We start from the raw sequence: 208116 nt of genomic DNA on the forward strand, positions 1-208116 counted from the left end.
CTGACGAGTTGAGTCGATGTATACATCAAAAGTGTCTTTGGCAATGTCGATACCGACGGTTGCATGTTCAGTCATTTCAAGTCTCCCGGCCTTGTAAGATACGGGCTGGCTGATGCCGCCCTGGCAGCTGTTCGGGTTAACAGGAAAACTGACGCCACGCCATAAGCTCTCCCGCGGGCTTGTTGTCCCAGAGGGGAAACGGGCTGTGGCGTCAGGTACAACTCGGTTAAAGTCTACCCGCCTTTGGGCGGGTAATTAAAGTGTCTTTAAACATACAAGGGGACCGATCGAGTTCGTTGCCTCTTCTGAGTAATGACCTATCTTTCTTCTTACGCCCGACTTTCCGAAGCCGCACGGGGCAAGCACGCGCTCCGTTCAGCTCCCTCTCCCTGTGGGAGAGGGTTGGGGTGAGGGGTCATTATTTCAGATCGTTGGCCTTAAGAAATCCTTCCCCACCCAACTGGCGCATCTGGCGCATAATCCACTGTTGGCGTTGAACCACGTACCCCGAAGGGGCACCGGCCTTGAAACGATGCGGATTAGGCAGCACTGCCGCCAGCAGGGCAGCTTCAGACGCCGTCAAGCGGCTTGCCGGCTTGTGGAAAAAGTGCTGAGCCGCCGCTTCCACGCCGAAGATGCCGTCACCAAACTCGACGATATTCAGGTACACCGTCAAAATTCGCCGCTTGGTCCAAACCAGCTCAATACCCGCCGTTAGCCCAACTTCCAACCCTTTGCGCACCCAGCTACGCCCGTCCCACAAAAACAGGTTCTTTGCCGTTTGCTGAGAAAGGGTAGAAGCACCGCGGATGCGCGTTGGCCGCTTTTCGTTGTGGCTGATGGCCTTTTCAATGGCCGCAACATCAAACCCCCAGTGGTCGGGGAATTTCTGATCTTCTGCCGCCATCACTGCCAGCGCCATCGAGGGGGCAATATCGTCCATCGCTACCCAGTCGGAATGCGCCACATAGCCGAAATCCCCGCTCAGCCAGGCACCGAGCTGCCGCTCCACCATCACCGCAGAAAACGGCACCGGCAGAAAAGCGAACAGAATGATCCCCGCCAGCCACAGGCCAATAACCGCAAGAACGCCTCGCTTAAACCAAAACCACAGGCGAACAATCCACGATTTACGAGAAAACCTTATCATTCCACCAGATCCAGCACTCGTGACACCAGCTTATCAATTCCCTGCGCCGCCTCGCCGATCGACTGGGCCAACATGTAGGCCGGGGTCGTGACAACCTTGTTTTCAATATCAACCACGATGTCATCTACCGGGCAGATCACCGGCTCACCGCCCATGGCATCAATCACTTCCCCCAGATCGGGATCGTTACCAATGGTCAATCGTAACGGTTGATCGAGAACTTTCGGCAACAGCGTTGGAGCAATGCACATAAAACCCATTGGTTTGTTTCTCTTATGCATTTCCAGAATAAGCTTAGACAGATCGGGATCTACTGAACATTCCGCCCCTTGCGTGGCAAAGCTGCTCAAATTCTTCGCCGCACCAAATCCACCGGGCACAATCAGGGCATCCAACTGCTCGGCATCGGCCAGCGAAAGCGCCTGAATTTTGCCACGAGCGATGCGTGCCGACTCCAGCAAAACGTTGCGGCTCTCTGGCATTTCTTCGCCGGATAAATGATTAATAACATGCAGTTGTGCCTTGTCGGGTGCAAAGCAGACCGCCTGCGCACCGGCACGATCCAGAGCCAGCAAGGTAAGCACCGCCTCATGGATTTCTACCCCGTCATAAACACCACAACCACTCAGCACTACAGCGACCTGTTTCATCGACATTCTCCCAGCCAGGACCGCCGGCAAAGGCAGGCCCAGAGGCGACAAATACTAACTACATCACATATTTTAATGATTCTTCTAACAAGAGCGCTTACATTTGCTATGTTGTTCGCTGTATGATGTATACGAATTTTGTACCACCTGCTCTACCAGAACGCTAAAAACCAATACGCAGGTTAATGATTTCCCTGGTGTTGGCGCAATATTCGCGCACCCCGGCCTCGGCTGGGGTCATTTTTTTTCAGCGTTCTCTACCCAAGCTCGCAGCACCGCCACATCATTGCGCCATTCCTGCTTAAGCTCATCGACCCACTCCTGCACGTTGTCTTGCCAGGCTGGTAACGTTGGCGTCTGGATCTGCTGGGCCAGCTGTTGCAGATGTTTTAGCCCGACAGAGCCAGCGGCACCCTTGATTTTGTGCCCTTCTTCGGTGATCCCTTTCTCATCCTTCGCGGTCATGTTGGAATCCAGCACCGCCAGATACCCCGGCATCACCTGTTCAAACATCGCCAGGCTCTGATGGATCAGCTGCGGCCCCACCAGATCCATGTACTGCTCCAGCATTGCGGTATCCAATAACGATTCATTAATCTGCATCGACTTTTGCTCCGTTTTCTTTGTGGTATGTTGGGGTTGATGATCCCAGTAATGTTTGATCATCTTGGTCAAGGCCGGTACCGACAACGGCTTGCTCAGCACATCGTCCATGCCCGCTTCAAGATACTCTTTCTTGTCTTTCAGGACATTAGCTGTCAACGCAATCAACGGTGGCAGCGAGCGGCCCGCATAACGCTCGCGCAGCTCACGGGCGATATCCAGCCCGCTCATGTCCGGCAGTTGGATATCCAACAGGGCCAGATCGAACTCGTCCGGGTCGAACATGGCTAACGCATCGCGACCGTTCATGGCCACCGCAACGCTGTTGCCCAGCTTTTCCAACACCGAACGGGCCACGATCACGTTCAGTTCGATATCTTCCACCAGCAGGATATGCAACGCAGGTAGCGGCATTTCTTCCACCGCCTGGACCTCATTGACCACTTCCTCTACCGCAGGCGCCTTGATGGTCAAGGTGAAGCAAGAACCGTGCCCTTGCGCGCTGTTTACCGTGATATCCCCGCCCATACTCTGCGCCAGCCGTTTGGAGACCGCCAGACCGATCCCGGTGCCGGTCGCCGGACGCCCGCCGTTCTGGTCTTTGACCTGATAATACATGGCGAAAATCTTGTCTTGCTCATCCTGCGGGATCCCCATGCCTGAGTCTTCAACTTCAAACACGATCTGTTCCTGCTCTTCGCGCTTGACGCGCACCACGATCTGGCCTTGCTGGGTGAATTTCACCGCGTTCCCGATCAGGTTCCACAGGATCTGCCGCAGGCGCGTGCCGTCCGTAATGATTTTCTCCGGTAGCGGTAACTCGGGTTCCATCACGAACTGCAGCCCTTTCGGCTGCACCAGCAGGCCGGAGAGGTTCTCCAGATCCGCCAGGAAGCCGGTAAAGTCGACCGGCTGATTGTCCAACTGGACCTTACGCCGCTCGAGTTTATCCATCTCAATGATGTCGTTGAAAATATTACCCAGGGTGATGGCGCTGACGTGGATGGTTTTCAAATACTTCAATTGCTCATCGTTCAGCTCGGTATCGAGCAGAATTCGGCTCAGGCCGACGATGCCATTAAGCGGCGTACGAAGCTCGTGGCTGATCGTTGAGATAAAGGTGGTCTTCTCCCTGCTGGCATTCTCCAGCGCGTCCTGGTAGCGCTTACGCTCGGTTATATCGCGGCCAAAGCCCATCAGCCCATGACGTTTGCCCACGCGGTCGTAAAACGGCACCTTGCGCAGTTCAAAACAGGCCTTGCGACCGTCTGGGTACACCAGCCATTGTTCATAGGTCAGGGAGACGTTGTGGCGGAAAACTTTCTCATCGGTTTCGATGACTTTTTCGGCGATCTCTTTGCTGTAGACATCAAAGGGGGTCAGGCCGATCAGCTGTTTTTCGCTCTTGCCGGTCAGCAGCTCCATCGCCCGGTTGCAGCCGGAAAACTCTTTTTCTTCGTTGCGGTAGTAAACCAGATCGGGGGAGGCATCGAGGAAAGAGCGTAGCAATGCCGATTGTTGGCCCAATTCTACCTGTGCCTGTTCGCGCTGCTCCATCTCTTCGGTCAGCTTATCCATCACCTGTTGGCGATCTTGCTCCGCCTTGATACGGTCGGCAATTTCCTGATTGAGCTGGCTGATGTTCTCTTGCATCTGCTGGTTCAGCGCGAGATCGCGATTGCGCATCTCCTCAAGCTTATCCACCAGCCGAGCCAGGCGCTGACGCGACTCTTCCAGTTGCTCCACCACCACCGAAAGGAAGTAAACCGCCCACGGCGTGATCAGCAGGCCGAAGAAAATGGAGCGCACCACGTCGATGCTTTCCACTTCACCACGCAGCAGCATGGTGACCGCCATTTGCACCACCATCGCCAGTATCACCAGCGCTGAAGCCAGCAACAGTGAAAAGCGCACCAGCCCCAGTTTTACCATCAAATCAACATAGTACTGGGCTAACACCCGGATTTGCTTCATGAGCCATTCCCAACAGACATAATCTCTCAAATCATACCGTAAAATGCGGTTAAGATAAGAAACCTTACTGTGAACTGTGGGAATGGTTGCAATTCGCAACCTGAGAACGGGGTTTTAAGGCAGGTATTGCTGGTCTGCGGCCAAAGCCGAACCCTGGCCACCATGCCGCTGAAGATAGCCGCCGACGGCCTGCATTCCGTTCCAACGGTTTTCGCACCATAATGGTGCCAACAGGGTGGGCCGACGGGCGCTGGCCGAGATGCGGTGGTAGATAATCTCCTTCGGCGTATGGCGGATCATTTCCCCGGCGCTGAATGCGTAATCCTCCAGCGACAGCTCAGGCAAACGCCCCGCCTGCCAGGCTCGTGCCATGGTGCTACCGGTGACGATATGCAGCGGGTGCAGCTTGATGCCGTCTACCCCACTCTCAGCCACCGCTTGCAGCGTGGCCAAATGGTGTTGATGAGTCTCTCCGGGCAGGCCAACGATCAGGTGGCTGCATACCTTCAGGCCGCGTTCCCGCGCCAGGCGGCTGGTCTGCTGGTAACAGGAGAAATTGTGGCCACGGTTGATGCGCTTTAGCGTTTTATCGTGCGCCGTTTGCAGCCCCAGCTCCAGCCACACCTCGAAGCCCTGCTCACGGTAGCCTGCCAGCAGATCGAGCGCCGCCTCTGGCACGCAGTCTGGCCGGGTGCCGACACAGATACCCACCATCTCAGCCTGCGTCAGCGCCTGGCGGTACATGTTGGCCAACAGTTCGACTTCGGCATAGGTGCTGGTATAAGCCTGGAAATAGGCCAGATAGCGCTTGGCCCGGTTAACTTTCTGCGCCTGAATGGCCAGTTGCTCCGCAATGCTTTGCTGCTGCATCTGCTCATCGGCAAAAGAGGCCACGTTGCAGAAAGTACAGCCGCCGCGCCCCAGCGTGCCGTCGCGGTTTGGGCAGCTAAACCCACCGTGCAGCGTGAGTTTGTGGATCTTCTCCCCATAACGGCGCTGAAGATCGCTACCAAACATATTGACTAATTGCGGCAACTGCATAATCTTGGTGTCTCTCTGTGTTTGAAGGCCGTTATGCTAATAAGAAACGGCTTTTCCCGCGATGACAGGGATCAACGCTTTTCCCCAAAGGCCGCCGTAGGCATAACTATTCATTATTAGTGCAAATAAAATCATTTTTATCTCGATGAAAGTTTCTAATCCTCAGCGCACTGTTAACAGCTTTATGACAAAGCGATGAAAAATAGTTATAAACAACAATAAATATAAATTTACCAGAATAAAATTCTGGCATTGCCGCCAGCACTAGCACGGTGCAGAGATTCAGGCATTGCACTATAGTGAGACAGCTCACATTTTTGCGGCACTTCCCCTGCCTTTCCATCGCGCCAAAAAGGTCTGAAAAAACTTATTTTTCATCATCATAAACCTCATGCAAGCCATCAAAAACCTTGTTAAGCCTATATTTGACCTGCGTATTCTTTCTCGCTAAGTTGGAGGTCCGCTGGAAGCTTTCTGGACGGGCAAACGTCTCGTCATAATTATGCAGTAATTTAAGACTCCCTCTTAAAACAAGTCATTTACCACTTGTGAGAACCGTCACGAGAGGCCATTGATGGAGGGCGGAAAAGCAGATTGGCGATATTAACCTTGCTGATTGGACTTCTGCCTGAAATTGAGCAGGCCCTTCGCAGTGGGTTGTAAGAGTCACACAGAGCCTGGGGAGGTTCACTGATATGCTGTACGATAAATCCCATGAGAGGGACAACTGTGGTTTCGGCCTGATCGCCCACATAGAAGGCGAACCTAGTCACAAAGTGGTGAGGACCGCTATTCACGCACTGGCCCGTATGCAACACCGTGGTGCAATTCTTGCTGACGGCAAGACTGGCGACGGTTGCGGCCTGTTATTGCAAAAGCCCGATCGCTTTTTCCGCATGGTGGCGGAAGAGCGCGGCTGGCGTTTAGCCAAGAACTACGCCGTTGGCATGATGTTCCTCAGCCAGAACGAAGAGGAAGCCCGTGCCAGCCGCCGCATTGTTGAAGAAGAGCTGCAGAACGAAACGCTGTCGATCGTCGGCTGGCGCGAAGTTCCTACCAACCCGGACGTTCTGGGTGAAATCGCCCTCTCTTCCCTGCCGCGTATTGAACAGATTTTCGTGAACGCCCCTGCGGGCTGGCGTCCACGCGATATGGAACGCCGCCTGTTTGTGGCCCGTCGCCGTATCGAGAAGCGCGTCCAGGACGACAGCTTCTATGTGTGCAGTTTCTCCAACCTGGTGACGATCTACAAAGGTCTGTGCATGCCAGCCGATCTGCCACGCTTCTATCTGGATCTGGCCGATCTGCGGCTGGAATCGGCCATCTGCCTGTTCCACCAGCGCTTCTCAACCAATACCGTGCCGCGCTGGCCTTTGGCACAGCCGTTCCGCTATCTGGCGCACAACGGTGAGATCAACACCATCACCGGTAACCGCCAGTGGGCACGTGCCCGTACCTACAAGTTCCAGACCCCACTGATCCCGGATTTGCAAGCCGCCGCGCCTTTCGTTAACGAAACCGGCTCCGACTCCAGCTCGCTGGATAACATGCTGGAGCTGTTACTGGCAGGCGGTATGGATCTGATCCGTGCCATGCGTTTGCTGGTGCCACCGGCCTGGCAGAACAACCCGGATATGGACACCGATCTGCGCGCCTTCTTTGACTTCAACTCGATGCACATGGAGCCGTGGGACGGCCCGGCGGGCATCGTGATGTCTGACGGCCGCTACGCCGCCTGTAACCTGGACCGTAACGGTCTGCGTCCTGCGCGCTACGTCATCACCAAAGACAAGCTGATCACCTGTGCCTCGGAAGTGGGCATCTGGGATTACCAGCCGGATGAAGTCATCGAAAAAGGCCGTGTCGGGCCAGGCGAGCTGATGGTGATCGACACCCGCAGCGGCAAGATCCTGCACTCCGCCGAAACCGACAACGATCTGAAAAGCCGCCACCCGTATAAAGAGTGGATGGAGAAGAACGTCAAACGTCTGGTGCCGTTCGAAGACCTGCCGGAAGATCAGGTGGGCAGCCGCGAGCTGGATGACGCCACGCTGGAAACCTACCAAAAGCAGTTCGGCTACAGCAGCGAAGAGCTGGACCAGGTGATCCGGGTACTGGGCGAGATCGGCCAGGAAGCTACCGGTTCGATGGGTGATGACACCCCGTTCGCCGTGCTTTCCAGCCGTCCGCGCATCATTTATGACTATTTCCGCCAGCAGTTCGCTCAGGTCACCAACCCGCCGATCGATCCGCTGCGTGAAGCCCACGTGATGTCTCTGGCTACCAGCATCGGCCGCGAGATGAACGTATTCTGCGAAGCCGAAGGCCAGGCCCACCGCCTGAGCTTCAAATCGCCAATCCTGCTGTATTCAGACTTCAAGCAGCTCACTACGCTGGAAGGCGAATATTATCGTGCCGACACCCTCGATCTGACCTTCGATCCAGCGGAGCAGGATCTGGAGCAGACCATCCATGCCCTGTGCGATGAAGCGGAACGTAAAGTCCGTGACGGCGCAGTGTTGCTGGTACTGTCCGACCGTGCCATCAGCAACCAGCGTCTGCCGGTACCCGCGCCAATGGCGGTGGGGGCGATCCAGACCCGTCTGGTGGACAAGAACCTGCGCTGCGATGCCAACATCATCGTTGAAACCGCCAGCGCCCGCGACCCGCACCACTTCGCCGTGTTGCTGGGCTTCGGTGCCACCGCTGTCTACCCGTATCTGGCCTACGAAACGCTGGCCAAGCTGGTCGATAGCCAGGCGATCGACAAGAAATACCGCGACGTGATGCTCAACTACCGCAACGGCATCAATAAAGGGCTGTACAAGATCATGTCCAAAATGGGCATCTCGACTATCGCCTCTTACCGCTGTTCCAAACTGTTTGAAGCCGTCGGCCTGCACCGTGACCTGTCCGATCTCTGTTTCCAGGGTGTGGTCAGCCGCATCGGCGGTGCCAGCTTCAGCGACTTCCAGCAAGATCTGCAAAACCTGTCCAAACGCGCCTGGCTGAAACGCAAGCCGCTGGATCAAGGTGGCCTGCTGAAGTTCGTCCACAATGGCGAATACCATGCGTATAACCCAGACGTGGTGAACTCGCTGCAAAAAGCGGTGCACAGCGGTGAATACAGCGATTACCAGGCTTATGCCAAGCTGGTGAACGAGCGCCCGATTGCCACACTGCGCGATCTGCTGGCGATCACCCCGAAAGGCGCGCCGATCCCGGTCGATCAGGTTGAACCGGCCGAATCGCTGTTCAAACGTTTCGATACCGCCGCCATGTCCATCGGGGCACTCAGCCCGGAAGCCCATGAGTCGCTGGCGATTGCCATGAACAGCCTGGGCGGTTTCTCCAACTCCGGTGAAGGCGGTGAAGATCCGGCGCGCTACGGCACCAACAAGGTTTCCCGTATCAAGCAGGTGGCCTCTGGCCGCTTCGGTGTGACACCAGCCTATCTGGTGAACGCCGACGTGATCCAGATAAAGGTCGCCCAAGGTGCCAAGCCGGGTGAAGGTGGTCAGTTGCCTGGTGATAAGGTCACGCCGTATATCGCCAAACTGCGTTATTCGGTGCCGGGTGTTACCCTGATCTCGCCTCCGCCGCATCACGATATCTATTCGATTGAAGATTTGGCACAGCTGATTTTCGATCTGAAACAGGTGAACCCGAAGGCGATGATTTCGGTGAAGCTGGTTTCCGAGCCGGGCGTGGGCACCATTGCCACCGGCGTAGCGAAAGCCTATGCCGATCTGATCACCATTGCCGGTTACGACGGTGGTACCGGCGCAAGCCCGCTGTCATCGGTTAAGTACGCTGGCTGTCCGTGGGAGCTTGGCCTGGTGGAAACCCAGCAGGCGCTGGTAGCCAACGGCCTGCGCCACAAAATCCGCCTGCAGGTGGATGGTGGCCTGAAAACCGGCGTCGACATTGTTAAGGCTGCCATTCTGGGTGCAGAGAGCTTTGGCTTCGGCACCGGCCCGATGGTCGCACTGGGCTGTAAATACCTGCGTATCTGCCACTTGAACAACTGCGCGACCGGCGTGGCAACTCAAGATGAAAAACTGCGCCGCGATCACTATCACGGCCTGCCAGAACGCGTGACCAACTACTTCCAGTTCATCGCTCGGGAAACCCGCGAGATCATGGCTACGCTGGGCGTCAGCCAACTGGTCGATCTGATTGGTCGCACCGAGTTCCTGACCGAGCTCGACGGCATCTCCGCCAAGCAGAACAAGCTGGATCTGTCGCCGTTGCTGAAAACCGCTACGCCACACGTGGGCAAAGCCCTGCACTGCACCGAAAGCAGCAACCCGCCGTTCGATCAGGGCTTGCTGAACAAGGAGCTGATGGCACAGGCGCAACCGCATATCGAGGCCAAGCACAGCAAGACCTTCTATTTCGATATCCGTAACACCGATCGTTCCGTCGGCGCGACCTTGTCAGGGGCTATTGCCACGCTGCATGGCGACCAAGGGATGGCTGCCGATCCGATCAAGGCACATTTCTCCGGTACCGCAGGCCAGAGCTTCGGCGTGTGGAATGCCGGCGGCGTTGAGCTGACCCTGACCGGCGATGCCAACGACTACGTCGGTAAAGGCATGGCCGGTGGCCGTATCGCCGTGCGTCCGCCGGTGGGCTCTGCCTTCCGCAGCCACGAGGCCAGCATCATCGGCAACACCTGCCTGTACGGCGCAACCGGCGGCAAGCTGTTCGCCGCAGGCCGTGCCGGTGAGCGTTTCGCCGTACGTAACTCCGGGGCAATTACCGTAGTTGAAGGCATTGGTGATAACGGCTGTGAATACATGACCGGTGGCATCGTCTGCGTATTGGGCAAGACCGGCATCAACTTTGGTGCAGGCATGACCGGCGGCTTCGCCTATGTACTGGACGAAGACGGCGAGTTCCGCAAACGCGTCAACCCGGAACTGGTGGAAGTGCTGGACGTCGATCAACTGGCGATCCATGAAGAGCACCTGCGCGGTTTGATCACCGAACACGTGCAGTTGACCGGTTCATCACGGGCAGAAGAGATCTTGGCTAACTGGCCGGTATGGGCGCCGAAGTTTGCGCTGGTCAAACCGAAGTCCAGTGATGTCAAAGCATTGTTGGGTCACCGTAGTCGTTCCGCAGCCGAGCTGCGGGTTCAGGCGCAGTAAGGGGTCATTGAATGAGTCAGAACGTTTATCAATTTATCGACCTGCAGCGCGTTGATCCGCCAAAGAAACCGCTGAAGATCCGCAAAATTGAGTTTGTAGAGATCTATGAACCCTTTTCGGAAACCCAGGCGAAATCACAGGCCGACCGTTGCCTGTCCTGCGGCAACCCCTATTGCGAATGGAAATGCCCGGTTCACAACTATATTCCGAACTGGCTGAAGCTGGCGAATGAAGGCCGCATCATGGAGGCGGCGGATCTGGCACACCAGACCAACAGCCTGCCGGAAGTGTGTGGTCGCGTTTGCCCGCAAGATCGCCTGTGCGAAGGTTCCTGTACCCTGAACGATGAGTTTGGCGCGGTGACCATCGGCAATATCGAGCGTTACATCAGCGATAAAGCCATCGAGATGGGCTGGAAGCCGGATATGTCCCACGTGCACCCAACCGGTAAGCGGGTGGCCGTTATTGGCGCTGGCCCGGCGGGCCTGGCCTGTGCCGACGTGTTGACCCGTAACGGCGTCAAAGCGGTGGTTTACGATCGTCATCCGGAAATCGGCGGCCTGCTGACCTTCGGCATTCCGGCCTTTAAGCTGGAAAAAGAGGTGATGGTAAAACGCCGCGGCATCTTCAGCGAGATGGGTATCGAGTTCCAGCTCAATACTGAAGTCGGTAAAGATATCACCATGGATGCGCTGCTGAGCGAATACGATGCGGTGTTCCTCGGCGTAGGTACCTACCAATCGATGCGTGGTGGATTGGAAAACGAAGAGGCACCGGGCGTGTACGATGCGCTGCCGTTCCTGATCGCCAACACCAAGCAGCTGATGGGTTACCAGCCAGAACAGCACGAGCCGTATGTCAGCATGGAAGGCAAGCGTGTGGTGGTACTAGGGGGTGGTGACACCGCCATGGACTGCGTACGCACCTCTATTCGTCAGGGCGCGACTCAGGTCATCTGTGCCTATCGCCGGGATGAAGCGAACATGCCGGGTTCCAAACGCGAAGTGAAGAATGCGCGCGAGGAAGGGGTCGAGTTCCAGTTCAACCTGCAGCCGTTGAGCATTGAGCTTAACAGCGCGGGACGCGTCGCTGGCGTCAAGATGGTGCGTACTCAGTTGGGTGCCCCGGATGCCAATGGCCGCCAGGTTGCCGAACAGGTGCCAGGTTCTGAGCACGTGATCGACGCCGATGCGGTGGTGATGGCCTTTGGCTTCCGCCCGCACCAGATGGACTGGTTGGCTGCGCACGACGTGCAGTTGGACAAGCAGGGCCGCATCGTGGCACCGGAATCGGTCGATAATGCTTTCCAGACCAGCAACCCGAAGATCTTCGCCGGTGGTGATGCGGTTCGCGGTTCCGATCTGGTGGTTACCGCGATTGCCGAGGGGCGCAAAGCTGCCGAAGGCATCATGTGTTATCTGGAAGTGTGATTTACACCTCTACGTTCTCCCAAAGGGTCGGCATGCCGGCCCTTTGCTTTTACCTTCCGGATACCCAACTTGCCGATCTACAGGCAATAAAAAAGGCACAACCTGAGTTGCACCTTTTTCCCTGCCTGCCGTAGCTTACTTCACGACACGCAACGCCGGACGGCCACCACCGCGTGGCAGCTGAGGCGGTTCATCATCAGGGCCGTTATCGTCTTCCAAGCTATCCTGAGGATCGCTATCAACCACTGACATCAGGCTACCCGTTGGGCTAGACACCTCTTCCAGCCCTTCGAAAGCCCCTTCATCTTCATACTTGGCTTCCGGTTCAAACAGGGTACCAGCCCCGTTCTCCCGCGCATAAATCGCCAGCACGGCCGCCATTGGCACCAGCACCTGACGAGGTACGCCACCAAAGCGCGCGTTGAAGGTCACTTCGTCGTCACCCAGTTGCAGGTTGCCTACGGCACGCGGAGCAATGTTCAGCACAATCTGACCATCGCGTGCAAATTCCATCGGAACCTGCACGTCTGGGCGCATTACGTCCACGACCAGATGCGGAGTCAGTTGGTTATCCAACAGCCAGTCATAGAATGCCCGCAAAAGATAAGGACGGCGCGGGGTCATCTGAGACATATCCATGATGCTTAGCCCCGAGTCTGCAGGCGCATTTCGCGCTCGGCTTCGGTCAGAGAGGCCAGGAATGCATCACGCTCGAAGACGCGGGTCATGTAGCCTTTCAGCTCTTTGGAGCCGGCACCGCTCAGTTCGATACCCAGTTGCGGCAAACGCCACAGCAGCGGGGCCAGGTAGCAGTCTACCAGGCTGAACTCTTCGCTCATGAAATACGGGGTCTGGCCGAAGATTGGCGCAATCGCCAGCAGCTCTTCGCGCAGTTGACGGCGTGCTGATTCAGCTTCCTGGCCGTTGCTCTGCTCGATTTTGTACATCAGCGTGTACCAGTTTCTCTCGATACGCAGCATCATCAGACGGCTTTCACCACGTGCCACCGGATACACCGGCATCAACGGCGGGTGAGGGAAACGCTCATCAAGGTATTCCATGATGATACGGGATTCATACAGCGTCAGCTCGCGATCGACCAACGTCGGTACCGTTTGGTATGGGTTGAGGTCGATCAGATCCTGCGGCAGATTATCGGGTTCTACCTGCTCGATCTCGACGCTGACGCCTTTTTCCGCCAGTACGATACGTACTTGATGGCTAAAGATGTCGGTCGGGCCAGAGAACAGCGTCATTACCGAACGTTTGTTGGCAGCGACAGCCATGAAAACCTCCAAGTTATCTAGAAAATGCGGCGAATAGCCAAAATACCCATCACTCCACGAGCCATTGCGTTGTTGCCGCCTGGCTGCGACGTGAAATTGATTGGGTATCTCAGGCTGCTATCCTGAATAATCGTGACCGCAAGCCAGCAGCTCACAGATAAACCTTAGGTCTGGAAAACGGCCCCGGAGGTAGACTGACAGCACTGCACGGCGAACAGGCGCAAAAGTGGATGATAGTTTACCAGATTTTGACTGTTTTGTGGTGGCTATGCGTTGATTTATCACCTAGCTCACTGATTTTAATGAATTTTAATCTGATTGCAGGCATAAAAAAACCCGCCAAAGAGGCGGGTTTTTCGCGTAAATCGTCCTGCCGAAGCAGAAAAAATTAACGCTTGGAGAACTGCGGACGGCGACGTGCTTTACGCAGACCGACTTTCTTACGCTCAACTTTACGCGCGTCACGAGTGACGAAGCCAGCTTTACGCAATTCACCACGCAGAGTCTCGTCGTACTCCATCAGTGCACGGGTGATACCGTGACGGATAGCGCCAGCTTGACCAGAGATGCCACCACCTTTAACGGTGATGTACAAATCGAATTTGCCAACCATGTCGATCAGTTCCAGCGGTTGACGAACTACCATGCGGGCAGTTTCGCGACCGAAGTACTGTTCCAGGCTGCGCTGGTTAATAACGATGTTACCACTGCCCGGCTTGATAAAAACGCGAGCGGCGGAGCTTTTGCGGCGACCAGTGCCGTAGTATTGATTTTCAGCCATTGCCTATAATCCCGATTAGATGTCAAGAACTTGCGGTTGCTGTGCCGCGTGAGTGTGCTCGGTGCCCGCGTAAACTTTCAGTTTACGGAACATTGCACGACCCAACGGACCCTTTGGCAGCATGCCTTTAACCGCGATTTCAATCACGCGCTCAGGACGGCGGGCAATCATCTCTTCAAAGGTCGCTTGCTTGATACCACCGATGTGGCCGGTGTGGTGGTAATACACCTTGTCTGTACGCTTGTTGCCGGTTACAGCAACTTTTTCTGCGTTCAGAACGATGATGTAGTCACCGGTATCAACGTGCGGGGTGTATTCCGCTTTATGCTTGCCGCGCAGACGACGAGCCAGTTCAGTAGCGAGACGGCCTAAAGTTTTACCGTCTGCATCAACAACATACCAGTCACGTTTTACGGTTTCTGGTTTAGCTGTAAAAGTTTTCATTAGAAAGCTTACCCAATAATTTAGTTACACGTAGGTGTTCACCCAACGCTCGAAAACAGTTGAGGCTCACACGACCATACAAGTCCAGCAAACCTACCCCTTCGAATAGCCATTGCCGGCACTATACAAAGTTTTGGGAAAAAAACTTTGTTGTAACGTGGGGTCGCAAGATTATAGAGAAGTCGCTCACAAAGGTCGACCTGTTTTTACCGGGAAAACGGATTTAACGCAGGGGACCGATTTGGCGACGATAACCGGGGATGAAACTGGGCCTGAAAGCCAGGCCCGGCGCCGTTTACGGCAGATGAGGCAGCTTCAGATACTCCTCGCTCTGCATCTCTTGCAGGCGGGACAGGCAACGCTGAAACTCGAACTTCAGCTGTTCACCCTGGTAGATCTCGAACATCGAAGCTTCGGCGGCGATCACCAGTTTGACGTGGCGCTCGTAGAATTCGTCCACCAGCGCCAGGAAGCGGCGGGCGGTGTTTTCCTTCAGCGGCCCCATAATGCGCACATTATACAGCATTACGCTGTGATAGAGGCGTGACAATGCGATGTAATCCAGTTGGCTACGCGGCTCTTCACACAGGGTATGAAAATCGATCGCCAATACCCCTTCCACAGCACGCAAGGTAGGCATTGGCCGGTGATTGATTTGCAGCACCGGAGCTTCTTCCCCGGCGTGGCCCGCCAGCTTGAGGAAAATGTGATCCATCGTGTCCTGCGTTTGCTGATTGAGCGGAGTCAGATACAGATGGGCCTGCGTCAGGGTACGTAACCGGTAATCGATGCCCGCATCCACGTTCATCACGTCGCAATACTCGTTGATCAAATCGATCGCCGGTAGGAAGCGTGCGCGTTGCAGCCCGTTACGATACAGGTTGTCTGGAATAATGTTAGAGGTAGCCACCAGCGTAATGCCGCGAGCGAACAGCGCCTGCAACAGCGTTGCCAGCAGCATGGCGTCGGTGATGTCGGAGACAAAGAACTCGTCAAAACACAGCACGTCCGTTTGCGCCTTGAAGCCGTCCGCGACGATCTCCAGCGGGTTTTCCTGCCCTTGCAACTCCGTCAGCTCTTCGTGCACCCGCAGCATAAAGCGGTGAAAGTGCAGCCGCAGTTTGCGATCGCCGGGCAGGCTGTGGAAAAACAGGTCCATCAGCCAGGTTTTACCCCGGCCAACGCCACCCCACATATACAGCCCCTGTACCGGCCGCTGCGCGGTGGTTTCCTCACTCTTGCCTAACCAACGGCTAAGCAGGTTACGGCGCTTGCCAGCATTAGCGGCGGCAGGAGCCGGGAGCTGCTGCAACGCCTGATAGATCTGATCCAACTGCGTGACGGCCTGGCGCTGAACCGCATCGGCCTGATATTCCCCCGCATCCAGCGCCTGCTGGTAGCGTGATAACGGTGACTGTGCCTGCATGTATTCGCAATCCCTAACAACGCTGAGAATTTATTTATCCGATTTTCGCGGCGGATGGCAGCCGCTTCGCACCCTGATCGCCACATTTATCGGCGTTGTACCCCAAGAAAACCCCTGCAAACTGCAGGTATTGGCTTATCAGGATTCCACTCGGACAAGGTTAACGGTTATAGTGGATATTATTAAGTGAAAAAATCCCTGCGGAACAACGAAGTCAAAATAGGAGTCATCATGACCTGGGAGTATGCGCTGATTGGTTTGGTGGTCGGTATCGTGATCGGTGCGGTAGCGATGCGTTTTGGTAACAGTAAATTACGTCAGCAACAGGTGCTGCAAAACGAACTGGATAAAAGCAAAACCGAGCTTGAAGAGTACCGTCAGGAGCTGGTTGGCCATTTTGCCCGCAGTGCCGAACTGCTGGATAACATGGCGCGCGACTATCGCCAGCTGTATCAACATATGGCGAAAAGCTCCAATAACCTGCTGCCGGATCTGCCGATGCAGGACAACCCGTTCCGCTATCGTCTGACCGAAGCGGAAGCGGATAACGATCAGGCGCCAGTGGAAATGCCACGTGACTATTCAGAAGGGGCCTCCGGCCTGCTGCGCGGCGCACCACGCGGTAATTGATTCCCCGTTATACTGACCCGTGGGGTAACCCCACGGGTTGTTCACTTTGTTCGTCCCTAATTCCCCGCCCTGACTATGCTTACTCTTGACGATTAAGTGAACTTTTCGCGTAAATTCATTGTCCTACACTACACAAATGGTATTGCTATGGCAGTATCGTCAAAAATTTCACCGGCAGATTTTGAGAGAGCTATAACCAATGAAGAAAAGATCTTTAATTCTTAGTGCATTAGCAATGAGCATTAGCCTGACATTTGCCTCCGTCCCTGCAGCTAACGCAGCCATGCCTGCCGCCGTTGCTGGTGAGTCGCTGCCAAGCCTGGCGCCGATGCTGGAAAAAGTGCTGCCCGCCGTCGTTAGCGTGCGTGTAGAAGGCACTCAGGTACAGCGCCAGCCACAGCTGCCAGAACAGTTTAAATTCTTCTTTGGCCCTAACATGCCTACACCGAAAGAAAGCACTCGCCCGTTTGAAGGGCTGGGTTCCGGTGTGATTATCGACGCGGCGAAGGGTTACATCCTCACCAACAACCACGTCATCAACAACGCCGACAAGATCAGCGTGCAGCTCAATGATGGCCGCGAATATGACGCCAAGCTGATTGGCCGCGACGAACAGTCTGACATTGCTCTGCTGCAGGTCAGCGATGTCAAAAACCTGACGGCGGTAAAAATCGCTGACTCCGACAAGCTGCGCGTCGGCGACTTCGCCGTAGCCGTCGGTAACCCGTTCGGCCTTGGTCAGACGGCGACCTCCGGCATCATCTCCGCACTGGGCAGAAGCGGCCTGAGCCTGGAAGGGCTGGAAAACTTCATCCAGACCGATGCCTCCATCAACCGTGGTAACTCCGGCGGCGCGCTGGTGAACCTGAATGGTGAGCTGATCGGTATCAACACCGCGATCCTGGCACCGGGCGGCGGCAACATCGGTATCGGCTTCGCCATTCCAAGTAACATGGCACAGAACCTGAGCAAGCAGCTGATTGAGTTTGGCGAAGTGAAGCGCGGCCTGCTGGGCATCAAAGGCAGTGAAATGACCGCCGATATGGCGAAAGCATTCAATACGGATGCCCAACGCGGGGCCTTTATCAGTGAAGTAATGCCAAAATCCGCCGCAGCCAAAGCCGGGATCAAAGCCGGTGACATTCTGGTCTCCCTGGATGGCAAGCCGATCAGCAGCTTTGCCGAGCTGCGTGCCAAAGTGGGCACCACCGCACCGGGCACTACCGTTAAAATAGGCCTGCTGCGTGAAGGCAAACCCATGGAGGTTGCCGTCACCCTGGATAACAGCGAAAGCGTATCAACCAATGCCGAAACGCTGTCGCCTGCGCTGCAAGGTGCCTCTCTCACCAACGGTGCGCTGCCAAACGGTGATAAAGGCGTGAAGATCGACAAGGTGGATAAAGGCACTCCGGCGGCGCAGTTTGGCCTGCAGAAAGGGGATGTGATCATCGGCGTCAACCGTCAGCGCGTTGAAAACATCAACGCACTGCGTAAACTGCTTGAGGCCAAACCGGCGGTGATGGCGTTGAACATCGTACGTGGCGACGAAAACATTTATCTGTTGCTGCGTTAATTTGTTGCGAAACCGGGCGCGCCAGCATACTGCGCCCGGTTAAGTCGTGCTATCCTCCGTTCATCTTCCCCAACACTAACTAAAACTCTATGTTTGCTAAGCTCTTGCGTTCTATTGTTATTGGTTTGGTCGTTGCCGGTATACTGCTGGCCGCCCTGCCCGTATTGCGTTCCGCCAATAACATATTCGCCAGCAAATCTGAGAATACCAGCGATCAAACGCCGGCCAGCTATAACACCGGCGTGCGCCGGGCTGCCCCTGCCGTCGTCAACATCTACAACCGTAATATCAGCGGCGCGACCAACGTGCTCTCCCTGGGTTCCGGTGTGATCATGAACGATCGCGGCTACATCATTACCAACCGCCACGTAATCAAAGACGCCCAGCAGATCACCGCCGTACTGCAAGATGGCCGCCGCTATGAGGCGTTATTGGTCGGCTCCGATAGCCTGACCGACCTGGCCGTACTTAAAATCGATCCGGGCAACTTGCCAGTGATCCCAATCAATACCGCACGCCCCGCTCGCATCGGTGATGTGGCGCTGGCGATCGGTAACCCGTACAACCTTGGGCAAACCGTTACCCAGGGCATTATCAGCGCCACCGGGCGTATCAGCCTGAGCACCACCGGGCGACAAACCTTCCTGCAAACCGATGCTTCAATCAACCGGGGTAACTCCGGCGGTGCGCTGGTTAACTCCCTGGGTGAGCTGATGGGCATCAACACGCTGACCTATGACAAGATCACCGATGGCGAAACACCAGAGGGGCTAGGCTTTGCCATCCCGGTAGAGCTGGCGACCAAGATCATGGATAAGCTGATCCGTGATGGCCGGGTGATCCGCGGCTACTTTGGTATTCAGGGCAAAGAGATTATCCCGGTGCGCACCTCGGCGACCGGCATCGATCGCCTGCAGGGGATCATTGTGACAGAAATTACCCCTAACGGCCCAGCCGCCAATGCCGGGTTCCGTATTAATGACATCATCATTAACGTCGATAACAAACCGGCGGTGTCGGTATTGGAGACGATGGACCAGGTGGCGGAGATCCGCCCTGGGACGGAGATCCCGGTGGTGGTGTTGCGCGATGGGCAACGTATTACGCTGCATATGGCGGTGGGTGAGTTCCCGGAAGATAATAACTGACAGCAAAAAGCCCGGCAAGCCGGGCTTTATTCGCACAAAAAAGATAAAACTGTCGATTACTCGCCTTTCACACGTTCGATATTGGCACCCAGCGCACGCAGTTTGTCTTCAATGCGCTCGTAGCCACGGTCGATGTGATAAATACGATCCACCACCGTTACGCCTTCGGCAATACAACCCGCCAATACCAGGCTGGCAGAGGCCCGCAAATCGGTCGCCATCACCTGTGCACCAGAAAGCTGCTCTACGCCGTGGCAAATCACGGTGTTGCTCTCGATTTCAGCGTGTGCGCCCATACGGATCAGCTCAGGCACGTGCATAAAGCGGTTTTCGAAGATCGTCTCGGTGATCACACCGGTCCCTTCCGCTACCAGGTTCAACAGGCTGAACTGCGCCTGCATATCGGTTGGGAAACCAGGGTGTGGGGCCGTGCGCAGGGTTACCGCTTTCGGGCGTTTGCCATGCATGTCCAGGCTGATCCAGTCTTCACCCACTTCGATATCGGCCCCGGCTTCACGCAGTTTGGCCAACACCGCATCCAGAGTATCTGGACGGGTATTGCGGCACAGCACCTTACCACCGGAAACGGCAGCGGCAACCAGGAAGGTACCGGTTTCGATACGGTCTGGCAGCACACGGTAAACCCCGCCACCCAGGCGCTCAACGCCTTCGATGGTGATCCTGTCCGTGCCTGCGCCGCTGATTTTGGCACCCAGCGTGTTGAGGAAGTTGGCGGTATCGACGATTTCCGGCTCACGTGCCGCGTTCTCGATGATAGTCGTGCCAGTCGCCAGGGTTGCAGCACTCATGATGGTGACGGTCGCACCTACGCTGACCTTATCCATCACGATATGTGCACCCTTCAGGCGCCCTTCCACAGAGGCCTTGACGTAGCCCTCTTCCAGTTTGATTTCAGCACCCAGCTGCTCCAGGCCAGTAATGTGCAGATCAACCGGACGTGCGCCGATGGCACAACCACCTGGCAGCGATACCTGGCCACGGCCAAAGCGCGCTACCAGTGGCCCCAATGCCCAAATGGAGGCACGCATGGTTTTCACCAGATCGTAGGGAGCACAAAACTCGTTCACGCCGCTGGCATCAACATAGACCGAGCCATTGCGCTCGATCTTGGTACCCAACTGGCTGAGCAGTTTGATGGTGGTGTCAATGTCCTTCAGCTTCGGGACGTTTTGCAGTTCGACAGGCTCTTCCGCCAGCAAGGCGGCAAACAGGATCGGCAGGGCGGCGTTTTTCGCCCCGGAAATGGTCACTTCACCGCTAAGACGGGTCCGGCCATGCACACGAAATTTATCCATTTAACTACTCTCTGTTATCTGTTCTGAGCTGCCTGCCCGCGGGGCAAACAGCCTTAAAATCCGTTGAGTTTGCGATCCCGCTGCCACTCTTCTGGGGTATATGCCTTGATCGACAAAGCATGAATGCGGTTGTCCGCGATGTATTCCATCAGCGGCGCATAAACGGCTTGCTGTTTCTTGACGCGGCTCATGGTGGCGAACAGTTCACCCACGGCGATCACCTGAAAATGGCTGCCATCGCCGGTCACATGCGCTTCTTCCAGTGCCAACGCCTTCATCAGCACGTCTTTAATTTCGCTATTTTCCATAGTATCCAATTCTGCATCGAAGGATCATAGTCACCCGGGGCGACTTCTTGGCGTCTATCTTAGTGGAATCCGCCGCTTTCTTAAACCAAAGAAAAAGCCCCTGAGCAACAGGGGCCTTTAACTGATTTTTCCCGGTCGAACAGCCATAAATGTGGCTAACTAGCGGTTTCGACAGGCATTATTGCTGACAAATTGTAGAGCGTGATCAGCGTTTGCAGCCGATCGGTGATGCCGGAAATTTTTATCTCAATTCCCTGTTGGCTCCGTTGCTCACGTAAATGCAGCAGCAGGGCCAGACCGGAAGAGTCCACGCGCTGCAGTTGAGCCACATCAATCACGGTTTTATCTGCCAACAGCGTCTCACGTTGCTGCCACAGCGGCAATAACGTCTCACGATCCAGCTCGCCGCTCAGTACCAGCGTTTGCTGTTGTGATACCCAGCTCAGCGCTGCGGCCATCAGTTTTTCTGATCCAGGGTGATCGGCTGTTTGGCGGCCGCTTGCAGCTGCTGGGTCAAACCGTCTACGCCTTTGAGGCGCAGAGTCGATGCCCACTCATTCTGCTTGGTGGTGATCATGCTGACGCCTTCGGCAATCATGTCATATGCCTGCCAGTAACCGGTTTTGCTGTTCTTGCGCCATTGGAAATCCAGACGCACCGGCGGGCGGCCACCTTTATCGATGATGGTCACGCGGATCGCGATGATATCGGCATTGCCTAGGGGCTGTTCCGGTTCGATCTGATAGGTCTGGCCCTGGTACATGGCTAACGCCTGACCATACGCCTGCTCCAGATAGGCCTGGAAGGCGTTGAAATAAGCTTCACGCTGGGCTGGCGTAGCGTCTTTGTAGTAACGGCCCAGTACCAACGCACCGGCATATTTCACCTGCACGAACGGCATCAGCTCTTCATGCACGATGGTGCGCAGGTAGTTGGGATCCTGCTTGATTTTTGGCTGCTCGCTTTTCAGGCGGGTGAAGGTTTTCTGCGCAGCGTCTTGCATCAGGCTGTATGGGTTAGTCTGATCGACCGCATTAGCTAGCGGAGCAACTACCAGCAGGGCAACCATTAAAAAACGTTTAAACATGCAGGTTTCCTCGATTAATGAGTTGTAGCGGAATGCGCAGCGGCATCCGGTGCCGGAGCAGCAGCGGTGCCATCCGGTGAATTCGGGCTATCCTGGCCACCGCTCTTGTACAGGAACTGGCCGATCAAGTCTTCCAGCACCATGGCTGATTTGGTGTCCTGAATGGTCCCTCCATCCTTAAGGATAGTCGTGCCCATCTCGGGATCTTCAAAACCGACGTTCAGCGCCAAATACTGTTCACCCAGCAGGCCAGAGGTGCGGATCGCCAGCGAGCTGGTGTCCGGGATCTGGTTGTATTGTTGCTGGATATCCAGCGCCACTCGTGGCGTGTAGGTCTTCGGGTCGAGCGAGATAGCCGCAACCCGGCCAATCATCACCCCACCAATCTTCACGGGTGAACGCGCTTTCAAACCACCGATATTATCGAAGGTGGCGTAGATACGGTAAGTCGGTTCATTACCGATCGATTTAATATTGGCCACCTGGAGGCAGAGGAAGATGATGGCGCACAGCGCAATCAGCATAAACGCCCCAACCCAGATTTCACTCTTCTTCGTTTGCATCAAATCAATTCCCAAACATCAGTGCAGTCAGCACGAAATCCAATCCCAACACCGCCAGTGACGAATGTACCACGGTCCTTGTCGTTGCCTGACTAATCCCTTCAGAGGTCGGTACGGCATCGTAACCATTGAAGATCGCAATCCAGCTAACGGTTATGGCAAACACCACGCTCTTGATCAGGCAGTTAAGTAAATCCTGACGCCATTCAACGGCCCCTTGCATCGCTGACCAGAAGAAACCGCTGTCGATACCTTTCCAGTCCACGCCGACAATCGCACCGCCCCAGATGCCGATGGCCACAAAAATAATCGTCAGCAACGGCATGCTGATAAGACCTGCCCAGAAACGTGGGGCAACAATACGCCGCAGCGGATCGATCGCCATCATTTCCAGGCTGGACAACTGCTCGGTGGCCTTCATCAGACCGATTTCGGCCGTCAGAGCCGACCCGGCACGGCCAGCGAACAGCAGAGCGGTCACTACCGGCCCCAGCTCACGCAGCAATGACAACGCCACCATCATACCCAGGCTCGCCTCGGCACTGTAGGTGGTGAGGACAATGTAACCTTGCAGCCCCAACACCATGCCGATAAACAAGCCGGAAACCATGATGATCAGCAGAGACTGAACGCCCACGCTGTGGAGCTGTTTGAGCAGCAGCGGCCATTGTTTACGCGGCTCCGGGCGCCCGATCAGCGCGTGGAACAGCATCAGCCCGGCGCGTCCAAAGGCTGCACTGGTGTTGATGCCACGGCGTCCTAACGACGCTAACGCCTTTAAAAACATGAGGTTATTTACTCCCTTCCCCTAAAAGCTCTGTCTGATAATCACCGGCCGGGTAACGGAAAGGTACCGGCCCATCGGCAATACCATCCAGAAACTGACGCACTCGCGCATCAGGATTGTTCTGTAATTGCGCTGCCGAGCCTTCGGCAATCACATGGTGATCCGCCACAATATAGGCGTAATCCGCGATACTCAAGACTTCTGGCACATCATGGGATACCACGATGCAGGTGATCCCGAGCGCGTTATTCAGCTCATCGATCAGCTTGACCAGCACGCCCATGGTGATCGGATCCTGGCCAACGAAGGGTTCGTCGAACATGATCAATGTCGGATCCAGCGCGATGGCACGCGCCAGGGCAGCTCGCCGGGCCATCCCGCCGGAAAGCTCGTTCGGCATCAGATCTGCCGCGCCGCGTAGCCCTACGGCTTCCAGCTTCATCAGCACCGTGCTGCGCAGGATTGGCTCTGGCAGGCGGCTGTGCTCACGCAACGGGTAGGCCACGTTCTCAAATACCGTCAAATCGGTGAACAGCGCTCCCGACTGAAACAGCATGCTCATCTTCTTGCGTGACTCATACAACTGATGGCGCGACAGCGCCGGGATGTTGTCCCCATCAAACCAGATCTCGCCGCAGTCCGGGGTCAACTGGCCACCAATCAGGCGTAACAACGTGGTTTTACCAATGCCGGACGGCCCCATGATGGCCGTCACTTTGCCACGGGGAACCGTCAGGTTGATGTCTTCGAATATCAGCCGATCGCCGCGAGAGAAGCTCATGCCGCGCACTTCGACCAGATTATCTGCCTTCTGGTGCATGTTTATTGATCCTGTACAGGCTATTTTTTGCCAAATCATCCGTGATGGTAAAGCAATAGGGGCTATACGTCCTATTTTTACCGAAACTTACCCTCAATGCGCTACCAATGATGCCATAGGTTTTACTTTTAGGCTCCAGACGGTCAAAATTAGGAAATAACGCAAAAAAACAAAATTGTTCGATTTTTATACCCTTGGATTTCAAGTTGCAGCTTGAAAGACGACGGGTGTAGCCGGGAAAATTCGTTGTTATGTGCAACGAGGGGTGTGCAAGCTGGCCGATGATGGTCTTTAACCAACGAAACGGGATTATCATACCCTATGGATTTCAAGCCGCAGCTTGAAAGACGACGGGTATACCCAATATAGGACCCTGAATGTTTCTCGCAATAGTACTGTTGATCGTTGGTTTATTTTTACTGGTGTATGGGGCAGATAGATTAGTTTATGGTGCGGCGGTGATTAGCCGCTCGCTGGGGGTTCCCCCGTTGATTATCGGCATGACGATAGTCGGTATAGGCACTTCGTTGCCAGAATTGATCGTGTCGGTCACCGCCGCCCTCAATGGGCAGACCAACCTGGCGGTGGGTAACGTGATTGGCTCCAACATCACCAATATTTTACTGATCCTGGGGATGGCGGCCCTGATCCATCCGCTGTCGGTTCGCTCCGAAGTGTTACGGCGTGAACTGCCACTGATGCTGGGGGTTATCCTGTTGTGCGGCTACGTGCTGATGGATAACACCCTGAGCCGGTTCGATGGCGTACTGCTGCTGTTGGCCGCCACCGGTTTTATTCTGCTGATGCTGAAAATCGCCAGGCTGGCGCAACGTGAAGGCAACGACAGCCTGACGGTGGAGCAACTCGCCGAACTGCCACAGGACAGCAGCAACACCGTAGCCATTCTCTGGCTGGTGCTGGCCTTCATTATTCTGCCGCTGTCATCAAGGATGATCATCGATAATGCTTCGGTGATTGCTCACTACTTTGGCCTGAGTGAACTGGTGGTTGGCCTGACGATTATCGCCATCGGCACCAGCCTGCCCGAATTGGCCACCTCGATCGCCGGAGCACTAAAAGGCGAAGATGATATGGCGGTAGGGAATATTATCGGCTCGACGATTTTTAACACGGTGATCGTGCTGGGCGTCCCTGCCCTGCTATCACCGGGCAGTATCGATCCCGCAGCCTTCCAGCGCGATTACTGGGTGATGCTGGCGGCCGGTATCCTGCTTGCCGCGCTGTGTATTGGCCGCAAACATCGTATCGGTCATCTGGCGGGAGCTCTGTTATTATGTGGCTTTATTGCGTATCTTGCAGTGCTGTTCTTTAACCCTTTCAGTACGTTCGGCTAACCGTTGAGAATGAGTATGTCATCTAACCAGTTGCAACCGGGCTTTGACTTTCAGCAGGCCGGCAAAGAAGTGCTTCAGATTGAGCGTGATGGCCTGGCCCAGCTCGATCAGTACATCAATGCAGATTTTACCCGGGCATGTGAAGCGATAGCCGGATGCTGCGGTAAAGTCGTGGTCATGGGTATGGGTAAGTCCGGCCATATCGGCTGCAAAATTGCCGCTACGCTGGCCAGTACCGGAACCCCAGCGTTCTTCGTGCATCCGGCGGAGGCCAGCCACGGCGATCTGGGCATGGTGTCGGCGCAGGACATCGTGCTGGCGATTTCCAACTCCGGTGAGTCGAACGAAATTCTGGCGCTGATCCCAGTGTTGAAACGCCAGCAGATCCCACTGATTTGCATGACCAACAACCCGGAAAGCTCGATGGGCAAGGCGGCAGAAGTGCATCTGTGCATCAAGGTACCGCAGGAAGCTTGCCCACTGGGTCTGGCCCCTACCACCAGCACCACCGCCACCTTGGTCATGGGCGATGCGTTAGCCGTAGCGCTGCTGAAGGCCCGCGGCTTTACCCCGGAAGATTTCGCCCTGTCTCACCCTGGTGGTGCACTGGGCCGCCGCCTGCTGCTGCGCGTGAGTGATATCATGCACAGCGGCGACGAAATTCCGCACGTCAGCCCCGAAGCCTCGCTGCGCGACGCGCTACTGGAGATCACCCGTAAAAACCTGGGCATGACGGTAATCTGCGACGATCTGATGAAAATCGCCGGTATTTTTACCGACGGTGACTTACGCCGGGTGTTCGATATGGGCATCGATCTGAATAATGCCAACATCACCGACGTCATGACGCTGGGCGGTATCCGGGTGCGCCCGAACCTGCTGGCGGTCGATGCGCTCAATCTGATGCAGCAACGCCATATCACCGCCGTGCTGGTTGCCGATGGCGACCAATTGCTGGGTGTGGTACATATGCATGACATGCTGCGCGCTGGCGTCGTTTAATGAAAGGAACCAACTGCATGAGTCTGGTTGAAACCTGTTACGGGCCGGTAGCTGAAGAAGTCATGGCCCGCGCCGGGAAAATCCGTCTGTTGATTTGTGATGTCGACGGCGTGCTGTCAGACGGCCTGATCTACATGGGCAATAACGGTGAAGAGCTGAAAGCCTTCAACGTCCGTGACGGCTACGGCATCCGCTGCCTGAAAACCTCGGGTATCGAGGTGGCCATCATCACCGGGCGTTCGGCCAAACTGCTGGAAGACCGGGCAAAAACGTTGGATATCACCCATCTGTATCAAGGGCAGTCCGATAAGCTTTTGGCCTTCCGTGAACTGTTGGATAAACTGTCCCTGATGCCAGATGAAATTGCCTACATCGGCGACGATCTGATCGACTGGCCGGTCATGGCCGAAGTCGGTCTGGCCGTCGCGGTGGCCGATGCGCATCCATTATTGTTACCTCGCGCCCATTATGTCACCCGTATCAACGGTGGCCGTGGTGCGGTACGCGAGTTGTGCGACCTGATCCTGCTGGCACAAAACAAGCTGGAGGACGCCAAAGGGCTGTCAATATGAGTAAAACCAAACTTTGGATCACCATTTTGCTGACCGTGATCGCGCTGGCGCTGATTGGCTGGAACATGGCCGATTTCAGCGATGACGACAATTCGGTACCGGTCAACAACCAAGACCCGACCTATCAGAGCCAGCATACCGTAACAGTGGTATACAATCCGGCCGGGCAGCTAAGCTACAAGCTGGTGGCAGAAGAGGTTAAATATTACACCGCCGATGAGTTAAGCTGGTTCACCCAGCCGGTGATGACGCTGTTTGATGAGCATGCCGTGGCCACCTGGTCAATACGCGCCGATCGCGCCAAGCTGACCAAAAACCGCATGCTGTATCTGTACGGCCACGTGGAGGTGAACAGTTTGACAACCACCTCACAGCTGGAAAAAATTAAAACCGATAATGCCCAGATTAATCTGGTCACCCAGGACGTTTCTTCTGATGATGAAGTGACCCTGTTCGGCACGAATTTCACCTCTAACGGCATGAAAATGCGTGGCAATCTGCGGAACAAAACCGCTGAGCTGATTGATAAGGTCAAGACCAACTATGAAATTCAGAACCAAAAGCCAACTCCGTAATCTGTTGATCGTCAGCCTCGTTTTGACCGCCAGCTCCCCCGCATTGGCGTTGAAATCCGACTCTGACCAACCGGTAAGTATCGACTCGCTGAAACAGTCGCTGGATATGCAGAGCAACGTCAGCACCTTTACCGACAACGTGGTGATCAAGCAGGGCACCATCGAGATCAAGGCCGACAAGGTCGTGGTCACGCGCCCGGGTGGCGATCAGAACAAAACCTATATTGAAGCGTTCGGCAATCCGGTAACCTTCTACCAGATGCAGGACAACGGCAAGCCGGTGAAAGGCCATGCGCAGAAAGTGCGTTACGACGTCGCGACGCAGCTGATCACCCTCACCGGCAACGCCTATTTGGAACAGCTCGATAGCAACGTGAAAGGTGACCGTATTACCTATCTGGTGCCACAGCAGCAGATGCAGGCGTTCAGCGATAAAGGCAAACGCGTGACCACGGTTCTGGTGCCATCACAGTTGCAAGACAAAAACGGTCAAAAGAAGAGTAACTAATTACTTATGGCAACACTCATCGCAGAAAACCTGGCGAAAGCCTACAAAGGCCGCAAAGTCGTTGAAGACGTGAGCCTGAAAGTGAAATCTGGCGAGATCGTCGGCCTGCTGGGGCCAAACGGTGCCGGTAAGACCACCACTTTCTACATGGTGGTCGGCATCGTTCAGCGCGACGCCGGGCGCATCGTGATCGATGACGAAGATATCAGTATCCTGCCGCTGCACGCACGCGCACGCCGCGGTATCGGTTACCTGCCGCAGGAAGCCTCTATCTTCCGCCGCCTGAGTGTTTACGACAACCTGATGGCGGTGCTGGAGATCCGCAACGATCTCACCAGTGAGCAGCGCAACGATCGGGCTATCGAGCTGCTGGAAGAGTTTCATATCTCCCACCTGCGTGACAACCTGGGCCAATCGCTTTCCGGTGGTGAACGCCGCCGCGTGGAGATTGCCCGTGCGTTGGCCGCCAACCCGAAATTTATCCTGCTGGATGAACCTTTCGCCGGGGTTGACCCGATTTCCGTTATCGATATCAAGAAAATCATCGAACACCTGCGTGACAGCGGCCTTGGAGTGCTGATCACCGATCATAACGTGCGCGAGACGCTGGACGTGTGCGAACGTGCCTATATCGTCAGCCAGGGTAAGCTGATTGCCCACGGCACGCCGGACGCCATCCTGGCCGATGAGCAGGTCAAACGCGTTTATCTGGGCGAAGAGTTCCGCCTGTAGGTTCCAGCGGCAGGCCAACAGGCCGCCGTTAACGGAAGTAGCAGAAGATTATGAAGCAAGGTTTGCAACTCAGGCTCAGCCAGCAACTGGCCATGACCCCCCAACTTCAGCAGGCAATCCGCCTGTTGCAGCTGTCCACGCTTGAGCTCCAGCAGGAGATCCAACTGGCACTAGAGAGCAACCCGCTGCTTGAACAGACAGAAGACCAGCACGAAGAGATCGACACCAAAGAAAGCGTCGAGACCGAAGGGCTAGACACCCGTGAAGCGTTGGAACAGAAGGACATGCCCGAAGAGCTGCCTCTTGATGCCACCTGGGATGAGATCTATACCGCCGGTACCCCTTCTGGCACCGGTACCGACTATGGCGATGACGAACTTCCGGTCTATCAGGGCGAAACCACGCAAACGCTGCAGGACTATCTGATGTGGCAAGTGGATCTGACGCCGTTCTCTGACACCGATGCCGCCATCGCCACCTCGATCGTCGACGCCGTCGATGACACCGGCTATCTCACCGTACCGCTGGAAGACATTCTGGAGAGTATGGGTGACGATAATGTGACGATGGACGAGGTCGAAGCGGTATTGAAGCGCGTACAGCGTTTTGATCCGGTCGGCGTCGCTGCTCGCGATCTGCGTGACTGCCTGTTGATCCAACTTTCCCAATACGCCAAAGACACGCCCTATCTGGCGGAAGCCCGCCTGATCGTCAGCGAGCATCTGGATTTGCTGGCTAACCACGACTTTCGCAGCCTGATGCGAACAACTCGCTTAAAAGAAGATACACTGAAAGAAGCGATGGTGTTGATCCACTCACTCGATCCGCGCCCTGGGCAGTCGATCAATACCGGTGAATCCGAGTATGTGATCCCGGACGTGTTGGTACGCAAGGTGCAAGATAAGTGGGTGGTGGAGCTTAATGCAGACAGCATCCCACGGCTGAAAATCAATCAGCAATATGCGGCACTGGGCAACACGGTGCGCAACGATGCCGACGGCCAGTATATCCGCAGCAATTTGCAAGAAGCGAAGTGGCTGATCAAGAGCCTGGAAAGCCGGAACGACACGCTGCTCAAGGTGACCCGCTGTATTGTCGAACAGCAGGAGGCGTTCTTTGAACAGGGTGCAGAATTTATGAAGCCCATGGTGCTGGCGGATATCGCCCAGGCCGTGGAAATGCATGAATCGACAATCTCACGCGTGACGACGCAGAAGTTCCTGCACAGCCCGCGTGGTATTTTCGAATTGAAGTATTTCTTCTCAAGCCATGTGAATACCGACAGCGGTGGCGAAGCCTCCTCTACGGCGATCCGGGCATTAGTGAAGAAATTGATCGCGGCGGAAAACCCTGCCAAACCGCTTAGCGACAGCAAGCTGACCACGATGCTTTCCGATCAGGGGATCATGGTGGCGCGGCGCACCGTTGCCAAGTACCGAGAGTCTTTGTCCATCCCGCCGTCCAACCAGCGTAAACAGTTGGTTTGACCTCTATAGAGAAGGAAGACATTATGCAGCTCAACATTACCGGACACCACGTCGAAATCACCGAACCAATGCGTGAGTTCGTCAACACCAAGTTTGCCAAACTCGAGCAGTATTTTGACCGCATTAACCAGGTATATGTCGTACTCAGTGTGGAAAAAGTGCAGCAGATTGCGGAAGCAACGGTGCATGTGAATGGGGGCGAGTTGCACGCCACCTCGGAAAAAGAAGATATGTATGCCGCAATTGACTGCCTGATCGACAAACTGGCGCGTCAATTGAACAAACATAAAGACAAACTAAAGCAACACTGACATTCTGAGCCGTTATGCAATGCGTAATGGCCCATATCGTAGTCGCATTGGCTACACGGCAACCCTCGGCGCAGCACCTGTATGGGTATGCGCCGATAAGCCATCAGGGTTAAACAGGCGAAAAACCGTTTCATGAAGGTTATCAGCGCAAGCCTACTTTCCAATGGTAAAGCAGGCTTGCAATAAAGCGACAGGACGCGGTTTTAAGTGAAGATGAGATGAACAACGAAATAATGCAATTAAGCTCGGTGTTAAACATCGAGTGCACCAGAAGCTCGGTACACTGCACCAGCAAGAAACGGGCTTTGGAAATTATCAGCGAGCTGGCGGCCAAGCAGCTTAACCTACCTTCGCAGGTGGTGTTTGACGCAGTACTCACCCGGGAACGTATGGGCAGTACCGGTATCGGCAACGGTATCGCGATCCCACACGGCAAACTGGAAGAGGACACTTTGCGGGCCGTTGGCGTGTTTATCCGCCTTGAGCAACCTATCGCCTTTGATGCCATTGATAATCAACCGGTCGATCTGCTGTTCGCCTTGCTGGTACCGGCCGATCAATGTAAAACTCACTTGCATACGCTGTCGCTGGTCGCCAAACGGCTGGCCGACAAAACCGTGTGCCGCCGCCTGCGCGCAGCGCTGAGCGACGAAGAGCTGTATCAGATCATCACCGAGTAACCAGCGGCTGGCGTGACTTTCCGCCATGAAAACGCTACTGTTTTACTTACGATATATCCGGGCCGTGGCCCGGATACTAGATCCTAACGGTGGCGATGAGCGCCATTGAGATGCCAGGGGAGTTACCACATGGTGCTGATGATTGTCAGCGGCCGTTCCGGTTCGGGGAAATCCGTCGCCTTGCGGGCGTTGGAAGACATGGGTTTTTACTGCGTTGATAACCTGCCCGTGGTGTTGTTGCCACAGCTGGCCCAGACGCTGGCCGAACGTAATAGCTCCGCTGCGGTAAGCATCGACGTCCGTAACATGCCGGAATCGCCGGAAGTGTTTGAATATGCAATGACCCAACTGCCGGAGAGCTTCACGCCGCAGCTGCTGTTCCTTGATGCCGATCGCAACACTCTGATCCGCCGCTACAGCGACACCCGTCGCCTGCATCCTCTGTCTGCCAAGAACCTGTCGCTGGAAAGTGCGATCGATGAAGAAAGCGATCTGCTGGAACCGCTGCGTTCCCGTGCCGATCTGATCATCGATACCTCGGAAATGTCGGTGCACGAACTGGCAGAAATGCTGCGTACCCGTCTGCTGGGCAAGCGCGAACGCGAACTGACAATGGTGTTCGAATCCTTCGGTTTCAAGCACGGCATTCCTATTGATGCCGATTACGTGTTCGACGTCCGTTTCCTGCCCAACCCGCACTGGGACCCTAAACTGCGCCCGATGACCGGCCTGGATAAGCCCGTGGCCTCGTTCCTCGATCGCCACACCGAAGTGCACAACTTCATCTACCAGACTCGTAGCTATCTGGAACAGTGGCTGCCGATGCTGGAGACCAACAACCGCAGCTATCTGACCGTCGCCATAGGCTGTACCGGCGGTAAGCACCGTTCGGTGTACGTGGCTGAACAGTTGGCAGATTATTTCCGTTCACGCGGCAAGAACGTGCAATCACGTCACCGCACACTGGAAAAGCGTAAACAACAATGACGGTCAAGCAGACGGTTGAGATCAAGAACAAGCTGGGCATGCATGCACGCCCGGCGATGAAACTGTTTGAACTGGTGCAGAGTTTTGACGCCGAAGTGCTGCTGCGTAATGACAGCGGCACCGAAGCGGAAGCCAGCAGCGTAATTGCGCTGCTGATGCTGGATTCCGCCCAGGGCCGCCAGATCGAAATTGAAGCTACCGGGCCGCAGGAAGAACAAGCGCTGGCAGCAGTGATTGAGCTGTTCAACTCAGGCTTCGACGAAGACTGATCCCCCGACAAATAACCTCACTATTGTAGGGCGCTGCAAGCTGCGCCCGTCTAGCTGTCAATATCTCATCATCACCGATTTCAACTCGGTATAATGTTCGATAAACGCACTGCCGAACTCTCTGCCCATCCCCGACGATTTCACCCCACCGAACGGCAACGCCGGATCGAGGAAGGTGTGCATGTTGATCCACAAGGTGCCCACTTCAATCCGCGGGATCATGCGCATCGCCTTGCTGAGATCGTTAGTCCACAGGCTGGCGGCCAGGCCATAAGGCGAATCATTGATCATGGCGATCATCTGCTCTTCGTCCTCATAGGCCAGGAAAGTGCCCACCGGGCCAAAGGTCTCCTCGCGCATTAAGGCATCATGTGGCCCGTTAGCGCGGATCGCCGTCGGCGCAACAAAGAAGCCTGGGCCTGCCAACGCCTGGCCGCCGCAGACGATCTGGCTGCCATCAGCCCTTGCCTTGTCAAACAGCGCCAGTACCTTGCCGTAATGTGCCTCGTTGGCCAATGGCCCCACTTCCGTGCTCTCATCCAGCGGTGAGCCTACCTTCATGGCCGCCAAACGCTGCGTCAGCTTTGCCAATACCTCGTCGATATGGCTGGCAGGCAGGTAAAAACGTTCCGCTGCGGCACAGATCTGGCCCTGATTCAGGTAACCCGCCTCGATAATGCCGTCGACCATCTTGTCGACCGAGACGTCCGCCAGAAACGCGGCGGCATTCTTACCCCCCAGCTCCAGCGTGGTACGCACAATCCCTTGCTCCATCGCCGCTTTCCCCACCGCGATCCCGGTAGGCACCGAGCCGGTGAAGGTCACTTTGGCACAGCGTGGATGGGCGATAAGCATAGGGCCAAGACGAGCGCCCGAACCGTTGATCACGTTGAGTGCACCAGCCGGGATGCCCGCTTGCGTTGCCAGCTCGGCCACCCGCAGCATGGTTAGCGGCGTGTATTCACTCGGCTTGAGCACCACCGTACAGCCGCAGGTGAGCGCCGCAGCCAGCTTCCAGATGGCGATCATGATCGAGAAGTTCCACGGAATGATGCCGACCACCACGCCCAACGGCTCACGCCGGGTAAATGCGCTGTATTGCTCACCCTGGAAGGAAGGCAATGAAACGTTCAGCGTTTCCCCGCTGATTTTGCTCGACCAGCCAGCAAAATAACGCAGGAACTGCGAGGCCATATCGATTTCCAGCCCGCGAGACAGCTGAATGGTTTTGCCGGAACACAGGCTTTCCAGCTGCGCCAGTTCCTCTCGATGGGTTTGCAACAGATCGGCCAGGCGCGTCAGGCAGTTGCCACGCTCCAAGGGCGAAACCTGTGCCCAGCTACCGTGGAAAGCGTCAAAGGCCGCCTGCATTGCCGCATCGACTTCAGCCTGGCTGCCTTCATTCACCTGCGCGATAGCCAGCCCGGTTGCCGGGTTAACCACCGCAAACCTTTCTACGCCTGCCCCGGCTACGGATTGCCCATGAATGTAATGGCCCTGCTGGCGGTCCAGAAATGCCGTGACCTGTGGCAACAGTGTAATATCCGTCATCGTATCGCCCTCCTTACGGGTTAGCCTTCGACAATCGCCAGATAATGCTTCACAAAACGATCGGAGGTGATTTCCCAGCGTACTGGGGTGCCCTTCTCAACAAACCAGGAATCCCCGGCCTGATACTGTACCGACTCGCCGGTGTTCTCATTGGTCAGCGTTGCCGTGCCTTCCCATACCGTGGCATGTTCCGCAAACGGGTATTCCATCACGAAGGTGCCACGGGTGCAGCTGAAGACACCGCAATTCAGGTTGTCCGTTGGGGCGCCAAAAATCATCGCCACGCCGACGTTAGGTTCACCGGCGACCACCGTGGCCCCCAGGTTGCTGACGCTGCCAATCTGTTGCAGTTCTGGGAGCGCTTGCTTAAGCAGTAATGGTTTCATGGTTTTTTCCTTTTAGATCAGTAATAAGGGGGTCAGAACTAACGACGCCCCTTCCAGTAGCCGGAAGTCTGGTGCCAAACCTTGCCCGCGGTGGTCATCACACGGCGCAGCTTGTCTTTGCCAAAAATATCCACGTGCGGGATCGAACTCATCAGGTCATAACGATCGGATCCCTCACTCATTCCTTCCGCCAACACCTTGCAAACGATATGGCTCGGCGTCACCCCAAAGCCGGAATAGCCTTGCACGTAAAACACGTTATCGTGCTGCGGCAGGGTGCCGATCTGCGGGAACAGATTGGCGCTGCAACACAGCGGCCCGCCCCAGGCCAGGTCGATCTTCACATCCTTCAGATACGGGAAAACCTTCAGCATCAGGTTGCGGTTCCAGGCCTTCAGGTCTGAAGGAATATATTCGACCAGCCGGGTAGCGCTGCCGAACAGCAGGCGGTTCTCGTTGGTGACGCGGTAATAGTCGATCACCGGCCGGATATCGCTGTAAGCCCCACGGATTGGGCTGATCTGGTGGATCAGCTCGTCAGACAGCGGTTCTGTCGCTAACTGGAAGGCGTAGGTATTGATGGTCTTTTTGTAGATAAAGGGATCCATGCCGTTGAGGAAGCCGTTGCATGCCCACAGCATCTTGTTGGCGCGTACCGATCCCATGGCGGTACGCACGGTAATGCGCGGGCCGTATTCCACATTCAGCACGTTGCTGTTTTCGAAGATTTTCACCCCGTAACCACTTAGTGCCTGCGCCTCCCCCAACAGCAGGTTGAGCGAATGAACGTGGCCCCCTCCCATATGTTTCAACGCACAGGTATAAGCATCAGACCCTACCACCTGCTTCACTTCGGAGCCGGTATAGAGCTCGATCTCTTCATCCGGTGAGACCGCTTTGAACTCTTTGAGCCAGGAGCGCAGGGTCTTTTCCTGCCTGGCGTTGCTGCCGAGGTAGCCATAACCAAAGCAGAAATCGGCGTCGATGGCGTACTTTTTAATCCGCTCGCGGATAATCCCGGCACCAAGGTTGCTGATCTTGAAGATGGTTTCTAACCCTGCCGGACCAACGTGACGTTTGATCTTCTCCAGATCGTGGCCGATCCCGGCCATTACCTGGCCACCGTTGCGGCCCGTCCCGCCATAGCCCAGGTGGCGGCCCTCCAGAATAGCGATATTGGTGATGCCTTTTTCCGCCAGTTCCAACGCCGTATTAATGCCGGAAAAGCCACCGCCGATGATCACCACGTCAACATCCAGATCCTCTTCCAGCGTGGGGAAGCGCAGATCGTATTTCTTGGTCGCCGCGTAGTAGGTTAACGATTCGATTTGATTATTCATTGCTGCACTCCCTTTACCCATTGCCTTAGCCTGGATTATCAGCAGAGCGTGGGCAGGCGGCTATGTCCCTTTAGGGATATTCGCAACACTTTTTTAACATTATGCCGTACGGCGCAGGGGGGTACTCAAGAACAGGCTGAACAACTCGGCCTGAGAACCAATATTCAGCTTGCCGTAAATATTCTTACGATGATTTTTTACCGTGCCCAGGCTGATAAACAGCCGTTCGGCGATCTGCTGCGATCCGTTGCCGCTCAGGATAAGATCGACGATCTCACGCTCACGCGGGCTTAACGCATAGCGCGCCTGGGCTGCGCTATCTACCAGTGGGGCGGAGGGAGTGGGCACATTAGCGGCAACCACCACTTCCCCATGCAGCCGCGCCACGCTTTTTACCAGCGTCAACGCGCCACGCAGGTCAGCCAGTTGGGGATAACGCACGCCGACCGTTTGCCGGGCCGAGCCGAAAAAGATGCCTAGTCCGCGTTCCGGCGTCAGTTGCAGCAATACGCCTGCCTCGTCGTGCCAGCCGGTTTTACGGTAAAAGTTACGGTAGTAATCCGTTTGGTAAAAACCACAGGGAGCCAGTTGCCGCAGCGTAAACACATCGCCATGGCCGCCGCCGTTCAGCGCCTGGTAAAAGGGATCTTCAAGGTAAGCACCCTGCTGGTAAATCTGGTTTACCGCATCGCTGTTTTCTTTCTCGGTTTTCATCAGACAGCGCGGTGCCTGACCATATTCGAAGGCATAGACGATGGCATTATCAAAGGCGAAGAAGCCCTCCAGATAAACCAGGAGGCTGGCATAGAATTGGCGGCTCGCTACTGCGTCGATCACCGCCGATAATCTTTCGACCTGAATATTCATTTCGCCCCCGAAATCATTAACAAATTAACAATCAACTTTTCGCAACGCATCAGCGACCGACATTGGGCCAATAAGCTATAAAAAGCATTCAATTGGCCAGAATGCAAGGGTATTACTGTTTACATGTTAATCAAATCACAAGTTAGGCCCCTGCAACGATTAACCACACAATTCGAGTTGATTAATATCTTAACAATTTCGCGTTAAGCGACGGAAAAGCGTTGGTTCGCCTAGCCAGGCTGAATTATGCTGTGGTTTCGATGCCCAAATGCGCCAAGGAGAGAGCATGACCACTAGTCTGATGATCGCCAACCGGCAGGCCTGGTTTGGCAAGGGCAGCATCCAACAACTGATCCCACTGCTCCAGGCCGAGTCGCACACTACGCTGCTGTTCACCTGCCGATCGTTTCTTAACGGTCCCCTCTATGCTGAACTGGCCCCGGCGCTGACGCCGTTGCTGGTGGGCAGAGAAATTGTCGCCCATGAGGCCTCCCCGCAAGAAATCGACCAATGGGTGGCTCGCTGGCGAGGCCAAGTGCAAAGAGTGGTCGCCATCGGTGGAGGTAGCGTGCTGGATGCCGCCAAGGCGTTCGCTGCCCTGATCGAACACCCGCTGCCAACCCTGCGTTACATGGAAAAAGTGGGTGACAGCAAAATCAGTGGCGCAACGCTGCCGTTGATCGCCATCCCTACCACCGCAGGCACCGGCAGCGAGGTAACGCAAAACGCAGTGATCACCGATACTCAGGTCACCAAGGTGAAAGCCTCATTGCGGCATAATAACTTTGTGCCGCAGGTGGCGATCCTCGATCCTGACCTGCTGAAGGGAGCGCCAGACCATGTCCTGGCCTATTGCGCTATCGATGCCTTCACCCATCTGTTTGAAGCCTACCTTTCCAAGACCGCCAGCAGCCTGTCGCGCGAGATGTCGTTGAGCGGTATCCATCACTTCCTTTGCGCCTGGCCGGTGCTGAAACAGAGCGATGAGGCCCGCGAAGCGATTATGCAGGCTTCCTATCTGGGTGGCCTGACGTTGAGTATGGCTGGCTTAGGTGTGATCCACGGCATCGCGGGTGAGATAGGGGCATTGCGTGATTACCACCACGGCCAGGTGTGCGGCCGCCTGCTGCTGCCGTTTCTTGAATTGCTGGGGGAAAGCGAGCAGCCGCAGCAACGTGCATTAATGACCGAACTGGCCCTGCGGCTATTCCCTGAAGAGCAGGACAGCCCGGCGCGCTTTTTGATCGACTTTATCACTCGCCACGCCATCGCCCCGTTCTGGCAGGACGAGCTATCCCTTAGCAAGGCGGAACTGGCCATCGTACTGGAGAAGTCCAACAGCAAGAATTCCTGGCTCAGCTACACTACCGAGCAACGGAGAGTAATGATCGATGGGGCGTTCTTGATTGAATGATAATATAATCAGAACTATAGGATCGCAGGAGCACAACAATGAGTTTGGTTGACTGGATTTTAGGCGGCATCGCCCTGGGGCTGATCGTCGGCGCGCTGATGAAGATATTCGGCAAGAAGAAAGACGATTAATGCGGTGCTCCCCCTCTGCCTTCAGAGGGGGAAGCCGTTAAATGCGGCTCAGGCAGTCCAACGCTACCGCTTTGAAGCTGTCGAAATTGTCACTGCCCAGCAGGCGGGTCATCGAACGTTCGCGCACAAAGGTGACGAACAGATCGTAGATCGCCATCGCTTCCTCATAATCGTTTTTGCTGATTGCCAGCAAGAAAATGACGTGTGCCACCTCACCTTCTCCCCACGGAATGCCCTGTGGTGCCAGCAGAGTGACCACAACGGTCTTTTTCGCCAACAGCCCCAGAGAGTGCGGCAGAGCAATCCCCTCCCCCAGCAGGGTAGAAACGATGTCCTCCCGCTCAACGACCGAAGGGTAGAAATCACTGCCCACATAGCCTTCCTGCTCCAACTGAGCGCAAACTTTGCTAAACAGCTGCTCCTGCGTTAACGGCTCGTTGACGATCATAAAGTGGCTGGCATCAAAGAATTTTTCCAACATATACGGCTTGGTACGATCGACCAGCACCAGCTTGCCCAACTGCTCTAGCTGATACTCCGTTGGGAACGGCGACATCACCACAATCGGCTTGTTCTTCTCGCTGATGCGCGCATTGGAAATGATAAAATCTTCGTCGATACTGGCGAGAATTTCGTAATCACGCAGCGAAACGATGCGCGTCACCACCAGTTGCGGATACTTGCGCGCAATCTGGGCCTGGATCATCCGCACCGTAGAGTTACCGGTATCGCACACCAGCATCACCTGCGGATGGCGCTCATAACCAATGTTGTAGTGCCGCTCCAGGCCGACGCCAATATGCAGCACCAGGTAGCCGATTTCGTTCTCGCTCAGGGTATAAGGCGTGTGTTTACCCCAGCTCGATACCGCCGCCAGCGTCACATCATAGGCCATCGGATAATGCTGCTTGATATTGGCCAACAGCGGGTTCGGGATATTGATCTGGTATTTCACCCGAGTGATCATGGTTTTGATATGGGTGAGCAGATCGGCCCGCAGCTGCTTGTCGTTCTGCAGGTTGTAGTTATAGTGCGAGTTGATGTAGGACAGGATGTAATCCACCAGCGCCTCTTCGTCATCGGCGTTGATTTTGGTCGGCTGTACTTCCTGCACTCTTCTGGCAGCGATGTTGACCCGCAAATAGGCCTCTTCCGCCGCCGCAATCTCTTTACCCGTGGCCTTGCTCAATTCACCCGCCAGCCAGGTTGACGCTTTGCGCACTGCATCATCACCGTCTTCCACGTCAAAAGCCTGTAGCGGATAGCCGTCCATGATGCGCCGCAGCGCCACGGCACAGTAGAAGATCAGGTATTGCTCGCCCTCATCGGTCAGACGAATGGCATATTGCGACAGCAATGGGTGCAGCAGTCCGGCAAAGGTCAGTACCTGCGGCTGATGGAGGATGTCATTGTTCAGCAATGGGTTTTCCGCATCCGCCAGATGCAGTTGAAACAACAGATCGGTCAGGCAGGAGCGGATCGCCATTTCCGCACCAAACAGCTTCATACCGTAGCGCGGCTTGGTCTCGATGGTTAACTGGTAATGCGCCAGACGCTCCCTCACCTCAGCCATGTCGTTTTGCAGCGTACCCCGGCTGACAAACCATTCATCGGCCAGATCTTCCAGCTTCATCGAGAAGGCTGAGGTCAAAAAGCGAATCAACAGATAATGCACCCGCTCCTGCGCGCTGCGCGGCGTGGCGTGCTGTTTACGTTCCCGATGCTGGAGTGCGCTAAACCGGGCCTCATCATCAACCTGCAGGCGATATCCTGCCCCGCGGCTGTGGACAAACTGCGCACCATAACTTTCCAGAATATCGTTCAGCGCGGTGATATCGGCGCGTACCGTGCGGGTAGACACGGCAAAACGCTTTGCCAGCTCGTCCTGCGGCAACGTTTCGGACTGCAAGGCATCGAACAGCGATGCCAAACGTGGGTAGGGAAATCTCACCATTCTCTTTCCGTTATGAACGTGCCCGCCTAAGGGGTCAGGCGGGCAACTGGTTACTTCGCAGCTGGCAAGAACACTATTTGTGAAGGGCTGCCCACCGGGGTGTAGCCTTCAACAAAACTGAGCTTACCGCTGAGCTGGTCTACGCTAAAGCGGGTTACGTTATCGCTACGCTGATTCATGGCATACAGATAACGGCCACTCGGATCCAGGGTGATGGTGCGCGGATAATCACCTCGCGTCCAGGTCTCTGCCACCGGTTTCAGCTCGCCCTCACCGCTTACGCTGAACTGCGCAATGCTGTTGTGCAAGCGATTGGCGACATACAGATTTTTACCATCCGCAGCCAAGGCAATGCCAGCGGCAAAGCTGGTCCCCTTATAATCGGCAGGCAGCGTTGAAACTGCATGTAACTGTTTCAGTGTCCCCTTTTGGCTATCAAAGCGGTAGCTGGTTAGTGTAGATGCTTCCTCATTGATTAGTAGGACAATTTTACCATTTGGATGAAATATGAAGTGGCGCGGGCCGGCTCCGGCGGAAGAGGCGGCGATCCACGGCGGATCGTTCGGCGTCAGCTTGCCGCTGGCGGCATCGAAACGCCACTGGTAGATACGATCCAGCCCCAGATCGGTAGAGAACACAAACTTGCCGCTCGGATCGCTGGCGATCATATGCGCATGCGGGCCATTGTGATCGCTGATGGCAAAGCTGCCTTCCACCGCGGCGGCGGGTTTGGCCGCGCCCGCAGGGCCAATATCTTGTTGCACAGAACTGGCTGGACCCAACTTGCCTTCGTTGTCGACCGGGAACGCCGCAACGCTGCCGCTGACATAGTTAGCCACCAGCAAATGACGGCCATCCGGCGTCAGAGAAAGGTAAACCGGCCCCGCACCTTGTGAATCCACCTGATTAAGCGGCGTCAGGCTGCCGTCCTGTGGGTTGATGCGATAGGCGACAATGCCCCCGTGCTGGGTGCCATTAAAATCTGCCACCTCGCTGGCAACGTATAGCGTCTGTCCTTTGGCATCGGTGACCAACTGGGCCGGATTAGGCAGGCTGCTGACCAGCGTCTTGGCACTCAGCGCCCCGGTTTTCGCATCCACCTGCATGCGATAAACTCCCTCACCGTTCGGGTTATAGGTACCAATATAGGCAAAATGAGACGACGTGGGTTTCATTGCATCCTCAGCATGTAACGCCGGGCTGGCGATAGCCAACAACGCCAGGGACAGCGCGCTCCACAGCGGAGCGATTCGTAATTTCGAAGCCTGCCAGTTTCGCATAGTTATCCTTTTGACCGATAGATAGGGACAAAAAGATGCCCCTCACCCTAACCCTAACCCTAACCCTCTCCCGAAGGGAGAGGGGACTGAACGTGCCACAACTTAACTCCAGTATCCAACCGCCGCATCAAATCGAACATGCCACTGCTTTACACCACACCTAGCCACAACTCCGTGCCAGCTCCCTCTCTCTGTGGGAGAGGGACCGAACGTGCCATAACTTAGCTCCAGTATCCAACCGCCGCATCAAATCGAACATGCCACTGCTTTACACCACTCCTAACCACAACTCCGTACCAGCCTCCTCTCTCTGTGGGAGAGGGAGCGAACGTGCCACAACTTAACTCCAGTATCCAACCGCCGCATCAAATCGAACATGCCACTGCTTTACACCACTCCTAACCCCAACTCCGTACCAGCTCCCTCTCCCTGTGGGAGAGGGTTGGGGTGAGGGGCCGCGGGTTTACCCCACCAGCCGCTTGGTGATCTCCAGCAGAGTTTTGACATCTTGCGGGCGAGTATCGCCACTGGTGGAATCAATGATGGAGCTGTAGATATGCGGGATCACCTGCTTCACACCGGCTTTCAACGCAATCTCCAGGATCGGCTCGAAGTTTTCCAGATCGATGCCCCCGGTCGGTTCCAGCATAAAGTCATGCTCGGCACAGGCTTTTGCCACGTATTCATATTCGTCCTGATGCTTCAGGCCGCCCATCGGGAAATACTTAATCGAACTGCCGCCCATATCTTTCAACAACGCAATGGCAGTCTCTACTGGCACGATGCCATCCGCTGCATGAGCGCTCAGCGGCCCGGTGGAAATCTTCACCCAGCCCACACGGCCGGTCGGAGAAACCAGGCCATTCACCACGGTTTGGTTTTGCTTCAGCAATGCACGGCTGGCACCGACGCCGGTAAACACCTGGTTCACATGCTGCGGTTGGACTTGCTCGGAGATCAGGCTGACCATATTCGACTGCTTGGGATCGCCAGCCCCCAGGCCTACGGAAAGCGCGTTCTCGATCAGGCGTGCATAACGCGACATATCCGCCACGGCACTCTCAACGTCTGGATAGTTTTTGGATAGAACGCCCACCAGCACGTGCCCCTGCGCCGCATTATAGATGTCCTGCGCGTTGGCTTTTGAGCCAGCCAGCACGTTGAGGCAAACGCGGTCTTTATAGTAATTAGGCTTCAGCTTCATGCTTGGTTCTCCGTAAACAGATTTTTAATACAGGTAAAGACGGTCATCAGCTGCTGCTCGTTCACGCTGCGGACATCCACCTCAATCTTGCCTTCGTTGGCCTTGTAGCCACGGAAATAGATGGCGATATCACCGGTTTTCAGCCGCTGGACGATTTCCACAGTCGACATCCCCAACACCGCTTCATCAAAGGTGATTTCAACGCGGGCAATATCGCGCCCTGCGCTGTCCCAGACGGTTTTGGCGCTGATGCCATTCAGGGTATTCAGTTGGCTGATAAACGGCGTCATGCGCTCTACCATTTGCGCACCGGTGGTTTTCTCCGACGTCAGGTAGCTTTCGATAGCCTGCGTCAGGCCGAGGATGCCCTCTTTGCCCACTTTCATCGCCCGGCCAATACCGCCTGACTGCTGCTTCACCCACTCTACGTATTGCTTCTTGCCGATCACCAGCCCGCTGGTTGGCCCTTCAATAGCCTTGGCACCGCTGTAGATCACCAGATCGGCACCCATCTGGTAGTAACACATCAGATCTTCTTCGGCAGCGGCATCGACGATCAGCGGCAGGTTATGCTTACGCGCCACCACGGCCGCCTGTTCGACGGAAAGAATGCTTTTCTGCACGCAGTGGTGAGACTTGACGTACAGGATGGCAGCGGTCTGCGGGGTGATGCAGGCTTCAATCTGTTCAGGGGAACATTCGTTGGCATAACCTGCTTCCACCACCTTGCCGCCGCCGAGGGCGACCATGGTATCCACCGGCGCACCAAAGTTGACGTTATGGCCACGCGGCAACACGATCTCGCGCGGCTCGTTCACCGTAGCGGAATGCAGGTTGACCAACAGGTTGGCGTTATCTTTGACGATCACCGCCGCCACCGACTGGGCAATACCGGCAGAAGCGCAGGAAACAATCACCGCGTCCTCCACATTCAGCAGGCCAGCAATATAGGCGCCCGTCTTGTTGACCAGATCCTTGATTTCAAAGTAATGATTCAGGCCGTAATCCACAGCGTCAATCACCTCCTGGCGTGGCGTAGAAACGCCGAGAATGGTCATGCGGCCGGAAGTATTGATCACCTGCTTTAAGTTATATTTTTCATAAACTGAAGACATGAGCGGCTTTTCCTTGATCGGTTAATAGGACTTCCCCGGCCACCACAGCAGCCAGCGGCACCAACAGTTGTTCGCCATTCACGGACTCCCCTTCGGAGTCGGCAAACACCTGCGGCCCCTGGCGGAGATCAAAAATGGTCAGGTCGGCATCAAAGCCGGGTTTCAGCTGCCCCTTGGTGGTCAGGCGCAACGCCGCAGCGGCATTTTCCGTCACGCAGCCAATGACCTGCGCCAGAGAAAGCCCAACGGTAAAGAATTTGGACATTACCGTCGCCAGGCTGTGCACGGGGCCAGCCAGACGGTTACGGCAGTAGATATCGGAACTGATAGTGTGCGGGAAGATCCCCAGCGCGATGGCCTGGCGGGCAACCTCAAAGCTGAAGCTGGCCGAGCCGTGGCCTACATCAAGTAACACGCCACGTTTTAACGCGCGTTGGATCGACTCGCGCAGCGTACCTGCCGGGGTCAGAATGCGGTTCGGTTTACCGTTGTAGCAGTGAGTGATGATGTCGCCCTGGGTCAGCAGATCGGCGATCTCGTCCAAATCCGGCGGGTTGTTGCCAATATGCACCATCAGCGGCAGTTGCTGGTTTTCCTGCTGGATCTCTTTGGCCAACACCAACGGTTTGGTGCCGTTCTGGCCCACGACGCTGCTGCTCATACGCGCCTTGATACCAATGACAAATCCCGGCTTGCCGTCGATGGCCTGCTTGACCTGCTGCTTATTGATATCCCCCATATCAGCCAGTTCATTCTGCCTTAGCAGACCGATACGCGAGATATTGAGGAAGGCAAAGACGTTGGTTTTGGCGCTGCGCGTCAGGGCATAGAATTCATCGATATCGTCAGTGCCGGTGCTGCCAGCATCCACCACCGAGGTGACGCCGCTGCTCACACCCACCAGGTCCGGGTCATCATGATAAATCGGTGAAGAGGGATAACAGTGTACGTGAGAGTCGATCCAGCCAGCGCTCAGGCGGTAGTTTCCCGCCAGATCCAGTTGTTTGTGGGCGCAGGCATCGGCCGCCAACTGCCCGACGACGGCAATCTTTCCCGCCTCAATAGCCACATCGGCCAGGGTGTCGTCCACCAGCCTGGCGCGCCGGATGATTAGGTCATACATGCTTCGCTACTCCTTGCCAAACCCTGGGCAGTTGACCCAGGGCTTGGGACTTGATTAAGAAATGGCTACCGGGAAGAATGCCCCCAAGATCATGGCCCCCAGGATCGCGCCGCCGGTGATCGGCTTGCCCCAAATATAGAACAGCAGCGCACCCAGCAGGGAACCCAGGCCGATCGGGATCGAAGCGGCCATGGCAGACAGGATGATCAACGGCCCAAGGAAACGCCCGGAAGAGTTACCGGCCCCCATCATCACGTCCGCCCCGTAGGTGGAGTTGCTCTGATTGATGGTAAATTTACGCGCCAGGATAATCAGGTAACCAATCGCCAGGCCAATGACCAGGCCAGTCACCAGCGAGGCGGCAAAGTTGGCTACCGGGAAAACAATCCCCGCCCCCAGCAACAGCGCAGGAACACCAAGGCCAACCCCGGTCTGGATCGCCCCGCCAATATCCAGGATCCCTACCAGAGAGCCTTCGATAATACGGGCAAACAGGAAGCTGGCACCGAACGCCGCCACCGCACCGTAAACCCCGGTGTCCATCCCGGCACGCAGCATGGAAACGAAAGCCACTTCGTTAAACGCGCCTATGCCATACAGGTAATACATGTGTGTCCCGGCGAACACGCCGGACGAGAGCAGGCCAACAAAAATCGGGAACGACCAGTCGGCATACCAGAAGCCTTTGTCTGCTTGTGCTTCCATCATTCAGCTCCTTATTTTCCGCTCAGGGTGTTATGAATGGCATCCAGCCAGCCAGGCACGCCCAGGCTGAAGGATTCGAGAACTTTCATATCAAAGCCGCGGAAGAAGCCGCTCAGCACGAACAGCAGCACAATCGCCACCATCATGATTTTGGTGACTTTGTTCCAGCCGCTTTCCTCAACGCCCTTGCCAATCAGGATACCCAGCACCAGACCCGGTACGGCGTTACCCATAATCAGCTGTGCCAGACCACCGAAGATGGTGCCCCAGAAGCCAGAACGTTTGCCCGCTTCAATCGCCGCCAGCCAGAAGATCACCGGCATGACGGTGTTCACCAGCAGGTTGGCCGCTGGAACCAAGACTTTGATGGCCGTAACCTGCAAGGCCGCAGGCACTGCCGAAGCGGTGGTGTTAAGGAAGGCCACGACCAAAATGCCGATGATCCCGCACGCGATGGCCATCTTTTTTGGATCGTGCATGGTTTCCGCAACGTTGCGGTTTTTGATCATCAGGGCTGCTGCGCCCCAGTTAGGAATGATGCGATGGTCAACGTCCTGCGTGAAGGCCCCCGCCGCCACAGAAGACGCCCAGGCGTTGAAGAAGAAGCCCAGACCAAATGAGAAATGAGAAGCCGGATCGCCTTCGCAGGAGTTCAGCTCACCCAAGGTACGGAACGCTCCCATACCCTGCGTCGTCGGTGCGTGGAACATACGTGCGGCACCGGCCCCTACACCGACGCCAACCAGCCCGCCGATAATAATCGACTTAAATAAGATGATTAAAAACATCAGAATATCCTTCTTATGTCATGCCCAGTGGATCCCAAGACGCAGCCCTAGCGGCTATAGCTTGAAACACGACGGATATAACGTTTTTATTTCTGGGTGAAGACCACCTTTTCGGTATTGATGATCGTCACGTTCACGGTTATTTCTAATGAAACGGCATAGCTTTTTCTTTCACGCGCCAGGAAGAAGAAAAGAAATTTTTCTTTGGTGGTTCTCTCTTCCGCCTTTAATATTTTGACATCCTGCGGTTCGATACGCAGCAGAACATTATTGGTGGATTTTAAAATCACGCCCTGTACATTCGCTAATGCACCGGCAAAGGCTTTAGCTTTACTATCGCCTTTGCCCTCCACGTTAACCGAGGTGGTATAAGTCTCTTTCATTACGGATTGCCGTATTTTTTGACATACGCTTCCACTAGCCGCTGGCCTAATTCTTCTTTATCCATAAAGCCAAAGCCTAATACATTGCAGCCTTCGTTAATTGCCGTCACGCCTTCTTCAATAGAACGCATACCATATCTGGATTTATAACCATATTTGGTTTGTGCGGTGATCGCCCCAGCGCCGCCGCTGCCGCAGAAAGAAATGCCCAGTTGCGCATTCTCTGCTTTCATCACGTCACCCAACTTCATATCCGCCGCCATGCCAGGGATCACAATCACCTTGGCACCTGCATTTTCAACGCCTTGGCCTACTTTCTGGCCTTTACCCAGCCGATCGCCGATCACTACGGTAATTTGTCCCATGGGGTTTTTCTCCTGAATAATGTTAAATAATTAAACGTTATTGGTCGTTATCTTTAGCCACTTCAAAATGAACCGAAAGCAGATACGCCTCTTCAATCGGTAGCGTGGCAAACTTATTTACTACTCGCTCTGCCAGTTGCATTGAGCCGGCAGAAATTTCATCAAACAGTGATTTATCAACTTCCGGCAAAGGTTCACCCGTTATTGAGCGTAACACCATCGCGCGGATATGGGATTCCAACATTTGTTGTTGCACCGCATTGGTGTAAATATTCTCTTCACCCAACATGGCGGTAATATCGGCCAGCAGTTGAGTGGTAATCGCTGCGGCCTCACTGATGTCAGTCTGTTCCCTGTTACTTACCGAAGCAGTTCCGTCATTCACTTTGCAGTCACCTCTGGATCCAGCTATTTATCCGTTAACGGTAAAGCGCTTTACCTTTACCCGCTTTCTTTGATGTCTTTACCCTAACCCTTGGGGCATTGCTTGTGTAGCGCGTTTTTTTCCAGTTCGAACTGGAAATTAAGTGACGCCAGGGGATCCATTTCGCAAAATCGAGGGTTTTTACGCTAAGTAAATGAGATTGCAAAAAGAGTTTGCAACGCAGAGTTGCCAGTTAGCATCGCGGCGCAAAAAACTTCGTGATCGAGATCTCTTTCTTTTCCGGCCCTAACAGCCTACTATCAGTAGGACAAACCGACATTTTTCACACCCCCGCTCCCAAAGGTGCGGGGGTGTTGCTTTTGTGTTGTTTTCCGAATTTATGGCGCAGAAAGGGCGCCCTTTGATTGGACTGGAGAGTGGAATGACCAAACCAACCATTACCATTAATGAGCTGGATGCGGAACGCCTGGATGCGCTACTGGCACAGCCAGCCTTTGCCAATACTGACGTCGCCGCCGCGCTGAACGCTGAACTGGATCGCGCTGACATTGTGCCGGCATCGCAGATCCCTGCACACGTCGTCACCATGAACAGCCGCGTACGTTTTCGCGATCTGCATACTTCAGAAGAACATGTGCGCACGCTGGTTTACCCTGCCTCTCTCAAAGACAGCGCTGAACAGCTGTCGGTGATGGCACCTCTGGGTGCAGCACTGCTGGGAATGCACGTGGGTAAACAGATCAATTGGCAATTGCCAAACGGCGAAGAAGCCCGCATTGAAGTGCTGGAATTGCTGTATCAACCTGAGGCTGCGGGCGAGTATCACCGCTAAGTCAGGTTTCCGGGCGGCCATTCAGCCGCCCTGTTTGCCTCTTTACAGGCAAATCGCGATCAGCACCACCACCAGCAGCAACACGTAAATTCTGGCGTGTAGCCTGTCATCTACGCAGGGCAACACCCGTTTGGCAAACACGATCCCCGCGATACCCGCCACCAGCAGTAACCCCAAAATCAACAGATTCACATAGCCGACATAATGCGGTCCGCTCACCTTCCCCATGCCGAGATAGCTATACAAAACCGTCGCCACCACCGCGACCGGGATCGATAGCGGATTGGCCGCACTGACGCAGTGCTTCATGTCATAACCCTGACGGCGTAACAGTGGAACAGTCATCACGCTGCCCCCAACCCCCAGCATAGCGGCAATCACGCCAATTAATGGCCCACCGACCCACACCGTCGTCTTGGATAACGCCGTCTTGGCGGGTTTGTTCAGGAACCCTTTGCGCAGCAGACAATCGGCAATGGTCGCCATCATATAGAGAATAAACAGCCCGCGAATGGCGGAGTCTGCAAGCTGCATCGCGGCAAAGGCACCGATGACCGCCCCCGCGCCGATATAAAAGATCAGCGGAGTGATGGTTTCACGCAGGATATTGCCACTGCGCCACTGGGTAACGCTGGCATAGCTGGCGTTTAAAATCATGACCGCCGCCGAGGTGGCCACGGCAACATGCATCGCCTGATCGGCATGATTACCGGAGGCGGAAACCACATGATAGACGAAGGGCACCACCACAAAACCACCGCCAAAGCCAAACAGAATGGTGGTCATGCCGGTCAAAAAGCCGGTAAACAGCACCAGTAAAATATCAGCCATCACCCTGCAACTCCTCAATGTCGTTGGTCAGCTAGCAGGATAGGCGGCCTCCCTATGGCTTGCACACTATCATCGGTCAACTATCATAGCGTTTCGGCCAAAATGATAAGGCAGGCTATGCGCAATATCGCCATTGATTCCCTCGACCACACGCCAAGATCGGTAATTGCCATTGGCACCGACTATCCACCGGACTATCTGCTGCCCTTGCATAGCCACCGGCGCGCGCAGCTACTGTATGGTGCCACCGGCGTGATGCAGGTATTTACCCGGCAGGGAAATTGGGTGGTGCCACCGCAGCGCGCCGTCTGGATCCCGCCGCAGGTCGCACATGAAGTCAGGATGATGGGAGTGAGCACTCGCAGCCTGTATATCGAGCCGGACGCGCTGATCGCGCCCATCGCCGAGGTGTGCCAAGTGGTGAGCGTAACCCCGCTGATGCGTCAGTTGCTGATGGCTGCCGTGGATATGCCGCTGGTGTATCAGCAGGAAGGACGGGATGGGGCTTTGGTGGCGCTGCTGCTGCATGAGATTGCCCAGATGCAGGCATTACCGCTGCATATTCCCCTGCCGGAAGATCCCCGGCTCAGCACTCTGTGCGAGGCCTTTTTACGCCAGCCAGACGCCCACGCGCCACCAGGGCTTTGGGCAGCCAGCCTGTATATGAGCCTACGCACCTTTAGCCGTTTTTTCCGCAGGCAGACCGGGATGTCGTTTTCGCAGTGGCGTCAACGAGCCTGTGTGGTATTGGCGCTGGCACGCCTGGCGGCGGGCAACAGCGTTACCCAGGTGGCAATCGAGTTGGGTTATGAGAGTAGTGCGGCCTTTTCGGCGATGTTCCGTCGGGTATTAGGGCTGGCGCCGTCTTCTTATCTGGGGTGATAGCAATGACCGCCATCGGCGGTCACCAAGCATTACTGACGTTTAGCGGAATTTCTTATGATTGGCATCGCGGGTTTGCTTGAAGCCCTCAGCCACCTTGCGCGCGTCCTCCAGCTTGCCCTGATTCGCCAGCGCCATTGACTGATCGATCTGCCCGACCAGCGTCGCCAGCCCTTGACGAAACTCCTTCATCTCCGGGCTGTCTGGCGCTTTACTTTCCAGCTTCGGCGGTGTGCCCTTCTGGGCATCCATAGCCGCAGCACGCATATTCTGCAGGCTCTGCTTGAAGGTATCGGTGGAGTCGGTTTTCAATACAATTTTGTAATTGGCGGCCAAGGTATCCATGTCATCGGCCAGTTCGGCTGCCATCACCCATGAACTGGCTCCCAGCAGCGTCAGTGCTGCCAACACTTTCAATGTCTTCTTCATGCTCACCTTCCAGTTATTGTTTTAGTTAACCCGTTATAAACATAGGCATGGAACGGTAAAACCGATACCTGATATTTGTAAGGAAGGTTGAAGCGGGGAGTTGGGAGGAGCATATCAGCCCTGACCCTCTCCCAAAGGGAGAGGGAACCAATCGAGTTCATTGATTGCTCTGCGTAATACCTTGCTTTCTTTGTTCTTACTCCCGACTTTCCGAAGCAGTACGGACCAACCACGAACTCTGGACAGCTCCCTCTCCCTGTGGGAGAGGGTTTCGGTGAGGGGTATTACTGCCCTGCGATCTTCATTTCCGGCAGCAGCACGGAACCGCACTGGATATTGCTGCGCAGTTCGATATCGCTGCCGATGCTGACGATATTGCGCAGCATATCCTTCAGATTGCCGGCAATGGTGATCTCGCTGACTGGATACTGGATCTCACCGTTTTCTACCCAGAAGCCAGAAGCCCCGCGTGAGTAATCGCCGGTAATCCCGCTGACGCCCTGCCCCATCAGTTCGGTGACCACCAGACCGGTGCCCAACTGTTTGAGCATGCCGGCAAAGTCATCGCCCTGACCGGCAATACGCCAGTTATGGATCCCGCCCGCGTGGCCGGTACTATGCAGCCCCAGTTTACGCGCCGCGTAGCTGGTCAGCAGCCAGGTTTCCAGCACGCCGTCTTTGACGATGTCGCGGCGCTGGGTACGTACGCCTTCACTGTCGAACGGCGTGGACGCCAGCCCTTTCAGCAAGTGCGGATGTTCTTCAATGGTCATCCACTCCGGCAGGATCTGTTTACCCAACGAATCCAGCAGGAAGGTAGATTTGCGATAGACGCTGCTGCCGCTGATAGCCCCGACCAGGTGGCCAAACAGACCGGTTGCCACTTCTGAGGCAAACAGCACCGGCGCTTTCATGGTTGACAGCTTGCGTGGGGAAAGACGTGCCAGCGTGCGGCGGGCACATTCCTGGCCGACCCACTCAGGGCTGGCCATATCACCCATAGCTCGGCCAATGGTGTAGGCATAATCCCGCTCCATATCGCCATCATGTTCTGCGATCACACAGCTGGAGAGCGAGTGGCGGCTGGAGCAATAACTTTGCAGCATACCGTGGCTGTTGCCGAAGACCTTGATACCGTAATGGCTGTTGAAGCTGCCGCCTTCGGTATTGGTAATCCGCTTATCGGCCGCCAGCGAAGCCTGCTCGGCACGGGCTGCCAGCTCGATACCGCGCTCGGCATCCAGCTCGGTGGGGTGGAACAGGTCCAGATCCGGCGCGTCAAACGCCAGCAGATCTTTTTCCGCTGGGCCAGCATGGGGATCTGGTGAAGTGTAACGAGCGATATCCAGCGCCGCCTGCACGGTGCGAGCAATGGCATCCGGATTAAGATCGGTGGAAGAGGCACTGCCTTTACGGTTTTGGTAATAGACGGTAATGCCTAATGCGCCGTCGCTGTTGAATTCGACGTTCTCCACTTCGCCGAAGCGGGTGCTGACGCTGATACCGGTGGTTTTGCTCACGGCAACTTCTGCCGCATCGGAACCGGCGCGTGCCAGCTCCAGTGCCTGTGAAACGGCTTGTTCCAGCGCTTTGCGCTGCTCTGCAACTTGGGTGACTACTTTCATCAATCGGCCATACTTAATCAGAAAATCGTTGAGAAAAGTGCCGTGTCGGCATGGTTTTGCGCGCAATAACGCGCCAAAATAATTTCAGGCTGCGCCCGCTGGCCACAGCCCGATGTACTTTTGAGTCTAACAGGAACCGCGTGGAATTTCGCATAAAGCCGGCAACCTGTTAGGATTAGCCTCTTTTTAACGGAGCCTACCATGAACAAACAGCCTGAAGACTGGCTCGACGAAGTCCCGGAGAACGAAAACGAGGACGATGACGAGATTATCTGGGTCAGTAAAAGTGAAATTAAACGTGATGCCGAAGCGCTGAAAGACCTGGGAACCGAACTGGTTGAACTGGGTAAAAACGCCTTGGAACGCATCCCGCTGGATGAAGATCTGCGTGCCGCCATCGAACTGGCGCAGAAGATCAAGAAAGAAGGCCGCCGCCGCCAGATCCAACTGATCGGCAAAATGCTGCGTGCTCGCGATGTTGAACCAATCCAGACCGCGCTCGACAAGCTGAAGAACCGCCATAACCAACAGGTTTCGCTGTTCCACAAGCTGGAAGCGCTGCGCGATCGCCTGGTAGCAGAAGGTGATGACGCGATCCCGTCCGTGCTGGATCTGTATCCACAGGCCGATCGCCAACAGTTGCGCGCCCTGATACGTAACGCGCAGAAAGAGCAGGCCGCTAACAAGCCGCCAAAATCATTCCGCCAAATCTTCCAGTACTTGCGAGAGCTGGCCGAGGCACAACAGTGATCGTCAGCGGCATCGCTGCGGGATGGACCCCGTTCATCCCCGCTGATGCATCGCTGTGCTGCTCGTTTCACGGATATTGAACCGCAGGTTGCCCTCCAGCTCCTCCTCCGCTTCTTCAAACAACAGAATAATGGCACCAAAGCGGCGTTTGCTGCGGGCGTTGAGATTGAGAAATTCAATCTCGACCGGCAGGCTGATGTCGCCGGTCACCACGTCCCACAGCGCGTCCAGGTTGGCGCCAAATCCTTCACCCAATGCAAACCGCTCGGCAAAGTGGCGATAGAACGCTGGCAAGTCCGCGATCTGGTTAAAATCGAACTCTATTTTTCCCATCGGCTCACTCCATCCGCATGAAGTTCTTATAATGATCGCGCGTGACATAAATCAGACCGTCACTGGAATACAACAGCCGATCGGCACCGCGTCGGCCGCATTGGTAGTTGATATCCGCTTCGCGCCATACCCGGTTGTTGGCGGTCGGTAACTGCCCTTCACGGTTGGAAAAACGATCGCCGCCGATAGCTTTGCCCGGCAATACCTTGCACAGATTACCGTCACGCGCATCCCAACCCTGCTCACGAGCCTGTTTTTTGGTGATGTAGTAATCAGGCAGGCGCTGGTGCTGTTGCACATAGCTGACTACCCGCTGCTGCTGCGTCAGTTGTTCAATGCTCTCTGCCGCCGGGGTCGAATCGTTGGTCAGAGCCCGATCGCCATCCCCCTGCAGCGCACTGAACCCCGCCACCAGCAAAGCAATCAACATTGCAATAAGCGTACGTTTATTCATACCGTCCCTGCATATATAGCAAAAATTAATGAATCAAAGATGACCAAGATGTAACCATTTCGCATCCAAAAGGCCTGACGCCCGAGCAAAAACCGCAATTGATACGGAATTATTATGGTTAGTGAGGCCTTCCTGCGTGCATTTTAGCCCCCCGTACCGGGGAACGTAAACATGCTCAGTATAGACCTTGACGGGAAGCCGAAGATATCAATCAATCAGCGCGTGACGGTAGAGATGTAGCATATCGGCCAGGCGTTTTACCGGCCCGGTGACGCTAAGCGGAGCGAGGTTATCCACCAGCTTTTGTTGATATTCATTCATCTCTTTGAGTAACCGATCGTAGTAGTAAGCCCGCTTCACATCGTTCTTGGCGGTGACCACGTGGTCGGCGGTGCTGCGGATCTGCTTGTGGAACACCGAAAGCTCTTCCCGCTCCGGGATCTCGGTCATCTGCATCCGCTGGTGGGCAATAATCAGGTTAAGCGCCAGCCGGTATTTGGCAATGTCGTTCGGGAACATCATCAGCAGCTGGTTCAGGCGCTGATAGAGCGCGGGCAGATGGTTTTCCTTACGGCGCGCCGCTTTGGTGGTCAACGCCGAAACGGCGCTGCTGACCAACTGATTCATCAACGTGCGGCCGGTACGTTCACGTGAGGTATCACGGATCAGGAACAACACGATCATCGCCACAAAGCAGCCGATAATCTGGCCGATGGCGCTGTCGATAAACGAGGAGACATGGAAACTCATCGGGTTGCTCAACACGATGATGTTAATGGTACTCGCCAAGGTGCCCAACGATCCCAAACGGCGTTTCTGCACTTCGATACCGATGACAAAGGACATGATGCCCAGGCTCAGACACAACAAGAACATGCTTTGCTGGGTCTCTGGCAGAATAAACATATAAAACAGCGCACCGAGCGGTAACGCCACCAGCACGCCCAGCAGGAAGTCGAGCGCCATCATTTTTGGATTTGGCGTACGCATCGCCAATGCGGTCACGACGGCGATCATCACCATACAGCCGCTGCCGGACGTCCAGCCGGTCCACAGCCAGAACAGGCAGCCTATTGAGGTCGCCGCCCAGGCTCGCAGCCCGTTGATCATCGCATGGTGGCCTTCCGCCGACGGCCTCTTCACCACCACTTCCCCGGCCAGTATCTCGTTTTCTACCGCGTTGATGCCGCTGTTGGTATGCACGCCTTTTGCCACCAGCAGATAGCGCGTTGCCGCCCCCACCCAGCCGGTGACCGTTGGCAGATGTTCATCACTACGGTTGGTTGACAGCACCTGACGCACCAGCTTCAGGCGCTTGCGAACTTCCTGCGCGGTTTCCGCCGGGACCATCAGCAGCTCGCGGATATTTTCCTTCACCACATCCGGATGATTGAGCAAAATCAGGTAGGTTTCACAGGCCTGGGTGATCAACGTCAGCGAAAGCGTATGCAGCGCATGCAAGCGGCTGTTGACCCGCTGCCAGCGTGACGACTCCAACATCAAGTGACTGCGCATCCCGTTAATGGCGGTGGTGCTTTTAACCAGATCGCTCCAGGCGCGGTCGATCTCCTCTTTCTCTGCATCGCTGATACACATTTGCATCAGCTTGTACTGCCCCACAATAAGTTGATCTACCGCGCGATCGATATCCTGTTTGATCGAACGCGGGGAAAACAGCAAATCGGCCAGTATCGCACTAAGAATACCGAGTACGATCTCGCTACAGCGCTCTACGGCGAACTGTGGCGCGGCCAGCAGTGAAGTGGTGGTCGTTGCGGACGTGACGATGATAATCAGCGCCGTGTAGCCTGCCAGACCCCAGGCATAGGAGTTTTCGACCTTCACCAGCGAGGAGATCCAGACACAGACCCCCAGCCAGACGCAGCAAAGCATCAACATCACCACCGGTGCACGGGCACAGGTAACGATAATCAGCAAACCGACAAAACAGCCCATAAAGGTGCCGATAATACGCAGCCAGCCACGATAGCGAATGGCACCAGAGAAAGGTTCCCCCCCGGCGGCAAATGCCGGGCCGGCAGCCACAATGGCCGCCGTTAGCACCGACCAGCGCGGGGTTTCCAGATTGAGGTGGAAACCGACAAACAGGGCGAAGACGATTGCAAAGCTGAGCTTGCAGGCAAACCGCAGCCGCAGAAAGGTTGGGTTGTTCATTAGCCGAACTCGCGCAACCGATGCATCAGCCGGATAAACGGCGAGCCGCTGTCGATGCTACGATCGTTCTTACCAGTAATGACCACGGTCGCGGTGGTACCCGCCGGGTAAGAGTGCTGCTGATCTTTCTCATCGAGGATGATTTTTACCGGCACGCGCTGCGCCAGACGCACCCACTCCAGATTGCTGTCGATCGACGCCAGCCCTTTGCTGTTTGGGGTGCTGCTACTGTTATTCACCGCCGCGGCCAGGCTATCGACGGTGCCGTGCATAATGCGGTTGCTGCCCAGCGGGGTGATCTCGGCACGATCGCCTTTGCTCAACCCTTCAAGCTTGGTTTCTTCCAGATAGGCGATGACATAGAAGCTGTTTTTCTTCACCAGCGCCACCGCAGTAGAACCACGGGTGATAAATTCCCCCGCGTGGACGTTGAGGTTGGTGACCCAACCGTCTGCTGGCGCACGCACCGTGGTCCGTTCCAGATCCAGCTGCGCCAGATCGCGCACGGCGATCGCCTTGGCCAACTGATGCTGCACGGTTTGCAGCACGTTATTGGATTGGTCGATCTCTTCTTGTGACATCGCCTGGATCCCCAAGCGCACACGGCGGCCCGCTTCACGCTTCTTCTCGGCCGCCAGCGTCTGATAATAGGCCACATCGGCGTTGGCTTCGGCCAGTGCCTGTTGGTAACGTGGTTGGTCGATCACCATCAGGATCTGGCCCTGTTTCACCAGTTGGTTGTCGGTGATTGGCACGTCGGTCAGCAAACCGCTGACGTCCGGGGCAATCGCCACCACGTCGGCGGTGAATTTGGCATCACGCGTCCACGGCGACTCGGTGTAAAACGCCCAGGCCTTGAACACGGCGATGGCCGCCAGCAGGACCAGCAGCAAGGTGATCGCAATGCGAAGTATTTTTAATGACAGAGTTTTCACAGCAGCCTCAAACGAAAAGACACGAAATCAGATAAAACAAACAGCAATACAGCGCGGTATTGAACAACGCCGGATGCCAGACAAAATCGTAAATCCCGGTCGGCTGCAACAGGCGGCGTATGACGAAGAACAGGGCCAACGACGCTAACAGCTCAAAAAATACCGGTGGGAACGACAGTCCAAAAATGACCATAACCGGAAGCAAACTCATCACTTTATCCTTAATTGTTTACTACACCGGGGGTTTTCCCTGCTGATTTCACATTCCATTTACATTCTAGCGCACGGACGCCAAACGCTATGATCTGGTAGTTGACCAGGCCATAAACCTGAAAAAGGGTTAAGCTAACAGCAGGCTTCCGCGAGAGGGAATGTATGGATAACCGGAGGGATCGTGCAGCCACGGCAGTATACCGCGGCATGGCTGACCACGCTCAAGCGTTCAGAAGATCTTTACACCCGACGCGTTATATTAGCCTGCTTACTATCAACTCATCTATAATCTGTGATCTAAATCACTTTTAAGCCAGAGTGAACAATGGAAAGACTAAAACGGATGTCCGTGTTTGCCAAAGTCGTTGAATGTGGGTCATTTACCGCGGCGGCACGCCAGCTCGACATGAGTGTTTCATCCATCAGCCAGACAGTGTCCAAACTGGAAAATGATCTACAGGTGAAGCTGCTTAACCGCAGCACGCGCAGTATCGGCCTGACCGAAGCCGGTAAAATCTACTATCAGGGCTGCCGCCGCATGTTGCAGGAAGCCGCCGAGGTCCATGAACAACTTTATGCGCTGAACAATACGCCCATAGGCACGCTGCGCATCGGCAGTTCCTCCACTATGGCGCAAAACGTTCTGGCAACCATGACCGCCGACATGCTGCAAGAATATCCTGGCTTGACGGTTAATCTGGTCACCGGCATTCCGGCCCCGGATCTGATTGCCGATGGCCTGGACGTGGTGATCCGCACCGGCGAACTACAGGACTCCAGCCTGTTTTCCAAACGCCTGGGCTCGATGCCGATGGTGGTCTGTGCCGCCAAAAGCTACCTGACTCAACACGGGACACCGCAAAAACCGGCGGATATGGTGAATTTTTCCTGGTTGGAATACAGCGTACGGCCAGACAGTGAGTTTGAATTGATGGCTCCCGAAGGCATCAGCACGCGCATTTCCCCGCAGGGGCGCTTCGTGACCAACGATTCACAAACCATGATCCGTTGGCTCAAGGCCGGGGCCGGGATTGCCTATGCGCCACTGATGTGGGTCATCGAAGAGATTAAACGCGGTGAGATTGAGATCCTGTTCAAACGCTACCATTCAGAACCCCGCCCGGTTTACGCACTGTACACCGAGAAGGACAAGCTGCCGCTCAAGGTGCAGGTATGTATCAATTACCTGACGGAATACTTTAAACGCGTGGCGGAAGTGTATCAGGGCTATCGCTGAAGCTCCCCATTATCCCTGGAGTTCACTCCAGGGTAATAAGTTTGCTGTAGCTGATATATAGCGTTTACTGCTATAAAAACGATTACTCATTTTATTAATACCAATTATCGAAAGTATTTACCTTCATTTGATTCCCATTCTCTACTGAGAACTCTGCTGTATTCATTCGGGTTAACCGATCGGTTATGCGGAAATTTCCGCCATAGTTACGGGTAATAAACCACCGCAATAATTGTTTGAAGCATATCCTGCCAATCCAACCAAAATGCTCATTCTGCTACCGCTTTCGCGTGCTTGCTTACGCCCCTGCGGGTGTGATTTATTGATGAATTGGCGCTGGTTCGCCCAATTATCATTATCGCCATAAATAATAAAAACCAGGCTTCATTATTCATTATAGGAATCACCATGGAAAAGATCTCACGTACGAACGTGGTATATGCCATGTCGCGCGATAACGCCCCTGTGGCTACCGTTGCCAGCGGCAGCGACGTTTGTTTTGAAACCTGTGACTGCTTCGAAGATCAAATCGCCTCCGAACAGGCCGCCTTCACCGAACTGGACTGGAGCCGCATCAACCCGGCTACCGGGCCGGTTTACGTGCAGGATGCAAACCCCGGCGATGTGTTAAGGGTAGAAATTAAACGTATTACCCCAACCAGCCATCAGGCAGTCATGGTCACCGCTCCAGGCCTGGGCGTCATTGGCGATGAGTTGCAACAGCCACAGATCCGCACCGTGCCGCTGAAAGACGGCTTCGCATTGCTGCCCGGCGGCGTGCGTTGGCCGTTAAAGCCGATGATCGGCGTGATTGGCGTCGCCCCGGCCGAAGAGCCGGTCTCCTGCGGTACACCAGATGCCCACGGCGGCAACATGGACTGCAAAATCATCACCGAAGGCTGCACGCTGTGGCTGCCGGTTAACGTTCCCGGCGCGCTGTTTGCGCTCGGCGATCTGCATGCCGCAATGGGCGATGGCGAAGTCTCGGTATGCGGGCTGGAAATTCCCGGCGAAGTGGTGGTGAACCTGAGCGTAGTCAAAAACCGCGCGCTGCCAACCCCAATGATGAGCACCGCCGATACGCTATATACCTTGGCATCCGCCAAAACGCTGGACGAGGCGGCCGAATTGGCAACGCGCAATATGGCGCACTTCGTGGCGGACTATAGCCAGGTCTCGCTGGCCGACGCCATCAATCTGCTGAGCATCACCGGCGATCTGCAAATCTGTCAGGTGGTCGATCCGCTGAAAACCTGCCGTTTCGCGCTGCCACGCAGCGTTGCCGAACAGTTAAACCTCCAGCTGGATTAGGGATAGCGCCATGTCTGTAGAACAATTTGGTTATAAGCAGGAACTGCACCGTACCCTCACCCTTAAAGATCTTGTGATCTACGGCATGATCTTTATGGTACCGATCGCGCCGTTTGGCGTGTTTGGCTACGTGTGGGAAGGCGCACAGGGTATGGTGGCGCTGGCCTATCTGATCGGCATGGTGGCGATGTTCTTCACCGCCATGAGCTACTGGTCAATGTCCCGCGCTTTCCCGGTCTCCGGTTCGGTCTATGCCTATGCCCAGCGCGGCATCCATGAAACCGTCGGCTTCTTTGCCGGCTGGCTGATCCTGCTCGATTACATCCTGGTGCCGTCGTTGCTGTATATCGTCAGCGCGGCGGCGCTCGGCCCGATCCTGCCAGAAGTACCCGCCTGGGTGTGGATCGTGACCTTTATCGTGATCAACAGCGCGATCAACCTGGTAGGGATCCAGTTTACCGCCAAGGCCAACCGCTACATCTTGGTGGCAGAGATCGTGATCCTGACCATCTTTGTGGTGATGGGCCTGACGGCACTGTATTCCGGCGAAGGTTCCGGTGGCCTGACGCTGAACCCGCTCTACAACGCCGAGAAATTCAGCCTACCGTTGGTGATGGGTGCGGTGTCGATTGCAGTGCTATCGTTCCTGGGTTTTGACGGTATTTCAACGCTGTCCGAAGAGAGCAAAGGCGGGGCCGATGCCGTGGGGAAAGCCTCGCTGTATGCGCTGCTGTTGGTAGGGTCGCTGTTTATCCTGCAAACCTGGATTGCCGCCGATTTGGCTGCGGGCCAAAACTTCACTAACCTGGATACCGCGTTCTACGATACCGCCAATCTGGCGGGCGGCTCCTGGTTAAAGCAGGCCACCATCTGGGCGACGGCGCTCTCCTGGGGGATTGCCAATGCGTTAGTCGCGCAGGCCGCCATCTCCCGCATTCTGTTCGCCATGGGGCGTGACCGCCAATTGCCGAAGATCCTGGCAAAGGTGCATCCACGCTTTAAAACCCCTTACGTCAGCACCCTGCTGGTTGCGGTGATCTCCCTCGGTTCCGGGCTATACTTCAACGGCAGCATCGACAACCTGAGCCGGTTGGTCAACTTCGGGGCGCTGATGGGCTTTTTGATCCTGCACCTGTCGGTGATTAACCACTACATCATCCGCCAGAAGTCCAAGGCCTGGGTAAAACACCTGCTGTTCCCACTGGTCGGCCTGTCGATCATCGCCTTTGTGCTGTACGAGATGGATATCGAAGCCAAGATCCTCGGCCTTAGCTGGCTGGCGATCGGCATCGTGTATTACTTCGTGCTGCGCGTAGTGCTGAAAAGAGAGCCAGTGCTGAAGCTGGAGGACTAAGCCAGCAATCTGCCCCTTCTGGGGCAGATTTATTCAATCCTTTGATGACGTTAACAAAACGGCCCGCTGGTCATACCCCTCTGCCCGCCTCTAGGTTATGCTCGAAAAAATTCCCCTGCCTCAGGAAAAATCATGAAGAAAATCATACTGGACTGCGACCCGGGGCATGACGATGCGATCGCGATGCTGCTGGCATGGGGCAACCCAGATATTGAACTGCTGGCCGTAACCACCGTCGTCGGCAACCAGACGCTGGAGAAGGTCACGCGGAATGCGTTGGCCGTGGCGCGCATTGCCAACATCACCGGCGTGCCGTTTGCCGCTGGCTGTTCGCGGCCTCTGGTACGGCAAATTGAAGTCGCCCCCGACATCCACGGTGAATCGGGCCTCGATGGGCCAGTCCTACCGGAACCCACGCTGCAACTGGCCGATATCCATGCCGTCGATCTGATCATTGATACCATCATGGCGCACCCACCAGGCACCGTAACGCTGGTGCCCACCGCTGGCCTGACCAACATCGCCATGGCGGTGCGCAAGGAACCCCGCATTGCCACACGCGTGAAGGAAGTGGTGCTGATGGGCGGCGGTTACCACGTGGGTAACTGGAGCGCAGTAGCTGAATTCAATATCAAAATCGATCCGGAAGCCGCGCATATCGTGTTCAACGAGCCCTGGCCGTTAACCATGGTTGGGCTGGATCTGACGCATCAGGCTCTGGCCACGCCAGAAGTTAGCGCGCGCATCGCCGCCATTGGCACCGGTCCTGCGAAATTTGTCGTCGAACTGCTCGAGTTCTTCGGCCATATGTATAAGCAGGCACAGGGGTTCACTTCGCCACCGGTACACGATCCCTGCGCGGTCGCCTATGTGATCAACCCCAACGTGATGACGGTGCGTAAGGTGCCCATCGATATTGAGCTGACCGGTACCCTGACGCTGGGAATGACGGTCGCGGACTTCCGCTTCCCGGCCCCGGCGGATTGCCATACCCAGGTGGCAGTGAAGCTTGATGAAACCGCCTTTTGGGATCTGATTGTCGATGCGTTGGAAAGAATTGGTGAAGTTGAGGTTTGAGGCACGGTTGGGAGTAAAGTGTCGTGCAAACGCCCGACACTTCATTCAAGCCGGCATTATGCGTAGTATATCGAAAGTGTTCTTTGTTATCGGATGTCTCTCATGGCTTACTCTATCGGCGAATTTGCCCGGCTTTGCGGAATAAACGCAACCACATTACGCGCCTGGCAGCGTCGTTACGGCCTGCTCAAACCGATGCGCACCGATGGTGGACATCGCCAGTACAGTGATGATGATGTCCAGCAGGCGCTCAAAATTCTCGACTGGGTAAAAAAAGGGGTCACCATCAGCCAGGTGAAACCCCTGCTGGCTCGCCCGGCAGAAGGTCAGACAAACAACTGGCACACTCTGCAAGAGAGAATGCTGCAGTTGCTTAAAGAGGGAAAAATCGAATCGCTGCGCCAGCAGATTTACGCTTCTGGCCGCGAATATCCTCGCCCGGAGTTGGTCACGGAAGTGCTGCGCCCGCTGCGCAGTAAAGTCTCTGCCAATATTCCGGCGATGATGACCCTGCGCGAGATCCTGGATGGCATTATCATTTCCTACACCTCATTTTGCCTCGAAAGGGACAAAAAAGCGGCAGGGGATAACTATCTGATCACCGGCTGGTACCTGTCAGACCCGTGCGAAATCTGGCTGGAAGCGCTCAGGCGTACTGGTCAAGGGCAGCACATTGATGTCCTTCCCGTTCCACCTGCCAGTCTGGCTCCGGAGCTGTTTCCTGAACGAAAATGGCTGCTTGTCATGACAGGTAAACTCACCCCCGCCCGCAAACAACAGATTGAACTGTGGCAACAACAGGTGATGTCTCTTGAGGTCATTACACTTTGACGTTGTTCTTCCGTTAATTATCACAAAAGTTTGAATATTTATTTTTCACCGGGATGCTACCTTTTTCCTGTTTGTTTTAACCCCTACAGGAAATCATGATGAAAAAAGCGACCGGTCTTATTCTGTTAACCTCTCTGGCAATGGCTCCTGCCGCATTCAGTGCCCCTGCTGGCACGCTGAGCGTCCATATTCTGAACCAACAGACAGGTATTCCCTCGCCGAATGTTACCGTCACGCTTGAAAAAGAGCAGCAAAACAGCTGGGTCACGCTGGCTAGCGGTAAAACGGACGAAGACGGGCGTATCAAATCTCTCTATCCACAGGACCAGGATATGCTGCCGGGAATTTACAAAGTGACCTTCAAAACCGGTGACTATTTCCACCAACAGAAGCAAACGTCGTTCTTCCCGGAGATCCCGGTGATGTTCACCGTCACCAAGACCAATGAAAAACTGCACATCCCACTGCTGTTAAGCCAGTATGGATACTCGACCTACAAAGGAAGTTAAAGATAAAGCATGCTCATGTTGCGCAGCTAACAGCATGAGCATGCAAACTTAATACGTTGAAGCTACTGAGAAAATAATTATCACCTCTCCAAAGTTGGACAAATAGAAATAATTGTGTAAGTTTTAACTATGCAATAACGCTACGTTGTTCACTTCCAGGTGAGGCTCATGAGCTCTATGTCATCCATCATTACCCGGTTTGTTGATTACTACAGCAAGCTGGATAACCAGCCGCCATCTGCGTTGGCGGAGATCTATCATGCTGATGCCAGGCTGAGCGACCCATTTGGTGAGCATCAGGGTCTTTTGGCGATCCAGCGTTACTTCACTCATCTCTTGGCCAACGTAAAGCATTGCAGCTTTACCATCGATACCCCCCTCTGCGAAGGCCATCGTTTTGCCGTAACTTGGGCAATGCACTGGTCTCACCCGCGGATTTCAGGGGGAGAAACACTAGTCCTCGCAGGATGCTCAATCGTCGATGTTCAGGACAACCTGATTATTCTCCAGCGCGATTACTACGATGCCGGGGAGATGATTTACGAGCATCTTCCCCTTCTTGGCTGGGCGGTGCGAAGTGTTAAAAGGAGAATGCGCTCATGATGACTGTCCTCATCACCGGCGCAAGCTCCGGCATTGGTGCCGGGCTCGCGAAGTCCTGGGCCGATGACGGCTGCCACGTCATTGCCTGCGGGCGAGACCGGGCCAGGCTGGAAACACTGCAACAGTACAGCCCGAATATCAGATTACGCGTGTTCGATATGACGGACAGGGAGGCCTGCCGTCTGGCGCTTGCAGATTGCACGGCCGATCTGATCGTTCTTTGTGCGGGAACCTGCGAATACCTGGACCAGGGTGTGGTGGATGCCGCTCTGGTGGAACGTGTGATGAGTACCAACTTCCTGGGGCCAGTGAACTGTCTGGCCGCACTTCAGACCCAGCTCCTTCCAGGAAGCCGCGTGGCGCTGGTCAGTTCGATGGCGCACTGGCTACCGTTCCCACGAGCAGAGGCGTATGGCGCGTCAAAAGCCGCCCTCACCTGGTTTGCCAATAGCTTGCGCCTAGACTGGGAGCCCAAAGGCATTGCCGTCACGGTTGTCTCACCGGGCTTTGTAGATACGCCGCTTACCCGTAAAAATGATTTTGCCATGCCCGGCCAGGTGAGCGTCGACGATGCCGTGAAGGCGATCCGTCGCGGACTGGCGAAAGGGAAAAAGCACATCGCCTTTCCCACCGGATTCAGCCTGATCATGAAGCTGCTTTCAGGGCTCCCGAATTTCCTTCAGCGCAGGCTGTTGCGCAGGATGGTTCGCTCATGAAAATCGCCATTATCGGCAGCGGTATCGCAGGACTCACCTGTGCCTGGAGGCTGGCCGGACATCATCAGGTCACACTTTTCGAAGCGGAACCCACGGTGGGTGGGCATACCGCCACGGTGGATGTCACCACGCCGCAGGGCACGTATGCCATCGATACTGGGTTTATCGTCTACAATGACCGTACCTATCCGCGCTTTATGGGCCTGCTCAGCGAGCTGGGCATCAGCGGGCAAAAAACGCAGATGAGCTTCTCCGTGCATAATCCGCAAAGCGGGCTTGAGTACAACGGCCACACCCTCACCTCGCTGTTTGCACAGCGTCGTAACCTGGTTAATCCGGCGTTTTGGGGGCTGTTGAGAGAGATCGTGCGCTTCAACCGCCTGGCAAAAGAGGCGTTGGCGGGCGATGTTAACGAAAATGCCACGCTGGAGACTTTTCTCGAACAGCACGGCTTCAGCGCGTTTTTCGCGCGTCATTATATCCTGCCGATGGGGGCTGCCATCTGGTCCTCGTCGCTGCAGGAGATGCGCCGCTTCCCGCTTCCGCTGTTTTTGCGCTTCTTTGAGCATCACGGCCTGCTGGATGTTACCCACCGTCCGCAGTGGTATGTGGTGCGCGGCGGTTCTCGCGAATACGTACGCGCCATTTTGACCCAGTTGGGTGACCGCCTGACGCTGCACCTCAACGCACCGGTGCAGCAGGTCATCCGCCACAACGACGGGGTTGAAATCCAGCTTGCGCAGTCGAACCACACGTTCGATCAGGTGATCTTCGCCTGCCATTCCTCACAGGCGCTGGCGATGCTTGCTCATCCTACTCCTGCGGAAAGCGAGGTTCTGGGCGATATTGGCTGGCAACATAACGAGGTGGTTTTGCACAGCGATCCACGCTGGCTGCCGGTGCGCGAGCGTGCCTGGGCAAGCTGGAACTATCGCCTGAGCGAACGGGACCAGGCCAGCGCCTGCGTCACCTACAACATGAATATCTTACAAGGGTTACCTGAGGGTAGCCCCCTGTTCTGCGTCACCCTGAACCCGGAAACGCCGGTGGACGAGCGCTACGTCTGGAAACGCTTTGTCTATGAGCACCCGATGTTCAACCCGAAAAGCTGGCGTGCCCAGTCGCGCCGCGGCGAGATTAACGGCCACCAACGGAGCTGGTTCTGTGGAGCCTACTGGTACAACGGTTTTCACGAGGATGGGGTACGCAGCGCGTTGGACGTGGTGAAAGGGATCGCTGCAGGGGAGAACCTGTAAGATGAACAGCTGCCTTTACCAGGGTGTGTTACGCCATCGTCGCTTCCAGCCGAAATCACACCATTTTCGCTATAACGTGTTTATGGCCTGGATCGATCTGGACGAGCTGGATGCGCTACCGTCGGCGGGGATCCGCCGTAATCGATTTGCCGCGGCCGCCTTCCATGATGCGGATTACCCACTCGGCACACCGCTTAAAGAGAACGCCCTCGACCGGCTGCAAACCCTGACCGGGGAACGTCCCGATGGCCGCGTCATGCTCCTGACCCAGCTTCGTTATTTCGGCTTCCATTTTAATCCGATCAATCTCTACTACTGCTATGACAGTACGGGCATCCTGCGCTGGGTACTGGCCGAAGTGCGCAACACCCCGTGGAACGAGCGCCATTATTACGCGGTGGATGGCCAGGCGGCTAGTCCGCAGCCGAAAGCCTTCCATGTCTCCCCGTTTAATCCGATGGATATGGTTTATCACTGGCGCTTCAACGCCCCCGGTAAAACGCTGCTTATGCATATCGAAAATCATCAGGAGTCGAAGGTGTTCGACGCCACGCTCGCGCTTCGCCGTGAGCACCTAACGCGCGCGACCCTGAGATCGATGTTGCTGCGCATACCGCTGATGACCCTGAAAACCGTTCTGGCGATTTACTGGCAAGCGTTACGGCTGTGGCTTAAACGCGTGCCGTTGTACAACCATCCCGTTAGAAGGAGTTAGCGCTCATGACCGATCCTGCCTTTGCGCTTGAATCCGATATCCCTCGTAACGCCCGTATCGCGCGCTGGCTACTCTTTCGTTTGCTGAGCAGTATCCGCGAGGGCTCGCTCACCGTGCATGAAGGACGGCAGACCCTACACTTTGGCGATGAGTCTTCCGCGCTGCGTGCTGAAGTGCAGATCCTCTCGCCGGGTGTTTATTGGCGTCTGCTCACCGGCGGCAGCCTCGCTGCGGCCGAATCCTGGATGGAGGGTGAGTGGGAGACGCATCAGTTAACTCCGCTTTTACAGATCCTGGCCCTTAACGGCAAGGTGCTGGGAAGGCTGGAAAGTGGCTTTCGCCTGCTGGGCAATCCCATGGAGCGGCTTCGCCACTGGACGCGACGCAACTACCGCAAACAGGCGCGGGAAAACATCGCTGCCCATTACGATCTGGGTAACGAATTCTATGCGCACTTTCTCGATGAAGAACTGCTCTACTCCAGCGCGCTGTTCACCGCCGACGACCAGGCTCTCTCACAGGCGCAGCAGGCAAAAATGGCGCGCCTGTGCGAACAACTGGCGCTGACCGCAAGCGATCATCTGCTGGAAATCGGCACCGGCTGGGGAGCAATGGCGGAATACGCCGCCCGTCACTACGGCTGCCGCGTCACTACCACGACGCTGTCGCAGGAGCAGTACATCTGGGCTACAGAGCGGATTGCCCGCGCGGGATTGCAGGACAGAGTACAGGTTCTGCTGTGCGACTACCGCGACCTGACCGGAGAATTCGACAAACTGGTATCGGTTGAGATGATTGAAGCCGTGGGTAAACGCTACCTGCCGGATTTCTTCCGCACCTGTCAGGCGCGCCTGCGCCCGGGCGGCAGAATGGCGATTCAGGCCATCACCATTCAGGATCAGCGCTACCGCGACTACAGCAAAAGCGTGGATTTTATCCAGCGTTACATCTTCCCCGGCGGGTTCCTGCCGAGCATCACGGCAATGAGTGAACTGATGACGCGTCACACCGATTTTGTCGTCCGTAATCTGTTCGACATGGGGCCAGACTATGCCCGCACGCTGACGCACTGGCGGCAGCGTTTTCTGCACGCCTGGCAGGACATTGAAAAGCTCGGTTTCGATGAAAGGTTCCGCCGTATGTGGCTCTACTACTTTGGCTACTGCGAAGCCGGTTTTAACGCACGCACCATCAGCGTAGTGCAACTGACCGCAGATCGCGTATGAACCGCTCTGTGCAGGTCGTGCTGATGGCTCTCGCGTTCGATCTCTACTGGACGCTGGTAGTGTTGTTTCGCGAACGCGGCCTGTTCCTGTGGCTCGCCCTGGCGATCCTGGCCTGTCTGATGCTGTCGCCTGCACACCGTGTTTACGCCCTGCTGCTGGCCGCTGCGGGCTGCGGTCTGGATGCCCTCTGGGTGCGGACGGGGCTGATCCGCTTTAACAGCGACGCGCTGTTGCCCCTGTGGATGATAGCGCTGTGGTTGATGTTCGCTACCGTCTGGACCCACTTGATCCTCACGACCACGCTGCCGGGGTGGATGCTGGCTCTGCTGGCAACCGTTGGCGGTCCCGTAGCGTATGTGATTGGCGAACGTCTGGGCGCCATGACCTTCCGGGAGCCGACCTTGATCGTCGTCAGTTGGATGGCACTGGGTTGGCTGGTTCTGATGCTATTGTTCCATATGATGGCGGGGAGACGACAATGAGAACCTCTTTACTGATGCTGCTGTGGTTGGCAGCCATCGCGCCCTTCGCCCATGCCGCCGACTGGTTAAGCTGGCGCAAAGTGGGTGATGCCAGCCTCACATGGGGACCGTTTACCGTTTATACCTCCCAACTGAGCACGCCGGATGGCCGGTATCACGGGCCGGAGCAGGATCAGGCGCTGATTATTACCTACAAACGCGACATCGATCGCGACCAGTTGGTCGAAGCCACCCGTGACCAGTGGCAGGCGCAGGGTATCCTGGAGCGCGAACCACAGAGCGAAGCCTGGCTGCGCATGCTGCAGTCACTCTGGCCGGACGTCACGCCGGGCTCACAGTTGACCTTTGTTCTCAAGGGTAAGCAGGGGCAGTTCTGGTATCGCGCCTCGGCGGCAGAAAAAAGCTTTACCCCGCTCGGCTCCAGCCAGTCTGCAGCCTTCAGTACCAACTTTCTGGCCATCTGGCTCGATCCACGCACGCAATATCCCGAACTACGTCAGCAGTTGATCGGAGGTGAAAAATGAGACGCATTCTGACACTTGGCCTGGCGCTAATGATGCTTCTGGTGGGTTGTAGCACAGACATCAGCGACTACCGGCATCAACAACCGTCGCTCGATATCTTCCACTACTTCCAGGGGAAAACCGAGGCATGGGGCATGGTACAGGACCGCAGCGGAAAACAGCTGCGCCGCTTCCACGTGGAAATCACTGGCAACGTCATCGGCGACACGCTGACGCTAAATGAACACTTTGTCTATGACGATGGCGAGAAGCAGCAACGGGTGTGGCATATCCGGCGCGTCGGCCCCAATCGCTACGAAGGCACCGCAGGCGATATTGAAGGTGTGGCCAGTGGCGTGGCGGAAGGCAATGCCTTTAACTGGCGTTACAGCATGAACGTGAAAGCCAATGGCAGTACCTGGCTGCTTCACTTTGATGACTGGATGTACCTGCAGGATGACACGCATCTTTTTAATAAAACAGAGATGAAGAAATTCGGTATCACTGTCGGTCAGGTGACGCTTTTCTTCACCCGAAAAGAACAGTAAGAGGATCGCGACATGAATAAGCAACCCGTCATTGGGATCAGCGGATGTTTAACCGGCTCGACCGTACGGTTTGACGGCGGACATAAACGCATGAGCTTTGTCATGGACGGGCTGGCGCAGTGGGTGGCCTTCAAACCCATCTGCCCGGAGATGGCCATCGGCCTGCCCTCTCCCCGTCCGGCTCTGCGCCTGGTCCAGACCACCGAAGGGGATTTCCGGCTGCACTTCAGCCAAGCGCCACACGATGATATGACGGAGAAAATGGCCGAATTCACGGATTCCTATCTCTCACATCTGGACGAACTATCGGGCTTTATCGTCTGCGCAAAATCGCCGAGCTGCGGTATGGAACGCGTGCGGTTGTACGATGAAAAGGGCAATCGCGGGCGTAAAGAGGGCGTGGGCGTCTTTACCAGGGCGCTGCTGGAGAAATACTCGTGGTTACCGGTCGAAGAAGATGGCCGCCTGCACGACCCGGTGCTGCGGGAAAACTTTGTCGAGCGTATCTTCGCCCTGCACGAGCTGAACACCCTGAAGGCCAACGGCCTGACCCGCCATGCGCTGCTGGACTTCCACAGCCGTTACAAACTCCAACTGCTGGCGCACCACCAAGCAGGCTACCGAGAAATTGGACCCTTTGTCGCCTCGTTGCACGAGTGGGAAGACCTGGATGCATTCTTCGTGGCTTATCGCGAAAAACTGATGACGATCTTGAGAAAGCCCGCCTCGCGCAAGAATCACACCAACGTGCTGATGCACATTCAAGGGTATTTTCGTAACCAGTTGAACTCACGTCAGCGCGGCGAGCTGAATAACGTGATCCTCCACTATCGCGAGGGGCTGCTGCCAATACTCGCGCCGTTGACGCTGCTGAAGCATTATCTCGGCGAATACCCAGACAGCTACCTGCTGACGCAAAAATACTTTGACCCCTATCCGCATAATTTGGCTTTGCGGCTGGCGGTTAATTAAGTGCGCATGATTTGTGGCCGAACTGCTCACGTTTTTCGGCCATAGGTATGAGCAGGCTCAGGGGGGCACTTCTCCACCAGCATACGATCCTTGTGCGGTTACCCATGTGATCAATCCCAACGTGATGACGGTGCGCGCTGGGGATTAGCCCGAGCTTCTTCGCCGCCCCCTCTTTTTATGCATCTGCATAAAAGCAAAACCCGTAACTCACCTTTTTCATCATAATTTTTATCATTTTCGATAACATTTGCTAACCAGCACGTCATAACATCGATTTTTTTGCCTTCCCTGGGTTGGCATTTTATACAAAGCGTCAGCCTTGTTTGCCGAAGAAAGATGTGAAATTTTGCGCATTCTTGCACCGTTGCCTTTCCCTATACTCACCACCATCAGTAAATGTCGGTGAAGGGGCAACCTATGCAGCAGGCAAAAATCACACACCTCTATCAGAGTTTACAGCAGAGCGTTAACCGCCGAGCTGAGCATACCGCCCTGTTCTTTGAAGGCCACAAATACAGTTATAACCAGTTAAATCATAATGTTAATTTATCTTCCGCCTGTCTGAAAGAGAGTTTTAACCTCGCCAAAGGCGATGTGATCGTTCTGGCTCTGGGTAACCGACCTGAATTCTGCTCGCTGTTTTATGCGGCAATGGCGTTGGGGATTATCGTGGTGCCGTTAAGCACCAAGTTAAAATCGCAAGACAGCCATATCATCCTGTCCAGTGTTAATGCCAAGGCGGTTTTTTACGATCCCAACAGTCAGCCTTGGATGGCGACGCTGGAACCCGTGCAACAAAGCCAGGTGGTGTCACTGGCCGATTGGCAACTGATGCTCAGTAATGCAGATGACCAAAAGGTGATCCAACCCGTAGAGCCTGCCGCCATCGTAGCGGATGACATTGCCGCAATTATTTATACTTCCGGCACCACTGGCTCCCCGAAAGGGGCGGCACTCACTCACGGTAACTTTATTGCGGCTGTCACGGCTTACCAGCAGGCTCTCAAGTTAACCGAACAAGACAGCGCCATCCTGCCGATCCCTATCTGCCATATTACCGGCCTATCGGCTTTGCTCTGCCTATTTATTCATCTTGGTGGCACGCTGCATTTGCAGCAAAGATTCAATGCAGAAGAGATTTTAAAAACCGTCACTAACCATCACATTACCTTCCTGCATGGCTCGCCAACGGTGTTTATCTTACTGTTGCAAGAAGCGGAAAAGTATCCACAAGCGGGCGACTACTCAAGCTTACGGATGATCGCTTGCGGTGCCGGGCATTTAAACGTGGGAATTATCGAAAGGCTCGCGCAGTTGTTCCCAGCCACGGAAATCAGGCCGATCTATGGGCTGACAGAAACCTCTTCACCAGCCAGCATTTTCCCGGTCGATGTGCGCAGCAGCGATAAGATAGGCAGTTCTGGCTTACCCATTCCCGGCCTGAGTTGCCAAATTCGCGACGATAATCTCCAGGTGCTTGCTGCCGGTGAAATTGGCCATCTGTGGCTGAAAGGGCCGGTGGTCATGAGCCAGTACTGGAAGAATCCGGCGGCCAATCAGCAGTTCTTCCACGACGGCTGGTTCTACACCGGCGATATCGCCTGCCTCGATCAGAATAACTACCTGTATATCAAAGATCGCAGCAAGGACATGATCAACCGCGGTGGTGAGAAAATATACTGCATTGAAGTGGAAAACCTGATCTCGAATTATCCTGGCGTCAAGGAGATTGCCATCGTTCCCAGCAGCAGCGAAATCTACGGAGAAGAAGCCGTCGCCTTTATTGTGGCGCACCGGAATAAACCCTTGGTGAGCGACAATATTATTCATTGGCTCTCAAATAAGATTGCCAAATTTAAAATACCATCAAAAATCGTCTTTACTGCGGAATTACCGAAAAACGCCAATGGCAAAATCGATAAATTAGCATTACGACAAAAATTGACGCAGGCAACGTGAAATCCAACCGAGTCAAATAAGTGCGTCAACACCAGGAAACGAGCGCACCATGAGAATAACAGAGCATCTGCACCTCTAATAATAACGCAGAAAACGCAACCCTATTTAATCGCCTCATCACGAGGAGGAGTCATTATCATGTCAAACCGGCCGTTAGATATTGCATCGAAAAGCCAGGCGGCAATAACGAATGCAAAAATATATAAACACCTGATGCCATTACTGATCATTGTTTATATCATCAGCTTTATCGACAGAACCAATATCGGCATTGCCCGAGCTTCTATGTCCATCGATCTTGGGCTTTCCGCTACCGCCTATGGGCTGGGAGCCGGTCTGTTCTTTCTGACCTATTCCACCATGGAGATCCCCAGCAACCTGATCATGGCGCGGGTCGGGGCCCGATTCTGGATCACCCGCATCATGTTCACCTGGGGTGTGATTTCCGCAGGTATGGCCTTCGTCACCGGCCCCACCTCTTTCTATGTCATGCGCCTGTTGCTTGGCGCGGCAGAGGCGGGGTTGTACCCCGGTATCATCCTGTATCTTACCTACTGGTTTGGCCGTGAAGATCGCGCTAGAGCCGTCGGCATGTTCCTGCTCGGTGTCTGTATCGCCAATATTGTCGGGGCGCCACTGGGCGGCGCATTGCTCATGCTGGATGGCCTGGGTGGACTGCACGGCTGGCAATGGATGTTTATCGTGGAAGGGCTCCCGGCAGTGCTGCTGGCGTTTTATGTGTATGCCGTACTCCCTAATAAACCACGCGATGCCAAATGGCTGACCAAAACCGACATTGAGTATATTGAAAACAAGCTGGCTGCAGAGCGACCGGTCGGGGTGGATAAGAACCAGAAGTTTTCCTTTAAAACGGCGTTTACCAATAAGACCTTCATGCTGATCGTGGCGATTTATTTCACTCATCAGATTTCGGTCTACAGCCTGACCTATTTCCTGCCCAGCATTATCAACAGCTACGGCAAGATGAGCACCCTGATGCTCGGCCTGTTAACCGCCATTCCGTGGATCGCGGCAGCCTTGGGTGGCTTCTTCCTGCCCAAATATGCCAATACCGCTTCTCGCTCACGCATCATGCTGGTGTCCGGCTTTATGTCGATGGCCGTCGGTTTCCTGATTGGTGTACTGGGTGGCCCGGTATTAGGGTTGATCGGCTTCTGTATCGGTGCCTCGATGTTCTTCGTCGTGCAATCCATCATCTTTACCTACCCGGCCACGCTGATGAGCGGCCCTATGCTCGCTGGCGGGTTGGGATTACTGGCTTGCCTTGGCATTACCGGTGGGTTCTTCGGGCCCTATGTGTTCGGTCTTCTCGAGGATAGAACGGGGTCACCAAGCGCAGGCCTGTGGTTTGCCATCGTGCTGCAGACCCTTGCCATTATCGGGGCTGCGCGGGTGAAACAACCCGCAGGCAGCAAAGATAAACCGGCCAATCAATGCCCCCCGGCAGCAATGAATAGCGTGATTGAGAAATAGAGCCTAAAACGCGGTGCCATGGTGCACCGCCGCACAGAAGTAAGGTAACAATGATGAGAAATAAAGTCATTTCGGCTCAGCAGGCCGCAGAGTTAGTGAATAACGGTTCGACCCTGTGCACCATCGGCATGACATTGATTGGGGCCGCGGAGTCGATCTTGAAGGCTCTGGAAAAGCGCTTTCTTGAAACAGGAACACCGCACGGGCTGACCTATATTCACTCTGCGGGGCAGTCGAATCGTGAGCGCGGTAATCAGCATTTTACTCCGCCAGGCATGGTAAAACGCATTATTGGTTCGCACTGGGGGCTGGCACCCAAGTGGATGGAAAAGATTGCCGCCAATGAGGTTGAAGCCTTCTGTCTGCCGCAGGGGCAGATTGTCCATCTGTATACGGCCATGGCGGCCGGTCAGGCCGGGTATTTATCCAAAGTGGGGCTGGGTACCTTTATCGATCCCCGCCTGGAAGGCGGCAAGATGAATGCGTTGACCCGCTCCCTGCCAGATTTGGTGGAAGTAGTCAGCCTGCGCGAGGAGGAATATCTGTTCTATCCGGCGATCCCGCTGGATACGGTGATCATCCGTGGCACTACGGCGGATACCGCTGGCAACCTCACCTGTGAGGAAGAAGCCATGAAGCTGGAGATCCTGCAGGCGGTGCTGGCGGCGAAACGCTTTGGCGGCAAGGTGATAGCCCAGGTAAAAAACCTGGCGGAAAAAGGGAGTCTGCACCCGAAACAGATCGTAGTACCGGGCAATTTTATTGATGCCATTGTGGTGTGTGAAGACCCTGAACAAGACCACCGTCAGACCTCATCCTGGTTCTATGATCCGGCCTATTGCGGCAACCTGGTGGCCCCTGCCAGCGAAGTAGAAACGCTCCCGCTCAACATCCGCAAGGTGATTGGCCGCCGTGCTTGCCAATTCCTATCCCCAGACTGCGTGATCAATCTTGGCACCGGTATTCCCAACGATGTTATTGGCACCATCATCCATGAAGAGGGGGTGAGCGAAGCGGTCACCATCACCGTTGAATCAGGTATCTACGGCGGCGTTCAGGCCGGTGGGGTTGATTTTGGCATCGGCAAAAACCTGACCGCCATGATTAACCATCAGGAGCAGATGCTGTATTACAACGGGGCCGGAGTGGATATTACCTATATGGGGGCAGGCGAGATGGACGCTAACGGGCATATCAATGCCACCCGTATGGGAGACCGCTGTACCGGGGCTGGAGGGTTTATCGATATTACCCAAAATGCGCACCACGTGGTGTTTTGCTCCACCTTTACCGCCAAGGGGTTGGAGGTGGCATTCCAGCAAGGGCAATTAACCATCCTGCAGGAAGGCTCGGTTAAAAAGCTGGTGAGGTCGATTAACCAGATTTCCTATAACGGCGAAATAGCCCGCCAGAAAAAACAAAAAATGCATTTGGTGACGGAACGAGCGGTGTTTGAACTGACGGCGCAGGGCCCGATGCTGATAGAAATCGCCCCCGGCGTCGATCTTGAGCGGGACATCCTGCAACAAATGGAATTTATGCCACTTATTTCCCCCTCATTAAAACAGATGGATGCTGCGCTATTTTGTGACGCCCCTTTTGGCCTGAAGGAAATGCTGGCCAGGCAGTAAAAACATATTTGTTATCTCTGCGCTAATTCAGCGCGGTCAGGAATTAAAACGATAAGGAGTACCCTATGTGTTTAACGAATAAAGTGGCTATCGTCACCGGGGCCAGCCGTGGTCTTGGGCGGGGCATTGCCCAGGTATTGGCTGAAAAAGGGGCTGCCGTAGTCATTTGTGATGTCGACCAGGAAGGCGGTAATAAAACCGCAGCCGAATTGGTGAGCGCGGGCCATAAAGCCATTTTCATCGCCTGTAATATTGCCAACCGCGAAGAGGTTAATCAGCTATTTATTGCGGCCGAGCAGCAGCTAGGGCCGATAGATATTCTGGTCAATAACGCAGGAATTAACCGTGATGCCATGTTGCACAAGCTGACGGAAGAGAATTGGGATCTGGTGATGGATATCAACCTGAAAGGGACCTTCCACTGTATGCAGGAAGCCGCCGTGCGGATGCGCGAACGTGCCAGCGGGCGCATCATTAATATCTCTTCGGCCAGCTGGTTAGGCAATGTTGGGCAAGCCAACTATGCCGCTTCAAAAGCCGGGGTGATCGGCCTGACCAAAACGGCCTGCCGGGAGCTGGCAAAAAAAGGGGTTACCGTTAACGCCATCTGCCCAGGGTTTATCGAAACCGATATGACCCGCGGGGTGCCGGAAAAAGTCTGGGACATCATGATCGGCAAAATTCCTGCTGGATATGCTGGCGATCCGGTTGATGTCGGCCATTGTGTGGCCTTCCTGGCGTCCGACGAGGCACGCTATATCAATGGCGAAGTGATCAACGTCGGCGGCGGCATGGTGCTGTAAGGAGAATCGAATGAAAAATGCAAATGACATTGTCGTCGTCAGCGGCGTACGCACGGCGATCGGCACCATGGGCGGTAGCTTTAAAGATACGCACCAGCATGATTTGGGCGCTGCGGTGATCCGTGAGGCCGTGGCCCGTGCCGGGCTGCAACCCGCACAAATTGATGAGGTGGTGGTAGGTAACGTAGGGCAAATCGCGGAAAGTGGTTTTATCGCCCGCATTTGCCAACTGCGCGCGGGCTTACCAAACGAAACGACGTCCTATTCGGTAAACCGCCAGTGCGGTTCGGGTCTGCAAGCAATTGTCGATTGCATGCTGGAACTGCAAACCGGTAACGCCGAGATCACCGTCGCCTGTGGGACAGAGAATATGACTCAACTGCCCCACTATATTCGCAAGGCTCGTTACGGTTATCGCCTTGGGCACGGAGAGCTGGAAGACGGCATCGTCTCTATTTTAACCTGGCCGGAAGGCCCTTATCACAACGGTATGACCGCCGAGTTCGTCGCGGAACGTTTTCACATCAGCCGTGAGGCGATGGACGAGTTTGCCTGGTGCAGTCAGCAAAAAGCCTTGGCAGCCATCAAAGAGGGGCATTTTACCTCGCAAATCCTGCCGCTGGAGGTTCGTGAAGGCAAGAACAGCCGTCTGTTTGCCACCGATGAGCACCCAAGGGATACGCCGAAAGAAAAGTATGCGCAGCTGAAACCGGCGTTTAAAAAAGACGGCACGGTCACGGCAGCAACGTCATCAGGTATCAATGATGGGGCTGCCGCGTTAGTTGTCACTACCCGAGCCAACGCGGAAAAACTGGGGCTACCAATCCGGATGGTGATCCGAGGCTGGGCAGTGGCAGGTTGTGAGGCAGAAGTCATGGGCTTTGGCCCGGCTCCGGCAACTCGTAAACTGATGCAAAAGTTGAACATGTCGGTGCACGATATCGATCTTATTGAGTTAAATGAGGCCTTTGCTGCCCAATCATTGGCGGTAATTAACGATCTTGAGTTGGATCCGGCGAAAGTGAACGTCAACGGCGGAGCCATTGCGCTGGGGCACCCTGTTGGGGCCAGCGGGGCCATCATCGCTGTAAAACTGATGTATGAGATGGAGCGCCGTGGCGTCAATACCGGCTTAGCCACTATGTGTATCGGTGGAGGCCAAGGGATCTCTATGCTGTTTGAGCGGGAAAGGTAGTCTCTTAAGTTAGCGCAAGAGATATTTCCGGCCCTCTGCCCAAGAGAGGGTCGGATGGCAAACATCGGCTTACACATTGAGTTGCCTGAATTGTTTTAAGTTTACTACGTAGCACTGCTGATGGGTGAATAAGGTTATCGTGAAATTGGCAAGAAACATTCAATATTATATTTACCCCCCCTCACTATAATAGAGGTTTTATATCATAAAGGTATGAGTATGCTGATCACCTTAGAGCTGGCTAATACCATTGTGAAACGAGCGATGAGTATTATCCATTATAACGTTAATGTTATCGATCATCAGGGCGTAATTATCGCTTCGGGCGAACCACATAGGATCGGTGAGCGGCATGAAGTGGCATTTGAGGTGATAAAGAGCCGCCAGCGGATGACAATAGAAAATACTCAGCAGGCCGCCCGGTACAAAAATGTGCAACCCGGTATCAATCATCCGATTATCGTGGATGATCAGGTGGTTATGGTGATAGGTATCAGTGGCAATCCCGCCGCGATTGCGCGTTACGCCGAGCTGGCCATCCTGGCGGCGGAGCTGTTGATCAAACAGTCTTTAGCTATCCGGGAAATGAACTGGCAATACCGTATCAGGGATCTGCTGCTAAAACAGTATCTGGAAGTGGGCGACACAGAGAAAGGAAAGGAAATACTTCACCAGTTGGTACAGCAAGAAATCGACCTCTCTCAACCCCTGTTGCCGGTATTGATCAATATTGAAACCGGCGGGCATTTATTGGGGCAAACCATCGATCACATCCTCAATAAACTCTCACATATTTTAAAATCCCAGCGGGTAATATTGCTCAGCAATGATGAGATCCTGTTAATTATCACCGCTATCGACCAGACCGATACCACCGTTAAAGCTATTAATGCATTTATGGAAACTCAGCTGAGCCATTACACTATTGGCATTGGGATAGAGTCTGGCTCTGCCGGAGTTTTCCGCCAATCGATATTTATGATCAAAGAGATGATAGAACATGCTCGTGAGTCGTTACCACTATCGCGAGTCATTAACGGCCAGCAGTTTGCCTTTAGCGGATTGTTGAATGAAGCCAAAAGCAGCTCATTCACCCTTTATTTCAAACAGAGAATTGATAAATTGCTGATGCTGGGCACCGGTCAAATGCTGCTCAATACCTTGAGTACCTATATCGCACACAATGCCGAACTGGCAAACGCGGCGCGGGAACTTGGGGTACATCGCAACACGCTCACCTACCGGCTTAACCAGATCAAAGAAGCGACCTCATTGGATCCGTTTAACTTCAAGGAGCTTAGCCAACTGATGATTTCGCTTTACTATCATCAGGGGACGTTGCTGTCTATTACGACGGCTGGCACCAACGATCCCCCATGATGTGTCTAAACAGGTTGCTACGGCCCAGACTCACCCTCTTTGTCAGAAAACATCATTATTCACCCGGATAATCGCACAGTAAAATTCAGTATATTCATTAAGTTATGGAATGATATGATGATGACTGAACGACTAGCTGTTATCACCATTCCGGCCGTCATCAGCCCAGGGCCGTAATCTCATGGTTAAGAAACAAAGTAGGGGTTAAAGATGGAAATAAGCTGGCAGGCATTGAAGGGAAACAGCCTCAGCGCGCAGCAGTTGCATGATATTCTGGCGCTGCGCATGGCAGTGTTTGTCGTAGAGCAGACGTGCCCGTTTCAGGATATTGATGGACAGGATCTGCTTAACAGCACCCTTCACGTTGCCGGATACAGCGATGGCAAGCTTGTCGCCTACGCGAGAGTGTTGCATGTGGGTAATTCTCTGGATGCGGCCAAAATCACGCGAGTGATTGTTGATGATTCCGTCAGGGGTCAGAAACTGGGTGTCAGGCTGATGGAAAAAACCATGTCCTTAATCCACGGCGACGAACCAGGCAAGGCGATAAAGCTCTCAGCACAAACTCACCTCGTCAAATTCTATGAAGGATTCGGTTTCAAAACGGTATCCGGCGAATACCTTGATGATGGCATACCCCATAAGGATATGGAGTATACGTAGGCGTAATCCAGGCTGGGCCTTATCCGGTTTCACAAATTAGCTTTGGCCCCAACCCGCGAGGGTCAGGGCTTGACCGCGCTTATTACGCCGTGCAACCCACGGTGAGTGAATCCAGCTTCAGCGTAGGCTGGCCAACTCCTACCGGCAGGCTCTGCCCTTCTTTATACAGGATAGATTTTCTATACAGCCAAGTCCTCTCATCCCGGTTGAAGGGACAGAAGTCCAGATCACCCAACTTCTGTTTCCCTGCAGTTAAACTGGCTGCGTTGCCTCTTCTGCAGCAATCGCGGCCTGGACATGGGAGCGAGATCCAATCCGTTCCATGAACGACACCAGTACTGGCCAGTCTTTGATCTCGATATAGAAAAACGGCAACCATTTCAGAACAGTGAACAGATACACATCTGCAAGATAAAAGGTATCCATCAAGTAGTTCTGTTTCGATAGGATCTGACCCAGATATGCATATCTGTAATGACACTCTCTGGGGAAAGATATTTTCAAAGCAATACTTATATACGCCCCTCAGATTATCACCACGATTATCGAAATCAGTTTCTAATTTCACACTGAGGATTAAGTTATCGTTTCCAGTATCACATTGGACTTAAGCCAATTTTCTGCATACATCGTTTCCGCTTTCAATTTTTCCTTTATGAATAAACTGTAGCCAGCTAATCAGCAAGGTATTCCGTTTCTATCATTATCAGCTACTGCAGTTCTTTGAAAAGAATAACTGATAATGCTAGTTTCGTTTACAATGAATTTATCTCTGCCATCACAGCATCATTAATCTCGTCAATTAAAGCGGTCGGGAATGATTTTCTTCTTATATCGCGATCAATGAATACGCGTATAAAATATTTTATACTTTGATATTGGTCTAATTTATCTCCACACTGATTGAGTGGCTTTATTTTGTAAGTATTATCAACATTCTTAACTAAAAGTTTTACTTCGGTCTTATCAATATCTTTAAATGCTGTATCTGAGACAACATCAATCGAATATTCATGCTGCTTAAAATGGGAATTTAGAATAGATGATAGTTTGCCCTGCAATTTTTTTCTTAATTCCCCATCATCTTTGTCTGTAATACTTGCATTTTTAAGCGAATGCTTCGCCTCATATATTTTTGACCACGGATGTCTATTAATAATATCATTTAAAATCTTTTCATTTATGTCTTCTGTTTTTGTTTCGTAGATCCATTCTGCAACTTTTTCATTTAAGAAATAGTCATCACTACAATCCATGTAAAATTTTGTTAATGAATTAATACCATCACCACCACCATCTGAAGCTGAAGCTGAATCTGGCCAGGAAATATCCGAATCATAAACATCTGAAATAATTAAATTCCCACTAGACTTGACTATCATGTTTTCACACAACTTATTTAGCATAGATGAAAATGCTCTATTAGTTTTGTGATAATAAACCTGAGAGAATAAACTGGAACGTGCGCCAATAAACTCAGCGATGGAATCAACCCCACTTTCCTTATAAGCAAGATATATTTTCCCATTTTCTTCTACAGGAACAATAGACATGAATAAACGGTTATAATCATATATTCCACATTTTACACCAGAAAAATAACCATCTCTGAGTAAATAATCCATTCTATCAGCATCTATTGGACATGATGATATTATCGATGTCATCAACGGAAGAATATCAATCTGCGTGTCATTTATTTTTGCTAGGATATTTTTTTCTCCATACCTTTTGTCTATTATTTTAAATATATTTTCGACCTCTATTTCTTCTTTTATTTTTCCTTGTATTTTTAGATCGTTATATATAACAAGGCAAAATATTAAAGATAACTGTTCGTGTTCAACTTTTTCAGTTGGCAAGGTTAAAACATTAAGAGCTTTATGATACTTCTCATCTAAAAATTCAATTAGCTGAATTTTACTTGGCATGAAACTATCAAATTGATGAGACATCGGGCCATGGCCTATATCATGCATCAGAGCTGCAAGCCTCAACTCTTGAATATTATGTTTTGGAATCGAATTTATCTCACTAAATACCTTTCCATCATTATATTTCTTTCCATAACGAATAGCATTAAGGTGTAAATTCTTGAGTATCTCGTTAGACAAATGAAGTACGCCCAAAGAATGCTCAAAGCGGCTATGAACTGCAGAGGGGAATACTTTATATAAAAATGAGTTTTGTTTAATATTACGTAAGCGCTGATATAGGGGGTGATTGATAAAATCCATTTCTAATGCCGTCAAACGGATAATACCATGAATTGGATCAAGTATTTTTCTAGTTAACTCATTATCTATATCCATAGTTAGAACCTTTATATAACCAATTAATGTTTTGTAGGGTTGAGTATTGACTCCATAACGTCTCTTATTGAAGCGACAAGGTCAACACATTTTTTGCTATAAAATAACAATACCAAATCCGTTAATTAGCATACTTACTATTAGCAATGCTTATTTTGTAGTTTAATATCATTATTTTTTGCGTACCTCAGTCTGCTTCTTGCTCAGGACAACCCAGACCTCTTCATTTAGGCTGCTCAGCCAGATGCAAACATTCATAATTCTGATTCATATGTCAGGGACAGTCCATCGATAGGGTAGGATCGTCTACTGGGGTGCGGTTATTTCATCACCGTCTAAAAAAACCAAGTAACCACATGTAAATTAATACTTTTTTTAAAAAATTAAAATCATGGAGAGCATCGAGGGTGGTTATACACACGAGGTGAATCTTTACTTTTATGTCATGTCAGTTTAGCTCCCATCCTAATCCCTAGTTTATTTTTATTTTTTGGGTAAAATCAGAATTATAATTCATTTTTAAACAAAAAATAAGAGTTACTGACTTATTTTTAAAATACTGGTTATTTGCACATTGAAAATAAAAAAAACAGACATATTTATTAGTCATCTTTCCAAGGTGGAGCTAACAATGACCGATGTGAGTGCAGTCAATAACCATGGCGTGCGGATACTGAGTCTAAATGGTGGTGGAGCCAGGGGGATGTTTACAATCAGTGTGCTTTCAGAAATTGAGAGGATACTTGCTAGCAAGCACCTTAACCAGGACATTAAAATTGGTGACTACTTTGATCTCATTACAGGAACATCAATAGGTGGGATATTGGCTCTCGGCCTTGCTTCAGGTAAGAGTGCTCGTGAGCTGGAACGTGTCTTTTTCGATAAAGCGCATGACATATTCCCAACAAGATGGTCCCTGACCAACTTGTTTAAATCACTTTGTGCTCCTATTTACAGCAGCTCCCCTCTCCGGGAAACAATTAAAGCGATGATAGGTGATGAAACTACATTCAATGACCTCACTCGGCGAGTAATGGTCCCGGCAGTAAACCTTTCAACAGGGAAGCCGCAGTTTTTCAAAACTCCGCACAACCCTGATTTTACTCGTGACGGACCACTAAAATTGATTGATGCCGCACTTGCAACCTCTGCAGCACCAACGTACTTTTCCCCACACTATTTCGAGGATCTCCGCGCGTATTTTGCTGATGGGGGGCTGGTTGCTAACAACCCCAGTTACATCGGTCTTCTGGAAGTGTTCAGGGATATGCAGTCTGACTTTGATGTTACTCATCAAGACATACACATACTTAATATTGGTACGGTCGCTGAAGAGTACTCACTTAGTCCGAAGCTGCTAAGTAAAAAATGGTGGAATGGGTACTGCCGTCTGTGGGGAGTAGGTAAACGACTGCTGCTTACAACCATGACGGCTAATCAGCATCTTCATAAAAATATGCTCCTTCGTGAGCTTAAGCTTCATGATGCTCTCGACAACTACATCTACCTTGATGAAATTATCCCCAATGAAGCAGCCAGTGATATCACTTTGGATAATGCTAGTAAGAGTTCCCTGGAAAATCTAAGCGCAAGGGGAACACAACTCGCTAACGTGCAGTTTGCTCAGAACCAGAAGCTTAAAAATTTTTTCACTACACCTGCAAAACCTTTCAAAGACGCAATCGCGCAGGAGACAATCTGATGCATTGGGATTTTAACAATTACTATAGCCACAATGCGGATGGCTTAATCAGTAAACTCAAACTGGGCAAGACTGAATCCGATAAACTGAAAGCGCTTCGCCAGAAAGTCCGAGAGAGAACGAGGGATGTGTTTAGGGAAGCCCGTGAAGTCGCTACTGACGTCAGAAGACAGACACTGACACTTGAGAACGTCAGGTTAAAACTGGAGCAAACGAATGTGCGCTACCTTTCCCCCTCAGACCGTACGGAACTCGCACGGCTCATTTTTGAAATGAAAGATGAGGCCCGTGATGATTTCATCAAATTTCAACCTCGTTTCTGGACTCAGGGAAGCTTTCAGTATGATACGTTAAACCGTCCTTTTCATCCCGGGCAGGAAATGGATATCGATGATGGCACCTATATGCCCATGACCGTATTTGAATCTGAACCTAGCATTGGCCATACTCTGCTACTCCTGCTCGTGGATACATCCCTGAAATCGTTAGAAGCAGAAAACGATGGATGGACATTTGAAGAAAAGAATACCTGCGGTCGTATAAAAATTCCTCATGAGAAAACACACATCGACGTACCGATGTATGCGATCCCTAAAGAGCAATTCCAGAAAAAACAAACTGCAGCAGATTCAGCACACCTTATAAAGGCAGATTCGATGTTTGAGTCTGTAGCTATGAATCGGGATATGCGCGAGGCATATGTCGTTGAGTCCGATAAAGTCAATTTAGCGCTACGTGATGGGGCAAGAAGATGGTCGATCAGCGACCCCAAAATTGTTGAGGACTGGTTTAACGACAGCTGCAAACGCATCGGAGGGCACCTTCGTTCAATTTGCCGCTTTATGAAAGCTTGGCGAGATGCTCAATGGGAAGTTGGAGGTCCTTCATCAATCAGTCTGATGACTGCGGTGGTAAACATCCTCGACAGAGAGGATCATAATGGTTCAGACCTCACAGGGACCATGAAACTCGTTGCCAAGTTACTTCCTGATGAATTCTCTAATGGTCTGGAAAGCCCCGACGATACTGATGAAAATTTACTATTCCCAGCTGAGTGCGATCATAATGTGCACCAAAGAACCATCGTTGAATCTATGAAAAGTTTGCACGGTATTTTATTTGACGCTGAACGTGTAAACACTAGAGATGATGCTTTACGTAAAATTAATGAAGCATTTGGAAAGCGGGTAACTAATGCGTTGTTAATCACATCAATTGCTGCGGCTCCGGCATTTCACATTTCTCCATCCAAGGAGCCTGAGGCCGCGAAAATTAACAAAACTATGGTAAGTGGCTGATGGAGGAAGGGCGGATCCATAAAGTAATGATAAGTTGCGGGTATCGCTATACGCGTGCCCGCAATCTCCCAGAGAAGGCAATTCTGTACAGTCAGAATCGCCGACAGGGCTATTATACGAAAGAATACGAGACTGTCGCCGGTAACTTTTATGTTGCTCTGGTGCTCCGCACTGACCCCTTTACTGAACTGCCAATAGCTTGCATTTTTGAACGTCCTGAGCAATTCAGAGACCGTCTTATACCCCATATTAGTCTCGAAGGGTTACTGTGTTATGTAGAACAAATGGAGGCTGACTGGGATTCCAATAACCTGGAGGACACATATAGAGACGTTGATGCACAGATTCGCCGAACCTTAGTTAACTCAGTATCAGCAGCTATAGAAGGGCTGAATGATAAGAGAGAACTGGAAGGCGAATTTGCTGCCTACTGGCGACCCAGTGATAGCCTGTTTATTCTGTCAAATGCAAACCGGGAAAGCAGACTTAAAACCCGTTTGTCGAAATCATTTATGCCTGATGGTATAATCAGACTGGAGTATATAACGGTCGAGGAATCATCATTAGAGGACTCGGAAAGTGTTATTACAAAATGGCTCAAGCAAAGGTATCTTCACCGGAATTCGTTAAAAGAATACCTCATCAATACACACTACATTTCTGTAAACCCCAGCCGCCTTGCCGGGATGAAATGGCCTCCTGATTCATTTCGGGACTTACTGGATTGGCTTGAAAAAGTGGATCACAATGCCAGAGACAGAGTCATTGAACACATCAAAGCGGAAGGCAAGAAAAGGTACATTTTTCTCTTTGATATTTTCAATCAGGATATCTTTGCTATCTATATTGAGTTCAGCACAAAGTCTATTGATTTCAGAAGATATAAGAGATCAGCCAAAAACTCAAAAACCAAACTAGCCACAATGTTGGGCGGCAAAAACGTTTGTACAACGTATCAAAGACTAGGGGTTGTTCGCGCGGACATTAAGACACTACTTAGCCGAAATTCCCGGAGGGAAGGGGCAGCCAACCTGTCAGAAAAGCGTATAGCTCTGGTCGGTTGTGGAACAATTGGTGGGTATCTTGCGGAATTATTACTCCGGAATGGGGCTGGATGTGGCAAAGGTATCCTGCACCTTTATGATGATGATTTATACAAACCTAGTAATTTTGGTCGCCATACTTTATCGTCACATGATTTTGGGTGGTCAAAATCCCTTTCACTTGCGACAAAACTCCAAGACTCAGTGCATTTACAAACGAAGGTTGTCGGATTTGAAAAAAAATTTCTTATCAGCACAGATGTAATGCAGAAATACGACGTTATTATTGATGCTACAGGCCGCCCTCCGGTATCTAAGCGTATGGCGGCTATAGTAAGAAATATTCCATCAGAGCAAAGACCAATCGTTATTCATGCCTTTAATGATGGCAACGGACGGGCATCAAAAGTTTTCATCGATGATGGTCGTAGCTGTTATGGGTGCATGGTTTCCAATCCTGAAAAATACCGCAATGGGATCGATTCGCGATTTTACCATCTCGATATATCAAGTGAGAAAAACAAAAGTTGTGGTAGCACTTACACACCTTATGATGCTGCAGTGAGTAGTATAACTGCATCTTTGGCACAAATGGCAGTATTGAGCACTCTGGAGCCAGAGCTAAAGTGGACTTACAGTGAACATGTACTTGAGGGGGGGCGTTCGCTCAGACCTCAATTTTTGCCACACCAGCCTAATTGTCCTGTTTGTAATGAACATAAATGAATTAGTATTTATTGATAACTTTGACAATCATGTTGTTATCATGAGTGAGGTCGTGCAGCGGCTCAATTCATATCGACAAATACATTATACCAGTACCGAAGCTGGAGGGACTCTAATAGGAGAACGCCGAGGACAACACATTGTCATTACTAACATTTCAGAGCCCGGTCAGGATGACGTCAGGAGTCGTACTCGGATCGAAAGAAAAGGCGCTCACCATCAACAAAAAGTGGACGACTTATTTCAACAATCAGACGGCTTTCTTGTTTACTTGGGAGAATGGCATACACATCCGGAAGATTTCCCTCAGCCATCAGATATTGACATAAAATCATGGCTGACTGGCTTGGTTGCGACTGAAAAAATGGTCATGCTAATTGTAGGCAGAAAAGGAGTATGGTTAGGTAAAAAACATGGAAATGACATAAAAAGTTTGAAAGAGAAAATAAATATTGGCTAGAATTAGTGACTCATTACTGCTCTGAGATATTAGCTGTGTTTATCCAAAAAAATTTAAGCGAATCGCTATGGATTTAACAGGCACCTCAGATTCTATTTTAGATGACTCTGAGGTGCCGATGAACAGTAAGCTTAACATCTACTTTTCGCTCATAACAAACCAAAGTATTTAAGACGGACAGCAAAGTGCAAGAGGAAGTCAGCAAAGATAATCACTGGGAAGAAACACTTCAAAAATTACACCTACAATTTATCGCAATTTTATTGTAATATAAATTATTATTTTTATATTAGATTCTAAAAGTTCGCATTAAAAATGCATCATCATCAAATAGTTATTTAAATAAGGAAGGAGTGCCAAATAAGTGGAAAAAAAGTATAATAGTTCGTATGTATTGTTTTTAGTTATTTGGTTGCTGATTATCATTACCTTTATGGTAACAAAGTCAGGCCTTATTGCAGCATTCACAATTTTTTATACAGGATTACTTCCATTTATCTACATTGTACTCTGGCTCTCAACATCAGAGGCAGGAAGAAACCTAAGAGATCATGCGAAAAAATGGCATATTGCCATTGGCATTTCGTGGTTTGTATTCGCGTACGTTATTTATGCTCAAAAATGGGCTGCAGAAACCATAAATGAAGTATTTTTTGTAGATGCTAGCAATCTCGCTATTACATATAAATTGCTGGTATTCTTATTTGCTCCATTCGGGATTCTTTACCAGAAGTCGATCTTATCCGGTTTTTGGAACACTCTTATTGTGGTTGCAATGATATGGGGTGGAATTTTCCCTATACTTCTAATACTCCCTATTCCGTTTAAAAAAGTCGTTAAAATCTTAGTTGTGAGTTTTTTGGCTATCGGTTCGTTTTCAGCCTTTATTGGTGTTACATCAAGCCTAGCATTAAACAAAGAACATTTAGTCAAACAATTTGCATTGTGGGCAGATTTTAATAGCTACCACTTATGTTCTGACAATTGGGCAAAAACAACTGAAAGTGTGCTTTTTTTAGGAGGAGATCGTATTTTAGCTTACCAACCGACAAACCCGGAAGGGTTTCAATTTTCAGTAAAAACATGCAACTACGAGAAAAGTTTTTAACAAATCAATCAAATATACACTTTTGGTAGCTGAGTGAAATTTAGCTTTAGCCCCAACCCACTAAGGGTCAGGGCTTGATAGAGTAAACCGCGCTTATTACGCCGTGCCGCCCACGGTCAGTGAATCCAGCTTCAGCGTAGGTTGGCCAACCCCTACCGGCAGGCTCTGCCCTTCTTTACCGCACACGCCTACGCCCTTATCCAGCGCCAGATCGTTACCCACCATCGAAATCTGCTGCATCGCCTCAATACCTGAACCGATCAACGTGGCCCCCTTCACCGGTTTGGTAACGCGGCCATTTTCGATCAGATAGGCTTCAGAGGTGGAGAAGACAAATTTCCCGGAGGTGATATCAACCTGACCACCGCCAAAGTTCGGCGCATACAGGCCATACTCCACGCTGGCGATAATATCTTCCGGCGTCGACTGGCCAGCCAGCATGTAGGTGTTGGTCATGCGCGGCATTGGCAGGTGAGCATAAGACTCGCGGCGGCCGTTGCCGGTAGGCGCTACGCCCATCAGCCGTGCGTTGAGTTTATCCTGCATGTAGCCTTTCAGAATGCCGTTCTCAATCAGCACGTTGTATTGACCCGGCACGCCTTCGTCATCGATCGCAAGCGATCCACGGCGGCCTTGCAAGGTGCCATCATCCACCACGGTGCACAGCTCAGAAGCCACCAACTGCCCCATCTGGCCGCTGAATACCGAAGTGCCACGGCGGTTGAAGTCACCTTCCAGCCCGTGACCGACTGCTTCATGCAGCAATACGCCCGGCCAACCCGCGCCCAGTACCACAGGCATGGTGCCCGCAGGGGCAGCCACGGCAGAGAGGTTGACCAGCGCCATACGCACCGCTTCTTTGGCAAAAGCATCGGCACGTACTTCACCGTCTACCACTTCCAGGAAGTAGTCATAGCCAAAACGGCCACCGCCACCGCTGGCACCGCGCTCACGCTTGCCGTCTTCTTCCACCAGCACGCTGACGGAGAAACGCACCAGCGGGCGAACGTCCGCCGCCAGAGTGCCGTCCGTTGCCGCAACCAGTATCTGTTCATACACACCGGTGATGCTGGCCGTCACTTCCTGCACGCGCTTGTCAGCAGCACGCGCGACCTTGTCTACCCGGTGCAACAGCGCGATCTTCTCTTCCCGCGGCAGGCTTTGCAGTGGATCGAGCAAAGGATACAGCGCCTGATAGCCGATCTCACCCAGCGTATGGACTTTGCCATTGCCGCTGTCACGCACAATGCTGCGAGCAGCCTGAGCGCTTTGGTTCAGAGCGTTCAGGGTGATTTGGTCCGCATAGGCAAAGCCGGTCTTTTCACCGCTGACCGCACGCACGCCAACGCCCTGGTCGATATTGTACGAGCCATCTTTGATGATGCCATCCTCAATCACCCAGGCTTCGTGGTAGCTGGACTGAAAATAGAGATCGGCGTAATCGAGGCGGCGTTCGGCCAGTTGACCCAATACGGAGAACAGGTCTTGATGACTCAGCTTATTCACAGCGAGTAACTGCTCACTGACAAACGACAGGCTCATAATTTTTTCACTCTTTATTGGAGGAGTTTTCAACCGGCGCAATCAGCGTCGGCTGGAATCGGTTGTGCTGCATCACCGGCATCTGTTTGCGGATGGTATGCAACTTGCCGGTATCCACGCGCACTTTCAGCGCGGAAACCGCGTCGGGGTTTTCTGCCAGCACATTGCCCCAGCTGTCTACCACCATGGAATGTCCCCAGGTACGGCGGGTGGCTCCGTGGCGGCCTACCTGCGCGGGAGCCAGGATCACACACTGGTTCTCGATAGCGCGGGCACGCAGCAAAATCTCCCAGTGTGCCTCACCGGTCACGCGGGTAAATGCGGCGGGCACCGAGATCAGTTCCGCACCTTGCGCGCGCAGCGCCTGATACAGGCCAGGGAAGCGCAGGTCGTAGCATATCGTCATGCCCAAGCGGCCAACCGGCGTATCAACCACCGTTAATTGCTGGCCATGCTGATAGGTATCCGACTCGCGATAATGGGCATGGATATCATTGATATCTACGTCGAACATATGCAGTTTGTCGTAACGACCACGGATTTCGCCCTGATCGTCAAACAGCAGGCTGCTGGTGGTGATACGCGTCGGATCTTCGCGGCTGATCAATGGCATAGAGCCAATCAGCAACCATACTCCATAACGGCGAGCCATATCACGCACCGCCTGCTGCAACGGCCCGTGACCTTCCGTTTCCGCATGTTCACGGTAGGCGGCCGAGTTGGCAAACAGTAAGGCGTTCTCCGGAGTCATCACCAGTTTTATCCCGGGATTGAGCTGCTTGATCTGCTGCTCAATCTGGGCCAGGTTGTCCCGTATCTGCTCACCGCTACACAGCTGTAATAACGCAACGTTAGCATTTTTCATGGCGATTTATCCTCTTTTGGCTTACGCAACACCTCATGAATACTTGGGTGGTCCAGGCTGCCGGTAATGTCATAGCGGATAAACGAGATCTTGCTCCACAACGGCCCCAGCACTTTCGAGGCCGCAAACACCGCCGCCCCCACAATCGGGTTGATCACAAACGCGGTCGCCACGCCGACCGTTGCCGAGATCTCTGGCGCTATCACGGCCTGCATATCAATCTGGCGTTTCACCAGGTCGATCTGGCCGCTCATGGCAATATCCGCCGCCAGCCCATCCACCAAAAAGTTATCTGTATGCATTATGCCATCTTTCGCCCAGATAGTGCCGCGTATGGAGTCAAAGTAAAATCCATTACCGAAGGTATCACGGAAGTCGAACTGTAATTTGCGCAGCAGGGCATCAAAGCTGACCAGGCGTAACAACTGCCCAGCCCTGCCACCGCCGACGTTGTCAATCTCGCCTTTGCCCAGATCGACCTTCATGGTGCCATTGAGCGTGTTGATCTGCGGTTTCCATGGCTGCCCATGCCAGTGCAGATCAAAATCGATATCGTAGGGTGCGTCTTTTAATGGAATGATCACGCCGAAGAAACTGGCGGTACGATCGATTTTGCTGCCCAGCAGTTTGCCCTTTAACGCACTCCGCTCTTCCTGAGCGTTCTGTTTCCACAGGCCGGTGGCGCTCATACGGCCATAGCCGGTATCTACCAGACCATGGCTGAGCACTAACGAGTCGCCATCGTGTTTAACGTCGGCTTCAACCGTGCCAAGGTTCTGCCCCATCATCCAGCAGGATTTACAGCGCAACATCAGTGAAGGCCAATCCTGGAACGAGATCCGCTCCTTCGAATCCAACGGGTTGGTTCCGCCAGCACTGCCGTCGCCGCTGGCGAACTGCGGGTTGTAGTAAAGATAGCCAAGATCCGCGCGCCACACGCCCTTATCCGGCATAGACAGGCTACCATCAATCTCTTTACCCTTGGCGGTAACGGTCGTTCCCGCCAACTGCTGCACGACCGCCAGCTGAAGGTTATGCCACGCCTGTCCGCCCAGCGTCAGCTGCGGCGTTTCGAGCGTTACGCTGGTTGGGAACACAAAGTTGCCCACCTTGCCTGCACCACTGCTTTGCTTCATCGCGGGTGCCAATAGCCCCAGCCATTGCTCGCCATCCAGCGCGGGCAAGTTGAGCACCAGGGATTTATCTTTGGGTAACGTTGGCGTAGAGGAACCGCCGGTTTGCCAGGCGGCACGTGCCAGCGTCACCTGCTGTTTGGCCAGCAGCCATTCGCTGTTGAAGTGGTTTTGCTTGCCCGCACTGCCATTGAGCATAAACCCTTGCAGGCCGCCGTTCACTTTTACGCTAACAGGTAACGCTTCCCCTGCGGGTTTATTCAGGGGAGAAGGTAAGTGACTGCTTACTTTTTTCAGATCGGCATTCACACCAATCTCATAGTTCGGCTCGCCTTTATGCGGCAGGTTGATCGCCACCTTACCCTGCCAAGCGGCGCTGCCAGCCAGCTTTTTGGCAAACTCTGGCGGCAGGCCTTCAACCTTGGCCGGTTGCCAATCGCCTTTCAGCCCAACGTTAACCTTATAATCCTGTTTGCCTTCCAGCGTATCGAAGTTGACCGTCAGCGGCTGCCCAAACCAGTTGGCCGTCAGGGTATCGCTCTGCAGGTTGCCGTTGTCGAAGCGGAACTTGCCGCTTACTCTCTCTAGCTGGCTCTCCAGCGGCTTGACCAACAGCGAGTTGTTATTCAGCGTCACTTCACCGCTGGCGTTAACCAACTCACCGTCCAACGGAATATTCAGATGTAAGCGCCCACTTACATTGCCACCCACCTGCAGCTCATCTAATGCCGCCCCGACAGAATCATCCAGTGGGGTCTGCATGAAATAGTCGTGGATAGCTTGCCCGCTGCCCGCAACGTCGGCATCAATCAACAGGCGTTCTTTGCGATAGTCCGGAATGATGGCGCTAATATTGCTACCCGTCGCGTCGCCCAGTTTGGTTTGCGGCGCATTCATCCACAGGCCATTGTTGGCAAAGTCGAGGTCGATCGCCAGATCGTTCAGCGCTGGCCATTCCGGCTGGAACTGGAAGGTCGCGTGGCGTAGTGGGACAAACACCTGAAACTGCCCTTCGTTCTTTTCATACGGGAAGTGCTGCGGATCGCCCGCATAAATCAGGGAAGCATTATCAACCTGCCCACCCTGGATCGCCTCGCTGAGATAATCCACCAAATGTTTACCCATCAGCGGTTCAGGGAAATAACGCCAGGCATCGGCGGCATCATACAAACGGATGCCAGCCAGAATATCCAGCCAAGGCTCGCCGTTGGCCGGTTGCTGATAGCGGAAATCACCGTTAATCCACAGGGATTTGGCCTGAACATCCAGACTTTGGCTTGCCAATTGCCAGCCTTGAGCGTTGTTTTGCCAGGTCAACGCCCCGCTCGCACGGCCGATCTCCAACGGTGCCCGGAACATATCGCCATAAGGCAGCGTGCTGTTGTTCAGCCCCAGCGTCAGGCGGCCATTTTCCACGCCCCCGGTTAATGCGCCAGAAAAGTGATCAACGCCCGGCAGCAGTTTCCAGTGTTGCCAGCTCAGATCCTGCCACCACGCCTGAAAACGGGTTTTTTCCGGCTGTTGCAGCGGGATATCCAGCGCCAGCGCCCTGAGCATGCCGCGAGGTTGTAAGTCTTTCCAGTGCTCCAGCACTTCCGGGCTGAGGAACGAGAAGGTCGGCAGTAACGCTTCCAGCCGTTCCAACTGGATGCCAGTGGCGCGGATACGGAGCTCTTCACTCTGGTTTGGTCCGATAAACTGGGTATTTTCCGGCAACCACAGCGCAGTAAGGGTTCCCGGTGCCCAGGCTTGGCCATCGGTTTTCAGGTTCAGGGCAGGCACATGCACCTGCCAGCCGTTGCCCTCACGGTTCAGTGCCAGCGCCAGATTATCGACGTCCAACCGGTGTTGATCGCCACCGGCCGACCAACTGGCGGTGCCTTTATTAAGCAGGGCATTACCGCTGTAGATTGCACCATTTTTGATATTGAGCCAGGCGGCCAGGCTGAAATCGGCACTTTCGAGACCGGTATTGGTTTGCAGCCAGCGGCTGAACCAGGGCTTCATGTCAATATCATCGGCCTGCATATAGATAGTGCCGGTATTGAGTAACCCCTGCTCATCCCGAAGATCCAGGCGTAACTGTGCCGCACCGTGCTGACCATTCAGGCTGCTCAGGCTGATCTGACCTTCCGCGCGATGGCGGTTATAGCTGTTGAGCCAGGTCATTTGCGGGATGTGGAATTCAGCACGGGAACCGGATGGGGTCAGGAACGAGAGACGGCTGTTGCGCAGATCAAAGTGATCCAACTGATACAGGAACAGATCGCTGACTCCGTTCGGGGTAAGGCCATTGCTGCCTTCCCCCCCGAGCGTCGCGTCAAGATCAAGCTGCAGTTGATAGAAGGTGAGATCGCGGAACTGCCAGCGCCAATGCAGCAGGGATTGCCACACGTCCAGCGCCAGCGTGACGCGCTCGATCTGGATCTTGCTTGTTGGCAGGGCCAAACGGATGTTGCGGGCTTCCAGCGTTGGGCCAAAGGTTTCCCAACTGCCCTGGACAAAGTCGGCCTCGACGGGCACCCCAGCGATCGCCTGCACCTTCTCCAGCAATAGCGGACGATAGTGGTTAAGCTCAGGCAGCACCAGACGCAACCCGCTGATCAGCAACGCCACAACAACAATCAAAATGGCGCCTGTGGCTAACAGGATCCCGGGCAGTCGCCTCACGCATTTCTCCTTAATGACCAAATATATAACCTAACGCTTGTGCCCCTCACCCTAACCCTCTCCCACAGGGAGAGGGGACCGAAAGAGTTCGTTATCAGTTGCAGAAATTTACCTGACCATCACAGATTATTAAGCCACATCAAGAACACCATACTTAACCACGACACCGTACCAGCTCCTTCTCCCCGTGGGAGAGGGTTGGGGTGAGGGGTATTACATCATCACAACGTCAAACTGTTCCTGGCTGTATAACGGTTCGATCTGCACCTTGACCTGTTTGCCAACGAAGATTTCCACTTCCGCCAGCGCGTGTGACTCTTCACTTTTCAGCGCTTCACCCACGGCCGCAGATGCATAGACCAGGAAACGATCGGAATCGTAAGCATGATGCACGCGCACGATCTCACGCATAATCTCATAACAGACGGTTTCCACCGTTTTCACCGTTCCACGCCCTTGGCAGGTCGGGCAGTCGTTACACAGCACATGCTCAATACTTTCACGCGTGCGTTTACGCGTCATCTCCACTAAGCCTAGCTGAGAGAAACCATTGATCGTGGTTTTTACCCGATCTTTACTCAGCGCCAGCTCCAACGAGTGCAATACCCGGCGGCGGTGTTCATCATTGTTCATATCGATGAAATCAATGATGATGATGCCGCCCAGGTTGCGCAGCCGCAGCTGGCGGGCAATGGCCTGCGTCGCTTCGATGTTGGTATTGAAGATGGTCTCATCAAGATTGCGGTGGCCAACAAAGGCCCCGGTGTTGATATCCACGGTGGTCATGGCTTCGGTTTGATCGATGATCAGGTAACCGCCGGACTTCAATTCAACCTTGCGCTCCAGCGCACGCTGGATCTCGTTCTCAACGTCGTACAGATCGAAGATCGGCTGGCTGCCGGTATACAGCTCCAGCTTATTGGTGATATCCGGGATGTACTCGCCGGTAAATTCCACCAGTTGGTCATGCGTCAGGCGTGAATCGACGCGGATACGATCCAGCGCCGCCCCGGCAAAGTCGCGCAGGATACGGTGCGCCAACGCCAGTTCGCCATACAGTTTGTACTTGGTCTGGTTACGCTTTTTGCGCTCCATGACCTTGGTCCACAAGCGCTTGAGGAAGGCGGCATCCTGCGCCAGCTCTTCTTCGCCGATCCCTTCCGCCGCAGTGCGGATGATAAAGCCGCCCAGATCGTCGCAATATCCCGCCACGGCGCGCTTAAGACGCTCGCGTTCGGCTTCGCTTTCAATACGTTGGGAAACCCCCACGTGTGCAGCGCCCGGCATAAAGACCAGGTAGCGCGAAGGTAGCGTGATATCGGTAGTGAGGCGTGCGCCCTTGGTGCCAAGCGGATCTTTCACCACCTGAACCATCAGATCCTGCCCCTGGCGCACCAGTTCGGCGATATCGCGCACGGAGAAATTCTTTTGTTCATCACCGGCAACACACTCGGTGTGCGGCATGATATCGGAGGCGTGCAGAAAGGCCGCTTTATCCAGGCCAATATCGACAAAGGCCGCCTGCATGCCGGGTAACACGCGGCTGACACGCCCTTTGTAGATATTGCCCACGATGCCACGCTTGGCTTCGCGCTCTATATGGATCTCTTGCAGAATGCCGCCGTCAATATAGGCAACCCGCGTTTCCGACGGCGTAATGTTTACCAGTAGCTCAGCTGTCATGCTTTCTCCTCAGAGCCGGTGTAGCGCCTGCCCCTTATCTTTCCTGTGCTCACGCTATGGCGGCGACGGGAAATCTAGTGGTGGCATCAACCGGTTCTTACCTCTCGTAATGCGACAAAATGACTGAGCAGCTCATGTGTTTCGACCAGCGGCAACCCCATCACCGCATGATAACTTCCGGTTATCGTTCTGACGAAACAACCACCCTTGCCTTGAATTCCGTAAGCGCCCGCTTTATCCATCGGTTCGCCCGTGGCGATATAGTCGCAGATATCCTGTGGTGACAGATTGCGGAAGGTCACGTCGGTGACCACCAACTGGCATAAAACGCCCTGTTTATCGGCGATCGCCACGGCGGTCATCACCTGATGCTGTTTCCCGGACAAGGCTGCCAGCATCTGCGCCGCATGCTCTTCATCCCGCGGTTTTTCCAACACCTGGCCGTTCAACACCACGATAGTATCTGCCCCCAGCACGGGCCAATCCTGTTGCGCCAGGGAGACACCCGCCCTGGCCTTATCCTGCGCCAGACGGCGAACGTAATTTTCCGCCGCTTCCCCTTCCTGCCGCTGCTCTTCAGTATGCGTCAGAATGACTTCGAACGGTACGCCGAGCAGAGTCAGCAGTTCATGACGACGGGGAGAACCGGAAGCAAGATAGAGCGAAAACATCGTTATAACCTCATTGTACGGCAAACTGACGGCGGATCTTGCGCATCAGCAGGAATAACCACGGCCAAAGCACGCCGTTGACCACACTACTCCAGAACACCTCGGGGCGGAAAGAGACGTTGATCACCAAAAACTCCGCCCAGAACACCACCACGTCCATAGCCAATGATAGCAGCACGACGATCAGCGCTTGCTGCCACAGAGCCATATTGCGGAATAATTGGAATTTGAACGCGACGAGATAAGCGATGATGCCCATGGCCAGCGCACGCACGCCGAGCGTGGAACCCAGGATCAGATCCATGATCAGCCCCAGGATAAACCCGGTGCCGACGTTAACCCGATGGGGTAACGCCATCACCCAGTAAGTGAGGATCAGCAGCAGCCAGGATGGCCGGAACATGTAGATTTGCTCCGGCCACGGCATGATTTGCAGCACTAATGCCACCAGGAATGACAGCCAGATAATCCAGCGCCCGTTGCTGCGATAGCGATTCATCGGGTTGCCCCCACCGGTGGCGGCTGAACGGTACCGGTAGCGGGAGCGGGCAGCGGAGCCGGTGGGCCCATGGCATCAGCCGGTGGCAATACCTGCGGCATCATCTGCATCAGGCGTTCATTGGCAACGCGGTGAACTTCCTCCGGCGGCAGCGGCATGGTGCCGTTGCGATCGGCGCCCCATAGTAACAACAGATAGCGCAGGCGTTGCAGACCAGCGGTTGGCCGCGCCTGGATCACGGTATAGGCGCGTTGGTTATCCACTTTTACCGAGGACACCACGGCTACCGGATACCCTTCTGGGAAGCGACCGCCCAAACCAGAGGTGACCAGCACATCCCCGACGCGGATATCGGTATTGCCCGGCAGATGTTCCAGTTGCAAGTCATCCGTACAGCCACTGCCTGCGGCAATCACCCGGATATCATTGCGCAATACCTGGATCGGCAACGCATGGGAAGCATCACAGATCAGCAGGACGCGGCTGGTCATTTTAGCCACCGCCACCACCTGCCCGACCACGCCTTTATCACTGATAACCGGCTGGCCTTCATAAACCCCGTTGTCCGACCCTTTATCAATCACTACCTGATCGCTATAGGGGTCTGAACCGGTGGAGATCACCTGAGTGACCATTTTGTGTTCGTCCTGGCGCAACGGCGAGCCTAGCAGCTCACGCAAACGGGCATTTTCCTGTTTGAATTGGCCAAGAAGAAGATTATCGCTGTTTTTGAGTAACAGTTCCTGCCGCAGAGCACGGTTTTCCAGCTCTAGCTGTTGGCGGGTAGCCAGCGTTTCCGATACGCTGTCCAAAACTTTACGCGGCCCATTAGCCAAGAAGTAAAAAGGGCTGACGGCGGTGTCCATGTAGTTTCGTATTTTAACGAACGTACCGAGCCGGCTGTCGGCAACGATCAGTGCAATCGCCACGATCACTGCCAGGAAAAGTCGTAGTTGCAGGGAAGGCCCCCTGCTAAAAATCGGCTTCATAAATTATGCACGTTCCTCGACAACAGAAAGGGGAACGCACCAGATGCCAGGTTAATGCCGCCATCCGCTACGATCCCTCCATTCTGGGGCTGCTCACTATTCTTCGCTGAACAAATCGCCGCCATGCATGTCGATCATTTCCAACGCCTTGCCACCACCGCGAGCCACACAGGTGAGAGGATCTTCAGCCACCACTACCGGGATACCGGTCTCTTCCATCAGCAGGCGATCCAGGTTACGCAGCAATGCGCCACCACCGGTCAGCACCATACCGCGTTCGGAGATGTCGGAAGCCAGTTCCGGCGGGCACTGTTCCAGCGCAACCATGACCGCGCTGACGATGCCGGTCAGAGGTTCCTGCAAAGCTTCGAGAATTTCATTGGAGTTCATGGTGAAGCCACGCGGCACACCTTCTGCCAGGTTACGGCCACGCACTTCAATTTCACGCACTTCGTCATCCGGATAGGCCGAGCCGATACCGTGCTTGATACGTTCTGCGGTAGCTTCACCGATCAGTGAACCGTAGTTACGGCGCACGTAATTAATGATGGCTTCGTCAAAACGGTCGCCGCCGATACGCACGGAAGAGGAGTACACCACGCCGTTAAGCGAGATCACCGCCACTTCAGTGGTACCACCACCGATATCAACCACCATGGAGCCAGTAGCTTCCGATACTGGCAGACCCGCACCGATCGCCGCAGCCATAGGCTCTTCAATCAGGAAGACTTCACGCGCACCTGCACCCTGAGCGGACTCACGGATCGCACGGCGTTCAACCTGGGTGGCACCAACAGGTACGCAAACCAGTACGCGCGGGCTAGGGCGCATAAAGCTGTTGCTGTGAACCTGCTTGATGAAATGCTGCAGCATTTTTTCGGTGACAAAGAAGTCGGCGATCACGCCATCTTTCATTGGGCGAATAGCCGCGATATTGCCAGGCGTACGCCCCAGCATTTGCTTGGCGTCATGACCTACGGCCGCAACGCTCTTGGGTGAGCCGGCACGATCCTGGCGAATGGCAACCACCGACGGTTCATTCAGTACAATGCCTTGTCCTTTAACATAAATCAGGGTATTGGCGGTACCCAAGTCGATGGACAAGTCATTAGAAAACATGCCACGAAATTTCTTAAACATAACGAAAGGATAATCCTGCAAGCTGGGGGCGGAAAATAAAATCCGCCTACTTTACCAACCACACGAAGCAGCGACAAGGCGCAAAAACGTCCTACTTCGGTGAAAATTAGTCTGCGTTATTTGTGACCGAATGCACGGAAAGCGAATGGGGCCTGATATCCCTCAACAAAGGCTCAGCTAGCCACCAAATCAACGTACCAAACGGCAGTAACACAGCTCATAAAATCTAACATTTTTCCTGATTGTCACCGGTGGTAAGCACCTACTGACGCCCACAGGAAAAGACGGGCCATTCTACGTTAATTTTTGCCCGGTCATCAGGTTAAACACGATATCGACGCGAATATTTTTTGCGAGCTATATCGATCGGCTCTGGCGAAGCGAAAAAGTCCCCCTGCCCACCTAGGATCCCGCGCTCTTTCAGAGTCTGCCATTCGTTGCGCGTACGCACGCTGGCGGCAAAAACCTTCGCTTGAGTGCCTTCGCAGGCACCGGTCAGGCTCTGAACGAACAGCTGATTCTCATCCCGCCGGTCAATACTCCTTACCAACCCTGGGTGAAGCTTGACGATCTCCACCGGTAACGACTTGATATAAGAGGTACTCACCACCGTCAACCCAGCCTGAGAAACCGCCAGACGACAGCCCAATCCGGTCAGCAATCGCAGCACCGGACGCAAACGGTCGATATGTTGACACACATCTGCCTCTGCAAGTTCAATCAGAATTCGCCTGCGGTGACTTTTTTCACACTGTAACAGGGTATCGCGCAGCCAACGTTGGAAACTGCGCTGCAATAATGAATCAACGCATAGTGGAAACGCCAGCGTCTCTTCCGGCCACAGTGCCAATAAAGGAATAATCCGATTCATCTGCTGGCGGTCATAGCTTTCCGCCAACCCAAGCTGATTGACCAGCGGCATATATTCGGCAGGCAACAGTTCCTGTGCGCCATCATAAATCCGACTCATGATTTCGCGGTGATGCACATCGCCTTCCACCGTCACCGCCGGTTTTTGATATAAACGAGGGCCGCCACGCGCCAGCACCTGTTCAAGCAGCGTGCGCCATTTAACGCTGCCGCGCCCTTTCTCTGGCACATCGCTATCATAGACGTACCAGCCGTTTTCGCCTTGCAATACGGCGTGGCGGGTCGCCTGTTCGGCGTAATCGATGATTTCTTCCGTGGTCTGCCCGCTGCGGTAAGCCACAATACCAATATGCAAGAACGCCTCACGGTCAATCAGCGCCGTTGAGGGCAAGGAGTCGATCGCGTTGACCAGCTGCGCCGCGATGCCGTCCGCTTCTTTCAGCGTGCGGTGTGGCAGCAGAACGGTAAAATCACTGTGGAAGTAACGGGCCAGTAAGGCGGCAGGATAGCGCATGACAAAAGTGGACAGCAGGTTGACCAACGAATACATCAGCTCCTGCACCGCTGCATTGCCGTGAATTTCACGCAGGGTATCGAAATCCGGCAGGCGCACCATCATGACGATACCGTGTGACCCGACATCTTCCAGTTGAGTCGTGAGCTGGTTATCAAAGAACAGCCGGTTATTGAGGCCGGTTTTGGCATCCTGAGCGGCAAAAGCACGGATCAAGGTATCTACCCGGCTGCGCTCCTCACGTGCTTCGGCCAAATCGGCCAGCAGGCGATCCAACGCGCCGCTGACGCTGGCGGGCCATTCGCGAATGTCTCCCTTCAGCACTTGTTCACGCTCGCCGTTGAGAATGCGCCGCGCCCGGCGCTCAAGGCGATCTTCACCTACTGCCTGTTCACGCAGCCAGCGTAAACTGAACAGCAGGATCACCACCATGATGACAATCGACAGCGTGACCGCCGCCGTGGACTGCAATGAACGCACGTCGCTGGCGAACGGATCGAGGTAGGTGACATTCACCCGGGTGCCGGGATGATGCATCATGTTTAACGAGGTTTGGCGGTAGCCAGCCAGCGATGCCCAAGGGGCTTTGATGGTCGGCAGACTGTAGGAGAAAAGGTTGCTGGTTTCGGTATCGACATGAATCGCAACGATGCCTAGCGGTCGCATCACCAAGGGCAGCCAGTTATCCTGAGCCTGCAGAGGTTGAAGCAGCATTGCCTGATCGATGGAAGTGGCCAGGGCTTCAAAACGGCGCTCTAGGCGCTCCTGGGTCACGTAAAAGAAACTGTATGAACACCCCATCAGCATCAAGAACATAGCCAATGCGACGAGCAGGGTGATTAGAGCAGAGAGTTTGGTTGTAAATCTCATCCCTGTGCCTTCTGCGCGATGATAAAATGAAGAGCCACCTTTTGATGTGCCAAGGCCCCGTTCCTGCTCGATTGAAAACAACGCAATACCCTGATATTAAAAATCATGAAGCGACTTCAATTTCTTTGCCAAGCATCAGGTTAGCTTTACAAAGCTATCAAGCCTAGTCGACGAAGAAAACCATTAAGCACTATTTTTTTGTCCTTTATCAGGACAGGCTTTTTTATTATGCATATAGTCAGACAATACTGAACCATACATTCATATGATATATGAAAAAACGGGGAGCAATGACATGCGCGTATTATTATTGGAGCAAGCTGGCGAAAAAACCCTGGCACAAGTCAAGAATATTGATAGTGACCAGTTGCCAGAAGGAGATGTGACGGTCGACGTCAACTGGTCCAGCCTCAACTATAAAGATGCCCTGGCGATCACCGGCACGGGGAAAATTATTCGTCACTTCCCAATGGTGCCAGGTATCGATTTTGCCGGCCTGGTACACAGCAGCAAAGATCCGCGTTTTAAGCCAGGCCAGAGCGTAGTGCTCACCGGCTGGGGCGTTGGCGAAAATCACTGGGGCGGGTTGGGCGAACAGGCCCGCGTTAGCGGCGAATGGCTGGTACCACTGCCCAAAGGGCTGTGTGAACGCAAAGCGATGATCCTCGGCACCGCCGGTTTTACCGCCATGCTGTGCGTGATGGCACTGGAAGAAGGCGGAGTGAAACCGGAGGACGGCGACGTTCTGGTCACCGGAGCCAGCGGTGGCGTGGGGAGCACGGCGGTTGCCCTACTGTCCGCTCTGGGCTATAGCGTCACCGCCATCAGCGGGCGCGACAGCAATACCGACTATCTGAAATCCCTCGGTGCCAAAACCGTGCTGCCCCGTAGTGAATATATTGAAACACCGCGCCCGCTGGAGAAACAACTGTGGGCCGGCGCCATCGACACCGTCGGCGACAAATTGCTGGCTCGCGTGCTGGCGCAGATGAATTACAACGGCACCGTTGCCGCCTGCGGCCTGGCGGGAGGCTACCAGTTGCCGACTACCGTAATGCCGTTTATCTTGCGTAACGTGCGTCTGCAAGGCGTTGATTCGGTGCTCACGCCGCTGCATCGTCGCCAAACCGCATGGGAACGTCTGGCCGGTATTCTGCCAGAAAGTTTCTATGAACAAGCCACGCAGGAAATTCTGCTGGAAGACGTGCCTGCCGCGGCTACCGCGCTGATGAACAATCAGATCACTGGCCGCACCCTGGTAAAAATCCGTTCATAATCGGTGGGGCGCCGCATCCGGCGCCTGCTTTTTCCCCACAAGAAATTACCTCTCGTTTACCTCTCTTTACATCCACCCTCTCGCAGAAAGTTGGCTTTCACGCCATGCTTACACCATCACTTGCGGAGAAAAAAATGAAACAACAACGAAAACTGACCGAAGCCGATGTCACGCCGGAAAGCGTGTTCTATCAGCGGCGTAAGGTGCTCCAGGCGCTAGGGATCACGGCAGCCTCACTGGCTCTGCCCATCCAGGCGCAGGCCGACTTGCTTTCCTGGTTCAAAGGTAACGATCGACCCCCGGCTCCAGCAGGCAAACCGCTAGACTTCAGCAAGCCCGAAGCCTGGCAAGCCAAGCTGGAGCTGACGCCGGAAGAAAAAGTCATGGGGTACAATAATTTCTACGAATTTGGCCTGGATAAGGCCGATCCCGCGGCCAACGCAGGCTCACTGAAAACGACGGACTGGAAGGTGAAAATCGACGGTGAAGTCGGCAAGCCCATAACGCTGGATATCGACGATTTACTCAAGCGATTCCCGCTGGAGCAACGCATTTATCGCATGCGCTGCGTCGAAGCCTGGTCGATGGTGGTGCCGTGGATTGGCTTTGAGCTGGGCAAACTGCTTAAGCTGGCCGAGCCCAACAGCAACGCGCGCTACGTGGCTTTTCAAACGCTGTACGATCCAGAGCAGATGCCCGGTCAGAAAGATCGCTTTATTGGGGGGGGCCTCAAGTATCCCTATGTCGAAGGTTTGCGCCTTGATGAAGCCATGCATCCACTGGCTCTGTTGACTGTGGGCGTGTATGGCAAGATGCTGCCACCGCAAAACGGTGCTCCGGTGCGCCTGATCACTCCGTGGAAGTACGGCTTCAAAGGCATCAAGTCTATCGTGCAGATCACCCTGACCCGCGAACAACCGCCTACCACCTGGAATCTGTCTGCTCCCAACGAATATGGTTTTTACGCCAACGTGAATCCCCATGTCGATCATCCGCGCTGGTCGCAGGCCACCGAACGCTTTATCGGTTCCGGCGGCATTCTGGATGTGAAACGTCAGCCCACGCTGCTGTTCAACGGTTATGCGGACCAGGTGGCTTCGCTATATCGCGGCCTCGATTTACGGGAGAACTTCTGAGTGCGCTTAACCCCCAAGCAGGTCACCTGGCTAAAAGTTGCCATCTACCTGGCGGCATTCCTGCCCTTTCTGTGGCTGGTGTTGTCAGTCGATCAGGGCTGGTTCAGCGCCGATCCGGCCAAGGATATCCAGCATTTTACCGGCAGGATGACGTTGAAACTGCTGCTGGCAACCCTGCTCGTCACTCCATTGGCCCGCTACGCGCGCCAGCCGCTGCTGATCCGTTGCCGACGCCTGCTGGGTTTGTGGTGTTTTGCCTGGGGAACCCTGCATCTGATAAGCTACTCGACGCTGGAATTGGGGCTGAGCAACATAGGCCTGCTGGGGCGCGAGCTGGTAACCCGCCCCTATCTGACGCTAGGTATCCTCTGCTGGTTGATCTTGCTGGCTCTGGCTGCCACCTCAACGCTATGGGCGCAGCGCAAATTGGGGGCCAAATGGCAGAAGTTGCATAACTTCGTCTACCTGGTGGCGATCCTGGCACCGATCCACTACCTTTGGTCGGTAAAAACGTTGTCACCGCAGCCTTTTATTTACGCGTCGCTGGCGCTGCTGTTGTTAGCTCTGCGTTACAAGAAATTCCGCTCGTGGTGGCGTAAACCGCGCTAAAACCGGCAAGATTGACGGTAAAAATCCCCTGGCGGGGCGCGGAACTTTTCTGTGTTCTACCCCTCATAATCCAATAGCGGCACTGGGTGTTTGTTGATTTAGGGTTGAATATCTTCGCTGATAAGACCAGTATTTAGCTGCGAATTGCCACGATATCGTTATAATGCCCGACCTTGAACCTGTCGCTGCAGCAAAATCTGCGCGTAACAGGTGACAAATCGGTGACATCGGGTTATTTTCTACGATGATGGTTTTATTGCCGGAGATACCAGCACAATGGCGGATAAGTTTCACATTTTGCTTCTGAACGGCCCCAATCTCAATCTGCTGGGGACGCGTGAGCCGGAAAAGTACGGCAGCGCTACGCTGGCAGAGATTGTTAACGGATTGGAAAACCAGGCGCTCGCGCTAGATATCACCCTGAGTCATCTGCAGTCCAACGCCGAGCATGCGCTCATCGATCGCATTCATCAGGCACGCGGCAATACGGATTTTATCCTGATTAACGCTGCCGCATTCACGCACACCAGCGTGGCGTTGCGCGATGCACTGTTGGCAGTACAGATCCCGTTTATCGAGATCCACCTGTCCAACGTGTACGCTCGTGAGCCTTTCCGTCATCACTCCTACCTGTCTGATATTGCGGTAGGCGTGATCTGTGGCCTCGGCGCGGATGGCTACACATTTGCTTTACAGGCAGCGGTTCGCCGTTTGTCAAAAACCCACTAATTGCTACACAAAAAGAGTACGGAATCACACTCATGGATATTCGTAAAATCAAGAAACTGATCGAACTGGTTGAAGAATCAGGCATTTCTGAACTGGAAATCTCTGAAGGCGAAGAGTCGGTTCGCATCAGCCGTGCCGCACCGGTGCAGGCTTACCCAATGATGCAACAGTACGCAATGCCAGCCCAGCAGCAGCAACCTGCTCTGGCCAACGCCGTTGCCCCTGCTGCCGCAGAAACCCCAGCAGCACCAGCGGCCATGAGTGGCCATATCGTTCGTTCACCAATGGTAGGGACCTTCTACCGCACCCCAAGCCCGGACGCGAAAGCCTTCGTGGAAGTGGGCCAGAAAGTGAACGCCGGTGATACTCTGTGCATCGTTGAAGCCATGAAAATGATGAACCAGATTGAAGCGGACAAATCCGGTGTGGTTAAAGCGATCCTGGTAGAAAACGGCCAACCGGTTGAATTTGACGAGCCACTGGTCGTCATCGAATAACGAGGCGCACCATGCTAGATAAAATTGTTATCGCCAACCGTGGCGAGATCGCGCTACGTATCCTGCGCGCTTGTAAAGAACTGGGCATCAAAACCGTTGCCGTTCACTCAAGTGCCGACCGCGATCTGAAACACGTTCTGCTGGCGGATGAGACCGTTTGTATCGGCCCTGCACCGTCAGTTAAAAGCTATCTGAACATCCCGGCCATCATCTCCGCCGCCGAAATTACCGGCGCCGTGGCGATCCACCCGGGTTATGGCTTCTTGTCCGAGAATGCCGACTTTGCCGAGCAGGTAGAGCGCTCTGGCTTTATCTTCATCGGCCCACGCGCCGAAACCATTCGCCTGATGGGTGACAAGGTTTCAGCCATCAGCGCGATGAAAAAAGCCGGCGTACCTTGCGTACCAGGCTCCGACGGCCCGCTGACCGATGACATGGACAAAAACCGTGCCTTCGCCAAGCGCATCGGTTATCCGGTGATCATCAAGGCTTCCGGCGGCGGCGGCGGTCGCGGCATGCGCGTGGTGCGCGGCGACAAAGATCTCGAACAATCCATCTCCATGACCAAAGCGGAAGCCAAAGCGGCTTTCAACAACGACATGGTGTATATGGAGAAGTACCTGGAAAACCCTCGCCACATCGAAATTCAGGTGTTGGCAGACGGCCAGGGCAACGCCATCTATCTGGCTGAACGTGACTGCTCCATGCAGCGCCGCCACCAGAAAGTGGTCGAAGAGGCACCAGCACCGGGGATCACCCCAGAGCTGCGCCGCTACATCGGTGAACGCTGTTCAAAAGCCTGTGTGGAAATCGGCTACCGCGGTGCAGGTACCTTTGAGTTCCTGTATGAAAACGGCGAGTTCTATTTCATTGAAATGAACACCCGTATCCAGGTGGAACACCCGGTTACCGAAATGATCACCGGCGTGGATCTGATCAAAGAGCAGCTGCGTATCGCTGCCGGTCAGCCGCTGTCGATCAAACAGGACGAAGTGAAGGTCCAAGGCCATGCGGTGGAATGCCGTATCAACGCCGAAGACCCGAACACCTTCCTGCCAAGCCCAGGCAAGATCACCCGCTTCCACGCTCCTGGTGGTTTCGGCGTGCGTTGGGAATCTCATATCTACGCTGGCTATACCGTGCCGCCGTACTATGACTCCATGATTGGCAAGCTGATCACCTACGGTGAAAACCGTGACGTGGCGATTGCCCGCATGAAGAATGCCCTGGCTGAGCTGATCATCGATGGCATCAAAACCAACGTTGAACTGCAGCAGAAGATCATGACCGACGAAAACTTCCAGCATGGTGGCACCAACATCCACTATCTGGAGAAGAAGCTGGGTCTGCAGGAAACCTGATTATCGGTTAACGATATTGGGCTAATAAAAAACACCGCATGAGAACTTCTGCGGTGTTTTTTTATTTAATGGGGTGAGGGGTATCGCACCCATAGGCATACGCCCGCAAAACCTCCTGGATCTTGTCGATAATCAGGCTATGTGGGTCACCGGCACACTCGCCAGCCATCAGGCGTGGGAATTGCAGCGGGAAATACTGGCTCAGCATACCCAACGGAATGGCTACTCCGCTCAGGTTTGCCACCAGCTTGTCGATGGCCGCGCTGATGCGCGCTTCAGGCCAGTAATAGCGGATCCGATCGGACAGGCTGTAGTGCAGATCGATCATCGCCTTCGAATGGCGCGGATCGTAATACTTCTTCCAATACTTGGGCTCATCCTGCATCACGCTGTCGATCACTGCCAGCACGTGGCTCTGCTGTTCTGCGGCGATCAGCTCCTTCTCGATCAGCGCCAGGCTGAAGATCGCCTCACGCAGGGCAAAGGTCAGCGCCGGGCCGACTTTCAGGATCGCAAAGTGATCGCGCACCAACTGGCGGAACGCTTTCGGGGTTTGATAATCCGTAGAGTGGGCCTCAAACACCAACGGCGTTGACTCAATCATGGCGGAAAGCTGGCGCGCCTGTTCCGGCTGATAGTGGATCACCGTGGAATGATCGAACTCGACTCCCGGCTGCACCACCAGCCCCACCACTCGCTCCATGGCCTGCTCCAAACCTAAGCGAGCAAACGCCTGCCGATGCGTCTCGATGGTCTCGGCGGCATCCTGTGGCCGCGTGACGTGTACCTGAGCGATAGCGTGGCTTTCCCCACCCGGAACCGGCACTTCCGTACCTATCACGTAGCTCAGCGCCTGCCGCTGCTCTGAGGTGGCAGCCGCTTCCGCCACCGCACATAGCCGCGCCGCACGCTCGGCCACCACCGTTGGCGGTAAAGGAACCGGATCGTCCGCGCAGGACATGGAAGCATCCAGATGAATTTTACTGAACCCAGCCTGAACGTAATCGGCAATCAGGCGTTCGGCTTTCTCCATCGCCAGCCCAGCCGGTTCATCCTGCCAACAGTTCGGCCCAAGATGGTCACCCCCCAATATCAAGCGTGACTGCGGGAAGCCAATCTTGGCGGCAATGGCATACACAAACTCGCGAAAATCCGCCGGTTTCATCCCGGTGTAGCCGCCAAATTGGTTCACCTGGTTGGAGGTGGCCTCAATCAATACCTTACGCTGGCTAGCCAGGTCAAAACGCAACGTGGCCTCAATCACCAACGGATGTGCCGAGCAAACCGAACAGATACCAATATGCTTGCCGCTTTTATGCTGCTGGATAATAGATTTCATGCTTATGGCCTCATTTACCCGTCGCCTTTCAAGTCACAGCGTTGCTACCTGCACTTGCCCACCCCAATCACTTTCTAAAAGAAAGCTCCTGGGGATGAACAAGCTTGTCGCCTAGCTGTGACTTGAAATTCATAGGGTAAAGCAATGTCCTGAACTGAATATTCAAGACGTTGGAATGTTATTTACAGCGCGCCGACCGGCACGGTCCGTTGCTGCTGCAAGAAAGTGTCGATTTCAGCGAAGGTAGAGGTCCCTTCCATTGGCCCACGCCGGGTTACCGCCAGTGCACCACAGGCATTGGCATAGCGCAGCGCCTGGGAAACGCTGTGCCCCTGTAACCGGCAAGCAATGTAAGCGCCGCCAAAGCAGTCGCCCGCCCCGGTCGGATCGACCTCGTCTACGGTATAGCTGTCGATATGCAGGGTTTCATCCGCGGAATAATAGCTCGCCCCTTTACTGCCGCGTTTCACCACCACTTCTTTAATGCCGTCCTTCAGGTAGCGAGCAATCGCCTCATCCAGCGTGGTTTGGGAGGACAGCAGCATCACTTCGCCTTCGCTCGGCATATAGATATCGGTCAGCTCCAGCACGTAATGCAGCGCATCACGCATCTCGGGGATATTGAGCATTTCCTTGCGGATATTCGGGTCGAAAGACAAGGTGCCGCCGTTCGCTTTGACGATCCCTGCCGCCTTCTTCACCGCGTCCACCATATGGAAGGAAAACAGCGATGAACCCATGATGTGAAAGTGCTGGCAGTCCTGCAGCAGTTCGGCGTTCACATGCTCGGCCGATAATTTCCCACAGGCTGCGTTCTTGATATTGAAAATAAAATCGCGATCGCCGTTAGAGTGGTAAGTGACGAAGGCGCTGCCGGTCGTCTCATGCGGCAACACACGGATACCGCGCGTATCCACTCCGTCAGCCTTTAGGCGTTCGATATTCAGCGTGCCGAAGCCATCATTACCCACGCAGCTGATAATGCCGCACTGCCCGCCCAGCTTGGTCACCTGGTCGATAAAAATCGCCGGGGCACCGCTGGGGAAAGGGCCATTCCATAAGCCTGGATGGGTAAAAGATTGGCCAACCTTATCGGCCATGATCTCAACCAGGATCTCGCCGATGGTATAAATTTTTCTCATTGTCCCGTTCCTTATACAAATCTGCCTGTGATCGTTAGCCGCGTTTCTTCTTGTTTCGGACGTCGACATACACCGCGATAAGGATCACCAGTCCCTTCACCACCATTTGATAGAAATAAGGCACGTTCATTAAATTCATACCGTTGTTGATGACCCCGATGGTCAGCGCACCAATCATGGTGCCAATCACCGTGCCGTAACCTCCATTCAGGCTGGTGCCGCCTAACACTGCGGCGGCGATAGCATCCAGCTCATAGCTCAGCGCGGCGTTAGGCTGGCCGGAATACAGCCGTGAAGCCAGGATCATGCCGCTGATGCCCGCCATTACGGCGGTGATCATAAAGACCTTTATTTTCAAGGCAGAAACGTTAATCCCCGAATAGATCGCGGCCTCTTTATTGCCGCCGGTGATATAAATTTTGCGCCCAAAGGTGGTTTTCGACAGGATGAAATGGTTGACGATCAGCAACACCAACAGGATCCAGATTGGGATCGGGATATAGAGGAACTCGCCGTTGCCCAGCGCCAGAAACGCCTCGTTTTTGATCATGATCGGCGTGCCGTCGGTGACGATATAGGCAATGCCCCGGAAGATGCCCATCGTCGCAACGGTAACGATAAACGACGGGATACCGGCCAGCGCAGTCAGGCTACCGTTAACCAGGCCCAGCACCAGCGCGGCCATAATCGACAGCGGGATCACCAGAATAAACGGGATGCCAAACGACAGACCAAGCGCAGCAAAGGTCCCCACCAGCGCAATGGTTGATCCCACCGAAAGATCGATATCCCCCAGCAACAGCACGTAAGTCATGCCATAGGCGGTGATGGCAATGATCGAGACCTGCAAAATAATATTGGTAATATTATTCACGCTCAGGAAGCTGTCGTTGATCACGCTGAACAGGATCACCAAGGCCACCAGGCCCGCCAGTATGCCGCCGTACTGCTTGGCGGCTTTTGCCAGTTTCCCTGGCCCGTTGAACGCCGAATGGCCCTCGGCGGCCAGCACTTTATCGCTCATTATTTCACTCCTGTTGCTGCGGTCATGACTTGGGTTTGCGTGAGTCCAGCGGTGGCAAAAACGTCGGCGATCTGCTTGGCGCGCATCACCACCAGCCGATCGCTGAGCGCCATGACTTCCGGCAGTTCGGAAGAGATCAAGATAATGGCAGTACCCTGCGCAGCAAGCTGGCGTATGACGTTATAAATCTCGAACTTGGCACCGACGTCCACGCCGCGCGTTGGCTCGTCGAGGATTAAGATCCGTGGCACTTTTTCCAACCATTTCGACAGCACGATCTTTTGCTGATTGCCGCCGCTCAGGGTGCTGACCAGCTGGTGTGGCGAACTGACCTTGATGTTCATCCGCCGGATCGCCTGCTGGGTTTTCGCCTCTTCGTGCTTATGGTTGATCAGGCTGGAACCCGCATACTGAAAGGCGACGTGATGGGTGTTCATGCTTACGTCATGCATCAGCACCAACCCCTCCTCCTTGCGGTTTTCCGTCACAAAGGCGATGCCATGCTCTATCGCCTGCTTTGGATTGCGAATAGTGACTACCGCCTCATCGATGCGAATTTCACCTTGATAGCCAGTCAGGCCAAAAATGGCCTTCATCACGTCTGAACGCCCCGATCCCACCAGCCCAAAAAAGCCCAGCACTTCACCTGCACGTAGTGAGAAATGGATATCATGAAACAGTTTGTCCTGCGAAAACTGCCTGACTTCCAACACCGGCACTTGCTCTGCTGAAGGAGGTTCGCCGATGCGTGGCGGGTAGATGTTGGTCATTTCGCGGCCAACCATCTGGGCAATCAGCCGGTGAATATCGGTCTGGTGTTTATCATGGGTAGCAATGAACTCACCGTCGCGCAGCACCGAGATATCATCAGATACCCGCATGATCTCATCCATGCGGTGCGAGATATAAATCACCGCGCAGCCGCGCTGTTTCAGCTTGTCGATAATGCCAAACAGGATGTCGGCCTCGTTATCGCTCAGCGACGACGTTGGTTCATCCATGATCACGACATCTGCTGGGTAGCTCAGCGCCTTGGCAATCTCTACCAGTTGGCGCTGGGCCATCGACATGGTGCCGACAATTTGCTGCGGATCGAGCGGAATGGCCAAATCCGCCAGCAGGCGTTGGCAATCATCCACCATCTGGCTATCGTTAATAAAACCAAAGCGGGTTGGCTCATTATTAGCGTAGATATTTTCTGCTACGCTCATATTATTGCTCAGGCTCAGTTCCTGAAAAATAATCGCGATACCCAACTTTCTGGAATGCTGTGGGTTGTTAATAGTGACGTTTTGCCCTTTGAGGAGTATTTCCCCTTTGGTCGGCGGATAAATTCCTGCCAGGATTTTCATTAGCGTGGATTTACCGGCACCATTTTCGCCCAGTAGCGTATGGACTTTACCTTTGCGTATTTTCAGGCTGACATTTTTTAATGCGTTAACATGGCCGAAACTTTTGGCTATTTCCGTTACCGCCAGCACCGTATCCGTCATTATTTCCTCCACCCACGTGGCCCTAACCCTCTCCCGCAGGGAGAGGGGACCGATCGAGTTCACTGATTTCTCTGCGTAATACCCTGCCCTTCTTATTACGCCCTACTTTCCGAAGCTGTATGGGCTAACTGCATACTCCGGACAGCTCCCTCTCCCTGTGGGAGAGGGTTCGGGTGAGGGGCTATTTACCGGTGTAAACACCAGGTGCGACCGGGATCATTTTCGCTACAGGTTTACCATTCAAATGGTCGACGGCGGCATCAATTGCCTTGGCGCCCATTTGGTCTGGGTATTGGCGGATAACTGCCACGAAGGTCTTGTCGCTGTCGACGGCGTCGCGAGCTTCTTTCATCCCGTCGAAACCGATGATCTTGATATTGTCGTTACGAGCGGATTTGGCGGCGATCACCGCAGCCAGCGCGGCATCATCGCCAAAACCAAACAGGCCATTCAGATCCGGGTGCGCCTGCATCATGTTCTGCGCCACGGTTAACGCTTCCGCCCGGGTGATGCCGGTTTGGATCGCCACAATCTTCACGTCAGGCGTATCGGCCAACCCTTTCTTGAAGCCGTCCACGCGTGCCACCACCGATTGCAGCGCCGGATAATCAATAATCGCTACCTTGCCTTTACCGTTGAGCAGTTTGCCCATCAGCTTGCCCGCTTCGACGCCACCGGCGTAGTTGTCGGTAGCCACGTGAGTGACCACCGGTACGCCCTCGGCGGCCACATCAACGGTAATAACCGGAATACCGGCTTTCTCCGCTTTGATAATCGCCGCCTGCACGCCTTTGGAATCCACCGGCGAAATAATAATGGCGTCGACCTTCTTGGTAATAAAGTCTTCTACGTCAGAAAGTTGTTTATTCAGATCCTGATTGGCAATTGAAATGTTCAGCACCACGTCGTCTTTCTTGGCTTCCGCTTTCATTGCGTCGGCCAGATCAATATAGAACGGATGCTGTTGCGTTAGCAGCGATGCACCAATTTTATATTCCTTGGCTAACGTTGCCTGCGAGAATACTGCCAGCCCGATGGCCAGCACCGAACCTAATACCTTTAATTTATGCATGATCTATCCTCAGTTTTTATTATTTCTGCTTGTTTAGCTTGCTGTTTTGTAGGGGGTTACTTGTTAATGTTTAAAGCTTTCCTTCACAGCCACATACGCCAATCACTTTTTCCACTACCCGTTGCATGGCGCTTTTCGCTGGTTGCATATAATGGCGCGGATCATTGGCATCAGGATGCTGGTGGAAATACGCTTTCAGAGCATCCGAGAAAGCGATTTTCAGCTCGGTAGCCACGTTGACCTTGCAGATGCCTAAACGGATACAGCGGCGGATATCGCTATCGCTCAGGCCGGAAGCCCCATGCAGCACCAGCGGCACTTCCACACGATCGCGGATCTGTTCCAGGCGGGCAAAATCCAGCTTGGGCTCGGACTGGTACAGGCCATGCGCGGTACCAATAGCCACCGCCAGCGAATCGATCCCGGTACGAGCAACAAACTCCACCGCCGCCTCCGGCGAGGTGTAGATAGCGTCTTTCCCTTCCACGATCAGGTCGTCTTCCTGGCCTCCCAGGCGGCCTAGCTCAGCCTCAACGCTGGCATCGTAGCGGTGGCTGTATTCAACGATTTGTTTGACCAGCGCCACGTTTTCTTCAAAAGGAAAGTGAGAGCCGTCGATCATCACGGAACGGATCCCGGCGTTGATCTTATGGTAGATATCGGCGGGCTCTTCGTGATGATCCAAATGTAACGCCAGCGGGATCTGGTACTCATGCGCCAGTGCCTTGACGATCATGATGATGTTTTCCAGCCCACCGTAGCGGTAAGTGCCGGTCGTTCCCGCCAGGATCACTGGCGAACGATACTGTGCAGCGGTTTCGACCACCACCTGCAAGGTTTCCAGGTTGTGGATGTTGAATGCCGGCACCGCGTACCCTTGCTGCTGCGCTTTCTGCAGCATATTCTTGCTTGAAATGATGTACATCGATTCTCCTCGATCCCGAACCTGATACCGCAGTCGGTAATTACAAAATGAAAATTTAGTTAGATAAACTTTCCAAGTGAAACCGAATATAGAGAGAAAACGCGCAAAAAAGCGTGACAGGGATCGAAGATTATCAAATAACTTTCAAAACGTAATCTAACTAGATTTTGATTACGAAACATAAGGTATGTACCGGTGTTTGTGCGCTTAAGATCACCCAATCTCGGGTGTATACCCTCCATCGAGCATCACCTAATAACATGAATAATAATAAAAATATAAACCCAAACACTAGCCCAATCCTGACTTTCAAAATAACGAAAGCCTGCGTGGGTATTACTTTCAATTAGAAAGTATGAAGGATATAGTAGCCCTTATTACCGTTTAACGATGGGGGCGAATGTGCCCAGAAAGTCATCTAACCTGCTGAAACGCAGATTGAAAATTGCTGAAATCGTCGGCCAGCAAGGGGAGATCAAGGTCGACGATCTTTCTGCCCAGTTAGGGGTTTCCGGCGTGACGATCCGTGGCGATCTCAGCTACCTGGAACAGCAAGGTTACCTCAAGCGATCCTTTGGCGGTGCCATTGCCACCCCAACGCAGCCGCTGGCGGAGCCGATCGAACCAGGGATCGCCCTGCCCCCACTCACGCTGGCTAACCAGTTGGAAATCGCCCGCCACTGCGCCAGGATGATTGCCGATCGCGATACGCTATTTCTCGGCCATGGCGATATCTGCCGCAAGATCATCCCGTTCCTGAGCGGCCTGAAAAAGCTGCGGCTGATCGTCAATGACTTACAGCATGCGATCCTGGCCGATCAGTTTTTGGACGGTGAGATTATCGTCGCGGGTGGGGAGTTGATCCGCTCGCATACCGCGCTGAGCGGTAAAGCGTTGGATAGCGTGATCCAACAGTTCACCATCAACCACTGCATTCTCGAGGCCAGCATTACGGACAGCTCCGGCATCCTGAATATCGATCAGCCGCTGTTGGCGTCCCATTACCAACGCTGCCTGGACAAGGCGCAGAATAAAACCGCCATCATTACCCATTTGCCCATTCAGGCCAGTGCGATCGGGACTATCGGCCACCTCAGCCAGGTAGATAATCTGGTGACCAACCGTGGCGTGAATGAACATTATCAGCAGCAATTATTCGAATCCGACTTCAGCATCCGCTACACCAATAACGAATGTTTTACCTGGGCCAACCGGGAAACGATCGGGGAATAAAGGGGCACTTATGTCAGTTAGCATCTGCACGATGGGTGAGTTACTGGTTGAATTCCTTTCAAAAAATTATAATCAGGGATTTACTCAGCCAGGCGAGTTTCTTGGGCCGTTCCCCAGCGGGGCACCGGCTATCTATGCCGCTCAGGTGGCGCGGCTTGGCTTTGGCTCCACGCTGTTTGGCTGCGTGGGCAACGACGATTTTGGCCGTCTGAATATCGAACGCCTGCGTCTGGAAGGCGTGATCACCGACGGCATCAGCGTGATCGACAAGGCCCCGACCGGCACGGCATTTGTCAGCTATCGCAACCCGCTGGAACGCGATTTTATCTTCAATATCCCCAACAGCGCCTGCGGCTTCTTTACCGCCGACCACATCGATCTGGGCTTGCTGAACCAGTGCCAGCATTTTCACATTATGGGTTCTTCGCTGTTCTCATTTCGTATCATCGATGCCATGCGCCGGGCGATCCAGATCGTCAAGGCCAATAAGGGGACGGTGTCGTTCGATCCCAACATTCGCAAAGAGATGCTCAATATCCCTGAGATGAGCCAGGCCTTCGATTACATCCTCGAATATACCGATATCTTCCTGCCCAGCGAAGGAGAAGTGCATCACTTTGCCAGCAGCAAAAACCAACAGGAAGCGGATATCGTGCAGGAACTGTTGGCCAGCGGCGTGAGCCATATCGTGATCAAGCGTGGCGAGAAAGGGGCCAGCCATTACCAGCAACAAAATGGCCAGACGCAGGAGCTACACACTCCAGGCTATAGCAGCAAGATGGTCGATCCGACCGGAGCGGGCGACTGCTTTGGCGCTACCTTTGTCAGCCTGTTCCTGTCCGGCTTCAGCGCAGAAAAAGCGTTGCAGTATGCCAATGCCAGCGGTGCCTTGGCGGTTTCCCATAAGGGGCCGATGGAAGGGTTATCCAGCCTGGCGCAGATCGAGCATTTTATTGCACAGCAGGCGTAAAGCCATCAGCCGGCCAGCCTTTGGCCGGTTTTTTATCCCGATTACCAACATAACGGCTTGGCAAAACCGTCCCTTGTCGTAAAATCCCCTCCTTTGCCAATCCATAACCGTAAACCCCTTGGAGGCACGGATGGAACAACGCTTTGTTCAAGCTAACCGTGAAGCCCGCTGGGCACTGGGCCTGACGCTGTTTTACCTGCTGGCCTGGTCGCTGGCGGCCTATCTGCCAGACAGCAACGCCGGGATCACCGGGCTGCCACACTGGTTCGAAATGGCCTGCCTGCTGGTACCGCTGCTGTTTATTGGCCTGTGCTGGCTGATGGTACGCGGCATCTTCCGCGATATCCCCCTGGAGGATAGCGATGCAAACTGAGGTCATTCTGCCGCTGATTGCCTATCTGTTGCTGGTGTTTGGCCTTTCGGTGTATGCCTATACCCGTCGCCAAAGCGGTAACTTCCTGAGTGAATATTTCCTCGGTAACCGTTCTATGGGCGGCTTTGTGTTGGCCATGACGCTGACCGCCACCTATATCAGCGCCAGCTCGTTTATCGGTGGGCCGGGTGCCGCCTATAAATATGGCCTTGGCTGGGTGCTGCTGGCGATGATCCAATTGCCTGCCGTATGGCTTTCACTTGGCGTGTTGGGGAAAAAGTTTGCCATTCTGGCGCGGCGCTACAATGCCATCACCCTTAACGACATGCTGTTCGCCCGCTATCAGAGCCGCTTGCTGGTATGGCTAGCCAGTCTAAGTCTGTTGGTCGCCTTCCTTGGGGCAATGACGGTTCAGTTTATCGGCGGCGCACGCCTGCTCGAGACCGCTGCGGGTATTCCTTATGACACCGGCCTGCTGATATTTGGTATCAGCATTGCGTTGTACACCGCGTTTGGCGGCTTTCGTGCCAGCGTGCTGAACGATGCCATGCAGGGGCTGGTGATGTTGATAGGCACGATATTACTGCTGGTTGCGGTGATCCATGCGGCGGGCGGCTTGCATAGCGCGGTCGATAAGCTGCAACAGATCGATCCGGCTTTGGTCTCACCGCAAGGTGGCGAGCAGATCCTCAGCCTGCCGTTTATGGCTTCGTTCTGGATCCTGGTGTGCTTTGGCGTAATAGGCCTGCCGCACACCGCCGTGCGCTGTATCTCGTATAAAGACAGCAAAGCCGTGCACCGTGGCATTATTCTCGGCACCATCGTGGTGGCTATTCTGATGTTTGGTATGCATCTGGCTGGCGCCCTGGGTCGTGCGGTTCTGCCAGATCTGAAGATCCCCGATCAGGTGATCCCGACGTTGATGATCACCGTGCTGCCCCCTTACGCCGCAGGGATCTTCCTGGCCGCACCGATGGCGGCGATCATGTCGACCATCAATGCGCAGCTGCTGCAATCCTCTGCCACCATCATCAAAGACCTCTATCTGGGCGTGCGTCCGCTGCAGATGAACAATGAGAAGATGATCAAACGCTTCTCCAGCCTGACCACGCTGATCCTCGGATTACTGGTGCTGCTGGCCGCCTGGCGCCCGCCTGAAATGATCATCTGGCTGAACCTGCTGGCGTTCGGCGGGTTGGAAGCGGTATTCCTCTGGCCGCTGGTGCTGGGCCTGTACTGGGAACGCGCCAACGCGCAGGGAGCCCTTAGCTCAATGGTCACCGGTGCGTTATGCTATACGCTATTAGCCAGCTTCGGCCTGCAACTGGCCGGATTGCATCCTATTGTGCCTTCGCTGTTACTCAGCCTGTTGGCGTTTTATCTCGGTAACGTCTACGGCGAAAAGCGCCAGTTGGCGTCGTCCTTACCCTCTTGAGAGAATTGTTATGCCTTGGATCCAACTAAAACTGAACACCACCGGCAGCCAGGCAGAAGACCTGAGCGATGCGTTGGTTGAAAGCGGCGCGGTGTCGGTCACCTTCCAGGACACCCACGACAACCCGGTCTTTGAACCGCTGCCGGGCGAAACCCTGCTGTGGGGCGATACCGATGTGATCGGCCTGTATGATGCCGAAACCGATATGGCCGAAGTGGTCGCCATACTTGAACAGCATCCGCTGTTGGGCAGCGGTTTCCGCCACAAAATCGAGCAGTTGGAAGATAAAGACTGGGAACGTGAGTGGATGGATAACTTCCACCCGATGCGTTTTGGCGAGCGCCTGTGGATTTGCCCAAGCTGGCGTGACGTGCCCGATCCGGACGCGGTGAACGTCATGCTAGACCCAGGCCTGGCGTTTGGCACCGGCACACACCCGACCACCGCGCTTTGCCTGCAATGGCTGGATGGATTGGATCTGGCTGGCAAAACCGTCATCGACTTCGGCTGTGGCTCCGGCATCCTGGCGATTGCCGCGTTAAAACTGGGTGCCGCCCGCGCCATTGGCATCGACATCGATCCCCAGGCCATTCAGGCCAGCCGTGACAACGCGCAGCGTAACGGCGTTTCAGAGCGTCTTGAGCTGTATCTGCCAAAAGACCAGCCAGCCGATCTGCTGGCCGATGTGGTGGTGGCGAACATTCTCGCTGGCCCGCTGCGTGAACTGGCACCGTTGATCAGCGACCTGCCAAAATCCGGCGGCTATCTGGGCCTGTCAGGCGTACTGGCAACTCAAGCCGCCAGCGTAGCCGAAGCCTATCAGGATAAATTCAATCTCGACCCGGTGGCCGAGCGTGAAGAATGGTGCCGCATCACCGGCCAACGCAACTAGTTACATTTTCCCCGCATGCCAAAAACCATCGGAAATTTAAACAGTTCCGATGGTTTTTTCTTTTCCTAAGAATCCGCCAGTTTATCCCGACACTTGCTGGGCGTATTCTCCTGCTCGGAGTGAAGGTGGCCCGCAGCATACGAGCCGCCCACCCAGGATAATTGGTATTTTCATTGGACAAGGATTAGGAAATGAAAGGAAAAATGTTGCTGGCTACCCTGTTGGCCGCCAGCTTCTCGATCGGGGCCGCAGAACATGCTCATTGGGGTTATGAAGGCCAGGAAGACCCGGCGCATTGGGGTAAGCTTTCACCCGATTTTTCACTGTGTGAAACCGGTAAAAACCAGTCCCCGGTCAACATCCAGGGCGCGCTGAAAACCCAGCACGGCAAGCTTGAGCTGGCTTTCCAGCCGGGCAAACAGCAAATCGTCAACAACGGGCACACCATTCAAGTCAACGTCAGCGAAGGCAACACCCTGCGGTTGGATAACGACACCTTCACGCTACAGCAGTTCCATTTCCACGCCCCGAGCGAAAACGAGATCGACGGCAAGCAGTTCCCACTGGAAGCGCACTTTGTCTACAAGGACAAAGACGGTGCCCTGGCGGTGCTGGCCCTGATGTTCCAGCAAGGTAAAACCAATCCGCAACTGGCGCAGGCCTGGCAACAAATGCCTGCCGCTGTCGATCAGACCGCCGTGCTGAACAAACCGCTGGATATCAAAGCGCTGCTGCCGAAACAGTTTAACTTTTACCGCTTCAGCGGTTCGCTGACGACGCCACCCTGTTCTGAAGGGGTCAGCTGGTTGGTGCTAGATCAGCCTGTAAGCGCTTCTGCCGAACAAATCAGTCAATTCCACTCGGTAGTCCACCATAACAACAATCGCCCAGTACAGCCGCTGAACGGCCGCGTCATCGTCGATTGATTTTTCCCAGCGACAACTGCCGCTACCCCTCACTGGGGCGGCGGTAATTCCCAGCACCATTCTTGCCGGTTTGTCAAAGTATTAAGCTGAGAATGTTACAAATAACCTGATGTTACGATCTGTTATTACCGGCACGTAAAGATAAAATCCTGTCGTTAGTGGAATATTTTAGCGCGCAAAAATTAAGCGCATTCATCCAACACATTGTTAAATAAACATAATATTTTCATCAAGGGTGCATAAGCGCACTTTTATTGCCCAATAACTGTCGATTGGTCAAAGTTTGGCCTTTCATCTGAATGAAAAAATGCGTAATATACGCGCCCTTGCGGACACAGTATGGTCAGTCTTTGTCTATGCGCATTGGACACCACCAGTTAACAAATTGCCTGATTGCGGCCCCGATGGCCGGCATCACAGATCGCCCATTCAGAACCTTATGTCATGCAATGGGTGCTGGGATGGCTGTATCCGAAATGCTCTCCTCCAACCCGGAGGTGTGGCGCACGGATAAGTCACGTCTGCGTATGGTACATAGCGATGAACCAGGGATCCGTTCCGTGCAAATAGCCGGATGTGATCCTGATGATATGGCCGCCGCGGCGCGCATTAATGTGGCCAGCGGTGCACAGATCATCGACATCAATATGGGGTGCCCAGCCAAGAAAGTGAACCGGAAGCTTGCAGGGTCTGCGTTACTGCAGTACCCGGATCTGGTTAGACAGATCCTCCTCGCGGTGGTTAACGCGGTGGATGTGCCGGTAACACTTAAGATCCGAACCGGCTGGGAACCAGAGAACCGTAACTGTGTAGAAATTGCCCAACTGGCCGAAGATTGTGGTATACAGGCCCTGACGATTCATGGCCGAACCCGTGCCTGCCTGTTCAACGGCAACGCGGAGTACGACAGCATTCGGGCAGTTAAGCAGAATGTCGCCATTCCGATTATCGCGAATGGCGACATTACTGACCCGCATAAAGCCAGAGCAGTGCTCGACTACACTGGGGCTGATGCCCTGATGATAGGCCGTGCTGCTCAGGGGAGACCCTGGATCTTCCGGGAAATCCAGCATTATCTGGACACTGGGGAGCTGCTGCCACCGATGCCACTTGGCGAAGTGAAGCGCTTGTTAATAGGGCATATTCGGGAATTGCACGGCTTTTACGGCCAAGGCAAGGGATTCCGGATTGCTCGAAAGCACGTCTCTTGGTACTTACAGGAGCATGCCCCTAATGACCAGTTTCGGCGCACATTCAACGCCATAGAGGATGCCAGCGAACAGCTGGAGGCGTTGGAGGCATATTTCGAAAATCTTGCGTAACAAAAAAGAGCTGACAGAACTATGTTCGAACAACGCGTAAATTCTGACGTACTGACCGTTTCAACCGTGAACTCACAGGACCAAGTGACTCAAAAGCCTCTGCGTGACTCGGTTAAGCAAGCACTGAAGAACTATTTTGCTCAACTGAACGGTCAAGACGTTAACGATCTGTATGAGCTGGTACTGGCTGAAGTTGAACAGCCACTGTTGGACATGGTGATGCAGTACACCCGTGGCAACCAGACCCGTGCTGCCCTGATGATGGGGATCAACCGCGGTACACTGCGTAAGAAATTGAAAAAATACGGCATGAACTGATACTAGTCAGTCAAGCTGTTGAAAAAAGGCGCTTTTACCTCATGGGTCAAGCGCCTTTTTCTTTTATCATACCGGCCTGTCAGAAACGCCAGGTGGCCGAAAGGTTGCCCGCTACCGAGTCATAACCAGAACGGAACAGCTCGCTCTCTACTCCCAAGCCCAGCTCCACATCCCTATTGATTTGATAACGAACCCCGGCTTTCACCCCCATGGAGTCACGCCCAGTCACCTGATTCTTGTTGCTGAAGCTCGCCGCGCGGTAGTTGGCGAAAGAGGCTTCTTGCGATACGTCACTGTCCAGCAACTCGTGATCCCAGGTAAGTTGCAGATCGGCAGCAATAGCAGCGCCCGAAGAGAGCGGTAGATCCCAACTGCTGTTGACCCCAATGCTGGAGCGCAGAGAATCAAAAGTGCTCGAACCTAGCGCCAGGCGGCTACTGTCGCTGCCCGTTTCCGTCACGCTTGGGCGATGCAGGGTAGTGTAATTCAGTGCGGCCACCGGGCCAGCGCTCCATTGGTCATTCAGCGCCCAGCGGTAGCCGCCACCAGCAGCGACAGAACCCGCCAGGCCGGTCCAACTGGCATGTTGGCTCGCCTGATAAGTTTCGACGCTGATGCTGCGATCCAAACGGCTATCTTCAATGCCAAACCGACCATTGCCGAATAAATACATCCCCGCTTGCCGATCGGCGGCATAACGAGCCTGGATGCCCAGATCGAAAGCCGTGGTTTTACCGGTGGCGTTTTCTGGTGCTTTGACCGTTACCGATTGCCCACTGACTGCACCATGGAAGCCATAAACCCAGTCGCTATTCTGTTCGCTGCGCTTTTCAGCACCAAAGATTATGCCGTAGCTGCTGGCATCATAGCCAACCCGATCGCCTTGGCGCTGCTGCCAAAAACCGCCACCAAAGGGTATGGCAAAACTATGCCATTCGCCTACAACCTGCTGCTCTGGCGTGGTGGGATGAGAGCCACTGACAATTCGTGTAATCTGCTGTTCACGATGAAGAGAACTGGCGAACATCGCACTGTACGCAGCAGGAGAGAGCTGCGGCAAAGCGCTGCTGATGCTCCCACCGTCAGCGGCAGAAAAGTCCAGAGTACGGTACAGCGGCTGGATGTCTGCACCTGCGACCGACACAATGTGGTCCAGCGCCTGGCCGACCTGCCGCGCATTGTTGTCCTGCGCATACTGGCTGTAGGCGTTGTCAGCACGCAGCATCGCGAGTTGCCAACGATCCTCACCCTCTGGTGTTGCCTGCAAGGCCAGCGTAGGCGAGCTGAGTAAACCGTTCACCGTGCGGAATTCTCCGCTCTGCGAGGTGGCTTTCAACATCTCGCCCGAATCCAGCCGCCAGTCTGTTGCATACCAGTCTGGCTGCGGTGCGAACGTCAGTTGACCGTTGAATTCAGCATGGCCATTGACCACCAAGGTATCGTGTCCACCACGGCCATCAACCTCCAACAGCAACTGTCCATTCTCGCCCTGTTGATAGAGGCCGGTGACCTCGATTTTCCCTAACGAATTACCTGGCGCAAGGATACCGTCATTCACAAAGCGGCCCGCCGGGTTCAAGGTATAATCGCTGTTGCCAGCCAGCATGGAGCCTGGTGCGATAGACATGCTGTAAATCTGGTGGTGGCCATTAAGCGAAGTGATCCCCCCGCGAGTGCTCAGCGCCAGATTGTCGATACCTTCAATATTTCCCCGGTAGTTGAACCGGAAATTGGGGTCTGCCTGATCGGTTGCCTGCCCTTGCAAATTGGCCAGGCGCCCAAAGGTAAACTGGGTCAGGCGCTGCTGGCCATGCTCATCCAACTGGTTATAATCCGAGTAGATATTCCCTTCCAGCTGGGTACCATTTAATAGATTGATATTGTTGACCAGCGCGTTTGGTGAGATATAAATCGCCGCACCTTTAGCGGTAACCCGGCCGCTAATATCCGCATTATTGACCAGCGCCCCCTGTAGCTCCGGCAATAATGTTGCAACCTGTCCACCAACATAATGTATCCAGGATCCCCGGTAATCCACATCGTTGCCCAGCAGGTTATTGCCAAAATCAAAACTGAGGGCAACGCCATTTGCGCCTAGCGCTTGGACATCGCCTCGCTGAATAAGATTATGGTTCTTGCCATAAGCAAACATCACGCCGCGGCCATTGACCCCGTCTGCGTATACGCGAGTGCCAGGCTCAACGTTCAGCGTGTTGTTTTGTCCATCGATACGAATACCAGCCCCACCGGCGCCTTGTGTTAACAGATCCGCTTGCTGGAAGATGTGGTTATTGCTGCCGTAAACATGCAAGCCAACGCCCAATGTCGCGGTATTATACTGCCCCGTGATGTAGCCATCGCCCTGCTTGTTACGTAAAAAGTAACCCTGTCGATTAACCAGCGTCTGCCCATCACCATAGAGCGAAAAACCGAAGAAATTACGCCGATCGATCTGATAATCCATGTCCTGCAATAACGCCAACTCGGCTTCCATAAACGTGGTGTAGTTGCGGTAATTCTGGTGGCTCATCATGCTGTTTTTCAGCTCGATATGGCTCATATAGTTATCGTCAACCGAGCCATCGTCAGCCAACATTCTTACCGGAACACCAGGCATGGCGCCCGCCAGCACTTCATCCACGTGTTTACCCGCGAAATACCCCTTATCGAGGCGCACATCAAAACCTTGCGGCTCCCATGCGTTATTACACCCCTCACACAGTATGACCTGACCGGGGCGTGCCGGATTTCCATTGTCATCACGCAGATGCTCAGTCCAGGAACCAAAAGGCTGATCGGCGTCAAAAGCGGGGGTAAATGTCCCCTCCCCAGCCCAATCGGTGGCCATATTAGAGATACCCAACCCATGAGCCAATTCATGAACGGCAACACTGACCAGATCCGTTTTTCCGGAGCGGGGTAATTGCGCTGGAACATAGAGAATATTATCAAAATCCATTTTTCCCATGATAAATTGGCCATGAGAACCGAAGGTTAGCTCGCCGGTATCAATACCGTTCAAAGCCCCCTGCAATTGGGTAATGCTGATTACACCATCGGTTACCGATTCGCTGGAGCCTGCAGCATTCACCTCATTAAAAGTGCCTACGTTGATGATGGCTGGCAATTGATCGGGTCTGGGGGTAATAACTTCAGCCCAGTACCGCATCGCATCCAGTATTTTTTCTTTCTGTTGGTTATTCAGATCCCAGGTTGACTCAATTGGCTGCGGATAATTCGGCATAAAAGGGCCATCACCCACATCAAAGAAACGAACCTGGAAGACGGCAACATTATTCGTGTTATAAACCAGGTAACTGTCTGCGGCGTAGCTAGGGTGACTGGCGAAAAAACCGGTTAACGCCGCCGTGATGAAAAGCTTTTTCAAATCAACCATCCTTGTATGCAAAGAAAGGAACCATTTCCTTCCAGTATAGAAGGACATACCTCGTTTAAACAAAGAATCAACATAACTAACAGGAAATACCCAAATAGCCCTCGGATAACCCTTTGTGGACGTACCACCCACCCACTCTCACACCCACGTTTTGTGTGGTATAATCACGAATACGAGAGCCCCCTTCGCTGGCGAGCAGCCGTCCTTCCGAAGGCTAATAGCAATGCGAACCGCCCTTCGAATGTAAAGGTTTAGTCAACGGCTAAACGATCGTCATGACTGGGTGTCAGAGTATGGTATCGCTATTGAGTCGCTTCTTTATGCGCTACAGGTTTCTACCCCATTTCGCATACAGAGTTAATATGAAGCGTCCACAAACTTTTAAACGTGCATTACTGCACCCTCGCTACTGGCTGACCTGGTTTGGCCTGGCGGTCCTGTTCCTGCTGGTTCAACTGCCCTACCCCGTGCTGCACAAGCTCGGTGGCTGGATGGGCCGCACCTCTATGCGCTTTCTGAAACGCCGCGTGTCGATCACCCGCCGCAATCTTGAACTGTGCTTCCCGGAGATGGATGAAGCACTGCGCGAACGTCAAATTATCGGTAATTTCGAATCCCTCGGCATGGGTCTGCTGGAAACCGGCATGGCCTGGTTCTGGTCAGATAAACGCGTGAAGCGCTGGTTCAACGTGAGCGGCATCAACCACCTGAAACAGGCCCAGCAAAATGGCCGTGGCGTGCTGGTGATTGGGGTGCATTTCATGTCGCTGGAGTTGGGCGGCCGGGCGATGGGCCTGTGTCAGCCGATGATGGCCATGTATCGCCCACACAACAACAAGGCGATGGAATGGGCACAGACCAAAGGCCGCATGCGCTCCAACAAAGCCATGCTGGATCGCAAAGATCTGCGCGGCATGGTGCAAGCCCTGAAGCGCGGCGAAGCCGTATGGTTTGCTCCGGATCAGGATTACGGCCCACGTGGCAGCGTGTTTGCCCCGCTGTTTGCCGTTGATCAGGCCGCCACCACCAGTGGGACCTTTATGCTGGCCCGCATGGCCAAACCGGCGCTGGTACCGGTCGTGCTGATCCGTCGCCCGAAAGGCTGTGGCTACGATCTGCTGATCCAACCGGCGTTAGAAGACTACCCAATCGACGATGAAGTGGCCGCCGCCGCCTACATGAATAAAGTAGTAGAAAAAGAGATCATGCGCGCTCCAGAGCAATATCTGTGGCTGCACCGCCGCTTCAAAACGCGCCCTACGGGTTCGCCTTCACTGTATTAAACCCGCTTTCTGGCAGGTGATGTTGCTCAGCCGAGAGCGGCAATCCCCCTCACCCCACCCCTCTCCCACAGGGAGAGGGAGCCGTACGGAGCCGAAATCAGGTACGGCAAACAATCTGTAGCACGCCCTCAATCACTCGAACATTTTGTGCTCTCCTTGGAAAAATTCACAGACCCGTTTTTCACCTTGCTGTAACATCCTTTTTTACCCGCTCAGGAAAAGAAACGATGAAAACGCAGGTTCGTCTTGCTCTGATTGGTGATTACCGCAGCGAAGCCGTTGCCCACCAAGCCATCCCCGTCGCTCTCCAACTTACCGCTTCACACCTGAATCTTGATATCCAATCCCAATGGCTCCCAACAGAAACGTTGAGCGATGTCTCTGCCCTGCAGGGTTACGATGCTATCTGGGTAGTCCCTGGCAGCCCCTATCGCAACGATGACGGGGTCTTTATGACGATCCGCCATGCTCGCGAGCAGAACATCCCCTTTCTAGGGTCTTGCGGTGGGTTTCAATATGCAGTGGTGGAATATGCGCGCAATGTGATGGGTTGGCACGATGCTGGTCACGCGGAGACCGATAGCGGGGGCCGCTTGGTGATCGCACCGCTGAGTTGTTCACTGGTTGAGAAAACCGGCACCATCCTGTTTCAGCCAAATTCACTGATCGCCCGCGCCTATGGCAAGCTGGAGACTCACGAAGGCTATCACTGTAACTTTGGTGTTAACCCTGAATTTGTGGCGGATTTGCAGCAACACCCACTGATCATCAGTGGGCATGACATTGAAGGCGATGTCCGCTCGGTGGAACTGCCAGGGCACCGTTTTTATGCCGCTACCCTATTCCAGTCAGAACGTGCAGCGTTACGTGGGGAGCTTTCTCCACTGATTGTGGCCCTGATCCAGGCCGCTCGTTAAGCCTTCCCGGGGCTAGCCCAGCCCCTAATTACCACATTAACCGACCAATCAAGGGTGCCCCGATCACAGTGATAATCCCCGCTAACATCATCACCAGGCTAGACACCACACCTTCCTGCTGGCCTATCTCATAGGCTCTGGCGGTACCGGCACCGTGAGAAGAGGCACCAAACCCCGCCCCTTTCGCCAGACCGCTGCGCACCGAGAGGCGCAGGAACAGAATATCGCCTACCGCCATCCCAAACACGCCAGTGATCACCACAAACAGTGCCACCAAGTCAGGTTGGCCGCCCATCTGCTTCGCCGCTTCCAGCGCAAACGGCGTCGTAATGGAACGCACTGCCAGGCTACGCTGCACCTCATCAGGCAACGTCAACCAACGGGCCAGCCACACCGAGCTGTAAACGGCTACCACCACCGCGGTAAGCACCCCGGCAGTTAGAGAAAGCCAATGGCGACGAATAATATGCAGGTTTTCATATACCGGCACGGCAAAGGCGATAGTTGCCGGGCCAAGCAACCACAGGAGCCAGTGCGTTTCGCCGATATAGCTCTGATACGAGATATGCGTCACCACCAGCAATAGCACCAATACCATCGGCGTCAGCACCAACGGCATCAACAGCAGGCTACGGCGGCGGCGGTAGAGCCTTTTATTGGCAAAGTAGAGTACCAATGTCACCACCAGGCAGGTGATGCTGAGGATCACGTCATTCATTACGCATTTTCCGCCGTTGCAGCCAGATCTCGAAACGATAAACGCGATCCACCACCAGCCCGGTCGCTCCCAGCGTCAGCATGGTGCTGATGGCAATCACCAGAAAAATCTTCCAGCCCTCCACCATCAACAGTTGGGCATAGTTCACCACCGCCACCACCGCTGGTACAAAAAACAGCAGCATTTCGGCCAGTAGCCAACGCGACCCCGCTTTTACCCAGTTGAGCGGCAAAATGCGCAGCAGGATCAGCGCCAGCAGCATCAACATGCCCACGATGTTGGCGGGCAAAGGCAGATGAAACTGTTGCACCAGCCGATCGGCAAGCAGGAATAACAAGGCATACAGCACTACCTGGATGGGCACCTGTAGGCGGAGCAGAAAAGCAGGCGCAGCACGGCGTAACGCCAGAGACATGAAAGCAACCTCAGAAAAAATCAAGGCTTACAGTATACGCAGCCGGGAAACCCTGCCTGAAATGAATTAAAATCATCAACATCATGCCGTAAGGGAATAGTTTCCCAGCGGCACCGCCTTCAGGAGAGCCCAAAGTGGATGTCCGCACCCTGCGTTATTTTGTGGAAGTGGTCCGTCAGCAAAGTTTCACCCGCGCGGCTGAGAAACTGTTTGTTACCCAACCCACCATCAGCAAGATGTTGCGCCATCTGGAAGATGAGTTGGAGTGCACACTGCTGGTGCGCGAAGGGCGCAAGCTGCACCTCACCGACAGCGGGCAAGCGGTTTATCAGCGCGGTCTGGCGATCCTGGATGAGTTCCGCCAGTTGGAGGCCGAACTGGAGGACATCAGCTCGGTGAAAAAGGGGGTGCTGCGGCTGGGTATTCCACCGATGGTCGGCAGACAGATCGCCGGTTTGATCCGTCAGTTCCGCCAGACCTATCCGGGTATCGAACTGAAGATCTCCGAACTGGGCGGCCTTTCGGTTGAACAGGCGGTGTTAACCGGAGAGTTGGACCTGGCGATGACGATACTGCCCGCAGTATCTGACCAGCCGTTGACCTTTTTGCCCCTGCTAAGCCACCCGATGTGCGTAGTTGTGCCCAAGACGGCACACTGGCTCAACCGCACCAGCATCGCAATCAATGAGCTGGCCGAGTGGCCAATCCTGATTTATAACGAAGACTTCACGCTGTATAAAATGCTGATGGCAGCTTTTCAGCAGGCGGGCTTTGAACCCAAGATTGCCGTACGCAGCGGCCAGTGGGATTTTCTGGCTGCGATGGTGCAGGCCGGCGTGGGAATTGCCACTTTACCAGAGCCAGTCTGCCAATGGCTGGATAAAGAAAACCTGATCTGGCTGCCGCTGGAGCCACGAATGGAGTGGCAAGTGGGGCTGATCTGGCGCCAGGGCAGCTACCTTTCCCACAGCGCCCAGGCCTGGATTGCCTGCTGCCGGGAGTATTGGTCATAGGCGCATAAGATGAGGGGGATTAGCTTTTACTGACAACCCAGGGTCCCCCTATCATTCCATAACGGCAGCAAATTCACGTCATAATCCCCTGCTATACTTCGGCTAATGCTCACCCAAAATCACTAAAAAACCGCTGATTTACTCTTCCGGCCAACGAAAGAGACAGCATGCCCCTTTATTCAGCCGGATGGAAAAGATATGCAGCGGAAATCCCTCCAGAGTATCGCGCCTGGCCTGATGAACCTGCTCGCTTACGAGCGTAGCTGGTTGAAACCTGATATCCGAGCTGGCCTCTCGGTGGCGGCAGTGGCATTACCGGTGGCGATTGCCTACGCCGAGTTGGCTGGCGTGAGCGCCATCGTCGGGCTTTACTCCTGTATTCTACCGATGATCGCCTACGCCATTTTTGGCTCATCGCGTCAGCTTATCGTCGGGCCTGATGCAGCCACCTGCGCGGTCATCGCCGCAGTAGTCACTCCGCTAGCGGCTGGCCATACCGAACTGCACTGGCAATTGACCATCGTGATGACCCTGATGATGGGAACCTGGTGCCTGATTGCCAGCCGCTTCAAGCTGGGTGCCATTGCAGATCTGCTGTCACGCCCGATCCTCAATGGGTTGCTCAACGGCGTGGCGCTTACGATTATCGTCAATCAGATCAGCAAGATATTCGGGTTTGCCTCGCCCTCCAGCGAGCTGATTGAACGCATTTACGCACTGCCGGTTAACTTACTCAACAGCCATTGGCCCACGGTGCTTATGTCACTGCTGACGCTGCTGATCCTGCTTGGCGTCCACTATGCCCGGCCTAACTGGCCCGCCCCGCTGTTCGCCGTAGTGCTGACGACGGCGTTGACCTGGGCGGCGAATTTGCCACGCTTTGGCATTGATACGGTTGGGGGCTATACCGGTGGCGGTTTGCCCATGGTTTCATGGCCTGATTTTAAACCCGGGCTGCTGCGCGATCTGGTGATCCCGGCGCTCAACCTGGCCGTAGTCAGCTTTGTCAGCATGATGCTGACCACCAGGAGCTTTGCGGCAAAAAATGGCTACGAAGTTGACGCCGACAGTGAGTTTCGTGCGCTGGGGCTGGTGAATATCGTCTCCGGGCTTTCACAGGGATTCGCCATCAGCGGTGCCAACTCCCGTACCGCCGTTAACGATGCCAACGGCGGCAAAAGCCAGCTGGTCTCGGTGATTGCCGCGCTGGCGATCGCTCTGGTCGTGGCATTTTTTAGCGAGCCGCTGCAGTTTATCCCCATATCGGTACTCGGCGTGGTGCTGATTTACGCCTCTTGGTCGCTGCTGGATATGCGCAGCATTTTCCGGCTGCGCAAACGCAATCGCCCCGCGTTCTATCTGGCGCTGTTTACTTTCTTGAGCGTGCTGCTGGTAGGGATCATTCCCGGCATTGGGCTGGCGGTGCTGCTGGGTCTGTTGCAGTTTCTACAGACGGTTTTCCGGCCCACCGAGCAGCTACTGGGGGTCAACGCAGACGGTATGATCCATTCGCTGGGTAAGAGCAACGGCGTCCAGCCGGTCGATGGCGTGCTTATGTACCGCTTTAATTCGCCGTTGACCTACTTTAACGTCGCCTATTTCAAGCGGCGGATCACCAATCTGGTAGATGGATCGCAGGACCAGCCACGTTGGGTGGTGATTGACGCGGTGGCCAGCTTCACCCATGCGGATATCAGCGTGCTCGCGGCCGTCGAAGAATTGAAGCGGGATCTGCAACTGCGGGGGATCGGCCTGGTACTTGCAGGCCGCCGTACCGAGCTGACACGTTGGTTTCGCCTGGATCGCTCCGGCAGCAAGGAGAATAAACTGATCCTGGTTCCCGACCTGTATCTGGCGTTAAAGCTGATCCAAAGCAAGGAGAGTAAAGCGCAAGGGGAACGAGATGCCGAAGCCTTGGCTGAGTAAGATAGGGGCCGCATAGCGGCCCCCTTAAAGATGTGGTTAGCCTTCTCGCTCAACCAGCAAGGCTTCCAGCAGATCGAGATCGTGCAGCAGTTTTTGCAGCGTCTCGTTGCTGATTTTTTGCGTGGCGCGCAGGTGATAAAGCTCACCACGCTCCGCCCGCAAGGCGGTCAAACGGAAACGCCGCTCGAGGTTTTCCAGCGCCAGCGCATTTTCGATATCATCTTTACTGGCAATACGCCGCCGCAACATTCCGGTCACCCTGGAACTGACCTCTTTGAGCACCTGCGGATCGAGGTTTTCCTCGGTGTCTGCCACCAGCCGTTCTTCCATCTTGTTGATGCTCTCAATCGCCACCTCGGCAGCCATGGCAATCGCCATGCGCTCTTCGGTCTTGCTGGCGCTCTTGTCTGCGACATGCACCCCGCGCAGCAATAACGGCAACGCCAGTACGCCAACGATCAGTGACAGCAAGATCACCCCGGCGGCGATAAACACCAGCTGATAGCGCGCCGGGAAGGCGGTGCCATCGCTAAGTAACAGCGGGATAGAGAGCACACCGGCCAGCGTAATCGCCCCACGTACGCCAGCGAAAGAAGCGACCCACAACTCACGTATGCTGTAATCGCCAAACTGTAGAGGGCGCTTTTTCATAAAGCGATTGCTGGCCTTTTTCATCACCCACAACCAGCTGAAACGCAGCACCAGCAGCGCGGCGTAGATAATCGCCACGTCGGTGAACAGATACCAGGTCTCGATAGTGGGATCCAGTTCAGCCTGCACAATCGAGGTTTCCAGGATCCCCGGCAGTTGCAGCCCCAACATGATGAACACCATGCCGTTGAACACGAACTCCAGCATCGCCCAGACGCTGTTAGCGCGCAAACGCATGGCCAGTGGTGCGTTACGGATCACGCCAGACTGGCTGATGGTCATCCCCGCCGCGACGGCAGCCAGAATGCCTGACACGCCGATATGTTCGGCAATCAGATAGGAGGCAAAAGGCAACAGCAGCAGCAACACAATCTGCGTGGCCGGATCGTCTCCGCTCCAACGGCTCATCACGCGCAGCGATTTACTGTAGGTCCAGGTCACCGCCACACCGGCGAGCAGACCACCGATCGCCACCTTCAGAAACTCCATGGAGGCACCACCGACGGTGAACACCATGGTGCCCATCGCCACCGCGATGGCAAATTTTAACGATACCAGGCCGGAAGCGTCATTCATCAACGCCTCGCCTTCCAGCACACTCATGATGCTTCTGGGAATGCGCCCTTTGCCAACAATACCACCCAGTGCAACGGCATCGGTAGGTGACAACACCGCCGCCAGCGCAAACGCAGCAACCAACGGAATACCCGGTACCATCATGTAAATGAGGTACCCAACGCCGACAACGGTGATCAACACCAGCACCAATGCCAGCCCCAGTATTTCACGCCCGTGGTGCAGGAATTCGCGTGTCGGTGTTTTCCAACCATCGGCAAACAGCAATGGCGGAATAAACAGCACTAAAAACAGTTCAGGGTCAAAATCAACGTGCAGCCCGAAATTCGGCCAGGCTAACAGGGCCCCAATGGCAATTTGCATCAAGGGTAACGGGATCTGGAACGGCAACATGCGTGTTACCACCCCAGACAGGGAGACCACCAGGATCAAGATGAGGATTGTAAAAAATATTTCCATGCTTTCCTTAGACTCTTAAGTTCAGATCACCAAAGCGCGCGGGTAATAGTGTCCGAATAGTAGATCACTTTTTTTCTCAGTTATAAAGCTTGTTGTGCCTTTCAAAACACGTCGCAGCAAATAGGGAGAATAGTCTGAAGGAAATGAACAACGGGGCCAAAGGATGGCCCCGTAGAAGGAAAGCTTAAATTGCCCAACCACCCGCATAGAATGCCACCAGCGCAACCGCGATTAACACGGTACCGATGTTCAGCCTGCGCCATTCACCAGAGAACACGCGGCCAATCACCAGCGAGCTGAAGCCCAGCATGATGCCAGTCACGATGTTACAGGTCAGCACGATAAACACCGCGCACAGCAAACCGGCCATGGCGTCGACAAAGTCGTCGAAATCCAGCTTGGTGACGTTGCTCAACATCAGCAGGCCAACGTACATCAGCGCAGGAGCGGTGGCGTACACTGGCACCAGGTAGGACAGCGGCGACAGGAACAGGATCAGCAGGAACAACAGCCCGACCACGGTGGCCGTCAGACCGGTTTTACCGCCTGCCGCCGTACCTGCAGCAGATTCGATATAAACCGCGGCAGGTGCAGCCCCAACCAATCCGGAGAAGATGCTGCTCAGGGAGTCAGAAGTCAGCGCTTTGCCACCGTTAATGATCTGGCCATCTTTATCCAGCAGATTGGCCTGCCCAGCGACCGCACGGATGGTGCCCGTGGCGTCGAACACCGCAGTCATTACCAATGCCAATACGCTCGGCAGCACCACCGGTTGTAACGCCCCCATGATATCCAGGCTGAAGATCAGCGATTTACCATCTGGCCCCGCCAGGCTAGGCATGGCAAATAGCCCTTGATATTTCACCGCAGGATCAAAAATCAGACCGATAACCGAAATGGCAATAATGACCAGCAAGATGCCGCCTGGCACACGCAGTTTTTCCAGGCCGAAGATCACCGCCAACCCGATTAACGTCATCACCACTGGAAACGAGGTAAATGCCCCCAGCGCGACCGGCAAGCCATCCAGCGGATTTTTCACCACCAGGCCGACACCGTTAGCCGCGATCAACAGCAGGAACAGGCCGATACCAATACCGGTGCCATGCGCCACTCCCATTGGCAGGTTACGCAGGATCCAGGAACGGATACCGGTAATCGAGATGATGGTAAACAGGATCCCCATCAGGAATACCGCGCCCAGCGCCACGGGAATGCTGATCTGCTGACCCAGCACCAGGCTAAAGGCGGTGAACGCCGTCAGTGAAATGGCACAACCAATCGCCATCGGCAGGTTGGCCCACAGGCCCATCAGCAACGACCCCAACCCGGCAACCAGGCAGGTGGCAACGAATACCGCAGTCGGTGGGAAACCGGCTTTACCCAGCATGCTGGGAACCACGATCACCGAGTAGACCATCGCCAGGAAGGTGGTTAACCCTGCCACCACTTCCTGACGCACGTTGGTACCCCGTGCTGTAAGTTTAAAATACGCATCAAGCCCGCCTTTGGGTGTCACGGCGTTATTTGCTTGAGAATTCGACATGTTGCTGTCCCCTGTTTTTCATTGCTGCCAGCCTGGATGAAATGGCTTGTTATCCCACTGATGCATGGTCATTACGAAACCGTTTCCGTCACGTTCGCTTCCTTACCCTTCAGGAACGCGGCAACAGACGCCGTGTAAAAGGCAAACGTTTAACTCTCATCGCATGCAGCGGGTGATTTATGATGGTCTTATCCCCAAAAATCCCAAACGCTACCGGGTGGGATTTTCAAGGCAAACGATTATCTAGCCTTCTATGCCGTCTGATCAACTAAAGATCGCGACAATTTATGCGAAAACGTATTGGGATCGCTCATTGTTGAAGAAGTGAGGTTTATCACATTACGACCTGAAGAGGAGAGATCGCCCCGACAGCTTGGGGCGGAAAAGATTATTGCGATTGCATCGCCTGCTCATCCATGTACATCAACTCCCAGATATGACCATCCAAATCCTGGAAGCCATGGCCATACATAGCGCCGTAATCCTGTGGCTGATTATAGGTATTGCCGCCAGCGGCAATGGCTTTGCGTACCAACGCATCTACCGCAGCACGGCTGGGTTGCGACAGGCAAATCAGCACTTCCGTCGCTTTGTTGGCATCACTGACAGGATTGGGGGTAAATAGCTGGAATTTCTCGTGAGTCAGCAACATCACGTAAATACTCTCACTCACGACCATGCAGGCGGCAGTATCATCGGTAAACTGCGGGTTGAAGATAAACCCCAGTTGTCGGAAGAACTCGATAGAAGCGGGCAAATTGCTGACGGGCAGGTTAACAAAAATTTGCGTAGCCATGGGCTACCTCCTATGAAAGTGACCCTATCGAGTATAGTTCAAGCCTTCAACCCAGTACGCTAAACGGCCCACCCTGTTCCAGAGCCCGCTGATACGCAGGACGCGCGTGAATGCGTTGCAGATAGCCTTGCAGTTTCGGGCACCCGTCCAACCCGCCTCGCCCTGCTAACGCCTCCACCGGGAAACTCATCTGGATATCCGCAGCGCTGAATTCATTGCCTACAAACCAGGTGCTTTTATTCAAGTGTTGCTCCAGATAATCGCGATGCGTGGCAATCTGCTTATCCAGATACTCTTTCTGTACCCCTTTGCCGATCGCCCCGGCAACCGGGCGTATCACCCATGGGATTGGCGGGTGTCCTAAACGGCTAAACACCAGTTTCATTACCAGCAGCGGCATCAACGACCCTTCTGCATAGTGCAGCCAATAGCGATACTCCTGGCGAGCGTGGAAATCCGTGGGAGTGAATAACCCTTGTGCATCATAGGCCTCCTGCAGATATTCTATAATGGCGCCCGACTCCGCCAGCGTCAGATCGCCGTCTACTACTACCGGCGATTTACCCAACGGGTGGATCTTTTTCAACTCGGGCGGTGCCAACATGGTGGTCTTATCACGTTGATAACGCAGAACCTGATAGGGAACACCGAGCTCCTCCAGGAACCACAAGATGCGCTGCGAACGCGAGTTATTCAGATGATGCACGATAATCATGATTTTTCTCCCTCAGCGGCCTGGAGCCGTTGCCACACCAATTCGCCAATCTGCACGCGGTTATCCAGCTGCAACGGTACGGTGCGTAATGTGAGTTTATCGTCAGTGAAACTGTAGAAGCGGATCTGCTGGCTACCCAGCCAGTTGGGGAACGAACAGCCCTCGACCCGATGAATGACGCACTGTTTACCTTCATCAATCCGATAGCGGCCAAAGTAACAAAGCATATTCACAAAGGCAGGGCGGATCTCTCGATCGCAGCCCTGCGCCAAATCCTCCGAGGCAAACCTTGGCCGCGTTGCGCTATAGAGCTGCGCTGCCATGGTGCCGTTGGCCTCATAGTTGAGCCGCCCCAACACCTGCTCGCCCAAAGGGTGATGTATAGCCCCATCCTCCCCTTTGAATATGGAAGAAACCAGCGCCCAACTGCCAATAAACTGGTCTGCCATCATCACATACCCCTCTTAAACGCCCTGGTTAAAAGGTAGTTGTGATTTCAACTATCGCCAATGATGCCTATGATTGAGTTTGATGATCTGCCCCCCAGCCTTATTCACTCACAAATAGGACAGAGAAAGCACCATCATCAGGACATAGGCAATGGTTAATTGCACACAGTTTCTTTTGATTATCTGGAACGGCGTGACCCCTACGAAGCCAGACACGGCGATAATAACGCCTGAAATTGGCGAAAAGCTCCGTCCTAAACTGGCTGAAAAATGCAGCGGCACCAACATCTTAAACACCGAAATACCCGCACCTTTCGCCACTTCAGCACTAAGAGGAGCAAAGGCATTAAACACCGTCCCGGTCCCCATGATCACTGAGCCACAGAAAATCAATAAACTAAACAGAACGACGATGACCGTGGCATAGTGACCCTCATTAGGAATAAAGCCAAACAGCGTATCAATAAAGCCAATTTTTATAATCCCCGCCACCAAAACCTGAGCACAAAGCAGAATAGAGACCACGGTAATAAAAGACTGCCCCATCTGATCGAATAGCCCAAGCACCTTATCAGTTGATTTCTTGAGGTCGAAGGTTCTGATTGAATCAATCAGGAAAGCAATAAAGAACGATAAAATAATCGCCGAAACCACATCAATTTTAATTTGCAAATAAGAGGGGAGATACTCCTCCACCAGACTGGAGAAAACGAAGAGAATGATCATTGGAACGACAGGCAGCAGAGCATAGTACGTCGGAACATGCTTGGAAATGTCAGCGTCCTTGGCATGATTTTCGTTATCATCTTCATTTACAGCTTCTTTTCTGTCCCAGTATGCCTGCATCACCATATGAGATATCCCGATGACAACGAAGAGGATGGCAACAATAGGAACCTGCTTATCCACAAAGAATGAAAACAGGTCATATCCAGTGAGTTCGGAAATCAGCACGCTCCCGGTAGCGGATGGCCCATAGTCAATACATATGCCAGAGGCAATCACTGAGGCTACAGCCGCTTTTGAACATCCAATAGAACGTAAAACCGGATATAGCGTTGTGAGCATCAAGAGAGCCAACCCTGAAGGGCTTGAAATAAACAAGGCTAAAACCTGCATCAGGATATAACAACAGCCTAAAAGTACGTACTTCGCATTGATTCTCTTGAGGGGCTTAATACAAACCCCGACCAGTTTTGCCGACGCGCCAATATCGTTCATGTATCTTGAAAAGCCGGCAATAACCATAATAATCAAGCCAAGCTTGGAAATACTATCGGAAAAAAGCACTTTTATTTCAACGAAAATATCAATGAATTTGGAACCAGACGCTGCCTTGGTAATACTGACATCAGGAAAGGCAATGACCGTTGCTATCAAGAGAATAATGCCCCCGGTTAAAATCACAGCTTGAGCATAGTATTTCTTCGCGATGCCAGCGCAAACCAACACAATCACCAGAAAGGTGATAGCAAGAATAAAGGGCTTGTCACCGAACAGGTGCTTCAACGCGCCCAGCGCTATTAACCCCATGATAATAAACAACATCGTTTTAGCTTGATTCAACATTACCCTTTGCATGATGACTCACCTTTGCATGAAGTAGCACCCGACAACTATCATTACCTTTATGATATGATCACATAACAAATAAAACATGTGATAACGATCTCAAAAGCAATAAAACGCAATAAAACGGCAGTTACCGGTTGACTACGCTGCTTTTTCACACCAATAATCAAAAAAGGAATACATACATAACCAAAATGTAATGAGAGGTATGTTATGAATACGGGTATGTTCGAATCATGCATCACAGGTCACTGGTTCAATCCCCAAGCTGTTGAACTGTGGTCTGATGTTAAAACTATACAAGCATGGCTAGATGTCGAAGCGGCTCTTGCTCAAGCACAGGCAAAACTGGGGATCATCCCCGAAGAGTGTGCGCAAAAAATTACTCAATCCGCTAACGCAGATTTGCTGAACATTGACGCTATCAAGCAAGGGATCCGGGAAACTTGCCACCCGTTCGTACCTGTCTTGAGAGAGTTTGAACGTGTCTGTGGCAAACAAGCTGCAGGCTATATTCACTGGGGGGCCACGACTCAAAACATCTTTGATACGGCTGCGTCTTTACAGCTTCGTGCCAGCCATAAGCTCATCACCGGTTATCTGGAAAAGGCATTGCTCTCTTTTTCCGCACTGGCTTTAAAATCAAAGAGCTACACCCAGGCGGGAAGAACTCATGGGCAGCACGCCCTGCCAATCACTTTTGGCTTTAAGGTCGCGTCATGGTTTGCTGAACTTCAGCGCATCAAAAGCAGGCTCTCCAATGCCACGTCAGAGGCTTTTACTGTCAGCCTGGGAGGGGCTGTAGGAACCTTCTCCGCCATGGAAGGCAAAGGTCGGGAGATTCAAGAGGGCATGGCTGCCTTACTTAATCTGACATCCAACACGATCCCGGTACGCACCTCCAGCGACTCACAAACACATTACGTCGCCATTCTTGGGCAATTGGCGAGCTTTACTGAAAAGGTCGCTCAGGAAATCATTTTCTTGCAGAGAACGGAACTGGCCGAACTGGAAGAAAGTTTCCATCATGGCAAAGTTGGCAGCTCCACGATGGCCCAGAAGCGTAACCCGCAAAATGCGCAAAACCTGGTTGGCCTATCACAATTGCTACGCGCTCGTGTTCCCCTATCATACATGGCGATGATCAAAATGAATGAAGGTGACGCTGCGGAAAGTAATGTGATGGATGTCACGCTTCCCGAAGTGGCTATTCTAGCAGTCTCGATCAGTGAAAATCTGTTTAAACTGATCGATGGATTACAGGTTTATCCGGAAAAAATGCTGGAAAACATCAAGCTGACCAAAGGCCTTATTCTCTCAGAATCTATCATGATGGCTCTTGCCAAAGATATTGGCCGTGCCGAAGCACACCATATATTGTACGAAGCCGCCATGGAGTCGGTGTTAACTGGCGCAGCGTTTTCCGATTGCATTCGTGCTCAACTCATCAAGGAAGATGTCGTTGCAACAATAGATATCGATAAATTACTTGATGAGGCAAGCTATATCGGGGAAGCCGAGAGCTGTGTTGATTTTGTCTTGCAAAATGTAAAAAGATAAACAGCGCTTTACCCATGCTGCCACAGGTCTATCCGAAGGGCTCATTTATATATCAATGAGCTCTTTCTTCATTTTGACAAATGTTGTATAGACTGCAAATGATCAGTCACATACTCTACGTAATCACTGCAGTAGGGGTTTAAGATATTGGGCAGATAGAAAAAGGCCATTTCATCGTAAATCTCCACATCAATGTCTTTGACAATGATGTTATCGTTGAACTGATGGATGACTGGGAAATTTGGCGCCAAACATAACCCCAGGTTTTCATTGACAAAATTCAGGGCCACCAGCGAATCCGACACCTCTGCTATAACGTTGGTTTCCACACCAGAACCACTGAATGCTTTCATAATTTTGGAAAACAAAATATTCCTTGTGGTATACATGATAATATTTCTGAAATTAAAATCTGAAAGCACCAGCTTTTCTTTCTTTGCCAACTCATGATTTTTGTGCATCATACACACAATTTTGGATTTAAATATTGGCTCTATCGTTAATTCTGCCAGGTTGTTATTTATATCCGCATTTGCCAGTGCAATATCGGCCCGCCCTTCTCTGAGCAAATTCATCATATCGACAGAATTCACCACGCTAAATGAGACTTTGACATTACTTCTTTCTTTAGCATAGCGAGCTGTCAGGGGGGCGAGATAGGAATACGCAATGGTTGGGGTCGTGATCACTTTTAACGTCTTGCTGGACTTACTGGCCCAATTGTTATCATCTATTCTCTCGAGGGAGTTAAAGATATTAACAATTTCCTCATAGAAAAACAGAGCATCTTTGGTGGGGTTCAGGCGCCCTTTCTCACGGGTAAATAGTGTCTTACCCAACTTTTCTTCAATACTGGCCACCGCCTTACTGACTGCGGGTTGGCTTATTCCAAGGGACTCAGCAGCCTGGGTCGCAGAACCTTTTTCAATAATAGCCTTGATAATTTCAAAATCTCTCAAAGAGGCCGATCTTATCGATAGATTATTCTTCATGCCTGCTTCCCGATACATAGCTTAACGTTAGTGGGCTGACCTAACTGGTTGGTCATTGTAACAAGGAAAATGAGTAAAACTGAAGAAGAAACAAGCCTCAGCGCCTGTTCGCCTAAAGGATAATGTGTTGCCCCCCTCCCCTTTAGATACCCAATAAATCGTGCCGCCTTCATGATAGACACTTCTCAAGTGGCCAGTTAGCAGATAGCTACCCTTTCAACTTTCGCCCCCTCTCAATGATTCAGTTTATTTGATGTAGATACTCAAAACTATCCGATTTTCCATTCCCGCCAAGTGGCCTATCATTCAACACATCGAGAGACAACAGCCTCTCACCTAACAAAACCCCTGAGGATTGAATCATGAAAAGCATCAAAATTTTTGCTACTGCTGTACTGTTAACTTCCGCTTCTTTCGCCAGCATTGCCGCTGACCAGCTCACCAGCCAACCTGCTGCCGACGCACAAAAAATCGGTGTGGTTTCCGTAAGCGGTGCCAGCAACCTGAGCGCTCTGGAAGCCGAACTGGCAAGCAAAGCCGCCGCATCCGGTGCCAACTCTTACCGCATCGTGTCCGCCGGTGGCCAGAACAAGCTGTACGGCACCGCAGAAATCTTTAACTAATCGTCAGATTATGAGCCCCGCAAGGGGCTTTTCGCGTTTTAACCGGTAGTAAAAACCGGAACAACCAGACTACTCTATAATGTAACCCATCCCCGCCAGCCAACCGGCACATGGCCCATTTTGGCAATCCCCTGCCTGCGTTTTCCCAGATACTGCAGTTGCTATTTATCACCATCACAACTTTTGGAGAGATATCATGTCGGTAACCCAAATTCTGTCAGGCCGAGTGGCTTTTGTCCAAGGTGGTTCACGCGGTATCGGTGCAGCCATCGTTAAGCGCTTGGCACGTGAAGGCGCAACCGTCGCTTTCACCTACGTTTCATCCTCCGATAAAGCCGATGAGGTGGTTGAAGCTATTACGACCGCTGGCGGTCAAGCCATTGCCATCCGTGCAGACAGTGCCGACGCTGAGGCTCTGCAACTGGCGATACGCCAGACGGTAAACAGCTTCGGCAAGCTGGATATTCTGGTGAACAACGCGGGCGTGCTGGCAATGGGTAGTCTGGCGGAATTGTCGTTAGCAGATCTGGATCGCACGCTGGCCGTTAACGTCCGCAGCGTATTTGTCGCCAGCCAGGAAGCAGCACGCCATATGAACGACAACGGTCGCATTATCAATATCGGCAGCACCAACGCCGAGCGCATGCCGTTTGCCGGTGGGGCGATCTACGCCATGAGCAAGTCGGCGCTGGTTGGTTTAACCAAGGGCATGGCTCGCGATCTGGGCTCGCGCGGCATTACCGTCAATAACGTCCAGCCCGGCCCGGTAGATACCGATATGAACCCGGCAGATGGCGATTTTGCCGAACTGTTGAAACCGATGATGGCCGTTGGCCGTTATGGTAAGGATGAAGAGATTGCCAGCTTTGTGGCTTATCTGGCGGGGCCAGAGGCGGGATATATCACCGGAGCCAGCCTGACGATTGACGGTGGCTTCTCGGCGTAATGCCTTCTAAAGTAAAAAAGCCCCAAAAAGGGGCTTTTCGTTTTGAACCTGAAGACAATCAGAACGGAATATCGTCGTCAAAGTCCATTGGCGGTTCGTTGCTGGCCGCTGGTGCGCTGTTTTGCGCTGGGCGAGCCTGCTGCTGTTGACCACCGCTGAACTGGTTGCCACCCTGTGGCTGCTGAGGTTGACCCCAACCGCCCTGCTGGCCACCTGCTGGAGCGCCGCCACCTGCTGGAGCACCACCACCTTGGCGGCCACCCAACATCTGCATGGTGCCACCCACGTTGACCACGATTTCGGTGGTGTATTTTTCTACGCCCGCCTGATCGGTCCATTTACGGGTCTGCAATGCACCCTCGATGTAAACCTGGGAACCTTTACGCAGGTATTCACCCGCCACTTCTGCCAGCTTGCCGAACAACACCACGCGGTGCCATTCCGTTTTTTCTTTCTGCTCGCCAGTAGCCTTGTCACGCCAGCTTTCGGAGGTCGCCAGGGTAATGTTGGCAACTGCGCCGCCATTAGGCATGTAACGGACCTCAGGGTCTTGACCCAGATTCCCGACCAAAATTACTTTGTTTACGCCTCTGCTGGCCATGTTCGATCTCCCGATGAGTCATTTAAGTGGATTCAGACCACATTTTGGATAGTCTAAACCACAAATTGTAGCATGCCACCTGCTTAGATTATACCTGCGAAGTGCCTTCCAAAAATGTCTCTGCGAACGACCTTGTTGCATTCGTATACTGGATATTCATTCAGGTTTTTTTGTGCCATAATTATGCGTTTCGTACTGGCCGAGCCGTTTTTTTGCGCAATAGATCACATAATCGCCCACAAAAGAACGCAGACAGGCGCGGTGTATCATCAAGACGGGAAGTGTAAATGGACAATATCGAAGTTCGTGGTGCTCGAACCCACAATCTCAAAAACATCAACCTGATTATCCCGCGCGACAAGCTGATCGTCGTTACCGGTCTATCAGGTTCCGGCAAGTCCTCACTGGCTTTTGATACACTGTATGCCGAGGGGCAGCGGCGCTACGTTGAATCGCTCTCTGCCTACGCTCGCCAGTTTCTTTCGCTGATGGAAAAACCGGACGTCGACCATATTGAAGGTCTGTCCCCGGCGATCTCCATCGAGCAAAAATCGACCTCGCATAACCCGCGCTCCACGGTCGGGACCATTACCGAGATCCACGATTACCTGCGCCTGCTGTTTGCCCGCGTCGGCGAACCGCGTTGCCCGGATCACCACGTTCCGTTGGCGGCACAAACCGTCAGCCAGATGGTGGATAACGTGCTCAACCAGCCGGAAGGCAAACGCCTTATGCTGTTGGCACCGGTGGTGAAAGATCGTAAGGGCGAACACACCAAAACGCTGGAAAACCTGGCAACCCAGGGCTATATCCGCGCGCGCATCGACGGTGAAGTGTGCGATCTCTCCGATCCGCCAAAGCTGGAGCTGCAAAAGAAACACACCATTGAAGTGGTGGTGGACCGTTTCAAAGTGCGTGACGATCTGGCACAGCGTTTGGCCGAGTCGTTTGAAACCGCATTGGAACTGTCCGGCGGTACCGCCGTCGTCGCCGATATGGATGACGAAAAGGCCGATGAACTGCTGTTCTCCGCCAACTTTGCCTGCCCCATCTGCGGCTACAGCATGCGCGAGCTGGAACCCCGGCTGTTCTCGTTCAACAACCCAGCCGGCGCCTGCCCAACCTGTGACGGACTGGGCGTGCAGCAGTTCTTCGATCCTGAACGTGTGGTACAGAACCCCGAGCTTTCTCTGGCCGGTGGCGCTATCCGCGGTTGGGACCGTCGTAACTTCTATTATTTCCAGATGCTGCGCTCGCTGGCGGAGCACTATAGCTTTGATGTAGAAGCCCCGTTCAGCAGCCTGGATGCCAACGTGCAGAAAGCGGTACTGAGCGGTTCGGGCAAAGAGTCGATCGAATTCAAATACATCAACGATCGCGGTGACACCACCGTGCGCCGCCATCCGTTTGAAGGCGTGCTGCATAATATGGAGCGTCGCTACAAAGAGACCGAATCCAGCGCGGTGCGCGAAGAGCTGGCCAAATTTATCAGCAACCGTCCTTGCGCCTCATGCCGTGGCACACGCCTGCGTGAAGAAGCCCGTAACGTGTTCGTGGAAGATACTACGCTGCCGGAGATCTCTGAGCTCAGCATCGGCCATGCCATGACCTTCTTCCAGAATATGAAACTGAGCGGTCAACGTGCCCAGATCGCCGAGAAGGTGTTGAAAGAGATCGGCGATCGTCTGAAGTTCCTGGTTAACGTCGGGCTGAACTACCTTTCACTGTCACGCTCTGCGGAAACGCTGTCCGGTGGTGAAGCCCAGCGTATTCGCCTGGCAAGCCAGATCGGTGCTGGCCTGGTAGGCGTGATGTACGTGCTGGATGAGCCTTCCATTGGCCTGCACCAGCGCGATAACGAACGCCTGCTGGAAACCCTGATCCACCTGCGTAATCTGGGCAACACGGTGATCGTGGTAGAGCACGACGAAGACGCGATCCGCGCGGCCGACCACGTGATCGATATCGGCCCTGGTGCCGGTGTTCACGGCGGCCAGGTGGTAGCGGAAGGTACCGTCGATGACATCATGGCCCAACCGGATTCACTGACCGGCCAGTTCCTTAGCGGCAAGCGCTCAATCGCCATTCCGGCCGAACGCGTGCCCGCCGATCCGACCAAGGTGCTGAAACTCAGCGGCGCACGCGGCAACAACCTGAAAGACGTGACGCTCACGCTGCCTGTCGGGCTGTTTACCTGCATTACCGGCGTTTCCGGTTCCGGCAAGTCAACGCTGATCAACGATACGCTGTTCCCGATCGCCCAACGCCAGCTCAACGGTGCAACCATTGCCGAAGCGGCTCCTTACCGCGAAGTGACCGGTCTGGAACATTTCGACAAGGTGATCGATATCGATCAGAGCCCAATTGGCCGTACACCACGCTCTAACCCGGCCACCTATACCGGGATCTTCACCCCGGTGCGTGAACTGTTTGCCGGGGTACCTGAATCCCGTACCCGTGGCTATACGCCGGGCCGTTTCAGCTTTAACGTCAAGGGCGGCCGCTGCGAAGCCTGCCAGGGCGATGGCGTGATCAAGGTAGAGATGCACTTCCTGCCGGATATCTACGTGCCTTGCGATCAGTGCAAAGGCAAACGCTATAACCGCGAAACGTTGGAAGTGAAGTACAAGGGTAAAAACATCCACGAGGTGCTGGAAATGACCATTGAGGAAGCCCGTGACTTCTTCGATGCCGTACCCGCCTTGGCGCGTAAGCTGCAAACGTTGATGGAGGTTGGGCTTTCCTATATCCGTCTCGGGCAGTCGGCCACCACCCTTTCCGGTGGTGAAGCGCAGCGTGTGAAACTGGCGCGTGAGCTGTCGAAACGGGGCACTGGCCAGACGCTGTATATTCTTGATGAACCCACCACCGGCCTGCACTTCGCCGATATCCAGCAGTTGCTGGCGGTGCTGCATCAGTTACGCGATCAAGGCAACACCATCGTGGTGATTGAACACAACCTGGACGTCATCAAAACGGCGGACTGGATCGTCGATCTGGGGCCGGAAGGCGGCAGCGGCGGCGGTGAGATCCTGGTGTCCGGCACACCGGAAACCGTGGCCAACTGTAAAGAGTCCCATACCGCGCGATTCCTGAAACCGATGTTGCAGAGATAAAACCGTGGCCAACATGCCGAACACCCAAGCTCGGCGTGTTGGCCGTTATTACGGCGCAACCTGGGGACAGCAATAAGTTTCCACCTTAGAAAGGCGGGAGCGGATTTGGGGTTTTAACTGTCACACGGATAGGTAAAACGCTTAACGTGCCGACTCAGTGGCCAAATCACTCTCACCGCCAAAACTCGGCATTATTTATCTGAGGCTAACATCTGCTCATATCGGCCAGGTTATCCTCCCCATGCCTGCACCTGCTTCAATTCAAATTCGGCTTCGGCTAGTTTTCTCTGTCGCTTAGCAATTTTGCTCGGCTTGCCTTTGAGCTGGGCTTCATGCAGCTCTTGTTTTCTTTTTTCTACTTTTCGTTGCTTCTTGGCAATTTGATACTGGCGATCAAATTCAAACGGCTGAGCGGCTGGCGCATAATCGTATCTATTATAACGACCTTGATAACTACCGTGGCAGTAGGTCTGCACATTGGCCAAGGCCCGATTAAGCCCCTCAACACGATGGACATTGCCATAACGCGTCGCGTAATCGAGCTGCTCTCGCAATTTTTGTTCTTTTATTGCACAATTTGGCGAAGCTAATGATAACGAGGAATAAACGAGCAGCGGCAGTACCAAAAATATTGAATGATGCAGTTTCATAGTTAAATTTCCTTTTAGCAGGTTCCCCCTAGGGATCCCTTATCCTTATTTGCCTTTAAGCAGATTAATATAGACGCATTAATAACACAGTCATAATTTAGATTCCAATGAGAACTCTCTTAATTAACTGCGCCGTACTATTGTAAATAAATTATCAACCTATTTTCATCAGTCTTTAAATTATTACCAATTAATATAAAATCATCCAATCAGCGGGATTAAACACAAAAAAACCTTGCCAATCCTGTTTCTCAGAACTAAATAACGCAGTAAACAATATTGACCTACAAAATAAAATTTCCCCATAGATATCGGGGTACGTAGTCCTCTTGGCCTGTCGCCACTCTTGAGCCAACAGGCCTGGCCACCTATAAATTCAAATGCGCAGCTCTTGGCGCACCTGATCGGGCAACCCTTCCAGCACCAACCGATATGAGCTGTCTATCAAGTGATAAAACTGCGAGTTGGGCAGGTTGCCATCCAGAAATACTGCGTTCCAATGGGCTTTATTCAGATGTTCGCAGGGGACGATTTCCGGATGCTGCTCACGCAGGCTTTCCGCCAGTTCCGGGCTGCTTTTGATCGCCAACGCCGGGCGACCCTGCACTTCACACACCATAGCGAACATGACATCACCCACCTTGATCTGGCTGGCCTGCCATTGGTTTTGATCGCTTTGGTGTGCGCCAGGTTTCGCCATGCAGTATTCCAGCAGTGCTGAGTTATTCATTGGGTTATTCCCCGAAAGACACAATGCGGCGCGAACCACTGTGAGTATGCTGTTGCCAGCCAGATACCCTGCCAGTCAGCTAGAGAACCGCGCCTGGTCGCTGAAAGCAAGGCTTTATGGCGCATACGAAAAGTCTGAGCGCCCTCAGTCAGTATATTCTTTATCCCGTTGGCGGCAACCGCCAGCACCCAGAAACAACAAGGGGCGATATCGCTATCGCCCCTAAAATCACTGCATTCAGGCCGTTACTGCACCGCAGCAAAGGCCTCGGCCACTTGACGAACGTTATTGTGGTTAAGACCCGCTACACACATTCGACCGCTGTGGATCAGATAGACACCGAACTCTTCACGCAGCCGATCAACCTGAGCCGCGCTGAAGCCGGTGTAGCTGAACATGCCGCGCTGCTCGAGCAGGTAATCGAAGTTACGCTGCGGCAATGCCCCCTTGAGCGTTTCGACCAGCGCTTTACGCATCTCCAGAATACGGCTGCGCATGGACTCCACTTCGGCCAGCCATTGCGCTTTCAGCGGCGCATCGTTCAGCACTTTTGCCACCACCTGCGCACCGAAGTTCGGTGGGCTGGAGTAGTTACGGCGCACGGTCGCTTTCAACTGCCCCAGCACGCGTTCAGCAGCTTCACTGCTTTCACACACCACAGAAAGCCCACCCACGCGCTCACCGTACAGCGAGAAGATCTTCGAGAATGAGTTGCTCACCAGGCACGGCAAACCGGCAGCTGCGATGGCGCGAATGGCGTAGGCATCCTGATCCATTCCGCCGCCAAAGCCTTGATAGGCGATGTCGAGGAACGGGATCAGTTCACGTTCGGCGATCACTTTAACCACCTGATCCCACTGGGCATTGGTAAGATCGGAACCGGTCGGGTTATGGCAGCAAGGATGCAGCAGCGCAATGCTCTTGGCTGGCAACTGTTGCAGCGTGCTCAGCATGGCATCAAATTTCACCCCCAGCTTTTCACCGTCGAAATAGGGGTAAGTATTCACTTTGAAACCAGCACCACCAAAGATGGCTACGTGGTTTTCCCAAGTCGGATCGCTGACCCAAACCTGAGAATCCGGGAAATAACTTTTCAGGAAGTCGGCCCCGACTTTCAACGCACCAGAGCCGCCCACGGTTTGAATGGTGGCGATACGCCCCTGTTGCAGCATGGGATGTTCGGCACCAAACAACAGCTGTTGGATTGCGCTACGGTAAGGCTGTAGGCCTTCCATCGGCAGGTAGACCGAGGCTCCCTGTTCAACGCTGTTAAGTTGGGCTTCAGCAGCGGCAACGGCCTTCATCTGTGGAATGATGCCTTGCTCGTTGTAGTAAAGGCCAATACTCAGGTTCACCTTGTGCGCACGGGGATCTTTTTTGAATTTTTCCATCAGCGACAGGATCGGGTCACCTGCATAGGCTTCAACATTCTGGAACACGGGTTGGTTCTCCTGATTTTGGTTGTTCGGACACTGTCTAGGCCCTGCACCCTCCGCCTTGATTAGGGCTTTTGGGGCTGCGACAGCACCACGGTCAATTGAGGGACACAGCCTACTATAGCCACAAATTGGCGTTGGGTTTTAGCTTTATCTCGCCACCGGAAGCAAACCGTTTTCTTTGATCCGTTCCAGCACCACCGCCGTTTTGATATGTCCGACGCTTTTATGGCGGGAAAGCGTCTGGCTGATAAACTCACTTAACGTGGGCAGGTCTGCTACCGCTACTTTCAGCAGGTAGTCGGCATCGCCGGTGGTTTTATAAACGTCAACAATTGCGTCCACTTCTGCCAGCATCTGATGGAAACTGTCGATCAGCTCTTGGGTATGGGTCAGCAGGCTTACCTCTATCAGCCCCACCAGCCCCAATCCCACCGCCTCCGGTGCCAGCCGGGCATGATACCCTTTGATCAACTGGGCCTGCTCCAGGCTGATACGGCGGCGCGAGCATTGCGAGGCCGAAAGCCCGACCAGTTCGCTCAGTTCCTGATTGGTCAGACGACCATTGGCCTGTAACAGCGTCAGGATTTTCATATCAAAATCGTCAATGTTGTACATAGCCACCTGTAAAATGTGTTAATAAATGTTGACGCTACAGACTAGCAGTTTTTTTAGCCTTGCAACCATCGGTGCTGGCGGGTTGTGAGAGACATAGCAGCAAAGCCAGCTTCCTTGCTCAGAAATGGCATAAAAAACGGCCAAATTACGCAAACCAACAACAATTAACGGCAAAACCGCGCATAAAACCACAAATGTATTTGTCGATATGAAAAGGAAATTTGATGAAAAAACTATTGCCTCTCGCCTTGCTGGTCGCCACCGGGAGCGCCAGCGCACAATCCAATCTGGACAAGGTATTGCAGCAAAAAACGCTGACGGTCTGTACCACCGGCGATTACAAGCCCTACACCTTCCTGAAAGAGGATGGCAGCTACGAAGGCATTGATATCGCGATGGCAGAGTCGCTGGCCAACAGCCTGGGAGCCAAGGTGAAATGGGTAAAAACGACCTGGAAAACCCTGACACCTGACTTTGTGGCCGGGAAATGTGATATCGCCATGGGGGGGATCTCAGTGACGCTGGAGCGCCAAAAGCAGGTGTTTTTTGCCGAGCGGCTTGATACCGATGGCAAAATCCCGCTGGTGCGTTGTACCGACGTGAAAAAATACCGCACCGTTGAGCAGATTAACAAACCTGCAGTGCGGCTGATCGAGCCTGCCGGTGGCACCAACGAAGCCTTTGTTCGTGCCCATCTGCCCAAGGCCAACCTGACGCTGTCCCACGATAATATGGGCATTTTCCAGCAGTTGGTGGACCGCAAGGCCGACGTGATGATCACCGATGCCTCCGAAGCCCTGTACCAGCAAAAACGCTATCCCAAGCTGTGTGCGGTGAACCCGGATAAGCCGATGCAATACGGCGAGAAGGCCTATATGCTGCCGCGTGATGATATGAGTTGGAAGCTGTATGTCGATCAATGGCTGCACTTGAGCAAGGCCAGCGGGGAGTACCAGAAGATTATCGGCCAGTGGCTGGCGGTGAAGAAGTAAGCTGACGAATGCCTCCTCATCTTCTCCCGCAGGGAGAAGATGAGGGGAATTACTCGCCGATATATTCCATCGTGACGCGCTGGGTCAGTTTGGTGATCAGCTCATAGGCGCTGATGCCGCTAAAAGCAGCCACCCGTTCAACCGGCAGCTCATTGCCCCACAGCACCACTTCATCACCCACTTTATCGCTGGCATCCGGCCCCAGATCGACGGAAATCATATCCATGGAGACACGGCCGACAATCGGTACTTCACGTCCGTTCAGCCATACCGGCGTGCCAGAAGGCGCACTGCGTGGGTAACCATCGCCATACCCCATCGCCACTACGCCCAAGCGGGTATCTCGTTCACTCACCCATAGCCCGCCGTAGCCTACCGGCTCCCCGGCACGATGCTCACGCACGGCTATCAGACTGGATTTAAGCGTCATGGCAGGTTGCAGCCCAAAGTGATCGGCATAGGGCTCCTCCAACGGGGATACGCCATATAGGATAATCCCTGGGCGTACCCAGTCAAAATGAGCCTGTGGCCACAGCAAGATCCCGCCGGAAGCCGCGATCGACTTCAGGCCCGGCTTATCATTGGCGAAGCGCTCAAAGCAGCTGATTTGCTTTTCGGTCGCATCCACCAGCGGCTCGTCGGCACGGCTGAAGTGGCTCATGATATTGACCGGCTGCACCACGTTGCGACAGGCGCTCAAACGCTGGTAGAACGCCTCTGCCTGTTCCGGACGCACGCCCAGACGATGCATACCGCTATCCAGCTTCATCCATACCGACACCGGGTGCGCCAGTTCAATCTGCTCCAGCGCCTCGAGCTGTTCGATGCTGTGAACGGCGGTTTCGATATTATTCGCCACCAGCGCGGGCAGATCTTCAGCACAGAAGAACCCTTCCAACAGCAGGATCGGTTTAACGATGCCACCGGCACGCAGCATCAACGCTTCGCCGATACGCGCGACGCCGTAACAGTCAGCATCTTGCAAGGTGTGAGCCGTTTCCAACAGGCCATGTCCATAGGCGTTGGCTTTCACCACGGCAATCAGGCGGCTTTGCGGCGCCAAGCGACGGATCTGTTGCAGGTTATGTCGCAGGGCGCGGCGATCGATGACAGCAGTTGCCGCTTTCATTTCAATTCCTTAGCTGATTATTCATCATCATATTGTGGCCCCGCATAATTATCGAAGCGCGACCATTGGCCGTTAAAGGTCAGGCGTACGGTACCGATCGGGCCGTTACGCTGCTTACCCAGAATAATTTCGGCAATCCCTTTCAGATCGCTGTTCTCGTGATAAACCTCATCACGGTAGATGAACATAATCAGGTCAGCATCCTGCTCGATGGAGCCGGATTCACGCAAATCGGAGTTAACCGGGCGCTTATCGGCACGCTGCTCCAAACTACGGTTCAACTGCGACAGCGCCACCACCGGCACCTGCAGTTCTTTCGCCAAAGCTTTTAGCGAGCGGGAAATTTCGGCAATCTCCAAGGTACGGTTGTCGGAGAGTGACGGCACACGCATCAACTGCAGGTAGTCGATCATGATCAGGCTGATCCCGTCATGTTCACGGAAAATACGCCGTGCGCGGGAGCGCACTTCGGTGGGCGTCAGGCCAGAGGAGTCGTCAATATACATATTGCGCTTCTCCAGCAGGATCCCCATGGTGCTCGAGATCCGCGCCCAATCCTCATCATCCAGTTGGCCGGTACGGATACGGGTCTGATCCACGCGCGACAGCGAGGCCAGCATACGCATCATGATCTGGTTGCAGGGCATCTCCAGGCTGAAGATCAGCACCGGTTTATCCTGCGTCATCGCAGCATGTTCGCACAGGTTCATCGCGAAGGTGGTTTTACCCATTGCCGGACGGGCCGCGACGATGATCAAGTCAGACTTTTGCAGACCGGCGGTTTTCTTGTTGAGATCGTGATAGCCGGTGTCTACGCCGGTAACACCGTCGTGCGGCTGCTGATAGAGCTGCTCAATGCGGGCGACGGTATCTTCCAGAATACGTTCGATGCCTTTGGGGCCTTCATCTTTGCTGGCACGGTTTTCCGCGATCTGGAATACCCGGGATTCGGCCAGATCGAGCAGATCTTCACTACTACGCCCTTGCGGATCGTAACCCGCATCGGCGATTTCGTTGGCGACGGAGATCATTTCACGGACGACCGCACGTTCACGCACGATATCGGCATACGCACCAATGTTGGCCGCACTAGGGGTGTTTTTCGATAATTCTGCCAGATAGGCAAAACCTCCCACCGTCTCCAGATCGCCCCTCTGTTCCAACGACTCGGACAGCGTGATCAGGTCGATAGGCCGGCTCATCTCCAGCAGACGCTGCATTTCGGTAAAGATCAGGCGGTGTGGGCGGCTGAAGAAGTCGTTGGCGACTACGCGCTCCGCCACGTTATCCCAGCGTTCGTTATCCAGCATCAAACCGCCCAACACGGACTGCTCCGCCTCCAGCGAATGTGGCGGCATCTTCAGCCCTTCCATCTGGCGGTCTCTGGGTTCGTACGTGTTTGTCTTGTTGGTTGGTTTTTTGCCTGCCATGAAGCCTATTCTTTATTCAGTTGCGAATGGGGGGTAGCTGACGCAAGAGTATACGTGATTTTCAGTCATGATTCCCTGCGCAAAAAAGGATTAATCACTGCGCAACGGGCTAGATAGTCTGGGCTGATAAGCGTAGGGTGAAAACAGCCATTTAAACGAGGTAGCGACATGTCAAAACGCATCCAATTCTCCGCCACCGGCGGCCCGGAAGTGCTGCAGTATGTTGATTTTATTCCTGTCGATCCCGCAGCGGGGGAGGTTCAGGTCGAGAACAAGGCGATCGGTATCAACTATATCGATACCTACGTACGTAGCGGCCTGTACCCACCAGCAAACTTCCCAAGCGGGTTAGGTACCGAAGCGGCCGGGGTGGTCATCAAGGTCGGGGCAGGTGTCAGCGCGGTCAAACCGGGCGATCGCGTGGTTTATGCCCAGTCCGCACTGGGTGCCTACAGCGAAGTTCACAACGTCCCGTTGGAAAAGGTGGCTATCCTGCCGGATAACCTCACTTTCGAACAGGGTGCTGCCTCGTTCCTCAAAGGGTTGACCGTACATTATCTGCTGCGCCAAACCTATGAGGTCAAGCCAGGCGAGGTATTCCTGTTCCATGCCGCCGCCGGGGGGGTTGGGCTGATCGCCTGCCAGTGGGCCAAAGCGTTGGGTGCCAAACTGATCGGCAGCGTGAGTTCTGACGAGAAAGCCGAGCAGGCAATGCGTGCCGGCGCGTGGGCCACCATCAATTATCGCCAGGAAAACATCGCCCAGCGCGTAGCTGAACTGACCAACGGCGAAAAGGTTAACGTGGTCTATGACTCCGTAGGGCAAAGTACTTGGCAGGACTCATTGAACAGCCTGAAGCGCCGCGGACTGATGGTGAGCTTTGGTAATGCCTCCGGCCCGGTTACCGGCGTCGATCTGGCATTGCTCAATCAGAAAGGCTCACTTTACGTCACCCGTCCTTCGCTCAATGGTTACATCACCAACCGTCAGGAATTGCAGTTTGCCAGTAACGAGCTGTTTTCGCTGATTGGCAGCGGTGCGATTAAAGTTGATGTGAAAGCGACACAGAAGTTTGCTCTGGCAGATGCCCTGCGGGCACACCAGACCCTGGAAAGCGGCCAGACCAGCGGCTCCAGCCTGCTGATCCCTGGTCTGTAACGCCACAATAAAGAAAGGGCCCCATCAGGAGCCCTTTCTAGTTTACTGCGTTTTGTAGGGGTAGAGCAGAGTCCGCCAGAGATGGGGGTTGCTTTAAGCAACACTCTTGTCAGCTCTCGCGGTGATGAAAATGATTAGCATCACTGCTGCGGGAGTCATCCTAGCAGCCTCGATAAGTAAAAAATATGTTTAATATGCCGCATTCGCATTTAAAACATCAAGCTGTGATCCCCGCCACACTGGCAAGCAATCTGCAGGGTGAGTTTCAGCGTGACTGACTGATATTTAGGCAAAAAATCTTAATAGCGCCGTATCTGAGGTTTCTGCATAGAGCGGTATATCCACACGCCAACCACCGCCAGGATCAGCCACGGCAGCAGTTTAAACACCATGGCAAACAGCCCGCCCAGTAGCATAAAAGCCGCGGCCACAAATAACGCAGCCATCACGCCCAACAGTGAAATACCGGTTACCAGCAGCATGGCGACAAAGCCGATCAGAAAGAACAGTTCTAACATAGGTTGCTCCTTGGCAAAACAATAGGTCTGTCTTGTTCTTTACAAGAAACGTGCCAACTTGAAGTTAATGATAACTTATTGAAATAATGAAAAAATGGCGCCACACCGGGTGACGCCATTAGTCAAAAAAACCAACTTTTAGTCAAGTTTTTTGCCGATTATGCCATTTCAGTGCGAGGTGAGCGCACCAATGCCAAAGCCTGTTCGACGGTGCGCACATCAGCTCCTGGTTTATGGGCATTTTCACTCAGATGACGGCGCCACTGCCGCGCACCAGGGATCCCCTGGAACAAACCGAGAATATGGCGAGTGATGTGGCCCAGATAGGTGCCGTTCGCTAGCTCGCGCTCGATATACGGATACAGCGATTCGATAATCGCCACGCTGTCCATCACCTCGCTCTGGCGGCCGAAAATCTCGCTGTCTACCCGCGCTAGAATGCCTGGATTCTGGTACGCCTCGCGCCCCATCATCACACCGTCCAGATGTTGCAGATGCTGTTGGGCTTCTTCCAGCGTTTTCACGCCGCCGTTGATCGCAATGGTCAGCGCCGGGAAGTCACGTTTCAACTGATAAACGCGCGGATAGTCCAACGGAGGGACTTCGCGGTTTTCTTTCGGGCTCAGGCCAGAAAGCCAGGCTTTACGGGCATGAATGGTGAACATATCGCATTCCCCACGCCCAGCAACGGTAGAGATAAAATCGTACAGGAACTCATAGCTGTCCTGGTCATCGATGCCAATACGGGTTTTAACCGTCACCGGGATCGACACCACGTCGCGCATCGCCTTGATACAGTCGGCCACCAAGGTCGCCTGCCCCATCAGACAAGCACCAAACATGCCGTTTTGTACCCGATCTGACGGACAACCGACGTTTAGGTTGATCTCGTCATAGCCACGCTGCTCCGCCAGTTTGGCGCAGTGCGCCAATGCTGCCGGATCGCTCCCCCCTAACTGCAATGCCACGGGGTGTTCTTCCTCGCTGTATGCCAGATAGTCACCTTTACCGTGGATGATCGCACCGGTGGTCACCATTTCTGTGTACAGCAGCGTTTCCTTGCTCAGCAGACGATGGAAGTAACGGCAATGGCGATCGGTCCAGTCCAACATAGGAGCAATGGAGAAACGATTGGCGGCGTATTGGGTGTTGTTAATATCTTTCGTCATGCTGAGTTACTGGCTACCTGATAAGTCCGGGACTCGACAACCGACGCGCTGTGCCGATGCCGCAAACGGCTATTATAACGACAATCCACGCTCTTGGGAAAATCGTCGTTCATCCTGATTAGGATCTCAGAGCGATAACGTTTTCACACGACCTTATTCCAATTGTCGGATCACGCGGCACGGCTGCCCAAGCGCCAACACGTTAGCCGGAATATCCTCGGTCACCACGCTGCCCGCGCCGATGGTGGTGCCATCACCAATGGTGACTCCAGGCAGGATCACTACGTTGCCGCCAATCCAGACGTTACTGCCAATCACCACCGGCCTGGCTGAGGTATGGAACGGAAAATCGGCATTGCCGGTAAACCGCTCACTGGCCTTGAGAGGGTGGCTTGGCGTGTAGATTTGCACGTTCGGGCCAATCAGCGTGTTATCGCCAATGGTGATGGTGTTGCAGTCAAGAAACACCGCATTGACGTTGATAAAACAGTTCCTGCCAATGCTGATATGCTGCCCGTAGTCGCACCAGAACGGTAATTCAATCCAGCTGTCATCCCCCCAGGCCGCAAGCAGCTCACGCAACAGACGCTGTTTCTCTTCAGACTGATGTGAATCCAATGCTGTGAGCTGTTTAGTCAGGCTCCGCGCCCGATGGTACATGGCAATCAGCTCATCATCACGACTGTTATATACCTCGCCGCGCAGCAATTTCTCTCTTTCTGACATCCCAGGCTCCTGAAAGGTTTGGCTCCATATGGGTTATACCGCCGTGCCCGAGTGGAACCTATGACATAAAGCGGCAAACCGTGACCTGCATCTCATTCTGCCTAGTCTTGCTGCGGAAAATCGCCCTATTAGCCGCGTTATCCAGGGAAAGCGGGGCAACCCTCGGCGATTGCGTTGAAACATGATAAAATCGGCTTCTTTGCATAGCCGGATAATTGCCATGAACTCAACCAACCAGGAAAAGCTGCTCGCGCAGGCTGAACAACTCTGTCAGCAACGCAACGTGCGACTGACCCCGCAACGGCTGGAAGTGTTACGCCTGATGGCTGAGCAACCCGGCGCCATCAGCGCTTACGATTTGCTGGATTTACTGCGTGTGGCAGAACCGCAGGCCAAGCCACCTACGGTCTATCGTGCACTGGATTTCTTGCTGGAACAGGGGTTTATCCACCGCGTTGAATCGGCAAACAGCTATGTACTGTGCCACCACTTCGAACAACCTATGCATACCTCTGCCCTGTTTATCTGCGATCGCTGCGGACAGGTCACGGAGCGTACTACCGAAGGGGTGGAAGAAACCTTGCAGAAACTGGCTCAAGAATCAGGGTTTGTGCTGCGGCACAGCGTAGTGGAAGCCCACGGTCTGTGTTCTGGCTGTGTGGTGGTAGAAAATTGTGAGAACCAACACGATTGCGATCATGACCACAGCATTGTGGTAAAGAAAAAATAAGCGGATTAGATTGCAGGAGGGAGCGGGTACATCCTTGTTCCCGTGGCCGTGGCAGGGGGGAAATCTGCCAGGCCGGATGGTGTCGTAGCGCCGCAATACTCAGCGGCTCATCGCGCTACCAACGATACTTGCTGTGTTCTTCCCAGGCTTTGACTTCTTTTTCGGCTGCCTCTTTCTGGTAGCCATAGCGTTCCTGGATTTTACCGACCAGCTGTTCGCGTTTCCCTTCGATCACGGTGATATCGTCATCGGTCAGCTTGCCCCATTTTTCCTTCACTTTACCTTTAAACTGCTTCCAGTTACCGTCGGCTTGATCTTTGTTCATAATCTCTCCGTTACTCTTGGTTGTCAGTTTTAGATAAATCTGGCTGGACTTAACTGAGTCAAATTTAAGGTTATCTAATGCGTCCGTTGCCAATTAAGCGCGGGCTTAATTCGCCAGCCACGTGATTAACTATAGTCACCCATCACGAAAAGCGCTCGAAAAGCAGCATGAAATAGGGTTAGGAAAAGTCTTAATAGCAAAAAACGCCATTAAAACAGTAAGCAAGCGAAGCATAACAGCCCCCGACACATGTAACTAAATGTGAATACCCATCCAGAATCATCAACTAGTCTGGCCTATGTATCGCTAGTTAGGGGATGAAAACCAGGTGCCTTGCACGCTATGACGGTGCCAAACCCAGCCCAAAGCAGCCCCGCGCAGTGCCAGGAATACCGCCAGAGCCAGCCATAAACCGTGGTTGCCTAATACCGGCAGGGTGAACAACGTCAGCCCGTAGCCCACTGCGGCTACCGCCATGCTGTTACGCATTTCTGCTCCACGGGTGGCGCCGATAAACATGCCATCCAGCAGGTAGCACCAAACCCCCACCAGGGGCAGCACTACTTGCCAAGGCAGATAATGATTTGCCAGCGCACGCAATTCCGGCAGCGAGGTTAAGCCCGCCACGATCTGCTGCCCGGCAAACAGATAAATAACGGCAAAACCACAGGCAACCAGGCAAGCCTGCCGACAGGCTGCACGCCATACGTTATGCAGTTGCCGCCCGTCCCGCGCACCATAGGCGTGGCCGGAATGGGCTTCCACCGCGTAGGCAAAACCATCCAGCGCGTAGGCGGTAAAGGTCAGTAAATTCATCAGCACCGCATTCACCGCCACCACTTCTCCGCCCATGCGGGCTCCCAGAATGGTTAACGAGGCGAAACACAGTTGCAGTAATAACGAGCGCAGCATAATGTCGCGGTTAAGTGCCAGCAGGCGGCGCAGATCCCCACGCCAGGCGGTACGCAGCATCGCCAGCGAAATCCCCCGCATGCGTAGTACCCGCCATGCTAACCACAAACCTAGCAGCAGCGTGGAGTACTCCGCAATCACCGTGGCAGCCGCGGCCCCCTGCACGTTCCAACCCAACCCCATCACCAGCCAGATATCCAGCACGATGTTCAGCAGGTTACCGACGATCAGCAAGATCACCGGCGCCCGCACGTACTGAACTCCCAGCAACCAGCCGAGCAGCACCATATTGGCCAACGCCGCCGGAGCGCTCAGCCAGCGGATCTCCAAAAATAGCCTGGCCTGTACCAATACTTCCCGATCGCCCCCCACAATGTTCAGCGCCAAGGTGATCAATGGGGCTCGCAACAGCACAATCGCCAGCCCGGCCACCAGCGCCAACAATAACGGCTGCATAAAGGCGCGAGCCAGCCGGTAGGGATCTTGCGCCCCCAGCGCCTGCGCAGTCAGCCCGGTGGTGCTCATACGCAGGAACAGCAACAACATAAACAGGAAGCTGGTGGCCATTGACCCCACCGCGACCCCGCCAAGGTAGCTAGGGCTATCGAGATGGCCGATAACGGCGGTATCCACCAGGCCAAGCAAGGGCACGGTAATATTGGAGAAGATCATCGGCAACGCCAGACGCCACAGAGCTTTGTCGGTGTTGCTGGTGAAGGCAGAAAGCAGGCGCATGGCGATATGTTCCCGTAAAAGCATGGATTTTAGCGTAGCTTAGAAATGACATCGCCCCAGAGATGGGGCGAAGTTTGCCGTTTTAAAGGGCTGTAATACGAGGTAAAGCGGTTAGATCCAGTCACCGTTGCGGATCACACCCACCGCCAGGCCTTCGATGGTGAAGTTCTGCTGGCGCAGATCGACCACGATCGGTTGGAATTCACTGTTTTCTGGCAGCAGTTCGACGACGTTACCGTGTTTCTTCAGGCGCTTGACCGTGACCTCGTCTTCAATACGGGCGACGACAACCTGGCCGTTGCGTACGTCTTGAGTCTTATGCACTGCCAGCAGATCGCCATCCAGGATGCCGATATCTCGCATCGACATGCCGCTAACGCGCAGCAGGAAATCGGCATTAGGCTTGAACAGTGAAGGATCCACCTTATAGTGCCCTTCAATGTGCTGCTGAGCCAACAGAGGTTCACCGGCAGCCACACGGCCCACCAGAGGTAACCCCTCTTCATCTTCCATCAGCAAGCGGATACCGCGTGATGCACCGGAGATGATCTCGATAACGCCTTTGCGAGCCAGCGCCTTCAAGTGCTCTTCTGCAGCATTTGGTGAGCGGAACCCCAGGCGCATTGCGATCTCGGCACGCGTCGGTGGCATGCCCGTTTGCGAAATATGATCGCGAATCAGGTCGTAGACCTCTTGCTGTCTGGTAGTTAGTGCTTTCATTCCGCCCCCTGTTTGTTTATACAGTCTTGCTGTGAGTATATACAGCTAAGTCTGGATTGGGAACCGAAGAATAAATAAAAATCAGCAGGTAGCGAGCGGGATCGCAACGATGCCTGCCGGTTTTCACGCCAAATGCTGCCAAAGTACCGAAACCCAAACGAACAGCGCCAGAATGATTGCCAGCGATACCGCCGCCGAGCCCATATCTTTGGCCCGCCCGGAAAGCTCGTGATATTCCGTACCCACGCGATCGACAACGGCCTCAATCGCGCTGTTGAGGATTTCGACAATCATCACCAGCAGCACCGAGCCGATCAACAAGATGCGCGCTATCGCCCCCACGTCCAGCCAAACCGCCACAATGATAGCGACTACCGTCGCCACCAGTTCCTGGCGGAATGCGGCTTCGTTCTGCCAGGCAGCGGTTAAACCTTTATAGGAATAGCCCGCAGCTTTAATGATACGCGTCAGGCCAGTTGCTTGATTTGCCATAGTTAAGAACGCCTTTCTCCAAGATGGATCATGTACCCGTCGTGTTGCAGCTGCAACGTTCCAGACAGATTTGCCAGTCCAATCACATTTTTATCGCAGCGCAGTATACAGCAAGGTTGGAATACCTTAATCACCTAGCTATGTCATACCAATGCCGCGAGCGCATGAATGCGCTAGAGCGGCCAATTTGATATCCATCAGGTATAATTCAACTATGTACTTCCATTGCCGTGAACGGCCGTGGATTTCCCAACGCCACAGATCTGCTACCCGGTTTCTGGTATGCTTGCGGCGAATTGCTAACAAGAGGCTTCACGTTGTCATGTCAGGTTGGCGTAAAATCTATTATAAGATATTGAACTTACCACTAAAAATGTTGGTAAGAAGTAAGGTTATCCCTTCAGATCCGGTCACGGAGTTAGGGTTGGATCCCTCACGACCGATTTTGTATGTTTTACCTTATAATTCCAAGGCGGATTTACTCACCTTGCGCACCCAGTGTCTGGCGCAAGATCTGCCCGATCCCCTTAACCCGTTGGAAATCGATGGCACCGTGCTGCCAAGCTACGTGTTTATCCACGATGGCCCACGCGTATTCCGCTATTACACCCCCAAAGAAGAATCGGTAAAACTGTTCCACGATTATCTGGATCTGCACCGCAGCAACCCGGATCTCGATATTCAGATGTTGCCGGTTTCGGTGATGTTTGGCCGCTCCCCAGGGCGCGAAGGCCACGGCACGCCGCACCTGCGCCTGCTGAACGGCGTACAGAAGTTCTTCGCCGTACTGTGGCTGGGGCGCGACAGCTTTGTCCGTTTCTCCAACACCGTGTCCCTACGCCGGATGGCGACCGAGCACGGCACCGATAAGACCATCGCGCAAAAACTGGCCCGTGTCGCCCGCATGCACTTCGCTCGTCAGCGCCTTGCCGCCGTTGGGCCAAGCCTGCCTGCCCGTCAGGATCTGTTCAAAAAGCTGCTGTCCTCCAAGGCGATTGAAAAAGCGATCGAAGACGAAGCGCGCAGCAAAAAGATCTCCCACGAAAAGGCCCAGCAGAACGCAATTGCGCTGATGGAAGAGATTGCCGCCGATTTCTCCTATGAAACGGTGCGCCTGTCCGACCGCGTATTGAGCTGGACCTGGAACCGGCTGTATCAGGGTATCAACGTCACCAACGCCGAGCGTGTGCGTCAGTTGGCGCAGGATGGCCACGAGATCGTCTATGTGCCGTGTCACCGCAGCCATATGGACTATCTGCTGTTGTCCTATGTGCTCTACCATCAAGGGCTGGTGCCACCGCATATCGCAGCGGGTATTAACCTGAACTTCTGGCCTGCCGGGCCGATATTCCGCCGCCTGGGCGCGTTCTTTATCCGCCGCACTTTCAAGGGCAACAAACTCTATTCCACCGTGTTTCGTGAATACCTCGGTGAGCTGTTCACCCGTGGTTACTCGGTAGAATACTTTGTTGAAGGTGGTCGTTCCCGTACCGGCCGCCTGCTGGAACCGAAAACCGGCACCCTGTCGATGACCATTCAGGCCATGCTGCGCGGCGGTACCCGTCCGATCACCCTGGTGCCGATTTATATCGGTTACGAGCACGTGATGGAAGTAGGTACTTACGCCAAAGAGCTGCGTGGTGCGACCAAAGAGAAAGAGAGCCTGCTGCAAATGGTGCGCGGCTTGCGCAAGCTACGCAACCTCGGCCAGGGCTACGTGAACTTTGGCGAACCGCTGCCGTTGACTACCTACCTGAACCAAAACGTCCCGCATTGGCGTGAATCTATCGACCCGATCGAAGCACAGCGCCCAAGCTGGCTGACGCCTGCGGTCAACGATCTGGCGGCTCAGATCATGGTGCGTATCAACAACGCTGCCGCCGCCAACGCCATGAACCTGTGTTCTACCGCGCTGCTGGCCTCACGCCAACGTTCGCTGACCCGTGAGCAGTTGCTTGAGCAGCTGGAATGCTACTTACAGTTAATGCGTAACGTGCCTTATGCACCGGACGCCACCGTACCAACACAAACGCCAGACCAGTTGCTGGATCACGCTTTAAACATGAACAAGTTTGAAGTGGAGAAGGACAACATCGGTGACATCATCATTCTGCCGCGCGAGCAGGCGGTACTGATGACGTACTATCGCAACAATATCCATCATATGTTGGTACTGCCTTCACTGATCGCGTCTATCGTGATGCATCACCGACGCGTGTCGCGCGTTGAGCTGCTGCGTCAGGTCAGCCTGATCTATCCGATGCTGAAGGCCGAGCTGTTCCTGCGTTACGACAAAGAACAGCTAGCCGAAGTGCTGCAACCGCTGATCGAAGAGTTGATACGTCAGCAGCTGATTTGTAGCAAAGGCGATGAGCTGGTGCTGAACCCTGCGCGCATCCGTCCGTTGCAGCTGTTGGCCGCTGGCGTGCGTGAAACCTTGCAACGCTATGCCATCACCATGTCGATCCTCAGCGCCAACCCAAGTATCAACCGGGGTGCCCTGGAGAAAGAGAGCCGCATTATGGCCCAGCGTTTGTCGGTGCTGCATGGCATCAACGCGCCGGAATTCTTCGATAAGGCGGTGTTCTCCACCCTGGTGGCGACGCTGCGTGAAGAAGGCTTTATCAATGATATTGGCGATGCGATCCGCGAGCACACCATGGAGGTTTACACCATGTTGAGCGATCTGATCACCCCGGAAATCAAGCTGACCATCGAAAGCGTGAGCATGCCGGAAGAAACCAATACCCCAGCGCTGGCGGCTGAAGTAGTAAAAGAAGACGAGTAACTTGCAGGCCCGTTACCACGAAAAAGGCATCCGATAATGGATGCCTTTTTACTTTTTGCGTTAGGCAAATCACACGTAGCTAAGCGCAATACCGATGAACAACACCAAGCCAACGTAGTTGTTATTCAGGAAAGCACGGAAGCAGGCATCGCGCTCGCGGCCAGCCACCTGCTTTTGCTGATGGATAAACAACGCCCCGGCCAGCAACAGTGACCAGTAAAACGCGCCCCCCAGCTGCATCAGATAACCCACCCATAACATCAGCAACAACGTAGCAAACTGCAACAACCCGACGATCAGCTTGTCATGGCGGCCAAACAGCACCGCGGTGGACTTGATCCCAATCTTCAAATCGTCGTCACGATCGACCATGGCATACAGGGTATCGTAAGCTACCGTCCAGCAAATGTTGGCCAGAAACAGCAACCAGCAGCTCAGTGGCAGCGACTCGCTGACAGCGGCATAGGCCATCGGGATCGACCAGCCAAACGCCGCCCCCAACACCACCTGAGGCAGATTGGTCACCCGCTTCATAAACGGGTAAACCCAGGCCAGCGCCAGAGCCGCCAGCGACAACCAGATGGTCATGGCGTTCAACGTCAACACCAGCGCAAAGGAAACCAGCACCAGCGAGACAAACAGGATCTTGGCCTCTTTTTCACTGACGCGGCCGCTCGGCATCGGGCGGCCAGCGGTGCGTTTCACATGCCCATCGAAAGCGCGATCGGCATAGTCATTCACCACGCAACCCGCAGCACGCATCAGGAAAACGCCAAGCACAAAGACCAGCAATACCGACGGCGAAGGAACTCCCCCCCCTGCCAACCACAATGCCCACAAGGTGGGCCACAGCAACAATAGCGTGCCAATCGGCTTATCGATACGCATCAGATGGCAATAGGCCTGCCATTTGCTTTGAATCACGCTCCCTTCCAAAGTTCTTTCTCCCCTAATTATGCCGGAGTGCCCTTTTCCACCGCATACAGTGGAGAGGCCGGTAGAAACAGTTCCGTCAGTAACAATGGTTTTCCCGCCAGACGGAGGCGAGAACGCCGCGCCCACAGATCCTTCTGCTGGCCAACATGGATATAATCACGAGTCAGGCTTTCACTGCTGAACAGATAACGGCCCAGTGGCAACGTCCCCAGATCGACCAGTGCCAGATCCGGCCCGGTCAGTGTTTCCTGTGGGATCACCGTACGCCCCAGCAGCCAAGGCTCGCCGTCACCCAGCAAGACGATCTCACGCAGCCAATAGCGCTCGCTATGTGGCAGATGAACCGCCTCTTCGGCAAGCTGGTCACGAGTGATGAAGCATTCACGCTGAGGTTCTACCTGCACGCGGCCACAATGGCGCTCAAAACGGCGGGTCATGGAACCTAACTCCATCAGCCAATCGCTAACGGCGGCAGGTATTGAGGAATGTTCAGACAACCACTCAATAGGCGGCAGGATGGGCTCCCTAATGTCAGACATTATGCTACTCCAGGCCGGAGGCTACGTGCCGCGCCAAGCCATACAAACTGTTAACAGAAATTCATTGTAACGCAGAAATGCAAAAGCGGCAGGCAGATTCGTGACGTAACGCGTCCCCCCATTATCAAGGGGAAAACGGCAGGCTGTCGTAGTGGAAGATGTCATAACGAAAGGGAGTTCGCGCTGTTGGCGCCAGGCTTGGGCAAGGAAGCCCCCGTCTGCTGGATATAAATAACTTGCGGATGAAAAAAGGTACGCCGAAGCGCACCAATCATCAAGCCAGCATCGGTAGCGTGGGGGATTACCCCTTGCCTTTCACGCTGCCAATAAACGTTTCACGAGCGGTGGTGGAACCCAGTTTTTCAGCCTCATTCATCAGTTTCAGCGCCTTATCAATATCCCCCGCCTTGACCGCCTGTTTGATGCCGTTATTGAAGTAAGCCTCGGTATCATTGAGCATCGGCTCTGCCGGTGCGGTGGCAACCGGTGCTGGTGCCGCAACTGCCGGAGCGGTGGCACCCACCACGACCGGTGGCGTTGCCGGAGCCGATTGCAGCATGCCAATCATGATGTTGCTGGCCCCTTGTTCTGCTGTCACCTTCAGCTTCAACGTGCCGCTGGTGCTGTGGCTGGCGATCGGATCCGGGATGTCCGGTACCGCGTTACCCACCCCTTGGGCGTAGGCTTTGGCCGGGTTGGTCAGGATGGTGGTTTTAGCCAGATCCTGCTGGGTGGTGTACACCAACAGATAAATCTGTTTTTGCCCCAGCGCAGGGGTCAGTTTCAACGTGCCCTCCAGCCGATCGGCGGACATCACGCCCGGTGGCTGGTAAGCGAAATAGCTGCTCGGATAATAGGCCGCCGGGCGCATATGTTCATCCAGCACCAATACGCTTGGGGCATAGATTGAGTTTTTATTGGCCAGACTGCTCAGTTGGATTTCCAGCGATCCCCGATCGGCCGGCAGCGCAAATGCGGCAACGGCCCCCTGGATCTGGCCCTGGTTGATCTGTGGGCTGACGGTATTGAGTTGGACATCCTGGGTCACCGGCGGTACCAAGGGCTGCCAAGGCAAACTTTGCAGGGTGGCGGCACTGATGGCCGGTGCGACAGAAACGTTGGCCGGAGTATCGGCATAGGTCGCCAGCGGTGCGCCGACGGTCAACGCCAGAGACAGGCAGAGTGACAGTAGATTTTTTTTCATTGTTATTACCCTCTCGCTTTAAGCGTGTATCCCGGCAGCGGGCAGGCAAGCGCACTATTGCCGGTTAAACGGTAAGAGGGAGGGCGTGCAGACGCCCTCCCGTCAAGCCAGTATTACCACCAGATTTCCATCTGGGCACCGAAGGTGACTTCGCTGTCTTTACCACGGCTGAAGGTATGCATGCTGGTATCGTTATAAGCCGTACCTGCGTTGTAGCCCGCACCGGAATCGTTGTTTGCGTAGCCCCACTTCTCATCCCAGTTGGCGTAGGTCGCGAAGACACGGATCGCCGGACGTGACCAGATGCTGTTACCCGCTTGCCACTGTTGTGCCAGGGTGACTTTGTATTGGCCGTTGCGATCGCCAGTACGTTGAGACTTCACGTTGTCGTAGCCAACTTCCATCAGGGTGCTCATGATTGGCGTCCATTTGTACATTGGGCGCACGCCCACGGTGTACCAGGTGGTGCCGTTGTCATTGTCGCGGTTAACGTCCTGATACATGGCAACGTACATCATTGCCCAATCATCGTTGAAGTCGATGGCACCGTGATCCAGCACGCGGATCATCTTGCCGTTGTTATCAATGGAAGAGCCTTGGCTGCGGCCGTTGTTCTGCGCAGTCATGGAATCGGTAGCGTACTGCACCGTGAATTTGTTGAAGCCGCCCAGGATGCTCTGGGTATGTTCCGCAGTAAACATCCAACCGTCTTTACTTGCCCCGTCGACCAGGTGGTAACCGTCTTGCTCATTGGCACGGCCATAATCCACACCCAGTTCCAACGTACCGCCAGGGTTCAGCTCAAGGCCAGCCAAACGCAGGTCGTAGGTATCGTTGACGGTTGGACGCTCGTCACGTTGATTGTCGATATAGCCTAAGGAACCACCGGATTCGGTGTTACGGGTCACGGCAGCAGACAGCTTGCCGAAGCCCAGATCGATATTTTCCAGACCGGCACCAGGACCTGAGATGTCCCAGTAGTAGAAGTCGATCATATGAACGTCATGACGTTGATAGAAGCGCTTACCGGCCCACATGTTGGCACCTGGCAACGCGTCGATCAGGTTTTTACCCTGCACGTTAACTTCACGGAAGGCCGGGCTGGTGGATTCCCAGTCAGACTGTTGCGACACGGAATAGGCCACGTTGGTGTCGAAGTAGAAGCTCTTGTCGCCCTCTTTCCACACTTCCTGGCCCAGTTTCAGTTCCGCATAGGTTTCACATTCGTTACCCAGACGGTACTTACTGCTGGCACCGGTGGTCTGGAAACACTGTTGCTCACCGCCGCTCCCGGTCCAACCGATACCGGAACGTGCGTAGCCGTGGAAATCCACCGCCATCGCTGATGAGGATAAGACACCGGCGGCGACAGCCAGAGTCAGAGGAAGTTTGCGCAGAGTAGTCATCATTATTCTCCTGTTATACAGACCTTGATGCTTTAAACACCCGGTTCCTGATGCAGCCGTTTACACGCCGTCCCGTCCTCGCGGAACAGGTGGCAGCGGTGTGGCGGCAGGCCGATGGCGAATGTTGCACCTTCTTCTACCAGCACCACGTCGTTCTGGCGGTAAACCAGGTTTTGACGAATTGCCGGAATTTGGATGTGGATTTGCGTCTCGTTGCCGAGCTGCTCAACCACCTGTACCTCACCCATCAATGTCACTTCAGATTCGGAACTCGGTAACAGATGTTCTGGCCGGATGCCCAACGACAGGTTGGCCCCAACCTCAATGCCCTCTCCTTCAACCGGTAGCCATACCAATTGGCGATTGGGCATCGGCAGTTCGATCTGTACCCGCAGCGCTTCCACACCGGTCACTTTCACCGGCAGGAAATTCATTTTTGGCGAGCCGATAAAGCCCGCGACAAAGCGGTTGGCCGGGTAGTGATAGAGTTCCAGCGGCTTACCGATCTGGGCCACACGTCCGGCGTCCAGCACCACGATTTTGTCAGCCAGCGTCATCGCTTCGACCTGGTCGTGGGTGACGTAAATCATGGTGCGCTGCAGCCGCTTGTGCAGACGTGAGATCTCAATGCGCATCTGCACCCGCAGTGCGGCATCCAGGTTGGAAAGTGGTTCGTCCAGCAGGAATACATCGGGTTCAGCCACCAGCGTACGGCCAATCGCCACACGCTGACGCTGTCCACCGGACAGGGCTTTTGGGCGTCGGTCCAGCAAATGCGCTAATTGCAGCACTTCGGACACCTGATTAACCCGCTGATTAATTTCCGCTTTTTTAGCCCCGGCCAGCTTCAGGCCAAACGACATGTTGTCGGCCACGGACAGATGCGGATACAGCGCGTAAGACTGAAACACCATGCCGATACCGCGCTCGGAAGGCGGCACCTCATTCATCCGTTTTTCGCCGATGAACAGATCGCCAGAGGTAATATCCTCAAGCCCGGCGATCATGCGCAGCAACGTTGATTTACCGCAGCCGGATGGCCCGACAAACACCACAAACTCGCCGTCATCGATAGTCAGATTGACGTCTTTGGAAATCACGACCTCGCCGAAGGCCTTATAAACGCTGCGCAGTGTGACGCTAGCCATGCGTTACTCCCCTGCTTTCGCAGTTAACATTTCGTGTGAAGATGGCGGAACCGAAGCCCGCCAAGACCCATTGATGACCCTCTTGCTGCGCACCGTACTGCCATGCCATAGGCTTGGTCGCCTCAGCCGGTGCGGCCGGCTGAGTATAAGGCTGTAGGTTGATCAGCGCTTCAAGGCATTGATCCTGATGGGTAATAAGTAAGCGAATAACGCCATTTTCCTGGCTAATCTGGTTCAGAGCACCACATTGGATCACCGGGTGCTGACGCAGGGCCAACAGAGCCTGGCAGTAACGTAAGGTTGAATGGTGGTCGTGTTGCTGGCGGCTGATGGCCAACGCACGGTGTTCTATCGCGACCTGTTGGTACCAGTGGATCTCTCCTGCGGTGACCTGCTCCGGCGCTTCATGCCAAGGCATCGGGGTTTGTGCCCCCTGCGGTTCTTGCAGATCCGCCGCGTGTGGCAAGCCCAATTCTTCGCCCTGATACAAACAGATAGGAGCGGGCAGCAATGCCAGCAGGGTCAGGAAAGCCTGCGCAGAACGCAGATCGCCTTGCCCCCAATGGCTGACCACCCGCGGCTGATCGATTTCGCCAGTGCTCCAGACTTTTTCGCCCAGTTGGTGACGATGCGTATGTAATACCTCCACCAGCTTTTCGCAGCTGAACGGCACCACTTCCAGCGCCAACGCGCTGCGGGCATAGTGCTGTTCGGGAGCGGCACTGCGGCAGATACGCTGAGTGCCTTCACTGTGCCAAAGTGCCAGCCCGTGCCCGGCCACTTCCGCTCCAGCCTCTGGCGATAACGCCTGCGGCAATAGCAGCCCGTCCACCGCCAGTGCTTTCAGATAGGGCAATGCCGCCATCATGCCGCGCACGTCGCCCACACCATCGCCGTTTCCATCGCGGAAACTGACCGGATGGATCCGGTACAACGTAGGGTGAGTAGCGGTACGCACTGGTGACATAGGTCCGGGTTCCTGCAGCGTTAGGCGGTAAAAATCAATGTTGCCAATAGTGGGGTAATGGCAAGGAGGGGTAATCATCCGTAACAGGATTTTTCATGGGGGAGGAGATGGGAGGATGAGAGAACGACGATGCGCGGCGAAAGTTCCCGGCAGAAGGCAAATCTGTGATCTTCCTTGCAAAAATAGCCCTGCCTTTTAGTGTCCGACACCACAGAATAGGGCGGTTTGCTAGCTGGATCACACTACTCAGGCATGGGGCGTAGACGGGGGGAGGATGAGAACACAGCGGGTTGTGACCCACTATTAGCGCGTAACCGCTCTCCTTACCGCAGTCCCCACAGAAGGATTGGATTTATGAATCGCACAATGACAACAACCGTACGCACGCTGGCGCTTTCAGCATTAACGACGCTGGTGCTCTCCTCCTCCGCTTTCGCCAAAATAGAAGAAGGCAAACTGGTTATCTGGATCAACGGCGATAAAGGCTATAACGGCCTGGCCGAGGTGGGTAAAAAGTTTGAGAAAGACACCGGCATCAAAGTGACCATCGAACACCCGGACAAACTGGAAGAGAAGTTCCCGCAGGTTGCCGCTACCGGTGACGGCCCGGATATCATCTTCTGGGCTCACGACCGTTTTGGGGGCTACGCGCAATCGGGCCTGTTGGCAGAAATCCACCCTTCCAAAGCCTTCCAGGAAAAAATCTATCCGTTCACCTGGGATGCGGTACGCTTTGACGGCAAGTTGATCGGTTACCCGATCGCGGTGGAAGCCTTGTCGCTGATTTATAACAAAGACCTGATCAAAGAAGCGCCAAAAACCTGGGAAGAGATCCCGGCGCTGGATAAAGAGCTGCGCGCCAAAGGCAAAAGCGCCATCATGTGGAACCTGCAAGAACCCTACTTCACCTGGCCAGTCATTGCCGCCAATGGCGGTTATGCCTTCAAGTTTGAAGATGGCAAATACAACATCAAAGACGTGGGCGTAGCCAACGCCGGTTCACAGGCTGGCCTGCAGTTCATCGTCGATCTGGTGAAGAACAAGCACATCAACGCCGATACCGACTACTCGATTGCCGAAGCCGCTTTCAACAAGGGCCAGACGGCGATGACCATCAACGGGCCTTGGGCCTGGACCAACATCGAGCAAAGCAAAATCAACTATGGCGTCACGCTGCTGCCAACCTTCCAGGGCAAACCATCCAAGCCGTTCGTTGGCGTGCTGACCGCAGGCATCAACGCCGCCAGCCCGAACAAAGAACTGGCGACCGAGTTCCTGGAGAACTACCTGATCACCGATCAGGGCCTGGCTGACGTTAACAAAGATAAACCGTTGGGTGCCGTGGCGCTGAAATCGTTCCAGGAACAGCTGGCAAAAGATCCGAAGATTGCCGCCACCATGCAGAACTCGCAAAACGGCGAAATCATGCCAAACATCCCGCAGATGAGTACCTTCTGGTATGCAATGCGTAGCGCCGTGATCAACGCCATCACAGGCCGCCAGACGGTGAAAGCCGCACTGGAAGATGCTCATACCCGTATCACCAAGTAATACCCTGGCCATTGGCGGGCTGTGATGCCCGCCTTTGCCCTGCTGTGTGAGAGGCCGTTGGCCTCTCGCGGTAACACCTGAAAGGAAAGCCCTATGCAACTTGCTCACGCCGGAACACCCGCGCGAAAAAAATCGAAGTGGTGGCAGAGTGACATACTGAAATGGCTGATTGTCGGCCTGTTCAGCCTGGTGACCTGCTATCTGATTGTGGTGATGTATGCACAGGGAGAATATCTGTTCGCCATCCTGACGCTGGTGTTGGTCAGTGCAGGACTCTACGTGTTCGCCAACCGCCGTGCCTATGCCTGGCGCTACGTCTATCCTGGCGTCGCCGGAATGGGGCTGTTCGTCCTGTTCCCGCTGATTTGCACCATCGCCATCGCCTTTACCAACTACAGTAGCACCAACCAACTGACCTTCGAACGCGCTCAGTCGGTGCTGATGCAACGCCAATTCCAGACCGGTAAAACCTTCACCTTCGGGCTGTATCCGGCAGAGAACCAACAGTGGCGTTTGCAGTTAACTCATCCTGATAGCGGCCAACTGCTGATTTCTGCGCCGTTTAGCCTCAACGCCAGTGAGCCACAAACGTTGAAATTGGCGGTAGAAAGCGCTGAGCCTGCCGGTGAGCGCGCTACGCTGCGCGTGATCACCCAGAATCGCCAGACGCTGAGCCAGATTGTTGCCATCCTGCCAGAAGGTGGCGAGCTGCGCATGAGTTCCCTGCGCCAGTTCTCCGGCACCAGTCCGTTATACACGCTAGCCAAAGACGGCAGCACGTTGACCGATAACCAGACCCAGGTACAGTATCGCCCTAACCCGGATATCGGTTTCTATCAGGCCATCAACGCCGAGGGTAATTGGGCCACCGACACCCTCAGCCCGGGTTATACCGTCACCATCGGCTGGAAAAACTTCTTACGGGTGCTCAACGATGAAGGCATCCAGAAGCCGTTTATCTCCATCTTTGTCTGGACCATTATTTTCTCGGTGATGACCGTGATCCTCACCGTGGCCGTAGGCATGGTGCTGGCCTGCGTGGTGCAGTGGGAAGCGCTGAAAGGCAAAGCGGTGTATCGGGTATTGCTGATCCTGCCCTACGCGGTGCCTTCGTTTATTTCCATTCTGATTTTCAAAGGGTTATTTAACCAGAGCTTCGGTGAAATCAACCTGATGCTCAACGCGCTGTTCGGCATTAAACCGGCCTGGTTCACCGATCCACTCACCGCCAAGAGCATGATCCTGGTCGTCAATACCTGGCTGGGTTATCCGTACATGATGATCCTGTGTATGGGCCTGCTGAAAGCCATTCCCGACGATCTGTATGAAGCCTCGGCAATGGACGGCGCCAGCCCGATGCAGAATTTCTTCCGTATCACCCTGCCGCTGCTGATCAAGCCGTTGACGCCGCTGATGATTGCCAGCTTTGCCTTCAACTTTAACAACTTCGTGCTGATCCAACTGCTGACCCGCGGCGGGCCAGACATGATCGGCACCACCACACCGGCCGGCTATACCGATCTGTTGGTGAGCTACACCTATCGCATCGCGTTTGAAGGCGGTGGGGGTCAGGACTTCGGGCTGGCGGCGGCCATTGCCACGCTGATTTTCCTGTTGGTTGGCGCACTGGCGATCCTGAACCTGAAAGCCAGCAAGATGAACTTTGACTAAGGGAGAACGACAATGGCCATGGTGCAACCCAAATCCCAGCGCGTACGCCTGTGGATCACCCATATTCTGATGCTGAGCTTTATTGCCCTGATCATGTTCCCGTTGCTGATGGTAATAGCGATTTCGCTACGCTCCGGTAACTTTGCCACCGGCAGTCTGATCCCGGATCAGATCTCCTGGGACCACTGGCGGCTGGCGCTGGGGATGAGCGTCACCCAGGCGGATGGCAGTATCACCCCACCGCCTTTCCCAGTGCTGTTATGGCTGTGGAACTCGATTAAGGTCGCGGCGATCACCGCCGTGGGAATAGTGACGCTCTCTACCACCTGTGCCTACGCCTTTGCCCGCATGCGTTTTCGTGGCAAAAGCACCCTGCTGAAAAGCATGCTGATCTTCCAGATGTTCCCGGCGGTGCTGTCTTTGGTCGCACTGTACGCCCTGTTCGATCGCCTGGGACAGTACATTCCGTTTATCGGCCTCAATACCCACGGCGGTGTGATATTCGCCTATATGGGCGGTATTGCGCTGCACGTCTGGACCATTAAAGGCTACTTCGAAACCATCGATAACTCGTTGGAAGAAGCCGCCGCACTGGACGGTGCCACACCTTGGCAAGCGTTCCGTCTGGTGCTGCTCCCCCTTTCAGTCCCGATCCTGGCGGTGGTGTTTATTCTGTCGTTTATCGCGGCGATCACCGAGGTGCCGGTGGCTTCACTGCTGTTACGTGACGTGAACAGCTACACGCTGGCCGTCGGCATGCAGCAATACCTCAATCCGCAGAACTATCTATGGGGTGATTTCGCCGCCGCAGCGGTGTTGTCCGCCATTCCGATCACCGCAGTATTCCTGCTGGCGCAGCGCTGGTTGGTCGGTGGCCTGACGGCGGGAGGAGTGAAAGGTTAATTTATGCCACTGCAATACGTTTGATGTACTTTGCTTCTCTCTATGAACTGTGTCTTTGGCGGCCTTCGCTGGGCCGCCATTTTTATGTTTACTCCCGCTTCAGCCGATCGGTGTTGGCCAGATACAAGGTCACCACCAGTACTAATATGGCGCCGGAATAAATCAGCGTGTCAAAAGGGTTCTCATGATCAACGATGATCAAACGAATAATCGCGGTAATGCCGATATAGATAAAGTAGCGCAGCGGAAAGTGATAACCCGACTCAAAGTATTTAACAATCAAGGCGATAAATTCGAAGTAGAGGAAATAAATCACGATCCCCTCAATCAGCTGATACGAAGAAGACTCCTCGTTGCTGACGAATAATACTTTCGCCAAATGAAAGGTTTCTTTGACCAAAAAAACCACCAAAATCGCCGCCAATAGCAGCAACCCCACGTTTAGTACCCGCTGCAACCCTTTTGCGATCATCAATGATCGTGATGTTTTTGCCATGACTTCTCCCGTCGTTCGGCTAGTTATTAGTGCAGAAATGCCTAATGGGCTTTTTCCTAAAGTTGCTCTGAGGGTTTATCTTCAGGCGAATTACCCTATTTTCAATTAGTTGTGTAAATTGATTACGCTTGTATATATTTGTAGCAAATTGAAATGTCCTCTATCATGGGCGTAGTCTCAGGCATTATGCCTCTAAATTCCCGTAATCTAGAAAGGAACTTTCATGCGAGCTAAACTCCACGCACTGGTCGCGGCAGGCCTTTTCACCTGTTCGTTTGCCAGCTACGCCGGCGGACTGGTGACTCCTGATAACGATCTGCGCAATGACCTCGCCTGGTTATCCGATCGCGGTGTGATTAACGTCAGCCTGTCTACCTGGCCGCTAAGCCAGGAAGAGATCAACTCGGTGCTGGCGCAAGCCAAGCCGGTGACCAACACAGAAAAAACCGTCATTGACCGCGTACAGCGCCGGGTGGGTGACTTAAAAGCCAATGTTACCGTCACCGGTTATACCTCTACCGACAAACCGGGCACGCCGCAGGGCTTCGGTCAGAGTCACTATGCCGACAGCAGCCTGACCATCGGCGCCGGCGCCAACGGTGAGTTCTGGGACGTGCGTCTGCAAGGTGCCGTAGAAGGCGACCAGCGCGTCTCTGATGGCTCCAAATTCAATATGAACGGTTCATACGGTGCCATCAAAGTGTGGAACCAGTGGCTGTCATTCGGTGAGGTCTCTCAATGGTGGGGGCCTGGCTATGACGGCAGCCTGATCCGTTCCGACGCCGCACGCCCTGTGGCTGGCTTTATGCTGCAACGAGCCGATCAATCCCCGTTTGAAACGCCTTGGCTGTCCTGGATTGGTCGTTGGCAATATCAGATCACCGCAGGCCAGTTGTCACAATATACTGCCGTACCTAACACCAAGCTGATCGGTGGCCGTCTGACCATGATGCCAACCGACTTCGTGGAGCTGGGTGCCTCGCGCATTATGCAGTGGGGTGGCGATGGTCGTCCGCAATCCTTCAGTTCATTCTGGGACGCCTTTGCTGGCCGTGATAACGATGACTCCGGTCAGGGTAACGATCCTGGCAACCAGCTCGCCGGTTTCGACTTCAAGCTGAAAATGCAGCCATTGATCGGTATGCCTGTCAGCCTGTATGGCCAGTTGGTGGGTGAAGATGAGGCAGGTTTCCTGCCATCACAAAACACTTATCTGCTTGGTTTGGAAGGCCACCCAGAGTGGGGTCCAACCGTTATCAACTGGTATATTGAAGGGGCTGATACCCGCGCAGATATGCGACGTAAGGGTTATGTTTATACACATCATAACTATAAAGACGGCTACTACCAACAAGGTTACCCGCTGGGCCACGCGATGGGCGGTGACGGTCAGATGCTGTCCGGCCGTGTAGAGCTGGTGCTGGACGATGGTCAGCGCTGGAGCACTCGCCTGGTGTATGCCAAGGTGAACCCGATGAACCAGAGCATTAACCAGGCATTCCCGAAATCCGACACGCTGAAAGGCATTCAGTTGGGTTGGGGCTATAACTTCGCTTCACAAGTGAAGTTTGATACCAGTCTGTGGTACACCGATAACAACAACAGCACCGCCGATGACGTGGGTGCCGGTGTCAGCATGGCAGTACCAATCAATCTGTAATCCCTACAGATATCAAAAAACCCGCCGCGGCGGGTTTTTTATTGGCGGCTATTCAGAGCAACTTAACGCCAGGCTTTAAAGCGATTGATCAAACCGTTGGTTGAGGTGTCGTGGCTGGTCACCGCTTCTTTACCCGCCAGTTCCGGCAGAATACGGTTAGCCAGCTGTTTACCCAGCTCTACGCCCCATTGGTCAAAGGTGAAAATATTGAGGATCGCGCCTTGGGTGAAGATCTTGTGCTCATACAGGGCAATCAGGCTACCCAGGCTGAACGGAGTGATCTCACGCAGCAGGATGGAGTTGGTTGGGCGGTTGCCTTCAAACACTTTGAATGGGGCAACGTGCTTGACCTCTTCCGGCGTTTTACCCTGTGCAGCGAACTCTTCCTCAACCACGTCCAGAGATTTACCGAACGCCAGCGCTTCCGTCTGTGCGAAGAAGTTCGACAGCAGTTTGGCGTGGTGGTCGCTCAATGGATTATGGCTGATGGCCGGAGCGATAAAGTCGCAAGGCACCAGCTTGGTCCCCTGATGGATCAGCTGATAGAACGCATGTTGGCCGTTGGTGCCTGGTTCACCCCAAATAATCGGGCCGGTCTGGTAATCTACCGGATTGCCGTTACGGTCAACGTATTTGCCGTTAGACTCCATGTTGCCCTGTTGGAAATAAGCGGCAAACCGGTGCATATACTGGTCGTACGGCAGGATCGCTTCGGTTTCTGCGCCGAAGAAATTGTTGTACCAGATACCGATCAGCGCCAACAGCACCGGCAGGTTTTGCTCGGCAGGCGTCTGGGCAAAGTGCTTGTCCATCTCATGCGCGCCGCTCAGCAGCTGCTCGAAGTTTTCAAAACCCAAAGACAGCGCGATAGACAGGCCGATTGCCGACCACAGAGAGTAACGGCCCCCCACCCAGTCCCAGAATTCGAACATATTGTCGGTGTCGATACCAAACTCGGCCACCGCTTTACCGTTGGTAGACAGCGCGGCGAAGTGTTTCGCGACGTGCTGCTGATCGCCAGCGGTGTTCAGGAACCAGTCGCGCGCGCTGTGGGCGTTGGTCATGGTTTCCTGAGTCGTGAAGGTTTTAGACGCCACCAGGAACAGCGTAGTCGCCGGATCCAACGGTTTTAGCGTTTCGGCGATATGGGTGCCGTCTACGTTGGAAACAAAGTGCATGTTCAGGTGGTTTTTATAGGGGCGCAGCGCTTCGGTTGCCATATAAGGGCCGAGATCTGAGCCGCCGATGCCGATGTTGACCACGTCGGTAATCGGTTTGCCGGTGTAACCTTTCCAGTCGCCGCCAATGACGCGGTCGCAGAACTGTTTCATCTTCGCCAGCACCGCATTGACTTCTGGCATCACGTCCTTGCCATCAACAATGATTGGCGTGTTGCTGCGGTTACGCAGGGCAACATGCAGCACGGCACGATCTTCCGTACGGTTGATTTTCTCACCGGAGAACATCGATTTGATCGCGCTTTGCAGGTCGGTTTCTTTCGCCAGTGCCTGCAGCTTCTCCAGGGTTTCTGCGGTGATGCGGTTTTTGGAGTAATCCACCAGCATCTGATCGTTGAAAGTGGCAGAGAACTTGGAGAAACGCTCACTATCCTGAGCAAACAGGTCACGGATCTGGACGTCTTTGATTTGTTCGAAATGTTGCTGCAGGGCTTGCCAAGCAGCGGTTTGACTAGGATTGATATTTTTCATAGCGGCGCTCTTATGCTTGAGAATGAATATGAGGTGATGGACCGATTGTAGCCTGTTCGACTGTGATTATGATCTCTTTTCTTGCGATAGGCGTTAACTCTCAGACCGCTGCACCCCATTTTTACCTTTCCACAACAATCTGCTGATATTTCACCTAACAGCCTGTTATCACAACGCTGAAACGTCCCTCTCACCACGCTTTTCTCTTGATGCGCAGTCCGCAATATTCGGTCGCTCTGCTCCCCGCTGAGCGCAGATGAAAATCCCTCAGCGTCTTCCCGTTGACAGTAGCCAATAAACCCGTTATTCCTAACAGCCTACTTGCACATCCACTGTGCAAGCCAGAAGAGGCGCGTCGCCCAGGTAGAGTGTCAGAGGAGCCATTATCCGATGACGGCACTGGAGGGGGAGCGACGCCGAGGCGAGATGCTTACGGCAATCATCACGTCGGCTACAGGGGCTGAATCCCCTGAGTTGTCACCATGGGCTGCTCTGTATGAGCAGTCAGCAAGGTGGGGCGCTTCTGGGTGTATCGTAGCCTCAACCTCTACGCCTGCTCCCTGTTTACCGCTCTTCCCTTGTGCCAAGGCTTATGGAAATTAAATGCCAATTTGAATGGCGTCCCTGACACGAGGTTTTACATGACTCAAGCAGCACCCCAAAACGCAACCGTAGTAGCCAAATTCGGCGGCACCAGCGTGGCCGATTTCGAGGCGATGAACCGCAGCGCCGACGTGGTACTTTCTAATCCCGATGTCCGCTTGGTGGTTCTGTCCGCCTCTGCCGGTATCACCAACCTGTTGGTGGCCCTGGCCGAAGGCTGCGAAACCGACAAGCGCAACGAACAACTGGCCGAAATCCGCCGCATTCAATACGCCATTCTCGATCGCCTGGCTAACCCGATGGTGGTTCGCGAAGAAATCGACCGCATGCTGGAAAATATCACCACGCTGTCGGAAGCCGCTGCGCTGGCCACCTCTGCCGCACTGACCGATGAACTGGTTAGCCATGGCGAGCTGATGTCTACCCTGCTGTTTGTGGAAATTCTGCGCGATCGTAAGGTACAGGCAGAATGGTTCGATGTGCGTAAAGTGATGCGTACCGACGACCATTTCGGCCGCGCCGTACCGGACAGCGCCGCGCTGACCGAGTTGGCTCAAACCCTGTTGAAGCCGCGCCTGCAACAGGCGTTGGTGATCACCCAGGGCTTTATCGGTTGCGAACCCAAAGGCCGTACCACTACGCTGGGCCGTGGTGGCAGTGACTTTACTGCGGCCCTGCTGGGTGAAGCATTAAACGTCAGCCGCGTGGATATCTGGACTGATGTTCCGGGTATTTATACCACCGACCCACGGGTGGTGCCTGCCGCCAAACGTATCGATAAAATTGCCTTTGAAGAAGCGGCGGAAATGGCCACCTTCGGTGCCAAAGTGCTGCACCCGGCCACTCTGCTGCCTGCCGTGCGCAGCAACATCCCGGTCTTCGTCGGCTCAAGCAAAGATCCTGCCGCGGGTGGTACGCTGGTGTGCAATACCACGGAAAACCCGCCGCTGTTCCGCGCGCTGGCCTTACGCCGCAAGCAAACCCTGCTGACGCTGCACAGCCTGAACATGTTGCACGCACGCGGCTTCCTGGCCGAGGTGTTCAACATTCTGGCTCGGCATAATATCTCGGTCGATCTGATCACCACTTCCGAAGTCAGCGTGGCATTGACCATGGATACCACCGGTTCCACCACCACCGGAGGCAGCCTGCTAACCACCTCTCTGCTCACCGAACTGTCCTCGCTGTGCCGGGTGGAAGTGGAAGAAAATCTGGCACTGGTCGCCCTGATCGGCAACAAGCTGTCACAGGCCTGCGGCGTCGGTAAAGAGGTATTCGGCGTGCTGGACCCGTTCAATATCCGCATGATCTGTTACGGAGCCAGCAGCTATAACCTGTGCTTCCTGGTGCCGGGCGATGATGCGGAACGCGTGGTACAAACGCTGCATCACAATCTGTTTGAATAAGCCCCTCACCCTAACCCTCTTCCACAGGGAGAGGGGACTGAACATGCCACAGGTTAATATCTGCACCTACCTGTAGCTCCGGACTCGCCCCCTTTCCCCACCACAGTACAACAGGCATCCCTGGACGCCATATCGGGAGAGGGCCGGGGTAAGGGGAGATTGATTGGCCTTAACTGAATCTACAGAGGCTCAGCGCACTGGGCCCACCACAACACACACCATTACACCCGTTCAATATTGGCAAAGGATAACCTCTCTCATGCTGGCAAAAATCACACGCTTATTCCCATTATGGGCCGTGCTGCTGTCCATTGCGGCCTATTACACCCCGTCGACCTTTACCGGTATCAGCCCTTACGTCAGTACGCTGCTGATGCTGATCATGTTTGCCATGGGCGTCACTCTGCGCCTGGATGACTTCAAGCGTGTGCTGTCGCGCCCCGGCCCGGTAGCGGCGGGGATCTTCCTGCATTACCTGATTATGCCGCTGGCCGCCTGGCTGCTGGCGATGCTGTTCCGTATGCCGCCGGATCTCTCCGCCGGTATGGTACTCGTTGGCAGCGTAGCCAGCGGCACCGCCTCCAACGTGATGATCTATCTGGCTAAAGGCGATGTCGCCCTGTCGGTGACCATTTCGGCCGTTTCTACGCTGGTTGGTGTCTTTGCCACCCCGCTGTTGACACGCCTGTATGTCGATGCCGAAATCAGCGTGGATATCATGGGGATGTTATTCAGCATTCTGCAGATCGTGGTGATCCCGATTGGGCTGGGCCTGATCGTCCACCACAGCTTCACCAAAACCGTCAAGCGGGTTGAGCCCTATCTGCCAGCCCTGTCGATGGTGTGTATTGTGGCGATCATCAGTGCGGTGGTGGCTGGCAGCCAGAGCCATATTGCCTCGGTAGGCTTTGTGGTGATTATTGCGGTGATCCTGCACAACGGGATCGGGCTGCTCGGGGGCTATTGGGGAGGAAAAATGCTCGGGTTTGACGAATCTACCTGCCGTACGCTGGCTATTGAAGTCGGTATGCAAAACTCCGGGCTGGCGGCAACGCTGGGCAAGATTTACTTCTCACCGCTGGCCGCACTGCCGGGCGCACTGTTCTCGGTATGGCACAACCTGTCCGGTTCACTGCTGGCGGGTTACTGGTCTGGCCGCCCGATCAAGAAAGTGGATTAATAGCAAACAAACTCACAAGGGGCGCTGCATGCGGCGCCCCTACCCATTCACCAACATTGCCACTTTGTCATCAATCTGAGGGCCAACAACGGCCCTTCATTCTCTATGGTGTTCTAGGACTTTCCTCCCAGTCACGGTCATCGTCCTTCTCATCCTGATCCAGTGCATTATAGGCCACCGCGCAGAACAACGAGTTAAGCCGCTTCATATCCCCCAACAGCGCCAGATGCAGCGAGCTGGTTTCGATACTTTGCACGTTTTGCTGATGCAGGCGATCGACGTGCGCATGGGCGTAACGACGATCCAGAATGCGGAAACGGTGCTTGGAGCGGCGTAACCGCTTGGCACTGGTGATATCACCGGAGAGAAACACCGACAAGCTAAGGCGCAGATTGTCAGTCAACTTTTCATGCAGTTGGTCCAGCTCGGCCAGACCTTCGGCGGAGAACGAACTGCGCGCGCCATGTGATTGATCCGCCACATCACTAGCCATACGTTCGATAATATCGCCAGCCTGCTCCAGGTTGAGGGCCATTTCGATGATCTCCGCCCAACGGCGGGAATCCGCCTCTCCCAGGTCTTCCTTCTGGATCTGTGCCAGGTAAAGTTTGATGGCGGTATACAACACGTGAACGTCATCGTCCAGACGGCGAACTTCTTTGGCCTGGATGCGCTTACCATGCAATACCTCATGGTGCAGGATCATCATATGCTCTATCACATCTCCCATCCGTAGGGTTTCGCGCGCCGCATTGGCCAGTGCCAAACTTGGCGTATCCAGGGCACTGACGTCGAGGTGGCGTGGCCGCAAACGGGGATCTTCTGTAGGAGCATCGACGATCCACGTTTCGCACAGGCGGGCCATCGGCCCTGACAACGGCACCTGTAGCAGACAACGCACCAGGTTGTAGAACATGTGGAAATAGATCACCAGTTCCTCTGCATTACCTGGCAACCGCTCAATACCGTGCGCAATCAGGGAAACAAACGGCAGTACCAGCGCACTACCCAGCAGTTTGAATAACAGGCTACCCAGCGCCACGCGACGTCCTGCGGCATTCTGGCCGCTGGTGTTCAACATCACCAACAGGCCGCTGCCCAGGTTGGCACCAATCACCAGGCACAGCGCCACCTGTAGAGAAATCACGCCCGAGGCGGTCAACGTCGCGGTCAACAGCACAGCTGCCAGGCTGGAATAGCTGATAATGGCAAACAGGGCACCGATCAGCGCGTCAAGCATTACATCGCCGGTCAATGACGAGAAGATCACTTTGACGCCATAGCCCTGTGTGATCGGCGTAGCGGCGGCCACAATCAGTTCCAGCGCCAATACAATCAGGCCAAGACCAATGGCGACGCGCCCCATCTGGCCTACACGGGTTTGCTTGCGGCTAAGGAACAAAATCACGCCGACAAAAATCAGCAGCGGCGAAAGCCAGGAGAGATTGAACGTCAGCACCCGCGCCATGATCGCCGTGCCAACATCGGCCCCCAGCATAATCACCAGCGCAGGCCCAAGACCCACCAGCCCTTGAGCTACAAAAGAAGAAACCAGCAATGCCGTCGCATTACTACTCTGCACCAACGCGGTTACGCCAATACCTGCCACAAAGGCCAGCGGCTTTTTCTCTATGCTGCTGCTCAGAACCTGGCGCAGATTGGCACCATAGACCCGCATGATGCCGGTCCGGACGATATGGGTTCCCCACACCAGCATGGCAATGGCGGAAAGCAGATTAAGAAGGGTCAACACGGAAGGCTCGCTCCATTGACGCCCGGCAGGCACCACAGGCTATCCCGCCTGCCAGACGCCAGTTAAGCAGGATAGCGGCAAATCGCTTATTGCTATCAAGAAGGAATACTCTAGAGGGAGAGCGCACCATGCATTATCAATCAATACGACAGCGAAATCATGCAACTACCCGGAATATAACAGTTTCCAATTGTAGCCTAATTTGGCTGCCCTCGGGCGAAAATTGGCCACGAACGCGCAAAAACTGTGCAATATCAATGAACTCTGACACGCGAGTGTTATTCTAATCATTACACTTCAACCCTTGGTAAACAGAGCTGATGGAACACCCTGGTTTTGCAGCCATTATCGTTGGCGGCGGCGTTGCGGGCTGCACTGCAGCGCTATTATTGGCACGCGCGGGCATCAATACTTTGTTACTGGAGCGGGGTACTCAGGCGGGCAGTAAAAACGTTAGCGGTGGCAGGTTATACTCCCATGTCCTGGCCAATCTGCTGCCGAATTTTGCCGCTACCGCCCCTCTGGAACGTCATATCACCCAAGAAAGACTCTCAATGGTGAGCGGCAATAGTGCGGTGACGCTGGATTATCGCCACACCTTGCCCTGTTCCTACAGCCTGCTGCGCGCCCGTTTCGATCCCTGGCTGATGGCGCAGGCGGAGGCCGCCGGGGCGCAATGCCTGACCGGGACACCGGTCGATGAACTGATCGTGCAGCAAGGCCGGGTGGTCGGCGTTATGACGGCGGGTGAAGCGTTATACGCCAATACGGTGATCCTGGCAGAAGGGGCCAATACGCTGCTTGGCGAGCATGCCGGATTGCAGCCAAAGCCACCAGCAGCAACGATGGCGATCGGCGTGAAAGAGGTGTTGGCACTGCCGCGCGAACGGTTGGAAGATCGTTTCGCATTGGAGGATAACCAAGGTTGCGCCTGGCTGTTCGCTGGCCAGCCCACGCAGGGGAAAATCGGCGGGGGTTTCCTGTATACCAACCGCGATAGCCTGTCGCTCGGCGTGGTGTGCAATCTTTCCAGCCTCACAGAAAGTAAAATCGCCCTGCCGCAGATGCTGCAACAGTTCAAACAGCACCCTGCTGTGCGGCCACTGCTGAAAAATACCGAGCTACGGGAGTACAGCGCACATCTGATCCCCGAAGGGGGAGCGGAAAGCATGCCACCGCTGTTTGGTCCTGGCTATCTGCTGGTTGGCGATGCCGCACGGTTATGTATTAATACCGGGCATACCGTGCGGGGTATGGATCTGGCGATGCTATCAGCACAGGCGGCAGCGGAAACCTTGATTGCCGGGCAAGAGTTGCAGCATTATCCCTTGCGACTACAGCAAAGTTCACTCTGGGCGCTGATCCAGCAATATCGCCGCCTGCCGGAGATGATGCTGCAATCGCCACATTGGTTTAACCGTTACCCGCAGTTGGCAGCCGATATGCTGCAAGAGATGTTTGAGGTCAATGGAAATGCCCCCACACCGTTGCGCAAGCTACTATGGCGCCACGCGCGCCGCATCGGCCTGAAGCAATTACTGAAAGATACTGTCAATGGAATGCGCAGCCTATGAACCAGCCCGATCTCAGTCACAACCATTATCAGGGGGATCACACCGATCCACACATCATCCTGGCCGATGCACAGGATCGTACGATGCTGATGCGTTTAGTGATCGCCTGCCCCGCCGGGCTGTACCAGTTCCAGCCGGACGGCAGCCTGCGTTTCGACGTACAGGGTTGCCTGGAATGTGGCACCTGCCGCCTGCTGTGTGGGGAAGAAACCATCACCCGTTGGCGCTATCCGCAGGCGGGCAACGGGATTGAGTTTCGCTTCGGTTAACAGACGTGGGCCAGAGCCTCTAACACCTCGTGCATATCACCCACAATCCCTACGTCGGCCTGGGCAAAAATAGCCGCTTGCGGATCCTGGTTGATCGCCACAATCAGCTTGCTATGGCGAATACCAATGGCGAACGCCGGAGCACCGGAAACCCCGGCAGCAATGCACACCTCGGGGGCAATGATGGCACCGGACATGCCCAGCAAGCGATCCATCTCGCACCAGGCATTCATCACGACCGGCCTGCTGGCGGCCAACTCTGCGCCCATGTTGGTCGCTAACTGCTGCATCTGGACAACCTGCTGGGCACCGCCAACGCCTTCCCCGATGGCCAGCACGTAGCGCGCCCGGCTCAGTGGTGACGCCGCGGGTTGCGGTGAACACGCCGAGGCCAGTATCCACTCGGCATCGGGTATATTGGCTGGCTCAAAGCGTTTGGCTACCACCGGGCCTGGCACTATTTCCACGCTTGCCGTACTGCTTCGGGCCACGCTCAGGCACCAAGGTTCCCGTGTCATCGCCAGCTCGGCGGTGAGATTGTTGCCATAGACGGCTTTGGTTATCCGGCATTCGCTGCCGTTAATTTGCGCCTGTTCCACCGCACAACAGGCAGAACCGCCACTCCGGCAGGCCAGGCGCGTAGCCAACTCGCCACCTTCATCACCAGCAAACAGCAGTAATCGCGGGGTGAAAGCTTGCCACATCTGCTCCAATACCGCTAATCGCGTCTCTGCCAGCCGGGGAGCGTTAACCCAACGTATTTGTGCCACCTCACCGTCCAGGCATGGCAGGCTCTGTGGCACCTCATCGCTGAATAGCCAGAGCTCCAGGCTCTCTGCAGTAAGCTCGCTCAGCCGCAAGAACTGATTAATCTGGCTGGCCTGCGTAGGAAAGTTGGGGGCATCCGCATCCAATATCAGTGCAATATTCATGATGGCCACCGTTCACGGAGATAATCCTGGCACAACCGCTGCACTTTCTGCTCAACGCTGTCCCCCTCAATCACTACCCCGGCGCGACGATGCTCCACATAGCTTAAGCCACACAATTGCACATCACTGGCAGGTTGCTCGGTTATTGCCAGGTCGGTGGGTGACAAACGTTGGACCAGCCGTTTACCCGCCGCCAGCTTCTGCTTTAACGTGGGAACGCGTAACGCACTCGCCTGTTGCGAGTTCCCCACCACCAGCACTAAAGGAGGCATCACCGTCATCACCTCCTGCCCGTAAGCCGTTTGCCGAGTAACCCGTAAGGCCCTCACTTCTTCTGCCGCAGCTAATTGGCAAACGCCGGTGATACAGGGCCAGCCGAGGCGTTCTGCCAATAGCAAAGGCGTTTGGCTATTTTGCCCTTCCAGGCTTTGCGCCCCCATGACGATCACCTGTTGGGATCCCATATGCTGCTGATAGGCCGCGATTAGGGCAGCAACCGTTGCTGGGTTAAAACGCAGATCCCACTCCGCAGGAGGCTCAATGCGTACCGCCTGCTGATATTCCAGCGCCATCAGTTGCTTCAGCGCCGGTTCGGCCATAGCATCGGCGACCGTCAAGACGCTCAGGTTAAGTTCCCTCTCATCACGCAGCATCAGCACCATTTCCGCCGCGCTTTCGTCATAGCCGCTTAACAAACGTCGGGCAAAGCGAGTATCAATCTGCAACCGCTCATCGGGTTGCCAATCGCTTTTTGCCAACATGCCCAGATCCGGTGCGACCTTAATCGCCAACAGCAGGTTCATCCGTTTCTCCTGTCAGTGGGCGATTAACGGCTTTACCGAGGAGGCGCCCACCAGCGTCATATCCTTGGTTTCCGGTGCCCACATGATCGAAACCACCGCCCCTAGCACCAATACGCCAGTCAGGATCAGCATGGTGCCTTGCAGCCCCAACGAAAGCATCGACAGCGGCAGCAAAGCGGTGCCAATGGCCGAACCGAGCCGGCTCATCGAGGTGGCAAAACCGACCCCCAGTGAACGAATATCGGTCGGGAAGCTTTCCGCCGGGAATACCCCGACGAGGTTACTGACCGCCGAAATCGTCAGCGTAAACAAAGCAAACAGCATTAACATGGCCCCCTGACCCGGTGGCACAAAGGCCAATGCCCCCAGGCTGGCAGCCAGGATCCAGAACGAGCCAATCAGGAAGCGACGGCGCGGTAGCCATTGGGTCAGGGCAATTCCCATCACCGCCCCCACCATCAGCAAGCCATTAAGCAGCAGATCGGTGGCGAAGCTTTGGCTCTGCCCAAGGGTGGTCAGAATCGAGGGGAGGAAGGTATAGATGGCGAAATAAGGGATCACCAGGCAGACAAAGAACAGGCTGTTGAACGCGGTGCGTCGCCAGTAACGCGGTGAAAACAAGGTGTGCATATGGCGTGCGGTTTCGATCGGAATTTCGTCATTGAGGATCACCTGCGGACCAAAACAGCGCAGCACTACCAGATGAGCCTCGGCGATGCGCCCTTTGCGCATCAGCCAACGTGGCGACTCTGGCGTTCCAATGCGTAATAGCATAATCAATAACGCAGGCACGGCGCTTGAAGCCAACAGCCAGCGCCAGGACTCCGGCCCCAAATCGGCAAGGAAATGGCCAGCAAATCCGGCGGCGACGTAGCCTAACGTCCAGATCACGCTAAAGGATCCCAACAGGATGCCGCGATGCTTACGCGGAGCAAACTCGGCCAGCATGGTATGGCCTACGGCGTAATCTCCCCCTAGCCCGATCCCGACCAATACCCGTAGCCAGAATAGCTGTTCCGGCGTAGTGGCGAAAAATTGCATCACGGAAGCCAACGTGATGATGACAAAACTGAAGCTGAAAATTTTCTGACGGCCAATATGGTCGGAAACCCAACCCAATACCAGGCTGCCAAGGAACAGGCCAATCAGCGCCGAGCTGCCGATCATTCCTTCCCAAAATGGCGTCAGCCCCATCTGCGGCTTGAGCTGAGCCAGCGCAAAACCGATCACTCCCAGTACATAGCCATCGGTGAGGTGAGCGCCAAAGGTCAGCCCCGCCATTTTGCAGTGAAAGGCGTTTAGCGGAATATCATCCATGCGCACTTGCCGAGGCAGCCGTGTTGTCATCGTTACCCCCCAATGACTGTGCGAAAGGCCCGGCAAGCCGGGCCAGATAGGATTGTTATTTTTCAATTGGATAAATGGTGCCGGTATTCATGATGCCATTCGGGTCGTACACCTCTTTCAGCGCCTTGAGGATGTAGTAGGCACTGCCGTGTTCATCCTTGGTCCAGTGCACACGGTGTTTACCGATGCCGTGGTGATGCACCATCGAACCGCCCTGCTTGATGGTCTCCTCCACGATGATTTTATTCAGTGGATTGTGATACTTGTCGATCTCTTCTTCCGGCTTGCAGTCCACCACGTTGTAGTCGTACACAAAGTACATGTTGGTGCCGTTGATGTAGCTGTGTGACGAGTGGCCGCCCAGCATAGTGATATCACCGGCATGTGGGAACTCATCGCGGATGCGGCGGATCACATTCTCGTAAATCGCATTGATACAGCCCCAGTCGCCGGAAACCTCGGTGGTGAAGCCCATATTGTTGGTCTTCATGATCTGTACACGTTCTGCCGCCACTTTTTCCGGGCCCCAGTTCAGATTGTTGAACCAGGATTCAATCAGCTTGCTGTCGACCTTTTTACATTCCGGATAGCGTTTAACGATCTCATCAATCCCCGCGCCGGTCGCCTGCGCAATCCCTTTGGCCCCTTCGGCCATAAAGATCAGCACACATTTGCCTTCGGCAAAGTGGGTAAAATGCTGGGTCCCGTCTTCTGCGTCATACAAGCGGGCAATGGAAGGGCGATAGCCTTCGACCATCACTTCCCGCAGGATATCGAAACCGGTTGGCATGTTATCGAGGATGTAACCGTAGAACAGGTTGTTTTCCGGCATGTATTTGAAGATTTTCACCGTCACTTCGGTGATAAAACACAACGCCCCTTCGTTACCGATAATCACATGGCGGATATCCGGGCCAGCGGCCCGGCGTGGCACGTTTTTAATCCGGGTGATGTTGCCGTTCGGAAATACCGCTTCCAGCCCAACCACCATGTCTTCGATCGCGCCGTACAGCGTAGAGAACTGGCCGATACTGCGTGTTGCCACCAGGCCACCCATCTGGGCCAACGGTTTGGACTGCGGAGAGTGGCCGGTCGTATAACCCTGGGCACGCAATTGATTTTCCAACACTTCCAGCGGTACGCCGCACTGTGCCGTGGCCTGCATATTGCGGATATCAATGTTGATGACCTTATTCATTCCCGAGCCATCCAGCACCACGGAATTCTTCACTACCGTTTCCAGCCCGCCCTCGGTGGCCGAAGCCCCGGTGCGCGGTACGCCAGTAATGCCGTGCTTATTCATAAACGCCAACACATCGGACACTTGCTGAGTGTCGGCCAATTTAACCACGGCGGCAGGCAGTGGCTGGGTAAACACGCCATGAATATCAGCATATTTTCGGAAACGGTCTACGCTGTTTTTCTGCAGCACTTTTTCGTCGGTAATCACCCGCTCTGGGCCAACAAGTTCTTTTAACTGAACAACAATTTCTTCACGGGACAGAGACATAAATAACCCTTCCTAAATTAAGAATAGATAAAATCGGCTTAAGTAAAATTAAAAGGAACCACCCATTAATTTAGCGAACCAAATAACCACCATCGACAACCAATAAATGGCCATTAACATAATCAGAGGCTCGACTGGCTAAAAATACCATCGCCCCCATCAGATCCTGCGTTTCACCCCAACGATTAGCCGGAATATGGTCAAGAACACGCTTATTCGTTTCTGGATTTTTACGCGTTTCGACCGTAATATCTGTCGCATAATAGCCCGGTGCAATGCCATTCACCTGTATATTGTATTGCCCTAATTCATCGCAATAGGCCTTGGTAAAACCTGCCAACGCATGCTTAGTGGCCGAATAAGCCGGTGACCATTGGCCGCCCAGATAAGAGAACAGGGAACAGATATTAATTATTTTCCCCTGCTTTTTCGGGATCATGATTTTTGCCGCTTCATAGCTCAATTCAAAGGCAGCGGTCAGGTTGATATCGATCATCGGATCCCAGTCAGCGCGGCCAAAATCCAGTACCTTATTCAGCTTACAGATACCGGCGTTGTTCACCAGGATGTCCACCGAGCCGAAGGTCTCCAGACACTGGGCAATCACTCTGGCAGGCGCGCCTTTCTCAGTAATGTCCACCTGCATAAACTCAACTTTCACCCCTTGCTGCTCAATCATTTCGCGGGTTTCGCCCTTATCCATGATAAAGCTTGGAATGAACAGATTGGCACCGGCTTTGGCCAACGCCATGGCAAATGCCTGTCCCAGACCGCTGTTGCCACCGGTGACGATCGCGGTTTTGCCTTTTAGCGAGAAGAAATCTAACGAGAACTCATTTAACGCGTTTATTGACATGATTTTGCCCCTTGGTCTGGAAAAAACGCAAAAAAAAGAGAAAAGCAACCTCCCTGCACTTGGCAGAGAAGTTACTTTTCTCTTCATCTCTAGTAACTGGCAAAAAAAGTAACACATAGGGTCAAGGTTATTCCGTGACGCCTATCACAGTTTCATTTTTTCCAGGTCAGATTGATATTAAAGTTTATTTATTTCGCAGTATCTCGGTGAATTACTACGCAATCAGATCCCACCTAATGTCCCCTACTTCGGTTTTGTGATAACTCTCACAGATGAATTATAGGTTGCCGTGCTATTTATTATCGCAGTTACTGAAAGAGACGAAGAGAAAAGTAACTTCCTGCACTGCGGGAAGCTTGCTTTTCTCTTTTTTTGTTTAACGCGATGTACCCAATAACGGTTAAAAGACGGAGAGCACACCAAACATTAACCATTAATGGGTGTATTTATGCGGAACTTCACCATGGAAAAAAATAATTCCCACCGTTGGTTAACGCTGGCAATAATAAGTATCAGCGGCGGAGTAAGTTTCGATCTCGCCTATCTGCGTTATATTTACCAAATCCCAATGGCCAAGTTTATGGGGTTCTCCAATACCGAGATCGGCTTGATTATGAGCACCTTCGGTATCACCGCAATTATTCTGTATGCCCCTAGTGGGATCATTGCTGATAAGTTCTCCCATAGAAAGATGATGACCTTCGCGATGATCGCCACCGGCCTGCTGGGGTTGCTGATGGCGGTCTATCCGCCGTTCTGGGTGATGATCCTGATCCAGGTCGCCTTCGCGATCACCACCATCCTGCTGTTGTGGTCGGTCTCGATCAAGGCGGCCTCGCTGCTCGGCAACCATGAAGAGCAGGGCAAAATCATGGGTTGGATGGAGGGGTTACGCGGCGTGGGTGTGATGGCCCTGGCCGTATTCACCATGTGGATCTTCTCGCTGTTTGCTCCGGAAAACCCCAACAGCCTGAAGGCAGTGATCCTGATCTACAGCGGCGTATATATCCTGTTGGGCATGCTCTGCTGGTTCTTTGTCACAGATGGCTTTGTCACCAATGACGAGAGTGAAAAACCGCATAAATTCAGCCTGGGGGATATTCTCTCGGTGCTCAAAATCAGCACCACCTGGTATTGCAGCATGATTATCTTTGGCGTCTATACCATCTACGCCATCCTCAGCTACTCCACCAACTACTTGACCGAAATGTACGGTATGACCCTGGTCGCCGCCAGCTATATGGGGATTGTGATCAACAAAATCTTCCGGGCCATGTGCGGGCCACTCGGTGGGATCATCACCACCTACACCCGGCTGAAATCACCAACGCGAGCTATTCAGTTACTGGCGTTAGTCAGCCTGGCCACCCTGGCCGTCTTGCTGATCACCAACCAGAACCCGACCTCGGTCGCCGTGGGGATTGGCCTGATCCTGTTGCTGGCCTTCACCTGCTACGCCTCACGCGGGCTGTACTTTGCCTGTATCGGCGAAGCCAGAACGCCAAAATACATTATGGGCACCACCGTGGGGATCTGCTCGGTGATCGGCTTCCTGCCCGACGTGTTTGTTTACCCGATTATCGGCCACTGGCAGGACACGCTGCCCGCCGCCGAGGCTTATCACAATATGTGGCTGATGGGGTTAGGGGCAACCTGCCTGGTCGTGGTGTTCACCTTCCTGCTGTTTAACAACATCAAGCGCGCCGGCGCCAAAAGCACAACAACACAGCCGGCCACCGAATAATTATCTCAAGGAGTTGCGACATGAAGAGCAAGTACCTGATGGGTGTGGACGTGGGCACCCAGAGCGCCAAAGTGGTGATTTTTGATCTGGACGGCAACGCAATTTGCGAAGGGAAACAGCAGTTACGCAAGATGGATATCCCTGCCCCGCTGCTGGCAGAACACCCGGACGACGATCTGTGGGATTCGCTTAAGGTGGCTTTCCGCCGCGCCATGCAGCGTTTTGGCGAACGTGGTGGCAAGCCGCAGGACATTCTGGCGATGGGCATTTGCATCGTCCGCTGCTGCCGGGTGCTGTTGAAGGATAACGGTGAGCTGGCCTATCCGGTGATTAACTGGATGGACAAACGCCTGAACAAGCCTTACGAATATATCGACGCCTATCAGGGCGTGCGTTATGTAACGACAACTTCGGGTTACATCACCCATCGCCTGACCGGTGAGTTCAAAGACACCTGCGCCAACTACATCGGTTGGTGGCCGATGGACAATGACCGCCTCGATTGGAGCACCGATCCCGCCGCTTGGCAAAGCTGCAACCTGACGCGCGACATGGTGCTGGACGTGGTGAAACCCGGTGAAATCCTCGGCCACATCACCCAGCAGGTGGCGCAACAGCTCGGCATTCCCGCAGGTATTCCGGTGGTGGCTACCGCACATGACAAAGCGGTTGAAGCGCTGGGAGCCGGTTCGCTAGATGAAGGCGTTGCGCTGATTTCCCTCGGCACCTATATCGGGGCCATGGTACACGGCCATGCCAACGTGAAGGACGCGCAAAACTTCTGGCCGTTCCAGGCCTCGATCCCTGGACGTTACCTGTATGAGTGCATGGGCGTGCGCCGTGGCATGTGGACCATCAGTTGGTTCCGCGATCAGTTTGGCGCAGCCGCACTGTCGGATGCCCATGACGCCGGGACCAGCATTGAGGAGTTACTGAATCAGGAAGCAGAGCGCGTTCCTGCAGGTTGTGAAGGCCTGATCACCGTCCACGATTGGGCACCACCGTCTGAAGCGGAATTCCGTAAAGGGGCCATGATTGGCTTCGATGGCCGCCATACCCGTGCCCATATGTACCGTTCGGTGCTGGAGGGCATTGCCTTCACCATGAAAAACCATATGGACAAGATGGCGCTGGAGCTGCAAACCCCGTTCAAGCACCTGATTATTTCCGGCGGCGGGGCCAACAGCGATCTGTTTATGCAGATCTTTGCCGACGTGTTTGGCATCCCCACCAGCCGTAACGTGATGAAAGGCTCCGCAGCGGTGGGCTGTGCCATCAACGCCGGAATGGCGGTGAACGTCTTTAGCGATTACGAACAGGCCGCGCAGAAGCTGGTACGAATGGGGGACAGTTTTGCACCGAATATGGCTAACCATCGGTTCTACAATCAGTTGAATCAGCAGGTGTATCAACAGGTAAACAAACATCTGGACCCGCTGCTACAGGCACTCAGTCCGTTGGTCGACTAAAAGGCAGGGGCACCGGCATTCGGTGCCCTTGCCCTTACAATTTCAACTTCCATACGTCGTGATTGGTGGTGGCAACGGCGATGGCCCCGGCATTCAGCGCGGTTTGCGCATCATCCTCATCACACACCAAGCCACCGGCAATGATCGGCAAGTCGATCTTTTCTGCCACCCAACCGAGCACCTTAGGCATGCAGCCCGGCAGGATTTCGATGCAGTCCGGCGTCGACTGTGCCACCTGTTTGTCGATATTGTGGAAGGAAATCGAGTCCATGATAAACAGCCGGTGAATGGTGTAGAAGCCTTGCTGACGCGCTGCCTTCACCATCGAGGCTTTGGTGCTGATAATGCCATCCGCCGCCGTGACGATTTTCAGGAAATTAATCACGATCTCCTTGTTGGAGCTGCCTTCCAGCAAATCAACATGCACAAAAGCATATTTGCCCGCGTCCTTCACCTGCTGCACGATGCGGCCAATATTGCAGATATTGCCGTACAGTACCGAGATGATCTGGCAGTCCGATTTGACCGCGATCTGCAGGCTTTCATTATCTTTGACCGCTGCGATCACCGGATGCAGCTTTAACAGTTCTTCGATAGACACGTTGTTCCCCCTGTCTCTTTCAGCCTGCTGGCTGCAAATTAGTCCGCATCGTATCCCAGATTCGGGGCCAGCCAGCGCTCTACGTCACTGATCTTCATCCCCTTACGTTGCGCATAGTCTTCAACCTGATCGCGCTGGATCTGTGCCACGGCAAAGTACTTGCTCTGCGGATGGCTGAAATACCAGCCGGATACCGCTGCCCCAGGCCACATGGCGAAGGACTCGGTCAGTTCCATGCCGGTATGGCGATTAACGTCCAGCAACTGCCAGATCTCCGCTTTTTCGGTATGCTCTGGGCAAGCAGGATAGCCGGGAGCCGGGCGAATACCTTGATAATTCTCACGGATCAGCTCTTCGTTACTCAGATTTTCATCGGCGGCAAAGCCCCAATGCCGCTTACGTACCTGCTCGTGCAGATACTCGGCAAAGGCCTCTGCCAAACGATCGGATAACGCTTTGACCATGATCTTGTTGTAATCGTCATGCTTGGCATCATAGGCCGCCGCCAAAGCATCTTCTTCCAGCCCACCAGTAACCGCGAATGCGCCAAAATAGTCGGCTTTGCCGCTGTTTTTCGGGGCCACAAAATCGGCCAGACAATAGTTCGGAAAATCGGTCTTTTCCGTTTGCTGACGCAGGTGGCGGCTAACCACCAACACCTCTTCACGGCTTTCATCCCGGTAGACCTCCACATCATCCCCAACGCGGTTGGCCGGGAACAGACCGTAGACACCACGCGGGTTGAGGCTACCGTTAGCGGCCAACATATCCAGCATTTCGTTGGCATCCTGGAACAGGCGCTTGGCCTCTTCCCCTACCACTTCATCTTCCAGAATGCGCGGGTACTTGCCCGCCAGTGACCAGGTCATAAAGAACGGCGTCCAGTCGATATAGTGGCGCAGCGTGTTAATGCTGGCCTCAACCGGGAACACCCCCAGCTTGTTCGGCACCGGTGGCTGGTAGTTTTCCCAATCCAGCACCATGGCGTTATCCCGCGCCTGTTGCAGGCTGACCGGCGGCGTACGCGGCTTTTTACGCCCGTGCTGGATACGCACGGTTTCGTACTCTTTGCGGGTGCGGGCGACAAACTCGTCCCGCTGGGTGTCTGACAGCAGCGCCGCAACCACGCCAACGGTACGCGAGGCGTTCTGCACGTAGGTAGTCGAGCCGCTGTAGTTCTGCTCAATCTTCACCGCGGTATGGGCCTTGGAGGTGGTCGCCCCGCCGATCAGCAGTGGCAGAGTAAAACCTTGGCGCTCCATCTCTTTTGCCACGTTGACCATTTCATCTAGCGACGGGGTGATCAGGCCAGACAGACCGATAATATCCACGTTCTGTTCGCGGGCGGTTTTCAGGATCTTGTCCGTTGGCACCATCACGCCCAGATCGATAATTTCGTAGTTGTTACATTGCAGCACCACGCCGACGATGTTTTTGCCGATGTCGTGCACGTCGCCCTTCACCGTCGCCAGCAGAATTTTCCCGGCGGTGGTGCCTTTCTGTTTGCTGGCCTCAATGTAAGGTTCGAGATAGGCCACCGCCTGCTTCATCACGCGGGCCGATTTCACTACCTGCGGCAGGAACATTTTGCCCTCGCCGAACAGATCGCCCACCACGTTCATGCCTGCCATCAGCGGCCCTTCGATCACCTCGATCGGGCGATCCGCCTGCTGACGCGCTTCTTCGGTGTCTAACTCAATAAATTCGGTAATGCCTTTAACCAGCGAATACTCCAGGCGCTTCACTACCGGCCAGCCGCGCCATTCAGCCTGCTGAACCGCCACTTCATTGTCTTTGCTGCCCCGGTATTTCTCCGCCAGTTCCAGCAGACGCTCGGTGCCGTCCTGACGGCGGTTGAGCACCACATCCTCAACGGCTTCACGCAGTTCGGTGCTGAGATCGTCATAGATCGCCAACTGCCCGGCGTTGACGATCCCCATATCCATGCCGTTGCGAATAGCGTGATACAGGAACACCGCGTGGATCGCTTCACGCACCGGATCGTTGCCACGGAACGAGAAGGAGACGTTGGACACGCCGCCGGAGATCATCGCGTGCGGCAGGTGGGTTTTGATGTCGGCGCAGGCTTCGATAAAGTCGACGGCATAGTTGTTATGCTCTTCGATACCGGTTGCGACGGCAAAAATGTTCGGGTCAAAGATGATGTCTTCCGGCGGAAAACCCACACGTTCGGTCAGGATCTGGTAAGCACGGCGGCAAATCTCAAATTTGCGTTGGCGGGTATCCGCCTGGCCGACCTCATCGAAGGCCATCACCACCACGGCGGCACCGTAGCGGCGTACCAGCTTGGCATGGTGGATAAAGGCTTCTTCGCCCTCTTTCATCGAGATCGAGTTGACGATGCCTTTACCCTGAATGCATTTCAGGCCCTTTTCGATCACGCTCCATTTAGAGGAGTCGATCATGATCGGGACGCGGGCGATATCCGGCTCCCCGGCGATCAGGCTGAGGAAGCGCACCATCGCCGCTTCGGCGTCGAGCATCCCTTCATCCATGTTGATGTCGATGATTTGGGCACCGCTCTCCACCTGCTGGCGGGCCACGGCCAGCGCCTCGTTATACTTTTCTTCTTTAATCAACCGTTTGAATCGGGCCGAGCCGGTAACGTTAGTACGCTCACCTACGTTGACGAACAGCGATTTGGCATCAATATTCAGCGGTTCCAGGCCGGACAGGCGGCAAGCCACCGGTAACGCTGGCAACTGCCGTGGCGGTACGCCTTCAACCGCTTTAGCCATCGCGGCAATATGCGCCGGAGTCGTGCCACAGCAGCCACCGATGATATTGAGGAAACCGGCATGCGCCCATTCGCCCACCTGTTTGGCCATCTCTTCGGCATCGAGATCGTATTCACCAAAGGCATTGGGCAAACCGGCATTCGGGTGGGCAGTGACATAGCTTTCAGAGATACGAGACAACTCCGCCACGTATTGGCGTAATTCATCCGGGCCGAGCGCACAGTTCAGGCCAAAGGTCAGCGGTTTGACATGCCGTAGCGAGTTGTAGAACGCTTCCGTAGTCTGGCCGGAAAGGGTGCGGCCAGAGGCGTCGGTGATAGTGCCGGAAATCATGATCGGTAAGGTCACCCCCAGCGCTTCAAACTCGGTTTCGACCGCAAAGGCCGCCGCTTTGGCATTCAGGGTATCGAAGATGGTTTCGATCATGATCAGATCGACGCCCCCTTCCACCAGCGCGCGAGTTGATTCGCGGTAAGCCTCTACTAACTGATCAAAAGAGACATTACGGAAGGCCGGATCGTTAACGTCGGGGGAGATAGAGGCGGTACGGTTGGTTGGGCCCAGTACACCAGCAACGTAGCGCGGTTTTTCCGGGGTGCGCGCCGTCCATTCATCAGCACAAGCACGAGCCAGCAAAGCGGCCTGGTAGTTAATTTCCGCGGACAGCGACTCCATATGGTAGTCGGCCATCGCGATAGTGGTCGAGTTGAAGGTGTTGGTTTCGAGGATGTCGGCCCCCGCCTCCAGGTAACCGTTGTGGATCGCAGTGATCACCTCCGGCTTGCTCAACACCAGCAGGTCGTTATTGCCTTTCAGATCGCTTTGCCAATCGGCAAAACGCTCACCGCGGTAGTCTGCCTCCTCCAGCCGATAGCTCTGGATCATGGTGCCCATACCGCCGTCCAACACTAAAATACGCTGCGATAGCTGCTGACGCAGTTGTTCAACTCGATTTATCACTGTAGCCCCTTCACACCCGATTATCCGCCCGACGACTTATTACCCCACATCCCAATGTTGTAGCGGCGCGGCACGCTGCGCCCGTCATGCATCCTGCAACTTGAAAGATGGAGGGTCTGACATCCTAGCACAGGTTATGGCGGCAAAGGTGCGAGCGGGTATTGAGAGTTTTTCAGGTTCGCCGAGTAACAGATCCGATGAGCAGAGAAGCAACTTGCAATTCATACTCAAAAAACGAAAATGAATTCCATCATACGGAAAGCATAAGGTGAATCATGGCCACTCCCGTTCCCGCCAAACGCGGTAAAAAACCCCGCGCCGCCGCGCCCGCCACCAGCACGGCGACCGGCCAGGTCCAGTCACTGACCCGTGGTCTGAAACTATTGGAATATATTGCCGAAGCGCAGGGCAACGTGGCACTGACCGATCTGGCCCAACAGGCCGGGTTGCCCAACTCCACTACCCATCGCCTGCTGACAACCATGCAGCAGCAGGGTTTTGTTCGTCAGGTGGGCGATCTTGGCCTGTGGACCATGGGGGCACATGCGTTTGTGGTGGGCAGCAGCTTCCTGCAAAGCCGTAACCTGCTGGCCATGGTGCATCCTACGCTGCGCCGCCTGATGGAAGAGTCGGGTGAAACGGTCAATCTGGCGGTGATGGACAAAGCCGAGGATCAGGCGGTGATTATCGATCAGGTGCAATGCACCGCGTTGATGCGCATGTCGGCCCCAATTGGCGGCAAGCTGCCGATGCATGCTTCTGGTGCGGGCAAAGCCTTTCTGGCCAGCATGCAAGACGATGAGGTAACCCGGCTGCTGCATAAAAAAGGCATGCACACCTATACCCCGCATACGCTAACGCCACATAACCTGAAAGAAGGGTTAGCGGTGATCCGCAAACAGGGATTCTCGTTCGACGATGAAGAGCATGCCCTTGGCTTACGCTGCCTGGCCGCCTGCATCTTTGATGAGCACCGCGAAGCCTTTGCCGCCATCTCCATCTCCGGCCCGGTATCGCGCATTACCGACGATCGCGTAACTGAGCTGGGTGCGCTGGTGATCCATGCGGCAAAAGAGATCAGCCTTGAGTACGGCGGCGTACGGTGATTAGACGGGCGCAGCATTCGGCGCCCGACGTCATGAGCAAATCCCCGCTGTTATTTTTCTGTATCACGCTGTAGAGACTTTGTTTCGCATCCTGCGAAAAGTATGAATTCGATCACAATTAGCGATCTTGCCACCGAAAGCCGATTGCAACCTTTGGCGCTTCCCTCGACAATGTTACCGATAACATGTTACCGGTAACAATTAACCATTAAATAATATAGCCGCAACAGACTATGGCTCGCAGGTAGGGGAACCAAACCATGACCAATAATCAGAATCGTGTTTACGTCATTATGGGCGTTTCCGGCAGCGGTAAGTCCGCCGTCGCCAGTGCCGTGGCCCAACGGCTATCCGCCAACTTCCTGGACGGTGACTTTCTCCATCCTCGCTGCAATATCCAGAAAATGGCCTCAGGCGAACCGCTCAATGATGACGATCGCGCACCCTGGTTGGCTGCCCTGAACGACGCCGCTTTCGCCATGCAGCGTACCAATGCAGTCTCCATCATCGTCTGCTCTGCGCTGAAAAAACATTATCGCGATCGGCTGCGAGCCGGTAACGACAATCTGTCATTCATCTATTTGCACGGCGACTTCCCAGTGATCGAAGCTCGGCTGGCTGCCCGCAAGGGGCATTTCTTCAAACCCCAAATGCTGGTCACCCAGTTCGCCACTTTGGAGCAGCCGGGCCAAGATGAAAGTGACGTCCAGGCCATCGATATCGATCAGCCACTGGATGCAGTGATTGCCGACACAGTGCGACATATCCAGAGTTTTCTGCCGCAAGAAGCCTGTGCATAACGAGATGTTCTGAACAACATAACTAGCCCTCGCCGCGCGCATTAGGGCTGCATTGTGAGGATGGTATGATTAACAGCACCCTGGCACGTGTAACACAACGAATCATTGAACGCTCAAAACAAACCCGAGCCGTCTATCTGGCGCGCATTAATGAAGCCCGTACGCAGACGGTACACCGCTCACAGCTAGCCTGTGGCAACCTGGCTCACGGCTTTGCCGCCTGCCAGCCCGACGATAAAGCCGCCCTGAAAAACATGGTGCGCAGCGATATCGCCATCATCACCGCTTACAACGATATGCTCTCTGCCCACCAGCCTTATGAAAGCTATCCACAGAGGTTAAAACAGGCGCTGCACAGCGTTGGCGCCGTTGGCCAGGTCGCAGGTGGTGTGCCAGCAATGTGCGATGGCGTGACACAGGGGCAGGACGGTATGGAGCTGTCGTTGATGAGCCGCGATGTAATTGCCATGTCCGCAGCCATCGGTCTGTCCCATAACATGTTCGACGGCGCGTTGTTCCTGGGTATCTGCGACAAGATTGTGCCAGGGTTGGTGATGTCTGCCCTGTCCTTCGGCCATTTGCCTGCCGTATTTGTGCCTGCCGGGCCGATGAGCAGCGGCCTGCCGAATAAAGAGAAAGTACGTGTGCGCCAGCTGTATGCCGAAGGCAAAGCCGATCGCCATGCGCTGCTGGAAGCCGAAGCTGCCTCTTACCATAGCATTGGCACCTGCACCTTCTACGGCACCGCCAACACCAACCAGATGGTGATGGAAGTGATGGGCCTACATCTGCCCGGCGCCTCTTTCGTTCATCCAGACACGCCGCTGCGCGATGCGCTCAATGATGCTGCCGCTCGCCAAATCACCCGCCTGACAGAAACCGCCGGTAATTATCTGCCGATAGGCCAATTGGTGGATGAAAAAGTGGTGGTTAACGGCATCGTATCGCTACTGGCCACTGGGGGATCGACCAACCTGACGATGCATATGGTGGCCATGGCTCGCGCAGCAGGCATCATCATCAACTGGGATGACTTCTCTGAGCTTTCCGATTCGGTGCCACTGCTGTGCCGCATCTACCCCAATGGCCCGGCGGATATCAATCAGTTCCAGGCTGCAGGCGGTGTGCAATTGGTCGTGCGTGAGCTGCTGAACAACGGCCTGTTGCATCAGGATGTGCATACCGTCGCCGGTTTCGGCCTGGAACGTTACACCCAGGAACCTTGGCTGGACAATGGCCAGCTAGCCTGGCGCGACGGGGCAGTAAGTTCGCTGGACGCTAACGTGATTGCCAGCATAGCCAAACCGTTCGAGCACCATGGCGGCACCAAGGTGCTGGCCGGTAATCTGGGCCGGGCGGTGATGAAGACGTCGGCGGTGCCTGCTGATAATCAGATTATCGAAGCCCCGGCGATCGTATTCGAAAGCCAGCACGATATCGTCCCTGCCTTCGAAGCAGGCAAACTGGATCGGGACTGCGTAGTGGTCGTACGTTTCCAGGGGCCGCAGGCCAATGGCATGCCTGAACTGCATAAGCTGATGCCACCGCTCGGGGTATTGATGGATCGCGGCTTCAAGGTAGCGCTGGTAACCGATGGCCGCCTATCCGGCGCTTCCGGCAAGGTTCCTTCCGCGATCCATGTCACCCCGGAGGCGTACACCGGCGGCATGCTGGCCAAAGTACAAAGCGGCGATATTATCCGGGTGAATGGCCGCACCGGCGAGCTGCAACTGCTGGTCTCGGAAGAAGAGCTGGCCCAGCGCACTCCCTATCACCCCGATCTGAGCGCTGAAAGGATCGGCTGTGGCCGTGAACTGTTTGGTGCGTTACGCAGCCAGCTTTCCGGGGCCGAACAAGGTGCCTGCTGTATCACGTTTTAATCCTGGCCATGGCCCAGCTTGCTGGGCCTGCTGCTATCAGCCAGCCTACGCGTACCCCGAAGGCAGCCGCTGGCTGAAACGCCGCTTTTTACGGTAGGCAAACACATCCTCGACATGCCCCTCCTTGATGCGCTGCTGCAATCCTCGCCAGTAGTCCGCTTCGAACAGATCGCTGTGCATCTCTTCAAAGACCTTGCGGATACGCCGGTCGCCACACAGGAAATGGCGGAATTCTTCGGGGAAAACGTCGTTGGGTGAAATGCTATACCAGGGTTCACTGGCCAGTTCATCTTCCGGGTAGCGCGGCGGCGGAATATGACGGAAGTTCACTTCGGTCATGTAGCAAATCTCGTCGTAGTCGTAAAACACTACGCGCCCATGACGCGTCACGCCGAAGTTTTTGAACAGCATATCACCGGGGAAGATATTGGCCGCAGCCAGCTGTTTGATCGCATTACCATATTCTTCGATGGCGTCATGCATTTGCCGTTCGTCTGCCTGCTCGAGATACAGGTTCAGCGGTGTCATCCGACGCTCCATATACAAGTGCTTGATGACCACACGATCGCCGAGATCTTCCAGCTTTTCCGGCACCTCGCGCTGCAACTCCGCCAGCAGTTGCGGGCTGATGCGCGCCTTATCCACTACAAAATTCTCATATTCCTGGGTATCGGCCATCCGCCCGACGCGATCGTGCTCTTTTACCAGTTGATAGCAGGCCATCACCTGAGCCTGCGTAACCTCTTTCTGCGGCGCAAATTCGTCTTTGATCACCTTGAATACCCGATCGAAGGACGGCAGCGTAAACACCAGCATCACCATGCCTTTCACGCCCGGCGCAATAATGAATTGCTCCTGCGACTGGGCCATAAAATTCAGGTATTCGCGGTAGCATTCGGTTTTACCATGCTTCTGGCAGCCGATCGCCATATACAGTTCGGCGGTGGTTTTACCCGGCAGGATCTCCCGCAACCATTCGACCATAGCCGCTGGTAATGGGGCATACACCATGAAGTAGGAACGGGCGAAGCCAAACACGATGCTGGCTTCGGCCTTGCTGGTCAGGCAGGTATCAATGAACAACGCGCCGGACTCGCTGTGGTGGATCGGCAACAGAAAAGGGTAAACCCCGTCAGCCACGCGCAGCTTACCGACCAACCAGGCCGCCTTGTTACGGTAGAACAGCTCATTACCAATTTGGAACGTCGCTCCCGCTAGCTGTTGGGAGCTGAAGGTTTGCAGTAAGGCTTGGGTGATATAGCGAATATCGCGTGGCAGATCTTCCCATGGCAGACGCAGCGGCAAGTCGATCAACAGGCTGTGAAGCATGGCGGCCAAATCACCGTTGGGGGTAAAATCACGGGCTAATGGCCTGGGGATATCACGAAAGCGCCGTTCGGGCTGCGAACTGAAAACGAACAGCTTGTCCGGGGTTAAATCCCGATGTTTGAACAGCCGACAGTAAACCGAGTTAAAGAAGCTTTCGGCAATCTCAAAACGCGGGTAGTCGGGCAACAGCTCGGTATAAACCGCCTTCACCCTATTGGGGAAGTCCGCATCGTAATATTTCTGCCCGGTGATACATTTCAGTTGCTCGACCACTAGGCCGACGTGGTGATCGTAAAGGTGGATACGTCGTTTCATCGCCTGTTGTACGGCGGGCCAGTCTGCCTGCTCAAAACGCTGCTGCGCTCCGGCCGTGACTTCAAGAAAGCGGCCATATTGCGCATCAAAGCCCTGCAGGATCGTCTGTGCAATCAACAGCTCCAGTTTTTCCGCCATCTTTGCCTCTGCCATTCAGGAATGAAACAAGAGCCTGACACCACGCCAGGCCCCTGGGGATCAGAACTGCTGTTCTTCGGTGGAACCGGTTAGTGCCGTTACCGAGGAAGCGCCCCCCTGAATAATAGTGGTGACTTTATCGAAGTAGCCGGTCCCCACTTCCTGCTGATGCGAAGCAAAAGTGTAACCACGCTCGACCGCGGCAAACTCTGGTTGCTGCACTTTTTCGACATAGTGCTTCATGCCTTCACCACGTGCGTAAGCGTGTGCCAGATCGAACATGTTGAACCACATGCTGTGGATACCGGCCAGCGTGATGAACTGGTATTTATAGCCCATGGCGGACAACGCGTCCTGGAAGCGGGCGATAGTCTGATCGTCCAGGTTCTTTTTCCAGTTGAACGACGGTGAGCAGTTATAGGCCAACAGTTTGCCCGGGAACTTGGCATGGATCGCATCGGCAAAGCGTTGCGCAGCTTCCAAGTCCGGCGTTGAGGTTTCGCACCACACCAGATCGGCATAAGGCGCATAGGCCAGCCCACGGCTGATCGCCTGCTCAATACCGGCATGGGTACGGTAGAAACCTTCGGCGGTGCGTTCACCAGACACGAAGGCGCTGTCATACGGATCGCAATCGGAGGTCAGCAGGTCTGCCGCGTCCGCATCGGTACGGGCAATCAGCAAGGTTGGGACACCGAGAACGTCAGCAGCCAAGCGCGCCGCAACCAGCTTCTGGATAGCTTCCTGGGTCGGTACCAAGACCTTGCCGCCCATATGGCCACACTTCTTCACCGCCGCCAGTTGATCTTCGAAATGCACCCCGGCGGCACCGGCTTCGATCATCGCCTTCATCAGTTCAAAGGCGTTTAGTACGCCGCCAAATCCGGCTTCGGCATCCGCTACGATCGGCAGGAAGTAATCGGTATAGCCTTTGCTGCCGGGTTCAATCTGGTTTGCCCACTGGATCTGATCCGCCCGACGGAAAGTATTGTTGATACGCTCAACCACCGTCGGGACAGAGTCGACCGGGTACAGTGATTGATCGGGATACATGGCGGCAGCGGTGTTGGCATCAGCCGCTACCTGCCAACCGGACAGGTAGATCGCTTCGACGCCCGCTTTCGCCTGTTGCAGCGCCTGGCCACCGGTCAGCGCCCCAAGGCTGTTCACGTACCCTTTGCGGGATTTGCCGTGCAGCAACTCCCAGAGTTTCGCCGCTCCGTTTTGCGCCAGCGTGCAAACCGGATTGACCGAGCCACGCAGGTTGATCACGTCTTCGGCGCTGTAAGGGCGGGTGATGCCTTCCCAGCGTGCTGATTTCCATTCCTGTTCCAGCTGTTGGATCTGTTGGGTACGAGAGGTCGTCATATTTTTATCCTTTTCAATACTGTAGGGTTAAAGGTCAGGAACGGTTTCAGGCCAGTAATTCGTAGCCAGGTAAGGTCAGGAAATCGATTAATTCGTCTTGCGTGGTAATACGCTCCATCAGCTGTGCCGCCTCTTCGAAACGGCCTGCGTGATAACGCGCTTCACCCAGTTCTTTACGTACGACCTGCATCTCTTCCTGCAGCATCTGGCGGAACAGGGCTTTGGTTACCTGTTGGCCATTGCTGAGGCTTTTCTCGTGATGGATCCACTGCCAGATTGAGGTACGTGAAATCTCGGCGGTGGCGGCATCTTCCATCAGGCCATAAATCGGTACGCAGCCATTGCCGGAGATCCAGGCTTCAATGTATTGCACCGCCACGCGGATATTGGCGCGCATACCGGTTTCGGTACGCTCACCGTCACACGGTTCCAGCAGTTGCGCCGCCGTGATAGGAGCATCGCTCTCACGCAATACATCTAGCTGGTTCTGCCGCTCACCCAGGATGCGGTTAAACACTTCCATCACCGTATCGGCCAGACCTGGGTGTGCCACCCAAGTCCCGTCATGGCCATTGGTCGCTTCCAGTTCTTTATCCGCGCGTACCTTGCCCAACACCACCGCGTTTTGCTCGGCGTCTTTGCTGGGGATAAACGCCGCCATTCCGCCCATAGCAAAAGCACCGCGGCGGTGACAGGTCTTGATCAGCAAGCGAGAATAAGCACTGAGGAAAGGCTGGGTCATGGTGACGGACTGACGGTCCGGCAGCACCCGATCGCCATGGTTCTTCAGCGTTTTGATATAGCTGAAGATGTAGTCCCAACGGCCACAGTTCAGCCCGACGATATGATCGCGCAGGTGATACAGGATCTCGTCCATCTGGAATACCGCAGGCAGGGTTTCAATCAACACCGTGGCTTTGATAGTGCCGCGCGGTAACTCGAAGCGATCCTCGGTAAAACTAAAGACTTCGCTCCACCAGGCAGCCTCCTGCCAGGACTGGGTTTTCGGCAGGTAGAAATACGGACCACTGCCTTTTGCCAGCAGTTGGCGATAGTTATGGAAGAAATAGAGTGCAAAATCGAACAACCCGCCAGGAATCGCTTCCCCCTGCCACTGCACGTGTTTTTCCGGCAAATGCAGGCCGCGCACGCGGGCAATCAACACCGCTGGGTTGGGTTTGAGCTGGTAAATCTTGCCGGCTTCGTTGGTGTAAGAAATGGTGCCGTTTACCGCATCGTGCAGGTTGATCTGCCCGTCGATAACCTTGTCCCAACTTGGGGCCAGCGAGTCTTCAAAGTCGGCCATAAACACTTTGACGTTGGCATTGAGGGCGTTGATCACCATTTTGCGTTCAACCGGACCGGTAATCTCAACCCGACGGTCGCGCAAGTCAGCGGGAACGCCGCGGATCTGCCAGTCGCCCTGCCGAATGGAACCCGTTTCCGAAATAAAGCCAGGCAGCTCGCCGCGATCGATTTTCTCTTGCCAGCTGGCGCGTGCCGCCAACAGTTTATTGCGTTGTGGCGTAAATTTCCCCACCAGTTCAGCCAGGAACTCGACCGCGTCATCCGTCAGAATCTGCCGCTCTGCAGAGCCGAAAGCCTGTGTAAACGCTAATTCTGTACCTACCATCTGTTGCGTCATTGTCTTGATCCTTTCCATCATTCCACGCCGCCATTACAGGCCAGGCGAAGCATTGTTGTCGGAAATCGGGTGAAAAAAAGACCGCCAACTGGTCAGATGTCATCCCGCAGGATCCTAGAATAACCAACAAAAACTAAAAATCAAAAACGATTTCCATTTTTTTAATAAATATTTTATTAACCTTTTATTATCAATTGATTAGATTATTTATCATTTATGGCAAACTAGGAAACCGGTTCCATTGCGATCGAGGAACGCCAGTAATGCATTGTTTTTAAATGAGTTATAGATGCTGAAACGTTGCAGATTTGGCAGGGAAAACGGTGGGATAAACCAGGGTGGCCTCGATTCAGCCACCCGGTACAGAGAAAAATGTTACTCGAGGGTAGGATTCATATGACGCAGATCGAACGGCGTGATCTGGTAAACGTAGTAGTTCAACCAGTTGGAAAACAGCAGGTGACCATGGCTTCGCCATGAAGCTGCGGGGGTCAATTCGGGGTTATCATCGGGGAAATAATTTAGCGGTACGGTCGGGTTGAGGCCTGCATCGTTATCGCGACAATACTCGCCCGCCAACGTCAGGGTGTCATATTCCGGATGCCCGGTGACAAAGGCCATGCGTTTATCCTTGGTGGCGAACAGATAGGCACCTGCCAGCTCTGATTCTGCCAGGATATCCAGATCGGTGTACTGCCGCAGGATCTCGGTTGGGAAATCGGCATAGCGGGAGTGAGGAGCCAGGAAGGTTTCATCAAAACCCCGGGTCAGCAAGGCATGCTGGTGCAGCGTACGATGCTGGTACACCCCAGAGAGCTTCACCTCTCGTGTCTTCTTTGGAATGCCGTACAGGATGTTTAACGCGGCCTGCACTGCCCAACAGACAAACAGGGTTGAAGTCACATGATCCTTGGCCCACTCGATCACTCGCTCGATCTGCGGCCAATAGGCGACATCACAGAAGTCCACCAGGCCCAGCGGAGCGCCGGTGACGATCAGCCCGTCAAAGTTCTCATTCTGGATATCTTCAAAGTTACAGTAGAAATTATTCAGGTGCTCCGTAGGCGTGTTCTTCGACTCACGGCTATCGATGCGCAGTAGCTGAATATCGATCTGCAATGGCGAGTTGGAAAGTAAACGCAGGAACTGATTCTCCGTTTCGATCTTTTTCGGCATCAGGTTGAGAATAAGCACCTTTAACGGCCTGATTTCCTGTGTTTTTGCGCGTGAGGATGTCATGACAAACACGTTCTCATTACGCAAGAAATTGACCGCAGGTAACTCATCAGGAACACGAATCGGCATTGCTTACCCCTCACATATCCGTTTATACGTTTAGACTTCTAGATGCCCGAAGATAGCGCTTTTTTAGCGTCATGTCGAGGATTCAACGGGAAGGTGAAAATGTTTCATCGCCAGGCAGGGAGGGCTGTTCGTAAATAGTAAGCAGGGAGTCTTTTGTCTGTTTAGTTGGCAGTCGTCCCCTCACCCTAGCCCTCTCCCCCAGGAGAGGGAACCGATCGAGTCCGCTGACATTCCTGCGCAATATCCCATCTTTCTTCTTACTCCCAGCATCCTGAAGCGGCACGAGCTCACCCACAACGCCGGGCTGCTCACACTGGTGTTCCTGATGTTCTCGGTTGGTGCTGTGGGAGAAGGTTGGGGTAAGGGGGTATCTTCTGTTTTTGACCCATAGCAAAAAGGCCATCCTTGCGGATGGCCTCTTGGCTTAATTGATGCTTGGCAGTGTCCTACTCTCGCATGGGGAGACCCCACACTACCATCGGCGCTACGGCGTTTCACTTCTGAGTTCGGCATGGGGTCAGGTGGGACCACCGCGCTATTGCCGCCAAGCAAATTCTTTTGATTCTTTTCTTTCTGCCGAACTTCTAAACCACTTAAATAAAGTGGTGCTGATACCCAGAGTCGAACTGGGGACCTCACCCTTACCAAGGGTGCGCTCTACCAACTGAGCCATATCAGCACACTAATTTGATGCCTGGCAGTGTCCTACTCTCGCATGGGGAGACCCCACACTACCATCGGCGCTACGGCGTTTCACTTCTGAGTTCGGCATGGGGTCAGGTGGGACCACCGCGCTATTGCCGCCAGGCAAATTCTGTTTCATTCCAACCGCTTCACTTTCGTGTCGCCATCAGAACCAATCTCGGAACTTCGCTGAAAATCTACTTCAATCTCTCTAAAACACCTTTGGTGTTGTAAGGTTAAGCCTCACGGATCATTAGTACTGGTTAGCTCAATGCATCGCTGCACTTACACACCCAGCCTATCAACGTCTTAGTCTTAAACGTTCCTT

The 208116-nt window shown here is 54.1% G+C and carries 185 protein-coding genes, 1 tRNA gene, 3 rRNA genes, 1 pseudogene and 1 riboswitch; of the genes and pseudogenes, 86 read left to right on the forward strand and 104 right to left on the reverse strand.

Features of this window, described 5'->3' with window-relative positions; genetic code table 11:
- Window positions 1-418: 418 nt before the first annotated feature.
- From mtgA to IMQ33_RS13320, 4 genes are all read right to left on the reverse strand, one after another.
- Window positions 419-1150, reverse strand: a complete 732-nt coding sequence (gene mtgA, locus IMQ33_RS13305) for a monofunctional biosynthetic peptidoglycan transglycosylase (protein WP_065684733.1) — start codon at window positions 1148-1150, stop codon at window positions 419-421.
- A complete protein-coding gene (gene elbB, locus IMQ33_RS13310) occupies window positions 1147-1800 on the reverse strand; it encodes an isoprenoid biosynthesis glyoxalase ElbB (RefSeq protein ID WP_186531506.1) in 654 nt (217 codons plus the stop codon). Before elbB ends, mtgA begins: the two co-directional genes overlap by 4 nt.
- Window positions 1801-2037: 237 nt before the next feature.
- Window positions 2038-4377: an aerobic respiration two-component sensor histidine kinase ArcB gene (gene arcB / locus IMQ33_RS13315; RefSeq protein WP_196062321.1), complete on the reverse strand. Its 2340-nt coding sequence runs from the start codon at window positions 4375-4377 to the stop codon at window positions 2038-2040.
- Window positions 4378-4491: 114 nt separating this feature from the next.
- On the reverse strand, window positions 4492-5418 hold the full coding sequence (locus IMQ33_RS13320; RefSeq protein WP_024530633.1) for a TIGR01212 family radical SAM protein: 927 nt from the start codon (window positions 5416-5418) through the stop codon (window positions 4492-4494).
- 695 nt (window positions 5419-6113) lie between these two features.
- Here IMQ33_RS13320 and gltB point away from each other — a divergent pair.
- Window positions 6114-10574 (forward strand): glutamate synthase large subunit, encoded by a 4461-nt coding sequence (gltB, locus tag IMQ33_RS13325; protein WP_196062322.1) that lies wholly within the window; start codon window positions 6114-6116, stop codon window positions 10572-10574.
- Between the two features lie 11 nt (window positions 10575-10585).
- On the forward strand, window positions 10586-12004 hold the full coding sequence (locus IMQ33_RS13330) for a glutamate synthase small subunit (protein ID WP_065684736.1): 1419 nt from the start codon (window positions 10586-10588) through the stop codon (window positions 12002-12004).
- Window positions 12005-12139: 135 nt separating this feature from the next.
- Here the strand turns inward: IMQ33_RS13330 and sspB are convergent, their stop codons facing one another.
- From sspB to zapE, 5 genes are all read right to left on the reverse strand, one after another.
- Entirely contained in the window at window positions 12140-12643 is a 504-nt protein-coding gene (gene sspB / locus IMQ33_RS13335; protein WP_196062323.1) for a ClpXP protease specificity-enhancing factor, read from the reverse strand.
- Between the two features lie 5 nt (window positions 12644-12648).
- Window positions 12649-13290 carry a stringent starvation protein SspA gene (gene sspA, locus IMQ33_RS13340; protein ID WP_024483694.1) on the reverse strand — a complete coding sequence of 214 codons (642 nt, stop codon included), beginning with the start codon at window positions 13288-13290 and terminating at the stop codon, window positions 12649-12651.
- A gap of 388 nt (window positions 13291-13678) precedes the next feature.
- On the reverse strand, window positions 13679-14071 hold the full coding sequence (gene rpsI, locus IMQ33_RS13345) for a 30S ribosomal protein S9 (protein WP_024483695.1): 393 nt from the start codon (window positions 14069-14071) through the stop codon (window positions 13679-13681).
- Between the two features lie 15 nt (window positions 14072-14086).
- On the reverse strand, window positions 14087-14515 hold the full coding sequence (gene rplM / locus IMQ33_RS13350) for a 50S ribosomal protein L13 (RefSeq protein ID WP_021180678.1): 429 nt from the start codon (window positions 14513-14515) through the stop codon (window positions 14087-14089).
- Between the two features lie 295 nt (window positions 14516-14810).
- Window positions 14811-15941: a cell division protein ZapE gene (gene zapE, locus IMQ33_RS13355; RefSeq protein ID WP_065684738.1), complete on the reverse strand. Its 1131-nt coding sequence runs from the start codon at window positions 15939-15941 to the stop codon at window positions 14811-14813.
- Between the two features lie 231 nt (window positions 15942-16172).
- On the opposite strand from zapE, the gene zapG reads away from it, so the two are divergent.
- From zapG to degS, 3 genes are all read left to right on the forward strand, one after another.
- On the forward strand, window positions 16173-16571 hold the full coding sequence (gene zapG, locus IMQ33_RS13360) for a Z-ring associated protein ZapG (protein WP_021180680.1): 399 nt from the start codon (window positions 16173-16175) through the stop codon (window positions 16569-16571).
- A gap of 199 nt (window positions 16572-16770) precedes the next feature.
- Complete coding sequence (gene degQ, locus IMQ33_RS13365; protein WP_065684739.1) at window positions 16771-18144, forward strand: serine endoprotease DegQ; 1374 nt, start codon at window positions 16771-16773, stop codon at window positions 18142-18144.
- An 89-nt stretch (window positions 18145-18233) separates the two neighbouring features.
- The gene (degS, locus tag IMQ33_RS13370) at window positions 18234-19292 is read left to right on the forward strand and encodes an outer membrane-stress sensor serine endopeptidase DegS (RefSeq protein ID WP_065684740.1); all 1059 of its coding nucleotides are present in this window, start codon (window positions 18234-18236) and stop codon (window positions 19290-19292) included.
- 56 nt (window positions 19293-19348) lie between these two features.
- Here the strand turns inward: degS and murA are convergent, their stop codons facing one another.
- The 7 genes from murA to mlaF form a co-directional block, all read right to left on the reverse strand.
- On the reverse strand, window positions 19349-20608 hold the full coding sequence (gene murA / locus IMQ33_RS13375) for a UDP-N-acetylglucosamine 1-carboxyvinyltransferase (RefSeq protein ID WP_021180688.1): 1260 nt from the start codon (window positions 20606-20608) through the stop codon (window positions 19349-19351).
- A 53-nt stretch (window positions 20609-20661) separates the two neighbouring features.
- Complete coding sequence (ibaG, locus tag IMQ33_RS13380; protein WP_021180689.1) at window positions 20662-20916, reverse strand: BolA family iron metabolism protein IbaG; 255 nt, start codon at window positions 20914-20916, stop codon at window positions 20662-20664.
- A 155-nt stretch (window positions 20917-21071) separates the two neighbouring features.
- On the reverse strand, window positions 21072-21374 hold the full coding sequence (gene mlaB, locus IMQ33_RS13385) for a lipid asymmetry maintenance protein MlaB (protein WP_024530624.1): 303 nt from the start codon (window positions 21372-21374) through the stop codon (window positions 21072-21074).
- Window positions 21374-22003, reverse strand: a complete 630-nt coding sequence (mlaC, locus tag IMQ33_RS13390; protein ID WP_065684741.1) for a phospholipid-binding protein MlaC — start codon at window positions 22001-22003, stop codon at window positions 21374-21376. Before mlaC ends, mlaB begins: the two co-directional genes overlap by 1 nt.
- Window positions 22004-22017: 14 nt before the next feature.
- Window positions 22018-22566 (reverse strand): outer membrane lipid asymmetry maintenance protein MlaD, encoded by a 549-nt coding sequence (mlaD, locus tag IMQ33_RS13395; RefSeq protein ID WP_024483710.1) that lies wholly within the window; start codon window positions 22564-22566, stop codon window positions 22018-22020.
- A 4-nt stretch (window positions 22567-22570) separates the two neighbouring features.
- Complete coding sequence (gene mlaE, locus IMQ33_RS13400) at window positions 22571-23353, reverse strand: lipid asymmetry maintenance ABC transporter permease subunit MlaE (protein ID WP_021806955.1); 783 nt, start codon at window positions 23351-23353, stop codon at window positions 22571-22573.
- A gap of 4 nt (window positions 23354-23357) precedes the next feature.
- On the reverse strand, window positions 23358-24173 hold the full coding sequence (gene mlaF / locus IMQ33_RS13405) for a phospholipid ABC transporter ATP-binding protein MlaF (protein WP_024530621.1): 816 nt from the start codon (window positions 24171-24173) through the stop codon (window positions 23358-23360).
- 377 nt (window positions 24174-24550) lie between these two features.
- On the opposite strand from mlaF, the gene IMQ33_RS13410 reads away from it, so the two are divergent.
- The 11 genes from IMQ33_RS13410 to npr all read left to right on the forward strand — a co-directional run bounded on the left by IMQ33_RS13410 (window position 24551) and on the right by npr (window position 32651).
- Complete coding sequence (locus IMQ33_RS13410) at window positions 24551-25528, forward strand: calcium/sodium antiporter (protein WP_065684742.1); 978 nt, start codon at window positions 24551-24553, stop codon at window positions 25526-25528.
- Window positions 25529-25543: 15 nt separating this feature from the next.
- Window positions 25544-26530: an arabinose-5-phosphate isomerase KdsD gene (gene kdsD / locus IMQ33_RS13415; protein WP_065684743.1), complete on the forward strand. Its 987-nt coding sequence runs from the start codon at window positions 25544-25546 to the stop codon at window positions 26528-26530.
- A 17-nt stretch (window positions 26531-26547) separates the two neighbouring features.
- On the forward strand, window positions 26548-27102 hold the full coding sequence (kdsC, locus tag IMQ33_RS13420) for a 3-deoxy-manno-octulosonate-8-phosphatase KdsC (RefSeq protein ID WP_024483713.1): 555 nt from the start codon (window positions 26548-26550) through the stop codon (window positions 27100-27102).
- Window positions 27099-27677, forward strand: a complete 579-nt coding sequence (lptC, locus tag IMQ33_RS13425; RefSeq protein ID WP_098929713.1) for an LPS export ABC transporter periplasmic protein LptC — start codon at window positions 27099-27101, stop codon at window positions 27675-27677. Before kdsC ends, lptC begins: the two co-directional genes overlap by 4 nt.
- On the forward strand, window positions 27646-28185 hold the full coding sequence (lptA, locus tag IMQ33_RS13430) for a lipopolysaccharide ABC transporter substrate-binding protein LptA (RefSeq protein ID WP_024483715.1): 540 nt from the start codon (window positions 27646-27648) through the stop codon (window positions 28183-28185). The genes lptC and lptA overlap by 32 nt, the downstream gene beginning before the upstream one ends.
- 6 nt (window positions 28186-28191) lie before the next feature.
- The gene (gene lptB, locus IMQ33_RS13435; RefSeq protein WP_021806959.1) at window positions 28192-28917 is read left to right on the forward strand and encodes an LPS export ABC transporter ATP-binding protein; all 726 of its coding nucleotides are present in this window, start codon (window positions 28192-28194) and stop codon (window positions 28915-28917) included.
- 50 nt (window positions 28918-28967) lie between these two features.
- Complete coding sequence (rpoN, locus tag IMQ33_RS13440) at window positions 28968-30404, forward strand: RNA polymerase factor sigma-54 (RefSeq protein WP_021180701.1); 1437 nt, start codon at window positions 28968-28970, stop codon at window positions 30402-30404.
- A gap of 23 nt (window positions 30405-30427) precedes the next feature.
- Window positions 30428-30715, forward strand: a complete 288-nt coding sequence (hpf, locus tag IMQ33_RS13445) for a ribosome hibernation promoting factor (RefSeq protein WP_024483719.1) — start codon at window positions 30428-30430, stop codon at window positions 30713-30715.
- A gap of 218 nt (window positions 30716-30933) precedes the next feature.
- Window positions 30934-31395 (forward strand): PTS IIA-like nitrogen regulatory protein PtsN, encoded by a 462-nt coding sequence (gene ptsN / locus IMQ33_RS13450; protein ID WP_024483720.1) that lies wholly within the window; start codon window positions 30934-30936, stop codon window positions 31393-31395.
- Window positions 31396-31524: 129 nt separating this feature from the next.
- Window positions 31525-32382 (forward strand): RNase adapter RapZ, encoded by an 858-nt coding sequence (gene rapZ / locus IMQ33_RS13455; protein ID WP_021180704.1) that lies wholly within the window; start codon window positions 31525-31527, stop codon window positions 32380-32382.
- Window positions 32379-32651 carry a PTS phosphocarrier protein NPr gene (gene npr / locus IMQ33_RS13460; protein ID WP_021180705.1) on the forward strand — a complete coding sequence of 91 codons (273 nt, stop codon included), beginning with the start codon at window positions 32379-32381 and terminating at the stop codon, window positions 32649-32651. The genes rapZ and npr overlap by 4 nt, the downstream gene beginning before the upstream one ends.
- Before the next feature lie 57 nt (window positions 32652-32708).
- Here npr and IMQ33_RS13465 read toward each other — a convergent pair whose 3' ends face one another.
- The 4 genes from IMQ33_RS13465 to IMQ33_RS13480 all read right to left on the reverse strand — a co-directional run bounded on the left by IMQ33_RS13465 (window position 32709) and on the right by IMQ33_RS13480 (window position 36795).
- Window positions 32709-34202, reverse strand: coding sequence for an aldehyde dehydrogenase family protein (locus IMQ33_RS13465; RefSeq protein WP_196062324.1), 1494 nt, complete (start codon window positions 34200-34202; stop codon window positions 32709-32711).
- A gap of 20 nt (window positions 34203-34222) precedes the next feature.
- Window positions 34223-34588, reverse strand: a complete 366-nt coding sequence (locus tag IMQ33_RS13470; RefSeq protein ID WP_021180707.1) for a cupin domain-containing protein — start codon at window positions 34586-34588, stop codon at window positions 34223-34225.
- A 38-nt stretch (window positions 34589-34626) separates the two neighbouring features.
- The gene (locus tag IMQ33_RS13475; protein ID WP_024530613.1) at window positions 34627-35928 is read right to left on the reverse strand and encodes an FAD-binding oxidoreductase; all 1302 of its coding nucleotides are present in this window, start codon (window positions 35926-35928) and stop codon (window positions 34627-34629) included.
- 99 nt (window positions 35929-36027) lie between these two features.
- A complete protein-coding gene (locus IMQ33_RS13480) occupies window positions 36028-36795 on the reverse strand; it encodes a LuxR family transcriptional regulator (RefSeq protein ID WP_065684746.1) in 768 nt (255 codons plus the stop codon).
- Between the two features lie 286 nt (window positions 36796-37081).
- Here IMQ33_RS13480 and IMQ33_RS13485 point away from each other — a divergent pair, with 286 nt between their 5' ends.
- Window positions 37082-38209 (forward strand): iron-containing alcohol dehydrogenase, encoded by a 1128-nt coding sequence (locus tag IMQ33_RS13485; RefSeq protein WP_065684747.1) that lies wholly within the window; start codon window positions 37082-37084, stop codon window positions 38207-38209.
- A gap of 168 nt (window positions 38210-38377) precedes the next feature.
- Here IMQ33_RS13485 and IMQ33_RS13490 read toward each other — a convergent pair whose 3' ends face one another.
- The 10 genes from IMQ33_RS13490 to IMQ33_RS13535 form a co-directional block, all read right to left on the reverse strand.
- A complete protein-coding gene (locus tag IMQ33_RS13490; protein ID WP_196062325.1) occupies window positions 38378-40294 on the reverse strand; it encodes a transcription antiterminator in 1917 nt (638 codons plus the stop codon).
- A gap of 50 nt (window positions 40295-40344) precedes the next feature.
- Entirely contained in the window at window positions 40345-41574 is a 1230-nt protein-coding gene (locus IMQ33_RS13495; protein ID WP_173408622.1) for a lactonase family protein, read from the reverse strand.
- A gap of 463 nt (window positions 41575-42037) precedes the next feature.
- On the reverse strand, window positions 42038-42778 hold the full coding sequence (locus IMQ33_RS13500) for a KDGP aldolase family protein (RefSeq protein WP_024527928.1): 741 nt from the start codon (window positions 42776-42778) through the stop codon (window positions 42038-42040).
- Complete coding sequence (locus IMQ33_RS13505; RefSeq protein WP_024483728.1) at window positions 42775-43893, reverse strand: DgaE family pyridoxal phosphate-dependent ammonia lyase; 1119 nt, start codon at window positions 43891-43893, stop codon at window positions 42775-42777. Before IMQ33_RS13505 ends, IMQ33_RS13500 begins: the two co-directional genes overlap by 4 nt.
- A complete protein-coding gene (locus tag IMQ33_RS13510; protein WP_196062326.1) occupies window positions 43877-45016 on the reverse strand; it encodes an amidohydrolase/deacetylase family metallohydrolase in 1140 nt (379 codons plus the stop codon). Before IMQ33_RS13510 ends, IMQ33_RS13505 begins: the two co-directional genes overlap by 17 nt.
- Before the next feature lie 54 nt (window positions 45017-45070).
- Window positions 45071-45721 (reverse strand): DUF4310 family protein, encoded by a 651-nt coding sequence (locus tag IMQ33_RS13515; protein ID WP_024483730.1) that lies wholly within the window; start codon window positions 45719-45721, stop codon window positions 45071-45073.
- A gap of 11 nt (window positions 45722-45732) precedes the next feature.
- Window positions 45733-46509, reverse strand: a complete 777-nt coding sequence (locus IMQ33_RS13520) for a DUF4311 domain-containing protein (protein ID WP_021180718.1) — start codon at window positions 46507-46509, stop codon at window positions 45733-45735.
- A gap of 86 nt (window positions 46510-46595) precedes the next feature.
- Complete coding sequence (locus tag IMQ33_RS13525) at window positions 46596-46892, reverse strand: DUF4312 family protein (RefSeq protein ID WP_024483731.1); 297 nt, start codon at window positions 46890-46892, stop codon at window positions 46596-46598.
- Complete coding sequence (locus IMQ33_RS13530) at window positions 46892-47257, reverse strand: glycine-rich SFCGS family protein (protein ID WP_021180720.1); 366 nt, start codon at window positions 47255-47257, stop codon at window positions 46892-46894. Before IMQ33_RS13530 ends, IMQ33_RS13525 begins: the two co-directional genes overlap by 1 nt.
- A gap of 37 nt (window positions 47258-47294) precedes the next feature.
- Entirely contained in the window at window positions 47295-47597 is a 303-nt protein-coding gene (locus tag IMQ33_RS13535; RefSeq protein WP_370572534.1) for a glycine dehydrogenase, read from the reverse strand.
- 466 nt (window positions 47598-48063) lie between these two features.
- Between IMQ33_RS13535 and rnk the strand changes: the two genes are divergently transcribed.
- A complete protein-coding gene (gene rnk / locus IMQ33_RS13540) occupies window positions 48064-48474 on the forward strand; it encodes a nucleoside diphosphate kinase regulator (RefSeq protein WP_021180723.1) in 411 nt (136 codons plus the stop codon).
- A gap of 42 nt (window positions 48475-48516) precedes the next feature.
- Here the strand turns inward: rnk and IMQ33_RS13545 are convergent, their stop codons facing one another.
- Window positions 48517-49305 carry a sulfite exporter TauE/SafE family protein gene (locus IMQ33_RS13545; RefSeq protein ID WP_196062327.1) on the reverse strand — a complete coding sequence of 263 codons (789 nt, stop codon included), beginning with the start codon at window positions 49303-49305 and terminating at the stop codon, window positions 48517-48519.
- 117 nt (window positions 49306-49422) lie between these two features.
- Here IMQ33_RS13545 and IMQ33_RS13550 point away from each other — a divergent pair, with 117 nt between their 5' ends.
- Window positions 49423-50187 carry a helix-turn-helix domain-containing protein gene (locus tag IMQ33_RS13550; RefSeq protein WP_196062370.1) on the forward strand — a complete coding sequence of 255 codons (765 nt, stop codon included), beginning with the start codon at window positions 49423-49425 and terminating at the stop codon, window positions 50185-50187.
- A 42-nt stretch (window positions 50188-50229) separates the two neighbouring features.
- Here IMQ33_RS13550 and cybC read toward each other — a convergent pair whose 3' ends face one another.
- The gene (cybC, locus tag IMQ33_RS13555) at window positions 50230-50616 is read right to left on the reverse strand and encodes a cytochrome b562 (RefSeq protein WP_196062328.1); all 387 of its coding nucleotides are present in this window, start codon (window positions 50614-50616) and stop codon (window positions 50230-50232) included.
- Between the two features lie 284 nt (window positions 50617-50900).
- Entirely contained in the window at window positions 50901-52241 is a 1341-nt protein-coding gene (gene pmbA / locus IMQ33_RS13560; RefSeq protein WP_024483736.1) for a metalloprotease PmbA, read from the reverse strand.
- 201 nt (window positions 52242-52442) lie between these two features.
- Here pmbA and yjgA point away from each other — a divergent pair, with 201 nt between their 5' ends.
- Window positions 52443-52991 (forward strand): ribosome biogenesis factor YjgA, encoded by a 549-nt coding sequence (gene yjgA, locus IMQ33_RS13565; RefSeq protein ID WP_021180727.1) that lies wholly within the window; start codon window positions 52443-52445, stop codon window positions 52989-52991.
- A gap of 33 nt (window positions 52992-53024) precedes the next feature.
- Here the strand turns inward: yjgA and IMQ33_RS13570 are convergent, their stop codons facing one another.
- The 5 genes from IMQ33_RS13570 to aaeX form a co-directional block, all read right to left on the reverse strand.
- A complete protein-coding gene (locus tag IMQ33_RS13570; RefSeq protein WP_065684756.1) occupies window positions 53025-53324 on the reverse strand; it encodes a barstar family protein in 300 nt (99 codons plus the stop codon).
- 4 nt (window positions 53325-53328) lie between these two features.
- Window positions 53329-53778 carry a ribonuclease gene (locus tag IMQ33_RS13575; RefSeq protein WP_021806977.1) on the reverse strand — a complete coding sequence of 150 codons (450 nt, stop codon included), beginning with the start codon at window positions 53776-53778 and terminating at the stop codon, window positions 53329-53331.
- A gap of 207 nt (window positions 53779-53985) precedes the next feature.
- Entirely contained in the window at window positions 53986-55953 is a 1968-nt protein-coding gene (gene aaeB / locus IMQ33_RS13580; RefSeq protein WP_065684757.1) for a p-hydroxybenzoic acid efflux pump subunit AaeB, read from the reverse strand.
- Window positions 55953-56888, reverse strand: a complete 936-nt coding sequence (gene aaeA / locus IMQ33_RS13585; protein ID WP_021806979.1) for a p-hydroxybenzoic acid efflux pump subunit AaeA — start codon at window positions 56886-56888, stop codon at window positions 55953-55955. The genes aaeB and aaeA overlap by 1 nt, the downstream gene beginning before the upstream one ends.
- A gap of 7 nt (window positions 56889-56895) precedes the next feature.
- On the reverse strand, window positions 56896-57099 hold the full coding sequence (gene aaeX, locus IMQ33_RS13590) for a p-hydroxybenzoic acid efflux pump operon protein AaeX (RefSeq protein WP_021180732.1): 204 nt from the start codon (window positions 57097-57099) through the stop codon (window positions 56896-56898).
- Window positions 57100-57426: 327 nt separating this feature from the next.
- Here aaeX and aaeR point away from each other — a divergent pair, with 327 nt between their 5' ends.
- The 22 genes from aaeR to IMQ33_RS13700 all read left to right on the forward strand — a co-directional run bounded on the left by aaeR (window position 57427) and on the right by IMQ33_RS13700 (window position 79566).
- On the forward strand, window positions 57427-58338 hold the full coding sequence (aaeR, locus tag IMQ33_RS13595; RefSeq protein WP_024483740.1) for an HTH-type transcriptional activator AaeR: 912 nt from the start codon (window positions 57427-57429) through the stop codon (window positions 58336-58338).
- 408 nt (window positions 58339-58746) lie between these two features.
- A complete protein-coding gene (locus tag IMQ33_RS13600; protein WP_098929704.1) occupies window positions 58747-59649 on the forward strand; it encodes an acetamidase/formamidase family protein in 903 nt (300 codons plus the stop codon).
- 10 nt (window positions 59650-59659) lie between these two features.
- Window positions 59660-61003, forward strand: a complete 1344-nt coding sequence (locus IMQ33_RS13605; RefSeq protein ID WP_065684759.1) for an APC family permease — start codon at window positions 59660-59662, stop codon at window positions 61001-61003.
- Between the two features lie 132 nt (window positions 61004-61135).
- Window positions 61136-62080, forward strand: coding sequence for a nucleoside hydrolase (locus IMQ33_RS13610; RefSeq protein WP_021806983.1), 945 nt, complete (start codon window positions 61136-61138; stop codon window positions 62078-62080).
- A 102-nt stretch (window positions 62081-62182) separates the two neighbouring features.
- Window positions 62183-62911: a MerR family transcriptional regulator gene (locus IMQ33_RS13615; RefSeq protein ID WP_065684760.1), complete on the forward strand. Its 729-nt coding sequence runs from the start codon at window positions 62183-62185 to the stop codon at window positions 62909-62911.
- A 98-nt stretch (window positions 62912-63009) separates the two neighbouring features.
- Window positions 63010-63420, forward strand: coding sequence for a hydroxyisourate hydrolase (uraH, locus tag IMQ33_RS13620; RefSeq protein ID WP_098929702.1), 411 nt, complete (start codon window positions 63010-63012; stop codon window positions 63418-63420).
- A 168-nt stretch (window positions 63421-63588) separates the two neighbouring features.
- Window positions 63589-64023, forward strand: a complete 435-nt coding sequence (locus IMQ33_RS13625) for a nuclear transport factor 2 family protein (RefSeq protein ID WP_196062329.1) — start codon at window positions 63589-63591, stop codon at window positions 64021-64023.
- Window positions 64020-64739 carry an SDR family NAD(P)-dependent oxidoreductase gene (locus IMQ33_RS13630; RefSeq protein WP_196062330.1) on the forward strand — a complete coding sequence of 240 codons (720 nt, stop codon included), beginning with the start codon at window positions 64020-64022 and terminating at the stop codon, window positions 64737-64739. Before IMQ33_RS13625 ends, IMQ33_RS13630 begins: the two co-directional genes overlap by 4 nt.
- Entirely contained in the window at window positions 64736-65995 is a 1260-nt protein-coding gene (locus IMQ33_RS13635) for an NAD(P)/FAD-dependent oxidoreductase (RefSeq protein ID WP_196062331.1), read from the forward strand. Before IMQ33_RS13630 ends, IMQ33_RS13635 begins: the two co-directional genes overlap by 4 nt.
- Before the next feature lies 1 nt (window position 65996).
- Window positions 65997-66710, forward strand: a complete 714-nt coding sequence (locus tag IMQ33_RS13640; RefSeq protein WP_161713624.1) for a DUF1365 domain-containing protein — start codon at window positions 65997-65999, stop codon at window positions 66708-66710.
- 5 nt (window positions 66711-66715) lie between these two features.
- Window positions 66716-67936 (forward strand): cyclopropane-fatty-acyl-phospholipid synthase family protein, encoded by a 1221-nt coding sequence (locus IMQ33_RS13645; RefSeq protein WP_196062332.1) that lies wholly within the window; start codon window positions 66716-66718, stop codon window positions 67934-67936.
- The gene (locus IMQ33_RS13650) at window positions 67933-68418 is read left to right on the forward strand and encodes a DUF2878 domain-containing protein (RefSeq protein WP_196062333.1); all 486 of its coding nucleotides are present in this window, start codon (window positions 67933-67935) and stop codon (window positions 68416-68418) included. Before IMQ33_RS13645 ends, IMQ33_RS13650 begins: the two co-directional genes overlap by 4 nt.
- A complete protein-coding gene (locus IMQ33_RS13655) occupies window positions 68415-68942 on the forward strand; it encodes a hypothetical protein (RefSeq protein WP_098929695.1) in 528 nt (175 codons plus the stop codon). The genes IMQ33_RS13650 and IMQ33_RS13655 overlap by 4 nt, the downstream gene beginning before the upstream one ends.
- Window positions 68939-69469, forward strand: a complete 531-nt coding sequence (locus tag IMQ33_RS13660) for a DUF3833 domain-containing protein (RefSeq protein ID WP_196062334.1) — start codon at window positions 68939-68941, stop codon at window positions 69467-69469. Before IMQ33_RS13655 ends, IMQ33_RS13660 begins: the two co-directional genes overlap by 4 nt.
- Window positions 69470-69481: 12 nt before the next feature.
- The gene (locus IMQ33_RS13665; protein WP_065684770.1) at window positions 69482-70441 is read left to right on the forward strand and encodes a DUF523 and DUF1722 domain-containing protein; all 960 of its coding nucleotides are present in this window, start codon (window positions 69482-69484) and stop codon (window positions 70439-70441) included.
- Between the two features lie 417 nt (window positions 70442-70858).
- Entirely contained in the window at window positions 70859-72400 is a 1542-nt protein-coding gene (locus IMQ33_RS13670; RefSeq protein ID WP_196062335.1) for a class I adenylate-forming enzyme family protein, read from the forward strand.
- Window positions 72401-72538: 138 nt separating this feature from the next.
- Window positions 72539-73894, forward strand: coding sequence for an MFS transporter (locus tag IMQ33_RS13675; RefSeq protein ID WP_196062336.1), 1356 nt, complete (start codon window positions 72539-72541; stop codon window positions 73892-73894).
- A 53-nt stretch (window positions 73895-73947) separates the two neighbouring features.
- Window positions 73948-75525 (forward strand): acyl CoA:acetate/3-ketoacid CoA transferase, encoded by a 1578-nt coding sequence (locus IMQ33_RS13680; RefSeq protein WP_196062371.1) that lies wholly within the window; start codon window positions 73948-73950, stop codon window positions 75523-75525.
- A gap of 65 nt (window positions 75526-75590) precedes the next feature.
- Window positions 75591-76328 carry a 3-oxoacyl-ACP reductase FabG gene (gene fabG / locus IMQ33_RS13685; protein WP_161739204.1) on the forward strand — a complete coding sequence of 246 codons (738 nt, stop codon included), beginning with the start codon at window positions 75591-75593 and terminating at the stop codon, window positions 76326-76328.
- A 10-nt stretch (window positions 76329-76338) separates the two neighbouring features.
- Window positions 76339-77523 (forward strand): thiolase family protein, encoded by a 1185-nt coding sequence (locus IMQ33_RS13690; RefSeq protein ID WP_024527957.1) that lies wholly within the window; start codon window positions 76339-76341, stop codon window positions 77521-77523.
- 219 nt (window positions 77524-77742) lie between these two features.
- Window positions 77743-78903: a sugar diacid recognition domain-containing protein gene (locus tag IMQ33_RS13695; RefSeq protein WP_196062337.1), complete on the forward strand. Its 1161-nt coding sequence runs from the start codon at window positions 77743-77745 to the stop codon at window positions 78901-78903.
- Between the two features lie 210 nt (window positions 78904-79113).
- Entirely contained in the window at window positions 79114-79566 is a 453-nt protein-coding gene (locus tag IMQ33_RS13700; RefSeq protein ID WP_196062338.1) for a GNAT family N-acetyltransferase, read from the forward strand.
- A gap of 82 nt (window positions 79567-79648) precedes the next feature.
- Here the strand turns inward: IMQ33_RS13700 and IMQ33_RS26190 are convergent.
- From IMQ33_RS26190 to IMQ33_RS13710, 3 genes and pseudogenes are all read right to left on the reverse strand, one after another.
- Window positions 79649-79729, reverse strand: a pseudogene (locus tag IMQ33_RS26190) (hypothetical protein); the annotation flags it as partial.
- An 89-nt stretch (window positions 79730-79818) separates the two neighbouring features.
- Window positions 79819-80070 carry a glutathione binding-like protein gene (locus tag IMQ33_RS13705; RefSeq protein ID WP_255518617.1) on the reverse strand — a complete coding sequence of 84 codons (252 nt, stop codon included), beginning with the start codon at window positions 80068-80070 and terminating at the stop codon, window positions 79819-79821.
- 251 nt (window positions 80071-80321) lie between these two features.
- Complete coding sequence (locus IMQ33_RS13710) at window positions 80322-81878, reverse strand: HD domain-containing protein (RefSeq protein ID WP_196062340.1); 1557 nt, start codon at window positions 81876-81878, stop codon at window positions 80322-80324.
- A gap of 631 nt (window positions 81879-82509) precedes the next feature.
- On the opposite strand from IMQ33_RS13710, the gene IMQ33_RS13715 reads away from it, so the two are divergent.
- The 5 genes from IMQ33_RS13715 to IMQ33_RS13735 all read left to right on the forward strand — a co-directional run bounded on the left by IMQ33_RS13715 (window position 82510) and on the right by IMQ33_RS13735 (window position 88215).
- On the forward strand, window positions 82510-83580 hold the full coding sequence (locus IMQ33_RS13715) for a CBASS cGAMP-activated phospholipase (protein ID WP_196062341.1): 1071 nt from the start codon (window positions 82510-82512) through the stop codon (window positions 83578-83580).
- The gene (locus tag IMQ33_RS13720) at window positions 83580-84878 is read left to right on the forward strand and encodes a cyclic GMP-AMP synthase DncV-like nucleotidyltransferase (protein ID WP_196062342.1); all 1299 of its coding nucleotides are present in this window, start codon (window positions 83580-83582) and stop codon (window positions 84876-84878) included. The genes IMQ33_RS13715 and IMQ33_RS13720 overlap by 1 nt, the downstream gene beginning before the upstream one ends.
- Entirely contained in the window at window positions 84878-86647 is a 1770-nt protein-coding gene (locus IMQ33_RS13725; RefSeq protein WP_196062343.1) for an E2/UBC family protein, read from the forward strand. The genes IMQ33_RS13720 and IMQ33_RS13725 overlap by 1 nt, the downstream gene beginning before the upstream one ends.
- Window positions 86634-87107, forward strand: coding sequence for a Mov34/MPN/PAD-1 family protein (locus IMQ33_RS13730; RefSeq protein WP_196062344.1), 474 nt, complete (start codon window positions 86634-86636; stop codon window positions 87105-87107). Before IMQ33_RS13725 ends, IMQ33_RS13730 begins: the two co-directional genes overlap by 14 nt.
- A gap of 364 nt (window positions 87108-87471) precedes the next feature.
- Window positions 87472-88215 carry a hypothetical protein gene (locus IMQ33_RS13735; RefSeq protein WP_196062345.1) on the forward strand — a complete coding sequence of 248 codons (744 nt, stop codon included), beginning with the start codon at window positions 87472-87474 and terminating at the stop codon, window positions 88213-88215.
- Window positions 88216-88311: 96 nt separating this feature from the next.
- Here IMQ33_RS13735 and tldD read toward each other — a convergent pair whose 3' ends face one another.
- From tldD to csrD, 9 genes are all read right to left on the reverse strand, one after another.
- Window positions 88312-89757 carry a metalloprotease TldD gene (gene tldD, locus IMQ33_RS13740; protein WP_065684777.1) on the reverse strand — a complete coding sequence of 482 codons (1446 nt, stop codon included), beginning with the start codon at window positions 89755-89757 and terminating at the stop codon, window positions 88312-88314.
- Between the two features lie 7 nt (window positions 89758-89764).
- Window positions 89765-90622, reverse strand: a complete 858-nt coding sequence (nit1, locus tag IMQ33_RS13745) for a deaminated glutathione amidase (RefSeq protein WP_065684778.1) — start codon at window positions 90620-90622, stop codon at window positions 89765-89767.
- The gene (gene yhdP / locus IMQ33_RS13750; protein ID WP_196062346.1) at window positions 90619-94425 is read right to left on the reverse strand and encodes an AsmA2 domain-containing protein YhdP; all 3807 of its coding nucleotides are present in this window, start codon (window positions 94423-94425) and stop codon (window positions 90619-90621) included. The genes nit1 and yhdP overlap by 4 nt, the downstream gene beginning before the upstream one ends.
- Window positions 94426-94638: 213 nt before the next feature.
- Window positions 94639-96108, reverse strand: coding sequence for a ribonuclease G (gene rng, locus IMQ33_RS13755; RefSeq protein WP_021180761.1), 1470 nt, complete (start codon window positions 96106-96108; stop codon window positions 94639-94641).
- An 86-nt stretch (window positions 96109-96194) separates the two neighbouring features.
- Window positions 96195-96779, reverse strand: coding sequence for a nucleoside triphosphate pyrophosphatase (locus IMQ33_RS13760; RefSeq protein WP_024483771.1), 585 nt, complete (start codon window positions 96777-96779; stop codon window positions 96195-96197).
- Between the two features lie 10 nt (window positions 96780-96789).
- Window positions 96790-97278 carry a rod shape-determining protein MreD gene (gene mreD, locus IMQ33_RS13765; RefSeq protein WP_024483772.1) on the reverse strand — a complete coding sequence of 163 codons (489 nt, stop codon included), beginning with the start codon at window positions 97276-97278 and terminating at the stop codon, window positions 96790-96792.
- On the reverse strand, window positions 97275-98267 hold the full coding sequence (gene mreC, locus IMQ33_RS13770; protein ID WP_021180764.1) for a rod shape-determining protein MreC: 993 nt from the start codon (window positions 98265-98267) through the stop codon (window positions 97275-97277). Before mreC ends, mreD begins: the two co-directional genes overlap by 4 nt.
- Before the next feature lie 96 nt (window positions 98268-98363).
- Window positions 98364-99407 (reverse strand): rod shape-determining protein MreB, encoded by a 1044-nt coding sequence (gene mreB / locus IMQ33_RS13775; RefSeq protein WP_021180765.1) that lies wholly within the window; start codon window positions 99405-99407, stop codon window positions 98364-98366.
- A 322-nt stretch (window positions 99408-99729) separates the two neighbouring features.
- Window positions 99730-101661, reverse strand: a complete 1932-nt coding sequence (gene csrD, locus IMQ33_RS13780; protein ID WP_065684780.1) for an RNase E specificity factor CsrD — start codon at window positions 101659-101661, stop codon at window positions 99730-99732.
- 295 nt (window positions 101662-101956) lie between these two features.
- Between csrD and IMQ33_RS13785 the strand changes: the two genes are divergently transcribed.
- The 6 genes from IMQ33_RS13785 (at window position 101957) to accC (ending at window position 107269) form a co-directional block, all read left to right on the forward strand.
- The gene (locus IMQ33_RS13785; protein ID WP_196062347.1) at window positions 101957-102937 is read left to right on the forward strand and encodes an MDR family oxidoreductase; all 981 of its coding nucleotides are present in this window, start codon (window positions 101957-101959) and stop codon (window positions 102935-102937) included.
- A 134-nt stretch (window positions 102938-103071) separates the two neighbouring features.
- Window positions 103072-104073 (forward strand): protein-methionine-sulfoxide reductase catalytic subunit MsrP, encoded by a 1002-nt coding sequence (gene msrP, locus IMQ33_RS13790; RefSeq protein ID WP_021180768.1) that lies wholly within the window; start codon window positions 103072-103074, stop codon window positions 104071-104073.
- Window positions 104074-104682 (forward strand): protein-methionine-sulfoxide reductase heme-binding subunit MsrQ, encoded by a 609-nt coding sequence (msrQ, locus tag IMQ33_RS13795; protein WP_065684783.1) that lies wholly within the window; start codon window positions 104074-104076, stop codon window positions 104680-104682.
- Between the two features lie 276 nt (window positions 104683-104958).
- Window positions 104959-105411, forward strand: coding sequence for a type II 3-dehydroquinate dehydratase (gene aroQ / locus IMQ33_RS13800; protein WP_024483777.1), 453 nt, complete (start codon window positions 104959-104961; stop codon window positions 105409-105411).
- Window positions 105412-105443: 32 nt separating this feature from the next.
- Window positions 105444-105908 (forward strand): acetyl-CoA carboxylase biotin carboxyl carrier protein, encoded by a 465-nt coding sequence (accB, locus tag IMQ33_RS13805; RefSeq protein ID WP_024483778.1) that lies wholly within the window; start codon window positions 105444-105446, stop codon window positions 105906-105908.
- 11 nt (window positions 105909-105919) lie between these two features.
- The gene (accC, locus tag IMQ33_RS13810) at window positions 105920-107269 is read left to right on the forward strand and encodes an acetyl-CoA carboxylase biotin carboxylase subunit (protein WP_021180772.1); all 1350 of its coding nucleotides are present in this window, start codon (window positions 105920-105922) and stop codon (window positions 107267-107269) included.
- Between the two features lie 61 nt (window positions 107270-107330).
- On the opposite strand, the gene gatZ is transcribed toward accC, so the two are convergent.
- The 6 genes from gatZ to IMQ33_RS13840 form a co-directional block, all read right to left on the reverse strand.
- The gene (gene gatZ, locus IMQ33_RS13815; protein WP_161739198.1) at window positions 107331-108608 is read right to left on the reverse strand and encodes a tagatose-bisphosphate aldolase subunit GatZ; all 1278 of its coding nucleotides are present in this window, start codon (window positions 108606-108608) and stop codon (window positions 107331-107333) included.
- A 182-nt stretch (window positions 108609-108790) separates the two neighbouring features.
- Window positions 108791-109750 carry a sugar kinase gene (locus IMQ33_RS13820; protein WP_196062348.1) on the reverse strand — a complete coding sequence of 320 codons (960 nt, stop codon included), beginning with the start codon at window positions 109748-109750 and terminating at the stop codon, window positions 108791-108793.
- 34 nt (window positions 109751-109784) lie between these two features.
- Complete coding sequence (locus IMQ33_RS13825) at window positions 109785-110774, reverse strand: ABC transporter permease (protein WP_024527973.1); 990 nt, start codon at window positions 110772-110774, stop codon at window positions 109785-109787.
- Window positions 110774-112267 carry a sugar ABC transporter ATP-binding protein gene (locus IMQ33_RS13830; protein ID WP_196062349.1) on the reverse strand — a complete coding sequence of 498 codons (1494 nt, stop codon included), beginning with the start codon at window positions 112265-112267 and terminating at the stop codon, window positions 110774-110776. Before IMQ33_RS13830 ends, IMQ33_RS13825 begins: the two co-directional genes overlap by 1 nt.
- 181 nt (window positions 112268-112448) lie before the next feature.
- Window positions 112449-113339, reverse strand: coding sequence for a substrate-binding domain-containing protein (locus IMQ33_RS13835; protein ID WP_098929671.1), 891 nt, complete (start codon window positions 113337-113339; stop codon window positions 112449-112451).
- A 70-nt stretch (window positions 113340-113409) separates the two neighbouring features.
- Window positions 113410-114264, reverse strand: coding sequence for a tagatose bisphosphate family class II aldolase (locus IMQ33_RS13840; protein ID WP_065684788.1), 855 nt, complete (start codon window positions 114262-114264; stop codon window positions 113410-113412).
- A gap of 402 nt (window positions 114265-114666) precedes the next feature.
- Between IMQ33_RS13840 and IMQ33_RS13845 the strand changes: the two genes are divergently transcribed.
- From IMQ33_RS13845 to fis, 8 genes are all read left to right on the forward strand, one after another.
- Complete coding sequence (locus tag IMQ33_RS13845; protein WP_226906674.1) at window positions 114667-115497, forward strand: DeoR/GlpR family DNA-binding transcription regulator; 831 nt, start codon at window positions 114667-114669, stop codon at window positions 115495-115497.
- A 10-nt stretch (window positions 115498-115507) separates the two neighbouring features.
- The gene (locus IMQ33_RS13850) at window positions 115508-116467 is read left to right on the forward strand and encodes a sugar kinase (RefSeq protein WP_098929667.1); all 960 of its coding nucleotides are present in this window, start codon (window positions 115508-115510) and stop codon (window positions 116465-116467) included.
- A gap of 130 nt (window positions 116468-116597) precedes the next feature.
- The gene (locus tag IMQ33_RS13855; RefSeq protein ID WP_065684790.1) at window positions 116598-116840 is read left to right on the forward strand and encodes a YhdT family protein; all 243 of its coding nucleotides are present in this window, start codon (window positions 116598-116600) and stop codon (window positions 116838-116840) included.
- Complete coding sequence (panF, locus tag IMQ33_RS13860) at window positions 116830-118275, forward strand: sodium/pantothenate symporter (RefSeq protein WP_098929665.1); 1446 nt, start codon at window positions 116830-116832, stop codon at window positions 118273-118275. Before IMQ33_RS13855 ends, panF begins: the two co-directional genes overlap by 11 nt.
- Window positions 118276-118285: 10 nt before the next feature.
- Window positions 118286-119167, forward strand: coding sequence for a 50S ribosomal protein L11 methyltransferase (prmA, locus tag IMQ33_RS13865; RefSeq protein ID WP_024527981.1), 882 nt, complete (start codon window positions 118286-118288; stop codon window positions 119165-119167).
- A 191-nt stretch (window positions 119168-119358) separates the two neighbouring features.
- Window positions 119359-120093 (forward strand): carbonic anhydrase, encoded by a 735-nt coding sequence (locus tag IMQ33_RS13870; RefSeq protein ID WP_196062350.1) that lies wholly within the window; start codon window positions 119359-119361, stop codon window positions 120091-120093.
- 356 nt (window positions 120094-120449) lie between these two features.
- Window positions 120450-121415, forward strand: coding sequence for a tRNA dihydrouridine synthase DusB (dusB, locus tag IMQ33_RS13875; protein ID WP_196062372.1), 966 nt, complete (start codon window positions 120450-120452; stop codon window positions 121413-121415).
- A gap of 21 nt (window positions 121416-121436) precedes the next feature.
- Window positions 121437-121733: a DNA-binding transcriptional regulator Fis gene (fis, locus tag IMQ33_RS13880; protein ID WP_000462905.1), complete on the forward strand. Its 297-nt coding sequence runs from the start codon at window positions 121437-121439 to the stop codon at window positions 121731-121733.
- Window positions 121734-121812: 79 nt separating this feature from the next.
- Here the strand turns inward: fis and IMQ33_RS13885 are convergent, their stop codons facing one another.
- Window positions 121813-125130: an autotransporter domain-containing protein gene (locus IMQ33_RS13885; RefSeq protein WP_196062351.1), complete on the reverse strand. Its 3318-nt coding sequence runs from the start codon at window positions 125128-125130 to the stop codon at window positions 121813-121815.
- A gap of 362 nt (window positions 125131-125492) precedes the next feature.
- On the opposite strand from IMQ33_RS13885, the gene lpxP reads away from it, so the two are divergent.
- Both lpxP and IMQ33_RS13895 read left to right on the forward strand, forming a co-directional pair.
- Complete coding sequence (gene lpxP, locus IMQ33_RS13890) at window positions 125493-126413, forward strand: kdo(2)-lipid IV(A) palmitoleoyltransferase (protein ID WP_065684794.1); 921 nt, start codon at window positions 125493-125495, stop codon at window positions 126411-126413.
- 227 nt (window positions 126414-126640) lie between these two features.
- On the forward strand, window positions 126641-127330 hold the full coding sequence (locus tag IMQ33_RS13895; RefSeq protein WP_065684863.1) for a CTP synthase: 690 nt from the start codon (window positions 126641-126643) through the stop codon (window positions 127328-127330).
- A 28-nt stretch (window positions 127331-127358) separates the two neighbouring features.
- On the opposite strand, the gene IMQ33_RS13900 is transcribed toward IMQ33_RS13895, so the two are convergent.
- A complete protein-coding gene (locus tag IMQ33_RS13900; RefSeq protein ID WP_161713157.1) occupies window positions 127359-128048 on the reverse strand; it encodes an LrgB family protein in 690 nt (229 codons plus the stop codon).
- The gene (locus IMQ33_RS13905) at window positions 128041-128463 is read right to left on the reverse strand and encodes a CidA/LrgA family protein (protein WP_196062352.1); all 423 of its coding nucleotides are present in this window, start codon (window positions 128461-128463) and stop codon (window positions 128041-128043) included. The genes IMQ33_RS13900 and IMQ33_RS13905 overlap by 8 nt, the downstream gene beginning before the upstream one ends.
- Before the next feature lie 134 nt (window positions 128464-128597).
- On the opposite strand from IMQ33_RS13905, the gene IMQ33_RS13910 reads away from it, so the two are divergent.
- Together IMQ33_RS13910 and IMQ33_RS13915 are read left to right on the forward strand one after the other, a co-directional pair.
- Window positions 128598-129476, forward strand: a complete 879-nt coding sequence (locus tag IMQ33_RS13910; protein WP_059199017.1) for a LysR family transcriptional regulator — start codon at window positions 128598-128600, stop codon at window positions 129474-129476.
- 198 nt (window positions 129477-129674) lie between these two features.
- Window positions 129675-131402, forward strand: a complete 1728-nt coding sequence (locus IMQ33_RS13915; RefSeq protein WP_065684860.1) for a SulP family inorganic anion transporter — start codon at window positions 129675-129677, stop codon at window positions 131400-131402.
- 36 nt (window positions 131403-131438) lie between these two features.
- Here the strand turns inward: IMQ33_RS13915 and IMQ33_RS13920 are convergent, their stop codons facing one another.
- The 6 genes from IMQ33_RS13920 to dcuC form a co-directional block, all read right to left on the reverse strand.
- Window positions 131439-133088, reverse strand: a complete 1650-nt coding sequence (locus IMQ33_RS13920) for a Na+/H+ antiporter (protein WP_024483960.1) — start codon at window positions 133086-133088, stop codon at window positions 131439-131441.
- A 184-nt stretch (window positions 133089-133272) separates the two neighbouring features.
- Window positions 133273-134634, reverse strand: coding sequence for an NCS2 family permease (locus IMQ33_RS13925; RefSeq protein WP_039995975.1), 1362 nt, complete (start codon window positions 134632-134634; stop codon window positions 133273-133275).
- Between the two features lie 388 nt (window positions 134635-135022).
- A complete protein-coding gene (locus IMQ33_RS13930) occupies window positions 135023-135430 on the reverse strand; it encodes a VOC family protein (RefSeq protein ID WP_065684859.1) in 408 nt (135 codons plus the stop codon).
- Between the two features lie 46 nt (window positions 135431-135476).
- A complete protein-coding gene (locus tag IMQ33_RS13935) occupies window positions 135477-136145 on the reverse strand; it encodes a glutathione S-transferase family protein (protein WP_065684858.1) in 669 nt (222 codons plus the stop codon).
- The gene (locus tag IMQ33_RS13940) at window positions 136142-136597 is read right to left on the reverse strand and encodes a lipocalin-like domain-containing protein (RefSeq protein ID WP_065684857.1); all 456 of its coding nucleotides are present in this window, start codon (window positions 136595-136597) and stop codon (window positions 136142-136144) included. Before IMQ33_RS13940 ends, IMQ33_RS13935 begins: the two co-directional genes overlap by 4 nt.
- A gap of 105 nt (window positions 136598-136702) precedes the next feature.
- Entirely contained in the window at window positions 136703-138175 is a 1473-nt protein-coding gene (gene dcuC, locus IMQ33_RS13945) for a C4-dicarboxylate transporter DcuC (RefSeq protein ID WP_065684856.1), read from the reverse strand.
- 204 nt (window positions 138176-138379) lie between these two features.
- Between dcuC and IMQ33_RS13950 the strand changes: the two genes are divergently transcribed.
- Window positions 138380-139726 carry an adenylosuccinate lyase family protein gene (locus IMQ33_RS13950; protein ID WP_024527996.1) on the forward strand — a complete coding sequence of 449 codons (1347 nt, stop codon included), beginning with the start codon at window positions 138380-138382 and terminating at the stop codon, window positions 139724-139726.
- Between the two features lie 68 nt (window positions 139727-139794).
- Here the strand turns inward: IMQ33_RS13950 and IMQ33_RS13955 are convergent, their stop codons facing one another.
- Window positions 139795-140718 carry a LysR family transcriptional regulator gene (locus IMQ33_RS13955; protein WP_196062353.1) on the reverse strand — a complete coding sequence of 308 codons (924 nt, stop codon included), beginning with the start codon at window positions 140716-140718 and terminating at the stop codon, window positions 139795-139797.
- A 362-nt stretch (window positions 140719-141080) separates the two neighbouring features.
- On the opposite strand from IMQ33_RS13955, the gene IMQ33_RS13960 reads away from it, so the two are divergent.
- Window positions 141081-141341 (forward strand): YdgH/BhsA/McbA-like domain containing protein, encoded by a 261-nt coding sequence (locus IMQ33_RS13960; protein WP_065684854.1) that lies wholly within the window; start codon window positions 141081-141083, stop codon window positions 141339-141341.
- A 196-nt stretch (window positions 141342-141537) separates the two neighbouring features.
- Complete coding sequence (locus IMQ33_RS13965) at window positions 141538-142287, forward strand: 3-oxoacyl-ACP reductase family protein (RefSeq protein ID WP_196062354.1); 750 nt, start codon at window positions 141538-141540, stop codon at window positions 142285-142287.
- A 58-nt stretch (window positions 142288-142345) separates the two neighbouring features.
- Here the strand turns inward: IMQ33_RS13965 and ssb1 are convergent, their stop codons facing one another.
- On the reverse strand, window positions 142346-142888 hold the full coding sequence (ssb1, locus tag IMQ33_RS13970; protein WP_024483970.1) for a single-stranded DNA-binding protein SSB1: 543 nt from the start codon (window positions 142886-142888) through the stop codon (window positions 142346-142348).
- A gap of 287 nt (window positions 142889-143175) precedes the next feature.
- On the opposite strand from ssb1, the gene uvrA reads away from it, so the two are divergent.
- Entirely contained in the window at window positions 143176-146004 is a 2829-nt protein-coding gene (gene uvrA / locus IMQ33_RS13975) for an excinuclease ABC subunit UvrA (RefSeq protein ID WP_024528000.1), read from the forward strand.
- Between the two features lie 230 nt (window positions 146005-146234).
- On the opposite strand, the gene IMQ33_RS13980 is transcribed toward uvrA, so the two are convergent.
- From IMQ33_RS13980 to IMQ33_RS13995, 4 genes are all read right to left on the reverse strand, one after another.
- Complete coding sequence (locus tag IMQ33_RS13980) at window positions 146235-146654, reverse strand: DUF1090 domain-containing protein (RefSeq protein WP_161739184.1); 420 nt, start codon at window positions 146652-146654, stop codon at window positions 146235-146237.
- A gap of 376 nt (window positions 146655-147030) precedes the next feature.
- The gene (locus tag IMQ33_RS13985; RefSeq protein WP_021180803.1) at window positions 147031-147384 is read right to left on the reverse strand and encodes an MmcQ/YjbR family DNA-binding protein; all 354 of its coding nucleotides are present in this window, start codon (window positions 147382-147384) and stop codon (window positions 147031-147033) included.
- 245 nt (window positions 147385-147629) lie between these two features.
- Complete coding sequence (locus IMQ33_RS13990; RefSeq protein WP_196062355.1) at window positions 147630-148823, reverse strand: amino acid aminotransferase; 1194 nt, start codon at window positions 148821-148823, stop codon at window positions 147630-147632.
- 147 nt (window positions 148824-148970) lie between these two features.
- Window positions 148971-149438 (reverse strand): Lrp/AsnC family transcriptional regulator, encoded by a 468-nt coding sequence (locus tag IMQ33_RS13995; protein WP_065684852.1) that lies wholly within the window; start codon window positions 149436-149438, stop codon window positions 148971-148973.
- A 224-nt stretch (window positions 149439-149662) separates the two neighbouring features.
- Between IMQ33_RS13995 and IMQ33_RS14000 the strand changes: the two genes are divergently transcribed.
- A complete protein-coding gene (locus IMQ33_RS14000; protein WP_065684851.1) occupies window positions 149663-150430 on the forward strand; it encodes a transporter substrate-binding domain-containing protein in 768 nt (255 codons plus the stop codon).
- Between the two features lie 49 nt (window positions 150431-150479).
- Here IMQ33_RS14000 and alr read toward each other — a convergent pair whose 3' ends face one another.
- Window positions 150480-151559, reverse strand: a complete 1080-nt coding sequence (gene alr / locus IMQ33_RS14005) for an alanine racemase (protein ID WP_065684850.1) — start codon at window positions 151557-151559, stop codon at window positions 150480-150482.
- Window positions 151560-151576: 17 nt separating this feature from the next.
- Window positions 151577-152989, reverse strand: coding sequence for a replicative DNA helicase (gene dnaB / locus IMQ33_RS14010; RefSeq protein ID WP_024483977.1), 1413 nt, complete (start codon window positions 152987-152989; stop codon window positions 151577-151579).
- A 168-nt stretch (window positions 152990-153157) separates the two neighbouring features.
- On the opposite strand from dnaB, the gene IMQ33_RS14015 reads away from it, so the two are divergent.
- Window positions 153158-154147, forward strand: coding sequence for a quinone oxidoreductase (locus tag IMQ33_RS14015; RefSeq protein ID WP_196062356.1), 990 nt, complete (start codon window positions 153158-153160; stop codon window positions 154145-154147).
- Window positions 154148-154446: 299 nt separating this feature from the next.
- Here the strand turns inward: IMQ33_RS14015 and pspG are convergent, their stop codons facing one another.
- From pspG to IMQ33_RS14030, 3 genes are all read right to left on the reverse strand, one after another.
- Window positions 154447-154665, reverse strand: coding sequence for an envelope stress response protein PspG (pspG, locus tag IMQ33_RS14020; protein WP_021180810.1), 219 nt, complete (start codon window positions 154663-154665; stop codon window positions 154447-154449).
- Between the two features lie 158 nt (window positions 154666-154823).
- On the reverse strand, window positions 154824-155834 hold the full coding sequence (gene dusA / locus IMQ33_RS14025; protein ID WP_196062357.1) for a tRNA dihydrouridine(20/20a) synthase DusA: 1011 nt from the start codon (window positions 155832-155834) through the stop codon (window positions 154824-154826).
- A gap of 153 nt (window positions 155835-155987) precedes the next feature.
- A complete protein-coding gene (locus IMQ33_RS14030) occupies window positions 155988-156560 on the reverse strand; it encodes a sugar O-acetyltransferase (protein ID WP_065684848.1) in 573 nt (190 codons plus the stop codon).
- A gap of 220 nt (window positions 156561-156780) precedes the next feature.
- On the opposite strand from IMQ33_RS14030, the gene zur reads away from it, so the two are divergent.
- Window positions 156781-157290: a zinc uptake transcriptional repressor Zur gene (zur, locus tag IMQ33_RS14035; protein ID WP_065684847.1), complete on the forward strand. Its 510-nt coding sequence runs from the start codon at window positions 156781-156783 to the stop codon at window positions 157288-157290.
- A 115-nt stretch (window positions 157291-157405) separates the two neighbouring features.
- Here the strand turns inward: zur and IMQ33_RS14040 are convergent, their stop codons facing one another.
- The 4 genes from IMQ33_RS14040 to IMQ33_RS14055 all read right to left on the reverse strand — a co-directional run bounded on the left by IMQ33_RS14040 (window position 157406) and on the right by IMQ33_RS14055 (window position 160474).
- Window positions 157406-157615 (reverse strand): CsbD family protein, encoded by a 210-nt coding sequence (locus IMQ33_RS14040; protein WP_024483982.1) that lies wholly within the window; start codon window positions 157613-157615, stop codon window positions 157406-157408.
- Window positions 157616-157921: 306 nt separating this feature from the next.
- On the reverse strand, window positions 157922-159262 hold the full coding sequence (dinF, locus tag IMQ33_RS14045; RefSeq protein ID WP_196062358.1) for an MATE family efflux transporter DinF: 1341 nt from the start codon (window positions 159260-159262) through the stop codon (window positions 157922-157924).
- A gap of 111 nt (window positions 159263-159373) precedes the next feature.
- The gene (lexA, locus tag IMQ33_RS14050) at window positions 159374-159982 is read right to left on the reverse strand and encodes a transcriptional repressor LexA (protein WP_021180815.1); all 609 of its coding nucleotides are present in this window, start codon (window positions 159980-159982) and stop codon (window positions 159374-159376) included.
- 123 nt (window positions 159983-160105) lie between these two features.
- A complete protein-coding gene (locus IMQ33_RS14055; RefSeq protein ID WP_161713149.1) occupies window positions 160106-160474 on the reverse strand; it encodes a diacylglycerol kinase in 369 nt (122 codons plus the stop codon).
- Window positions 160475-160796: 322 nt separating this feature from the next.
- On the opposite strand from IMQ33_RS14055, the gene plsB reads away from it, so the two are divergent.
- Window positions 160797-163262: a glycerol-3-phosphate 1-O-acyltransferase PlsB gene (gene plsB / locus IMQ33_RS14060; RefSeq protein WP_098929639.1), complete on the forward strand. Its 2466-nt coding sequence runs from the start codon at window positions 160797-160799 to the stop codon at window positions 163260-163262.
- A gap of 69 nt (window positions 163263-163331) precedes the next feature.
- Here the strand turns inward: plsB and ubiA are convergent, their stop codons facing one another.
- The 6 genes from ubiA to IMQ33_RS14090 form a co-directional block, all read right to left on the reverse strand.
- Complete coding sequence (ubiA, locus tag IMQ33_RS14065; RefSeq protein ID WP_065684844.1) at window positions 163332-164198, reverse strand: 4-hydroxybenzoate octaprenyltransferase; 867 nt, start codon at window positions 164196-164198, stop codon at window positions 163332-163334.
- A 17-nt stretch (window positions 164199-164215) separates the two neighbouring features.
- On the reverse strand, window positions 164216-164737 hold the full coding sequence (ubiC, locus tag IMQ33_RS14070; RefSeq protein ID WP_021180819.1) for a chorismate lyase: 522 nt from the start codon (window positions 164735-164737) through the stop codon (window positions 164216-164218).
- A gap of 301 nt (window positions 164738-165038) precedes the next feature.
- Window positions 165039-165941, reverse strand: a complete 903-nt coding sequence (malM, locus tag IMQ33_RS14075) for a maltose operon protein MalM (protein WP_024528014.1) — start codon at window positions 165939-165941, stop codon at window positions 165039-165041.
- A 113-nt stretch (window positions 165942-166054) separates the two neighbouring features.
- Window positions 166055-167350 (reverse strand): maltoporin, encoded by a 1296-nt coding sequence (locus IMQ33_RS14080; RefSeq protein ID WP_029710986.1) that lies wholly within the window; start codon window positions 167348-167350, stop codon window positions 166055-166057.
- 29 nt (window positions 167351-167379) lie between these two features.
- The gene (gene malK, locus IMQ33_RS14085; protein WP_059199032.1) at window positions 167380-168495 is read right to left on the reverse strand and encodes a maltose/maltodextrin ABC transporter ATP-binding protein MalK; all 1116 of its coding nucleotides are present in this window, start codon (window positions 168493-168495) and stop codon (window positions 167380-167382) included.
- The gene (locus IMQ33_RS14090; protein ID WP_161713148.1) at window positions 168488-169462 is read right to left on the reverse strand and encodes an alpha-amylase family glycosyl hydrolase; all 975 of its coding nucleotides are present in this window, start codon (window positions 169460-169462) and stop codon (window positions 168488-168490) included. Before IMQ33_RS14090 ends, malK begins: the two co-directional genes overlap by 8 nt.
- Before the next feature lie 354 nt (window positions 169463-169816).
- Between IMQ33_RS14090 and malE the strand changes: the two genes are divergently transcribed.
- The 3 genes from malE to malG all read left to right on the forward strand — a co-directional run bounded on the left by malE (window position 169817) and on the right by malG (window position 173587).
- Complete coding sequence (gene malE / locus IMQ33_RS14095) at window positions 169817-171013, forward strand: maltose/maltodextrin ABC transporter substrate-binding protein MalE (RefSeq protein WP_024528018.1); 1197 nt, start codon at window positions 169817-169819, stop codon at window positions 171011-171013.
- A 93-nt stretch (window positions 171014-171106) separates the two neighbouring features.
- Window positions 171107-172684 carry a maltose ABC transporter permease MalF gene (gene malF, locus IMQ33_RS14100; RefSeq protein ID WP_098929631.1) on the forward strand — a complete coding sequence of 526 codons (1578 nt, stop codon included), beginning with the start codon at window positions 171107-171109 and terminating at the stop codon, window positions 172682-172684.
- A 12-nt stretch (window positions 172685-172696) separates the two neighbouring features.
- Window positions 172697-173587, forward strand: a complete 891-nt coding sequence (gene malG, locus IMQ33_RS14105) for a maltose ABC transporter permease MalG (RefSeq protein ID WP_024483994.1) — start codon at window positions 172697-172699, stop codon at window positions 173585-173587.
- An 88-nt stretch (window positions 173588-173675) separates the two neighbouring features.
- On the opposite strand, the gene psiE is transcribed toward malG, so the two are convergent.
- The gene (psiE, locus tag IMQ33_RS14110; RefSeq protein ID WP_025119581.1) at window positions 173676-174083 is read right to left on the reverse strand and encodes a phosphate-starvation-inducible protein PsiE; all 408 of its coding nucleotides are present in this window, start codon (window positions 174081-174083) and stop codon (window positions 173676-173678) included.
- A gap of 223 nt (window positions 174084-174306) precedes the next feature.
- On the opposite strand from psiE, the gene IMQ33_RS14115 reads away from it, so the two are divergent.
- Window positions 174307-175743 carry a capsule assembly Wzi family protein gene (locus tag IMQ33_RS14115; RefSeq protein ID WP_196062359.1) on the forward strand — a complete coding sequence of 479 codons (1437 nt, stop codon included), beginning with the start codon at window positions 174307-174309 and terminating at the stop codon, window positions 175741-175743.
- Between the two features lie 62 nt (window positions 175744-175805).
- Here the strand turns inward: IMQ33_RS14115 and pgi are convergent, their stop codons facing one another.
- Window positions 175806-177452, reverse strand: coding sequence for a glucose-6-phosphate isomerase (gene pgi, locus IMQ33_RS14120; RefSeq protein ID WP_065684838.1), 1647 nt, complete (start codon window positions 177450-177452; stop codon window positions 175806-175808).
- Between the two features lie 337 nt (window positions 177453-177789).
- Window positions 177790-177983: riboswitch (Lysine riboswitch) on the forward strand.
- Window positions 177984-178093: 110 nt separating this feature from the next.
- Between pgi and lysC the strand changes: the two genes are divergently transcribed.
- Together lysC and panS are read left to right on the forward strand one after the other, a co-directional pair.
- Window positions 178094-179461, forward strand: a complete 1368-nt coding sequence (gene lysC, locus IMQ33_RS14125; protein ID WP_196062360.1) for a lysine-sensitive aspartokinase 3 — start codon at window positions 178094-178096, stop codon at window positions 179459-179461.
- 259 nt (window positions 179462-179720) lie between these two features.
- Window positions 179721-180641 (forward strand): ketopantoate/pantoate/pantothenate transporter PanS, encoded by a 921-nt coding sequence (gene panS, locus IMQ33_RS14130; RefSeq protein ID WP_024483999.1) that lies wholly within the window; start codon window positions 179721-179723, stop codon window positions 180639-180641.
- A gap of 103 nt (window positions 180642-180744) precedes the next feature.
- On the opposite strand, the gene IMQ33_RS14135 is transcribed toward panS, so the two are convergent.
- On the reverse strand, window positions 180745-182394 hold the full coding sequence (locus IMQ33_RS14135; RefSeq protein WP_024528025.1) for a Na/Pi cotransporter family protein: 1650 nt from the start codon (window positions 182392-182394) through the stop codon (window positions 180745-180747).
- 320 nt (window positions 182395-182714) lie between these two features.
- Between IMQ33_RS14135 and IMQ33_RS14140 the strand changes: the two genes are divergently transcribed.
- The gene (locus tag IMQ33_RS14140) at window positions 182715-183968 is read left to right on the forward strand and encodes an FAD-dependent oxidoreductase (RefSeq protein ID WP_196062361.1); all 1254 of its coding nucleotides are present in this window, start codon (window positions 182715-182717) and stop codon (window positions 183966-183968) included.
- A complete protein-coding gene (locus IMQ33_RS14145) occupies window positions 183965-184237 on the forward strand; it encodes a 4Fe-4S dicluster domain-containing protein (RefSeq protein WP_065684835.1) in 273 nt (90 codons plus the stop codon). Before IMQ33_RS14140 ends, IMQ33_RS14145 begins: the two co-directional genes overlap by 4 nt.
- On the opposite strand, the gene IMQ33_RS14150 is transcribed toward IMQ33_RS14145, so the two are convergent.
- The 5 genes from IMQ33_RS14150 to IMQ33_RS14170 form a co-directional block, all read right to left on the reverse strand.
- Window positions 184234-185169, reverse strand: coding sequence for an electron transfer flavoprotein subunit alpha/FixB family protein (locus IMQ33_RS14150; protein WP_196062362.1), 936 nt, complete (start codon window positions 185167-185169; stop codon window positions 184234-184236). The genes IMQ33_RS14145 and IMQ33_RS14150 overlap by 4 nt on opposite strands.
- Window positions 185166-185972, reverse strand: a complete 807-nt coding sequence (locus tag IMQ33_RS14155) for an electron transfer flavoprotein subunit beta/FixA family protein (RefSeq protein ID WP_196062363.1) — start codon at window positions 185970-185972, stop codon at window positions 185166-185168. The genes IMQ33_RS14150 and IMQ33_RS14155 overlap by 4 nt, the downstream gene beginning before the upstream one ends.
- A gap of 12 nt (window positions 185973-185984) precedes the next feature.
- On the reverse strand, window positions 185985-187319 hold the full coding sequence (locus IMQ33_RS14160) for an MFS transporter (protein WP_065684832.1): 1335 nt from the start codon (window positions 187317-187319) through the stop codon (window positions 185985-185987).
- 55 nt (window positions 187320-187374) lie between these two features.
- The gene (locus tag IMQ33_RS14165) at window positions 187375-188829 is read right to left on the reverse strand and encodes an FAD-binding oxidoreductase (RefSeq protein ID WP_065684831.1); all 1455 of its coding nucleotides are present in this window, start codon (window positions 188827-188829) and stop codon (window positions 187375-187377) included.
- A gap of 70 nt (window positions 188830-188899) precedes the next feature.
- The gene (locus IMQ33_RS14170) at window positions 188900-189685 is read right to left on the reverse strand and encodes an SDR family oxidoreductase (protein WP_024528032.1); all 786 of its coding nucleotides are present in this window, start codon (window positions 189683-189685) and stop codon (window positions 188900-188902) included.
- Window positions 189686-190148: 463 nt separating this feature from the next.
- Between IMQ33_RS14170 and IMQ33_RS14175 the strand changes: the two genes are divergently transcribed.
- The gene (locus IMQ33_RS14175; protein WP_196062364.1) at window positions 190149-191429 is read left to right on the forward strand and encodes a nitrate/nitrite transporter; all 1281 of its coding nucleotides are present in this window, start codon (window positions 190149-190151) and stop codon (window positions 191427-191429) included.
- Window positions 191430-191449: 20 nt separating this feature from the next.
- A complete protein-coding gene (locus IMQ33_RS14180; protein ID WP_196062365.1) occupies window positions 191450-192898 on the forward strand; it encodes an FGGY-family carbohydrate kinase in 1449 nt (482 codons plus the stop codon).
- 34 nt (window positions 192899-192932) lie between these two features.
- Here the strand turns inward: IMQ33_RS14180 and IMQ33_RS14185 are convergent, their stop codons facing one another.
- Together IMQ33_RS14185 and metH are read right to left on the reverse strand one after the other, a co-directional pair.
- Window positions 192933-193499 (reverse strand): glycerol-3-phosphate responsive antiterminator, encoded by a 567-nt coding sequence (locus IMQ33_RS14185; protein ID WP_065684828.1) that lies wholly within the window; start codon window positions 193497-193499, stop codon window positions 192933-192935.
- A 38-nt stretch (window positions 193500-193537) separates the two neighbouring features.
- The gene (metH, locus tag IMQ33_RS14190; RefSeq protein WP_196062366.1) at window positions 193538-197218 is read right to left on the reverse strand and encodes a methionine synthase; all 3681 of its coding nucleotides are present in this window, start codon (window positions 197216-197218) and stop codon (window positions 193538-193540) included.
- Between the two features lie 275 nt (window positions 197219-197493).
- On the opposite strand from metH, the gene iclR reads away from it, so the two are divergent.
- From iclR to edd, 3 genes are all read left to right on the forward strand, one after another.
- Window positions 197494-198324 carry a glyoxylate bypass operon transcriptional repressor IclR gene (gene iclR / locus IMQ33_RS14195; RefSeq protein WP_024484007.1) on the forward strand — a complete coding sequence of 277 codons (831 nt, stop codon included), beginning with the start codon at window positions 197494-197496 and terminating at the stop codon, window positions 198322-198324.
- A 260-nt stretch (window positions 198325-198584) separates the two neighbouring features.
- Window positions 198585-199124 carry a gluconokinase gene (gene gntK / locus IMQ33_RS14200; protein ID WP_065684826.1) on the forward strand — a complete coding sequence of 180 codons (540 nt, stop codon included), beginning with the start codon at window positions 198585-198587 and terminating at the stop codon, window positions 199122-199124.
- A 65-nt stretch (window positions 199125-199189) separates the two neighbouring features.
- Window positions 199190-201004 (forward strand): phosphogluconate dehydratase, encoded by a 1815-nt coding sequence (gene edd, locus IMQ33_RS14205; RefSeq protein ID WP_196062367.1) that lies wholly within the window; start codon window positions 199190-199192, stop codon window positions 201002-201004.
- A gap of 45 nt (window positions 201005-201049) precedes the next feature.
- Here edd and aceK read toward each other — a convergent pair whose 3' ends face one another.
- The 8 genes from aceK to IMQ33_RS14245 all read right to left on the reverse strand — a co-directional run.
- Complete coding sequence (aceK, locus tag IMQ33_RS14210; RefSeq protein WP_196062368.1) at window positions 201050-202786, reverse strand: bifunctional isocitrate dehydrogenase kinase/phosphatase; 1737 nt, start codon at window positions 202784-202786, stop codon at window positions 201050-201052.
- 60 nt (window positions 202787-202846) lie between these two features.
- The gene (gene aceA / locus IMQ33_RS14215) at window positions 202847-204154 is read right to left on the reverse strand and encodes an isocitrate lyase (RefSeq protein ID WP_021180852.1); all 1308 of its coding nucleotides are present in this window, start codon (window positions 204152-204154) and stop codon (window positions 202847-202849) included.
- Window positions 204155-204200: 46 nt separating this feature from the next.
- Window positions 204201-205799: a malate synthase A gene (gene aceB / locus IMQ33_RS14220; RefSeq protein WP_196062369.1), complete on the reverse strand. Its 1599-nt coding sequence runs from the start codon at window positions 205797-205799 to the stop codon at window positions 204201-204203.
- A 375-nt stretch (window positions 205800-206174) separates the two neighbouring features.
- Window positions 206175-207104 carry a homoserine O-succinyltransferase gene (gene metA, locus IMQ33_RS14225; protein ID WP_098929609.1) on the reverse strand — a complete coding sequence of 310 codons (930 nt, stop codon included), beginning with the start codon at window positions 207102-207104 and terminating at the stop codon, window positions 206175-206177.
- A gap of 433 nt (window positions 207105-207537) precedes the next feature.
- Window positions 207538-207653: ribosomal RNA gene (gene rrf / locus IMQ33_RS14230) — 5S ribosomal RNA — on the reverse strand.
- A 54-nt stretch (window positions 207654-207707) separates the two neighbouring features.
- Window positions 207708-207783: transfer RNA gene (locus IMQ33_RS14235), tRNA-Thr, on the reverse strand.
- Between the two features lie 13 nt (window positions 207784-207796).
- A 5S ribosomal RNA gene (gene rrf, locus IMQ33_RS14240) occupies window positions 207797-207912 on the reverse strand.
- 108 nt (window positions 207913-208020) lie between these two features.
- Window positions 208021-208116: ribosomal RNA gene (locus IMQ33_RS14245) — 23S ribosomal RNA — on the reverse strand; the annotation flags it as partial.

Origin of the sequence: Serratia sp. Res13-Sevr-LER1-36-b (assembly GCF_015673035.1) — a bacterium.
GTDB lineage: Bacteria > Pseudomonadota > Gammaproteobacteria > Enterobacterales > Enterobacteriaceae > Chania > Chania fonticola_C.

What these genes read in the sequence shown, in the direction of transcription:
- arcB (WP_196062321.1), bottom strand. Translation starts at nt 4,377, where the DNA reads ATGAAGCAAATCCGGGTGTTAGCCCAGTACTATGTTGATTTGATGGTA.
- malE (WP_024528018.1), top strand. Translation starts at nt 169,817, where the DNA reads ATGAATCGCACAATGACAACAACCGTACGCACGCTGGCGCTTTCAGCA.
- IMQ33_RS14180 (WP_196062365.1), top strand. Translation starts at nt 191,450, where the DNA reads ATGAAGAGCAAGTACCTGATGGGTGTGGACGTGGGCACCCAGAGCGCC.
- dusA (WP_196062357.1), bottom strand. Translation starts at nt 155,834, where the DNA reads ATGACGAAAGATATTAACAACACCCAATACGCCGCCAATCGTTTCTCC.
- cybC (WP_196062328.1), bottom strand. Translation starts at nt 50,616, where the DNA reads ATGAAGAAGACATTGAAAGTGTTGGCAGCACTGACGCTGCTGGGAGCC.
- prmA (WP_024527981.1), top strand. Translation starts at nt 118,286, where the DNA reads ATGCCTTGGATCCAACTAAAACTGAACACCACCGGCAGCCAGGCAGAA.
- IMQ33_RS14150 (WP_196062362.1), bottom strand. Translation starts at nt 185,169, where the DNA reads ATGAATATTGCACTGATATTGGATGCGGATGCCCCCAACTTTCCTACG.
- IMQ33_RS13480 (WP_065684746.1), bottom strand. Translation starts at nt 36,795, where the DNA reads ATGAATATTCAGGTCGAAAGATTATCGGCGGTGATCGACGCAGTAGCG.
- degS (WP_065684740.1), top strand. Translation starts at nt 18,234, where the DNA reads ATGTTTGCTAAGCTCTTGCGTTCTATTGTTATTGGTTTGGTCGTTGCC.
- IMQ33_RS13525 (WP_024483731.1), bottom strand. Translation starts at nt 46,892, where the DNA reads ATGAAAGAGACTTATACCACCTCGGTTAACGTGGAGGGCAAAGGCGAT.
- zur (WP_065684847.1), top strand. Translation starts at nt 156,781, where the DNA reads ATGAACTCAACCAACCAGGAAAAGCTGCTCGCGCAGGCTGAACAACTC.
- IMQ33_RS13575 (WP_021806977.1), bottom strand. Translation starts at nt 53,778, where the DNA reads ATGAATAAACGTACGCTTATTGCAATGTTGATTGCTTTGCTGGTGGCG.
- IMQ33_RS13410 (WP_065684742.1), top strand. Translation starts at nt 24,551, where the DNA reads ATGTTTCTCGCAATAGTACTGTTGATCGTTGGTTTATTTTTACTGGTG.
- IMQ33_RS13500 (WP_024527928.1), bottom strand. Translation starts at nt 42,778, where the DNA reads ATGAAGCTGAAGCCTAATTACTATAAAGACCGCGTTTGCCTCAACGTG.
- malK (WP_059199032.1), bottom strand. Translation starts at nt 168,495, where the DNA reads ATGGCTAGCGTCACACTGCGCAGCGTTTATAAGGCCTTCGGCGAGGTC.
- malM (WP_024528014.1), bottom strand. Translation starts at nt 165,941, where the DNA reads ATGAAAAAAAATCTACTGTCACTCTGCCTGTCTCTGGCGTTGACCGTC.
- IMQ33_RS13905 (WP_196062352.1), bottom strand. Translation starts at nt 128,463, where the DNA reads ATGTCTCTGGCGTTACGCCGTGCTGCGCCTGCTTTTCTGCTCCGCCTA.
- mlaB (WP_024530624.1), bottom strand. Translation starts at nt 21,374, where the DNA reads ATGGCCGCAGCGCTGAGCTGGGTATCACAACAGCAAACGCTGGTACTG.
- nit1 (WP_065684778.1), bottom strand. Translation starts at nt 90,622, where the DNA reads ATGAAAAATGCTAACGTTGCGTTATTACAGCTGTGTAGCGGTGAGCAG.
- IMQ33_RS13900 (WP_161713157.1), bottom strand. Translation starts at nt 128,048, where the DNA reads ATGAATGACGTGATCCTCAGCATCACCTGCCTGGTGGTGACATTGGTA.
- uraH (WP_098929702.1), top strand. Translation starts at nt 63,010, where the DNA reads ATGAAAAAAGCGACCGGTCTTATTCTGTTAACCTCTCTGGCAATGGCT.
- IMQ33_RS13515 (WP_024483730.1), bottom strand. Translation starts at nt 45,721, where the DNA reads ATGGAAGCACAAGCAGACAAAGGCTTCTGGTATGCCGACTGGTCGTTC.
- gntK (WP_065684826.1), top strand. Translation starts at nt 198,585, where the DNA reads ATGACCAATAATCAGAATCGTGTTTACGTCATTATGGGCGTTTCCGGC.
- plsB (WP_098929639.1), top strand. Translation starts at nt 160,797, where the DNA reads ATGTCAGGTTGGCGTAAAATCTATTATAAGATATTGAACTTACCACTA.
- IMQ33_RS13655 (WP_098929695.1), top strand. Translation starts at nt 68,415, where the DNA reads ATGAGAACCTCTTTACTGATGCTGCTGTGGTTGGCAGCCATCGCGCCC.
- degQ (WP_065684739.1), top strand. Translation starts at nt 16,771, where the DNA reads ATGAAGAAAAGATCTTTAATTCTTAGTGCATTAGCAATGAGCATTAGC.
- IMQ33_RS13530 (WP_021180720.1), bottom strand. Translation starts at nt 47,257, where the DNA reads ATGGGACAAATTACCGTAGTGATCGGCGATCGGCTGGGTAAAGGCCAG.
- IMQ33_RS13920 (WP_024483960.1), bottom strand. Translation starts at nt 133,088, where the DNA reads ATGGAAATATTTTTTACAATCCTCATCTTGATCCTGGTGGTCTCCCTG.
- IMQ33_RS14115 (WP_196062359.1), top strand. Translation starts at nt 174,307, where the DNA reads ATGCGAGCTAAACTCCACGCACTGGTCGCGGCAGGCCTTTTCACCTGT.
- IMQ33_RS13700 (WP_196062338.1), top strand. Translation starts at nt 79,114, where the DNA reads ATGGAAATAAGCTGGCAGGCATTGAAGGGAAACAGCCTCAGCGCGCAG.
- mlaF (WP_024530621.1), bottom strand. Translation starts at nt 24,173, where the DNA reads ATGCACCAGAAGGCAGATAATCTGGTCGAAGTGCGCGGCATGAGCTTC.
- IMQ33_RS13545 (WP_196062327.1), bottom strand. Translation starts at nt 49,305, where the DNA reads ATGGCTGATATTTTACTGGTGCTGTTTACCGGCTTTTTGACCGGCATG.
- panF (WP_098929665.1), top strand. Translation starts at nt 116,830, where the DNA reads ATGCAAACTGAGGTCATTCTGCCGCTGATTGCCTATCTGTTGCTGGTG.
- IMQ33_RS13915 (WP_065684860.1), top strand. Translation starts at nt 129,675, where the DNA reads ATGCAGCGGAAATCCCTCCAGAGTATCGCGCCTGGCCTGATGAACCTG.
- IMQ33_RS13855 (WP_065684790.1), top strand. Translation starts at nt 116,598, where the DNA reads ATGGAACAACGCTTTGTTCAAGCTAACCGTGAAGCCCGCTGGGCACTG.
- tldD (WP_065684777.1), bottom strand. Translation starts at nt 89,757, where the DNA reads ATGAGCCTGTCGTTTGTCAGTGAGCAGTTACTCGCTGTGAATAAGCTG.
- aceA (WP_021180852.1), bottom strand. Translation starts at nt 204,154, where the DNA reads ATGACGACCTCTCGTACCCAACAGATCCAACAGCTGGAACAGGAATGG.
- IMQ33_RS13635 (WP_196062331.1), top strand. Translation starts at nt 64,736, where the DNA reads ATGAAAATCGCCATTATCGGCAGCGGTATCGCAGGACTCACCTGTGCC.
- fabG (WP_161739204.1), top strand. Translation starts at nt 75,591, where the DNA reads ATGTGTTTAACGAATAAAGTGGCTATCGTCACCGGGGCCAGCCGTGGT.
- accB (WP_024483778.1), top strand. Translation starts at nt 105,444, where the DNA reads ATGGATATTCGTAAAATCAAGAAACTGATCGAACTGGTTGAAGAATCA.
- mtgA (WP_065684733.1), bottom strand. Translation starts at nt 1,150, where the DNA reads ATGATAAGGTTTTCTCGTAAATCGTGGATTGTTCGCCTGTGGTTTTGG.
- zapG (WP_021180680.1), top strand. Translation starts at nt 16,173, where the DNA reads ATGACCTGGGAGTATGCGCTGATTGGTTTGGTGGTCGGTATCGTGATC.
- lptA (WP_024483715.1), top strand. Translation starts at nt 27,646, where the DNA reads ATGAAATTCAGAACCAAAAGCCAACTCCGTAATCTGTTGATCGTCAGC.
- IMQ33_RS13485 (WP_065684747.1), top strand. Translation starts at nt 37,082, where the DNA reads ATGACCACTAGTCTGATGATCGCCAACCGGCAGGCCTGGTTTGGCAAG.
- sspA (WP_024483694.1), bottom strand. Translation starts at nt 13,290, where the DNA reads ATGGCTGTCGCTGCCAACAAACGTTCGGTAATGACGCTGTTCTCTGGC.
- IMQ33_RS13660 (WP_196062334.1), top strand. Translation starts at nt 68,939, where the DNA reads ATGAGACGCATTCTGACACTTGGCCTGGCGCTAATGATGCTTCTGGTG.
- IMQ33_RS13600 (WP_098929704.1), top strand. Translation starts at nt 58,747, where the DNA reads ATGGAAAAGATCTCACGTACGAACGTGGTATATGCCATGTCGCGCGAT.
- IMQ33_RS13885 (WP_196062351.1), bottom strand. Translation starts at nt 125,130, where the DNA reads ATGGTTGATTTGAAAAAGCTTTTCATCACGGCGGCGTTAACCGGTTTT.
- IMQ33_RS13835 (WP_098929671.1), bottom strand. Translation starts at nt 113,339, where the DNA reads ATGCATAAATTAAAGGTATTAGGTTCGGTGCTGGCCATCGGGCTGGCA.
- alr (WP_065684850.1), bottom strand. Translation starts at nt 151,559, where the DNA reads ATGAAAGCGGCAACTGCTGTCATCGATCGCCGCGCCCTGCGACATAAC.
- IMQ33_RS13625 (WP_196062329.1), top strand. Translation starts at nt 63,589, where the DNA reads ATGAGCTCTATGTCATCCATCATTACCCGGTTTGTTGATTACTACAGC.
- IMQ33_RS13520 (WP_021180718.1), bottom strand. Translation starts at nt 46,509, where the DNA reads ATGTTTTTAATCATCTTATTTAAGTCGATTATTATCGGCGGGCTGGTT.
- IMQ33_RS13320 (WP_024530633.1), bottom strand. Translation starts at nt 5,418, where the DNA reads ATGCAGTTGCCGCAATTAGTCAATATGTTTGGTAGCGATCTTCAGCGC.
- rpoN (WP_021180701.1), top strand. Translation starts at nt 28,968, where the DNA reads ATGAAGCAAGGTTTGCAACTCAGGCTCAGCCAGCAACTGGCCATGACC.
- malG (WP_024483994.1), top strand. Translation starts at nt 172,697, where the DNA reads ATGGCCATGGTGCAACCCAAATCCCAGCGCGTACGCCTGTGGATCACC.
- hpf (WP_024483719.1), top strand. Translation starts at nt 30,428, where the DNA reads ATGCAGCTCAACATTACCGGACACCACGTCGAAATCACCGAACCAATG.
- mlaE (WP_021806955.1), bottom strand. Translation starts at nt 23,353, where the DNA reads ATGTTTTTAAAGGCGTTAGCGTCGTTAGGACGCCGTGGCATCAACACC.
- IMQ33_RS14145 (WP_065684835.1), top strand. Translation starts at nt 183,965, where the DNA reads ATGAACCAGCCCGATCTCAGTCACAACCATTATCAGGGGGATCACACC.
- rng (WP_021180761.1), bottom strand. Translation starts at nt 96,108, where the DNA reads ATGACAGCTGAGCTACTGGTAAACATTACGCCGTCGGAAACGCGGGTT.
- kdsD (WP_065684743.1), top strand. Translation starts at nt 25,544, where the DNA reads ATGTCATCTAACCAGTTGCAACCGGGCTTTGACTTTCAGCAGGCCGGC.
- IMQ33_RS13645 (WP_196062332.1), top strand. Translation starts at nt 66,716, where the DNA reads ATGACCGATCCTGCCTTTGCGCTTGAATCCGATATCCCTCGTAACGCC.
- ubiC (WP_021180819.1), bottom strand. Translation starts at nt 164,737, where the DNA reads ATGTCTGACATTAGGGAGCCCATCCTGCCGCCTATTGAGTGGTTGTCT.
- mlaD (WP_024483710.1), bottom strand. Translation starts at nt 22,566, where the DNA reads ATGCAAACGAAGAAGAGTGAAATCTGGGTTGGGGCGTTTATGCTGATT.
- IMQ33_RS13840 (WP_065684788.1), bottom strand. Translation starts at nt 114,264, where the DNA reads ATGTACATCATTTCAAGCAAGAATATGCTGCAGAAAGCGCAGCAGCAA.
- aaeX (WP_021180732.1), bottom strand. Translation starts at nt 57,099, where the DNA reads ATGAGTTTGCTTCCGGTTATGGTCATTTTTGGACTGTCGTTCCCACCG.
- IMQ33_RS14165 (WP_065684831.1), bottom strand. Translation starts at nt 188,829, where the DNA reads ATGTCTCTGTCCCGTGAAGAAATTGTTGTTCAGTTAAAAGAACTTGTT.
- mlaC (WP_065684741.1), bottom strand. Translation starts at nt 22,003, where the DNA reads ATGTTTAAACGTTTTTTAATGGTTGCCCTGCTGGTAGTTGCTCCGCTA.
- IMQ33_RS13610 (WP_021806983.1), top strand. Translation starts at nt 61,136, where the DNA reads ATGAAGAAAATCATACTGGACTGCGACCCGGGGCATGACGATGCGATC.
- pgi (WP_065684838.1), bottom strand. Translation starts at nt 177,452, where the DNA reads ATGAAAAATATCAATCCTAGTCAAACCGCTGCTTGGCAAGCCCTGCAG.
- IMQ33_RS13720 (WP_196062342.1), top strand. Translation starts at nt 83,580, where the DNA reads ATGCATTGGGATTTTAACAATTACTATAGCCACAATGCGGATGGCTTA.
- dnaB (WP_024483977.1), bottom strand. Translation starts at nt 152,989, where the DNA reads ATGGCAGGCAAAAAACCAACCAACAAGACAAACACGTACGAACCCAGA.
- IMQ33_RS13470 (WP_021180707.1), bottom strand. Translation starts at nt 34,588, where the DNA reads ATGAAACCATTACTGCTTAAGCAAGCGCTCCCAGAACTGCAACAGATT.
- ibaG (WP_021180689.1), bottom strand. Translation starts at nt 20,916, where the DNA reads ATGGAAAATAGCGAAATTAAAGACGTGCTGATGAAGGCGTTGGCACTG.
- IMQ33_RS13925 (WP_039995975.1), bottom strand. Translation starts at nt 134,634, where the DNA reads ATGTCGAATTCTCAAGCAAATAACGCCGTGACACCCAAAGGCGGGCTT.
- IMQ33_RS13630 (WP_196062330.1), top strand. Translation starts at nt 64,020, where the DNA reads ATGATGACTGTCCTCATCACCGGCGCAAGCTCCGGCATTGGTGCCGGG.
- panS (WP_024483999.1), top strand. Translation starts at nt 179,721, where the DNA reads ATGCTGGCAAAAATCACACGCTTATTCCCATTATGGGCCGTGCTGCTG.
- npr (WP_021180705.1), top strand. Translation starts at nt 32,379, where the DNA reads ATGACGGTCAAGCAGACGGTTGAGATCAAGAACAAGCTGGGCATGCAT.
- lptC (WP_098929713.1), top strand. Translation starts at nt 27,099, where the DNA reads ATGAGTAAAACCAAACTTTGGATCACCATTTTGCTGACCGTGATCGCG.
- IMQ33_RS13820 (WP_196062348.1), bottom strand. Translation starts at nt 109,750, where the DNA reads ATGAGAAAAATTTATACCATCGGCGAGATCCTGGTTGAGATCATGGCC.
- psiE (WP_025119581.1), bottom strand. Translation starts at nt 174,083, where the DNA reads ATGGCAAAAACATCACGATCATTGATGATCGCAAAAGGGTTGCAGCGG.
- IMQ33_RS13650 (WP_196062333.1), top strand. Translation starts at nt 67,933, where the DNA reads ATGAACCGCTCTGTGCAGGTCGTGCTGATGGCTCTCGCGTTCGATCTC.
- aceK (WP_196062368.1), bottom strand. Translation starts at nt 202,786, where the DNA reads ATGGCGGAAAAACTGGAGCTGTTGATTGCACAGACGATCCTGCAGGGC.
- IMQ33_RS14030 (WP_065684848.1), bottom strand. Translation starts at nt 156,560, where the DNA reads ATGTCAGAAAGAGAGAAATTGCTGCGCGGCGAGGTATATAACAGTCGT.
- mreB (WP_021180765.1), bottom strand. Translation starts at nt 99,407, where the DNA reads ATGTTTAAGAAATTTCGTGGCATGTTTTCTAATGACTTGTCCATCGAC.
- IMQ33_RS14160 (WP_065684832.1), bottom strand. Translation starts at nt 187,319, where the DNA reads ATGACAACACGGCTGCCTCGGCAAGTGCGCATGGATGATATTCCGCTA.
- IMQ33_RS13465 (WP_196062324.1), bottom strand. Translation starts at nt 34,202, where the DNA reads ATGACGGATATTACACTGTTGCCACAGGTCACGGCATTTCTGGACCGC.
- IMQ33_RS13710 (WP_196062340.1), bottom strand. Translation starts at nt 81,878, where the DNA reads ATGGATATAGATAATGAGTTAACTAGAAAAATACTTGATCCAATTCAT.
- IMQ33_RS13870 (WP_196062350.1), top strand. Translation starts at nt 119,359, where the DNA reads ATGAAAGGAAAAATGTTGCTGGCTACCCTGTTGGCCGCCAGCTTCTCG.
- IMQ33_RS13995 (WP_065684852.1), bottom strand. Translation starts at nt 149,438, where the DNA reads ATGTACAACATTGACGATTTTGATATGAAAATCCTGACGCTGTTACAG.
- IMQ33_RS13960 (WP_065684854.1), top strand. Translation starts at nt 141,081, where the DNA reads ATGAAAAGCATCAAAATTTTTGCTACTGCTGTACTGTTAACTTCCGCT.
- iclR (WP_024484007.1), top strand. Translation starts at nt 197,494, where the DNA reads ATGGCCACTCCCGTTCCCGCCAAACGCGGTAAAAAACCCCGCGCCGCC.
- rpsI (WP_024483695.1), bottom strand. Translation starts at nt 14,071, where the DNA reads ATGGCTGAAAATCAATACTACGGCACTGGTCGCCGCAAAAGCTCCGCC.
- lysC (WP_196062360.1), top strand. Translation starts at nt 178,094, where the DNA reads ATGACTCAAGCAGCACCCCAAAACGCAACCGTAGTAGCCAAATTCGGC.
- IMQ33_RS13640 (WP_161713624.1), top strand. Translation starts at nt 65,997, where the DNA reads ATGAACAGCTGCCTTTACCAGGGTGTGTTACGCCATCGTCGCTTCCAG.
- kdsC (WP_024483713.1), top strand. Translation starts at nt 26,548, where the DNA reads ATGAGTCTGGTTGAAACCTGTTACGGGCCGGTAGCTGAAGAAGTCATG.
- yjgA (WP_021180727.1), top strand. Translation starts at nt 52,443, where the DNA reads ATGAACAAACAGCCTGAAGACTGGCTCGACGAAGTCCCGGAGAACGAA.
- IMQ33_RS14175 (WP_196062364.1), top strand. Translation starts at nt 190,149, where the DNA reads ATGGAAAAAAATAATTCCCACCGTTGGTTAACGCTGGCAATAATAAGT.
- fis (WP_000462905.1), top strand. Translation starts at nt 121,437, where the DNA reads ATGTTCGAACAACGCGTAAATTCTGACGTACTGACCGTTTCAACCGTG.
- IMQ33_RS13850 (WP_098929667.1), top strand. Translation starts at nt 115,508, where the DNA reads ATGTCAGTTAGCATCTGCACGATGGGTGAGTTACTGGTTGAATTCCTT.
- IMQ33_RS13980 (WP_161739184.1), bottom strand. Translation starts at nt 146,654, where the DNA reads ATGAAACTGCATCATTCAATATTTTTGGTACTGCCGCTGCTCGTTTAT.
- IMQ33_RS13510 (WP_196062326.1), bottom strand. Translation starts at nt 45,016, where the DNA reads ATGTATGACCTAATCATCCGGCGCGCCAGGCTGGTGGACGACACCCTG.
- IMQ33_RS13825 (WP_024527973.1), bottom strand. Translation starts at nt 110,774, where the DNA reads ATGAGCGATAAAGTGCTGGCCGCCGAGGGCCATTCGGCGTTCAACGGG.
- IMQ33_RS14040 (WP_024483982.1), bottom strand. Translation starts at nt 157,615, where the DNA reads ATGAACAAAGATCAAGCCGACGGTAACTGGAAGCAGTTTAAAGGTAAA.
- murA (WP_021180688.1), bottom strand. Translation starts at nt 20,608, where the DNA reads ATGGATAAATTTCGTGTGCATGGCCGGACCCGTCTTAGCGGTGAAGTG.
- lexA (WP_021180815.1), bottom strand. Translation starts at nt 159,982, where the DNA reads ATGAAAGCACTAACTACCAGACAGCAAGAGGTCTACGACCTGATTCGC.
- pmbA (WP_024483736.1), bottom strand. Translation starts at nt 52,241, where the DNA reads ATGAAAGTAGTCACCCAAGTTGCAGAGCAGCGCAAAGCGCTGGAACAA.
- IMQ33_RS13940 (WP_065684857.1), bottom strand. Translation starts at nt 136,597, where the DNA reads ATGATGGCAGACCAGTTTATTGGCAGTTGGGCGCTGGTTTCTTCCATA.
- IMQ33_RS13830 (WP_196062349.1), bottom strand. Translation starts at nt 112,267, where the DNA reads ATGACGGATACGGTGCTGGCGGTAACGGAAATAGCCAAAAGTTTCGGC.
- sspB (WP_196062323.1), bottom strand. Translation starts at nt 12,643, where the DNA reads ATGGATATGTCTCAGATGACCCCGCGCCGTCCTTATCTTTTGCGGGCA.
- IMQ33_RS14140 (WP_196062361.1), top strand. Translation starts at nt 182,715, where the DNA reads ATGGAACACCCTGGTTTTGCAGCCATTATCGTTGGCGGCGGCGTTGCG.
- pspG (WP_021180810.1), bottom strand. Translation starts at nt 154,665, where the DNA reads ATGTTAGAACTGTTCTTTCTGATCGGCTTTGTCGCCATGCTGCTGGTA.
- IMQ33_RS13965 (WP_196062354.1), top strand. Translation starts at nt 141,538, where the DNA reads ATGTCGGTAACCCAAATTCTGTCAGGCCGAGTGGCTTTTGTCCAAGGT.
- IMQ33_RS13695 (WP_196062337.1), top strand. Translation starts at nt 77,743, where the DNA reads ATGCTGATCACCTTAGAGCTGGCTAATACCATTGTGAAACGAGCGATG.
- dusB (WP_196062372.1), top strand. Translation starts at nt 120,450, where the DNA reads ATGCGCATTGGACACCACCAGTTAACAAATTGCCTGATTGCGGCCCCG.
- mreD (WP_024483772.1), bottom strand. Translation starts at nt 97,278, where the DNA reads ATGAATCGCTATCGCAGCAACGGGCGCTGGATTATCTGGCTGTCATTC.
- IMQ33_RS13330 (WP_065684736.1), top strand. Translation starts at nt 10,586, where the DNA reads ATGAGTCAGAACGTTTATCAATTTATCGACCTGCAGCGCGTTGATCCG.
- IMQ33_RS13985 (WP_021180803.1), bottom strand. Translation starts at nt 147,384, where the DNA reads ATGAATAACTCAGCACTGCTGGAATACTGCATGGCGAAACCTGGCGCA.
- IMQ33_RS13760 (WP_024483771.1), bottom strand. Translation starts at nt 96,779, where the DNA reads ATGTTTTCGCTCTATCTTGCTTCCGGTTCTCCCCGTCGTCATGAACTG.
- IMQ33_RS13605 (WP_065684759.1), top strand. Translation starts at nt 59,660, where the DNA reads ATGTCTGTAGAACAATTTGGTTATAAGCAGGAACTGCACCGTACCCTC.
- mreC (WP_021180764.1), bottom strand. Translation starts at nt 98,267, where the DNA reads ATGAAGCCGATTTTTAGCAGGGGGCCTTCCCTGCAACTACGACTTTTC.
- gatZ (WP_161739198.1), bottom strand. Translation starts at nt 108,608, where the DNA reads ATGAAATCTATTATCCAGCAGCATAAAAGCGGCAAGCATATTGGTATC.
- accC (WP_021180772.1), top strand. Translation starts at nt 105,920, where the DNA reads ATGCTAGATAAAATTGTTATCGCCAACCGTGGCGAGATCGCGCTACGT.
- IMQ33_RS13725 (WP_196062343.1), top strand. Translation starts at nt 84,878, where the DNA reads ATGGAGGAAGGGCGGATCCATAAAGTAATGATAAGTTGCGGGTATCGC.
- IMQ33_RS13675 (WP_196062336.1), top strand. Translation starts at nt 72,539, where the DNA reads ATGTCAAACCGGCCGTTAGATATTGCATCGAAAAGCCAGGCGGCAATA.
- aroQ (WP_024483777.1), top strand. Translation starts at nt 104,959, where the DNA reads ATGGCGGATAAGTTTCACATTTTGCTTCTGAACGGCCCCAATCTCAAT.
- IMQ33_RS13955 (WP_196062353.1), bottom strand. Translation starts at nt 140,718, where the DNA reads ATGAAGAATAATCTATCGATAAGATCGGCCTCTTTGAGAGATTTTGAA.
- IMQ33_RS13785 (WP_196062347.1), top strand. Translation starts at nt 101,957, where the DNA reads ATGCGCGTATTATTATTGGAGCAAGCTGGCGAAAAAACCCTGGCACAA.
- IMQ33_RS14055 (WP_161713149.1), bottom strand. Translation starts at nt 160,474, where the DNA reads ATGGCAAATCAAGCAACTGGCCTGACGCGTATCATTAAAGCTGCGGGC.
- IMQ33_RS13570 (WP_065684756.1), bottom strand. Translation starts at nt 53,324, where the DNA reads ATGGGAAAAATAGAGTTCGATTTTAACCAGATCGCGGACTTGCCAGCG.
- dcuC (WP_065684856.1), bottom strand. Translation starts at nt 138,175, where the DNA reads ATGCAAAGGGTAATGTTGAATCAAGCTAAAACGATGTTGTTTATTATC.
- IMQ33_RS13715 (WP_196062341.1), top strand. Translation starts at nt 82,510, where the DNA reads ATGACCGATGTGAGTGCAGTCAATAACCATGGCGTGCGGATACTGAGT.
- IMQ33_RS14155 (WP_196062363.1), bottom strand. Translation starts at nt 185,972, where the DNA reads ATGAACCTGCTGTTGGCGATTAAGGTCGCACCGGATCTGGGCATGTTG.
- aceB (WP_196062369.1), bottom strand. Translation starts at nt 205,799, where the DNA reads ATGACGCAACAGATGGTAGGTACAGAATTAGCGTTTACACAGGCTTTC.
- metA (WP_098929609.1), bottom strand. Translation starts at nt 207,104, where the DNA reads ATGCCGATTCGTGTTCCTGATGAGTTACCTGCGGTCAATTTCTTGCGT.
- dinF (WP_196062358.1), bottom strand. Translation starts at nt 159,262, where the DNA reads ATGCGCCTGCTTTCTGCCTTCACCAGCAACACCGACAAAGCTCTGTGG.
- IMQ33_RS14015 (WP_196062356.1), top strand. Translation starts at nt 153,158, where the DNA reads ATGTCAAAACGCATCCAATTCTCCGCCACCGGCGGCCCGGAAGTGCTG.
- IMQ33_RS13895 (WP_065684863.1), top strand. Translation starts at nt 126,641, where the DNA reads ATGAAAACGCAGGTTCGTCTTGCTCTGATTGGTGATTACCGCAGCGAA.
- rnk (WP_021180723.1), top strand. Translation starts at nt 48,064, where the DNA reads ATGACCAAACCAACCATTACCATTAATGAGCTGGATGCGGAACGCCTG.
- IMQ33_RS13950 (WP_024527996.1), top strand. Translation starts at nt 138,380, where the DNA reads ATGAATACGGGTATGTTCGAATCATGCATCACAGGTCACTGGTTCAAT.
- IMQ33_RS13690 (WP_024527957.1), top strand. Translation starts at nt 76,339, where the DNA reads ATGAAAAATGCAAATGACATTGTCGTCGTCAGCGGCGTACGCACGGCG.
- IMQ33_RS13615 (WP_065684760.1), top strand. Translation starts at nt 62,183, where the DNA reads ATGGCTTACTCTATCGGCGAATTTGCCCGGCTTTGCGGAATAAACGCA.
- IMQ33_RS13550 (WP_196062370.1), top strand. Translation starts at nt 49,423, where the DNA reads ATGCGCAATATCGCCATTGATTCCCTCGACCACACGCCAAGATCGGTA.
- IMQ33_RS14080 (WP_029710986.1), bottom strand. Translation starts at nt 167,350, where the DNA reads ATGATGACTACTCTGCGCAAACTTCCTCTGACTCTGGCTGTCGCCGCC.
- IMQ33_RS14000 (WP_065684851.1), top strand. Translation starts at nt 149,663, where the DNA reads ATGAAAAAACTATTGCCTCTCGCCTTGCTGGTCGCCACCGGGAGCGCC.
- ssb1 (WP_024483970.1), bottom strand. Translation starts at nt 142,888, where the DNA reads ATGGCCAGCAGAGGCGTAAACAAAGTAATTTTGGTCGGGAATCTGGGT.
- edd (WP_196062367.1), top strand. Translation starts at nt 199,190, where the DNA reads ATGATTAACAGCACCCTGGCACGTGTAACACAACGAATCATTGAACGC.
- IMQ33_RS13665 (WP_065684770.1), top strand. Translation starts at nt 69,482, where the DNA reads ATGAATAAGCAACCCGTCATTGGGATCAGCGGATGTTTAACCGGCTCG.
- IMQ33_RS13475 (WP_024530613.1), bottom strand. Translation starts at nt 35,928, where the DNA reads ATGAATAATCAAATCGAATCGTTAACCTACTACGCGGCGACCAAGAAA.
- msrP (WP_021180768.1), top strand. Translation starts at nt 103,072, where the DNA reads ATGAAACAACAACGAAAACTGACCGAAGCCGATGTCACGCCGGAAAGC.
- IMQ33_RS13680 (WP_196062371.1), top strand. Translation starts at nt 73,948, where the DNA reads ATGAGAAATAAAGTCATTTCGGCTCAGCAGGCCGCAGAGTTAGTGAAT.
- rapZ (WP_021180704.1), top strand. Translation starts at nt 31,525, where the DNA reads ATGGTGCTGATGATTGTCAGCGGCCGTTCCGGTTCGGGGAAATCCGTC.
- IMQ33_RS13935 (WP_065684858.1), bottom strand. Translation starts at nt 136,145, where the DNA reads ATGATTATCGTGCATCATCTGAATAACTCGCGTTCGCAGCGCATCTTG.
- IMQ33_RS13730 (WP_196062344.1), top strand. Translation starts at nt 86,634, where the DNA reads ATGAACATAAATGAATTAGTATTTATTGATAACTTTGACAATCATGTT.
- ptsN (WP_024483720.1), top strand. Translation starts at nt 30,934, where the DNA reads ATGAACAACGAAATAATGCAATTAAGCTCGGTGTTAAACATCGAGTGC.
- zapE (WP_065684738.1), bottom strand. Translation starts at nt 15,941, where the DNA reads ATGCAGGCACAGTCACCGTTATCACGCTACCAGCAGGCGCTGGATGCG.
- IMQ33_RS14170 (WP_024528032.1), bottom strand. Translation starts at nt 189,685, where the DNA reads ATGTCAATAAACGCGTTAAATGAGTTCTCGTTAGATTTCTTCTCGCTA.
- lptB (WP_021806959.1), top strand. Translation starts at nt 28,192, where the DNA reads ATGGCAACACTCATCGCAGAAAACCTGGCGAAAGCCTACAAAGGCCGC.
- aaeR (WP_024483740.1), top strand. Translation starts at nt 57,427, where the DNA reads ATGGAAAGACTAAAACGGATGTCCGTGTTTGCCAAAGTCGTTGAATGT.
- csrD (WP_065684780.1), bottom strand. Translation starts at nt 101,661, where the DNA reads ATGAGATTTACAACCAAACTCTCTGCTCTAATCACCCTGCTCGTCGCA.
- IMQ33_RS13670 (WP_196062335.1), top strand. Translation starts at nt 70,859, where the DNA reads ATGCAGCAGGCAAAAATCACACACCTCTATCAGAGTTTACAGCAGAGC.
- IMQ33_RS13495 (WP_173408622.1), bottom strand. Translation starts at nt 41,574, where the DNA reads ATGCGAAACTGGCAGGCTTCGAAATTACGAATCGCTCCGCTGTGGAGC.
- IMQ33_RS14090 (WP_161713148.1), bottom strand. Translation starts at nt 169,462, where the DNA reads ATGTCACCAGTGCGTACCGCTACTCACCCTACGTTGTACCGGATCCAT.
- IMQ33_RS13505 (WP_024483728.1), bottom strand. Translation starts at nt 43,893, where the DNA reads ATGTCTTCAGTTTATGAAAAATATAACTTAAAGCAGGTGATCAATACT.
- lpxP (WP_065684794.1), top strand. Translation starts at nt 125,493, where the DNA reads ATGAAGCGTCCACAAACTTTTAAACGTGCATTACTGCACCCTCGCTAC.
- elbB (WP_186531506.1), bottom strand. Translation starts at nt 1,800, where the DNA reads ATGAAACAGGTCGCTGTAGTGCTGAGTGGTTGTGGTGTTTATGACGGG.
- gltB (WP_196062322.1), top strand. Translation starts at nt 6,114, where the DNA reads ATGCTGTACGATAAATCCCATGAGAGGGACAACTGTGGTTTCGGCCTG.
- malF (WP_098929631.1), top strand. Translation starts at nt 171,107, where the DNA reads ATGCAACTTGCTCACGCCGGAACACCCGCGCGAAAAAAATCGAAGTGG.
- rplM (WP_021180678.1), bottom strand. Translation starts at nt 14,515, where the DNA reads ATGAAAACTTTTACAGCTAAACCAGAAACCGTAAAACGTGACTGGTAT.
- aaeB (WP_065684757.1), bottom strand. Translation starts at nt 55,953, where the DNA reads ATGAACAACCCAACCTTTCTGCGGCTGCGGTTTGCCTGCAAGCTCAGC.
- uvrA (WP_024528000.1), top strand. Translation starts at nt 143,176, where the DNA reads ATGGACAATATCGAAGTTCGTGGTGCTCGAACCCACAATCTCAAAAAC.
- IMQ33_RS13930 (WP_065684859.1), bottom strand. Translation starts at nt 135,430, where the DNA reads ATGGCTACGCAAATTTTTGTTAACCTGCCCGTCAGCAATTTGCCCGCT.
- IMQ33_RS13490 (WP_196062325.1), bottom strand. Translation starts at nt 40,294, where the DNA reads ATGGTGAGATTTCCCTACCCACGTTTGGCATCGCTGTTCGATGCCTTG.